205 protein-coding genes, 4 tRNA genes, 3 rRNA genes and 7 pseudogenes (1 of these 219 cut by a window edge) are annotated in these 230,686 nt (G+C 57.7%); 104 read left to right on the forward strand and 115 right to left on the reverse strand.

What is annotated here, in order from left to right; translation table 11 throughout:
- Positions 1-52: 52 nt before the first annotated feature.
- The 6 genes from rrf to tyrS form a co-directional block, all read right to left on the reverse strand.
- Positions 53-168 (reverse strand): 5S ribosomal RNA (gene rrf, locus R1T46_RS00005).
- 101 nt (positions 169-269) lie between these two features.
- A 23S ribosomal RNA gene (locus R1T46_RS00010) occupies positions 270-3,165 on the reverse strand.
- Between the two features lie 357 nt (positions 3,166-3,522).
- A tRNA-Ala gene (locus R1T46_RS00015) sits at positions 3,523-3,598 on the reverse strand.
- A gap of 96 nt (positions 3,599-3,694) precedes the next feature.
- Positions 3,695-3,771: transfer RNA gene (locus R1T46_RS00020), tRNA-Ile, on the reverse strand.
- Between the two features lie 111 nt (positions 3,772-3,882).
- Positions 3,883-5,422, reverse strand: a 16S ribosomal RNA gene (locus R1T46_RS00025).
- Together the 16S, 23S and 5S rRNA genes with 2 tRNA genes alongside form the textbook arrangement of a ribosomal RNA operon.
- Before the next feature lie 367 nt (positions 5,423-5,789).
- Positions 5,790-6,992 carry a tyrosine--tRNA ligase gene (tyrS, locus tag R1T46_RS00030; protein ID WP_085681652.1) on the reverse strand — a complete coding sequence of 401 codons (1,203 nt, stop codon included), beginning with the start codon at positions 6,990-6,992 and terminating at the stop codon, positions 5,790-5,792.
- A 306-nt stretch (positions 6,993-7,298) separates the two neighbouring features.
- On the opposite strand from tyrS, the gene R1T46_RS00035 reads away from it, so the two are divergent.
- Together R1T46_RS00035 and R1T46_RS00040 are read left to right on the forward strand one after the other, a co-directional pair.
- Positions 7,299-8,720, forward strand: a complete 1,422-nt coding sequence (locus R1T46_RS00035) for a peptidoglycan DD-metalloendopeptidase family protein (RefSeq protein ID WP_317306973.1) — start codon at positions 7,299-7,301, stop codon at positions 8,718-8,720.
- A 5-nt stretch (positions 8,721-8,725) separates the two neighbouring features.
- Positions 8,726-9,823, forward strand: a complete 1,098-nt coding sequence (locus R1T46_RS00040; RefSeq protein ID WP_317306974.1) for an anhydro-N-acetylmuramic acid kinase — start codon at positions 8,726-8,728, stop codon at positions 9,821-9,823.
- A 9-nt stretch (positions 9,824-9,832) separates the two neighbouring features.
- Here the strand turns inward: R1T46_RS00040 and erpA are convergent, their stop codons facing one another.
- The 4 genes from erpA to argC all read right to left on the reverse strand — a co-directional run bounded on the left by erpA (position 9,833) and on the right by argC (position 12,513).
- Entirely contained in the window at positions 9,833-10,186 is a 354-nt protein-coding gene (gene erpA / locus R1T46_RS00045) for an iron-sulfur cluster insertion protein ErpA (RefSeq protein ID WP_317306975.1), read from the reverse strand.
- A 61-nt stretch (positions 10,187-10,247) separates the two neighbouring features.
- Positions 10,248-10,724 carry a polymer-forming cytoskeletal protein gene (locus tag R1T46_RS00050; RefSeq protein ID WP_317306976.1) on the reverse strand — a complete coding sequence of 159 codons (477 nt, stop codon included), beginning with the start codon at positions 10,722-10,724 and terminating at the stop codon, positions 10,248-10,250.
- 1 nt (position 10,725) lies between these two features.
- Complete coding sequence (locus R1T46_RS00055) at positions 10,726-11,466, reverse strand: DUF6776 family protein (RefSeq protein ID WP_317306977.1); 741 nt, start codon at positions 11,464-11,466, stop codon at positions 10,726-10,728.
- Between the two features lie 9 nt (positions 11,467-11,475).
- A complete protein-coding gene (gene argC / locus R1T46_RS00060; protein ID WP_317306978.1) occupies positions 11,476-12,513 on the reverse strand; it encodes an N-acetyl-gamma-glutamyl-phosphate reductase in 1,038 nt (345 codons plus the stop codon).
- 133 nt (positions 12,514-12,646) lie between these two features.
- On the opposite strand from argC, the gene R1T46_RS00065 reads away from it, so the two are divergent.
- The 6 genes from R1T46_RS00065 to R1T46_RS00090 all read left to right on the forward strand — a co-directional run bounded on the left by R1T46_RS00065 (position 12,647) and on the right by R1T46_RS00090 (position 18,889).
- Entirely contained in the window at positions 12,647-14,425 is a 1,779-nt protein-coding gene (locus tag R1T46_RS00065) for a chloride channel protein (RefSeq protein WP_317306979.1), read from the forward strand.
- Between the two features lie 3 nt (positions 14,426-14,428).
- On the forward strand, positions 14,429-14,851 hold the full coding sequence (hemJ, locus tag R1T46_RS00070) for a protoporphyrinogen oxidase HemJ (protein WP_317306980.1): 423 nt from the start codon (positions 14,429-14,431) through the stop codon (positions 14,849-14,851).
- A 38-nt stretch (positions 14,852-14,889) separates the two neighbouring features.
- Positions 14,890-15,651, forward strand: a complete 762-nt coding sequence (locus R1T46_RS00075) for a hydroxymethylpyrimidine/phosphomethylpyrimidine kinase (RefSeq protein ID WP_317308243.1) — start codon at positions 14,890-14,892, stop codon at positions 15,649-15,651.
- A complete protein-coding gene (thiE, locus tag R1T46_RS00080) occupies positions 15,639-16,352 on the forward strand; it encodes a thiamine phosphate synthase (RefSeq protein ID WP_286811549.1) in 714 nt (237 codons plus the stop codon). The genes R1T46_RS00075 and thiE overlap by 13 nt, the downstream gene beginning before the upstream one ends.
- A 3-nt stretch (positions 16,353-16,355) precedes the next feature.
- Positions 16,356-17,636, forward strand: coding sequence for a glutamate-1-semialdehyde 2,1-aminomutase (gene hemL / locus R1T46_RS00085; RefSeq protein WP_317306981.1), 1,281 nt, complete (start codon positions 16,356-16,358; stop codon positions 17,634-17,636).
- A gap of 332 nt (positions 17,637-17,968) precedes the next feature.
- On the forward strand, positions 17,969-18,889 hold the full coding sequence (locus R1T46_RS00090; RefSeq protein WP_317306982.1) for a triacylglycerol lipase: 921 nt from the start codon (positions 17,969-17,971) through the stop codon (positions 18,887-18,889).
- 45 nt (positions 18,890-18,934) lie between these two features.
- On the opposite strand, the gene R1T46_RS00095 is transcribed toward R1T46_RS00090, so the two are convergent.
- The 4 genes from R1T46_RS00095 to R1T46_RS00110 form a co-directional block, all read right to left on the reverse strand.
- On the reverse strand, positions 18,935-20,248 hold the full coding sequence (locus R1T46_RS00095) for a tetratricopeptide repeat protein (protein WP_317306983.1): 1,314 nt from the start codon (positions 20,246-20,248) through the stop codon (positions 18,935-18,937).
- A gap of 143 nt (positions 20,249-20,391) precedes the next feature.
- Positions 20,392-20,676, reverse strand: a complete 285-nt coding sequence (locus R1T46_RS00100; RefSeq protein WP_317306984.1) for a hypothetical protein — start codon at positions 20,674-20,676, stop codon at positions 20,392-20,394.
- 98 nt (positions 20,677-20,774) lie between these two features.
- Positions 20,775-21,515 carry a zf-HC2 domain-containing protein gene (locus tag R1T46_RS00105; protein ID WP_317306985.1) on the reverse strand — a complete coding sequence of 247 codons (741 nt, stop codon included), beginning with the start codon at positions 21,513-21,515 and terminating at the stop codon, positions 20,775-20,777.
- A gap of 4 nt (positions 21,516-21,519) precedes the next feature.
- A complete protein-coding gene (locus tag R1T46_RS00110) occupies positions 21,520-22,107 on the reverse strand; it encodes an RNA polymerase sigma factor (RefSeq protein ID WP_317306986.1) in 588 nt (195 codons plus the stop codon).
- Between the two features lie 227 nt (positions 22,108-22,334).
- On the opposite strand from R1T46_RS00110, the gene R1T46_RS00115 reads away from it, so the two are divergent.
- Positions 22,335-23,240 (forward strand): DUF4382 domain-containing protein, encoded by a 906-nt coding sequence (locus R1T46_RS00115; RefSeq protein WP_317306987.1) that lies wholly within the window; start codon positions 22,335-22,337, stop codon positions 23,238-23,240.
- 61 nt (positions 23,241-23,301) lie between these two features.
- Here R1T46_RS00115 and R1T46_RS00120 read toward each other — a convergent pair whose 3' ends face one another.
- Both R1T46_RS00120 and mrcB read right to left on the reverse strand, forming a co-directional pair.
- Positions 23,302-23,877, reverse strand: coding sequence for a tetratricopeptide repeat protein (locus tag R1T46_RS00120; protein WP_286809872.1), 576 nt, complete (start codon positions 23,875-23,877; stop codon positions 23,302-23,304).
- Positions 23,874-26,198 carry a penicillin-binding protein 1B gene (mrcB, locus tag R1T46_RS00125; protein ID WP_407070118.1) on the reverse strand — a complete coding sequence of 775 codons (2,325 nt, stop codon included), beginning with the start codon at positions 26,196-26,198 and terminating at the stop codon, positions 23,874-23,876. Before mrcB ends, R1T46_RS00120 begins: the two co-directional genes overlap by 4 nt.
- A gap of 80 nt (positions 26,199-26,278) precedes the next feature.
- Between mrcB and R1T46_RS00130 the strand changes: the two genes are divergently transcribed.
- On the forward strand, positions 26,279-27,907 hold the full coding sequence (locus R1T46_RS00130; RefSeq protein WP_317306989.1) for an AAA family ATPase: 1,629 nt from the start codon (positions 26,279-26,281) through the stop codon (positions 27,905-27,907).
- Positions 27,908-27,926: 19 nt separating this feature from the next.
- Here the strand turns inward: R1T46_RS00130 and sfsA are convergent, their stop codons facing one another.
- Positions 27,927-28,655: a DNA/RNA nuclease SfsA gene (gene sfsA / locus R1T46_RS00135; RefSeq protein ID WP_317306990.1), complete on the reverse strand. Its 729-nt coding sequence runs from the start codon at positions 28,653-28,655 to the stop codon at positions 27,927-27,929.
- Positions 28,656-28,830: 175 nt separating this feature from the next.
- On the opposite strand from sfsA, the gene dksA reads away from it, so the two are divergent.
- From dksA to pgi, 10 genes are all read left to right on the forward strand, one after another.
- Positions 28,831-29,271 (forward strand): RNA polymerase-binding protein DksA, encoded by a 441-nt coding sequence (gene dksA / locus R1T46_RS00140; RefSeq protein ID WP_075195707.1) that lies wholly within the window; start codon positions 28,831-28,833, stop codon positions 29,269-29,271.
- A gap of 54 nt (positions 29,272-29,325) precedes the next feature.
- A complete protein-coding gene (gene gluQRS, locus R1T46_RS00145) occupies positions 29,326-30,198 on the forward strand; it encodes a tRNA glutamyl-Q(34) synthetase GluQRS (protein WP_317306991.1) in 873 nt (290 codons plus the stop codon).
- A gap of 50 nt (positions 30,199-30,248) precedes the next feature.
- Positions 30,249-30,425, forward strand: a complete 177-nt coding sequence (locus tag R1T46_RS00150) for a hypothetical protein (RefSeq protein ID WP_007153470.1) — start codon at positions 30,249-30,251, stop codon at positions 30,423-30,425.
- Complete coding sequence (locus R1T46_RS00155; RefSeq protein ID WP_317306992.1) at positions 30,415-33,375, forward strand: ATP-binding protein; 2,961 nt, start codon at positions 30,415-30,417, stop codon at positions 33,373-33,375. The genes R1T46_RS00150 and R1T46_RS00155 overlap by 11 nt, the downstream gene beginning before the upstream one ends.
- A gap of 7 nt (positions 33,376-33,382) precedes the next feature.
- Entirely contained in the window at positions 33,383-34,789 is a 1,407-nt protein-coding gene (locus R1T46_RS00160) for a sigma-54 dependent transcriptional regulator (protein ID WP_317306993.1), read from the forward strand.
- A 747-nt stretch (positions 34,790-35,536) separates the two neighbouring features.
- On the forward strand, positions 35,537-36,880 hold the full coding sequence (gene pcnB / locus R1T46_RS00165) for a polynucleotide adenylyltransferase PcnB (RefSeq protein WP_317306994.1): 1,344 nt from the start codon (positions 35,537-35,539) through the stop codon (positions 36,878-36,880).
- A gap of 3 nt (positions 36,881-36,883) precedes the next feature.
- On the forward strand, positions 36,884-37,399 hold the full coding sequence (gene folK / locus R1T46_RS00170) for a 2-amino-4-hydroxy-6-hydroxymethyldihydropteridine diphosphokinase (RefSeq protein ID WP_317306995.1): 516 nt from the start codon (positions 36,884-36,886) through the stop codon (positions 37,397-37,399).
- Positions 37,400-37,517: 118 nt separating this feature from the next.
- Entirely contained in the window at positions 37,518-38,312 is a 795-nt protein-coding gene (gene panB, locus R1T46_RS00175; RefSeq protein WP_317306996.1) for a 3-methyl-2-oxobutanoate hydroxymethyltransferase, read from the forward strand.
- Complete coding sequence (gene panC, locus R1T46_RS00180; protein WP_317306997.1) at positions 38,309-39,157, forward strand: pantoate--beta-alanine ligase; 849 nt, start codon at positions 38,309-38,311, stop codon at positions 39,155-39,157. Before panB ends, panC begins: the two co-directional genes overlap by 4 nt.
- A 31-nt stretch (positions 39,158-39,188) precedes the next feature.
- Positions 39,189-40,865 (forward strand): glucose-6-phosphate isomerase, encoded by a 1,677-nt coding sequence (gene pgi, locus R1T46_RS00185; protein WP_317306998.1) that lies wholly within the window; start codon positions 39,189-39,191, stop codon positions 40,863-40,865.
- Here the strand turns inward: pgi and folK (R1T46_RS00190) are convergent.
- Both folK (R1T46_RS00190) and folB read right to left on the reverse strand, forming a co-directional pair.
- Positions 40,862-41,380: a 2-amino-4-hydroxy-6-hydroxymethyldihydropteridine diphosphokinase gene (folK, locus tag R1T46_RS00190; protein ID WP_317306999.1), complete on the reverse strand. Its 519-nt coding sequence runs from the start codon at positions 41,378-41,380 to the stop codon at positions 40,862-40,864. The two genes, pgi and folK (R1T46_RS00190), sit on opposite strands and share 4 nt — an antisense overlap.
- Positions 41,380-41,736, reverse strand: coding sequence for a dihydroneopterin aldolase (folB, locus tag R1T46_RS00195; protein ID WP_317307000.1), 357 nt, complete (start codon positions 41,734-41,736; stop codon positions 41,380-41,382). The genes folK (R1T46_RS00190) and folB overlap by 1 nt, the downstream gene beginning before the upstream one ends.
- A 159-nt stretch (positions 41,737-41,895) precedes the next feature.
- On the opposite strand from folB, the gene plsY reads away from it, so the two are divergent.
- A complete protein-coding gene (plsY, locus tag R1T46_RS00200) occupies positions 41,896-42,489 on the forward strand; it encodes a glycerol-3-phosphate 1-O-acyltransferase PlsY (RefSeq protein ID WP_091642284.1) in 594 nt (197 codons plus the stop codon).
- Here the strand turns inward: plsY and tsaD are convergent.
- On the reverse strand, positions 42,486-43,541 hold the full coding sequence (gene tsaD, locus R1T46_RS00205) for a tRNA (adenosine(37)-N6)-threonylcarbamoyltransferase complex transferase subunit TsaD (protein ID WP_317307001.1): 1,056 nt from the start codon (positions 43,539-43,541) through the stop codon (positions 42,486-42,488). The two genes, plsY and tsaD, sit on opposite strands and share 4 nt — an antisense overlap.
- Before the next feature lie 239 nt (positions 43,542-43,780).
- Here tsaD and rpsU point away from each other — a divergent pair, with 239 nt between their 5' ends.
- The 4 genes from rpsU to R1T46_RS00225 all read left to right on the forward strand — a co-directional run bounded on the left by rpsU (position 43,781) and on the right by R1T46_RS00225 (position 48,101).
- Positions 43,781-43,996, forward strand: a complete 216-nt coding sequence (gene rpsU, locus R1T46_RS00210; protein ID WP_007153483.1) for a 30S ribosomal protein S21 — start codon at positions 43,781-43,783, stop codon at positions 43,994-43,996.
- Positions 43,997-44,148: 152 nt separating this feature from the next.
- Complete coding sequence (gene dnaG, locus R1T46_RS00215) at positions 44,149-45,882, forward strand: DNA primase (protein ID WP_317307002.1); 1,734 nt, start codon at positions 44,149-44,151, stop codon at positions 45,880-45,882.
- Between the two features lie 181 nt (positions 45,883-46,063).
- Positions 46,064-47,911: an RNA polymerase sigma factor RpoD gene (gene rpoD, locus R1T46_RS00220; protein ID WP_317307003.1), complete on the forward strand. Its 1,848-nt coding sequence runs from the start codon at positions 46,064-46,066 to the stop codon at positions 47,909-47,911.
- Between the two features lie 113 nt (positions 47,912-48,024).
- A tRNA-Ile gene (locus R1T46_RS00225) sits at positions 48,025-48,101 on the forward strand.
- A 17-nt stretch (positions 48,102-48,118) separates the two neighbouring features.
- Here the strand turns inward: R1T46_RS00225 and R1T46_RS00230 are convergent.
- The gene (locus tag R1T46_RS00230) at positions 48,119-48,451 is read right to left on the reverse strand and encodes a tRNA-binding protein (RefSeq protein WP_036203207.1); all 333 of its coding nucleotides are present in this window, start codon (positions 48,449-48,451) and stop codon (positions 48,119-48,121) included.
- A gap of 34 nt (positions 48,452-48,485) precedes the next feature.
- A complete protein-coding gene (locus R1T46_RS00235) occupies positions 48,486-49,166 on the reverse strand; it encodes a glutathione S-transferase family protein (protein WP_317307004.1) in 681 nt (226 codons plus the stop codon).
- A gap of 110 nt (positions 49,167-49,276) precedes the next feature.
- On the opposite strand from R1T46_RS00235, the gene R1T46_RS00240 reads away from it, so the two are divergent.
- The 6 genes from R1T46_RS00240 (at position 49,277) to R1T46_RS00265 (ending at position 58,171) form a co-directional block, all read left to right on the forward strand.
- Positions 49,277-49,513, forward strand: coding sequence for a TIGR02647 family protein (locus R1T46_RS00240; RefSeq protein ID WP_036203201.1), 237 nt, complete (start codon positions 49,277-49,279; stop codon positions 49,511-49,513).
- Positions 49,514-49,675: 162 nt separating this feature from the next.
- Entirely contained in the window at positions 49,676-50,266 is a 591-nt protein-coding gene (locus R1T46_RS00245; protein WP_036203196.1) for a PEP-CTERM sorting domain-containing protein, read from the forward strand.
- A gap of 342 nt (positions 50,267-50,608) precedes the next feature.
- Positions 50,609-51,946: an alkane uptake protein AupA gene (gene aupA, locus R1T46_RS00250; RefSeq protein WP_317307005.1), complete on the forward strand. Its 1,338-nt coding sequence runs from the start codon at positions 50,609-50,611 to the stop codon at positions 51,944-51,946.
- Between the two features lie 13 nt (positions 51,947-51,959).
- A complete protein-coding gene (locus R1T46_RS00255) occupies positions 51,960-55,115 on the forward strand; it encodes an Ig-like domain-containing protein (RefSeq protein ID WP_317307006.1) in 3,156 nt (1,051 codons plus the stop codon).
- A 279-nt stretch (positions 55,116-55,394) separates the two neighbouring features.
- Entirely contained in the window at positions 55,395-57,689 is a 2,295-nt protein-coding gene (locus R1T46_RS00260) for a molybdopterin-dependent oxidoreductase (protein WP_317307007.1), read from the forward strand.
- A gap of 20 nt (positions 57,690-57,709) precedes the next feature.
- Complete coding sequence (locus R1T46_RS00265) at positions 57,710-58,171, forward strand: DUF2489 domain-containing protein (RefSeq protein WP_317307008.1); 462 nt, start codon at positions 57,710-57,712, stop codon at positions 58,169-58,171.
- Between the two features lie 335 nt (positions 58,172-58,506).
- Here the strand turns inward: R1T46_RS00265 and R1T46_RS00270 are convergent, their stop codons facing one another.
- From R1T46_RS00270 to R1T46_RS00280, 3 genes are all read right to left on the reverse strand, one after another.
- Positions 58,507-59,871: an HDOD domain-containing protein gene (locus R1T46_RS00270; protein ID WP_317307009.1), complete on the reverse strand. Its 1,365-nt coding sequence runs from the start codon at positions 59,869-59,871 to the stop codon at positions 58,507-58,509.
- A gap of 129 nt (positions 59,872-60,000) precedes the next feature.
- Positions 60,001-62,076 carry an ATP-dependent DNA helicase RecG gene (gene recG / locus R1T46_RS00275; RefSeq protein WP_317307010.1) on the reverse strand — a complete coding sequence of 692 codons (2,076 nt, stop codon included), beginning with the start codon at positions 62,074-62,076 and terminating at the stop codon, positions 60,001-60,003.
- A gap of 8 nt (positions 62,077-62,084) precedes the next feature.
- Positions 62,085-63,044 (reverse strand): hydrogen peroxide-inducible genes activator, encoded by a 960-nt coding sequence (locus R1T46_RS00280; RefSeq protein ID WP_317307011.1) that lies wholly within the window; start codon positions 63,042-63,044, stop codon positions 62,085-62,087.
- Between the two features lie 89 nt (positions 63,045-63,133).
- Here R1T46_RS00280 and R1T46_RS00285 point away from each other — a divergent pair, with 89 nt between their 5' ends.
- A complete protein-coding gene (locus R1T46_RS00285) occupies positions 63,134-64,006 on the forward strand; it encodes an NAD-dependent epimerase/dehydratase family protein (protein WP_317307012.1) in 873 nt (290 codons plus the stop codon).
- 69 nt (positions 64,007-64,075) lie between these two features.
- Here the strand turns inward: R1T46_RS00285 and R1T46_RS00290 are convergent, their stop codons facing one another.
- The 5 genes from R1T46_RS00290 to R1T46_RS00310 all read right to left on the reverse strand — a co-directional run bounded on the left by R1T46_RS00290 (position 64,076) and on the right by R1T46_RS00310 (position 68,820).
- A complete protein-coding gene (locus R1T46_RS00290; protein ID WP_300498187.1) occupies positions 64,076-64,462 on the reverse strand; it encodes a RidA family protein in 387 nt (128 codons plus the stop codon).
- 103 nt (positions 64,463-64,565) lie between these two features.
- Positions 64,566-66,713 carry a RelA/SpoT family protein gene (locus R1T46_RS00295; RefSeq protein ID WP_317307013.1) on the reverse strand — a complete coding sequence of 716 codons (2,148 nt, stop codon included), beginning with the start codon at positions 66,711-66,713 and terminating at the stop codon, positions 64,566-64,568.
- 185 nt (positions 66,714-66,898) lie between these two features.
- Complete coding sequence (rpoZ, locus tag R1T46_RS00300) at positions 66,899-67,111, reverse strand: DNA-directed RNA polymerase subunit omega (RefSeq protein ID WP_317307014.1); 213 nt, start codon at positions 67,109-67,111, stop codon at positions 66,899-66,901.
- 91 nt (positions 67,112-67,202) lie between these two features.
- Entirely contained in the window at positions 67,203-67,835 is a 633-nt protein-coding gene (gene gmk / locus R1T46_RS00305; RefSeq protein WP_317307015.1) for a guanylate kinase, read from the reverse strand.
- 118 nt (positions 67,836-67,953) lie between these two features.
- Positions 67,954-68,820: a YicC/YloC family endoribonuclease gene (locus R1T46_RS00310; RefSeq protein WP_317307016.1), complete on the reverse strand. Its 867-nt coding sequence runs from the start codon at positions 68,818-68,820 to the stop codon at positions 67,954-67,956.
- 162 nt (positions 68,821-68,982) lie between these two features.
- On the opposite strand from R1T46_RS00310, the gene rph reads away from it, so the two are divergent.
- Positions 68,983-69,699, forward strand: a complete 717-nt coding sequence (gene rph, locus R1T46_RS00315) for a ribonuclease PH (RefSeq protein ID WP_127402121.1) — start codon at positions 68,983-68,985, stop codon at positions 69,697-69,699.
- A 65-nt stretch (positions 69,700-69,764) separates the two neighbouring features.
- Here rph and R1T46_RS00320 read toward each other — a convergent pair whose 3' ends face one another.
- Positions 69,765-70,571, reverse strand: a complete 807-nt coding sequence (locus R1T46_RS00320) for an exodeoxyribonuclease III (protein WP_317307017.1) — start codon at positions 70,569-70,571, stop codon at positions 69,765-69,767.
- Positions 70,572-70,652: 81 nt separating this feature from the next.
- Here R1T46_RS00320 and pyrE point away from each other — a divergent pair, with 81 nt between their 5' ends.
- Both pyrE and R1T46_RS00330 read left to right on the forward strand, forming a co-directional pair.
- Positions 70,653-71,291 (forward strand): orotate phosphoribosyltransferase, encoded by a 639-nt coding sequence (gene pyrE, locus R1T46_RS00325; protein ID WP_317307018.1) that lies wholly within the window; start codon positions 70,653-70,655, stop codon positions 71,289-71,291.
- Positions 71,292-71,370: 79 nt separating this feature from the next.
- Complete coding sequence (locus tag R1T46_RS00330) at positions 71,371-72,018, forward strand: DUF4124 domain-containing protein (RefSeq protein WP_317307019.1); 648 nt, start codon at positions 71,371-71,373, stop codon at positions 72,016-72,018.
- Between the two features lie 84 nt (positions 72,019-72,102).
- On the opposite strand, the gene R1T46_RS00335 is transcribed toward R1T46_RS00330, so the two are convergent.
- Complete coding sequence (locus tag R1T46_RS00335; protein WP_292049011.1) at positions 72,103-72,525, reverse strand: hypothetical protein; 423 nt, start codon at positions 72,523-72,525, stop codon at positions 72,103-72,105.
- A gap of 337 nt (positions 72,526-72,862) precedes the next feature.
- On the opposite strand from R1T46_RS00335, the gene R1T46_RS00340 reads away from it, so the two are divergent.
- Positions 72,863-73,387 carry a fibronectin type III domain-containing protein gene (locus R1T46_RS00340; RefSeq protein ID WP_317307020.1) on the forward strand — a complete coding sequence of 175 codons (525 nt, stop codon included), beginning with the start codon at positions 72,863-72,865 and terminating at the stop codon, positions 73,385-73,387.
- Positions 73,388-73,397: 10 nt separating this feature from the next.
- Here the strand turns inward: R1T46_RS00340 and R1T46_RS00345 are convergent, their stop codons facing one another.
- Positions 73,398-73,724, reverse strand: a complete 327-nt coding sequence (locus tag R1T46_RS00345) for a DUF2782 domain-containing protein (protein ID WP_036205605.1) — start codon at positions 73,722-73,724, stop codon at positions 73,398-73,400.
- Positions 73,725-73,853: 129 nt separating this feature from the next.
- On the opposite strand from R1T46_RS00345, the gene polA reads away from it, so the two are divergent.
- Together polA and R1T46_RS00355 are read left to right on the forward strand one after the other, a co-directional pair.
- Positions 73,854-76,589: a DNA polymerase I gene (gene polA / locus R1T46_RS00350; RefSeq protein ID WP_317307021.1), complete on the forward strand. Its 2,736-nt coding sequence runs from the start codon at positions 73,854-73,856 to the stop codon at positions 76,587-76,589.
- A gap of 220 nt (positions 76,590-76,809) precedes the next feature.
- A complete protein-coding gene (locus R1T46_RS00355) occupies positions 76,810-77,178 on the forward strand; it encodes a hypothetical protein (RefSeq protein WP_041332636.1) in 369 nt (122 codons plus the stop codon).
- A 29-nt stretch (positions 77,179-77,207) separates the two neighbouring features.
- Here the strand turns inward: R1T46_RS00355 and R1T46_RS00360 are convergent, their stop codons facing one another.
- From R1T46_RS00360 to R1T46_RS00370, 3 genes are all read right to left on the reverse strand, one after another.
- On the reverse strand, positions 77,208-78,614 hold the full coding sequence (locus R1T46_RS00360; protein ID WP_317307022.1) for an OmpP1/FadL family transporter: 1,407 nt from the start codon (positions 78,612-78,614) through the stop codon (positions 77,208-77,210).
- Between the two features lie 115 nt (positions 78,615-78,729).
- Positions 78,730-79,851 carry a PilT/PilU family type 4a pilus ATPase gene (locus R1T46_RS00365; protein ID WP_041332635.1) on the reverse strand — a complete coding sequence of 374 codons (1,122 nt, stop codon included), beginning with the start codon at positions 79,849-79,851 and terminating at the stop codon, positions 78,730-78,732.
- 174 nt (positions 79,852-80,025) lie between these two features.
- Positions 80,026-81,060: a type IV pilus twitching motility protein PilT gene (locus R1T46_RS00370; RefSeq protein WP_027830795.1), complete on the reverse strand. Its 1,035-nt coding sequence runs from the start codon at positions 81,058-81,060 to the stop codon at positions 80,026-80,028.
- A 145-nt stretch (positions 81,061-81,205) separates the two neighbouring features.
- On the opposite strand from R1T46_RS00370, the gene R1T46_RS00375 reads away from it, so the two are divergent.
- The 10 genes and pseudogenes from R1T46_RS00375 to R1T46_RS00420 all read left to right on the forward strand — a co-directional run bounded on the left by R1T46_RS00375 (position 81,206) and on the right by R1T46_RS00420 (position 90,298).
- Entirely contained in the window at positions 81,206-81,898 is a 693-nt protein-coding gene (locus tag R1T46_RS00375; RefSeq protein ID WP_317307023.1) for a YggS family pyridoxal phosphate-dependent enzyme, read from the forward strand.
- Positions 81,899-81,981: 83 nt separating this feature from the next.
- The gene (gene proC / locus R1T46_RS00380; RefSeq protein ID WP_317307024.1) at positions 81,982-82,815 is read left to right on the forward strand and encodes a pyrroline-5-carboxylate reductase; all 834 of its coding nucleotides are present in this window, start codon (positions 81,982-81,984) and stop codon (positions 82,813-82,815) included.
- A 23-nt stretch (positions 82,816-82,838) separates the two neighbouring features.
- Positions 82,839-83,420: a YggT family protein gene (locus R1T46_RS00385; protein ID WP_036203140.1), complete on the forward strand. Its 582-nt coding sequence runs from the start codon at positions 82,839-82,841 to the stop codon at positions 83,418-83,420.
- A gap of 243 nt (positions 83,421-83,663) precedes the next feature.
- A pseudogene (locus R1T46_RS21570) lies at positions 83,664-84,473 on the forward strand (dynamin family protein); the annotation flags it as partial.
- Positions 84,474-85,797: 1,324 nt separating this feature from the next.
- Positions 85,798-86,946 carry a homoserine O-succinyltransferase MetX gene (locus tag R1T46_RS00395; protein ID WP_036203135.1) on the forward strand — a complete coding sequence of 383 codons (1,149 nt, stop codon included), beginning with the start codon at positions 85,798-85,800 and terminating at the stop codon, positions 86,944-86,946.
- Entirely contained in the window at positions 86,943-87,545 is a 603-nt protein-coding gene (metW, locus tag R1T46_RS00400) for a methionine biosynthesis protein MetW (protein ID WP_036203131.1), read from the forward strand. The genes R1T46_RS00395 and metW overlap by 4 nt, the downstream gene beginning before the upstream one ends.
- Entirely contained in the window at positions 87,542-87,997 is a 456-nt protein-coding gene (locus R1T46_RS00405) for a DUF4426 domain-containing protein (RefSeq protein ID WP_036203129.1), read from the forward strand. Before metW ends, R1T46_RS00405 begins: the two co-directional genes overlap by 4 nt.
- A complete protein-coding gene (gene rdgB / locus R1T46_RS00410) occupies positions 87,997-88,608 on the forward strand; it encodes an RdgB/HAM1 family non-canonical purine NTP pyrophosphatase (RefSeq protein ID WP_036203126.1) in 612 nt (203 codons plus the stop codon). The genes R1T46_RS00405 and rdgB overlap by 1 nt, the downstream gene beginning before the upstream one ends.
- A gap of 2 nt (positions 88,609-88,610) precedes the next feature.
- Positions 88,611-89,765 (forward strand): radical SAM family heme chaperone HemW, encoded by a 1,155-nt coding sequence (gene hemW / locus R1T46_RS00415; RefSeq protein WP_036203123.1) that lies wholly within the window; start codon positions 88,611-88,613, stop codon positions 89,763-89,765.
- Positions 89,765-90,298, forward strand: coding sequence for a hypothetical protein (locus R1T46_RS00420; RefSeq protein WP_036203120.1), 534 nt, complete (start codon positions 89,765-89,767; stop codon positions 90,296-90,298). Before hemW ends, R1T46_RS00420 begins: the two co-directional genes overlap by 1 nt.
- A 25-nt stretch (positions 90,299-90,323) precedes the next feature.
- On the opposite strand, the gene trmB is transcribed toward R1T46_RS00420, so the two are convergent.
- From trmB to R1T46_RS00435, 3 genes are all read right to left on the reverse strand, one after another.
- The gene (trmB, locus tag R1T46_RS00425) at positions 90,324-91,040 is read right to left on the reverse strand and encodes a tRNA (guanosine(46)-N7)-methyltransferase TrmB (RefSeq protein ID WP_007154277.1); all 717 of its coding nucleotides are present in this window, start codon (positions 91,038-91,040) and stop codon (positions 90,324-90,326) included.
- 76 nt (positions 91,041-91,116) lie between these two features.
- The gene (locus R1T46_RS00430) at positions 91,117-92,640 is read right to left on the reverse strand and encodes a YifB family Mg chelatase-like AAA ATPase (RefSeq protein WP_317307026.1); all 1,524 of its coding nucleotides are present in this window, start codon (positions 92,638-92,640) and stop codon (positions 91,117-91,119) included.
- Between the two features lie 59 nt (positions 92,641-92,699).
- Complete coding sequence (locus tag R1T46_RS00435) at positions 92,700-92,954, reverse strand: accessory factor UbiK family protein (RefSeq protein WP_036203113.1); 255 nt, start codon at positions 92,952-92,954, stop codon at positions 92,700-92,702.
- Between the two features lie 418 nt (positions 92,955-93,372).
- Here R1T46_RS00435 and glnK point away from each other — a divergent pair, with 418 nt between their 5' ends.
- Both glnK and R1T46_RS00445 read left to right on the forward strand, forming a co-directional pair.
- Positions 93,373-93,711: a P-II family nitrogen regulator gene (gene glnK / locus R1T46_RS00440; protein WP_004578958.1), complete on the forward strand. Its 339-nt coding sequence runs from the start codon at positions 93,373-93,375 to the stop codon at positions 93,709-93,711.
- A gap of 72 nt (positions 93,712-93,783) precedes the next feature.
- Complete coding sequence (locus tag R1T46_RS00445; RefSeq protein WP_317307027.1) at positions 93,784-95,064, forward strand: ammonium transporter; 1,281 nt, start codon at positions 93,784-93,786, stop codon at positions 95,062-95,064.
- 149 nt (positions 95,065-95,213) lie between these two features.
- Here R1T46_RS00445 and R1T46_RS00450 read toward each other — a convergent pair whose 3' ends face one another.
- The 4 genes from R1T46_RS00450 to speE all read right to left on the reverse strand — a co-directional run bounded on the left by R1T46_RS00450 (position 95,214) and on the right by speE (position 99,197).
- Positions 95,214-95,357 (reverse strand): DUF6316 family protein, encoded by a 144-nt coding sequence (locus R1T46_RS00450; RefSeq protein ID WP_221886060.1) that lies wholly within the window; start codon positions 95,355-95,357, stop codon positions 95,214-95,216.
- Between the two features lie 166 nt (positions 95,358-95,523).
- Positions 95,524-96,120: a DUF2931 family protein gene (locus tag R1T46_RS00455; protein WP_075195020.1), complete on the reverse strand. Its 597-nt coding sequence runs from the start codon at positions 96,118-96,120 to the stop codon at positions 95,524-95,526.
- A gap of 1 nt (position 96,121) precedes the next feature.
- A complete protein-coding gene (locus tag R1T46_RS00460) occupies positions 96,122-98,143 on the reverse strand; it encodes a T6SS phospholipase effector Tle1-like catalytic domain-containing protein (RefSeq protein WP_075195019.1) in 2,022 nt (673 codons plus the stop codon).
- Positions 98,144-98,315: 172 nt separating this feature from the next.
- Positions 98,316-99,197 (reverse strand): polyamine aminopropyltransferase, encoded by an 882-nt coding sequence (gene speE / locus R1T46_RS00465; RefSeq protein ID WP_317307028.1) that lies wholly within the window; start codon positions 99,195-99,197, stop codon positions 98,316-98,318.
- A gap of 198 nt (positions 99,198-99,395) precedes the next feature.
- Between speE and speA the strand changes: the two genes are divergently transcribed.
- The 5 genes from speA to R1T46_RS00490 all read left to right on the forward strand — a co-directional run bounded on the left by speA (position 99,396) and on the right by R1T46_RS00490 (position 105,578).
- The gene (speA, locus tag R1T46_RS00470) at positions 99,396-101,306 is read left to right on the forward strand and encodes a biosynthetic arginine decarboxylase (protein ID WP_317307029.1); all 1,911 of its coding nucleotides are present in this window, start codon (positions 99,396-99,398) and stop codon (positions 101,304-101,306) included.
- 141 nt (positions 101,307-101,447) lie between these two features.
- The gene (locus tag R1T46_RS00475) at positions 101,448-102,047 is read left to right on the forward strand and encodes a sigma-70 family RNA polymerase sigma factor (RefSeq protein ID WP_036203098.1); all 600 of its coding nucleotides are present in this window, start codon (positions 101,448-101,450) and stop codon (positions 102,045-102,047) included.
- Complete coding sequence (locus tag R1T46_RS00480; protein WP_317307030.1) at positions 102,044-102,688, forward strand: ChrR family anti-sigma-E factor; 645 nt, start codon at positions 102,044-102,046, stop codon at positions 102,686-102,688. The genes R1T46_RS00475 and R1T46_RS00480 overlap by 4 nt, the downstream gene beginning before the upstream one ends.
- A 173-nt stretch (positions 102,689-102,861) precedes the next feature.
- Positions 102,862-103,689 (forward strand): tRNA cyclic N6-threonylcarbamoyladenosine(37) synthase TcdA, encoded by an 828-nt coding sequence (gene tcdA, locus R1T46_RS00485; protein WP_317307031.1) that lies wholly within the window; start codon positions 102,862-102,864, stop codon positions 103,687-103,689.
- A 29-nt stretch (positions 103,690-103,718) separates the two neighbouring features.
- A complete protein-coding gene (locus R1T46_RS00490; RefSeq protein ID WP_317307032.1) occupies positions 103,719-105,578 on the forward strand; it encodes a sodium:proton antiporter in 1,860 nt (619 codons plus the stop codon).
- A 5-nt stretch (positions 105,579-105,583) separates the two neighbouring features.
- On the opposite strand, the gene R1T46_RS00495 is transcribed toward R1T46_RS00490, so the two are convergent.
- From R1T46_RS00495 to R1T46_RS00510, 4 genes and pseudogenes are all read right to left on the reverse strand, one after another.
- Positions 105,584-106,573 (reverse strand): NADP-dependent oxidoreductase, encoded by a 990-nt coding sequence (locus tag R1T46_RS00495; protein ID WP_317307033.1) that lies wholly within the window; start codon positions 106,571-106,573, stop codon positions 105,584-105,586.
- A 55-nt stretch (positions 106,574-106,628) separates the two neighbouring features.
- On the reverse strand, positions 106,629-107,105 hold the full coding sequence (locus R1T46_RS00500; RefSeq protein WP_317307034.1) for an acyl-CoA thioesterase: 477 nt from the start codon (positions 107,103-107,105) through the stop codon (positions 106,629-106,631).
- The gene (locus tag R1T46_RS00505) at positions 107,098-108,189 is read right to left on the reverse strand and encodes an SMP-30/gluconolactonase/LRE family protein (protein WP_317307035.1); all 1,092 of its coding nucleotides are present in this window, start codon (positions 108,187-108,189) and stop codon (positions 107,098-107,100) included. The genes R1T46_RS00500 and R1T46_RS00505 overlap by 8 nt, the downstream gene beginning before the upstream one ends.
- Before the next feature lie 91 nt (positions 108,190-108,280).
- Positions 108,281-109,073 (reverse strand): annotated as a pseudogene (locus tag R1T46_RS00510) (alpha/beta fold hydrolase).
- Positions 109,074-109,547: 474 nt separating this feature from the next.
- Between R1T46_RS00510 and R1T46_RS00515 the strand changes: the two are divergent.
- The 3 genes from R1T46_RS00515 to R1T46_RS00525 all read left to right on the forward strand — a co-directional run bounded on the left by R1T46_RS00515 (position 109,548) and on the right by R1T46_RS00525 (position 112,786).
- Entirely contained in the window at positions 109,548-110,570 is a 1,023-nt protein-coding gene (locus tag R1T46_RS00515) for an AraC family transcriptional regulator (RefSeq protein WP_410797519.1), read from the forward strand.
- On the forward strand, positions 110,567-112,003 hold the full coding sequence (gene cls, locus R1T46_RS00520) for a cardiolipin synthase (RefSeq protein WP_317307037.1): 1,437 nt from the start codon (positions 110,567-110,569) through the stop codon (positions 112,001-112,003). Before R1T46_RS00515 ends, cls begins: the two co-directional genes overlap by 4 nt.
- Positions 112,004-112,111: 108 nt before the next feature.
- Positions 112,112-112,786 carry a GntR family transcriptional regulator gene (locus R1T46_RS00525; RefSeq protein WP_075195014.1) on the forward strand — a complete coding sequence of 225 codons (675 nt, stop codon included), beginning with the start codon at positions 112,112-112,114 and terminating at the stop codon, positions 112,784-112,786.
- A 12-nt stretch (positions 112,787-112,798) separates the two neighbouring features.
- Here R1T46_RS00525 and R1T46_RS00530 read toward each other — a convergent pair whose 3' ends face one another.
- Together R1T46_RS00530 and R1T46_RS00535 are read right to left on the reverse strand one after the other, a co-directional pair.
- A complete protein-coding gene (locus R1T46_RS00530) occupies positions 112,799-115,003 on the reverse strand; it encodes a patatin-like phospholipase family protein (protein ID WP_317307038.1) in 2,205 nt (734 codons plus the stop codon).
- 12 nt (positions 115,004-115,015) lie between these two features.
- Complete coding sequence (locus R1T46_RS00535) at positions 115,016-115,624, reverse strand: hypothetical protein (RefSeq protein WP_075195035.1); 609 nt, start codon at positions 115,622-115,624, stop codon at positions 115,016-115,018.
- Positions 115,625-115,843: 219 nt separating this feature from the next.
- Here R1T46_RS00535 and R1T46_RS00540 point away from each other — a divergent pair, with 219 nt between their 5' ends.
- The gene (locus R1T46_RS00540) at positions 115,844-116,206 is read left to right on the forward strand and encodes a hypothetical protein (protein WP_036203070.1); all 363 of its coding nucleotides are present in this window, start codon (positions 115,844-115,846) and stop codon (positions 116,204-116,206) included.
- Between the two features lie 10 nt (positions 116,207-116,216).
- Here the strand turns inward: R1T46_RS00540 and R1T46_RS00545 are convergent, their stop codons facing one another.
- Positions 116,217-119,042, reverse strand: coding sequence for a transporter substrate-binding domain-containing protein (locus R1T46_RS00545; protein WP_085681686.1), 2,826 nt, complete (start codon positions 119,040-119,042; stop codon positions 116,217-116,219).
- A 141-nt stretch (positions 119,043-119,183) separates the two neighbouring features.
- Between R1T46_RS00545 and R1T46_RS00550 the strand changes: the two genes are divergently transcribed.
- The gene (locus R1T46_RS00550; protein WP_292046260.1) at positions 119,184-119,417 is read left to right on the forward strand and encodes a DUF2789 domain-containing protein; all 234 of its coding nucleotides are present in this window, start codon (positions 119,184-119,186) and stop codon (positions 119,415-119,417) included.
- Position 119,418: 1 nt separating this feature from the next.
- On the opposite strand, the gene R1T46_RS00555 is transcribed toward R1T46_RS00550, so the two are convergent.
- The 7 genes from R1T46_RS00555 to R1T46_RS00585 form a co-directional block, all read right to left on the reverse strand.
- Positions 119,419-121,095 carry a diguanylate cyclase gene (locus R1T46_RS00555; protein ID WP_317307039.1) on the reverse strand — a complete coding sequence of 559 codons (1,677 nt, stop codon included), beginning with the start codon at positions 121,093-121,095 and terminating at the stop codon, positions 119,419-119,421.
- Positions 121,096-121,151: 56 nt separating this feature from the next.
- Positions 121,152-122,096 (reverse strand): tyrosine recombinase XerC, encoded by a 945-nt coding sequence (gene xerC, locus R1T46_RS00560; RefSeq protein ID WP_317307040.1) that lies wholly within the window; start codon positions 122,094-122,096, stop codon positions 121,152-121,154.
- Between the two features lie 2 nt (positions 122,097-122,098).
- A complete protein-coding gene (locus R1T46_RS00565) occupies positions 122,099-122,845 on the reverse strand; it encodes a DUF484 family protein (RefSeq protein WP_292046257.1) in 747 nt (248 codons plus the stop codon).
- A gap of 16 nt (positions 122,846-122,861) precedes the next feature.
- Entirely contained in the window at positions 122,862-123,827 is a 966-nt protein-coding gene (dapF, locus tag R1T46_RS00570) for a diaminopimelate epimerase (protein ID WP_317307041.1), read from the reverse strand.
- Between the two features lie 14 nt (positions 123,828-123,841).
- Positions 123,842-125,092, reverse strand: coding sequence for a diaminopimelate decarboxylase (gene lysA, locus R1T46_RS00575; RefSeq protein WP_317307042.1), 1,251 nt, complete (start codon positions 125,090-125,092; stop codon positions 123,842-123,844).
- Between the two features lie 38 nt (positions 125,093-125,130).
- The gene (lptM, locus tag R1T46_RS00580; RefSeq protein WP_041332617.1) at positions 125,131-125,310 is read right to left on the reverse strand and encodes an LPS translocon maturation chaperone LptM; all 180 of its coding nucleotides are present in this window, start codon (positions 125,308-125,310) and stop codon (positions 125,131-125,133) included.
- Positions 125,311-125,397: 87 nt separating this feature from the next.
- A complete protein-coding gene (locus tag R1T46_RS00585) occupies positions 125,398-128,277 on the reverse strand; it encodes a class I adenylate cyclase (RefSeq protein WP_317307043.1) in 2,880 nt (959 codons plus the stop codon).
- A 134-nt stretch (positions 128,278-128,411) separates the two neighbouring features.
- Here R1T46_RS00585 and R1T46_RS00590 point away from each other — a divergent pair, with 134 nt between their 5' ends.
- Positions 128,412-130,856, forward strand: a complete 2,445-nt coding sequence (locus tag R1T46_RS00590) for an EAL domain-containing protein (RefSeq protein ID WP_317307044.1) — start codon at positions 128,412-128,414, stop codon at positions 130,854-130,856.
- Here R1T46_RS00590 and argH read toward each other — a convergent pair.
- Positions 130,853-132,244 (reverse strand): argininosuccinate lyase, encoded by a 1,392-nt coding sequence (gene argH / locus R1T46_RS00595; protein WP_317307045.1) that lies wholly within the window; start codon positions 132,242-132,244, stop codon positions 130,853-130,855. The two genes, R1T46_RS00590 and argH, sit on opposite strands and share 4 nt — an antisense overlap.
- A 606-nt stretch (positions 132,245-132,850) precedes the next feature.
- Here argH and tnpA point away from each other — a divergent pair.
- From tnpA to tnpC, 3 genes are read left to right on the forward strand one after another with little or no spacing between them, the layout of a single operon-like run.
- Positions 132,851-133,159 carry an IS66 family insertion sequence element accessory protein TnpA gene (gene tnpA / locus R1T46_RS00600; RefSeq protein WP_317305974.1) on the forward strand — a complete coding sequence of 103 codons (309 nt, stop codon included), beginning with the start codon at positions 132,851-132,853 and terminating at the stop codon, positions 133,157-133,159.
- Complete coding sequence (gene tnpB, locus R1T46_RS00605; protein ID WP_114435616.1) at positions 133,159-133,527, forward strand: IS66 family insertion sequence element accessory protein TnpB; 369 nt, start codon at positions 133,159-133,161, stop codon at positions 133,525-133,527. The genes tnpA and tnpB overlap by 1 nt, the downstream gene beginning before the upstream one ends.
- Before the next feature lie 57 nt (positions 133,528-133,584).
- A complete protein-coding gene (gene tnpC, locus R1T46_RS00610; protein ID WP_106762036.1) occupies positions 133,585-135,186 on the forward strand; it encodes an IS66 family transposase in 1,602 nt (533 codons plus the stop codon).
- Here the strand turns inward: tnpC and R1T46_RS00615 are convergent.
- A complete protein-coding gene (locus R1T46_RS00615; protein WP_317307046.1) occupies positions 135,183-135,539 on the reverse strand; it encodes a hypothetical protein in 357 nt (118 codons plus the stop codon). The two genes, tnpC and R1T46_RS00615, sit on opposite strands and share 4 nt — an antisense overlap.
- 92 nt (positions 135,540-135,631) lie before the next feature.
- Positions 135,632-136,120: a DUF6560 family protein gene (locus R1T46_RS00620; protein WP_317307047.1), complete on the reverse strand. Its 489-nt coding sequence runs from the start codon at positions 136,118-136,120 to the stop codon at positions 135,632-135,634.
- A 101-nt stretch (positions 136,121-136,221) separates the two neighbouring features.
- Between R1T46_RS00620 and R1T46_RS21575 the strand changes: the two genes are divergently transcribed.
- Positions 136,222-136,350 (forward strand): hypothetical protein, encoded by a 129-nt coding sequence (locus R1T46_RS21575; RefSeq protein WP_410797517.1) that lies wholly within the window; start codon positions 136,222-136,224, stop codon positions 136,348-136,350.
- A gap of 159 nt (positions 136,351-136,509) precedes the next feature.
- On the opposite strand, the gene R1T46_RS00630 is transcribed toward R1T46_RS21575, so the two are convergent.
- Genes R1T46_RS00630 through R1T46_RS00645 form a run of 4 tightly spaced genes read right to left on the reverse strand, consistent with a single transcriptional unit; the run spans position 136,510 to position 141,536 of the window.
- Complete coding sequence (locus tag R1T46_RS00630) at positions 136,510-136,920, reverse strand: TetR family transcriptional regulator (protein ID WP_317305723.1); 411 nt, start codon at positions 136,918-136,920, stop codon at positions 136,510-136,512.
- Positions 136,904-138,757 (reverse strand): tyrosine-type recombinase/integrase, encoded by a 1,854-nt coding sequence (locus tag R1T46_RS00635; protein ID WP_317305725.1) that lies wholly within the window; start codon positions 138,755-138,757, stop codon positions 136,904-136,906. The genes R1T46_RS00630 and R1T46_RS00635 overlap by 17 nt, the downstream gene beginning before the upstream one ends.
- The gene (locus R1T46_RS00640) at positions 138,754-140,400 is read right to left on the reverse strand and encodes a hypothetical protein (protein ID WP_317305726.1); all 1,647 of its coding nucleotides are present in this window, start codon (positions 140,398-140,400) and stop codon (positions 138,754-138,756) included. The genes R1T46_RS00635 and R1T46_RS00640 overlap by 4 nt, the downstream gene beginning before the upstream one ends.
- Positions 140,397-141,536: a tyrosine-type recombinase/integrase gene (locus R1T46_RS00645; RefSeq protein WP_317305727.1), complete on the reverse strand. Its 1,140-nt coding sequence runs from the start codon at positions 141,534-141,536 to the stop codon at positions 140,397-140,399. Before R1T46_RS00645 ends, R1T46_RS00640 begins: the two co-directional genes overlap by 4 nt.
- Before the next feature lie 222 nt (positions 141,537-141,758).
- Between R1T46_RS00645 and R1T46_RS00650 the strand changes: the two genes are divergently transcribed.
- The 6 genes from R1T46_RS00650 to R1T46_RS00675 all read left to right on the forward strand — a co-directional run bounded on the left by R1T46_RS00650 (position 141,759) and on the right by R1T46_RS00675 (position 147,791).
- Positions 141,759-142,853, forward strand: a complete 1,095-nt coding sequence (locus R1T46_RS00650) for a sensor histidine kinase (protein WP_317307048.1) — start codon at positions 141,759-141,761, stop codon at positions 142,851-142,853.
- A gap of 6 nt (positions 142,854-142,859) precedes the next feature.
- Complete coding sequence (locus tag R1T46_RS00655) at positions 142,860-143,615, forward strand: LytTR family DNA-binding domain-containing protein (protein WP_317307049.1); 756 nt, start codon at positions 142,860-142,862, stop codon at positions 143,613-143,615.
- A gap of 85 nt (positions 143,616-143,700) precedes the next feature.
- Positions 143,701-144,642 (forward strand): hydroxymethylbilane synthase, encoded by a 942-nt coding sequence (gene hemC, locus R1T46_RS00660; protein ID WP_036203041.1) that lies wholly within the window; start codon positions 143,701-143,703, stop codon positions 144,640-144,642.
- The gene (locus tag R1T46_RS00665) at positions 144,623-145,435 is read left to right on the forward strand and encodes a uroporphyrinogen-III synthase (RefSeq protein WP_317307050.1); all 813 of its coding nucleotides are present in this window, start codon (positions 144,623-144,625) and stop codon (positions 145,433-145,435) included. Before hemC ends, R1T46_RS00665 begins: the two co-directional genes overlap by 20 nt.
- A gap of 2 nt (positions 145,436-145,437) precedes the next feature.
- The gene (locus R1T46_RS00670) at positions 145,438-146,556 is read left to right on the forward strand and encodes a uroporphyrinogen-III C-methyltransferase (RefSeq protein ID WP_317307051.1); all 1,119 of its coding nucleotides are present in this window, start codon (positions 145,438-145,440) and stop codon (positions 146,554-146,556) included.
- Positions 146,553-147,791, forward strand: coding sequence for a heme biosynthesis HemY N-terminal domain-containing protein (locus tag R1T46_RS00675; protein ID WP_036203032.1), 1,239 nt, complete (start codon positions 146,553-146,555; stop codon positions 147,789-147,791). The genes R1T46_RS00670 and R1T46_RS00675 overlap by 4 nt, the downstream gene beginning before the upstream one ends.
- Before the next feature lie 17 nt (positions 147,792-147,808).
- Here R1T46_RS00675 and R1T46_RS00680 read toward each other — a convergent pair whose 3' ends face one another.
- The 3 genes from R1T46_RS00680 to rho all read right to left on the reverse strand — a co-directional run bounded on the left by R1T46_RS00680 (position 147,809) and on the right by rho (position 151,757).
- Positions 147,809-148,813, reverse strand: a complete 1,005-nt coding sequence (locus R1T46_RS00680) for a 2Fe-2S iron-sulfur cluster-binding protein (protein ID WP_085681700.1) — start codon at positions 148,811-148,813, stop codon at positions 147,809-147,811.
- A 1-nt stretch (position 148,814) separates the two neighbouring features.
- Positions 148,815-150,302: a 4-hydroxy-3-polyprenylbenzoate decarboxylase gene (gene ubiD / locus R1T46_RS00685; protein ID WP_317307052.1), complete on the reverse strand. Its 1,488-nt coding sequence runs from the start codon at positions 150,300-150,302 to the stop codon at positions 148,815-148,817.
- 192 nt (positions 150,303-150,494) lie between these two features.
- Positions 150,495-151,757 carry a transcription termination factor Rho gene (gene rho / locus R1T46_RS00690; RefSeq protein ID WP_036203025.1) on the reverse strand — a complete coding sequence of 421 codons (1,263 nt, stop codon included), beginning with the start codon at positions 151,755-151,757 and terminating at the stop codon, positions 150,495-150,497.
- A gap of 367 nt (positions 151,758-152,124) precedes the next feature.
- Here rho and moaB point away from each other — a divergent pair, with 367 nt between their 5' ends.
- Genes moaB through R1T46_RS00710 form a run of 4 tightly spaced genes read left to right on the forward strand, consistent with a single transcriptional unit; the run spans position 152,125 to position 154,629 of the window.
- Positions 152,125-152,697: a molybdenum cofactor biosynthesis protein B gene (gene moaB, locus R1T46_RS00695; protein ID WP_286811086.1), complete on the forward strand. Its 573-nt coding sequence runs from the start codon at positions 152,125-152,127 to the stop codon at positions 152,695-152,697.
- Positions 152,698-152,700: 3 nt separating this feature from the next.
- Positions 152,701-153,915, forward strand: a complete 1,215-nt coding sequence (gene glp / locus R1T46_RS00700; RefSeq protein ID WP_286811085.1) for a gephyrin-like molybdotransferase Glp — start codon at positions 152,701-152,703, stop codon at positions 153,913-153,915.
- Positions 153,912-154,181: a molybdopterin converting factor subunit 1 gene (gene moaD, locus R1T46_RS00705; RefSeq protein WP_052479373.1), complete on the forward strand. Its 270-nt coding sequence runs from the start codon at positions 153,912-153,914 to the stop codon at positions 154,179-154,181. Before glp ends, moaD begins: the two co-directional genes overlap by 4 nt.
- Before the next feature lies 1 nt (position 154,182).
- Positions 154,183-154,629, forward strand: a complete 447-nt coding sequence (locus R1T46_RS00710; RefSeq protein WP_317307053.1) for a molybdenum cofactor biosynthesis protein MoaE — start codon at positions 154,183-154,185, stop codon at positions 154,627-154,629.
- Between the two features lie 215 nt (positions 154,630-154,844).
- Here R1T46_RS00710 and trxA read toward each other — a convergent pair whose 3' ends face one another.
- A complete protein-coding gene (trxA, locus tag R1T46_RS00715) occupies positions 154,845-155,171 on the reverse strand; it encodes a thioredoxin TrxA (RefSeq protein WP_007153552.1) in 327 nt (108 codons plus the stop codon).
- Between the two features lie 372 nt (positions 155,172-155,543).
- On the opposite strand from trxA, the gene ppx reads away from it, so the two are divergent.
- Complete coding sequence (gene ppx / locus R1T46_RS00720; RefSeq protein WP_317307054.1) at positions 155,544-157,055, forward strand: exopolyphosphatase; 1,512 nt, start codon at positions 155,544-155,546, stop codon at positions 157,053-157,055.
- Here ppx and R1T46_RS00725 read toward each other — a convergent pair.
- Positions 157,052-159,007: an ATP-binding cassette domain-containing protein gene (locus tag R1T46_RS00725; RefSeq protein WP_317307055.1), complete on the reverse strand. Its 1,956-nt coding sequence runs from the start codon at positions 159,005-159,007 to the stop codon at positions 157,052-157,054. The two genes, ppx and R1T46_RS00725, sit on opposite strands and share 4 nt — an antisense overlap.
- 99 nt (positions 159,008-159,106) lie before the next feature.
- Here R1T46_RS00725 and R1T46_RS00730 point away from each other — a divergent pair, with 99 nt between their 5' ends.
- From R1T46_RS00730 to R1T46_RS00740, 3 genes are all read left to right on the forward strand, one after another.
- On the forward strand, positions 159,107-159,586 hold the full coding sequence (locus tag R1T46_RS00730; protein ID WP_317307056.1) for a DUF2390 domain-containing protein: 480 nt from the start codon (positions 159,107-159,109) through the stop codon (positions 159,584-159,586).
- Entirely contained in the window at positions 159,580-159,966 is a 387-nt protein-coding gene (locus R1T46_RS00735; protein WP_041332609.1) for a hypothetical protein, read from the forward strand. The genes R1T46_RS00730 and R1T46_RS00735 overlap by 7 nt, the downstream gene beginning before the upstream one ends.
- Positions 159,967-160,071: 105 nt before the next feature.
- Entirely contained in the window at positions 160,072-160,782 is a 711-nt protein-coding gene (locus R1T46_RS00740; protein ID WP_317307057.1) for an FKBP-type peptidyl-prolyl cis-trans isomerase, read from the forward strand.
- Positions 160,783-160,852: 70 nt separating this feature from the next.
- On the opposite strand, the gene R1T46_RS00745 is transcribed toward R1T46_RS00740, so the two are convergent.
- Complete coding sequence (locus R1T46_RS00745) at positions 160,853-161,335, reverse strand: Rsd/AlgQ family anti-sigma factor (protein WP_041332608.1); 483 nt, start codon at positions 161,333-161,335, stop codon at positions 160,853-160,855.
- 105 nt (positions 161,336-161,440) lie between these two features.
- Entirely contained in the window at positions 161,441-161,947 is a 507-nt protein-coding gene (locus R1T46_RS00750; RefSeq protein ID WP_317307058.1) for a disulfide bond formation protein B, read from the reverse strand.
- Positions 161,948-162,108: 161 nt separating this feature from the next.
- Between R1T46_RS00750 and fliL the strand changes: the two genes are divergently transcribed.
- Positions 162,109-162,561: a flagellar basal body-associated protein FliL gene (gene fliL / locus R1T46_RS00755; RefSeq protein WP_286811078.1), complete on the forward strand. Its 453-nt coding sequence runs from the start codon at positions 162,109-162,111 to the stop codon at positions 162,559-162,561.
- A gap of 36 nt (positions 162,562-162,597) precedes the next feature.
- Here the strand turns inward: fliL and rmf are convergent, their stop codons facing one another.
- The 4 genes and pseudogenes from rmf to R1T46_RS00775 form a co-directional block, all read right to left on the reverse strand.
- A complete protein-coding gene (gene rmf, locus R1T46_RS00760; protein WP_036202988.1) occupies positions 162,598-162,810 on the reverse strand; it encodes a ribosome modulation factor in 213 nt (70 codons plus the stop codon).
- A 153-nt stretch (positions 162,811-162,963) separates the two neighbouring features.
- The gene (gshA, locus tag R1T46_RS00765; RefSeq protein ID WP_317307060.1) at positions 162,964-164,517 is read right to left on the reverse strand and encodes a glutamate--cysteine ligase; all 1,554 of its coding nucleotides are present in this window, start codon (positions 164,515-164,517) and stop codon (positions 162,964-162,966) included.
- Positions 164,518-164,585: 68 nt separating this feature from the next.
- A pseudogene (locus R1T46_RS00770) lies at positions 164,586-166,915 on the reverse strand (Tex family protein).
- 47 nt (positions 166,916-166,962) lie between these two features.
- The gene (locus R1T46_RS00775) at positions 166,963-168,699 is read right to left on the reverse strand and encodes an EAL domain-containing protein (RefSeq protein WP_317307061.1); all 1,737 of its coding nucleotides are present in this window, start codon (positions 168,697-168,699) and stop codon (positions 166,963-166,965) included.
- 143 nt (positions 168,700-168,842) lie between these two features.
- Here R1T46_RS00775 and rep point away from each other — a divergent pair, with 143 nt between their 5' ends.
- The 3 genes from rep to R1T46_RS00790 all read left to right on the forward strand — a co-directional run bounded on the left by rep (position 168,843) and on the right by R1T46_RS00790 (position 173,764).
- Complete coding sequence (gene rep / locus R1T46_RS00780; protein ID WP_317307062.1) at positions 168,843-170,861, forward strand: DNA helicase Rep; 2,019 nt, start codon at positions 168,843-168,845, stop codon at positions 170,859-170,861.
- 105 nt (positions 170,862-170,966) lie between these two features.
- A complete protein-coding gene (locus tag R1T46_RS00785; protein ID WP_317307063.1) occupies positions 170,967-173,216 on the forward strand; it encodes a galactose oxidase-like domain-containing protein in 2,250 nt (749 codons plus the stop codon).
- Positions 173,217-173,233: 17 nt separating this feature from the next.
- Positions 173,234-173,764, forward strand: coding sequence for a hypothetical protein (locus tag R1T46_RS00790; protein ID WP_286811076.1), 531 nt, complete (start codon positions 173,234-173,236; stop codon positions 173,762-173,764).
- An 81-nt stretch (positions 173,765-173,845) separates the two neighbouring features.
- On the opposite strand, the gene R1T46_RS00795 is transcribed toward R1T46_RS00790, so the two are convergent.
- Positions 173,846-174,259, reverse strand: a complete 414-nt coding sequence (locus R1T46_RS00795; protein WP_036205573.1) for a c-type cytochrome — start codon at positions 174,257-174,259, stop codon at positions 173,846-173,848.
- Between the two features lie 195 nt (positions 174,260-174,454).
- Here R1T46_RS00795 and R1T46_RS00800 point away from each other — a divergent pair, with 195 nt between their 5' ends.
- Complete coding sequence (locus R1T46_RS00800; RefSeq protein ID WP_317307064.1) at positions 174,455-174,787, forward strand: hypothetical protein; 333 nt, start codon at positions 174,455-174,457, stop codon at positions 174,785-174,787.
- A gap of 10 nt (positions 174,788-174,797) precedes the next feature.
- Positions 174,798-175,967, forward strand: a complete 1,170-nt coding sequence (locus tag R1T46_RS00805) for a phospholipase A (RefSeq protein ID WP_317307065.1) — start codon at positions 174,798-174,800, stop codon at positions 175,965-175,967.
- A gap of 162 nt (positions 175,968-176,129) precedes the next feature.
- Here R1T46_RS00805 and R1T46_RS00810 read toward each other — a convergent pair whose 3' ends face one another.
- From R1T46_RS00810 to R1T46_RS00885, 16 genes and pseudogenes are all read right to left on the reverse strand, one after another.
- A complete protein-coding gene (locus tag R1T46_RS00810) occupies positions 176,130-177,488 on the reverse strand; it encodes a phosphomannomutase (RefSeq protein WP_317308244.1) in 1,359 nt (452 codons plus the stop codon).
- Positions 177,489-177,500: 12 nt separating this feature from the next.
- Entirely contained in the window at positions 177,501-177,977 is a 477-nt protein-coding gene (gene bfr, locus R1T46_RS00815) for a bacterioferritin (protein WP_007153572.1), read from the reverse strand.
- Positions 177,978-178,106: 129 nt separating this feature from the next.
- The gene (locus R1T46_RS00820; RefSeq protein WP_317307066.1) at positions 178,107-178,313 is read right to left on the reverse strand and encodes a bacterioferritin-associated ferredoxin; all 207 of its coding nucleotides are present in this window, start codon (positions 178,311-178,313) and stop codon (positions 178,107-178,109) included.
- Positions 178,314-178,409: 96 nt separating this feature from the next.
- Entirely contained in the window at positions 178,410-179,702 is a 1,293-nt protein-coding gene (pepQ, locus tag R1T46_RS00825; protein ID WP_213479980.1) for a Xaa-Pro dipeptidase, read from the reverse strand.
- Positions 179,695-180,120, reverse strand: a pseudogene (locus R1T46_RS00830) (LysR family transcriptional regulator); the annotation flags it as partial. The gene pepQ and the pseudogene R1T46_RS00830, both read right to left, overlap by 8 nt.
- Positions 180,121-180,144: 24 nt before the next feature.
- Positions 180,145-181,047 (reverse strand): annotated as a pseudogene (locus tag R1T46_RS00835) (IS3 family transposase); the annotation flags it as partial.
- Between the two features lie 6 nt (positions 181,048-181,053).
- Positions 181,054-182,223, reverse strand: coding sequence for an IS30 family transposase (locus R1T46_RS00840; protein WP_317307067.1), 1,170 nt, complete (start codon positions 182,221-182,223; stop codon positions 181,054-181,056).
- A gap of 64 nt (positions 182,224-182,287) precedes the next feature.
- A pseudogene (locus R1T46_RS00845) lies at positions 182,288-182,533 on the reverse strand (transposase); the annotation flags it as partial.
- Positions 182,534-182,600: 67 nt separating this feature from the next.
- Positions 182,601-183,086 (reverse strand): annotated as a pseudogene (locus R1T46_RS00850) (LysR family transcriptional regulator); the annotation flags it as partial.
- Positions 183,087-183,143: 57 nt separating this feature from the next.
- On the reverse strand, positions 183,144-184,163 hold the full coding sequence (locus R1T46_RS00855; RefSeq protein ID WP_286811071.1) for an ABC transporter ATP-binding protein: 1,020 nt from the start codon (positions 184,161-184,163) through the stop codon (positions 183,144-183,146).
- Entirely contained in the window at positions 184,160-185,158 is a 999-nt protein-coding gene (locus R1T46_RS00860; RefSeq protein ID WP_136633774.1) for an ABC transporter ATP-binding protein, read from the reverse strand. Before R1T46_RS00860 ends, R1T46_RS00855 begins: the two co-directional genes overlap by 4 nt.
- A gap of 4 nt (positions 185,159-185,162) precedes the next feature.
- Positions 185,163-186,095: an ABC transporter permease gene (locus tag R1T46_RS00865; RefSeq protein WP_036202948.1), complete on the reverse strand. Its 933-nt coding sequence runs from the start codon at positions 186,093-186,095 to the stop codon at positions 185,163-185,165.
- On the reverse strand, positions 186,092-187,141 hold the full coding sequence (locus R1T46_RS00870; RefSeq protein WP_075194986.1) for an ABC transporter permease: 1,050 nt from the start codon (positions 187,139-187,141) through the stop codon (positions 186,092-186,094). The genes R1T46_RS00865 and R1T46_RS00870 overlap by 4 nt, the downstream gene beginning before the upstream one ends.
- A 75-nt stretch (positions 187,142-187,216) precedes the next feature.
- Positions 187,217-188,779, reverse strand: coding sequence for an ABC transporter substrate-binding protein (locus R1T46_RS00875; protein ID WP_288074112.1), 1,563 nt, complete (start codon positions 188,777-188,779; stop codon positions 187,217-187,219).
- Positions 188,780-188,933: 154 nt separating this feature from the next.
- Positions 188,934-189,659, reverse strand: coding sequence for an LrgB family protein (locus tag R1T46_RS00880; protein ID WP_126810671.1), 726 nt, complete (start codon positions 189,657-189,659; stop codon positions 188,934-188,936).
- Positions 189,652-190,017, reverse strand: coding sequence for a CidA/LrgA family protein (locus tag R1T46_RS00885; RefSeq protein ID WP_075194983.1), 366 nt, complete (start codon positions 190,015-190,017; stop codon positions 189,652-189,654). The genes R1T46_RS00880 and R1T46_RS00885 overlap by 8 nt, the downstream gene beginning before the upstream one ends.
- 75 nt (positions 190,018-190,092) lie before the next feature.
- Here R1T46_RS00885 and R1T46_RS00890 point away from each other — a divergent pair, with 75 nt between their 5' ends.
- The 7 genes from R1T46_RS00890 (at position 190,093) to R1T46_RS00920 (ending at position 197,766) form a co-directional block, all read left to right on the forward strand.
- On the forward strand, positions 190,093-190,635 hold the full coding sequence (locus R1T46_RS00890) for a YaeQ family protein (RefSeq protein ID WP_036202925.1): 543 nt from the start codon (positions 190,093-190,095) through the stop codon (positions 190,633-190,635).
- A gap of 172 nt (positions 190,636-190,807) precedes the next feature.
- On the forward strand, positions 190,808-191,992 hold the full coding sequence (locus R1T46_RS00895; RefSeq protein ID WP_085681719.1) for a thiamine pyrophosphate-dependent dehydrogenase E1 component subunit alpha: 1,185 nt from the start codon (positions 190,808-190,810) through the stop codon (positions 191,990-191,992).
- A gap of 1 nt (position 191,993) precedes the next feature.
- A complete protein-coding gene (locus R1T46_RS00900) occupies positions 191,994-192,971 on the forward strand; it encodes an alpha-ketoacid dehydrogenase subunit beta (RefSeq protein ID WP_036202919.1) in 978 nt (325 codons plus the stop codon).
- A 26-nt stretch (positions 192,972-192,997) separates the two neighbouring features.
- Positions 192,998-194,608: a dihydrolipoyllysine-residue acetyltransferase gene (locus R1T46_RS00905; RefSeq protein WP_091642193.1), complete on the forward strand. Its 1,611-nt coding sequence runs from the start codon at positions 192,998-193,000 to the stop codon at positions 194,606-194,608.
- A gap of 9 nt (positions 194,609-194,617) precedes the next feature.
- Positions 194,618-196,456 (forward strand): protein kinase domain-containing protein, encoded by a 1,839-nt coding sequence (locus tag R1T46_RS00910; RefSeq protein ID WP_091642190.1) that lies wholly within the window; start codon positions 194,618-194,620, stop codon positions 196,454-196,456.
- A gap of 197 nt (positions 196,457-196,653) precedes the next feature.
- A tRNA-Arg gene (locus R1T46_RS00915) sits at positions 196,654-196,730 on the forward strand.
- 433 nt (positions 196,731-197,163) lie between these two features.
- On the forward strand, positions 197,164-197,766 hold the full coding sequence (locus R1T46_RS00920; RefSeq protein WP_041332599.1) for a 2-hydroxychromene-2-carboxylate isomerase: 603 nt from the start codon (positions 197,164-197,166) through the stop codon (positions 197,764-197,766).
- Positions 197,767-197,919: 153 nt separating this feature from the next.
- Here the strand turns inward: R1T46_RS00920 and R1T46_RS00925 are convergent, their stop codons facing one another.
- The 9 genes from R1T46_RS00925 to R1T46_RS00965 all read right to left on the reverse strand — a co-directional run bounded on the left by R1T46_RS00925 (position 197,920) and on the right by R1T46_RS00965 (position 205,637).
- Positions 197,920-198,885, reverse strand: coding sequence for a DMT family transporter (locus tag R1T46_RS00925; RefSeq protein ID WP_082040495.1), 966 nt, complete (start codon positions 198,883-198,885; stop codon positions 197,920-197,922).
- Between the two features lie 2 nt (positions 198,886-198,887).
- Positions 198,888-199,691, reverse strand: coding sequence for an ABC transporter permease (locus R1T46_RS00930; RefSeq protein WP_041332598.1), 804 nt, complete (start codon positions 199,689-199,691; stop codon positions 198,888-198,890).
- The gene (locus R1T46_RS00935; protein ID WP_213479983.1) at positions 199,688-200,566 is read right to left on the reverse strand and encodes an ABC transporter ATP-binding protein; all 879 of its coding nucleotides are present in this window, start codon (positions 200,564-200,566) and stop codon (positions 199,688-199,690) included. The genes R1T46_RS00930 and R1T46_RS00935 overlap by 4 nt, the downstream gene beginning before the upstream one ends.
- 61 nt (positions 200,567-200,627) lie before the next feature.
- A complete protein-coding gene (locus tag R1T46_RS00940; RefSeq protein WP_041332596.1) occupies positions 200,628-201,623 on the reverse strand; it encodes an ABC transporter substrate-binding protein in 996 nt (331 codons plus the stop codon).
- A gap of 257 nt (positions 201,624-201,880) precedes the next feature.
- Positions 201,881-202,534: an NAD(P)H:quinone oxidoreductase gene (wrbA, locus tag R1T46_RS00945; RefSeq protein WP_091642187.1), complete on the reverse strand. Its 654-nt coding sequence runs from the start codon at positions 202,532-202,534 to the stop codon at positions 201,881-201,883.
- A gap of 11 nt (positions 202,535-202,545) precedes the next feature.
- Positions 202,546-203,010, reverse strand: a complete 465-nt coding sequence (locus tag R1T46_RS00950; protein WP_213479986.1) for a nucleoside deaminase — start codon at positions 203,008-203,010, stop codon at positions 202,546-202,548.
- Positions 203,011-203,072: 62 nt separating this feature from the next.
- Positions 203,073-203,861, reverse strand: a complete 789-nt coding sequence (locus R1T46_RS00955; protein WP_041332594.1) for an ABC transporter permease — start codon at positions 203,859-203,861, stop codon at positions 203,073-203,075.
- The gene (locus R1T46_RS00960) at positions 203,845-204,630 is read right to left on the reverse strand and encodes an ABC transporter ATP-binding protein (RefSeq protein ID WP_091642182.1); all 786 of its coding nucleotides are present in this window, start codon (positions 204,628-204,630) and stop codon (positions 203,845-203,847) included. The genes R1T46_RS00955 and R1T46_RS00960 overlap by 17 nt, the downstream gene beginning before the upstream one ends.
- A 2-nt stretch (positions 204,631-204,632) precedes the next feature.
- Positions 204,633-205,637: an ABC transporter substrate-binding protein gene (locus tag R1T46_RS00965; protein WP_041332593.1), complete on the reverse strand. Its 1,005-nt coding sequence runs from the start codon at positions 205,635-205,637 to the stop codon at positions 204,633-204,635.
- Between the two features lie 424 nt (positions 205,638-206,061).
- Between R1T46_RS00965 and R1T46_RS00970 the strand changes: the two genes are divergently transcribed.
- On the forward strand, positions 206,062-207,027 hold the full coding sequence (locus R1T46_RS00970) for an isopenicillin N synthase family dioxygenase (protein ID WP_041332592.1): 966 nt from the start codon (positions 206,062-206,064) through the stop codon (positions 207,025-207,027).
- Positions 207,020-207,775 (forward strand): alpha/beta fold hydrolase, encoded by a 756-nt coding sequence (locus R1T46_RS00975; RefSeq protein ID WP_213479984.1) that lies wholly within the window; start codon positions 207,020-207,022, stop codon positions 207,773-207,775. The genes R1T46_RS00970 and R1T46_RS00975 overlap by 8 nt, the downstream gene beginning before the upstream one ends.
- A gap of 53 nt (positions 207,776-207,828) precedes the next feature.
- On the opposite strand, the gene R1T46_RS00980 is transcribed toward R1T46_RS00975, so the two are convergent.
- A complete protein-coding gene (locus R1T46_RS00980; protein WP_213479946.1) occupies positions 207,829-208,815 on the reverse strand; it encodes an ABC transporter substrate-binding protein in 987 nt (328 codons plus the stop codon).
- 9 nt (positions 208,816-208,824) lie between these two features.
- Entirely contained in the window at positions 208,825-209,784 is a 960-nt protein-coding gene (locus tag R1T46_RS00985; protein ID WP_041332591.1) for an isopenicillin N synthase family dioxygenase, read from the reverse strand.
- Positions 209,785-210,020: 236 nt separating this feature from the next.
- Between R1T46_RS00985 and R1T46_RS00990 the strand changes: the two genes are divergently transcribed.
- Entirely contained in the window at positions 210,021-211,382 is a 1,362-nt protein-coding gene (locus R1T46_RS00990; RefSeq protein WP_091644502.1) for an 8-oxoguanine deaminase, read from the forward strand.
- Positions 211,383-211,430: 48 nt separating this feature from the next.
- On the opposite strand, the gene rutF is transcribed toward R1T46_RS00990, so the two are convergent.
- From rutF to rutA, 6 genes are read right to left on the reverse strand one after another with little or no spacing between them, the layout of a single operon-like run.
- Positions 211,431-211,958: an NADH-dependent FMN reductase RutF gene (gene rutF / locus R1T46_RS00995; RefSeq protein ID WP_091644504.1), complete on the reverse strand. Its 528-nt coding sequence runs from the start codon at positions 211,956-211,958 to the stop codon at positions 211,431-211,433.
- A gap of 10 nt (positions 211,959-211,968) precedes the next feature.
- Positions 211,969-212,559, reverse strand: a complete 591-nt coding sequence (locus R1T46_RS01000) for a malonic semialdehyde reductase (RefSeq protein ID WP_041332590.1) — start codon at positions 212,557-212,559, stop codon at positions 211,969-211,971.
- On the reverse strand, positions 212,556-213,389 hold the full coding sequence (gene rutD, locus R1T46_RS01005) for a pyrimidine utilization protein D (RefSeq protein WP_091644507.1): 834 nt from the start codon (positions 213,387-213,389) through the stop codon (positions 212,556-212,558). Before rutD ends, R1T46_RS01000 begins: the two co-directional genes overlap by 4 nt.
- The gene (rutC, locus tag R1T46_RS01010) at positions 213,389-213,775 is read right to left on the reverse strand and encodes a pyrimidine utilization protein C (protein ID WP_041332589.1); all 387 of its coding nucleotides are present in this window, start codon (positions 213,773-213,775) and stop codon (positions 213,389-213,391) included. Before rutC ends, rutD begins: the two co-directional genes overlap by 1 nt.
- Before the next feature lie 16 nt (positions 213,776-213,791).
- A complete protein-coding gene (rutB, locus tag R1T46_RS01015; protein ID WP_052479367.1) occupies positions 213,792-214,562 on the reverse strand; it encodes a pyrimidine utilization protein B in 771 nt (256 codons plus the stop codon).
- Complete coding sequence (gene rutA / locus R1T46_RS01020; protein ID WP_041336425.1) at positions 214,559-215,650, reverse strand: pyrimidine utilization protein A; 1,092 nt, start codon at positions 215,648-215,650, stop codon at positions 214,559-214,561. Before rutA ends, rutB begins: the two co-directional genes overlap by 4 nt.
- A 299-nt stretch (positions 215,651-215,949) precedes the next feature.
- Between rutA and rutR the strand changes: the two genes are divergently transcribed.
- From rutR to R1T46_RS01065, 9 genes are all read left to right on the forward strand, one after another.
- The gene (gene rutR / locus R1T46_RS01025; protein WP_041332588.1) at positions 215,950-216,642 is read left to right on the forward strand and encodes an HTH-type transcriptional regulator RutR; all 693 of its coding nucleotides are present in this window, start codon (positions 215,950-215,952) and stop codon (positions 216,640-216,642) included.
- A 238-nt stretch (positions 216,643-216,880) separates the two neighbouring features.
- Positions 216,881-217,891 carry an isopenicillin N synthase family dioxygenase gene (locus tag R1T46_RS01030; protein WP_091644509.1) on the forward strand — a complete coding sequence of 337 codons (1,011 nt, stop codon included), beginning with the start codon at positions 216,881-216,883 and terminating at the stop codon, positions 217,889-217,891.
- A gap of 1 nt (position 217,892) precedes the next feature.
- Positions 217,893-218,279 carry a VOC family protein gene (locus R1T46_RS01035; RefSeq protein WP_041332587.1) on the forward strand — a complete coding sequence of 129 codons (387 nt, stop codon included), beginning with the start codon at positions 217,893-217,895 and terminating at the stop codon, positions 218,277-218,279.
- 32 nt (positions 218,280-218,311) lie between these two features.
- Positions 218,312-219,400 (forward strand): BMP family ABC transporter substrate-binding protein, encoded by a 1,089-nt coding sequence (locus R1T46_RS01040; protein ID WP_091644512.1) that lies wholly within the window; start codon positions 218,312-218,314, stop codon positions 219,398-219,400.
- Complete coding sequence (locus tag R1T46_RS01045; RefSeq protein WP_317307068.1) at positions 219,397-220,917, forward strand: ABC transporter ATP-binding protein; 1,521 nt, start codon at positions 219,397-219,399, stop codon at positions 220,915-220,917. The genes R1T46_RS01040 and R1T46_RS01045 overlap by 4 nt, the downstream gene beginning before the upstream one ends.
- Positions 220,910-222,001: an ABC transporter permease gene (locus tag R1T46_RS01050; RefSeq protein ID WP_091644518.1), complete on the forward strand. Its 1,092-nt coding sequence runs from the start codon at positions 220,910-220,912 to the stop codon at positions 221,999-222,001. The genes R1T46_RS01045 and R1T46_RS01050 overlap by 8 nt, the downstream gene beginning before the upstream one ends.
- Positions 222,002-222,003: 2 nt before the next feature.
- Positions 222,004-222,930 carry an ABC transporter permease gene (locus tag R1T46_RS01055; RefSeq protein ID WP_091644521.1) on the forward strand — a complete coding sequence of 309 codons (927 nt, stop codon included), beginning with the start codon at positions 222,004-222,006 and terminating at the stop codon, positions 222,928-222,930.
- Between the two features lie 43 nt (positions 222,931-222,973).
- Entirely contained in the window at positions 222,974-223,759 is a 786-nt protein-coding gene (locus R1T46_RS01060; RefSeq protein WP_041332585.1) for an SDR family NAD(P)-dependent oxidoreductase, read from the forward strand.
- Between the two features lie 2 nt (positions 223,760-223,761).
- Complete coding sequence (locus tag R1T46_RS01065; RefSeq protein ID WP_041332584.1) at positions 223,762-224,403, forward strand: isochorismatase family protein; 642 nt, start codon at positions 223,762-223,764, stop codon at positions 224,401-224,403.
- Positions 224,404-224,646: 243 nt separating this feature from the next.
- Here the strand turns inward: R1T46_RS01065 and R1T46_RS01070 are convergent, their stop codons facing one another.
- The 6 genes in view from R1T46_RS01070 to R1T46_RS01095 are tightly spaced (at most 25 nt apart) and all read right to left on the reverse strand, a layout consistent with a single transcriptional unit that may run on beyond the window.
- Positions 224,647-225,594, reverse strand: a complete 948-nt coding sequence (locus tag R1T46_RS01070; protein ID WP_317307069.1) for an isopenicillin N synthase family dioxygenase — start codon at positions 225,592-225,594, stop codon at positions 224,647-224,649.
- A 25-nt stretch (positions 225,595-225,619) separates the two neighbouring features.
- Positions 225,620-226,966, reverse strand: coding sequence for an amidohydrolase family protein (locus R1T46_RS01075; RefSeq protein WP_041332582.1), 1,347 nt, complete (start codon positions 226,964-226,966; stop codon positions 225,620-225,622).
- A gap of 8 nt (positions 226,967-226,974) precedes the next feature.
- The gene (locus R1T46_RS01080) at positions 226,975-227,478 is read right to left on the reverse strand and encodes a (2Fe-2S)-binding protein (protein ID WP_052479366.1); all 504 of its coding nucleotides are present in this window, start codon (positions 227,476-227,478) and stop codon (positions 226,975-226,977) included.
- A complete protein-coding gene (locus tag R1T46_RS01085) occupies positions 227,475-229,718 on the reverse strand; it encodes a xanthine dehydrogenase family protein molybdopterin-binding subunit (RefSeq protein WP_143071183.1) in 2,244 nt (747 codons plus the stop codon). Before R1T46_RS01085 ends, R1T46_RS01080 begins: the two co-directional genes overlap by 4 nt.
- A complete protein-coding gene (locus R1T46_RS01090; protein WP_082040492.1) occupies positions 229,708-230,541 on the reverse strand; it encodes an FAD binding domain-containing protein in 834 nt (277 codons plus the stop codon). Before R1T46_RS01090 ends, R1T46_RS01085 begins: the two co-directional genes overlap by 11 nt.
- A 9-nt stretch (positions 230,542-230,550) precedes the next feature.
- A protein-coding gene (locus R1T46_RS01095) for an ureidoglycolate lyase (RefSeq protein ID WP_041332580.1) crosses the window boundary here: on the reverse strand, positions 230,551-230,686 show its final stretch. 368 nt of this gene lie beyond the right edge of the window; only the last 136 of its 504 coding nucleotides appear in the window; its start codon lies beyond the right edge, outside the window; the stop codon is at positions 230,551-230,553.

The raw sequence follows: 230,686 nt of genomic DNA on the forward strand, positions 1-230,686 counted from the left end.
AGGCAATAAAAAACCCCCGTCGGCGAAGCCGCGGGGGTTTTTGGTATTAAGAGCCTGACGATGACCTACTCTCACATGGGCAGAAGCCACACTACCATCGGCGCTGGTCTGTTTCACGGCTGAGTTCGGGATGGGATCAGGTGGTTCCAGACCGCTATGGTCGTCAGGCAAAACGGTTGATCACTGGGTGGACGAGATGGAACGATGTGATGGTGATTTCTGTTGAGCGCGATGGCTCTTGCGTTATCCGCAATTGTCTTGGGTGTTATATAGTCAAGCCGCACGAGCAATTAGTATCGGTTAGCTCAACGCCTCGCAGCGCTTACACACCCGACCTATCAACGTCCTGGTCTTGAACGGCTCTTCAGGGACCTCAAGGGTCCAGGGAGATCTCATCTTGGAAGGGGCTTCCCGCTTAGATGCTTTCAGCGGTTATCCTATCCGAACATAGCTACCGGGCAATGCGTCTGGCGACACAACCCGAACACCAGCGGTTCGTCCACTCCGGTCCTCTCGTACTAGGAGCAGCTTTCCTCAAATCTCCAACGTCCACGGCAGATAGGGACCGAACTGTCTCACGACGTTCTAAACCCAGCTCGCGTACCACTTTAAATGGCGAACAGCCATACCCTTGGGACCGGCTTCAGCCCCAGGATGTGATGAGCCGACATCGAGGTGCCAAACACCGCCGTCGATGTGAACTCTTGGGCGGTATCAGCCTGTTATCCCCGGAGTACCTTTTATCCGTTGAGCGATGGCCCTTCCATACAGAACCACCGGATCACTATGACCTACTTTCGTACCTGCTCGACGTGTCTGTCTCGCAGTTAAGCGGGCTTGTGCCATTACACTAACCGCACGATGTCCGACCGTGCTTAGCCCACCTTTGTGCTCCTCCGTTACGCTTTGGGAGGAGACCGCCCCAGTCAAACTACCCACCACACAGTGTCCTCATCCCCGATCAGGGGACCAAGTTAGAACCTCAAACAGGTCAGGCTGGTATTTCAAGGTTGGCTCCACCAGAACTGGCGTCCTGGTTTCAAAGCCTCCCAGCTATCCTACACAAACATGCTCAAAGTTCACTGTGAAGCTATAGTAAAGGTTCACGGGGTCTTTCCGTCTAGCCGCGGATACACCGCATCTTCACGGCGATTTCAATTTCACTGAGTCTCGGGTAGAGACAGCGCCCCCATCGTTACGCCATTCGTGCAGGTCGGAACTTACCCGACAAGGAATTTCGCTACCTTAGGACCGTTATAGTTACGGCCGCCGTTTACCGGGGCTTCGATCAAGAGCTTCGCGCAAGCGCTAACCCCATCAATTAACCTTCCGGCACCGGGCAGGCGTCACACCGTATACGTCCACTTTCGTGTTAGCACAGTGCTGTGTTTTTAATAAACAGTCGCAGGGGCCTGGTATCTTCGACCGGCTTCTGCTCAACCCGCGAAGGGCGTCACATACCACCGGCGTGCCTTCTCCCGAAGTTACGGCACCATTTTGCCTAGTTCCTTTACCCGAGTTCTCTCAAGCGCCTTGGTATTCTCTACCTGACCACCTGTGTCGGTTTGGGGTACGGTCTCGAATCACCTGAAGCTTAGAAGATTTTCCTGGAAGCAGGGCATCAATGACTTCCCGCCCTAAAAGGGCAGTCGTCGTCGCGTCTCGGGATTGTGGACCCGGATTTGCCTAAGTCCACTCCCTACTCGCTTAAACCGGGACAACCGTCGCCCGGCTCACCTAGCCTTCTCCGTCTCTCCATCGCAGTGATCCAAGGTACGGGAATATTAACCCGTTTCCCATCGATTACACCTTTCGGTCTCACCTTAGGGGCCGACTCACCCTGCGCCGATTAGCGTTGCGCAGGAAACCTTGGTCTTCCGGCGTGGGGGTTTTTCACCCCCATTGTCGTTACTCATGTCAGCATTCGCACTTCTGATACCTCCAGCATGCCTCTCGACACACCTTCGCAGGCTTACAGAACGCTCCCCTACCCCGTGCACTTGCGTGCACAGCCGCAGCTTCGGTAACCAGTTTGAGCCCCGTTACATCTTCCGCGCAGGCCGACTCGACTAGTGAGCTATTACGCTTTCTTTAAAGGATGGCTGCTTCTAAGCCAACCTCCTAGCTGTCTGAGCCTTCCCACATCGTTTCCCACTTAACTGGTATTTGGGGACCTTAGCTGGCGGTCTGGGTTGTTTCCCTCTTCACGATGGACGTTAGCACCCACCGTGTGTCTCCCGGATAGTACTCACAGGTATTCGGAGTTTGCATCGGGTTGGTAAGTCGGGATGACCCCCTAGCCGAAACAGTGCTCTACCCCCTGTGGTATTCGTCCGAGGCGCTACCTAAATAGCTTTCGGGGAGAACCAGCTATCTCCGGGCTTGATTAGCCTTTCACTCCGATCCACAAGTCATCCCCTGGCTTTTCAACGACAGTGGGTTCGGTCCTCCAGTTGATGTTACTCAACCTTCAACCTGCTCATGGATAGATCGCCCGGTTTCGGGTCTATGCCCAGCGACTAAATCGCCCTATTCAGACTCGGTTTCCCTACGGCTCCCCTAAACGGTTAACCTCGCCACTGAACATAAGTCGCTGACCCATTATACAAAAGGTACGCCGTCACGGAACAAGTCCGCTCCGACTGCTTGTACGCATACGGTTTCAGGATCTATTTCACTCCCCTCACAGGGGTTCTTTTCGCCTTTCCCTCACGGTACTGGTTCACTATCGGTCAGTCAGGAGTATTTAGCCTTGGAGGATGGTCCCCCCATGTTCAGACAGGATGTCTCGTGTCCCGTCCTACTCGATTTCACTGGACTCAGGTTTCGGATACGGGGCTATCACCCACTATGGCGGCTCTTTCCAGGGCCTTCTCCTACCAGTTGTCCAGCTTAAGGGCTGGTCCCCGTTCGCTCGCCGCTACTGAGGGAATCTCGGTTGATTTCTTTTCCTTCGGGTACTTAGATGTTTCAGTTCCCCGAGTTCGCCCCGTACGGCTATGTATTCACCGTACGGTACCGGTCCGAAGACCGGTGGGTTTCCCCATTCAGAGATGCCCGGATCACAGCTTGTTTGCCAGCTCCCCGAGCCTTATCGCAGGCTTCCACGTCTTTCATCGCCTCTGACTGCCAAGGCATCCACCGTATGCGCTTAGTTGCTTGACTATATAACCCCAAGACAACTGATCCGTTTCTCACACCCAACCAGAACATCGCACCCACCGAAGTGAACACAATCTTCTCATTCAGAGATGAGATTCAGAGACAGTCGCTCGAAGCCATATACAACCACTTCAACGACAACACCGGATAACGCTTGAAATCGCTATCACATTGAATCCATTCCTCTCGGAGATAATGAGAGAAATAAATTCGTGTTCTATCTCGTCCAATTTGTTAAAGAGCAAATCTGACCCAGTGATCAGAAAGAAGAACTTCCGCTTAACAACTCTTGTCATTAAACCGAAACGCTTGTTTCTGCACACTGACCGAAGCCAGGCATTCATCGATCTGTCCAGGTATTGGTGGAGCTGAGCGGGATCGAACCGCTGACCTCCTGCGTGCAAGGCAGGCGCTCTCCCAACTGAGCTACAGCCCCTAAAAGCTATTTACAAGAATTGTGTAGATCTAGGCGTGTTCGGGCGCCGCATAGCCTGCTATGCAAGTCCGGACACAACGACGAGCTACGCAATTCTGGTGGGTCTGGGTGGACTTGAACCACCGACCTCACCCTTATCAGGGGTGCGCTCTAACCACCTGAGCTACAGACCCGGTTTTGCTTGTCCTGAAACAAGCCAAGTCGGGCCTGCATAGACCCTTTGCTCTCTTCTTAAGCTAACCAAGTAATTCGTGTGGACTCTGACCGAAGCATTCGGCTTCGTTTAAGGAGGTGATCCAGCCGCAGGTTCCCCTACGGCTACCTTGTTACGACTTCACCCCAGTCATGAACCACACCGTGGTGATCGTCCTCCCGAAGGTTAGACTAACCACTTCTGGTGCAATCCACTCCCATGGTGTGACGGGCGGTGTGTACAAGGCCCGGGAACGTATTCACCGCGACATTCTGATTCGCGATTACTAGCGATTCCGACTTCACGGAGTCGAGTTGCAGACTCCGATCCGGACTACGATGCGTTTTGTGAGATTAGCTCCCCCTCGCGGGTTTGCAGCCCTCTGTACGCACCATTGTAGCACGTGTGTAGCCCTGGCCGTAAGGGCCATGATGACCTGACGTCATCCCCACCTTCCTCCGGTTTGTCACCGGCAGTCTCCCTAGAGTTCTCAGCCGAACTGCTAGCAACTAGGGATAGGGGTTGCGCTCGTTACGGGACTTAACCCAACATCTCACGACACGAGCTGACGACGGCCATGCAGCACCTGTGTCAGAGTTCCCGAAGGCACCAATCCATCTCTGGAAAGTTCTCTGCATGTCAAGGCCAGGTAAGGTTCTTCGCGTTGCGTCGAATTAAACCACATGCTCCACCGCTTGTGCGGGCCCCCGTCAATTCATTTGAGTTTTAACCTTGCGGCCGTACTCCCCAGGCGGTCAACTTAGTGCGTTAGCTGCGCCACTAAGACTTCAAGAGTCCCAACGGCTAGTTGACATCGTTTACAGCGTGGACTACCAGGGTATCTAATCCTGTTTGCTCCCCACGCTTTCGCACCTCAGTGTCAGTATTGGTCCAGAGTGCCGCCTTCGCCACTGGTGTTCCTTCCTATATCTACGCATTTCACCGCTACACAGGAAATTCCACACTCCTCTACCATACTCTAGCCTGACAGTTCGAAATGCCGTTCCCAGGTTGAGCCCGGGGCTTTCACATCTCGCTTATCAAACCACCTACGCGCGCTTTACGCCCAGTAATTCCGATTAACGCTTGCACCCTCCGTATTACCGCGGCTGCTGGCACGGAGTTAGCCGGTGCTTCTTCTGTGAGTAACGTCAAGCCTCACGAGTATTAGTCGTAAGGTTTTCCTCCTCACTGAAAGTGCTTTACAACCCGAAAGCCTTCTTCACACACGCGGCATGGCTGGATCAGGGTTGCCCCCATTGTCCAATATTCCCCACTGCTGCCTCCCGTAGGAGTTCGGGCCGTGTCTCAGTCCCGATGTGGCTGATCATCCTCTCAGACCAGCTACGGATCGTCGCCTTGGTAGGCTCTTACCCCACCAACTAGCTAATCCGACATAGGCACATCCAATAGCGCAAGGTCCGAAGATCCCCTGCTTTCCCCCGAAGGGCGTATGCGGTATTAATCCGGGTTTCCCCGGGCTATCCCCCACTACTGGGCAGCTTCCTATGCATTACTCACCCGTCCGCCGCTCGTCAGCGGGGAGCAAGCTCCCCCTGTTACCGCTCGACTTGCATGTGTTAAGCCTGCCGCCAGCGTTCAATCTGAGCCATGATCAAACTCTTCAGTTTAAATCATACAAGAATCCGAAGATTCTCTATTCTTGCTCAAGACAAAACTCAATTTCGACGAGTCACTGTCCTGATATTTCGTATCCGAAATACCTCGGCCAGCGCCCACACGAATTACTTGGTTAACTTTTTAAAGAGCGTTCGGGGCTTGCCCGATCAAGGTGGCGTATTCTACATCGAATCGCTGCCTTGTCAACCGCTTTCTGAAGAATTTTGAAACTCGAAATCTTCAATCAATTCAAACGGTTGTCTTTCAATTTCTGGCCCGCCTTAGTGGCGTGCCCCTCGAAAGAGATGCGTATTCTACAGAGCTCACTCCGACTGTCAACGCGGTTTTCAATATTTTCTCAAAAACCTTACTTTTCGATCAATCCGTGATCACTACGCGAGCAATTTTCTTCTTACCCGCCTGCACAACGCAGTCGTCGCCCAGATTAAAGAAGCGATCACCCTCGTGCTTTTCACCATCAATAAAGACAGCGCCACGCCCAAGTACGTCTCTGGCAGCGGCCCCATTCTTCACCAACCCTGCGAGGCGAAGCACTGTAGCAACGGGCAATTGCTCCTGCCCGGAGAGGGAAACCTCGATAGTCGGCACGTTCTCGGGTATTTCACCCAGGCCCACCCGGTTACCCGCGGACTTGTGCGCTGTCGCCGCCGCTTCAGCGTCATGGAAGCGAGTGATAATTTCTTCTGCAAGCAGCTTTTTGTAGTCCTGCGGATTTGCACCTCCGGACACTGCAGCACGAAACTCATCCACTTCCGCCAACGGCCGGAAGCTCAGCAATTCAAAATAACGCCACAGGAGGTCATCCGGCATGGACAACAGCTTGGTGTACATTTCACCGGGCGAATCATTAACGCCGACATAGTTGCCCAACGACTTTGACATCTTCTGGACACCATCCAGCCCTTCCAGCAACGGCATGGTCAATACAGCCTGCGGCTTCTGACCATAGTGCTTCTGGAGAATCCGCCCCATCAAGAGGTTGAACTTCTGATCTGTCCCGCCCAGCTCCACATCAGCCTCAAGGGCGACCGAGTCATACCCCTGAACCAGTGGATACAGGAACTCATGAATGGCGATGGGCTGCTCGGCACGGTAGCGCTTGGTGAAATCATCGCGCTCGAGCATACGGGCAACCGTATACTGCCCCGCCAGACGAATCATGTCAGCCGCAGAAAGCTTGCTCATCCAGTCGGAGTTAAACACCACACGTGTCTTTTCCTTATCCAGGATCTTGAACACCTGCTCTTTATAGGTAATGGCGTTGGCAGCAACCTGCGCTTCCGTCAGAGGCGGGCGAGTTGCACTCTTGCCGGTGGGATCACCGATCATTCCGGTGAAATCCCCTATAAGGAAGATCACTTCATGCCCCAGGTCCTGGAACTGTCGCAGCTTGTTGATCAGAACCGTATGGCCCAAGTGAAGATCTGGGGCCGTAGGATCGAATCCGGCCTTTATCCTGAGAGGGCGCCCCTCCCGGAGCTTCTCAATCAACCCTTCCTCGGGGATCAACTCATCCATGCCGCGTTTGATAACGGCCAGCGCCTCATCAATAGATGCCATGTACCACACACCCTCAATTCTGATCATTTGGGCCGGACGACAGTTACAGAGATCTACAAAAGAAATCTGTGCGTTACCAGCACCCCTGTTAAAGTGTACCTGCTCAGTTTTTGAACAAAGCCGCGTATTTAAGGCCGGGTATTATAACAATCCCGGCCTCAGAAATCCGGCCAGTATGCCAGTAACGGTAATGTTTGATGCTGTCCTGAGCGCATTTTATACGGTAATCTGTTGGACTATACTTGAACAACAGCTTTAATTAGGTAGTACAACCTACCGGAATACCGATTAAAACGGATGCGACACGTGCTGAAAATGTTTCCGAAAACCCATATCACCATTGCCGCTGCGACCAGTGTTGTCGTTGCAGCCGCTATTCTGATGAGCCCCAGCGCCGATGTAGAAGCCAATAGAATGGCTTACTCGCTGGATCTCGACGAAGGCACCGTCAAGTCGTCAGGCAAGCCGACTCCCCGCATGAACGAACAGCCCGCTGCCGACAAGATGCCAGAAGAAGACGCAACAGTAGCACCTGAACTGGCATCCATCAGCGACGAGCCTCAGCTACCCGAAGCACTGGACACCGCTGCGGCCATGGCTGAGGTCAGCGAGCCAGAGCTGCAATGGCAGGAATACAAGATCAAGTCCGGCGACACACTTTCATCCCTGTTCGGCAAGGCCGGCTTCAACGACGGCATCATGCTGTCTGTGATCCACGGCTCTGGCGAAGCCGATAAGCTTCAGCGGCTCTATGCTGGCGAAACCATCGCGTTTGCAACCAATGACGCCGGCGAACTCGCTGCCATAGACCTCCAGCGCAACCTGCTGGAAACCCTTCACGTTGAAAAAACCGAAGAAGGTTTTACCGGCGAAACCGTGGTCCGCGAGCCCGACGTTAAACCAGCATTTGCCTCAGGCGTTATTGACGGCTCCCTCTATGTGGCCGCGCGCGAAGCGGGCATGAGCGACAGACTGGCCATGGAAATGGCTGGGATCTTCGGGTGGAACATCGACTTCGTATACGATGTTCGCAAGGGTGACCGGTTCGAAGTGGTGTATGAGGAACTGTATCTGGACGGTGAGAAATTCGATACCGGCAACATCCTGTCTGCCCGCTTTGTCAATCAGGGCAAGGAGGTCATTGCCCTGCAATACACCGACAGTAACGGCGATACCGACTATTACGGCCCGGACGGCAGTAGCATGCGCAAGGCGTTCCTGCGTACACCTATCAATGCCCGCGTCTCGTCTTCCTTTAACCTCCAACGCCGTCACCCGGTGCTGGACGTCGTTCGCCCGCACGAGGGCACTGACTACGCTGCGCCTCCAGGTACTCCTATAAAAGCCGCCGGGCACGGCAGGGTACAGTTTGCCGGCTGGAAAGGCGGCTACGGCCGCACGGTCATTCTCAAGCACGGCGACAACATTACAACCCTCTATGCCCACATGAGCCGACTCGGCAAAGGCATCAAGAATGGGACCAAGGTCAAGCAGGGTGACACCATTGGCCATGTCGGCTCTTCCGGCATGGTCACCGGACCCCACCTGCACTATGAATTCCGGATCAACGGCTCCCCGAGAAACTCGCGGAAGGTTAAGCTCCCTGATGCGAAACCAGTGCCCAAGTCAGAAATGGCCCGCTTCAAGGGATTTGCCGAGCAGCAAGTTGCCAAGTTCGAGCTGTTCCGCCAGAACTACCAGCATCTAGCCCTGGCCGCCGACGAGTGAACTGAATGAAAACCTGGATTGGATTGATGTCTGGCACCAGCATGGACGGCATTGACGCCATACTGGTGTCATTCAGCGGCCAAACAATCCAGGTGCATGCCACCCACACCACCACCTACCCAGACGACATACGCCGAAGACTGTATAATCTCAGCCAGAACTGGGGAACGCCGGACGACGTCGGCGAGCTTGATCACGCCGTCGGCTCACTGTTTGCCCTCGCAGCGAAGACCGTGATCGATAAATCCAGCGTCCCGGCCTCATCCATTAACGCCATCGGTAGCCACGGCCAGACCCTGCGACACCATCCTGATAGCTCAGCACCTTTCTCCCTGCAGATTGGCGACCCAACCGTTATCACTGAGCGAACGGGCATCACGACGGTGGCGGACTTCAGGCGGCGCGATCTGGCGGCAGGCGGTGAGGGCGCCCCACTGGTGCCGGCATTTCATAAAGCCTTCTTTAGTTCTGCAGGCGAGAGCCGATGCATCCTGAATCTTGGCGGCATAGCCAATATCACCCATCTTCCAGCAGACGCCGACGAGCCGATAACCGGTTTTGATACAGGCCCCGCGAATGCGCTGATGGATGCCTGGTGCATGGATCAGACTGGCCGCGCGTTTGATGAAGACGGTGCATGGGCAGAGGAAGGTGAAATCAATCAGGCGCTGCTAAGCGACCTGCTTTCGGATGCCTACTTTTCACGCCAGCCACCCAAGAGCACAGGCACCGAAAAGTTCAATCTTGAGTGGATTAAGACTCAATTACGCCGCCACCCGGACCTCTCCGGCGCCGACGTACAACGCACCCTGCTTGAGTTAACAGCCGTGTCTGTCGCACAGCAATTGCCGCAATCACCGGGAACGACGATATTTGCGTGCGGGGGCGGTGCTAAAAACAGGATTCTGATGCGGGCGCTGCAAAGAACCTGCAGCCCGGCCCGCCTTGCTTCAACAGATGACCTTGGCCTGGACCCACAATGGGTAGAACCAGCCGCCTTTGCCTGGCTTGCCAGCCAGACTCTGTCCGGCAAGCCCGGAAATGTTCCGGAAGTGACCGGAGCAGAAGGAAAAAGAATATTAGGAGCGGTGTACTACGCCTGAACACGCGCGTCAGATCGAGAAGGAGCTACCACAGCCACACGTAGAACTGGCGTTGGGGTTCTGCACGACAAACTGAGAACCCTGCAACCCTTCCTGATAATCCACGGTTGCCCCGACCAGATACTGGTAACTCATAGGATCCACAAGCAACATCACGCCATCCCTTTCGATGACGGTGTCTTCCTCATCCTGCGCTTCATCAAATGAGAAACCATACTGGAAACCGGAACAGCCGCCACCGGTGACAAACACGCGAAGCTTGAGGTCGGAGTTACCCTCCTCGTCCACCAGCTCCCGTACTTTGGATACCGCGCCGTCACTGAAAAACAGCGGTGTGATTGCTTGTTGCTGAACTACACTCAAGTCCGCCTCCGGTTACAGAAAGATCTGGTCTGATTATCATATTCCTGACTAAAACAATCAACTATTCCTTGCCGTGCACTCCCATCGATTCTTTCTCCTCCGGTTTTCCTTCCGGGACAGCGTCTCCGATAGCGTTCGGCTGTTTGTCCCTGCTCAACAAACCTACCGGCTCGTTCTGGTGAACCAGGCTTCCGTTGACAGACGCGCCCATGGCCATCTCAATCAGATTGTAGTAGACGTTGCCATGGATGGAGGCTTTTTCGGCCAGTTCAAGGTGCGTTGATGCGTACACATCACCATGAACCGTACCGTTTACGATTACATGGGGGGCAACAATGTCACCCTCCACGGAGCCCACTTCAGACAACCGCAACACCGCATCGCCGCCTTCTTCGGCAACCACCCGACCGCGAATAGTGCCATCCACATGCAGCCCACCGGAGAAATGCACATCCCCCTTAACCGTCGTGCGGGATGAAACCAGGGTATCGAAGTGCCCAGCGGGGCGCCGTGGTTTCTGTTTCTTTTTGCCAAGCATTTCAGTTCTCCGTTAATTCATCCCAATCAAAAGTTCGTTCGGCCTGAGACGATTTCCTGCCTTCAGCACGGGCAACCACCTGCAACTCTACGGGCTCGAAACCGTCCGGCACTCGTAAAAGCCCCTCTACATCCTGAAAATACCGGAAGCGGAACTTGACTCCCAAATCGTCGATATCATCGGACAGATCCCGTAGCGCGATCACTTCTTTGTCTTCGTTTCGCATGCCGATGACGTTCACCGCTACCACGCCCGATATATAACTCTTGTTGTCACCAATCTGGGTTAGTACCAACTTAAAACCGTAGGTGTCGTCCTCGCGGCCCTGCTGCATCGTGAATCGATCAACCTGCAGACCTTTGCTGGTTTCCGAGGGTGCCATGATGTTTTTATAGAAAGTCAGATCCGCTTTCAGTGACGCGATCCGGGTTTCCAGATCAACAATGCTCCTTCTCGTCTGATTCAGGGCCTGTGCATCTATAGTTCGCCCCCGCTCCAGGTTGACCAGTTGCTGGCTGGCCTCGCGGTTTTGCTCTCGAAGGTCTTCAACCTGCTCTTCCAGCAGGTCGCGGGACTCTTCGGCAGTTGAAAAACGGAATCCACCCTGTGCCATACCGGTCACATACCCCAGCACCGCAGCGAGGATGGAAAACGTCAGCAATATCAAGCTGCGGCGCAAACGATAACCCCGGCGATGCCGGATAACGACGTATTCTTCAGCGGGTTTTCTGTGTTCGCTCACCGGTCAGGCCTATGGTAGCAGCGCGGGCGCTTCCAGCCCGAGGGTTTCCTTGAGGTCAAACATGATGTTCATGTTCTGGACCGCCTGCCCTGCTGCGCCTTTTACCAGGTTATCAATGACCGATGAAACGATCACAATGTTGCTCTGTTCCTGACGGTGAAGGGCCATACGACAGTTGTTGGCACCGCGGACACTGCGGGTTTCCGGATGGCTGCCAAAAGGCATCACGTCCACGAAAGGCTCATTCTGGAAGCGGTCTTCAAACAGCGACTGGAGGCGGTCAAAGTCAGCGGGGTTCCGAAGCTCCGCGTAGAGAGTCGCCTCGATTCCCCGGACCATCGGAATCAGGTGCGGCACGAAGGTAACACCAACATCAACACCCGCCGCCTGCGACAAACCCTGGCGAATTTCCGGAAGATGACGGTGGCCGGATGCGCCATAGGCCTTGAAGCTCTCGCCCACCTCACCGTGCAGCATGCCGATCTTGCCCTGACGCCCAGCACCACTTGCGCCTGACTTGGCGTCCGCGATCAGTCGTGACGGATCGACCAGCCCGCTCTCCAGCAATGGCAGAAACCCCAACTGGACAGCTGTGGGATAACAGCCTGGGTTAGCCACAAGTTGTGCTGTACGGATCTTGTCACGCACCACTTCCGGCAGGCCATAAACCGCTTTCTCCGCCCATTCGGGACTTTCATGAGGCATGCCGTACCACTCGGCCCAGACATCCAGATCCCGGAGGCGGAAGTCCGCTGATAAATCCACAACACGGGTTCCGGCTGCCATCAGTTCCGGCATCATCCGCATGGCCACACCGTGAGGCGTGGCGAAAAAGACCAGATCACAGGCTGCCAGCGTTTTTACGTCCGGCTCGGAAAAGGCAAGGTCGTAGTGGCCGCGAAGGTTCGGATACATATCAGCGACCGGCATGCCGGCCTCCGAACGAGACGTGATGCAACTCACCGTTACGTCCGGGTGAACCGCAAGAATCCTCAGAAGCTCAACACCGGTATAACCGGTACCACCTACAATGCCTACTTTTATCACCTGTTTCTCCAGCTGAAATCGAGTTCATAAAACACACATAGTCTAACATGATAAACCAATGACTTATTGCAGCCCGACCGGCGCTGGTTACAATATCGTCAAGAAACCACTCGTCCCTGGAAAACCGGCGATCATGCGTAAACTGAGAAACAAGATCACTGAAAATCTGATCCCGGTTTTCCGACGCCGGCTGTCCGGTGTCGACGCCTTGCCGCAACTGGCTGTGCTCGGATTGCTATCCGGCCTGTTTACCGGTGGTGTGATTCTGGTGTTTCGCCTGGCCATTGAATGGCCGCTTGAGTACTTCCTGCCTGGCGACGGTTCTGAGTCGTTTGAAGAGTTGGACATTCTTACCCGCGCCATCCTGCCATTGGCGGGTGCCGTTGCGCTAGGCCTGCTGATGCACAACCTGGCAACCCACGACCGCAAGGTGGGCATCGTGCACGTTATGGAACGCCTGAACTACCATCAGGGCTATATTTCCGTTCGCAGCGCGCTTGTCCAGTTCGTCACCGGTGTCGGCACCGTCATTACCGGCCAATCCGCCGGCCGGGAAGGCCCCGCCGTGCATCTTGGCGCTGCTATCTCCAGCCTGATGGGGCAATGGATGCGGCTACCCAACAACAGCATCCGGACCCTGGTCGCCTGCGGCTGCGCGGCCGCTATTTCCGCGTCTTTCAACACCCCCATTTCAGGCGTTATTTTCGCCATGGAAGTGGTGATGATGGAATACACCATCGCCGGTTTTACCCCTATCATTTTGGCATCCGTTACCGCAGCGGTGGTCACCCAGGCCGCGTATGGCTCAGAGCCAGCGTTCAGTGTGCCGCCCCTGACCATGAACTCCCTGCTGGAAATTCCGTGGATTATCGCCATTGCGATCATTATCGGGGTCGCGGCGGCGGCCTTTATACAACTGATCGACACCACCGGCCGCCACCACCACCGTCCGGTATTACTGCGGCTCACCATCGCCGGACTTCTCATGGTGCCCTTTGCCATTGTTGTACCGGAAGTGATGGGGATCGGATACGACACGGTCCAGTTCACGATCGACAACCAACTACCCTTCTGGCTATTGCTGGGCGCCGGCATCGCCAAGTTGTTGATCACTTCGGTCACCCTCGGCCTTGGCATGCCCAGCGGCGTGATTGGCCCCACCCTGTTCATGGGAGCCACACTGGGAGGTGCCATGGGATTGATTGGCGCCCAGATACTGCCGGATATGGCATCGTCCGTGGGCTTTTACGCCATGTTAGGCATGGGCGCCATGATGGGGGCCGTGCTGCAGGCACCGCTGGCAGCTCTCATGGCATTGATGGAGCTCACAAGGAATCCTCATATCATTCTTCCTGGCATGCTGATCATTACCACCTCAAGTCTGGTAACCAGCGAGGCCTTTGGCAAAAAGTCTTTGTTCCTGACCATACTCAAAAGCCAGGGCCTGAGTTACCAGAACTCCCCGGTCATCCAGGCTTTACGACGCGTGTCCGTCGGCGCCATCATGGACAGGAGCATCCTGCGAACCGAACGCTTCCTGTCACGCAAAGAAGCCAGAAAAATCCTCAAATCCGAACCAAAATGGCTAGTGGTGGAAGGCAGTAGCGGCCCCACTGGCCTGCTGCCTGCGGTGGACCTTGCACGCTACATGGAAGACACCAAAACGTCGGCAACGGACGGCGAAGAAGACACAGCCCCAGAGCAAATTGACCTGATGGACATTCCCGCCAATCGCCGGGACATCGCACCCGTGCAGTATCAGGCGACCCTGGAAGAAGCATTGAACGAGTTTGACCAGACCAGCGTAGAAGCCCTCTACGTACAGCGTCATGTTGCCCCGATGATCCAGCGCGTCTATGGCGTGGTACTGAAATCGGATATCGAGAGCTACTACCAATACCGACGGAGTTGAGAAATGCTGTGGGTCAAAGCCCTGCATGTTGTGTCCATGGTGTGCTGGTTCGCCGGCCTTTTCTACCTGCCAAGACTGTTTGTCTATCACGCCGCCTGTGAGGACGAACCTGGCCGCCAGCGCTTCAAGATTATGGAGCGCAAGCTCTATCGCGGAATCACCACTCCGTCGATGGTGGCGACGGTTGTTTTTGGTCTCTGGCTCATCGGTTACAATGTTGAGGGCTATATGAGCCAGGGCTGGATTCACGCCAAACTGTTGTTGGTTGTCCTGCTGATCGGCTACCACTTCTACTGCGGGCATCTGGTGAAGGTGTTCCGCGATGACCAGAACACCCGTAGCCACGTGTTCTACCGCTGGTTTAACGAGATGCCCGTTCTGGCACTGGTCGCCGTCGTCATTCTCGCTGTCGTCAAACCCTTCTGAGGAGCCCGACTATCAACCTTAACAGCCGTCCTCACGTTCTGATTATTTCTGGCCTGGACCCCTCCGGCGGCGCCGGCATCCAGGCCGATATCCAGGCAGTGACCGCCCTCGGCTGTCACCCGCTGCCAGTGTTGTCCTGCCTGACCGTGCAAGACACCCGTAACGTATACAACGCCACCGCAACGGATCCGGACATCGTCCGCCAACAACTGGAATGCCTGGCCGGGGACACCCCCATTCACGCCATCAAAACCGGTGCCCTCGGCAACGCCGATGTGGTGGATGTACTGGTGGACTTTCTCGCCGACCACCCGGACATCCCGCTGATTACCGATCCGGTGATCAAGGCCGCCGGTGGCGGCGACCTCGCCGACGAAGCGCTGATTGCACGCATGAAGGAACGCCTGTTCCGACACGCCGAGATGATTACGCCCAACAGCATTGAATTGGCCCTGCTGGGCGAGGACGAAGATCCGGCGCAAGCGGCCCGCAAGCTGCTAATCGCTGGTTGCCAGTCGGTACTGGCCACCGGGGGGCACGGCGAAGGCGAGGACATCATCAACACCCTCTACCACCAGACTGAAGAACCTTCCCATTTTTACATTGAGCGGGTTGGTGGTGAGTATCACGGCACCGGGTGCACCCTGGCGGCTTCGATCGCCGCTGGCAGGGCATCAGGCCTCTCAGCCGCGGCAGCGATTGACCAGGCGCAGGACTACGTCCTCCGTGCGATCCGGCACGCTCTGCGAGTCGGCAAAGGGCAACCGGTACCCGACCGGGGCATTCCGTGGCAGAGCTAACGCCTTCCGGTACCTTCAGTGCCCAGACCACCGCCAAGGGCCTGAAACCAGGCCTCTACGCCATTACCGACAGCGAACTACTAGCGGAAGACCGACTGCTGGTCGCGGTTGAGGCGGCCCTTCGAGGCGGGGCCGTGTTGGTGCAATACCGTGAAAAGAAGGCGCCAGAGCCGGAACGGCTGAAACAGGCGCAGGACCTGGCGGCCCTTTGTCACAACGCCCGCGTGCCACTGATCATCAACGATGATCCCGAGCTGGCCCGGCGCTGCGGGGCCGCCGGCGTGCATCTGGGCCAGTCCGATGGTTCCCTGGCAATGGCCAGACGGCTACTTGGTGACCATGCCATTATTGGCGCAACCTGCCATGCCGACCTGGCACTGGCGTCCAGTGCGGACGCGGACGGCGCCGATTATCTGGCCTTTGGCCGCTTCTTTAACTCAACCACGAAGCCTGACGCGCCCGTCGCTGAGCCTTCAGTTCTGACCAAGTCACGGCAGTTTGGCAAACCCGTAACCGCCATTGGGGGCATTACTATAGATAACGGCGAAGGCCTGATCCGCGCCGGCGCCGACTTGCTGGCCGTGGTCGGCGGCCTGTTCGATGGTGACGTTGCCACCATTGAAGAGCGCGCACGCCAATTTAGCCGGCTGTTTGCGCAACATCACCCACTTTTTTCATCGTCCGCATCTCAGGAGTCCTGAACCATGACCCAGTCCGAAACCCTATTCGAACAGGCTCAAAAATACATCCCGGGAGGCGTCAACTCTCCGGTCCGGGCCTTTCGGGGAGTCGGCGGTACCCCGCTGTTTTTCAAGCATGCCGACGGCGCCTATCTGTACGACGAAGACGATCGCCGCTACATCGACTACATCGGTTCCTGGGGGCCCATGATCCTTGGCCACGGCAACCAGATCATCAAGGATGCGCTCCATGCCCAGGTCGATCAGGGCATCGGTTACGGAGCACCGACGGCGATCGAAACCGAAATGGCCAAAAAGGTCTGCGAACTGATCCCTTCCATTGACCTGGTGCGCATGGTTAATTCCGGCACCGAAGCCACCATGAGCACGGTTCGACTCGCCCGCGGCTATACCGGCCGAGACAAGATCGTGAAGTTCGAAGGCTGCTACCACGGCCACGTGGATTCACTGCTGGTGAAAGCCGGCTCCGGCGCGCTGACCCTCGGCGTCCCCAACTCCCCGGGCATTCCCGCCAGCCTCGCGGAACATACATTGACCCTGGCGTTCAACGATATTGAAAGTGTTCGGGAAACCTTCGCAAAAATGGGCGATGAGATCGCGGCCATCATTGTTGAGCCGGTGGCAGGCAATATGAACTGCATACCACCTGTACCCGGTTTCCTTGAAGCTTTGCGGGAGGTGTGCGACGAGCACGGCACGGTATTGATTTTCGATGAGGTCATGACCGGCTTTCGGGTCGCCCTCGGTGGTGCTCAGGAATTTTACGGTGTCACACCGGACCTGACTGCCCTGGGCAAAGTGATTGGCGGTGGACTGCCCGTTGGCGCGTTTGGCGGCAAACGGGAAATCATGGAACACATCTCGCCACTGGGGCCGGTCTATCAGGCCGGCACTCTGAGCGGCAACCCACTGGCCATGTGTGCCGGCCTGGCCACATTGAATGCCATTTCAGAGCCGGGATTCCATGACCGGTTAACGGAAAAGACCAATGCCGTTCGCGATGGGTTGAAAGAGGCTGCGGACAGCACCGGCGTTCCATTGGCAGTTCAAAGTGCTGGCGCCATGTTCGGCTTCTTCTTTGCCGACGCTCCCAAGATCACTCGCTTCGACCAGGTCGTGGCCTGCGACGCAGAGCGGTTCAAGAAGTTCTTCCAGGGGATGCTCAAGGAAGGTGTGTACCTGGCGCCTTCAGCCTTTGAGGCCAGCTTTACCAGCGCAGCCCTGACCGATGACGACATCCGACAGACAACGGAAGCGGCACGCCGTGTCATGAAAACGCTCTGAACGCGACCGATTGACCCCTGATCCCGAAAAGCCTGTCAGCAACAAGGACATGTCTTTCGGGGCCCCAGGGGTGACCCGCATCACACTTCTGACCGCCCAAACCGACCCGGCCCCTCCTGCCGTTGACTTCGCTCACCCTATGATCAAATTATGGTCAGATCTCGGACAAGAGATGCACTGACTGCGACCATCTAACAATCACAAGACAGAAGTCAGCCCATGGACGCGACGCAGTACTGCCTTGGACTGCCCAAAAATGCAGTAGTCGGCACAACCTGTTAGGTCGAGCCGCAGTTTGACAATAAATACAACAGCAAACTGTAGGTGCAACAATGAAACAATGGATCAAGGTATTCGCCATGCTGGTGGCACTGGCATGGTCGGCGCCATCAATGGCCTGGTGGTGGAATTCCACGCCATCCAACTACACCGATACCCGCTATCCGGTGGTATTGGTTCACGGTATGTTCGGATTCGATTCAATTGCGGGTGTAGACTATTGGTATGGTATTGCCGAAGACCTACGCAAGTACGGGGCCGATGTCTACACCACCCAGGTACCCGCTCTGGACAGTACCATCGCCAGGGGTGAGGCACTGCTACCGCAGATCGCCTCAATCGCAGCGGTGCATGGCAAAGTAAACCTGATTGGCCACAGCCATGGCGGGCCCACCGCTCGATACGTCGCACGGGTAAGGCCGGACCTGGTGGCCTCGGTAACCTCCGTGGGCTCCCCCCACAAAGGCTCACCGGTTGCAGACCTGATCCACGGATCTCCGGCGGACGGTCTTGCAGCATCACTGGGTAACGCACTGGGCAGCCTGATCGACCTGCTCTCCGGTGGCGGCTACGACCAAGACCTCCAGTCCAGCCTATACTCACTCACCACCGAAGGCAGCGCTGAGTTCAACAACTTCGCCCCCGCTGGCGTTCCTGCCAGCGCCTGTGGTGAAGGTGCCTATTCCAGCAACGGCGTGCGCTTTTATTCATGGGGTGGCACTGGCGTACTGACCAACGTGTTGGACCCATCCGACGTACTTTTGGGCACCACCAGCCTGGCGTTTACGTTCAGCCCCAACGATGGCTTGGTGGGTCGCTGTAGCAGCCATTTTGGCAAAGTGATTCGTGATAACTATTTCATGAACCACCTGGATGAGGTGAATCAGGCTCTTGGATTGCATAGCCTGTTCGAGACTGATCCAAAAACCGTCTTCCGGCAGCAGGCCAACCGCCTGAGAAATGCCGGGCTTTAAACAACTCCATACGCCGTGGCTGGAAACGGATGTCCCGCCATGGCCTCAGAATACCGTCTCCAACCCGAGCATCACTTCCCGACGGCTGTAGTCATAACGGTCAATGGTACTGCGGTTGTCCAGCATGCTCCATTCCGCCAACATCATCCATTCACCGGCCAGTCGGTATTCCGCCAGCAGAGAACCGCGCAACCGGTTATCCGTGCGCCGCTCTGAGACCAGCGTTCCGTTCGATACGAATCGTTGGTCATCCTTGTAGCGGGAGTAGCGAACATCGGCCTTGCCTCCAAACGAAAATCGGCTCGACACATAGTGACGGACTTCCGCCGACACAAGGTTGCGTATGGGAGATACACTGAAGAACTCCTGCTGTGTCGACAGATCCCTTCGATGGTTATCTTCCAGCTGATAGTGACCGCTCAGAACCCAACTTCCCAACGCTTTATCAGCGCTGGCACGGAACCGCAGCATCTCTCCATCGTAGGCGCTGTAATCGCTGCCACCATCAATTGTTGAAACCGAACCACTTACGCTGCATTCAACACCAGAGACCACAGGAGCCAAAACGCATCGATCGGGATGATAGAGCATCTCGACTCGGGCCTCGCGTTCAAGGGGATCACCTCCAAACCAGGAAGCCGACAGGCTCAGGGTTGATATAAGCTCACCGTCTCCCAGCTCTTTCGGCAACGACGCACCGGTGCTGAGATAAGTGTTGTCAAAGGCTGAGTTCCCAGGGTACTGGCGAGTGAAGGCAACCCCGTGCAAGCTGATTTCCTTCATTCCGAGCTGAACACTCCCCGCCGCCAGAGCATCCGCAAACCCGCCTTCCTTATCACTGGAAACATCATCCGGGGTTCCGGAAATATTGTCGTCGTATCCGCCAGCGACGGAGAGATAGCCACTACCATGACGCTGATTCGATGAGGGTTGCGCGGTCACGTCGGCCAATTGCTGACGTGCCAGCGTTTGGACTTCTTCAGGTGAATCCGGGCTGGCGGCTCGCTCAAACCATCGGCGGGCATCGCCAATCTTTCCCATCCTCTGCTTTACCAGACCGAGATTGTAGTAAGCCAACGGCGCATGAGGCGTTTCCAACAATGTCAGGAATACGGTTTCGGCCGACTCGAGATCGCCGAGACGGAAGTAAACAACGCCGAGATTGTAGAGTAGGGATGTAGAGTTGGTGCCAGCCGCCCGAGCTCGCTCGAAAAAAATTCGGGCCTCTTCCAGGTTTCCTTGCCGAAAAGCCTTCACACCGGCATCGAAATCCGGCTTATCTGGGACCTCCACTGCCATCGCCATGGGAGCCGAGGTCATCAGGGCAATAAACAGAATGGCTAGTCGTGGGAACCCCAAGCTTTGCTCCGATAATACGCTGTGGTGGCGCCCCTCAAACCAGACGAGTCAAGCAAGGGAGCGATAAAGGCAGGAGTATAGCAACTGACAAAGTGCTTCGTCGCAGAAGGAAAATTACGATGCCGTATAGTTAGTAAGGGAAGCTAGGGCCGGTCGGGACGATTGGAGACATCTGGCAGATCAGGCAACTCAGGGCGCCCCTTTCGCCCATTGTCATTACGAACCTCCTGAGCCCGCTCCGACGCCGCGTTGGCGGCTTCTCGCCCTCTCTCGCGTGCGTCCCGGGCGTCACGAGCCTTATCCGCGGAATTGACGGATTTGTCAACGCCACGACCTTTCGACGGTTGGCCAAGTGATACCGGTTCACGCAGGTTAATTTCACGCACGACAGACTCCGTAAGATCCTCGTCGTCTGTAACCATTCTCATGGTCACATCAAGATCATCACTCGCAAAAACCGTTGACGGTCCCACCAAAAACAGACTGAGACAGACGAGAAAAATAGTTTTCTGCCAGATTCCCGACATCATGAGGAGGGCTCCGGACGTCCATTTATTGATGGGCTGTTGAGACTGGCCCGGAACGTTTTGGTTCTTTGGCCATCGTCAAGATGAGCGACCAGTTCACCCTCACCAGAGAAAAGTATGTTTAATGGCAGATTTACCACGTTTTCGCCTTTATCCAGATCGACTCTCCAGCTCAACCTTTGGTGCCCGGGATAATCCGAAACCTCTACATGAGGCGGCAATTCCACTGTCAAAGTAACACCCTGCAGCGCTTCCCTGGAGCGAAACGCAAGCCGAACATTCCTGGCAACCGGCTTCAGTGCCGAGCGTTCATCCGTGTTTTCATCAACAACGGTTACTCGATGATCGGTTACTGAATCCGTTTCAGTCTGCGCCAACTCATCCGCCGGCTCCTGGCCTGAACGCCAGCCAAAACCAAGTGCAATACCCAGAACCAGAGCCGCTGCAATGGCACCGCCTGCCCATGAGCCACTCCAACCGTGGTCCGCAAGGCTTCTGCGGGTCCGGTGCGCTCTTCCGATAGCGACATCCAGAACCTGCTTCTCAAAACCCGGCGACGGGGGAGGTATCTCCTGGCTTTCACGCATCGCGGTGACAATTGCCAATTCGTTGTGTGCAGCCACGGAGCAGCTCTCACACTCGGCAAGATGCTGCTCAAGGCGGTTAGCCTGAGCAGCTGACAGCTCGGCCTTGGCCCAGGAACCCAGGTTGTTTTTGCACTCGTCACACATCATTGCCATCACCTCATTCTTTCACACGCTCGGCCTGCGGAAAAAGTTCCGGACGCTCAAGTAACTTTTCCCGCAGGGCGGCCCGACAACGATGGACTCTCGACTTCACCGTGCCAACCGGTATTTCAAGCACCTGAGCAATATCTTCCTGGCTCCAGCCATCCACATCGTGCAGCAGCATCAACGTGCGCCGATCCGGCGACAGAGTCTGAATAATCTCATCCATAACGGGCTTCAAGCGTTCGGAACTGATCTGTTCACTGAGGTCGGGAATATCCGCGGCGTATGAGTCTAAAAAGGAGGACTGCTGTTCCGGCTCTGCTACATCGCTAACAGGCCTGTCGGCACGACGTCCTTTGCGACGGACCTGATCAATAAAGTGCCGGTACAACACGCGATTCAACCATGGCCTCAATTGCTCCACTGATTCCAGTTCCGAGAGACGGGGATACAGCTTCAAGACCACATCCTGAACCAAATCCTCTGCGTCCTGTTGCTGCCCGGCCAAACGATACGCAAACCGGTACATAGCCTCCAAATGCGGCTGCACCAGTTTCTCAAATCGCTTGGCCCGGGAGGCGTTAAAGGAAAGTAAAGCCAAAACTGGTACTCGTCTGATTAATCGCGCAAAAAGAGGGCGCAGTTTACAACACAATCCGCACGTAAGTATTGGCCCAAAACCAAACCACCGATCAAAGTCGAATCAGCCGTACCATGAGCAACAGTATCCAGACCCCATGGAACGGCTGCAGACACTTCAGCGTTATGCACTTGTGGCCACCCAACATTTCTTCAACCGGCCCGTGTCTTTCCTAAAGGAGGTTTGCAATGAATCAGTCTCTCAAATACCTGACAGTACTTGGCTTTACCGGGGCACTGACTGCCTGTGGCGGGGGCGATGACAGTAGCAGCCTCAGTAGAGGGGAAACAGGCAGCGTAAGCGTCGGACTGACCGATGCACCGGTAGACAGCGCCCAGCAAGTAAACATTGAGGTTACCGCGCTGGTACTTCAACCTTCAGACGGCGAACGTCGCAGGTTTGAGCTGGAACTCCCCGCACCGGTCAATCTTCTCGACCTGCAGGGAGGTTCATTTGAAAGCCTCGTCACTGATGAGGAAGTTCCGGCTGGCAACTACAACTGGATGCGAATCGAACTCGGCGACGACAACACCGTCCTTCTTGATGACGGAAGCTCTCACATCCTTACCACTCCATCTGCAAGAGGCGTGCAGACATCAGGATTTACCGTTCCTGCCGGAGGTGAAGTTAGCCTTACCATCGACTTCGATGTCCGAAAGTCACTGGTTAACCCTGTCGGGCAGGACAGCTATCGACTCAAGCCGGTACTCAGGCTTGTCGACAACTCAGAGGTCGGTACTATCGAGGGAACCGTAGCTGGCGAACTGATTACTCAGGAATGCGGTGACGTAATGACCCCGGAATTTGCAGGCAACGTCTACGTTCATGAAGGTTCAGATGCCGTGCCTGACGACATTGGCAGCGAAAACGAACCGCTGGTTGTTGCTCCGGTCGACGAAAACGGAACCTATACCTACACCGCCGCTTTCATTCCGGCTGGCGAGTACACCGTGAGCTATACCTGCGGGGATGACCTGATCGAAGATGATCAGGAACAGCCTTCAGACGATGAAATCGCGTTCGTCGGTGCCCAAAACGTGACGGTAATAGCCGGTGAAACTGCAACGGCTGACTTTGAAATCCAATCACCGTAAAACTGAACAACAGGTTGGGCTCATTTCAGGAGCCCAGCTTAATGCAGACGGTGGATCAAGCCTACAAAGCGGACGCACGCGCCTCAGCCTGATCCGCCCCAGCCACATTACCCCTGGCACGCCGGATATCCGCCAGCAGCAGCCATCCCGAGCGCTGCAATGACGAATTGCTGCCCGCCAGAGACAATCCTTTCAGGGTGAACTGCTCCGCCGACCCCAGTTGATCCAGTGCCACGTAGGCTTGCGAGAGCTTGAAGTACACCTGCGCCGAGCGTGGAGCGATCCGCTGCGCACGCTCCAGTTGCGCCACGGCAGCCTGGGTCTCGCCAGACGCCATCAGGCTGTCCGCCCGCTGGATAAGGCTTCGTGCTGCCGGTGACAGAGCGTCTCCTTCATCCTGGTAGCTGGGGGCCGTGCGTTCTGGCTGTCGCACCGGTTGATCAGGCTGCTCGCTTTTACGTTCAACCCGCGGTTCGTCACGCGGCTCACTGGTTTGTGGCGGTTGGGGTGCCTCGTCAGGGGATGACCTATCACCGGCTGGCACATAAATGGAGCCACCGCCCGGGCCAGAGGCGCAACCGGCCACCGTCAGCGACAAAGCCAATAAACCAGCGTATTTAAACGTGTTCGATTTCATTGAAAGAGTCCTTCAAACCAGCCCCGTATCCGCCGCTCGATATTACCTCCGCAGGAAACCTCCATATCAGGCTCACTGCCGGTGATGAACGGTACGAGGCGTGCATTGTCACAATGTTCTTCTGTCAGGGCGACTTCGCCGGGATTGACCCAGAGGTACTCTACGCCATCCGGCACCACCGGCGAGAAGCCGTGCTGCGGCACCTGGCTCATAAACCGGGACCACACCGGTAACGCGCCGGTGGCACCGGTCAGAGACGTTGGGCCGTTGTCGTCCCGGCCGACCCAGGTCACCGCCAGCAAGTCGCCGCTGAAACCGGCAAACCAGGAATCGCGGCCATCATCGGTGGTTCCGGTCTTCCCTGCAAGCGAGAGCTCCCTGGGCACGGTGCGGTACGCGGAACGCCCGGTGCCTTCCTGCATGGTTTCCTGCATAACATACTGGACAAGATGTACCGCGGCGGGATCCGCTACCTGATCCACTTTCAGGCTATAGCGCGACAGGGCCTCGCCTTGCGCATCGGTGACCTGCCGGATGGTTCTCAGGGGCGTATTGAAACCGGAGGTAGCCAGCCCCTGATAGATCTGGGCGACCGTTACCGGCGTCATGGAGACTGAGCCCAGTAACATTGAGGGGTACTCTGAAATACCGCCGGGAACGCCAAATCCCTGCAAGGTAGACTTCACAGCGCCGATACCCACATCCAGCCCTACACGCACAGTAGGCAGGTTATACGACTGGGAGAGCGCCTTGTGCAGGGGCACCTCGCCGCGCTGTTCCTTATCGTAGTTTTCCGGCTCCCAGCGGCGTCCGTCGTCGAACACCAGGGAGAAGCCCTTGTCCTCGACAGGCGTGATCAGGGTATACCGATCCGGGTTCTGCAACGCCGCCAGGTAAACGAACGGCTTGACCAGGGAGCCAATAGGACGACTCGCATCCACGGCGCGATTGAAACCGGCGTATTTCGGGTCACGCCCACCAACCAGGGCCAACACTTCTCCACTGTCCCGCGAGGTCACTACCATGGCGGATTCCAGCGTGGTATCGGAACGCCCCTCCATTCGCCCGAGCATATCCTTGACGGCAAATTCCGCCGCATACTGGATCGCGGGGTTCAGGGTGGTGAAGATGCGAAGCCCCTCACTCTGCAGATCTTCCTGCTTGTAATCCCTGGCCAGGTGACGGCGAACCAGATCGATGTAGGCCGGGTATCGGTTTTCAGAGTACGAGGCCTGATTCGTAACTCCCAACGGCTGGGCACGGGCCCTGGCGGCGTCCTCTTCGCTGATGAGATTGGTTTCGGCCATCACATCAATGACCAGGTTGCGACGGGACAAGGCACGCTCCGGATGGCGCCGGGGGTTATAGTAGCTCGGCCCCTTCACCAGGCCGACCAACAAGGCGATCTGATGGGCTTGAAGATCACGAATTGACTCGCCGAAATAGAACTGGCTGGCCAGCCCGAACCCGTGAATGGCTCGTGTACCTGCCTGCCCCACGTACACCTCGTTGACGTAGGTTTCCAGTATGTCGTTCTTTTCGTAATGGAGTTCCAGCAGCAGCGACATCAGGGCTTCGTTGCCCTTGCGCAACAAGGTCTGATCCCGGGTCAGGAAGAAGTTCTTTACCAACTGCTGGGTCAGTGTGCTGCCCCCCTGCACGATCTGCCCGGCCCGGATATTGGCCAGCATTGCCCTGCCAATCGATAGTGGGGCGATCCCGACATGGTCATGGAAATTGCGGTCTTCAACGGCCAACAGAGTATCGGTGAAAAGTTCAGGCACATTCGCAAGCTGCACCAACACCCGATCTTCCTTGTGGGCGGGATAGATACCGCCAATCTGGGCCGGTGCCAGGCGCACAATCGGCGAAGGATCGCCCGACAGTACCCGGAAATCCTGTACCTGGTCGCTGTATATGTTGAGCGACAGGCGCCTACGAGGTTCCAGCCCGTCAGTAAACAAAAAGCCCCGCGTGCTGATAATGAAGTGGCCGCCATTGCGGCGATAGGTACCTGCCTGGCTGCCATCCCCGGCACGGTAGCCGGACAGTTCAAGCTCCCGCTGCAGCGCGCCTGAGCTGACGCTCGCGCCGTCATACAGCTCCAGTGGTCTCGCATAGACTCGAGACGGCACTTCAAATCGACGGCCTTCAAAGCGGGAAGTGACCACCGCATCCAGGTAGACCATCCAACCGGCGAGCAGCACCACGCCGATAAAAAAGACGCGCAGAAACAGGCGCCAGAACCAGGGCCGGCGGGCAGACTTACCCTTGCGGGTGTTCTTCTTGGGCGATTTCCGGGGGGAAGCAGATTTTTTCATGCCGGGATTATAACGAATCCGGGCGTCGGTACGGCAGGTCATCCGTGTGTTATTTCTGTAATCTGCCCGTTTTGCTCGTTATGATGGGGGCGATAAAAATCAACGAGTTCAAGGAACCCAAGGAGAGAGCCGTGAGCGACGCACCTTCCGACAACCTGATTCTGGCACTGCAGAATCCGGCGCTGTATGACCACCCGGTGAAAGACTTTCAGGTTATCGAAACGCACATCTCATGGGTCATCCTGACCGGCGACTATGCCTACAAAATCAAGAAGCCGATGGACTTCGGCTTTCTCGACTTCTCGACCCTGGCGCGGCGCAAGCATTTTTGCGAAGAGGAATTGCGGCTGAATCGGCGTCTCGCCAACAATCTATACCTCGACGTAGTGCCCATCACCGGCTCGACCGAGGCTCCGGCACTCGGTGGCGAGGAGGACGCGTTCGAGTATGCCATTCGCATGCGCCAGTTCGACCAGAACGAACTGTTTGACGTGCGACAGGAAAACAGCAAACTCACGCCTGAGCTGCTCACCAGCCTCGCGCGGCAGGCCGCGGACTTCCACAACAGCCAACCACCGGTTGAATCCGGCAAACCACTGGGAACGCCGGAAGCAGTCTTCGCTGCGATGCAGGAAAACTTCGACCAGATCCGCCCGATGATTGACGATGACGTGCTCCTGCTTCAGCTCGACAACCTGGAGCAATGGACCCGCAGCACCTTTGAGCGCCAATCGGCCCTGATTTCCGAGCGCTACGAGGGCGGATTTGTACGGGAGTGCCATGGCGACCTGCATCTGGCAAATATCACAATCTATGACGGCGACGTGACAGTATTCGATTGCATCGAGTTCAGTGAGCCCTTCCGCTGGATTGACGTGATCAACGACCTGGCGTTCCTGCTGATGGACCTGGAGTCCCGCCGTGAGCCCGAGCTGGCGAACCTGGTATTGAATACCTACCTGGAATACCGGGGTGACTTCGAGGCCCTGTCGCTGCTGCCCCTCTACAAGGCCTACCGCGCCATGGTCCGCGCCAAGATTGCCCTATTCACTCTCGGCAACCCATCGCTGACCGACTCCGAGCGGGAAGGCCTGATGCAGCGCTATCGTGATTACGCCCAACTGGCGGAAGACTACAGCGCCATACCCAACCCTTATCTACTGGCCACCACCGGGCTCTCCGCCAGTGGCAAATCCTGCGTCAGTGGCTCCATGGCGGCGGAATTGGGGCTGATCCGGCTGCGCTCGGACGTGGAGCGCAAGCGACTCTTTGGCCTGGGCCCGCTGGACCAGAGCAAATCCCCGACCGGTGAGAAGCTGTACACCAAAGAAGCCAACCAGCGCACCTATGAGCGCCTGGCCGAACTGGCCGGCGCCTTGCTGACCAGCGGCCTGCCGGTCATCGTAGACTCTGCCTGCCTGAAACAGTCCGAGCGGGAGATGATGGCGGACGTGGCGGAGAGCCGGGGCATGCCGTTCGCTCTCCTGCACTGCGAAGCGCCCCTGGAAAGCCGTAAGGAATGGGCTCGCAACCGCTCAGGTGATGCCTCCGAAGCCACCGAAGAATTCCTGGAAGAACAGGAAGCCTGGCTTGAGCCTCTTACCACCGAGGAAAAAACCCACACCATTCACCTGTATACCGACCAGGAACATGTGGGGGAGGCGGTCGCAGACCGAATCCGCCAACATTTTGGCCTTCCCGGGATGTAAAGCGCCTGAAGTAACCAACTCAGGCGTCCAGAATAACCGGCACGGCCTCACCTAGCGAGATATCGCCATCCGGCCCTTGCGGGCCGGAAAGCTCCGCCCTATATGCCAGCAGCTCAACGCCGGCCGCCTTTGCCTCACGAAGCAGCACACCGTAGGCGCTGTCGATATGGTCGGCGGACCGCACGCTGTCGATGCCGGTGTGATTGACCACAAAAAACAGCACCGCACGCTCGCCTGCCCTGGCCTGCGCCATCAGTTCCCGCAGGTGTTTCTGGCCACGGGAGGTTACGGCATCGGGGAAAAAGCCCTGCCCGTCCTCACATAGGGTCACATTTTTTACCTCAACCCAGGCATCCGGATGATGCTCGTGACCTGACAGGTGTAGATCGATCCGACTTTTCTCTGTGCCGTAACGCACTTCTGCCCTGCAGGTCTGGTAGGCGGCAAGCTCCGGAACGCCCCCATTTTCAATGGCTTCACGGGCCTGCGCGTTCGGTCGCGCCGTGTTGATGCAGGCCACCTCGCCCGGAGTAGTTTCAACCAGCTCCCAGGTATACTTCAGCTTGCGCTTGGGATTGTCACTGGTACTCAGCCATACCCGGGCATCCTGGGGCTGACACCCCAGCATGGAGCCCGTGTTGGGACAATGAGCAATGACCTCACTGCCATCCGGCAACCGGACATCAGCCAGGAACCGCTTGTAGCGCCGTATTAGCCGGCCTTCGATCAATGGTGCGGGCAACTTCATTTTGGTCTCCGTGCAAAAGTAGGCATCACAAGGCTGGCACCCCTGTGACTAATCTGCTATTTTCCGCAAATTCCCGTTTCAGGACGAATGCTTTTTCCAGGGTACAACCGGCCAGTATTCGCTGGTCGCCGGAAATATAGCGTTCTTGCGAAGTACAAACATGAGGCCGGGTTCAATGGCAAATACTGCAGAACAACCACGCGAACGTTTTACCAACTTCACCCCTTATGAAATGAAGAAGGGTGAAGACTACATGAGTGCGGAAATGCTGGAGCACTTCAAAAATCTGTTGCTGCAATGGAAGCAGGAGCTGATGGAAGAAGTGGACCGCACGATGCACCATATGCAGGAAGACGCGGCAAATTACGCGGATCCCAGTGACCGCGCAACCCAGGAAGAAGAATTCAGCCTGGAGTTGAGAACACGTGATCGCGAACGCAAACTGATCAAGAAGATTGACCAGACCATCGACCGCATCGACAAGGACGACTACGGCTTCTGCGACCAGTGCGGCGTTGAGATCGGTATCCGTCGCCTCGAGGCACGGCCAACCGCGACATTGTGCATCGACTGCAAGACCCTCGCTGAAATTCGCGAGCGCCAGACTGGCATCTGATCCCAGGCCTTTGAGTATGCCGGCTCCCGAACCCGGGGCCGGTATTCGCCAGCCATGACTGATTCCCATTATCGCGGTCGATTTGCGCCGTCTCCAACCGGGCCTCTGCATTTTGGCTCCCTGGTCACCGCGGTTGCCAGCTACCTGGAGGCTCGTAGTCACAATGGTACCTGGTTGGTGCGGATTGAAGACCTTGACCCCCTACGGGAATCCCCCGAAGCCACCCAGCGGATATTGGAGAGCCTGGACGCCCACGGCCTGCACTCTGACGAACCAGTGCGCTTTCAGTCAGAACGCCACGCCCACTACCGCACATTGATCGACCAGTTACTCTATCAAGGGCTGGCCTATCGCTGTGCCTGTTCACGAAAGCAACTGCGGGAAAATGATGGGCGCCATCCGGAGCACTGTCGTGAAGGGAAGGCCGAACCGGGAGAACGTCCGTTCGCTGTCCGCTTTGCCCTTCACGACGAGCGCAGCGAGTGGCACGACCAATTACTGGGCCCGCAACTGCAGAAGGTAGACGCCGAACTGGACGATCCGGTCATCCTGCGCAAGGAAGGCTTCTACGCCTACCAACTGGCGGTGGTTGCCGACGACGTCGACCAGAAAATCAGCCACGTCGTCAGGGGTTCCGACCTGTTGGACATGACCGCACCGCAACAGCAGATCTATCGTTCACTGGGCACTCCACCACCTCACTGGATGCACATTCCGGTTATTCTCAACGCCGATGGTCAGAAGCTTAGCAAGCAAAACCACGCACCAGCCCTGGATGACCGGAAAGCGAAAGACAACCTGAAACAGGCCCTCGCCGCATTAGGACAGGATCAACGTTTGTTGGCAGGGACATCAGACATCGGTACCCTGCTTGCCCGGGCCGCTGCCAACTGGGCGCCGGAGCGGATTCACCTGACAGCCCGGTGAACGACGTGTTATAAACCTTTTCACAAGCGACAGTGCGGATATCATGCCTGATGTATATCTACCGTCTGGTCTTCCTTCTGGTTCTGGCCATCTACATATTTTCTCCCAACATTCTTGACTGGTGGACGTCGCCCGGGAATGCCTGGTACAGCCCCTACGTTATCTGGGCCGGCCTGATTGCCATCGGCTTCTGGCTGGAATGGCGACGGGATCCCAATGAGTTTTAGCGCACCCAGCCTATTACTGGCCAGCCTGTTATACCTGGTCCTGCTCTTCGGTATTGCGTGGGTGACCGAAAAAGGCGCGCTGCCCCGCAGCTGGATCAGACACCCCCTTGTCTACACGCTTAGTCTTGGCGTCTACGCCGGCATCTGGGCCGTATACGCCGCGGTGGGCATGGCCGCTGAATCGGGGTTTGGCTTCCTGGCCTACTACCTGGGCATCAGCGGTGCCTTTCTGCTGGCGCCGGTTCTGCTCAACCCGGTGATGCGGATTGGCCGCGCCTATCAGCTCACCTCTCTTGCCGATCTGTTCGCCTACCGGTATCGAAGCCAGTGGGCGGGCACGCTGGTGACCATCTGTTCAGGCACCGCCATACTGGCCTTGCTGAGCATGCAGATCCAGGCGGTATCCACGTCTGCCAGCCTGTTAGCGCCGGACACGTCGCCCCAACTCATCAGTGTGCTTTTCAGCATTATCGTAGTTTTGTTTGCCATGCTGTTTGGCACCCGTCGCAGCCAGGGTTCCGAGAATCACCAGGGCCTGGTTTTAGCCATTGCCTTTGACTCCCTGGTGAAACTCTTTTCCCTGCTAACCCTTGGTGGAGTCATCCTGTTTGGCGTATTCGATGGCATGTCGGGGCTGGAAACCTGGTTGGCGGACCAGAGCACCCCGGTGAGCACTATGACCATGAGCATTGACGACGGCAGTTGGCGTGCCTTGATGCTGATGTCTTTCGCCGGTGCCCTGGTGCTTCCCCACATGTACCACATGACGTTCAGTGAGAATCCGTCGCCCAAGGCCCTTGCAAAGGCGAGCTGGGGATTGCCCCTTTACCTGCTGCTGCTCGGCCTGCCGATTCCGCTGATTCTCTGGGGTGGCCAGGCGCTAGCCGCCACCACGGGACCGAACTTCTACGCCATCGGCACCGCCCAGGCCCTCGGCAGTCCAGCGCTGACATTGATGATGTACATTGCCGGCCTGTCCGCCGCCAGCGGCCTGATGATCGTCAGCACCCTGGCACTGGCGGGCATGGTGCTGAACCATGCGGTTCTTCCACTACGAACCCCCAAGGACCACGGTGACATCTACCACTGGCTGAAATGGGTCAAGCGCCTGCTTATCGCGGCCATCATCTTCGCTGCGCTGCTGTTCCATGAAACCCTGGGCAAAAACCTGGACCTGTCGATCCTCGGCGCCATTTCACTATCAGGCATGCTCCAGCTACTCCCCGGCGCCCTTGGTGTGATCTACTGGCCAGAAGGCAATCGCCGTGGCCTGATCGCCGGGCTGGTCTCCGGCCTGGTCATTTGGGTGATTACCCTGGTGTTGCCCTTCTCCCATACCGCCAACCTGCTGGATTTCATCGGTGCCCCGCTGGTACCGGACTACAGCAACTGGCACATCTTCACCTTCGTTAGCCTGACGGTGAATGTCACCATATTCACCCTGATTTCAGTACTGAGCACCAGTTCCGCCGAAGAAACCGGAGCTGCCCAGGCTTGTTCCCTGGGCGCACTTTCCCGCCCCCAGCGCAGGGAGTTGCTGGCAACCTCATCCGCGGACTTCACCCGCCAGCTCGCGGTTCCGTTGGGGCTGGGAGTTGCAAGACGGGAAGTCGAAAAAGCCCTTACCCAGCTCAAACTACCCAACGTTGAATATCGGCCTTATCAACTTCGGCGCTTGCGCGACCGCGTGGAAGTAAACCTTTCAGGATTGCTGGGCCCCGCCGTCGCCCGTGATCTGGTCAAACGGCACCTGGGCTACAAACCCATGGCCAGCGGCGGCACCGCACAGGATATACGCTATGTCGAACGAGCCCTGGGGGATTACCAGAACCGCCTGACCGGGCTGGCTGGGGAACTCGACAACCTGCGGCGCCATTACCGTCAAACCCTTCAGAACCTCCCCATTCCCGCCTGCTCTGTGGGTGACGACGGCGAAATACTCATGTGGAACAACGCCATGGAAGCCCTCACCGGCATCACGGCTGACGACGTGGTCGGTGCCCGACTGATGGCCCTGCCCGAGCACTGGCATCTGCTGCTGGACGACTTCAACAGCGGTGAGGACCTGCACCGGTACAAACACCGCCTGGATCTGAAAGGCCGCCCCCACTGGCTCAACCTGCACAAGGCAGCCTTGAGCGGCCCCGATCACACCGAGGGTGGCAGCATCATCCTGGTGGAAGACCAGACGGAAACCCGCCTGCTGGAAGACGAACTGATGCACAGCGAGCGGCTGGCCTCCGTAGGCCGACTGGCCGCCGGTGTCGCCCACGAAATCGGTAATCCGGTCACTGGCATCTCCTCCCTGGCCCAGAACCTGAAGCTGGAAACCGACGACCCGGACATTCTGTCCACGGCGGATCAGATACAGCAGCAAACCCGGAGGATTTCCACCATCCTGCAGTCGCTGATGAACTTTGCCCGTACCGGAAACCATGCTCACGCCAACCGCTACGAGCCGGTGGATATACAGCGCTGCGTAAACGAATCCATCAACCTGCTCTCCCTCAGTGACAAGGGCATGGGCATTCATTACCGTAATGAATGCCCGGATGAGCTGACCATCCTGGGGGATGAACAACGGCTGGTGCAGGTGTTTATCAACCTGCTGGCGAACGCCCGGGACGCCTCGCCCATTGGTGGAGAAGTGCGTATCAGTGGAAACCGCGACGGCTACTCCGCTATTATCGAGGTCACCGACGAAGGGTCCGGCATACCGAAAGATCAGTTGGACCATATCTTCGAGCCTTTTTACACCACCAAGGCCCCCAATAAGGGAACAGGCCTGGGCCTGTCACTGGTGTACAGCATCATTGAAGAACACTACGGCAACATTCAAGTGGACAGCCCAGCTGGCGATAACTCCAGCCGGGGAACCTGTGTGCGCATGAGGTTGCCGGCCTACGAGCCGGACACCGGAATCACCACCAGCCAGAACGAAGGGTCGTAAACGCGTTATGCCTCGCATTCTGATTGTAGAAGACGAAGAGATTATCCGTTCAGCGGTTCGCAAGCTGCTCCAGCACGCCGGTTATGAGGTTGCCGACGCAGGCTCCGTGGAAGAAGCCGAAGACAACCACGACCCCAGCGATTTCGACCTGATCATCTCCGACCTTCGGCTGCCCGGCGCAGCCGGGACGGAACTGATACGGCGCGCACCGGACACCCCGGTATTGATCATGACCAGCTACGCCAGTCTCCGCTCTGCCGTGGATTCAATGAAGATGGGTGCCGTGGAGTACATTGCCAAACCCTTCGACCACGATGAAATGCTGGAAGCTGTAGAGGGCATTCTCGCCAGAAAACCCCAGACTTCACCCTCTGCCCAGCCATCATCGGAGCGGGCAGATGCGGGAGCACCGGACAGCGACCCGGCCAGCATTATGTTCGGTCACTGCGATGCCATGCAGAAGGTGTTCACCCTGATACGCAAGGTGGCACCGACGGAAACCACGGTACTGATCCAGGGCGAATCCGGGACTGGCAAGGAACTGGCTGCTCGTGCGCTTCACCTGATGAGTCCCCGGGCCGCCAGACCGCTTATTTCCGTAAACTGCGCCGCCATCCCGGAAAGTCTGATCGAGTCAGAGCTGTTCGGTCATGAAAAGGGGTCATTTACCGGGGCGGTATCGGCGCGGACCGGCCTGATCGAAGCGGCCGACGGCGGCAGCCTGTTCCTGGACGAGATCGGCGAATTGCCCGCCGAGGCCCAGGCCCGTCTGCTACGAGTGTTGCAGGAAGGCGAAATTCGCAAGGTGGGCTCCACCCAGAGCCGCCAGGTGGATGTGCGAATGATTGCTGCCACTCACCGTAACCTGAAGGCTATGACACGGACGGGCGGGTTCCGCGAAGACCTGTTTTACCGACTGAACGTCATGCAGGTTCGCATACCGCCGCTGCGGGAGAGACAGTCGGATATCCTTGGCCTGGCTCAGCGATTCCTGCAACGCCAGGGCGAGAAAATGAGCAAACCCGGCCTGAACCTGACACCAGAGGCCATGCGTGCGCTGGAACGACACCGCTGGCCCGGCAACGTCAGGGAGCTGGAAAATGCCATCGAGCGCGCCACCATCCTCTGCGACAACGACCTGATCACCCCGTCACTGCTGGATCTGGACGGTGAAGGTGGCGATGTCAGCATTCCCGAAACCCTGGTGGACGGCAACAACGAGCAGGCGCCCTCCCGGGAAGCCGAGGCCACCAGTGATCTCTCCCTTGAGGATTATTTCCAACACTTTGTGCTGGAAAACCAGGATCGCATGAGTGAAACCGAGCTGGCCCAAAAGCTGGGGATCAGCCGTAAGTCGCTATGGGAGCGGCGGCAACGCCTGGGGATTCCACGAAAGAAAAGTTCGGGGAACTGATACTTTTCCGGTAACTCTCCAGCAAGCGTTGTTACCGGAAAAGTTTGAACTTGCGCTCAGTTGTTACCCTGTGTTCCTGACGGTAACACCCCAGATCTAAAAACCGCGACCTCAGTAACACTTAAGTCTTACGACTTACCTTTCCAGACGGCCCTAAAATACTAACTCATTGTTAACAAACAGTTTTCAAAAACTGGCACACGGACTGCACTCTATAGGGCGCACAACAACAAAAACAACAGTGACAACGCAGCGCCAACAACAAGAACAAAAAGCTGTAGAAGACGTTCGGTAACAAAAACAAAAACAGAACGTGAGCGAACTGAGTGTTTTGGGTACTTTGCTTTTTAGTGGTCCCACGGCACGTGTGAGTTGTAGATGTAGAGAAGAATCGTCTTCCAGGCGGCACTGCATTTACCCGATGACTCGCCCGATGTCTCTGACTGCTCTGTGTGTTCAAAGCTTTCCGTTTGCACTCCTGAAATCCCTGAGATTGGGGATTGACAGTGGGGTAGAAAAACGAAGAAAAATCCCGGTAAAAACAAAAACAATGCAGATCGTCAACGCTTTCAGGGCGGGTTCGTGAAAACGGATCCGCCTTTTGATTATCTGGCCCAGCCGTTTTTTTCGACCTGGCCAATTTTGCCCTTCCTTTGGTTGTTTTCACCAGCTTATGGCGCCAAACGTGTGCAAATCCCGCCCAAACCGTTAAACTCTCGCTTTTGCTCAGCGCAATAACGGAATTCAATGCTTAAACGACTATTGTCATACGTGTCAGGAAACGGGAAGAAGAAAGCCCGAACCTATCAACGTCAGGAAATCCCCCGGGACCAACATAACGTCTCCCGCTCGTTCATCAGCGAGCCCGCCAAGAAAGTGCTCAGTCGCCTGAATAACGCGGGCTACGAAGCTTACCTGGTGGGCGGTGGTGTTCGCGACATACTGCTTGACGGCAAACCCAAGGATTTTGACATCGCCACCAACGCCACACCGGAAGAGGTGCATGACCTGTTCCGCAACTCCAGGCTGATTGGCCGGCGCTTCCGCATTGTTCACGTCCTGTTCGGCCGGGAAGTCATTGAGGTCACCACCTTCCGCGGAAATGCCGCGGAAGCGCAGGAGGATGACGACGACGATGACCGCAGAACCAGCGAGCACGGCCTGCTGCTGCGGGACAACGTCTACGGCAACCTGGAGGAAGACGCCCTACGCAGGGACTTCACCGTGAATGCCCTCTATTACTGCATCCGCGACTTCACCGTGGTGGATTTCGCCAACGGCGTTGAAGACCTGGAAAACCGTCAGATGCGTCTGATTGGCGACCCGGAAACCCGCTACCGGGAAGACCCGGTGCGTATGCTTCGCGCCGTGCGCTTCGCCGCCAAGCTGGGCTTCGATATAGAACCCGACACTGAGGCCCCGATCCGAGAGCTTGCACCATTGCTGACGCACATCCCGCCAGCCCGACTGTTTGAGGAAGTGCTCAAGCTGTTCTCCGCCGGATATGGTGAAGCCACTTACGACCTGCTCAGCGAATACAACCTGCTGGCTCCCTTGTTCCCGGAAACGGTACAGGCCATCAACAACGGCCAGCCGGATGAGCTGATCCGCAAGGCCCTGCGCAATACCGATGCCCGCATCGCCCAAGGCAAATCAGTAACCCCCTACTTCCTGTTTGCCGCAATGCTCTGGCCTGCCCTGCAGGCGGAATGGCGAAAACGGCAGGATAACGGCGAGCCGGTCCAACCGGCACTGCACATGGCCATCGCCAAGGTGATCGGCCGCCAGGTTCAGGCTACCTCGATCCCCAAGCGATTCTCTGGCCCGATGAAGGAAATCTGGGAGCTGCAGATGCGCCTGCCCCGTCGCCAGGGTAAGCGCGCCTTCGCCACCATGTCCCACCCCCGCTTCCGGGCCGCCTATGACTTCCTGCTGGTACGTGAGACCTCCGGCGAAATCGAACCAGGGCTGGGCCAGTGGTGGACGGAATTCCAGGAAACGGACGAGCGCGGCCAGGAACGCATGTTGACACAACTGGGCAGTGACGGCCCCAAGAAACGCCGCCGCAAGAAGCCCGCGAAAAAGGCCTGACCAATGACGGCCACGGATGTTTTTATTGGGCTCGGCAGCAACCAGGCCGACCCTTCCGCCCAACTGGCCGGTGCCGTAGCCCGGCTGGCTGCTCTGCCTAAAACCGAACTGGTGGCACAGTCCCCTTTTTATCGCAGTAAGCCGGTGGGCCCGCAGGACCAGCCCGATTTCGTGAACGGCGCAGTCTGGTTACGCACGGAACTTCCCCCCCTGGAACTTCTGGACCAGTTGCACGCCATTGAACGTGCTCATGGCCGCGAACGAATACAGCATTGGGGCCCCAGAACCCTGGATCTCGACATACTCCTGTATGGCAATCAAGCCATCGCCAGCGAACGCCTGACTGTACCCCACGCCGAACTCGCCAACCGCGACTTTGTCTTGCAGCCATTGCTGGACCTGGCCCCTGGACTGGCACTGCCAGATGGGCGCACCATTGCGCAACTGCGACAGCAATGCCCCGACAACAACCTGCAGAAACTCAATCCGGTGGAACGGGCACCTTTCTCGCCCGGCTGAGGCCAACGGCTCGGCGTGCGGCTATTGCCACAAACACACCCCCGGATTACCCTAAAGGCCTGGATGCCGGCATACACCCGGCCCGGTCTGGCCCATCCACCCACAAGGCAAGGATTCTATGGCTGTTACCATCAATACTCTGCGCGATTACAAGCAGAAGGGCGAAGCTTTCTCCGTTCTGACATCCTACGATGCCACCTTTGCTCAAATCGTCAGTGAGGCCGGCGTTGATGTCATCCTGATTGGCGACTCCCTTGGCATGGTGCTTCAAGGGCATAACAGCACGCTGCCCGTTACCATGGACCAGATGGTGTACCACGTGTCATCCGTGGCCAAGGGCAACCGGGGCTCGCTGATCATGGCGGACATGCCGTTCATGACCTATGGCACCACCGAAGCCGCCCTTGAGAACGCCGCCGAACTAATGCGTGCCGGCGCCCACATGGTCAAGCTGGAAGGCACCGACTGGATGAAAGACACCATCCACGCCCTGAGCGAACGCGGCGTGCCGGTATGCGCCCATCTGGGCCTGACCCCGCAATTCGTCAACAAGTTTGGCGGCTACAAGGTCCAGGGTCGGGACGAAAAGCACGCCGAACTGATGATTGAACACGCCTGTGAACTGGTGGCCGCCGGGGCCGATGTCATCCTGCTGGAATGCGTACCTGCGCCGCTGGCGGCCAGGATCACCCAGGCCGTACAAGCGCCGGTGATCGGCATTGGTGCTGGCGCAGACACCGACGGCCAGGTACTGGTTGTCCACGATATGCTGGGCATGGTCACCGGCCGAAAAGCGCGCTTCGTAAAGGATTTCCTGGCGGAGTCCGGTTCTGTCAAAGGCGCCATCGAAGCCTATGTGGCCGCTGTTCGCGACCGCTCATTCCCCGCCGAGGAGCATACGTTCAAGGCATGAGAACCGTACATACGCTTAAAGAACTCCGTGCCATGCTGCGCAGCTATCGCCAGCAAGGAAAACGTATTGGACTGGTTCCCACCATGGGCAACCTGCATGACGGGCATATTTCATTGGTCAGAAAAGCCCGTGAAGCAGCCGACATTGTCGTGACCAGTATTTTCGTGAACCCGATGCAGTTCGGCGCCACGGAAGACCTGGACACCTATCCCCGCACACTGATTGAAGATCAGGAACGGCTTGAGGCTGCAGGCAGCACCCTGGTGTTCGCCCCTTCCAATGAAGAGATCTATCCCGAGGGACTGGCCCGGCACACCCGCATTGTTGTTCCGGAAGTCAGTGAGGGCCATTGCGGCGCCAGTCGTCCCGGACATTTCGAGGGTGTAGCCACGGTGGTTACCATGCTGTTCAACATGGTGCAGCCGGATATCGCGGTATTTGGCGAAAAGGATTACCAACAGTTGGCCGTGATTCGCAAACTGACCCAGGACCTGATGATACCGGTGGAAGTCATCGGCGGCCCGACCATTCGCGAAGAGGACGGCCTGGCGAAGAGCTCTCGCAATGGATTTCTCACCGAGGATGAACGCGCCTCTGCGCCGGCCGTCTATCAGACGCTGAAAAATACCGCAGAACAAATTCATAAAGGTCGGACCGATTTTACAATGCTGTCCCAGGAGGCCAATGATGCCCTCAGTAAAGCGGGGCTACGGCCAGATTACTTCAACATCGCCAACAGCCAGACCCTGAAACCGGCCAGCGCCGACGATTCCGAACTGACTCTACTGGTGGCAGCGTTTCTGGGCACCACACGGCTGATCGACAATCTGTCGATTACCCGCTGATCCGACACCCACTGACAGAAAGGATTCCACAATGTCCCAGGGCTCTGTACCACTCACCAGCCGGCCCGAGTGGCAGGCGCTGAAGACACATCAGGCGGAACTGGAAAGCACCCATATGAGGGAGCTTTTCAGCGGCGACCCGGACCGGGCCAGCCGTTTTTTCATTCGCGGCGGCGGCCTGTCGCTGGATTACTCCCGCAACCGCATGACCGATGACACCCTGGCAAAGCTGATGGCATTGGCCAGGGTATGTGGTGTACCGGAGCGAATCGAAGCCATGTTTCGTGGCGACCACATCAATGTCACTGAAAAGCGCCCGGCACTGCACATCGCCCTGCGGGACACCAGCGGCGCTTCCATCCACGTTGACGGCACCGACATTGCACCGGAAGTGGAACGCACGCTGAATCGCATGGCGCAGTTCGTAGACGACGTGCTTAGCGAACGCTGGCAGGGGCATACCGGCAAGGCCTTTACCGATGTGGTCAGTATTGGCATTGGCGGCTCCTTCCTCGGTCCCAAACTGGTATCGGAAGCTCTACGCCCTTACTGGCATGGCCAGTTGAAGGGCCACTACGTCGCCAACATCGACGGCACCCAGATAGCCGAGGTACTGCGCCGGGTCAACCCGGAAACCACCCTCTTCCTGATCCAGTCGAAATCCTTCCGTACCCAGGAAACCCTGGAGAACAGCAAGGTGGCCCGGGACTGGTTCCTGGACAACGGCGGTAGCGAAGACCAGATCGCGAAGCACTTCGTTGCGGTTACCGCCAATACGCCGGAAGCCGTTAACTTCGGCATCTCCGAAGACAACATCTTCCCCATGTGGGACTGGGTGGGCGGACGCTACTCACTGTGGTCCGCCATCGGCCTGCCCGTGGCACTGACCATCGGCATGGAGAACTTCCATGCCCTGCTCTCCGGCGCCAACGCCATGGACCAACATTTCCATACCGCGCCACTGGAGCAGAACCTACCTGTGGTCATGGCCATGCTGGGGGTCTGGTACAACAACTTCTGGGGCGCGGAAACCTACACTATCCTGCCCTACGACCATTACCTCCGCAGCCTGCCCGCGCACCTGCAACAACTGGACATGGAAAGTAACGGCAAGAGCGTGACCCAGAGCGGTGAGCCGCTAACCTACCAAAGTGGCCCGGTGATCTGGGGCGGCGTGGGAGCCAACGGCCAACACGCCTTCCACCAGCTACTGCATCAAGGCACGCGCCTGATTCCGGCGGACTTCATTATTCCTCTGGAGACCCACAATCCGGTCGCCAGTCACCACGTCACCCTGTTTGCCAACTGCCTGAGCCAGTCACGAGCTCTGATGTCCGGCAAGACCCTGGACGAAGCCAAGGCGGAACTGAAGGCCGAAGGCGTGAGCGTTGACGAGATCGACAAGCTGGCACCCCACAAGGTGATTCCCGGCAACAAACCCAGCAACACCCTGCTGATGGACAAATCGACGCCGGAAACCGTTGGCGCCCTGATCGCGCTCTACGAACACCGTACGTTTGTTCAGGGTATTATCTGGGATGTGGACTCGTTCGATCAGTGGGGCGTGGAACTGGGGAAACAGATGGGCAAGGGCATATTGGACCGCTTGGCCGGCGATACTGCTGAAAGCGACGAGGCCATCGACAGTTCGACGGCCAGCCTGATCCAGCTATACCGCTCGCATCACGGATCACAAAAGCCAGATTAGCGAGCGGAGGCCTGCGAGATGCGTCGGCCCTGCCAGGTAAAGTCCACCGGCCACAGTTTCTGGTCACGGTCATAGGCCTGCCACAATGCCTGGTAACACTCACCGCAGACCGGATGAACGGCGGTCGGCGCAATTTCCGCCAGCGGCAGTAGCACAAAGGCGTTTTTTAGAATCTCGCCCCGGGGCAGCTCGACTCCATCGACCCGGCCCACCTCGTGATCGTAGGTGAGAATATCCAGATCCAGTGTTCGGGGGCTGAACTTTGGCACATCCCGCCGTCGACCATTGTCCGCCTCAAGTTGCTTGAAGCGGGCCGACAGCTCGGCCACACTCAGGTCGGTATCGACGCCCACCACCAGATTGTAGAAGGGCGAGCCATCAAAACCGACGGACTCGCTCTCGTAGACAGATGAGATAAGCGGTTCATCAAACCAGCCAGCCAGTGCGTCCAGCGCCGCAGTGATATAACGCTCGCGGTCAATGTTGCTACCGATACTGATATACACCCGCGCCATCAGAGGCTCCCCCGTTCAATCCTTACACCCACGGCTGCTGCAGCCGGAACGGCGCCGGGTTTACGAAGGGTCAACCTGACCCAGCGCACGTTGAATTCACTCTGTAGCAAACCTGCAATGCCTTCCGCAGCGGTTTCCAGCAATTGGGGGCGAGCCTCGACAAGGTAGTCTGAGACCCGCTCACTGACCAAAGCGTAGTTCAGGGCATCACTGACATCATCCGACGCCGCCGGCGTCCTGTTATCCCAGGCCATCTCCAGGTCCACCAACAGCCGCTGACTGACTTCCCTCTCCCAGTCGTACACGCCGATGATTGCCTCAACGGCGAGACCTTCGATCAGTACACTATCTGTCAACGGAGGCACTCCCGGGCTTACACTCTTTGCTGATTGAATAACGCGCAGGCAGCGGATACTGTATAAAATCTGACCTGCTTCGTCGCGGGGCCGGCATTTTCTCACAAATGACCAGTACGCGTCTTTGCGTCTTTTTCACTTTGCCAATGATCGCCACCGATGAGCTATCTGAGTGACCCGGTACTGACCGTTCTACTGTGCGCCCTGGCCTACCTGGCGGGCTCAATGCTGTTTGCACTGCCGGTCTGCCGCGCCTGGCACCTGCCGGACCCGCGTGCACAGGGTTCCGGAAACCCCGGCGCCACCAACGTCTACCGTACCGGCGGATGGCCGCCGGCGGCACTGACGTTATTCCTGGATGCCGCCAAGGGCTGGCTTCCGGTATGGCTTGCCCACCAGGCAGACCTGACCATCCTTTCCCAAGCCATGGTGGCGCTGTGCGCGGTGACCGGGCACATGATTCCGTTGTTCTATCGGTTCAAGGGTGGAAAAGGCGTGGCGACGGCGCTGGGCGCCGGGCTTGCGCTGGCTCCAGCGACCACGCTTCTACTCGCCGCCATCTGGGCCCTGGTGATGTGGCGCTGGAAAATTTCGGCACTGGCTTCGATTGTGGCCATTGTCAGCGGCCCCATCATCAGTGCCCTGATCGAACCCGACACCCTGCCACTGTTCGGCCTGCTGGCCATCCTGATTGTGGTACGTCACCGCAACAATCTGATCCGTATGGCCCAGGGCCGGGAACCGGGCTTCTAGTCCACCAGCCCATTCGTCCGTGGCTCACCAACCGGTGGCAGTGTATTCATCGGCCAGCGCGGCACCGCCACGATCCGATCGCCGTCCTGCTGGCCTGCGTTCATACGCTGGCAACCCGCGTAGGCAATCATGGCGCCATTATCCGTGCAGAACTCGGGGCGGGCGTAGAACACCGCGGCACGAAGCTTCTCAGTCATTTTCTCAAGCCCGGCACGCAACCGCTTATTGGCGCTAACGCCGCCAGCAATCACCAAACGCTTGCAACCGGTCTGCTCCAGGGCACGACGGCATTTGATGGTCAGCGTATCCACCACTGCCGTCTCGAAGGCCAGGGCAATATCGGCGCGAGTCTGGTCATCCAGACCCCCAGCACGTTCCGCCGCAGTTACCGTATTGAGGGTAAACGTTTTCAAGCCACTGAAACTGAAATCCAGCCCCGGCCGGTCGGTCATCGGCCGCGGGAACCGATACCGGCCCGACGTGCCCTTTTCAGCCATCGCCGCTACCCTAGGCCCGCCAGGATAATCCAGCCCCAGCATCTTGGCGGTTTTATCGAAGGCCTCGCCGGCGGCATCGTCCACAGACTCACCCAGCATTTCATACTCGCCAATGCCCTTAACCAGCACTAACTGGGTATGGCCGCCGGAAACCAGCAAGGCGACAAAGGGGAACGCCGGAGGATTATCTTCCAGCATCGGTGCCAACAGGTGACCTTCCATGTGATGGACACCCAACACCGGCACACCCAGGGCAAATCCCAGGGCGTGGGCCACGGAGCCACCCACCATCAGTGCACCCACCAGGCCGGGACCGGCAGTGTAGGCAATGCCTTCGATATCAGCGCGAACCCTGCCGGCATCGGCAAGCACCTGATCACACAGCGGCAGCAATTTGCGAACATGGTCGCGGGAGGCCAGCTCCGGCACCACACCGCCGTAGTCCGCATGCATATCAATCTGGCTGAACAACGCATGCGCCAGCAGCCCGCGTTCGCTGTCATAGAGGGCAACGCCGGTTTCATCACAGGAAGTTTCAATACCGAGAATCAGCATAAGTAAGGGCCACAACTCCGGGCTGGTAAACGTAAACGAGGCATTTTAGCAGAAACCCGAAACCCTCCGTCAGTTTCATCGAACAAACATTGACCTTGGCCATGGGCAGGCGCTATCATTGCCGGCCTTAAATAAGCACTGGTCGAGTTTTAGCCAATCTGACCAGGGATCGAGTCGATTTGACAGACAGGTCGATCAGACAAAACAGAAACCGAATCAATCAGGTAGGTGATTTTCGAATGCCAGCTGTTAAAGTGAAAGAGAATGAACCGTTTGACGTAGCCCTTCGTCGCTTCAAGCGCTCCTGCGAGAAAGCAGGCGTTCTGTCGGAAGTACGTCGCCGTGAGCACTACGAGAAGCCGACAGCCGTGCGCAAGCGCAAGGCAGCTGCAGCCGTCAAGCGTCATCTCAAGAAGCTTCAGCGGGAACAGCGCAAGTTCGAGCGTCTGTACTAAGCTTTACCGGACGCCGCTTGACTGCAAGCCTATAATCGCCTGTATAGCCACAGGTTGCACAGAGCGATACCAAAATGCCGCCGAGGCCTGGCTTCGGCGGCATTTTTGGCTGTACTTCCAGGCCCGGCACTTCCCGCGCGACCGGAGACACCATGAGTGGACTGATCCCACAACGCTTTGTTGAAGACCTGCTCGACCGGATAGACCTGGCGGAGCTGATCGGATCACGTATCACCCTGAAAAAGGCCGGTGGCAACTACAAGGCCCGCTGCCCCTTCCATGATGAGAAGACGCCGTCTTTCAACGTTCGGCCGGACAAGGGCTTCTACCACTGCTTTGGCTGTGGCGCCCATGGCGATGCCATCAGTTTTGTCCGCGAATTCGACGGCCTGGGCTTTACCGACGCGGTAGAGGAACTGGCCCGCCGAGCCGGCATGGAAGTGCCCTACGATCAGAGCGCGCGCCAGGAAATGCAGCAGGCGCGAACACTGACGGACGCTCTGGATTACGCCAGCCGCTTCTATCAGTCTGCCCTGAAGGGCCAGCAAGGCGAATTCGCCCGGGACTACCTCAAACAGAGAGGCCTGGACGACAGCATTATTGAGCAATACCAGTTGGGCTATGCGCCCGGCACCGGTACCGCCCTGTTCGACAGTGCCAGCAAGGATTTGCAGGAACCGTTAGTCGAGACCGGCACCGTGTCCGACCGCTACGGCCGGCCGAGGGACCTGTTTCGCAACCGGGTGATGTTCCCGATCCGCAACAGTCGCGGCCGGACCATTGCGTTCGGCGGGCGCACACTGGGTGATGACAAGGCCAAGTACATCAACTCTCCGGAGTCTGATGTGTTCCATAAAAGCCGCGAAATCTACGGCCTTTATGAAGCCAAACAGTCGATCCGCCAACTCGACAGGCTTCTGGTGGTGGAAGGCTACATGGATGTCATTGCGCTCGCGCAGAACGGCATCCACTTTGCCGTGGCCACGCTGGGCACAGCCACAAACCAGGACAGCCTGTCGGCACTGCTGAAACAGGTACGGCATCTGGTGTTCTGCTTTGACGGCGACCAGGCCGGTTACCGGGCGGCCGACAAGGCTCTGGAAAATGCGCTGGAATTGCTGACCGACGGCCTGCACCTGCAGTTCCTGATGATGCCGGACGGTGAAGACCCGGACACATTGGTGCGCAAGGAAGGCCCCGACGCGTTCCAGGAACGCATCAACGGCGCCACGCCCTTGTCTCGCTACCTGTTCAACCGGCAAAGCGAAGGGCTGGATCTGACGCTGCCGGAAGACCGGGGCGAGCTGAAGGCACGGGTAGAGCCGCTACTGAAGAAAATGCCCAGGAGCACCCTCAGGGATGCCATGTGGCACGAAATGCTGCGACTGTGCGGCAACAACCGGGGCGACTGGCAGAGCCGACGCCAGCCGAACGGCAAGGGCGGATACGGCGAGCGCCGGGTGCAGGAACAACGGATTGACGTAAAACTCAGCAAGGATACCCAGCTTTGCCTGGCCCTGCTGGAAGCACCGGACATGGCCAGCGAAATGGCCGAACTGTGTCGCAGCAGCCGCCAGTACCGGCAGGCTGGCCAGTTTGCCAACTGGATTCTGGAGAACGCCATCAAAGACCGGCGCTCCCTGATCCGCGAACTGGCAACAGATAACCGTGCCAGAGAACAGTTTTACAGCCTGTTCGATGGCATTGAACACGTCCCCGCACGGGAACAGACTCTGGCTGGCGCCAGGGAAATGCTGAACCCGAATCGGGAAGTGGCACGCAAGCAACGGCTGGCGTCTCTGCTATCGGAAAAACGTAGCCTGGCAGACCTTAGCGCTGAAGAGCGGCAGGAACTGAAGGCACTGACCGGACAGAACGACGACTGACCAGCGCCAGAAAACAGCGCCGGCGGGCCAAAAAAACGCAATAACTGCCGCCGGAAACGGCACTGCACTTGAAACTTGCAGTATTGATCACCATCTAACCATCCGGTGGCAGAGCAACCGCGCGACAGCTATAATGGCTGTTTCACTTTTTTCCTTTTACCAGCGAGTTCACAGGGTGTCTATGTCAGGCAATTCGCAGAAATCACGTCTTAAAGACCTCATTGCACGAGGCAAGGAACAAGGTTACCTGACTTACGCCGAGGTAAACGACCACCTCCCGGAAGACATTGCTGACCCGGACCAGGTCGAAGACATCATTCGCATGATCAACGACATGGGCATCCAAGTGTCTGAAGTGGCACCGGACGCAGACACGCTGCTGATGACCGACGGCGACTCCACCGCTGACGAAGCTGCGGCCGCTGAAGCCGCTGCGGCACTCGCAGCCGTGGAATCCGACGCTGGCCGCACCACGGACCCGGTCCGCATGTACATGCGCGAAATGGGCACCGTGGAGCTGCTGACTCGCGAAGGCGAAATTGTCATTGCCAAGCGCATCGAGGAAGGTATCCGTGATGTCATGGCCGCCGTGGCCCACTTTCCCGGCATCACCGGTACCGTTATCCAGGCCTACGACCGCATCATCGAGAACGAAGGCCGCCTCAGCGACATCGTCTCCGGCTTCCTCGACCCCGACGGCGCCGAGCCGTTCATGGAGGAAGACACTACCCCGGACACGTCCAGCACCTCGGACGATTCATCCGACGACGATGACGATGACGACAGCGAAGAAGAAACCGAAAGCGGTCCGGATCCGGAAGAAACCCGTCTGCGTTTTGAGCTGCTGAAAGAAAAGCTCGATGCCGCCGACGCAAGCCTGGCCAAACACGGCCGCGGCCACAAGAAAACCCAGGAAGCCCTGAACGAATTGGGCCAGGTATTTGCCCCGTTCAAGCTGGGCAACAAGGCGTTTGACGAACTGGTGAACGTCGTTCGCTCCACCAACGATCTGGTGCGGGAGAACGAGCGGGCGATCATGAAAATCTGCGTACGCGAGTGCAAGATGCCGCGTAAGGATTTCATCAAGTCGTTCCCCGGTAACGAAACCAGCCTGGACTGGGCCGAGAAGATGTCCAAGGGCAAAAAGCCCTATGCACCTCTGATTGCTGAGCGCATCGACGAAATTGTCCGCCTGCAGAAGCGCATTGCCAATATCCAGACCGAAGTGGACCTGGACGTTTCCGACATCAAGGAAATCAACCGCCGCGTTTCCATCGGCGAAGCCAAGGCCCGCCGTGCCAAGAAGGAAATGGTGGAAGCCAACCTGCGTCTGGTTATCTCCATTGCCAAGAAGTACACCAACCGCGGCCTGCAGTTCCTCGATCTGATTCAGGAAGGCAACATCGGCCTGATGAAGGCGGTCGACAAATTCGAGTATCGCCGTGGCTACAAGTTCTCCACCTACGCCACATGGTGGATTCGTCAGGCCATCACCCGCTCCATCGCGGACCAGGCCCGCACCATCCGTATTCCGGTGCACATGATCGAAACCATCAACAAACTCAACCGCATCTCCCGTCAGATGCTGCAGGAGATGGGCCGCGAGCCCACGCCGGAAGAGTTGGGCGAGCGCATGGAAATGCCCGAGGACAAGATCCGCAAGGTACTGAAGATCGCCAAGGAACCGATCTCCATGGAAACCCCGATCGGTGATGACGAAGACAGCCACCTGGGCGACTTCATTGAAGATATCCAGGCCCTGTCACCTGTTGACTCCGCTACCGCTGAAGGCCTCCGCGAAGCTACCCGCTCCGTGCTCTCCGGCCTGACCGCGCGCGAGTCCAAGGTGCTGCGCATGCGCTTCGGTATCGAAATGAACACCGACCACACCCTGGAAGAAGTGGGCAAACAGTTTGACGTAACCCGCGAGCGAATCCGCCAGATCGAAGCCAAGGCCCTGCGCAAACTGCGCCATCCTTCCCGCTCCGATCACCTGCGCGGCTTCATTGACGATCAGGGCAACGGATAACACCACAACAGTAGCGGGCGCCATCCCTCACCGGTATAATGGCGCCCGCTTTGTTGCTCCCGCCCGGAAGCGACACCCCAAAAGCAAACCTTTAAGCAGCATCCGCTGAAAAAGGGCCTATAGCTCAGTTGGTTAGAGCAGAGGACTCATAATCCTTTGGTCCCTGGTTCGAGTCCAGGTGGGCCCACCATTTCCCCAGTTTTACCTTCAGATAAGCCTCTGCCCATTACTCACCTTGTGATCCGTGCTTACCAGGGTTATCGCCCCCTCATCATTCTTGATCCCAGTCACCAGGCACTCGGACATAAATTTGCCAATCTGTTTTGGCGGGAAGTTTGTTACGGCGAGCACCTGTTTACCCAATAACGTCTCAGGATCGTACAGGTCGGTAATCTGCGCACTGGATTTTCGGATGCCCACTTCCGGGCCGAAATCGACTTTCAACTTGTACGCCGGCCTGCGGGCTTCCGGAAATTCGTTTACCTCGATGATGGTGCCGATGCGCAGCTCTACGTTCTCAAAGTCTTCCCAACTGATCATGCCTGGTGAGTCCTCTGTCTGTTAAAGAAAGTGGCTATTGTCTGTGGTCCGCAAGCAAGGTGCCGACGGTGAACGCGATGTCCTCGTGTTCGGTGTCTCGCCACGGTTCCGCGAGGGATTCGGCTTCCCACTGCTGCATACTGCCTAACGCCAGAACCCTCTCAACGTAGGCAGCGGCGCCTTCGCTCAGGTCCAGCCCGTAGGTGCGAACCCGATAGACGACAGGGGCAAAGAAGGCATCCACAGCGCTAAAGCGGTCACCGGCGAGGAACGGGCCACCGAACTGCTGCAGGCCATGGGACCACAGGCTGTCGATGCGGTCGACATCCTTTTGCAGGCCCTCACTGACCGTGTTCATGCGGATACGCAGGCCCACGTTCATGCTGCAGATATCCCGTAGCGACTGGAACCCGGAATGCATTTCAGCAGCAGCACAGCGAGCCCAGGCGCGGGCCTTTGCGTCTTTGGGCCAGACGCCCTCGTGACGCTCGGCCAGATACTCAATGATGGCCAGCGAGTCCCATACGGTTGTGCTTTCATCCGTGAGGCAGGGTACCTTGCCGCTGGGGCTCAGGCGCCTGTAAGCCTGCCAGGTGGGCTCGTCACCAAACACAATGAGCTGCTCATTAAACTCAATGCCCAGCTCCTTCATCAGGACCCAAGGGCGTAACGACCATGACGAGTAGTTCTTGTTCGCAATATGAAGGGTGTACATCCCTGTCTCCATCCAGGTGGGGTGGTTTATCCGGAAATCAGTTTTGCCGAATACCGTGGCTTCGTATACAACTACACTAAGACCATTAAAAATAACACAAGGAACGCACCATGCCTTTCTCTTCCGACCACATTGATGAACTCAACCTGCTGGCGATGTTCGATCTGTCTTCCGCGCAGGAGGGCATTAAGGTTCACCAGCATTCAGCTGCACCGGAGATGGTGACCGCGGCAGAACGTTTGCACCAGAAGGGGCTGATCACTCAGAAGGATGGCGGTTACCTGACAAGTCTGGGCAGTGAAATGGCGGAGCATGCGCAGAAGGTGCTATCGGTGCTGACCAGTTGACACTGGCATCGTGACTCCGGGAATGTCAGCTTTTCTTACACTATCAAACCGAGTCGGAAACTGCGCTTTGCCTATGTATCGGTAACAACGATGATTTTGGACTGTGGCACCTTTAATGCTGTGATTCTCCCGTAGTAAGGAATATCACCGGGAGTAGCAAAAATGAACACGAGAACTAAGTTTTGGCCACTGGTGGCTGGAACGCTGACATCCGCATTACTGATGTCAGGTTATGCTGTCGCGGCACCCATCAAATGTGATGATGCCTATAACTATATGCAGATGGACGATTCGCAGGCCACAGCATGCCTGGCGTCCGGCAAGAACAACCCGAGCTTTACCGGCAACCCTGCCAATGACATTTTTCTTAACAACGCCGCAGGAACGGGTTATCAGTTTGTGGAGAAATCTGAAAACGCAGGGAACCCCACAGCACTTTACAATCTGGAGTACGGACAGACCGACAGCACCGGCACCTGGGAATTCGATAGCAGCCTTTGGGACTCATACAGCACTATTGCAATCGGCTTCAAATTTGGTGGCGGAAACAAGGCTGACAACTGGTTCGTTTATGAACTTAACTCCCTCGTCTCCTCTGGAGACTGGGCGTACTTCGGCAAGGGTAATGGCCTGTCTCACGTGAGCCTTTACGGCAAGGGCTCTGTTACCGTGCCCGAACCTGGCTCACTGGCGCTGCTGGGCATTGGCATCATCGGCCTGACACTGGTTGGTCGAAAACGCCGCGCGAACTGAAACGTCGAGTTTCAATACACATTAGCGCAGTATTCAAAGGCTCCCGGAAGGGAGCCTTTTTTATGCCCGCAGAAAACCTGAAACAGTTCACAACTCTTCGTTACAGAAATAAACACCTTCCGGCCTGATAAGGCTCTGTATTTCCTTCATTTTTAAACCATCTTTAACTAGAGGGTGGTCGTTTCGACACCAAAAGCTGTCAAAGAAGCCAACGTCCCGATAAGACAAGAGCACTACACTGCTTTTCGAACAAATGTACCAACAATAATTGCCAGCCCTGTTACCCGACTCCGGGGGCACGGCAAAGGTCCATAACAAAGACAAACAAATGGAGTGTGTTTCATGGTTTCAACCTCCCGCTTTTCCCTGCGTGCGATGACATTCGCCGTTGCAGCCGCCTCGGCCGGTTTTTCATTGAATGCCTCTGCCAGTATGGGCAATATCGGTACAACCTATGGCGTGATGCCCGTGGACGTGGCTACCGCACAGTCCCTGTCGATGTTCAACGAGCAGGTGTCAGCCACCTATTACAATCCGTCCTATCTGACCAGTGACGAGCGTGGCGAGCTGACCGGCGGCATCCTTCACGCGGAGCAGGAATTGCGCTCCAGCCGTTCCGATGCAGACGGCGATATCATTTCGGATTCGCCGAGCCAGCACGTCCTGATCGGCATGAAAACCAACCTGGCGTCCCTGACCCGCTTCGATCACCCGATTTACCTGGGCTTCATCGCAGGCGTTGAGAAGTATGGTAAGGAAATGCTGGCATTCTCCTCGGAAACCTCCGAAACCGGGCAGTACCTGCAATATGGCAAGGAACCCCTGTTCCTGAACATTGGTGGTGCCACCCCCCTCTGGCGGGGCATCTCAGGCGGTTTTTCGGTGCGTGTCACTCTGGAAGCAGCCGCTCAACTGGATGCCGTTTCAACACTTGGCGGTGAAACCAGCCGCGAGCGACTGGCGGTTAACGCCGAGCCGTCGCTGAAGTCCATCCTTGGCACCACCATCAAGTGGGGCGATACTTTCTGTCCGGACAGTGACTGTTTCCTCGACGGCTGGGAAAGCGCGATCACCTATCGCACCAAGTCATCCGCTTCGACGTCTGTAGACTCCAACATTATCGTTACACAGACCATCCCCGACCCGGGCCTGAGCCTTGCGGTGGCTACTATCGATTCCTTCCAACCGGAAACCTTTGCCATAGGTACCCAGTATAAGGGTGATGGCTGGCGCATCGGCGGCAGCATTGAGCAGCAGAACTGGTCTGAGCTGGAAGACGAGTTCGCCAGCGATACGATCAAGGACCAGGAGGGTGTCAGTGCCGCCAACCGCATCCGTTTTGATGACATTCTGGTGCCTCGCATCGGCGCTGAATACCAGCTCAGCCGTCACTTTGCCGTCCGGGGCGGGCTGGCGTATGAGGAGTCTCCCCTCAAAACCACCCGCAACCCGGAGCTGAACTATCTGGACACCGACAAGATCGTGGCCGGGCTAGGCATCAGTGCAACCTATGAACGCACCCGTGTGCTGGCCTACCCGGTACGGTTGGATATCGGTTACCAATATCAGCAGCTGCAGGACCGGGATTTCACCATCGTCGACTATGACGGTAACGAACAGCAGGCAACCGCCGACGGTGACGTTCACGTTATCAGCGGCTCCATCACCCTGAAGTTCTGAGGAGAGGTTTGCCATGAAACACAACAATACATTGGCACTGATTCCCGCGATGTTCCTGGCAGCATGCGGCGGGGGTGATGAACAGACCATCGACGAGCCCACAACTCCGGGAGAGGTGGTTTACTCCTACCCGGCGGATGGCCAGAGCAACGTTAGCCCCAAGGCCGACATGGTGCTGCGCTTCTCCCACGCGCTGTCTGACAACGATGTTGCCAGCAAAATCCGCATCACCGATGGTAGCACCGAGCTGAGCTTCACGGCCGAAAGCGTGGATGGTGGGCGCAGTCTGACATTGTCGCCACAGGGCGAACTCAGCCCGGGCGCCGACTACACCATTGAGTTTACCGAGGCATTGCAGGCAGAAGGCGGCCGTGCGATTCCGACCCCCAATGCTTTTGGCCCGGAGGGCGTGCAGTTTTCAACACGGGGTGCATTCAGCGGCATCGCCGGGCTGGACAACCTGAGCCCCGAGTTAACAGTTGCGGAAATGATTCCCTCCGGGGGCAATGTATTCCAGCCCATGAACTTCTCAACGTTCCGACTGCAAATGACCCAGACCGTACACCCGGACTGGAAGGCACTCGGTGGTGTCATTGAAATCACTGACAGCAACGCGAACGTGGTGCCGGCCACCGTTCTTGTGAAAGGCCGGGACATCACCATCGACCCCTGCCTGGCAGACTCGAAAGAGCGCTGTGGCCGCGAGGAGGACATACTCACCTCGGGTGAGACCTACACCGTGTCAGTCCGCAACCTGCCGAGTCTCCATGGCGACACGCTGGACGACTTCAGCCAAACTATCACCCCACGCGACACCGGCCCAACCGTTGTGCTGTCCCAGCAAGTGGTGGATTCCGGTCTGAACGCCGGCGAGAGCGCCGCGAACACCCGCAAGTCTCGGCTAAACGGGCAAATCATCAACGGAATTACTCTGAACTCCGTACTGCAGGGCAATGCCGGGCCGTCCCAGCAAACCGGCGATCTGTTTGCAGAGCTCGCTTACGCACCGGCATTTACGGCGGATGAGCCCCTGCCACTGCGAGTTCCGAAAGGCAGCGTGCTGACCAGCAGCAGCCTGGATGTCCGTGTCAACGGTGAGGTACCGGTTATAGATCCGGCAACCGGAAACATCCAGAAAACCGGTGACATCAAGGTGACCATGTTGTCGGACGCCACCGGTTACCTGATGCCAAACCCCTACACGGATAACATGAACGCGCCGCGCCACGTCAAACTGTTCATGGATGTTGCCATGAACACGGAAGAGGCGCAGCCCAATGCTTCGTTATCCCAGGACCTGCTTGGGGTGGAGCTGACCGGCATCGCGATCGTGGAAGACGGCGTTCTGACCATCGACGCCATCGGCATGGTGGAACCCAACCTGCTGGGCCAGGAATTCACCGATGCCACCATTGCGTTTCGCATCGAAGCCGCGACGGATTCCGAGTCCGCACTGGATGCCGCCGAACAACGGGACGAAGAACTGGCGGACAACACCGGCCCACAGTTAGTGAGCTGGATGCCAGGACCGGACGATGCCTTCCCGGGTGATCGTGATCAGATGCAGCGCCCTGGCGACCCGATCGTACTGAATTTTGACGAACCGCTGGACGCCGATACCATCGCCGATGGCATTGTGCTGGACGCGGCAGGCACACCGCTGACGGTTGGCGACAACACACTGGACGCCAAACTCGACGGAACCGCCCTGGTACTGAACCCGGTCGGAGGCCTGGAGCATGGTGTTGATTACACCGTGCAGATTGGCAACGCGTTGACCGACCTTGCAGGCAATGGTGTCACACCGCAGAACCTCAGCTTCGCCCTCCCTGACATTGGCGGCGGTTCAGTCCCACAGAGGTCACCTCTGGCGCTGACAACCTATCCCGGTTACCCATGCGTCACCACCGGGGTCAACCTAAGCCAAGATAGCCATGGGCAGTGTGTGGATAACGCACCTAATGGTCCTCGCGGGGACGAGTTGCCGGTAACTACCATGCCTACGGACCGCCCCATCGTGGTTGTGTTCTCCCAGTCCATGGATCTGGACTCCATCCGCAGCGGCGAGACGTTTGTGGTTGAGAGAGTGGACGAGAGCGGCGCTGCAATTGAAGCGGTATCCGGCCGGCTGGAGAAGAACAATCAACGGATTCGGTTTTACCCGGAAGAGCCCTGGGAAATCGATAGCCTGTATCGTTATCGCATGAAATCCACTTCCGGAGGCCAATGCCAGACCGGAACCGAGGATTTCATCTGCGGCGCCAACGGCCTTGCCCTGCAAACCGATCTCCTGGTAAACCCTGAAGATGTTGGCGGGCCAAATATGGACATTTACTTCCGAGGTGGTGAAGCGCTAGATACAGTATTCACTCCCTTACGGAACCTGCCGATTCGGGATACAAACTCGAACTATGTGGTTGACTGCGACGCGCTGGGTTCCCAAGACTGCCTGGAGCCATTCGATCATGAAGTGGATCCAAACGATGCCAGCGAGTTCCTGCCGTCCGCCAATGCCGCAAAACTGAAATCAGCAGGCAACGCAACAATACTGCTAATGTCCACTCCGGCAAGAGTCGGGTGCCCGACCAACGGTGATGAATGCCCAGAGAATAAATTCATCTATCAGACCTATGGACTGAATACAGAGGTTATCGGCCCCTACATCGATCCGGACTCAGGAGAGCAGACCGGTGTAAGGGTACTCTTATACCCAACCATGCTCGCGACAACCTCTACCTCGGTTTACCTGCGGATTGCCGGCTTGATCACGCTGGAAGAACCGACTGGGCCACAGATCCTTCGGATGCGATACAACACGGAGACTTCCGAGGACAATCCACAAGGCTTGGTGGAAGGCGTTATTGTCGAGAATGATGATGGCCAGACCGAGTTCAGAACCGAAGCCCGCCTTCAGCTCGACGCCCCGCTGCTGGAACCACCCATTGGCGGACCACACGACCTGTACAGCAAACCGTTCACTCTTGAACTGAAAGGCGACATCAACTTCTTTGATGACGGCAGGATGCAAATAGAGCAAAGAAACACCAATCGTGTGCCGCTGACAGTCAACATAGAAAGCTTGGGGAACATTCCTCTGGAAATTCCAGCTGGCGGCGTTTACCTGAACTTCCTGTCCAACCCCATCAAGGAAATTCCAGCAGAGTACTAACTTCAGGCTCCGCTACTTATGGCCAGCCCTCGGGCTGGCCTTTTTTGTGGCCGGAAAGGCCATAAACCGGTTTTCCACTCTCCTGCGTTTCCTGCTAATCTGGTTGCCTGTTGAAACCAACTCCGAAGTCCGGGGCCAAGCGGGGACGGTGTTCCGAAACCGTGCGGAGCCATGGATGGCGGAGCCCGAGCGTTACAGGGACGTATTCAAAGCGTGTTTCGGAATACCGTCCCTGCTTGGTCATGCTCAGAACAATAACAACCAGTTTGGAGAGACCCCATGGAAAACGGCACCCACTACCGTACCTGCCACCTGTGTGAAGCCATGTGTGGCGTGGCCATCGAGGTCAGGGATGGCCATGTCACCTCCATCAAGGGCGACGAGGACGACCCGTTGAGCCATGGCCACATCTGCCCCAAGGCCGTCGCCCTCCAGGACCTCCACGAAGACCCGGAGCGCCTGCGCAAACCGGTACGGCGCACCACCGACGGCTGGCAGGAAATGGAGTGGGACGAAGCCTTTGACCTGGTGGCCAGCCGACTGCACCGGGTACGCAAAGAGCACGGCCGCAACAGTATTGGCGCTTACCTCGGCAACCCCAACGTACACAATCACGGCTCGCTGGTGGCTACCATGCCATTCCTCCGGGCCCTGGGTACCCAGAACCGGTTCTCCGCCACCTCCAACGACCAATTGCCCCACATGCTGGCCAGCCTGGAAATGTTCGGGCACCAGATTCTCTTCCCGATACCGGACATCGACCGCACCGACCTGTTCATCTGCATTGGCGCCAATCCGATGGCCTCCAACGGCAGCCTGATGACCGTGCCGGACTTCCGTGGGCGACTCAAGGCACTCAAGGGCCGTGGCGGCAGGATGGTGGTCGTGGACCCACGCCGCACAGAGACCGGCAAACTCGCCGACGAATTCCATTTCATCCGCCCCGGCACCGATGCCCTGCTGTTAATGGCCATGGTGCACACCCTGTTCGAAGAGAACCTGGTCAATCTTGGCCACGCGGAACAGTGGACAAAAGACGTGGATCTGGTACGACTGGCGGCGCTAGGATTTACACCTGAAGCTGTCAGCGAAAACACCGGCATGCCGGCTGCTGATATCCGCAACCTCGCGCGGCAACTGGCCACAACACCGAGGGCTGCGCTGTACACCCGTATGGGCACGAGTACCCAGGCCTTTGGCGGCGTTGCGACCTGGCTTGCCTACGTGCTAAATATCCTGACCGGGAAGCTGGACAGCACTGGCGGCATGATGTTCACACAACCCGCGATTGATCTGATCGCACTCGGTGGCATGTCCGGCCAGAAGGGCCATTTCGGCAAGCGGTTCAGCCGGGTGAAAAAACTGCCTGAGTTTGCAGGCGAATACCCTTCAAGCACCATTGCCGATGAAATTCTCACGCCGGGCGAGGGCCAGATACGGGCGTTCGTGACGGTGGCGGGCAACCCGGTGCTTTCAAGCCCCAACGGCGGACGGCTTGACGAGGCCTTCACCGGCCTCGACTTCATGGTATCGGTGGACTACTACCTCAATGAAACCACCCGTCATGCGGATGTCATACTGCCACCCACCGCCGGGCTGGAACGTAGCCACTACGACCTGATCTTCAGCATGTTCGCGGTTCGCAATACCGCCAAGTACAGCCCCGCCCTGTTCGATGCCGGCAAGGATACCCGCCACGACTGGCAGATATTGCTGGAACTGGCACACCGTCTGGAGAAGAAGCGTAAAGGTGGCCGCCTGCCCCTGCGTTCCGAAATGGGTTGGCGCGCGTTCAAGCAGATCGGGCCCGACCCGATTCTTGATCTCATGCTGCGGGCCGGGCCCTACGGAACCAACATCGGGCCTGCACGCGGCCTGGTCCAGCCGGCCATCGATCTGGTGATGGATATACTTCCAGAGCGCCATCCCTTGCGGGGTCTGGCAAAAATGAGTCCACTGAACCGCCACTGGCAGGATTTGCCCAAGGGGTTGTCCATCAGCGCCCTGAAGGAACTGCCCAACGGCGTGGATCTCGGGCCGCTTCGCCCATGCATGCCTGGCAGGTTGTTTACCCGCGACGGCAAGGTAAACCTCGCCCCACGCCGGTACCTGCAGGATCTGGGGCGGCTTCATGCCTTACTCGCGGCACCGCCCTCCGACGATCTGTTACTGATCGGCCGTCGGCACGTTCGCAGCAATAATTCCTGGATGCACAACAGTCAGCGGTTGGTGAAAGGCAAGGACCGCTGTACCCTGATGATCCATCCCAAAGATGTCGCTCGCTGTGGCCTTCAGGCTGGCGATTCCGCCGAGATTGGCTCTACCTCCGGGCAGATTGTATTGCCGGTGGAGATCACCGAGGATGTGATGCCAGGCGTGGTTTCAGTACCCCATGGCTGGGGCCACCATCGGGAGGGTACCGGTCAGAGCGTGGCAGTTGCCCACGCTGGCGCCAGCATAAACGACGTGTTGAGTGATCAGGAAATTGATCCGCTTGTTGGCACATCCGTACTCAATGGACAGACTGTGTCCGTGAAAGTCTGGCGTGCGGACCGCCAACGCAAACAGGCCTGATATTTTCAAGGGAGATCTCTATGCCGCCGTGGCTTCAATGGACACTGATTATTGCCGGTCTGCTGGCCATCACGCTGCTTGCAGCGTTTATCAGCCGCCAGTTCCGCGCCCTGCAGGACGACAGGAGGCGACAGGAGAAAGCCGAATCTTTCCGGAGGGAGCGCCGGGACAGCATGATTGAAAGCATCCGGGTATTGGCTATGGCGGTGGAAGAGGACCAAATCGAATACTCAGAAGCCTGCCTGCGAATCAAGGGTTTGCTGGATCACGTTGCGCCGGAGTTGCTGGAACAGTCGCCTTTCCGGGTTTTCCAGGAAGTGCATGATCAGATCCAGCATATGCCGACCCACCGTGCCCGCCAGGAAACAGATGCCCGCTTTGTGGACAAGATGGACCGCGAGCGCCTGGCGGTCGAGGAGGAGCATGCCGATGCCATCCGGCGCGCCGCAACCGCCATTCGACACCACCCATTCCAGGCTTGAAGCTCACCCCGTACCGACATGATGATCCAGTATTTTGTAACAATTTGTAATTAGATTTCGTCGCTGACAATTTGATTAGCTTTACAAATCAATCCCTTCAGCAGTCGCGAAATTATGACGCCCCGCTCATTCACCAAACACCAACGTAGCCAGCTTTTATTTCCCTCCGTATTGGCTAAATTTAAAAAAGCGCGTTGCCACTACCGACCCTGCAACAGCGCTCTTTGTTTTCTCCTGAACACGTTGATTTGATTCTGCAACAAGCGGGTGAGCTTGCCGGCCTTCGGGCCGGCTTTTTTGCGGGTTTTGGGAGGTGGTCAGGCGGTGACGGAGCCCTACTGATTCATCATCCCCGCCATCGCCATGATGCTATCCTTGTTTTCGACCAACTCGTCGAACTGCGCTTCCACCTTTTCCCTGCTCAGCCCGAGAGATTCGTAGAATGCGTCCGACACCTCTTCACCCGCACCCAAGGCAACATCGCGTTTGGTCAGCAGTTGCCGGCTCAGCCAAAGCAGTTTGCTGTACACCGCATGGGGGCCGTCATAACCAGGGTTTTTCTGGTTGCGGATTGCCAGGCAGACTTCGTCTGGCATCCCCCAGTTCTGCATCAGTTCCGCCGCGATCTGCTCACGGGTCACACCCAGCAAAAAATGCTCGATCATTGAGGAATCGAGATGGGGGTTGGCTTCCAGCGACCGGCACACCAGCTTGAAATGGGGAGGAAACACCTGTGCCAGTACCAGGTAGCCAAAGTTGTGCAACAATCCCCCCAAGTACGCTAGACCGAAGATCGGACGTTCGCCACGAGGCATCATGCTCGCCAGGATCCCCGCCGACTGGGCTTGCCATATTGCCTGTTGCCAGTAATCCACATAGCCTTCAGGATGATCCTGGGGCTGTTTCAGGGCACGCCCCAGGGACAGCCCCATGGCGAGGTTCATCACCAGGTCAAACCCCAGAATCCGTGAGACAGCGTCGTGCACAGAACGCACCTGCCCCGCCGCCGCATAAAAGGACGAGGACGCCCAACTGACAACCTGAGCAGCCAGACTAGGGTCACTTTCCACAACATCCACCAGATCCCCCATTACAGCGTTGGGATTCACTCGCAGGTGAATAATGCGCTGGGCAGTTTCGGGCAGAGGGGGCAACTCCAGCGTATCTTCCAGTCGCTGCTGAATGCGCAGCGAGGTAAACCGGCGAATAGCGGAATGCAGCTGATCCCGGTCCTTCTCCGGACTGTTGAGATTCACGGCAATGGTATCCCGCGCCACCGAAAACGAATGGCGGTCGGCCGCGACGGTGATTCCCCGGAACTCGTCGCCGGGCATGACCATACAAAGATTCTGCTCACCCAGGACCAATGCCACGGACGCCAACTCATCAACTCGAACGTCCACAATCGTGGGCCAGCCGGTTAGAGACGGCAAGGCGGGGAGCTCAGTCAGGCCAGAGCGCTCACGAACCCGAACCTGCTCTCGCCGCTTCATCACCCGCAAATCCCGCCCCAATTGTTTGTTCAGGGCATTGATATCCAGCAGGTCCCCCTCGCGGCATATGGCCTGGAGATTCCCCTCGTCATCCGTGAGCAACACCATTCGTAACAGTTCGCCGCCACGGGCCTGGCTCACATCCCTAAGGGAAACGCCGGCAGCAGACTCACCCAACGCCTGCCTGACTACGACAGGTAGCTCCATAAGTTTCTCCCAAAATGTAGACGGTGCCCCGTTGGACACATTGGTTTCACTCAGTATAGGGCACAATCGGCGACCCAACTTTGACGGCAGGCGGGTTTTCACACGATTTGTTAGACCGGCGCGGTGCTTTTATACGTCGCCGTAGCGAATTCGCTCCCCCAACCAACGGCGAATCAAACCGTTCACCAACGCCGGCTGCTTCATCAGCGGCGGTGCCATTTCACGGATTGGCTCTATCCAGCCCTTGTCTCGTTCAAAATCTGCCAGCCGGAACTGCATCATACCGGTCTGGCGGGTGCCTAACACTTCTCCCGGCCCGCGTATTTCCAGATCTTTCTCGGCGATCACGAAACCGTCCTGACTGTCGCGCAAGGCCTGCAAACGGGCCTTGCCATTCAGCGATAGTGGTGGATGGTACATCAACACACAAAAACTGGCCTCTTCGCCCCGGCCCACCCTGCCGCGCAGCTGATGCAACTGCGCCAGGCCCAGGCGCTCCGGATTTTCGATGATGATCAGCGAGGCATTGGGGACGTCCACTCCCACCTCAATCACGGTGGTTGCCACCAGCAGGTCGAGTTCGCCGTTCTTGAATTGTTCCATCACCGCCGCTTTTTCAGCCGCCTTTAGGCGACCATGAACAAGCCCCACCTTCAGATCCGGCAGACGTTCCGCCAGCTCCTGCGCGGTCACTTCCGCCGCCTGGCACTGCAGCGCCTCTGATTCCTCAATCAGCGTGCACACCCAGTATGCCTGCCGGCCTTCTTTGCAGGCCCTTCGCACCCGATCGGTCACATCGTCACGCCGGCCGTCCGGAATGGCTATGGTTTCGATAGGCTTGCGGCCGGGGGGCAGCTCGTCAATTACCGAGGTGTCCAGGTCCGCATAGGCGCTCATGGCCAGCGTACGCGGAATCGGCGTCGCTGTCATAATCAACTGGTGCGGCGCCATGGTGCCGCCGACACCCTTTTCCCGCAGGGCCAATCGCTGGTGCACGCCAAAACGATGCTGTTCGTCGACAATCACCAGTGCCAGTCGGCTGAACGCGACATCGTCCTGAAACAGGGCATGGGTGCCGATCACCACGGTGGCTTCGCCACTGCCAACGGCCTCCAGGGCCTCGGTTCGCGCCTTGCCCTTTATCTTTCCCGACAGCCACGCCAACTGGATGCCAAGCGGCTCCAGCCAGCTGCGAAAATTCTGGTAGTGCTGTTCTGCCAGTATTTCAGTGGGCGCCATTAGCGCCACCTGAGCGCCAGCACCGATTGTCTGCAGCGCCGCCAGCGCTGCCACCACGGTTTTGCCGGACCCCACGTCCCCCTGCACCAACCGCAACATGGGGACCGGCTGGCTGAGATCCTGACGGATCTCGGTCATTACGTGTCGCTGTGCCCCGGTGAGGCTGAACGGAAGCAAATCAAGGAAGCGTTCCGGCAGATCACCGGTTGGCAGTAACGGCAGCGCTTCCCGGGCCTGAACCTGCTGCCGTACCTGCAAAAGGCTGAGTTGGTGGGCCAGCAGCTCTTCCATGACCAGTCGCTGTTGGGCCGGGTGCCGCCCCTCCATCAACAGATGAACCGGCGCATTGGCCGGCGGCGAATGCACCAGCTCGACCGCTTCGGTGATACCCGGCAACTGATAACTGGTGAGCAGTTCTTCCGGCAACCAGTCTCGGATCGGGTAGCGTTTGAGGTAGCCCAGAGCCTGTTGGCACAGGCTACGAACCCGCGGTTGCTGAATGCCTTCTGTCAGGGGATAAACGGGCGTTAGCGTGGCCTCACCCTGCGCGGGCATCGGCGGCGGATTGACCTGGTATTCAGGGTGGTAGAATTCGTAACCGGCCCGCCCCGGCCGAACTTCGCCGAAACAACGCACCCGCGCACCTTCCGTGAGTTGGTTCTTCTGGGCAGCATTGAAATGGAAGAAACGCATGACCAGAAAGCCGCTGTGATCCTTCAGGGTCACCTGCAGGCTGCGGCGCCGTCCCATCACCAGATCGGCCTTCATCACCTCGCCTTCCACCACGCCGACGTCGCCGATACGGAGGTTACCCATGGGAATAATGCGGGTGCGGTCCTCATACCGGTGAGGAAGATGGAACAGCAGGTCCTGCAGCGAACGGATGCCCAGTTTCGACAACTTGTCGGCCAGGGCATTACCGACGCCCTTCAGGGTGGTAACGGCAATGTCGTCCAGTGACATCATAGCCTGGCTCAGGCGGTAGCGGCCGCGGCCGGGGTGTCAATCTTCGCTTTCTCGATCACCCGGCATTGGCTGGCCGCCAGCGACAGCACATCAATCGCTTTTGGTCGTGGGAAAGTAACCCGCCAGGCCAATGCCACTGTGCGATAGGGCACCGGTGCCGCGAAAGGCCTGACAGCGAGTATGTTCTCGTCATACTGCATCGCTGTAGCGGCGGACAGCGGTAACACCGTAATACCGAGGCCGGAGGCTACCATGTGGCGAATGGTTTCCAGTGAACTGCCTTCGGTCACCAGAGAGGGCGCCGCAGCACTGGGATTACGGGTGACCGCATCCACCAGCGGGGGGCAGGACTCCAGCACTTGGTCACGGAAACAGTGGCCGGGACCGAGCAGCAGCAACTGCTCCTTCGCCAGTTCCTCCGCTGTCAGGCTCTCGCGTTTGGTCAGCGGGTGGCCTCCCGGCAGCAGCACCACAAAAGGCTCGTCGTAGAGCGGCAGAGTGACGACCTCGGGCTCTTCAAACGGCAGTGCAATGATGATGGCGTCGAGTTCTGACTGGCGCAGTTTCTGGCGCAGTGTGGCCGTGTAGTTTTCTTCGATGTAGAGCGGCATCTCAGACGCGGCGCGGCGAAGCTCCGGCAGCAGGTGCGGGAACAGATAGGGGCCGATGGTATAGATGGCGCCTACCTTAAGGGGGGCATTGAGCTGGTTCTTGCCGTCCTGTGCCATGTCACGGATAACACCCACCTGGTCCAGAACCCGCTGGGCCTGGTCGATGATACGCTTGCCCGTTTCAGTGACGCGGATACTGTTCTTGCTGCGCTCGAACAGGGGTATGCCGAGCTCGTCTTCCAGTTTCTTGACGGCCACACTCAGGGTCGGCTGGCTGACGTGGCAGCGCTCGGCAGCGCGGCCAAAATGCCTTTCCCGGGCAAGGGTAACAACGTATCTTAACTCGGTCAGAGTCATGGCGAGCTCCGGTCAGAATTCGTCCAGGTCAGGGATCGTGCAAACGTTCCGTGAATTTATTAGCCAAAGCATAAGGATTGATATTGCCTATGGCAATCACTGAGCACCAACAAACACCAAGAATACTGGTCGCCGGCTGCGGCAAGCTTGGCGGCGCCATTGCCTCACAGCTTACCGGAATGGCAAAGGTGTACGGCCTGCGACGCAATCCGGACAAGGTTCCAGAGGGTGTCCATGCGCTGGGGGCGGACCTGATGGTGCCGGAGCAGGTGCAGTCGGTACTGCCGGACAATCTCGATATTGTGGTTTATTGCCTGACGCCAGCAAGCTACGACGACAAGGGCTATCACAATGCCTACGTAAAGGGCCTGCAGAACCTGATCGACGCCCTGGACGGGCACCGACTCACCCGACTGGTGTTTATCGGTAGCAGCAGTGTCTATGCTCAGGACGATGATTCCTGGGTGGATGAGAGCAGCTCAACCGAGCCCGCCCGATACAGCGGCCAGGCGATACTCGAGGGTGAGCGGATCGCCCTGGAAAGCGGCAGTTCGGCAACCGTAATCCGTTTCAGTGGCATCTACGGCCCGTCACGGGCGCGCTTCCTCGACGCGGTGATGAGTGGCGGCATGGCTCCGACCTCTCCCGGCCCCTATAGCAACCGTATCCACGAAGCGGATGCGGCCGCGGCCACCTGCCATATCGTGGGGCGGGCACTCGCAAGCCAGCCACTTGAGGACTGCTACCTAGCCAGCGATTGCGAGCCCGTGCGGCTCGATGAAGTGGTGGCATGGGTACGGGAACAATTGCCCTGCGACAAGCCTGGCCCCGACGCCCGTAAAGGTGGCCGCGCAGGCAGTAAGCGCTGTAACAATCGGCGGCTGCTGGACTCTGGATTCCATTTCCGCTACCCGGACTTCAGGGTGGGCTACCGGGAAATGATAGCCGAAAAAACCCGGTAGGCCTGGCGATCACCCCACCAATGAAAAAGGCGGCCCGTAGGCCGCCTTGGGTGTTAGCTTGAGCGAGTATCAGCTCAGCACCATCACCGCTTCCATCTCAACCGGAACGCCCTTGGGCAACGCCGCGACACCCACAGCGGCCCGCGCCGGATACGGCTCTGGAAAATACGTGGCCATGATTTCGTTCACCGTTGCAAAGTTGCTCAAATCCGTCATGTAGATGTTGAGCTTGACGATGTCCTTGAGCTCTCCGCCACTGGCCTCGCAGACGGCTTTAAGGTTTTCGAACACCTGCCGGGTCTTGGCGGCGAAATCACCCGCGACCACCTCCATGGTTTCCGGCACCAGCGGAATCTGCCCAGACAGGTACACAGTGTCTCCGGCTTTAACTGCCTGGGAGTATGTGCCGATGGCCTGTGGCGCGTTATCAGTCTGTATTACGGATTTGTTGGTCATGACCTTGGGGCCCTCTTTATCAAAACGCCAATCCTCACCTTTGGGTGGATGGCATGTCAACAGGCCAAACGTCGCGGCCATGGCCTGTTGCATAACGGTTGCGTCACTGCCTTACACGATTAATATGAGTGACAGCGCGAATATTCCTGATCCGCCGCATCACCCTGGCAAGGTGTCGGCGCCCGTTCACATGTACCACCAGGCCGACAATGCCCAGCCTCGCATTCTGCTCTTCCACATTGATACGCTCGATGTTGCCGTCCGCCATGGCAACTGCATTGGCAAGCTCCGCAATAACCCCGCGCTGGCGTTCGAACTCCACCCGAAGCTCAACAGAGAACTCGTTGGCAATGTCCTTGGCCCACTTCAAATGAGTGAGACGCGCCCTGCCTTCATCATCTTCCGGCAACCGTGAACAGGTATCCGAGTGAATCACCATGCCGTTGCCCGAGTCCATGGCGCCGACCACCGGATCACCGGGAATCGGTTTGCAACAGCTCGCAAACCGAACCAACAGGCCTTCGGTGCCACGAATGGTAACCGGGCTGTTATCAGCTTTATCCATGATCGTCGCCGATGCCACGTTCGACGCTTCATTGTCTGTTTTGCCGCTGACCAACTGGCGGGCTACGAGGTAGGCCATACGGTTGCCCAGGCCAATGTCGCTGACCAGGTCCTCGAAACTGTCCACCTGGTTGTGACGGACCACCGCCTGGATCTGATGTTCGTTGATCTCCGGCAGGCTGGCACCAAATCCTTTGAGGGATTTTTTAAGCAGGGTTTTACCCAGATCCAGGGATTCGGCACGCTTCTGGTTTTTGAGCACATGGCGAATACTGCTGCGGGCCTTACCGGTTACCACGAAACTGAGCCAGGCGGGATTGGGCCTTGCCCCGGGCGCGGTAATGATTTCAACCGTCTGGCCACTTTGTAGCGGCTGGCTCAGGGATCCGAGGTTGCGGTTGATACGGCAGGCCACGCAGGCATTACCGATGTCCGTATGGATGGCGTAGGCAAAATCCACAGGGGTGGCTCCGCTGGGCAACTCCATGATCTTGCCCTTGGGCGTGAACACGTAAATCTCGTCCGGGAACAGATCGACCTTCACATGCTCGATGAATTCCAGGGAATCATCCGCGCGCTCACGCATCTCCATCAGGCCTTTCACCCAACGGTCTACCCGTGTCTGGTTGACACTGGTGACACTGGATGGCTCGTTCTTGTACATCCAGTGGGCCGCAATACCGTTATTGGCAATGTGCTCCATTTCCTCGGTGCGGATCTGGATTTCGATATTCACATGCATACCAAACAAAGTGGTGTGCAGAGACTGGTAGCCATTGGCCTTGGGCATGGCGATGTAGTCCTTGAAACGGCCCGGCAACGGCTTGTAGAGGCTGTGCACGGCCCCGAGGATGCGATAGCAATCGTCCTCGGTGTCGGTAATGATCCGGAAAGCGTACACATCCATGATTTCGTGGAAGGACTTCTGCTTGAACTTCATCTTGTTGTAGATGCTGTTCAGATGCTTCTCCCGACCCAGGATACGACCAGGCAAACTACGCTCTTCCAGTTTTTCCTGTAGCTTGCCACGGATATCGTCGATGATTTCCCGGTGACTGCCCCGCAACTTCGCCACGGCTTTGGAAATGTATTTCGAGCGCATCGGGTACAGCGAGGAGAACCCGAGGTCCTCCAGCTCGGTACAGATGGAATGCATGCCCAGCCGGTTGGCAATCGGGGCGTAGATATCCAGGGTTTCGTTGGCAATGCGCTGGCGCTTCTCGTAGGGCATTGGGCCCAGGGTGCGCATGTTGTGCAGGCGGTCCGCCAGCTTGACCAGAATAACGCGAATGTCCCGCGCCATGGCGAGGGTCATCTTCTGGAAGTTCTCGGCCTGGGCCTCGGCACGGGAGCGAAATTCAATCTGGGTAAGTTTGCTGACACCATCCACCAGCTCAGCCACATCCTCGCCAAACTGCTCTGAAAGCGCATCCTTGGGAATGCCGGTGTCTTCGATGACATCATGGAGCATGGCTGCCATCAGGCTTTGGTGATCCAGCTTCAGGCTGGCAAGGATTCTGGCCACCGCCAGAGGATGGGTAATATAGCGATCGCCGCTTTTGCGCATCTGCCCTTCGTGGGCCTGTTCGGCATAATAGTAGGCTCTTCGCACCTGATTGATGCGATTGGTATCAAGATACGTGCTGAGTTCATTGGCCAGCACATCAACCGTTGCCTCTGCCGACACCGCGCCTCCGTGGGGATCATAAATGTCAGGGATAAAAAAACCCGAATGCACGCATTCGGGTCCTTCCGACGTTCTTCCAGTCATGCCTATAGATACACTATAAAACCGCAAGAACAGATTTCAATGCTTTGGACGGGTAACCAGAAAATATTCCCGCCTTCGGCCACATTCAGCGACCTTGAGCCTTACTCGTCGTCATCCTCGGCGAGGAGATCGCGGGTGATTTTACCTTCGGCAATTTCACGCAGGGCGATAACGGTAGGCTTGTCGTTCTCTTCGGCGACCAGCGGCTCGAAACCTTTGGTTGCGATCTGGCGGGCACGCTTGGTGGCCAGCATAACCAGCTGGAAGCGGTTATCAACGTTTTCAAGGCAATCTTCAACGGTAACTCGTGCCATAACTTCCCCGACAATAGCAAAATGACTGATTTCAGCAGACCGCGTAGTTTACTGCGGCCGGTTCAATTTGTATACAGGCAATGTCAGCCGGTCAATGGCGCTCGGACAACCTGGTCAGCAGCCCGGAATGCCTGACCTGCTGGGCCTGCATGCGCAGACGATGGCAATGGACAATCGCCAGCAGGTCGTCCAGCGCGATGTCGAAATCATCGTTAACCACCAGATAATCGAATTCCACCGCGTGGCTGCACTCATCCGCCGCCTCATTGAGGCGACGCGCCACCACCTCCGGTGCGTCTGTGCCCCGGCCGGTCAGGCGATCCTTTAACGCCTCCGGCGATGGCGGCACGATGAAAATGCTGACACAGTCTGGCATCAGGTGGCGGACCTGCTCCGCACCCTGCCAGTCAATTTCCAGGATCACGTCCTGACCCGTGGCCAGTGTTTGTTTCACCCAGACCTGTGAGGTGCCGTAGTAGTTCCCGAACACATCCGCATGCTCCAGAAAGTCACCGCAATTGATCATCGCCTCGAAGGCTTCTCGGCTGACGAAATGGTAGTTGACGCCATCCTGCTCACCCGTTCGTATAGGCCTGGTTGTATGGGACACGGAGACACCAAGCTTTTCGTCCTGCTTCAGCATTTGAGCCACCAGGCTGGTCTTACCTGCACCCGAGGGGGCGGAAATCACATACAGCGTGCCTTGTTCTGACTCCTGGCTCATGGGACTAACAACTCCGGGCATTGACGGGCTTTCAGTTGGCGCGGAACAAACCCGGCGCCACCACAATAACGAGGGCGGGATTATACGGCGTTTGCGCCGCCCCCGCATCCAAGTGAGGTTACTCCAGGTTCTGGACCTGCTCCCGCATTTGCTCTATCAACACTTTCAGGTCAACCGCTGCCCTTGTCACCCGGGCATCGATGCTTTTGCTGCTGAGCGTATTGGCCTCGCGGTTGAGCTCCTGCATCAGGAAATCCAAACGGCGACCGATGGCATCGTCGGACTGCAGAGTGTCCGAAACCTCGGTGATATGGGCTTCCAAGCGATCCAGCTCTTCGGCGACATCGCTTTTCTGGGCCAGCATCACCATTTCCTGAGCCACGCGATCCGGGTCAAGCTCCACCTTTGCCTGCTCGAAACGGTTTTTCAGGTGCTCGTCCTGGGCGCGGATCAGTTCCGGCATCCGGGCCCGGACCTCTGCCACCAGCTTGTTCATAGTGGCCAGCCGGTCTTCAAACAGCGGCCGAAGGCGTTCACCTTCCCGCTCCCTGACTGTCACCAGCTCACTCACAGTACGCTCGAATAACTCCCCTGCCGCCTTCCGGGCTGGGCCAAAGTCCTGCTCGCTGGAGGCCAGCACTCCCGGCCAACGGAGTATATCCAGGGCGCTAATGTGGGCCGGGTTGTCCAGCATTCGGTTGATGTGGTTTGCCGCCTCGTTCACAGCGCTCGCCACATCCTCGTCGATTTCGAAACCCTGGGTCGCCGATTCATTGGCCTGAAGACGAATGGCCACGTCCACTTTGCCGCGCCGCAATTGCTTGCGCAGTTGCTCACGGAAACTGTTCTCCATCTCCCGGAGCGCTTCGGGCAAGCGAAAGGACGGCTCCAGGTACCGGTGGTTAACCGTGCGAATTTCACAGGTGAGCGTTCCCCAGTCTTCCTGGGTATCCTGGCGGGCGAAGGCCGTCATACTTCTGATCATGGTGACTCCACGTTTGCGAAGAAGCAGGTTTCAAGTTTAGCAGGCTGGCCGCCCCAACATCGAACAGACGCCGCAGACTGCGTGTTATACTCCGCAATCTTTCGACTTTGCAATCGACCGGGGATTCTCCCCGGACACTCACCACTGATACCAGGAACGATTATGAGACCGAGCGGAAGAACGCCGGAACAATCCCGAGACATTCGCATCACCCGTCAATACACCCGCCACGCCGAGGGTTCCGTGCTGGTGGAATTTGGCGACACCAAGGTGATCTGCACCGCCTCTGTTGAAAACAAGGTCCCCCCTTTCCTGCGGGGCGAAGGCAAAGGCTGGATTACGGCCGAGTATGGCATGCTGCCCCGTTCCACCGGCAGCCGCATGGGGCGGGAAGCTGCCCGCGGCAAGCAGGGCGGCCGCACCGTGGAAATCCAGCGCCTGATCGGCCGTTCCCTGCGCGCAGCGGTTGACCTGAGCGCCTTGGGCGAGCATTCCATCACCATCGACTGCGATGTCATCCAGGCCGACGGTGGTACCCGCACCGCTGCGATTACCGGTGGCTGCGTGGCGCTTGTGGATGCGCTAAACCATCTGGTGAAAGAAGGCCGGCTGAAAAAATCGCCGCTGAAGCAGATGATTGCAGCGTTTTCTGTGGGCGTTTACAAAGGCACACCGGTATTGGACCTGGATTACCCGGAGGATTCCGAGGCCGAAACCGACATGAACGTGATCATGACGGATCAGGGTGGTTTCATTGAAATTCAGGGGACGGCCGAGGGCGCGCCGTTTGAACAGGAAGAGCTGGACGGCATGTTGAAGCTGGCCAAGCTGGGTATTGGGCAGCTGTTTGAGGCACAGAAAGCGGCTTTGGCTCAGTAGCCATTAGCATTGCGGTCTGGGCGGGCTTGGGAAGATGAGCCTTCCCGAGACCGCCTACTCCAATCTTAGAAACCGATTTCGATGTCGTAATCCATGATCACCGGTGCGTGATCGGAGAAACGGGTGCCGTCATCAATCCAGCCATCCCGAATGGTCTTTCGGATACCCGGCGTCAATAGCTGATAATCCACCCGGATACCGGCATTCTTGCGAGAACCTTCAGCCTGCTCGGGCCACCAGGTGTACTGATTGCTCTGCTTGTTGATATCGCGGAATGCATCAACACAGCCCATTTCATCAAACAAACGGTCCAGCCATGCCCGCTCATGGGGCAGGAAGCCGGAAAAATCCAGCTTGTGGAACAGCGGGCTGGCGTCGGTCACGTGATGGGCGGTTTGCAGGTTGGCGCAGAATATAAACTGGCGACGCTTGCGCAGAGTTTTCTGCATATGGAGACCAAAGGCCTCCATGAAGTCGTCCTTGTGATCCAGAACCGTCAGGTCATCCTCGCCAATCGGCTCCTCTTCCCGCCCCAGAGCAGACGGGGAAAGCACGCAGGCAACGGACACTTTGTCGAAATCCGCCTGGATGAAGCGACCCTCGCGATCAGCCTGCTCGTTAGCAAAGCCGTACATGATGGCTTTTGGGAAATGACGGGTATAGATACCAACGCCCCCATCTTCGTTACGCTCGCCATCAATAAAATAGGCTTCGTAGCCCTCCGGGATCAGGTTAAAATCCTCGATCTCGTAGGCCCGCATGCGGTGGTCCTGAACGCAAACCACGTCAGCGTCCTGGCTGGCCAGCCATTCAAAGAAGCCTTTTTCAACAGCCTGGGCCAGACCGTTGACGCTGATTGTTACTACCCGCATACGTGTTCCCTGATTCGGTTTGTGTGTATGATACCGGTTTTACGCGTTAATTAAAGATCCAAACCCGCCAGAAGCCTTGTCATGCACGACTATCAGCAACAGTTCATTGAGTTCGCCATCCGCCGCAACGTGCTCCGTTTCGGAGAGTTTACGCTTAAATCCGGCCGCACCAGCCCCTATTTCTTCAATGCGGGGCTGTTCAATACCGGGGAGGATCTGCTTGAGTTAAGCAAGGCCTATGCCGCAGCACTCCAGCGTAGTGGGCTGGATTATGACATTATTTTCGGGCCTGCCTATAAGGGCATACCGTTGGCGACGGTCACCGCCATGGCCCTGGCCGCCGAGGGTAACAACAAACCATTCGCCTTCAACCGAAAAGAAAAGAAAGATCACGGCGAGGGTGGCAATATCGTGGGTGCCCCCCTGGAGGGCAAGGTACTGATTGTTGATGACGTTATTACCGCTGGCACGGCTATCCGGGAATCCATGGAGCTGATCCGCACCTCAGGGGCGGAGCCCGCAGGCGTGCTCATTGCCCTCGACCGTCAGGAGCGAGGCGCTGGTGAACTATCTGCCATCCAGGAAGTTAAACAGGAGTTCGACATTCCTGTGGTCAGTATTATCAGGCTCGAGCAGGTGCTTGCCTACCTGCAAAGCAGGCCCGGCTTCTCAGAACATGCTGACAAAGTCGCCGCATATCGGGACGAGTACGGAGTCTGAATCCAGGCATGGTTTATCGTTCAGCTTTTGGTATGCTTCCTGACATACATTGTTTCAAGCGGAGCGCCAGTCTCTCACCATGAATCGTCTGACCAGGTTTTCAATCGCTGTATCTGCTGCGGCTGCGCTGATGTCTGCCTCTATCGCAGAGGCAAGGATGTACCGCTATACCGATGAGAACGGTCAGATTGTCATCAGCAGCACCATCCCTCAGGAAGCGTCCAGGCGGGGCTACGACATTCTCAGCAAGAATGGTCGGGTGATTGAAACGATTGATCCGGAACCCACCGAAGAGGAAATTGCCGCCAGGGAAGCCGAGGAAAAACGCCAGGCCGAAGCGGAACGGCAGCGGGAGCTCGACCGCAAGCTTCTGGAGCGCTACAGCCACCCAGACGAAGCCGTGCGCGCCATGCACCGGAAAATACGTGAGTTGCAGGGGCTGAATCAGCTCAAGAGAGGCAACATTTCGGTGATCGTCAGCCAACTGGACAGCGAACAGAGCCGGGCTGCAGACCTGGAACGTTCCGGTCGCGACATCCCCGAAGCGACACTGGAAAAAATACGGCGGCTGGAAGTCCAGATTCGTGACATCGAACGTGAGATCAACTCGCAGAACGCCAATATAAAAGCCCTGCGAGAGCGGTTCGAGGCGGACATTGAACGGCTGGAAGAGATAACCGGCGAGGAAAGAACGCTTCCGCTGGACCCGGACGATCTGGAAGAGTAATAAACCACACGGCTTGACCAATCAGGCACAAAAAAGGTCACCTTGCGGTGACCTTTTTATGCTTCAAAGAACTCCGGTTGCCGTTCAGGCAGTCGCGGGGCTCTTCTTGGCAGTGCTGGTGCTTTTGCGGGCTGTGGTTTTGCGTGCAGCCGGCTTCTTGGCCTGGGCGGTAGCCTTGGTTGACTGGGCAACGCTGGTCACTTCGTCCGCTGCGTCGGCAACGGTATCTGCGCCTTCAGCCGCTTCTTTCTCGAGCTTGGCAACCAGGTCGGCCGCAAAGCTGCCGAAACGGGTGTTCAGGCTGCGCAGTTGCTCGAACAGGTTCTCACTGTAGCCATAGTAACGAGTGCGCAAGGTCTTAACACTGTATTCACGGGCTTCGGTTTCCAGCTTTTCTGCGTACTCGAACGGCTTGGAAGCCAGTTTTTTCTGCTGCTCTTCAGCCGCGTTGATACCCTTCGCTACGATGTCCTGAAGCTGTTCCTGATAGGTCTTGAGTTTACCCATGATGACTCTCCTAAGATTGTGGATGCGTGGTTTGAAAATCTGCATCGTTATCGCCGGCAAACCGATGCCGACTTCTGATCACATGTCGAAGGTTACGGTCAAAAATTAGAATGTTCATACTAAAACCATCCCCTATTCATCATCTATCAAAGGGGGGACCGGATCGTCTCGGAATTTACGGATCGTTCACTTGATGATTCTGTCAGCTTCGGCATACTCTGCGCCTTGAATTGAGAAAGCCCGTCTCCCCGTTTTATTCAGGCCTCGCTTCTGACGCACCCCGATACTGTAATAACAGCACTAACAACACGCTGCTAAACGGATTGCGAACAATACAATGCAAGGTAAAAAATTCTGCCAGAACGCTGCGGATCTCCGACAGCTAACGAAAATCGTCGTAGCCGGATTGGCCCTGGCTATCATGGCCGGATGCCAGGAAGACTCCGGGGCGTCAAGGGCCGCTTCAAGCCAAGCCAGCGAAGCATCGGAACAAAGGCTGGGGGGCGCCATTTCATCAATTCGGGGCACGCTTGGGCAACCTGAAACGGCGCAGGGTGAGCCCCCCAGTGCAGTGAATCCGACCGACTCGGAGTCGATCACCGCCCCCACACTGTACTGGGACGCTCCGCTTACCCGGGAAGACGGCTCACGCCTCTATGCCAGCGACATCAGCGGCTACCGCATCTATTATCGCCTGCGACACACGGACAATTACGAGGTCATATCACTCTCCGGTGATGACATCACCCGCTACCAGCTTGAGGGCTTCCCCCCCGGGGCCTACGAATTCAGCATTACCGCCCTTGACGACAGTGGACTGGAAAGTCAGCGTTCCGATCCAATCACTGTCGACCTGATCTAGGCGCAGGCGCTTACCACCTGAAGATGACCCAACTGGGCACCAGCATGTCGGTCTCGCTCTCACGAATCCAGCCACCACCATCTGCTGGCACCAGGTAGTATTCGGGACCGACTTCCGGCACTACTTTGATCTCCACCAATTGACCATTCACCCGGTATTCGTAGAACACCTCGTTCTCACCCGGGCGAATCACGATCTGCGCCCCGTCAGCGGATGGCTGATAATCAGACACCACCAGGGGCTCCCTGGGTGTCTGTACAACATCGACATCCTCCTGGGCCATTGAAGGCCCGCAGAGCACACCCAACACAAGACCCGAGCAAGCGATACGTTTCATTTTCATGGTACTCTTCGGTTCTGTTTAGAGACGTGCATAATCACGCTGACACACGGGAAATGCACCCCGTTTATGTCAGAGTTGCACAAGCCTATCAACGCTTCAATCAGAATCCGGATCCGTTTTGATATGACACAGCAGCAGACTCCGCCGGTAGTTCTTGTAGATGGCTCTTCCTACCTCTTCCGCGCCTATCATGCCCTGCCGCCACTGATGACCAGCAAGAGCCACCCCACGGGCGCCATAAAGGGCGTTATCAGCATGATCCGGAAGCTGGAACAGGATTTTCCAGGCTCAAAAATGGTGGTGGTGTTCGACGCCAAGGGTAAGACCTTTCGCAACGACCTGTACGAAGACTACAAGGCCACCCGCCCGCCTATGCCGGATGACCTGGCCATGCAGATCCAGCCAATCCACGACATGGTTCGGGCCATGGGCCTGCCCTTGTTGATCGTCAGTGGCGTGGAAGCCGACGATGTCATCGGCACCCTGGCCCATGAAGCCACCAGCAAGGGCATTGATGTGGTGGTGTCGACCGGCGACAAGGACATGGCGCAGCTGGTGAGCGATCACGTCACCCTGATCAACACCATGACGGATACCCGCATGGACCGCGACGGCGTGGTCGAGAAATTCGGCATTGGCCCGGAGCAGATCGTGGACTACCTGGCGCTGGTGGGCGACAAGGTGGACAACATTCCCGGAGTCAACAAGTGCGGCCCGAAAACCGCCGTTAAATGGCTACAGGCGTGGGACAACCTGGATAACATCATCGAGCACTCGGATGAGGTCAAAGGCAAAATTGGCGAATACCTTCGGGAAGCCACCGAAACCCTGCCGCTCAGTCGCCAACTGGCCACCATCAAAACCGACGTGGATCTTGAGTTCGGGCTGGAAGACCTCAAGCTGAGGACCCAGGACGACGGTCAGTTGCTGGAACTGTTCCGGGAGTATGAGCTTCGATCCTGGATTGCCGAGCTCGAAAACGGCGACTCAGCCGATGAAAAAAGCGCGGACGATGCCGTCGACAACAGCGCCAATCCGGCCAGCAAAGAGAAAACATACACAATAGTGACCGATCAGGCAGAGCTGGATACCTGGATTGATCGCCTCAACAAGGCACCGCTGTTCGCCTTTGATACCGAGACCACCAGCCTGCGTTATATGGACGCCGATGTCGTTGGTGTGTCCTTTGCCATTGAGCCCGGCGAGGCTGCCTACGTGCCATTTGGCCACGATTATATGGGCGCCCCGGAACAACTGGACCGGGAAACAGTGCTGGACCAGTTGAAACCTTTGCTGGAAGACCCGAAGAAAGCCAAGCTCGGCCAGAACCTCAAATACGACAAGAACGTGCTGGCCAACCACGGCATCCACCTGGAAGGCATTGCGGAAGACACCATGCTGGAGTCCTACGTACTCAATTCCGTAGGGTCTCGTCACGACATGGACTCGCTGGCCAGGCAATACCTGGGCGAGCAGACCATCACTTTCGAATCCATCGCCGGCAAAGGCGCCAAGCAACTGACCTTCAACCAGATTGATCTGGAGCAGGCTGGCCCCTACGCGGCAGAAGACGCCGATATCACCCTTCGACTGCACCAGGCGCTGCGACCGCAACTGGAGAAAACCGGCCGGCTGCGGGACGTCTATGAAAACATCGACCTGCCACTGGTGCCCGTACTGTCCCGTATGGAGCAACGAGGTGCGATGATCAGCGCCAGCACGCTGCGCAAGCACAGCCAGGAACTGGCAGAGCGTATGGCGGAGCTTGAGAAGGAAGCCCACGAGGAAGCCGGCGAAAGCTTCAATCTGGGCTCTCCCAAGCAACTACAGGCTATTTTCTACGACAAAATGGGGCTGCCGGTGGTAAAGAAAACCCCGAAAGGCGCGCCCTCCACGGCGGAACCGGTGCTGCAGGAACTGGCCCACGAGCATACCCTGCCCCGATTGATCCTTGAGCACCGCAGCCTGAGCAAGCTGAAATCCACCTACACCGACACCTTGCCGGAATTGATTCACCATCGCACTGGCCGGATTCACACCTCCTATCACCAGGCGGTAACGGCCACCGGCCGGCTGTCGTCCTCGGAGCCGAACCTGCAGAACATTCCCATCCGCAGCGAACAGGGCCGGCGCATTCGCCAGGCTTTCGTGGCCCCGGAGGGCTACAAGCTGATGGCGGCGGACTACTCCCAGATTGAGCTGCGCATCATGGCGCACCTGTCGGGCGACAAGGGACTGCTCAAGGCGTTCGAAAAGGGCGAGGACATTCACCGGGCGACGGCTGCCGAAGTCTTTGGCGTGGCCGTCGACGACGTCTCCGGCGACCAGCGCCGCAGCGCCAAGGCCATCAACTTCGGACTCATTTATGGCATGTCCGCCTTTGGCCTTGGCCGCCAGTTGGATGTGGGTCGCAACCAAGCACAGGAGTATATTGACCGCTATTTCGAGCGCTATCCCGGCGTGCTGAAATACATGGACAGTATTCGCAAACAGGCCCACGACGACGGATACGTGGAAACGCTCTACGGCCGTCGCCTGTACCTGCCGGAAATCAACGCCCGCAACAAGCAGCTGCAACAGGCCGCCGAGCGTACGGCCATCAATGCCCCCATGCAGGGGACTGCCGCGGACATTATCAAGCGGGCCATGGTCAGCGTTGAGGACTGGCTACAGGAACATCACCAGGACGATGCCCGAATGATCCTGCAGGTTCACGACGAACTGATTCTGGAAGTGCGTGAATCCGCCGTGGACAAGATTCGCGAAGGCCTTGAGAAGCGGATGTCTGCTGCGGCATCGCTGGATGTACCCTTACTGGTGGAGGCCGGCGTCGGTAATAACTGGGACGAAGCCCACTGAACCCTCTCGCCCAGGTTCCGTTTTGGGGCGAACAAGGTGGTTTCGCCCCAAAACACACCATTCTTTTTGCAGTCTCACCAGTATGCTCCCAGCAACGACGGCGCTGGGCTCGACAGCCGAAAACGGCACGAAATTCGCAAGCCTTGTGAGGGTCGGCCCCGCATTCGCATGAGTGAATACCGGGCCATGTTGTGACACTTTTCTACCCGAGGCACTCACCATGACTTTTCTGGCTTCCGAGCGCAGTTGGCTTATGAACCCTGGCTTACTGAAACTGGTTCACCAGTGTCGCCGCTTAATTCAGTCTGAGTTCGGGGTAAAGCTGCACCTCACGGAAGAGCACCTGGAACGGCATCTAGCGGACTATGCCAGCAAAACCCGCTCAGCCCACCTCATCCACACCTGGGAAATACTCAGACCCCAGATCCCTCACCTGGACCTGCACGACGAGACCGACAATGCGAAGCGAATGTATCGCGGACAGGAAATTGCCGAGGAAACGTCTAGGGGCGACAGTAGTGCTTCCGAAACGGAAGCAGAAAGGACGAGAAAGAAGAAGGTTATCTATCGTGGGCAGGTTATTGGTTGAGGGGCGCCGTACGCCCCTCAAGGTATTACTTAAAACTGCTTGCTGACCTGTACCCCCGCACTCCAGGCATCAAGCTCATAGGTACCACGGTAGCGAGCCGCCCCGGGCATGGGCTCGTCGTTGACGTCATAGTTCTGTTCGTTCACCTCTTCGTCGTCGAACAGCAACACCCCGGCGGCCACGTCTACCGTCCAGCCTGAACGGGCGTCGGCGTACTGTGCGCCCAGCGTGACCCAATCGCGATCCCCTGACGGGATTCGAGCCGTACGGAAATCGTCGTTCACCGGCGACTCATCCCAGGCATAGCCAGCCTTGAATGCCCACTCCGGGGTCGCCTGCCAGATGGCGCCGACATTGGCCTGCCAGGTGTCTTTCCAGTTTTCCGAAACGTGCGTCACCAGGCGCTCATCACCAAGACCGGGCCCTGCCTGAGAAGAAATTGGGCCATTGTCCTCACGGCTGACCACATCCAATGCCTCAAACCGGCTCCACTTGGCCCAGGTCGCACCTGCCAGCAGTGTTACGGTATCGGTCAATTGGTGACGGGCACCGAAGGTAATGCTCTCGGGAATATCCAGCGGGACAGTCACCCGTTCAGTGACCGTGGACTGGCTGAACGTCAGGCCACCACCGCCAAGGCTACCCTGCGGATAGTTACGAACTTCCGCGTCGCCATCCAGCTCCAGTTCTGTTCCGGTCTGGGCGGATATACCAAACTGTGTTCGCTCCGACATTTCCCAAAGCAAGCCAAAGGCAAAGGTGAGCGCCACGTCACTGCCTTCGATATCCGCATAACCGTCTTCCAGGGTCCCCGGGGGCAACCCGAAGCGGGCTTCCGTACCACTGTAGTCCTGGAATTTGGTCAGCCGGCCTTCGGCGTAGATCACATTGACGCCAGCACCCATGGAGAATCCATTACCGTCGTTAACGGCAATGGACGGGCTGAATGCAATGGCGGTCAACTCGGTCTTGTCCGCGAAAAAGCGCCCCTTGAAGTCATCCTCGTAATCCGCCGCAAGGCCATAGGGGGCGTGCAGACCGAAGCCCACGTCCAGCCAGTCATTGATTTCGTGGGTCATGTAAAAATTGGGAAGGACGGCCGGGTCGGCGATATCACCACCGTTTCCACCGGCGACGGGACGACCGTCATCGCGAACGGCACTGCCGGTGCCTTCCTTGAGCTCGGCATCAATATCCAGAACGGCGGCACCAAACGACATATTGGTGCCGGAAAGCTGACTCATGCCGGCCGGATTGAAGAAAACCGTGGTGGCATTTTCCGGATTGGCTGCGGTGCCGGCGTTGGCAACGCCCATGGCACTGGCACTTTGCTCATTGAGTGAAAAACCACCGGCCAGCGCTGCGGCGGGTGCCACCAACGCCGATACCGTCGCGACTCGGATAACAGAGCCGGGCAATACTTTGTTTTTGCGCATAAATCCCCCTGGATGATCGTCAGGTTAGAGTATACGCATCACGGGCCAATGGCCTCAAATGCCATCACTACTGATTCAGAATCCTAATCGTTTACTACTTTAGTCTAATTCCCGATCAATCGTCCTGGATCGACAACTTGTCGACACTGGAAGCCAGCTTGTCAGCGCCCTGGGAATCGGCACCCAGCTTGATCATCAGGCGCAGGTCGTTGGCTGAATCCGCGTGCGCGAGGGCATCCTCATAAGTGATGGAGCCTTCGGCATAGAGTTCATAAAGCGCCTGATCAAAGGTGCGCATGCCGCTCTCGTTGGACTTGGACATCAGTTCCTTAAGTCGGTGCACTTCGCCTTTTCGAATCAGGTCCGCGACCAACGGTGTGTTGATCAACACTTCAATGACGGCTTTGCGGCCCTGCCCGTCCGGCGTCGGGATCAACTGTTGAGCGACGATGGCCTTGAGGTTCAGGGACAGGTCCATCCAGATCTGGTTGTGCTGTTCCGGCGGGAAGAACTGGATAATCCGGTCCAGCGCCTGGTTGGCGTTGTTGGCGTGCAGGGTAGCGAGGCACAGGTGGCCGGTTTCAGCAAACTGCACAGAGTATTCCATGGTCTGGCGGGTACGCACCTCACCGATGAGGATCACGTCCGGTGCCTGGCGCAGGGTGTTCTTCAGAGCCACTTCAAAGCTATCGGTATCGATGCCCACCTCTCGCTGGGTCACGATACAGCCCTGGTGCTGGTGCACGAATTCGATGGGGTCTTCGATGGAGATGATGTGGCCCCGGCTGTTGCGGTTACGATGCCCGAGCATAGCCGCCAGCGAGGTGGACTTACCGGTACCGGTGGCACCCACGAACATGATCAGTCCACGCTTGGTCATGGCCAGATCCTTGATGATTTCCGGCAGTGCCAGGTCATCAATCTGCGGGATTTTCACCTCGATCCGCCGCAGCACCATGCCGCAGAGGTTGCGCTGGAAGAAGGCGCTGACACGGAAGCGACCGATGCCTCGGGCACTGATGGCGAAGTTACACTCGTGGCTTTCTTCGAATTCGACCCGCTGTTTGTCGTTCATGGCGCCATAGACGAACTCCCTCGTCTGCTCCGGCGTCAATGCATTCTTGGTGACAGGCAGGACCTTGCCGTTGACCTTCATGGAGGGTGGCACACCGGCAGTAATGAAAAGGTCGGAGCCGCCTTTGTCCACCATCAAACGGAGCAGTTTTTCGAATTCCATGATCTTTTTACCTGTGTTTCTGGCTTTCGGTGATTTGGGTGTCGGCCAGCGCCTGTTCCAGGGCACGCCGTGAACACGTCCATGTGCGCTCGACAAAAACATCCATGTTTTTGACGTCCCTGGAACAGGCACTGCCCGACACCCTCCGAACTTTTGCCGAACCTTCTACAAAGTTTAGAAATTATCCGGCATTTTTGCTTTCATTCTCGCGGCTTCGCGGGAAATCAGGCCTTTCTTCAAGAGTTTTTCCAAGCACTGATCCAGAGTTGTCATGCCCAGGGAACCGCCGGTCTGGATCGCCGAGTACATCTGCGCGATCTTGTCTTCACGAATCAGGTTTCGGATCGCCGAGGTGCCAATCATGATTTCGTGTGCCGCAATCCGGCCGCCGCCCATTTTCTTCATCAGGGTCTGGGAGATAACCGCCTGCAATGATTCCGACAACATGGACCGAACCATGGATTTCTCTTCCGCCGGGAACACGTCCACCACACGGTCGATGGTTTTGGCCGCCGAGGTGGTGTGCAGGGTGCCGAACACCAGGTGACCGGTTTCAGCGGCCGTCAGCGCCAGGCGGATGGTTTCCAGGTCCCGTAGCTCGCCGACCAGGATAATGTCCGGGTCTTCCCGCAGTGCGGAGCGCAGGGCTTCGTTGAAGCCCAGGGTGTCACGATGCACTTCCCGCTGGTTCAGCAGGCACTTCTTGGATTCGTGCACGAATTCGATGGGGTCCTCGATGGTGAGGATGTGCTCGTAGCGGCTGTCGTTGATGTAGTCGATCATCGCCGCCAGCGTGGTGGACTTACCCGAACCCGTTGGGCCAGTCACCAGAACCAGGCCACGTGGCACAGAGGCGATGTCCTTGAACACTTGCCCCATGCCCAGGTCTTCCATCGTCAGTACCTTTGACGGGATGGTCCGGAAGACGGCGCCGGAGCCCCGGTTCTGGTTGAACGCGTTGACACGGAAGCGGGCGACACCGGGCACCTCGAAGGAGAAGTCGGTCTCCAGGAACTCTTCGTAATCCTTGCGCTGCTTGTCGTTCATGATGTCGTAGATCAGCCCATGGACTTCTTTATGTTCCATCGGCGGAAGGTTGATACGGCGAACATCGCCATCAACACGGATCATCGGGGGAAGGCCGGCAGACAGGTGCAAGTCTGATGCGCCCTGTTTGGCCGAAAAGGCAAGCAGTTCAGTAATATCCATAGGGGTCCTCGGAAGGCTTTTTTCTTTTATCCCGGTATGCGCCGGCTCCGGTCATTGGCACTGAACGGCTTCACTTGGCATTTCAGTAACCTGCGGGTAACGTGTCAGCGTATCAGAGACTGACCGGATTCGGCGGATTCGCACTATGAGCAGCATAGCAGACAACATCGGGAGCGTAACCCGACGCATACAAAAAGCAACATTGAAGGCCGGCCATGGCCCGGGTTCCGTGCACCTGCTGGCGGTCAGTAAGACGCGCCCGGCCAACGATCTTCGCAGGGCCTATAGCGCCGGCCAGCGGGCGTTTGGTGAAAACTACGTTCAGGAAGCTCTGGACAAGATGGAGGAACTGCAGGAACTGGACGCCATCGAATGGCACTTCATCGGTCCGATCCAGTCCAACAAGACCCGCCAGATTGCCGAGGCGTTTGCCTGGGCACACAGCGTTGACCGGCTCAAGATTGCCCAGCGTCTGAACGATCAGCGCCCTCCCTCTCTTCCTCCGTTGAACATCTGCCTGCAGGTGAATATCAACAATGAGGAGAGCAAGTCCGGTTGTGCCCTGGAGGATCTCATCGATATGGCAGACGCCATCGAAGAGATGCCAAATCTCTCGCTCAGGGGGCTGATGGCGATTCCGGACCCGGATCAGCCCGAGGCGGAGTTGCGCTCAAGCTTTCGCAAGTTGGCCAATGCGCTTAAACACATGCGCCAGGAGGCCCCTCGTTGCGGCCCACTGGACACCCTCTCCATGGGCATGTCCGGCGACCTTGAGATGGCCATTGCTGAAGGGGCAACCTGGGTAAGAGTCGGTACCGCTCTATTCGGGCCTCGGTAACCGGAGGCTGACAGCCTCATATCCTGTTATCATCAGCGGCAGACTGACAACTGACCACTACTGATCCAAACGTGGAGTGAACCTTGAGCACATCACCAACGATTTCGTTTATCGGTGCCGGCAACATGGCCAGCGCCATCATCGGTGGCATGCTGGACAGCGGCTTCAAGGCCGCCAACATCTGGGTCAGCGCCCCCGATGACAACCATCTTCAATCCATCCGCAAACAATTTGGTGTCAGCGTCACCACCGACAATCGTTACTGCGCCGAGCAGGCGGACATGGTGGTTCTGGCGGTGAAGCCACAGGTTATGGCAAGTGTTTGCTCAGACATCGCCCCGGTGGTGCAGAACACCCGCCCGCTAATGGTGTCGATTGCGGCCGGGCTGGAAGCTTCCACCCTGGACGAGTGGCTCGGTGGCGGACTGCCGCTGGTGCGCGTGATGCCCAACACACCATCGCTGGTTGGTAAAGGGGCTGCCGGGCTCTGTGCCAATGATCAGGTCAAGGAAAAGCAGAAGACCATGGTGGAGTCGGTCTTTAACAGCATTGGCTCGGCGCTCTGGGTGGAGGACGAATCCCTCCTGCATGCAGTGACTGCACTTTCTGGCAGCGGCCCCGCCTATTTCTTCCTGATGCTGGAAGCACTGGAAGAGGCGGCCACCGATGCCGGCATTGCCGGCGAGACCGCACGCGCACTGGCAATCCAGACCATGGCCGGCGCCGCCGAAATGGCAGGACGCAGTGAACACGACCCCGGCCAGCTCAAACGCAATGTCATGTCTCCCGGTGGCACCACAGAACAGGCCATCCAGACCTTTGAAGAGGGTGGCATGAGAGATCTGGTCAAGAAGGCCTACTCAGCCGCCTACAAGCGCTCCGGGGAAATGGCCAAAGAACTCGCCAATAAACAGTAACCAATAACGGGAGACACGGCTTCATGCTGGCTGACATTCTGATCACCATTCTGCTCATTGCCTCGACGTTCTACCTGACGATCGTGCTGCTGCGCTTTTTGCTGCAACTGGCCAGGGCGGATTTCTACAATCCGATCTCGCAGTTTGTTGTGAAAGCCACCAACCCGCTGCTGCGCCCGCTTCGCCGCTTTATTCCCGGTTGGGGCGGTATCGACGGCGCAGCCCTGGTGCTGGCGGTCATCATCCAGGCGATCACCTTTTTCCTCATTCTTGTGGCCCTGAACAGCAGCATACCGGCGATCAACCCGCTCACCCTGCTCAGCTGGGCCATCCTTAACGTTCTTGATCTGATCGTTAAGATCTACTTCTGGTCCGTCATTGCAGTCGTGGTCGTCAGCTGGATTGCGCCACAAAGCGGCCACCCTGCTATCCAACTGGTTGCGCAGATCACTGAACCCGTGATGCGCCCCGTACGCAATGTGATGCCATCCATGGGCGGCCTGGATCTGTCCCCGATTATCGTGTTCCTGATCCTCAATGTGGTTTCGGTGGTGATCGACCACATGAAGGTAGCCGCCGGCATGGGCTCCATCGTCGGAATGTAGACCACCTCTCAAAAACACATTCCGTTACATATCAGGACAATAAACTACTCTCACCTGCAGCTGGTTCATCTATCTGAATCAGCTGCATTTTTTGCCTTCTACACGTCGCCCTGCTATACAGACCCGTGATCGCCGCCGCAGATTTGCCGCGCCAATGCGGTAACATTAGCTATATTTTTGGCACAACTTTAACCAACCAAGATCCAACGCAGTCGCCCGGAAGTCGCGCAGAAGGATGGTCCGATGAACAAGCAAGGAACCCTGTCGCAGCAGGTAGAGGCCTACCACGGCTGGAAAAAAGAACTGATCAGGCAGATCGGTCGCTACCGTCTGTGGCTGCAGGACAACAACCTGTTTTCAGACGATGTCAGCAACCGCATTCGTCACGGCCTTGAGCTGCTGATCGAAGACGAACTCACCATTGCTTTCGTGGGTGAGTATTCCCGTGGTAAGACGGAACTGATCAACGCCCTCTTCTTTTCAGAATACGGCCAGCGCATGCTGCCATCCCAGGCGGGCCGCACCACCATGTGCCCGACCGAGCTGTTCTTTGACCGCACGTCAAACAGCAACTACCTGTTGCTGCTCCCGATCGAAACCAGGACCGGCGAGCTCTCCCTGCAGCAACTGCGCAAACAGCCCGAACGCTGGGTCAAACACGACCTGGACGAGCGCGACCCGGAAATCATGCGGGAAGTTCTGGCGGAAGTGGCTCGCGTAAAGAGCGTCACTCCGCAGGAAGCCCGCAAACTGGGCTTCGACGAGGACATGCTGGAGCATGACCGCAACAAGCCGGGTAATGTCGTGGTGCCGGCCTGGCGCAACGCCCAGATCAGTATTCGCCATCCGTTGTTCGAGCGCGGCCTGCGCATACTGGACACCCCGGGGCTCAACGCTCTCGGCTCAGAGCCAGAACTGACCATCAGTATGTTGCCTCGCGCCCACGCCATTATCTTCCTGTTGAGCGCGGATACCGGCGTCACTGCCAGCGACATGACGATCTGGAAGGATCACATCGACACCGAGCACGCCGACCACCGCGCTGGCCGATTCGCAGTACTCAACAAGATCGACGTGCTCTGGGACGATCTCCAGGGCGAGAAGCATACCCAGGAAGCCATTGACCGGGTGCGTGGCTACACCGCTGACCACCTCGGCATGCGCCAGAACGACGTGATACCGCTGTCCGCCAAGCAAGGTCTGCTGGCTCGAGTCAAAGGCAACGAAGAACTGCTTGAACGTTCGAACCTCGCCCAACTGGAACAGTTGATCATCCAGCGCATCCTGATGCACAAGGAACAGCTGATTACACAGAGCCTGATCAACGACCTGTTGGGCATGCTGCAGAACAGTCAGGCCGCCATGCAAAACCGGCTGGACGCACTGGAAGAAGAGCTGCAGGCCTGTTCTGGCGTCACCATGGACACGGATGCACTGCGGCGCCTGGCTGACCGCGCCCAGCGGGACTATGACTTCTACTACAAGAAGCTGATTACGCTCCGGTCCAGCCGCCGGCTGATGGATTCCCAGGGCGAGATGCTCAAGGGGCTGGTCAGCGAGGATCGGTTTGAGTCCCATGCCGAGAAAGTCCGCCAGAAGATGTCGAAGAGCTGGACCACTGCCGGCATGAACCACAGCATGGATCATTTCTTCGAGCTGCTGGAAAATGATCTGAGCAACCTTCTCAGCGAAGGGCGGCTGGCCGAAAAAATGGTGGGCGCCATCTACCGCCGCTACAACGAAGACACCCGGGCCCGCCACCTGGAGCCAATTCCATTACGGGCAGGTCGTCACGTTATTGCCATTCGCGAACTGCGCAAGAAGGCAAAACGTTTCCGCATCAGCCCCAAAAATCTGTTGACGGAGCAGTCGCTGCTGGTCAGGCGCTTCTTCAACGTGATGGTGGGCGAAGCCCGAACACTGCATCTGCGCGTGCGGGCCGATGTCGAACGCTGGCCGTCGGAAGCACTACTACCAATCATGCAATACTCCATGGAACAGAAGCAGTTGCTGGAGCACCAGATCCGCCGCCTCCGGGGCATGGTTCGCAGCGACCGCGACAGTCGGGCCGAACGCGAACGACTGCAGAACACCATCAGCGATCTGACGCGCCAGCTTGAACTGGCTGATGCCATGCAGCGGCAAATCCGTAAACCGGCACCCACCCTGATCCAACAGAAGGTGGTCAACATTTCCGGCGCGGTCTGACCGGCGCCGGAAATGGCGGTTGCAGCCATGCAGGCCGGCCTTTAAACTGCTTGGCTGGCAATCGCCTGGCCATATCAATTAGGCCTGCACTTACATGCAGGTTTCCGCCCGGCCATTGCCTGAAACGTCTTCCAGATAATACGGACTGAATCAGGAACCTGTCGCGCCAATGCCCGATCCCTTGCCAACGGATTCTGTCGGGATAGTCACCCCACAGACACTGCACTTCGATACACCGATCACTCTCGCCTGCGGTCAGACGCTGGAGAGTTACGATCTGGTGATTGAGACTTACGGCAAGCTGAATGCGGATGCCACCAACGCGGTATTGATCTGTCACGCCCTCAGCGGCCACCACCATGCCGCCGGTTATCACAGCAAGGAAGACCGCAAGCCGGGATGGTGGGACAGCTGCATTGGCCCCGGCAAGCCCATCGATACCAACCGGTTTTTCGTTGTCAGCCTGAACAATCTGGGTGGCTGCCATGGCAGCACCGGACCCGGCAGCGTCAATCCGAAAACCGGCCAGCCCTACGGCCCTGATTTCCCGGTGATCACGGTACGCGACTGGGTCCACAGCCAGGCGTTACTGGCTGACCGGCTCGGCATTGAATGTTGGGCCGCCGTAGTGGGAGGCTCCCTCGGCGGGATGCAGGCGCTTCAGTGGAGCCTGGACTACCCGGACCGTTTGCGGCATGCCGTGACCATTGCTTCCACACCACGCCTGAGTGCCCAGAACATCGCCTTCAATGAAGTGGCGCGACAGGCGATCACGTCCGACCGTGAGTTCCACGACGGCCGCTACTATGAGCACGACACATTGCCGCGCCGGGGGCTGATGCTGGCACGCATGGTGGGCCACATTACCTATCTGTCCGACGCCTCCATGGGCGAGAAATTTGGCCGCGAACTGCGCGACCAGGCCTACAAGTTCGGCTATGACGCAGAGTTCCAGGTGGAGAGTTACCTGCGTTACCAGGGTGAGCGCTTCTCGGAGTCATTCGACGCCAATACCTACCTGCTGATGACCAAGGCTCTGGATTACTTTGACCCAGCCTACGAGCACGACAATGACCTGGCAAAGGCGCTGCTCCGTGCGCGCTGCGAATTCCTTGTCGTGTCGTTCAGCACCGACTGGCGGTTTACTCCGGCACGGTCCGAGGAATTAGTAAATGCCATGATCGCGGCCCGCTGCAAGGTCAGCTATGCCGAAATCGACGCACCCTGGGGGCATGACGCCTTCCTGATTCCCACACCACGTTACACCGCCATCTTCCATTCCTACATGGACCGGGTCGCACGGGAGGTAGGCGCATGAGAACAGACCTGAAAATCATCGAGCAATGGATCAGCGCCGGCAGCCATGTACTGGATCTGGGCTGCGGCGACGGCACCCTGCTGGACTACCTGCAGCGGGAAAAAAGAGCAACAGGGTTTGGCCTGGAAATCAATCCGGACCATATCACCACCTGCATGGGTCGCGGGGTGTCCGTCATTGAGCAGAACCTGGACACCCAGGGCCTGGGGAACTTCGAAGATCACTCCTTCGACACCGTGCTGATGACACAAGCCTTGCAGGCGGTCCGGCGCCCGGACATGGTCCTCGACGAGATGCTTCGCGTGGGCCGCGAGGGCATCGTAACCTTCCCCAACTTCGCTTACTGGCGATTGCGCTGGTACCTGATGCGCCGGGGTCGTATGCCTGAATCCGAAACGCTACCGTATAAATGGTACAACACCCCTAACATCCACCTGTGCACCTTCAAGGATTTTGAAGCCCTCTGCTTCCGCAAGGACGTCCGGATACTGAATCGCACGGTGGTTGACGGTGAACACCAGGATCGTTGGCTCAGCCGCCTTTGGCCCAATATGTTGGGGCAGATCGCCATTTACCGGATAACCCGGGAGGAATCATGACCATACATAGTCGCAATCACTGGCAGGCGATACTGTCGCTGGCGTGCCTGATTCTGTTCGCCAGCCAGAGCCATGCCGACTCAAAGGATTTTGGTGAATTCGAAGTACACTGGAGCGTTTTCCCAAGCACCTTCCTGGCCCCTGAAATTGCCCGCGAGAACAACCTTAATCGCAGCCGCGGCATCGGTATCGTCAACATATCCATCATGAGGGAAACCGAGGATGGCGGCCTGGAGCCGGTATCAGGCCAGGTGGAAGGCAAGGTCATGAACGATATCCAGCAGGCCCGGTTCCTGGCGTTTCGACGCATCCAGGAAGGCAACGCTGTCTATTTCATCGCCGAATACCAATACAGCAACGCCGAGTTGATGACCTTCCAGATCACCACCCGTCCCACGGGTGCCAGACAGGATCTGCCCATCCGTTTCACCCACACGCTGTTTAACGACTGATGACTGACGCCACCAACAGACTGGTCATTGCCAGCAACAACAAGGGCAAGATCGCCGAACTCACAGACTTGCTCGGCCCACTCGGGCTGACGCCCGTAGCCCAGGGTGAATTGGGGGTTGGCGAGGCGGAGGAGCCAGCGGTCACCTTCGTGGAGAACGCCATCCTCAAGGCACGCCATGCCGCCCGGATCACCGGGTTGCCGGCCCTTGCGGATGACTCTGGCCTGGCGGTGGATGCCCTTGGCGGGGCACCCGGCGTCCGTTCGGCCCGTTACGCCGGTGACACAGCCAGCGACGCAGACAACGTCCGGGCACTGCTCGACGCGCTGAAAGACGTTCCCGAGGGCCAACGCACGGCCCAGTTCCACTGCGTACTGGTCTACCTGCGCCATGCCGATGACCCCACACCGGTGATCTGTCATGGCCGCTGGCCAGGAAGCATCCTGCCAGAGCCCCGCGGTGAGGGTGGTTTCGGGTACGATCCGGTGTTCCTGGTACCGGAAACCGGCACCAGTGCCGCTGAACTGCCCCGCGCCGAAAAAGGCCGTATCAGCCACCGCGGGCGGGCACTGGCGCTGCTTCTGGACCAGTTGGGGAAAGGGCCGGGGTGACCATGACCCCGACGAACGACACAGCGGTAAGCACCCTGCCCCCGCTAAGCCTGTATATTCACGTCCCCTGGTGCGTGAAAAAGTGCCCTTACTGCGACTTCAACTCCCACGCACTGACCGGCGACATTCCCGAGAACGGCTATCTTGATGCAATCATGGAGGACCTTGCCGGTGACCTCACATTAATCCAGGGGCGCCCGATCGAAACCGTCTTCATCGGCGGCGGCACGCCTTCGTTAATGTCGCCGGAGTTCTACAACATGCTGTTCGACCGGCTGCGCACTCACCTGTCGTTTACTGACGATGCCGAGATCACACTGGAGGCCAACCCGGGCACAGTGGAACAGAGTCGCTTTAACGGCTTCCGTGGCGCCGGCATAAACCGGCTTTCACTGGGCATCCAAAGTTTCAACCCCATGCGATTGAAGGCGCTGGGGCGCATCCACGATGATAAGGCGGCCCACAGGGCCATAGAGGCCGCCCGCAATGCCGGCTTTGACAACTTCAACCTGGACCTGATGCATGGCTTGCCGGGCCAGACACCGGCAGACGCACTGGATGACCTGCGGGCGGCCATGTCGTGGCAACCCCCGCACCTGTCCTGGTACCAGCTGACCCTGGAGCCCAACACCGAGTTCTACAGCCGCCCGCCCCAACTGCCCGACGACGACCACCTCTGGGAAATCTATTGCCAGGGTGCCGACTACCTGCATCAGCAGGGGTTTACGGACTACGAGGTATCAGCCTGGAGCAGGCCTGGAATGGCGTCCCGCCACAACCTGAATTACTGGATGTTCGGGGATTATCTGGCGCTGGGCGCTGGTGCCCATGGCAAGGTTACCTTCCGCAACGGCGATATCCGGCGTTTCTGGAAAACCCGGCAACCCGAAGCCTACATGAACCGCATCGGCAGCCGCACCGCGGGCAGCCAAATGGTCGAACTGGAAGAAAGGCCGCTGGAGTTTCTGATGAATGCCTTGAGGCTGACGTCCGGTGTGCCGGAAAACCTGTTCACAGAGCGTACAGGTTTACCGTTGAGCAGAGTTGCGGTAAAACTTGAGGCGCTAAGAAAAGAAAACATGCTGGAACCGGGACGGATACAGACCACGGAACTCGGACAGCGTTATCTGAACAGTCTGCTGGAGCGCTTCCTCTGATGTCACTGCCGCGCCTTATGACCCTGTTGCCCAAACGGCTCAACCTGAGCCTGGCGGCCACCGCCGTCCTGTTGCTGGTCCTGGTTGTGGTCAATCAGCCCCTGCAGACCGGTTCGGCTCCCCAGGGCATCGTCAGCCTTCAGATGGCCGCCACGGCGGACCAGTCCATGGCCATACTGCGCAGCTGGCGACAGGACGGCATACTATGGGCACAGATATCCCTTTGGCTGGACTTCCTGTTTGTACCCGCTTACCTGGCCACGCTGATTTTCCTGACCAATCATCTGATGCGGGACCGGCCGGGCGTTCGGGAACGTAACGTGGCACGCTGGGTGAAGGCCCTGTTTGTGACCGCGGGGGCCGGCGATCTAACGGAAAACATCTTGCTACTCAATAACATGGACCCGCCCACGGATATGGTCAGCCTGTCCGCCACGCTCTGCGCATTGGTGAAATTCACCGGCCTGATGCTGGGCTGCGCCGGATTGGTGATCATTCGTGCCGCCCGGCGCCATCCGCTGGCCCACGAGTAGCAACTTCCGTCAGCGTACCGACAGCCTAGTTGGTGCGGTAAAACACCAGATCCCAGACGCCATGCCCCAACGTCTCGCCCCGTTTCTCAAACTTGGTGATCGGGCGGTCTTCCGGGCGCGGCGAATATTCGCCGATGTCCTGTGAGTTCGCAAAACCCTCGGACTCTCCCATGATCTCCATCATGTGTTCCGCGTAGTTTTCCCAATCGGTGGCCAGGTGCAGGATCCCGCCCACGCGCAGTTTATGGCGCAGGCGCTGGACGAATTCGTGCTGGATCAGCCGGCGTTTGTGGTGGCGCTTCTTGTGCCACGGATCCGGGAAAAACACCATCACCCGGTCCAGCGCTGCATCGGGCAGGCACCGGTCGATCACATCGTTGGCATCAATGGCGTAGACACGAACATTCTCCAGCCCCCGGTCTTCAATCTCTTTCAGCAGGGCGCCAACCCCGGGCAGGTGTACTTCCACGCCGATAAAGTCCTGCTCCGGTGCCGCTTCCGCCATGTCTGCCAGGGACTTGCCCATACCAAACCCGATCTCCAGGTTAAGCATGTTGTCCCGTCCAAAGATCTGGCGTGGGTCAATCATGCCCTGTTCACGGGTCAGGCCGTATTTGGGCCAACTGCGGTCGTAGGCCTTTTTCTGGCCTTCGGTCATCCGCCCCTGGCGCAGCACGAAACTGCGTACGCCACGGCGGGTCGTCACGGGTGAATCGCCGGAAACATCGTTGTGATCGGTCATCTGACGTCCTCAACCGCCCTGTGCGGTTTTCCTTCAATGGGTTATGGAGACAGTTTACCAGAGGCCGCCCAGCGGACTATACCGAAACCTGCGCATTCCGGGTCTGCTGCCGGTCCAGCTTGCGGTAACCCAACGCCTCAACCAGATGGCCATTGCCAATGTGGTCGAGGCCGTCCAGGTCCGCCAGGGTCCGTGCCACCCGCAGGATGCGATGCAATGCCCTGGCAGAGAGCCCCAGCCGCTCCATGGCGGCGGATAACATGGCCTCACCTGCTGCATCCACGCGGCAGTGCGTCTGCAGCTCACCGCCACTTAACGCGGCGTTTCCGGATCCTCGCTGCATTTGCCGCTCGCGGGCCTGATACACCCGATCCCGCACAACCGTGCTGGACTCACCCCCACCGTCACGCTTCATCAGCACTTCCCCGCTCTGAACCGGCACTTCCACATGCAAATCGAACCGGTCCAGCAGTGGCCCTGATATCTTTGCCCGATAACGGAGCACCTGCGGGGGCGTACACTGGCACTCAATCGTCGGATGCCCCAGATAGCCACACGGGCACGGGTTCATGGCCGCCACGACCTGGAAACAGGCTGGAAAAGTCACCTGCCTTGCTGCTCGACTGATGGCAATCTCGCCGGACTCCATGGGTTCCCGCAGCACTTCCAGCACCCGGCGCTCGAACTCTGGCAGTTCGTCGAGAAACAACACACCGCGGTGCGCCAGGGAGATTTCTCCGGGGCGCGGACTGCTACCGCCACCCACCATGGCAACCGACGAGGCAGTATGATGGGGCGCGCGGTAGGGCGGCCGGCACCACTCTCCGTCCCGTACGGGATGACCGGCCACGGAGTGGATGCTTGCTACCTCAAGCGCAGATTCGGTGGTTAGCGGTGGCAAAATACCCGGCAGACGGCTGGCGAGCATGCTTTTACCAGTGCCCGGTGGACCAAACATCAGCAGGTTATGCCCGCCGGCGGCGGCGATTTCCAACGCCCGCCGCGGCACGCTCTGACCATGCACGTCCGCAAGGTCCGGACCGGCGTTCACGCCCGTTTCCGGCACCGCTGGCGCTACTGGGGAAATCCTTGCCCGATCACACAGGTGTTCGCAGACCGTCAGTAAATGGCCGGCTGGCAACACATCGTCCTGACTGGCCAGTGCGGCTTCCGCGGCATTGGCCTGGGGGATCAGCAACCGACGCCCCTCGTTGCGGGCTGCCAGTATCGCCGGGAGCACACCTTTCAACGGTCTCAGCGCACCATCCAGGGAAAGCTCTCCCACGCATTCATACTGTGCGAGGCTTTCCGCCGGAATCTGTCCGGAAGCGGCAAGAATGCCCAGGGCAATGGGGAGATCGAAGCGGCCGCCCTCCTTGGGCAGGTCCGCAGGAGCCAGATTGATGGTGATTCGGCGGGCGGGGAATTCAAAGCCGGCGTTCATCAGCGCACTGCGAACACGCTCCCGGCTTTCACGAACCCCCGTTTCGGGGAGCCCGACGATGGACAGCGCCGGCAGGCCGCCTGACAGGTGGACTTCAACGGTAACGGAGGGTGCTGAAACGCCAATACTGGCGCGGGTATGGACAACGGCAAACATGACAACCTTCCATGGTTATAGGGAATAGCGGCTTGGCCGCCTGACGGGCGTCCTGCCTGTCAGCTACTCGGGAACTGCTTTTCCAGGTCAGCCACGCGCTTTTCCAGCGCTTCGACCTTTTCGCGGGTTTTCATCAGTACAGCTTGCTGGGCATCGAATTCTTCTCGGGTGACCAACTCAAGGCGCGACAGAACCGTCATCACTGTGGCGCGGGCCTGAGCTTCAAAGTCCTCACGGGCGGCACGGGCCATATCGGGAACGAACTGGCCGAACTGTCCCTGAAGCTGGGAAAAGAAATCCTGTGGACCTTTCACGAGTCACCTCTCAAAAATCACCGGTCAAAATAGCTGCGCTGGACTATATCTCGTCCTCGGCGGGCTTTTCGTCGTACCTGAACGACGGTTCGGAGTGTAACACTAATGCCTCCCCTGCCATACTGTGGCCGTCGACAGTATAATGTGGCTCAGGCACCCCTAATGCTTGCACCGAGTTCGTGCATCATTATGGTTCGCCCAAGACAGACAAGCCCCGAAATGGTGCGCCCTGACGATCCATTCTGGATCAACATACAGCCAACTGTCTGATAGTTATATTATTTTTTGCGTTGGCACACCCGATGCTAAAAGCCTTGTACGCAATCCGCACAATTGGTGTGCGAGGTGGCAGCATCCCGACCTCAACAACGGGCCGAAGAGTTCCAGATGTTGAGACGGCTTTACCAAGGAGAAAGCAATGAAACTTGTGACAGCGATCATCAAGCCTTTCAAGTTGGATGATGTCCGTGAGGCACTATCCGAGATTGGCGTACAAGGCGTAACGGTCACTGAAGTCAAAGGCTTCGGTCGCCAGAAGGGTCATACCGAACTCTACCGTGGCGCAGAATACGTGGTGGATTTCCTGCCCAAGGTCAAGGTTGAAGTTGCTATCGGCGACAACCTGCTGGATCAGGTCATCGAATCCATCACCAAGGCTGCCAACACTGGAAAGATTGGTGACGGCAAAATTTTCGTGACCGAACTGGAACAGGCGATCCGAATCCGAACCGGGGAAACCGGCGAAGAAGCGGTCTGATCAAAGCCTGATCAACCAGACAGCCAACGCAAAAAATTTATAACTTGAAAAGCCTCGTGCGGAGGGCTTCACATGGAAAGCAATCTCAATCATATTTTTGAACTCCAGTATGCGCTGGATACCTTCTACTTCCTTATTTGCGGTGCCCTGGTCATGTGGATGGCCGCAGGCTTCTCAATGCTTGAAGCAGGCCTGGTACGTGCCAAGAACACCACTGAAATCCTGACCAAGAACGTCTCCCTGTTTGCCATTGCCTGCACGATGTACCTCATCTGCGGCTACGACATCATGTACGGTGGCGGTCTCTTCCTCAGCGGCGTTACCACGGTCGCTCAAATGGACGATGCGGCGATTGCCGGAGTCCTTGCTGCTTCCAACGAAGCCGGTTTTGGTGAGATGGGTGAATACGCCGGGGCTTCTGATTTCTTCTTCCAGGTTGTCTTCGTTGCAACCGCCATGTCCATCGTTTCCGGTGCCGTGGCCGAGCGCATGAAGCTCTGGGCCTTCCTGGCTTTCGCCGTTGTCATGTGTGGCTTCATCTACCCGATGCAGGGCTCCTGGACCTGGAACGGCGATGCCGTATTCGGTATCTATGAGCTGAGCTACAGCGACTACGCAGGTTCTGGCATCGTACACATGGCGGGTGCCGCTGCGGCTCTGGCCGGTGTCCTGCTGCTGGGCGCCCGTAAAGGCAAGTACGGTGCGGATGGCCAGATCAAGGCCTTCCCTGGTGCCAACCTGCCGCTGGCGACTCTGGGCACCTTCATCCTGTGGATGGGCTGGTTCGGCTTCAACGGCGGTTCTACCCTCAAACTGGGCGGCATCGGTGTTGCCAACGAAGTGGCCAACGTGTTCCTGAACACCAACGCGGCCGCTGCCGGCGGCCTGATCGGTGCTCTGATTGTAGCCCGCATCATGTTCGGCAAGGCTGACCTGACCATGGCCCTGAACGGTGCATTGGCTGGCCTGGTTGCGATTACCGCTGAACCCGCCGATCCTTCGCCTCTGCTGGCGACCATTATCGGCGCCATCGGCGGCATTATCGTGGTGTTCTCAATCGTGACACTCGACAAGATGCGTATTGATGACCCGGTCGGTGCCATCTCCGTACACGGTGTGGTTGGTATCTGGGGTATCTTCGCGGTACTGCTGTCCGACGCGGACGCGACCTTCATGGGTCAGCTCGTGGGCATGCTCACCATCTTCATCTGGGTCTTCGTCACCAGCCTGATTGTATGGGGCATCCTCAAGGCGGTCATGGGTATTCGGGTGACCGAAGAGGAAGAGTACGAAGGTGTGGATCTGTCCGAGTGTGGTATGGAAGCCTATCCGGAGTTTGTCAGTTCCAAGTAAACCGGCCTGAAGGCCCGAAAGCAAGGGCGCCCATTGGGCGCCCTTGCTATTTCTCCTGAAAACCGTAGAATTTTGTGGCCTCAAACCGCATTGCAAAACAGCGAATCCTCGACCCGGCGCAAGTACCGTAGCAGTTCCATTTCAGCCTCCTAACTGCTTTCAAAAGGCCCCTTTAGCGCCCCTTCGCGAGTCTGGAAGTACCATGCGCCATTGATCAATTCAAATCTTTCGAATCGGAACCAGTTGCGCTCTGCTTCCCTTGTCGAACCGTCATCAGTGACCTCCTTCTCCATGCGCTTCGCAATCGGGCAACCGTTGCCCGATACCGGCAAGTGTAGTCAGAGGTATCGCGTTGTCTAATTTTCGACCTATTCTCCAACGGTAACCAATACCAACGCCACCACCGGCCAGCAGCCCTCACTTACGGTTTTAACAAACATGGGAGTCTGAAGAGGTGAATTACCAGCCTTCTTTTGGTACACCGTGTTTTTCGATGTAGTCGCTGTGTTCTTCAAGGTAGTTACGGGTGCCGACTTCGTAATTTGAAGCGTCCCCCTCCACCTCGTTAGCTTGCATTCGGCCTACTTCAATTTCATTGCCAATCTGGTTATTAATCCAAAGAACCATCTGCCCCCCGGGCGCCAAACCGATAGTCAGCATATCCCGTGGCCTGCTGAAGGTTCCCAGGCTGGTAGTATAAGTTGCGTGCTCGCGCATTTTTTCTTCCAGTCCCTCTGGCAGTGAAAACACGCGTTCGTAAAACTTTTGTTCAGCAAACGAGAACCAGCGTATACCGATATAGTCCGGGAAAGGCTGCGCTGTTCCTCCTTTGCCCCTAGGGCCACTGGGCCCTTTCCAGCAACACGCAACACTTCCCACCGGCATACGCCAGTGTCTTATGCCGGAGGCTTCAAGTTCCAGGTGCTCAACCCAGACTTCATAGTGCTTGGGTGCCCCTACACCCACATATGCCTTAAAAAGGCTATCAGGCCCAGAGGCACACCCCGATAGCATCAAACCAATGAGGAGGGCAAGCATGAATGTTATACGGCGCATATTACGTCTCCGGCTGATTGTTATAGACGATACGTTTCCGTTCAGGCGCAGGCCGGAATGGCGAGAGGAACCTGGCGTTCGAAAATGGGAGTTCGGAGCTCACGATGGTGTCCCCAATCAAAAACTCAAGCAGGTTGTAATGATCCGAATGATGCACATACCGCTGTTTTACCAGCTCCTTTTGCAGCGGCGGCAGTTCAGGCAGGTTCTTGCCCAGCGAGATATGCTCCCATAGTATCCGGTACGCTAGGTCGAGTTCTTTCGGAACTTCTGCGGCATTCTTGGCAGTACGAATGTCCTTCAATGGAACGCCTGCTCTTTTCGCCAAGTGATACATGCAGTGAAGATAAACCCGCGATAGCTCGCCGCGCACCTGCCGGTGCAGTTTCAGGTCGAGGCCCACTTCGCCATCCGGAACGGGGTGCTCGCGCACTGTTTTATGAATCCCGAGGCTGGCTGGCTCGCCCGTTGTCAGGGGTAGGCTGCGAGTCCCGATCCAGCCCTCGGCTTCGGTCACCCCTTTGAGGGTTGCGAGGTTGTCCCACTGCGGTGTCTGCTCCGGCCAGGCCGTAGCGCTGCCGCCAATGGTCAGTTTAGGCGAAAGCATCAGTTCCTCGGTCTGGCTATCATGGTAGCCGCCACCAATATCGGAGTGCGCGCCGGGCACCATGATTTCTCGGAAGTTGCGGGGAAGTGAACCATCCGGATTGCAGAGGCTGTTAAGCGCAAAATTTTCTCGACACTCGTCAACGGCCGTGAACTGTACAGCGGTGGAGACGGTGGCCGGGTCCAGGTACAGGTTCACCGGCGTGTTACGAGCATTGCTTGGAGAGAGATCGCCACCCGTGATATTTACGATGCCGGCGACGGTATCAAACAACCCCACAAAACGAATGGTAACTCGTTCCGGCCATTGAATACCCATGGCGGCCAAAGACTGTCCCAATTCGCCATCAGAGCCCTTGGCAATTTCATTCGCGGCATGGCGGGCGGCTGCGCCTCCCCTGCTAAAACCAAACAGATCAACTGTTAGCTTTGCGATAGGCCTTTCGTTAACCAGTATGGCTATGCGCTCTGCGACCTCAGTGAAACCATTTTTTACTTGCTCGGTGACACCCGTTTCACCAAGACCGGTTGTCATACCTTCCAGAGAATCCGGAGCTCCGGTTTTCGATCCTGCTCCCGGCGCATACACCGAAAAACTCTGGTTGATCATTGTTTCCGCCTCATTTTCGACCTCGGGATATAGATCCCGCAACTTGGCGACATTGCTGATCTCATTGGCGTAACTACCCCCCAGCAACAAAGCCAGCCGCCGTTCACACTCGGCATCGTCAATCTCGCCATTGCTGTGCGGCACGAGGCATGTCTCTTCCACCTGCTGCCGGTAAATCTCAATATTACCGGCATTGTTCAACGTGCCATCGGTGAAAATGCCCACTTCAAGATGAACCGGCTTTCTCTGTTCTTCTTTCTTTGCCTGACCGTTCTCGGGTGTTTGGGCTAGCGAGGCAGCGGGCACAAGGGGCGCAACCAACGCTGCTGTACCCAGCGGCAGGGTGGAGCGTCGGTCGGCTTCCTGTTTCGCCAGGTAACGCTCGTCGGCGCGGCGGTTGGTCATGGTGCAGTCAAAACCGCAGACGTTCATATGGCCGACACCGCCCGCCCCTACGTGGCTGATGATTTCAGGGGTGACTTCCCACTTGTTGAGAGACTCAATCTGGTTGCGAAGGCCCGGCCCGCCACCATCTCTCTTTAGGCGCCAGAACCCGCCGTTGGGGTGATCACTGTCCGTTTCCCAGACAACTATAGGCGATAAGGGCTTGCCTCCAATCAGAAACAGATGACCGTCCCTGAGCTCACGCTCCAGTGCTTTGACGCTCATTTCCTTTCCACTACGGTTTCGGGGCACGTCGGAGACAGGATGGTCAATCAGTTCGGCTGCATATGAGGCAGCGAAGAAAGGGCTTTCAATATAGGGCAGGTCCCGGAGTTCAAGCTCCAGGCGGGATTTTACTTTCATTGGCAGCGTTCCTTTGCGGCCGGTGTATTAGGCCCGCAAAGGTACTGACTAAAGCAGGCGCTCTCCTTGAGGGGCGGGCATGACCGCCACAAAGCCAAACTCTAATCAAAAACCGGGCGGCGAACAACGGCGCCCGTACCACCTTCAGAAATTCCTTGCCCCTGATGGCCTCCTAGCCCTCGCTCGACATCACCTCATCTTCCAATACATCCACCATGAACTGCGGCATCGCCAATGCCCCACGGTGGATGTCGGCGTTGTAATAGCGGGTCACAAACGGCCGCTGATCCGCGTCTTCCTCACGGAAGTACACCACTGGCTTTTCCTTACCCGCCATGGTGCAACTCCACCAGCCGGTGGGGTACACCGGTTGCGGGAACGGCAGGGTGCGGACGTGGTCGAAGCCGGCCTTTTTCATGTCGTCGTGAATGGTTTTGATGATGGTGTTGGTGTGCAGCAGCGGCGATTCGCTTTGCTGGACAATGATGCCACCGTCGCGCAGGGCGATCATGCAGTCCCGATAGAAGTCCAGGGCAAACAGGCCTTCGGCGGGGCCGACCGGATCGGTGCTGTCGATGATAATGACGTCGAGACTTCCGGGCACCGCATCACGTACCCACTGGATACCATCGCCAAAGAAGAAGTTGGCGCGAGGATCTGTGTTGGATTCGCAAAGTTCGGGGAAATACTGTTCCGAGAGGCGAGTGACACGTTCGTCAATTTCCACCTGCCAGGCTTCTTCCACACCGGGGTGCTTGAGGACTTCTTTCAGGGTTCCACAATCACCACCGCCAACGATGACCACTTTCTTCGGGTCTTTATGGGTGAACAGGGCCGGATGAGTCATCATTTCATGATAGAGAAAGTTGTCTCTGGTGGTCAGCATTACGCAGCCGTCGAGCACCATCAGGTTGCCGAAGGTTTCGGTTTCCCAGATTTCCAGTTTCTGGAACTCGGTTTGTTCGTCGTGCAGCTTTTTCTTTACCTGCAGGGAAAAGGCGGTTCCCTGGTCCTGGAATACTTCGGTAAACCAGCCATCGTTCAGTGCAGTCATGTCGTGTCTCCGGATGTGCGCGTTGAGCCTGTTCGTATTGAGGCTATTGTAGGTGCGTAACCAGCACACCTAAAGGACTATCAGTACCCTCGGGCCGTGTTTTTCGGGTGTTGTTCTTTTAGCGGGGCGGTGGAATCCATACAATGAGCGCCATAGGCCGGCCCGTTGCCGGCTGTGGACTCAGCACAGGAAAGCCCCATGAGTGAACCAACCCTCAGCGCCGCCCACAAGGTGTACAACATCGCCCACTGGAGCGATGGCTATATCGATGTGAATGCCCGTGGCGAGGTACTGATAAGACCCGACCGGGGGCACAGCGGCGAGGACATCAACCTGCCCGACCTTACCCGCTCCCTGGTCAGTGAGGGTGTCCAGCTTCCGGTGCTAATCCGCTTTACCGATATTCTCCATGATCGGGTCAACAAGCTGTGTGGCGCGTTTAACAAGGTCGCTCGCGAACACGGCTACCAGGGAGGCTACACCGCGGTCTACCCGATCAAGGTCAACCAGCAGCGCCGGGTGGTTGAGGAGCTGCTCTGCGCCGAACCGGCCGCCAGTGACAACCAGATTGGCCTCGAAGCAGGCAGTAAGCCGGAGTTAATGGCGGTTCTGGCACTATCGCGCCAGCAGGAGTCGGTGATTGTCTGCAATGGCTACAAGGACCGCGAATATATCCGGCTGGCGCTGATCGGGCAGAAGCTGGGGCACCGGGTGTTCATTGTGGTGGAAAAACAGTCCGAGTTGCCGCTCATTCTCGAGGAAGCCCGACGTCTGGGAGTGACACCGTTGATTGGCGTGCGCGCACGGCTGGCCACCATCGGCAAAGGCAACTGGCAGAATACCGGCGGTGAAAAGTCGAAATTCGGCCTGTCCGCAAGCCAGGTGCTGGATGTGGTTGAAACCCTGCGCCGTGCCGGGGCCCTTGAATCCCTTCAGTTGCTGCATTTTCACCTGGGGTCGCAGATTGCCAACATCCGTGACATCCAGACCGGGCTGCGCGAGTGCGCCCGTTTCTACAGTGAGTTGCGCCACATGGGGGCACCGGTAGGCACTGTCGATATTGGCGGTGGGCTCGGCGTGGACTACGAGGGCACCCGCTCACGCAGCAGTTGTTCGATGAATTACAGCGTGCACGAATACGCTTACAACGTGATTCATATCCTGCAATCGGAGTGCGATCGGGCGGGTATTCCCCACCCCACCCTGATCAGCGAATCCGGCCGTGCGCTGACGGCTCACCACTCGGTACTTGTGACCAATGTGATTGACCGGGAGATACCCGACAAGCGCCCGCCCGAACAACCGGCCAGTGATGCCCCGGCACCGCTGCAGGATCTGTGGCGCGACCTGGAAAGCCTTCAGGATGAGGCGTCGCGCCGTTCCCTGGCTGAGATCTACCACGACGTGCTCCACGCCATGGCGGATGTCCACACCCAGTTCGCCCACGGCCTGTTATCACTGGCGAACCGCGCGCGAGCGGAAACGCTCTACACCACCTGCTGCCAGGCTTTGAGAAAACAGCTGAATTCCGCCAATCGTGCGCACCGCGAGATCATCGACGAACTCAATGAAAAACTGGCGGAGAAGCTTTTCGTGAATTTTTCGCTGTTCCAGTCGCTGCCGGACGTGTGGGGCATTGATCAGATTTTCCCGATCATGCCTGTGAACGGACTGAATCGCCCCCTCACCCGTCGTGCGATCATCCAGGACATTACCTGTGACTCCGACGGACGAATTGACCGGTACGTGGACGGCCAGGGCATCGAAACCACCTTCCCACTGCCTGAAGAGGCGCCGGAACAACCCATGCTGATGGGCTTTTTCATGACCGGTGCCTATCAGGAAATCCTCGGTGATATGCACAACCTGTTCGGCGACACTCATTCGGTGGATGTGCGACGCAATCCCGGCGGCGGCCATACCGTGAGTGAGCCAATCCATGGCGATACCGTCGCGAAGGTGCTGCAGTATGTGAACTTCGAACCCAGTGCGCTGCTTCGTGCCTATCAGCAGAAATTTGCCGCCAGCGGATTGCCGGAAGACATACAGACGAGCCTGCTGGAAGAACTGGAGAATGGCCTGGGCGGCTATACCTACCTGGAAGAGTAACCCGGATCAGGCGCTGATTGCGCGCCCGAGAGATCCGTCTGTCTATCGCCCCCGTATATGTCGTGACTGACAAACCCGGGGCGAGTGCATAGAATGATGAACACAACAATGCCAAATCATGCGACTGTCAAGGAGCGTCCGGTGTCCACACTGGATCAGAAACCAGCACGGGCCGAGGGCCGCAAGGACCCTTGGAGCCAGCTACTGGAGAAAGTGGGAAAGAACCAGGATCGGCAGGCCTATCATGCTTTGTTCGAGCACTTTGGCCCTCAGATCAAGTATTACGCTATGGCCAATGGCATGGCGAGTCATGCCGAGGAGCTGGTGCAAGAGGTTTTCGTATCGATTTGGCGCCGCTCCTGCCTATACGATTGGCGGAAGGCCGCCGCGTCGACCTGGATTTTCACCATCGCTCGTAACCAACGCATTGACATGCTGCGCAAGATGAAGCGCACGAGTGCGGAAATGCCCGTTGAAACGGAGGATCTGTGGCAGATTCCCGGCGAAAACGAAGATGAACCGGTTACGTCGCTGCACCGCCTGATGTCAGAACGTCGCGTGCGAGAGTCCCTCAGTCATCTCCCGGAAGAACAGATTACGGTAATCGCCAAGGTCTACATGGAAAGCAAGTCACACCAGATGGTGGCGGACGAGCTCAATATACCGTTGGGCACCGTAAAAAGCCGGGTACGCCTGGCACTGAACAAACTGAAAGTGATCTTGCAGGACCAGAACGTATGACACGGCACCATCCAGACACACTCACCCTGATGGAATTCAGTGCGGGCAACCTCAGCGAGCCCCACGCACTGTGCATTCGTCTCCATCTGGACCAGTGCCCCCATTGTCGCAGCCGTGTGGATACGCTCGACAGCCTGGGTGCCGTAATGATGGAAAATCAGCCCCAAGTCGGCGTTTCATCGGACATGTTTGACGCTATCCTGTCACGCATAGACAGCGAGCCGGACATGACGGAGACCTACATCAGCACACAAGCCAAGCGCATGAGCCCACTTCAAAAGTTGTTGGGCGACGATCTCGACGCGCTGCCCTGGAAACGACAACTCGGCGATGTCAGTGTTCTGGACATCAGTGAACGGTTTCCCGGCCAGAACGAGCAGGTGGTGCTTCAGAAGTTGGCAGCCGGTGGAAAGGCACCCGCGCATACCCACAGAGGGAACGAAACCACTATCGTGCTACAGGGTGCGTTCGCGGACCAGAAAGGTGTGTTCAACCAGTGGGACTTCGTGGTGCTCAACCAGGAAGACGAGCATAAACCCGTAGCGGTTGGTTGTGAGGACTGCATTACCCTGTCGGTACTCAGCGCACCGGTTAAACTAACCGGCACGTTCACCCGCTTATTGAACCCCTTTATACGCTGAGGCGGGTTCGAACTCGTCCGCCCCGTCGGGTTGGGCACTTGCTTACAGGCCACGCTCTTGCGTGGCCTTGTTTACGCCTGCTTATTTCACCCCGCGAATACGATAGCCGACGACTGATTAGAGACAGCCCGCAGGGCTGGGTTACAATCGTGACTTTTCTCCGGAGATGCAGCATGACGGGTGACGACTTCCATTTCCGCTTCGGCGGTATCGAACGACTCTATGGCCGCCGGGCCCTGGAGCACTTCCGTCACGCTCACATTGCCATCGTCGGACTGGGTGGCGTGGGCTCCTGGGCGGCAGAAGCCCTTGCCCGCTCCGGAGTCGGCACCTTGACGCTGATCGACATGGACGATATCTGCGTGTCCAATACCAATCGCCAGCTCCACGCGCTTACCGGACAGTATGGCCTTACCAAGACCGACGCCATGGCGGACCGTTTGCGATCGATCAACCCGGAGGGTGATATTCGGGTCCATTTCGGGTTCCTGAACACGAAAAACGTCGATGAACTGATTACCCCGGATATGTCAGGGGTGGTCGATGCCATCGACAGTGTTAAAGCCAAGGCCGCACTGATTGCTCACTGCCAGCGTCGCAAGATCCCTTTGGTATGTGCTGGCGGCGCTGGCGGTCAGATGGACCCGACCCAGATCCGCGTCAGTGACCTGAGTAAAACCACACAGGATCCATTGTTGGCCAAGGTTCGTAATACCCTGCGGCGGGAATACGGTTTCTCACGCAATCCCAAACGGCGTTTCGGGATTGAAGCCGTGTACTCACTGGAACAGCTCACGTATCCTGCAGGGGACGGTGAGGTTTGCCTCCAGAAGCCTGCCACCGAGGGCCCGGTCCGTTTGGATTGCGCCTCCGGGTTTGGTGCTGCCAGCCCTGTCACAGCCAGTTTTGGTTTCTTTGCAGCAGCGCGGTTGCTGGCCCGCCTGGCGCGCAAGGCCAATTCCGACAAGACAGCAGACTTTCCTGCGGGACTACAGAGTTAAACCCACACTTCAACGGAACTGACCCCATTATGACCGTCAGCACTGTCTTTCTCCTTGCCTGCATCGGTGTGCTCTCCCTGTTTTGCCAGTGGCTCGCCTGGCGGGTTCGCATGCCGGCCATCCTGTTCCTGCTGGCTGGCGGCATTGCCGCGGGGCCGCTGCTGGGATTTCTGGACCCCGAAGTCGTGTTTGGAGACCTGCTGTTCCCGGTCATTTCCCTGGCTGTTGCCATCATCCTGTTTGAAGGCAGCCTGACGCTCCGTTACGAGGAAATCCGCGGCCATGGCAAAATGGTCCGCAACCTGATTCCTGTCGGCTCCATTGTCACCTGCATCATTGGCACCCTGGCCGCCCGCTGGATCCTTGATGTGTCATGGGAGGTGGCGCTCCTGTTTGGCGCCATATCCATCGTCACCGGCCCTACCGTCATCGCCCCTCTGCTCCGATCCGTGCGACCGGATGCAAAACTGGCCAACATCCTGCGCTGGGAGGGCATCATCATCGACCCAGTGGGCGCCCTGCTGGCGGTACTGGTCTTCGAGGGCATTGTGTCCTGGGGCCAGGGCAACGTATTCAGCCACTCGCTGTATATTTTTGGCAAGACCCTGGCAGTGGGCTTCCTGATTGGCGCTGTCGCGGGCTGGCTGAACGGCATTGCGTTGCGCAAGCACCTGCTGCCGCAATACCTGCACAACGCCGGCACCCTGACGTTCATGCTCGGGGTCTATGCCCTGTCGAATGAAATGGCCCATGAGTCTGGCCTGCTGACGGTCACTGTGATGGGCATCTGGATGGCCAACATGAAGCAGGTCCCCATCGACAGCATCCTGGAATTCAAGGAATCCCTGAGCGTGCTGCTGATTTCCGCTCTCTTCATCATCCTGGCGGCACGGGTGGAGTTCGAAGCCATCGCTCAACTGGGCTGGGGGCTGGTGGCCGTGCTGGCGTTGCTGATGCTGGTTGCACGCCCGGCAAGCATCTTCCTGTCGGCCATTGGCACCAGTCTCAACTGGCGCGACAAACTGTTCCTGAGCTGGATCGCCCCACGAGGCATTGTAGCCGCTGCCGTATCCGCCCTGTTTGCGTTTCAGTTGCAGAAACTGGGCTACGAAAGCGCCGGGGCCCTGGTGCCACTGATATTCATGCTGATCATCGCCACCGTCACCCTGCAGAGTCTTACCGCGAGGCCTCTGGCGAGGCTTCTGAAGGTCGCCGAGCCGGCGGAATACGGGTTCCTGATTCTCGGCGCCAACCCGGTGGCCCGAAAAATCGGCCTGGCGCTGAAGAAACTGGAGGTCCCCGTTACCCTGGCGGACACCAACTGGGAGAACGTCAAACAGGCGCGCATGGAAAATCTGCAAGTGTATTTCGGCAATCCGGTGTCGGAGCATGCGTCGACTCACCTGGACCTTACCGGCATTGGTAACCTGCTGGTTATTTCTCCCTACAAGCACATGAATTCCCTGGCCACCTACCACTTCCTGGACTGGTTCGGAAAAGACTCAGTGCTAACCCTGGCCGAAGGTGATCAGGACCAGAAGGCCCGGCACCAGACCGCAGAGAAAATACAGCTTACGAGAGGACTCTTCGACGGTGTGAGCTACGCCAAGCTAGCCAGTCTGGCCAGCCAGGGGTATACGGTGAAAACCACCCAGCTCAGCGAGGAATTTACGTTCGAGGATTTCCTGGACAGGTACGATCGCCAGGCCATGGTGCTGTTCGTGGTGAACACGCGCGAACACATCACGCCGGTCAAGAGCATGGAGGCCATCAAGCCCGAGAAAGACTGGACATTGGTAAGCCTGGTGCCACCCCAGGCGCGGAAGGAACGCAAGGAGCGGGATACCGGGGAGTCACCGGAACAGTCACCGGAACCCGCTCCAACCTGAGCGTATCAGCGGGCCCCGCAGTCCAGGACCAGCTTACCCCGGACGTGCCCACCCTCCAGCAAGCGGTGGGCATCGGCAACCTGATCCAGCGAAAACGTCTTGTCGATATGGACACGGACGTCGCCGTCTTCGATCAGTTCGGCGATCTCATCGAGATGAAACACATCCGGACGGACGGTCATGCCATGGGCTCTCAGCCCAAGGGACTCCGCAGCAGTTATGATCTCATCCGCCGTCACGGTGGGAATCGTGACCAGTACGCCGTGCTCGCTCAGGGTATGCAGGGAACGCTTGCCCGTTTCACCGCCGACCAGATCCAGCACTACGTCCAGGCCATAGCACTCGTCTACAACGTCGGTGGTGTGGTAATCAATCACCTCATGGACGCCAAAAGCCGCCAGGAAATCGCGATTACTGGCTGAAGCGGTGGCGATCACATGGGCGCCCCGTTCGAGCGCAAACTGCACGGCGAAATGCCCGACTCCGCCAGCACCGGCGTGAATCAGCACTTTCTGGCCAGCCTCCAGTTCCGCCACTTCGAACAATGCCTGCCAGGCGGTCAACGCGGCCAGCGGCAAAGCGCCGGCAGTCACCAGGTCCAGTTCCTCGGGCACAATCGCCAACTCGTCGGCGCGAGCCACTGCGTATTGGGAATAACCTCCTCCGCCAGCCGGAAAGCCCACCATGCCCATCACCCGATCGCCTGGCGCCAACGTCGTCACATCAGCACCAACCGCAATCACTTCGCCCGAAACATCGTAGCCGGGAGTCCATGGCAGGTGGTCTTCAATCTGCCGGGCGGCAAATCCCAGGCCTTTCCGCGTCTTCCAGTCGATGGGGTTCAACCCTGCGCCCGCCACCCTGAGCAACACGTCCTCGCCGCTCGGTTCGGGGATGGTGGAACTTTCGATCCGCAGTACGTCAGTATCGCCGAAGTGGTCATAGACCACGTGACGCATGGCATGACCAGAATTCGGATCAACGGTGTTTTCCATGGGGCTCTCCAGACAGCTTCAGGGACAGGATCATCTGTTCAGACTAGCAGAATCCTCAAGGTGTGGTATCAAAGCCGCGACCACCGGGCACCATCGCGCCACCGAGGATGTCAGCGTATTCCGCAGGCATACGTGAGGGCCTCTGGCTCTTCATGTTGACACAGGCATGGGTGGATACCGCCCGCACCAGAGTCTTGCCATCGGATTCACGCACCAACTGGAATTGCCGCGCCGAGCGAAAGCGTCCATCGAACCCGGTCAGCCAGGTGCCCAGCACCAGCCGGTCTCCGGCATTGGCGGACGCCAGGTAATTGATTTCGGTGCGGGTAATGGCCATGGCTTTGCCGGTTTTTTCATGCAGCTCCCAGGTCATGCCCAGGCTGTCGATATGCTGCCAACTGATATCTTCAAGCCAGCGCACGTACACCACGTTGTTGGCGTGCCCGAGCCTGTCGGTATCCGCATCCCGAACGTCGATGGCCATGGTGAATGGTTGGGGAAGATCCCAGTTCACCGGATCAAACTCACTCATTGCTGCTGCCTCCAAGCTCCGGAATAGCCGACAAGGCTAGCCGGCCGATGCGGTCGTTGTGAAGTGAACCGAAGTAGAGGTAACCGTCATGGGGATTGACTGACGTGATCTCCTGAAGATGGGTACCCTTGGTATCGTGAAGGCTGGTAATCACGCTGCCGTCCTCGTCCATGGCCACTACAAGCCCGTATTCCTGGGGCTTCGGCTTGAAGTAGTCCGGCAACTTGGCCAACAGGTCCTTCAGCCATGGCTGCCGATGCAGGGTATCCACCTGGGCATTCCGGAGCGTGGGAAACGCAACCCAGAAGCGGCCTTCGTGATCGACCGCCAGGTTGTCGGGAAAACCGGGCAGGTTGTCGGCGAACACTTCCGCCTGCCCGGGATAACGACCACCAATCCAGTATTTGAGAATTCGATACTTCCAGGTTTCGTTCACCAACAGGTACTCGCCGTCCGGCGACACCGCCACGCCGTTGGCGAAATGCAGGTTGCTGAGCAACACCTCGGTTTTACGTGTGGCCGGATCATAGCGAAGCAGGCGACCGTGGGGGCGCATCTCAAGCAAATCCAGCCGATACTCGGGCTCACGGAATTGCGAACTGGCATCCGTAAAGTAGATGCGACCGTCCGGGGCAATATCCACATCGTCGGTGAACCGGAAAGGCAAGCCCTCCGCCTCTCGGGTCAGCACGGTGACGGTCTTGTCCGGTGCGATGGAGAGAAGTCCCTTCCAGGCATCCGCCACGATCAGGTTGCCGTGACGATCAAACACCATGCCCAGGGGCCGGCCTCCGGTTTCCAGCCACTTCTCCGTCTGGCCTTCCGGTTTAACCCGGACAATCCAGCCATCCTGCGTGCCGGTGTAAAGAATACCGTCGTCATCCACCGTGGTGTCTTCCGGACCGTAAACCTCTCCCCTGGCCAACAGGTCTGCCAGTCTCAGGCGTTCATTGGGAGCCAGCTTACCGGTCAACGGCTGCGGCGAAGGGGCGTTCCAGGCCTGACTGTTGATGGGAGATGGCGACAACAGGAAACCACCCAGCACCAAAAAACCAATCAGCAATGCGCCCAGAAGCCACTTCATAGAGGATGCCTGTTCCTGTCAGATACGATTCCGTAACCTTATCAGACACTCGCCGGCGGCTAAACTGGCGGGCATCCGTCGTCACCAGGCGCTATTCGGTGAGGAAACGTCGGCAAAGCGCCGCAAAGCTATCGGGCTTCTCTGCGTGCAACCAGTGCCCTGTACCATTGATGATTCGCAAGTCCGCTGCGGGAAAGCGCTGGCGGATGTCGTCGCGGTGTTTTTCCTGAATATAGGCCGAATCGGCTCCCTTGATAAACAATACCGGACCTTCAAACGGCCTCTCCCCCTCCGGTGCACGCGCAAGGCGGGGGTAACATTGCTCTATCACCGGTAGGTTCAGCCGCCAACGGTACGGTCCCGGATGCTGGTTGCGTTCGTCATCCCCCACCCGCACCAGGTTTTTCAGCAGGAACTGCCTGACACCAAGCTCCTCTACATAGCCCGCCAGCACACTGTCGGCATCCTGTCGCGTGCGGATCGAGCCCAAATCCACTGAGGTCAGCCCCTCCAGCACCGCATCGTGGCGGGGTTTATAGGTCACCGGTGCGATATCCGCCACGATAATCCGCTCAACCCGACCCGGAGCTTGCAATGCCACCTGCATCGCGGTCTTTCCGCCCATGGAGTGGCCCAGAATAGAACGCCTTTTCCAGCCCCTGAGCGTCCATGTAAGCCAACACGTCGTCGGCCATAGCCGGGTAATCCATCGCATCGGTGTGGGGGGACGCGCCGTGATTGCGCTGATCCAGAGCATGAATCTGCCACTGGTCCTGCAGGCGACGGGTGATGCCACCCAGGTTTTCCAGCGAGCCAAACAGGCCATGGAGAAGGATCAATGGCGGGCCTTCGCCGGTAATGCGGTGATTGAGTTCAACACTCATGGTCAGGACCTCCTGGAGTCGCCGGTTAGGTTCGTGTGATAACGGGCTACTATCGTTAAGGCGACTACATTACCATCGAATGTTATTGGCACAAGGGCAAACCGCAGGCTTGCCGACAACCGGCCAGATATTTCAGGCAAAAAAAAGCCGGGGTCTCCCCCGGCTCAGGTCATGAACGTTTGCTGAAACTGATTAGCAGTAGTACATGCTGTTCAGGTACTCAGCCAAAGCGGCGATATTGGAGCGCTCCAACTCGTTATGGGGTACAAAAATTTCCAGTTCCATGAAAACACCTCCAATCCAGATGTGCGGGTGAGAATCCTCAATGAGTTAATGCTATCGTTGTTAGGACAATAAACCGTTGACAGGCTGTCCCACAGGTTTGACATTTTGTATCAGCGCAGATGAATTCCTGTTAACCCTCAATCATAGGTGACCGTGAACTCGCCCCAGGCAAAAGCCACCACATCCCCAATGGTTGCAGCCTCCAGCACGCTGGCGCTGGTTCACTATCTGGACCGTCAAGGCGTGTTGGACGTCCCCGCCGTTGAGCAGATCGCCGGGTTCAACAGGAGCGAGCTGGCAGACCCGGACCTGCGCATTCCAGCCGAGTGCCACTATCGCCTGTGGGAACACGCCGAGAAGGTAACTGGAGACCCTGCCGTTGGCCTCCATGCTGGCCAGGTGGTCGATCCCGACCGAATGGGGCTGGTCGGCCATGTGTTCTTCAATTGCGACACTCTCGGCGAGGCCGTTACCCAGTATGTTCGCCTGCACCGGCTGATAAACGAATCGGTGATCCTGAGCTTTGAACGGACCGGCGAGCAGGCCATCCTGACCTGGCAGGCGGACACCCCCGGGCACTACTGTCGCCAGGATATGGACCGAACACTGGCGGCGGCTCTATGCCGCACACGGCATTTCATCCACCCTTCCATCGTTGCCGAGTGGGCCGAGATCGCCCATCCGAAACCAGGCTATGCCGACGAGTACCGGCGATTACTGGGGGGCCCGGTGTTTTTTGGCTGTGGTGCAACTCGCCTGGCCTTCAGTAGCCGCCACCTGAGCCATCCGATTCCCCATCGCAATCCCTATGTTTATTCCGCCGTGCTGAAGCAGGTCAACGCAGTGTTGGCCCGGCTGCAAAGCAGGCGCACCTTCGGCCGCAAGATCCGGCAACTGATTTCACGTCAGATGTCCACCGATCGCATTGACGCCGACACTTTGGCGAAACAGTGCCATATGAGCCGGCAAACCCTGTATCGACGGCTGAAAAAGGAAGGGCTTGGATTTCACGAGCTGGTGGAGGAAGTCCGCAAGGACAAAGCCCTCCGCTACGTGGCGTCGGATCACTACGCATTGGGCGAAATCGCTTTCCTGCTGGGCTTTTCCGAGCTCAGCGCCTTCAGCCGCGCGTTCAAACGCTGGACCGGGATGGCGCCAGCCCAGTACCGTGCCCGCCACCTGAACATCGACAATGGAGACGCGCCGGAATGAGTATCGCAGATGTGCCCTGGCTGCCCCTCGCACTCGCCCTGATCTACCTGGCTGCGGCCGCCTGCATCTATCGGATACTGATGACATACCGCGTGGCACAGGGGGCCATCGCCTGGATTCTGGCGCTGATCGGCCTGCCCTATGTTGCCGTTCCCATGTTCCTGTTGTTTGGACGCAACCGGTTCGGCGGCTATATCAGGGCCAGACGCACCGGCGACGCCGCGCTGACGGAACTGCTCAACCATTTCGAACAGCAGACTGCTGCAATCAGAAAGCGCGCCGATGAACATTTTCCAGACGAACTCCAGGTACTCTGCAAACTGGGCCGACAGCCGTTTACCACCGGGAATCGATGCGACCTCCTCAAGAATGGAGAAGCCACCTTTGAGGCGCTGTTCGATGCCATGGAAAATGCCCGACACTACATTCTCCTGGAGTTCTATATTGTTCGCTCCGACAAGGTCGGCCAACGCATCAAGTCGATCCTTAAGCGAAAGCTGGCCCAGGGCGTTCAGGTCTGGTTCCTCTACGACGACATTGGCAGTGTCTGGCTACCGCGGAAGTACCTCAGGGAACTGGCCGCCGCTGGCGCAAAGGTTGCCTCGTTTGGGGACGGCAATTTTCGCCGCATGCGCCTGCAGGTCAACTTCCGCAATCACCGAAAACTGCTGGTCTGTGATGGTGAGGTGGGATTTGTCGGAGGCATCAACCTCGGCGACGAGTATCTGGGCACTGCCATGGACGAGGAGCCCTGGCGTGACAGCCACTGCCGCATCACCGGCCCGGCGGTGACCGGGCTGCAACTGGCCTGGCTTGAGGACTGGAACTGGGCCAGTGAGGACTTCCCGACGCTCAACTGGACATCTTCCATGCCGGCACCTGGCAATCAGGAAGTCCTGATTCTGCCCACCGGCCCGGCGGATACCTACGAAACCTGCACGCTGTTTTTCCTCAATTGCATCAACAATGCCCGCACGCGGATCTGGATCGCCTCGCCCTACTTCGTGCCCGACGTCCAGATCATGAACGCCTTGCAACTGGCAGCCTTACGGGGCGTGGACGTGCGAATCATTATCCCCGAGAAATCCGACAGCCGGCTGATACGGCTGGCTGCGTACTCGTATCTGGTACAGGCATGTCGCGCCGGCATTGGCATCTATCGCTACCAGCCGGGCTTCATGCATCAGAAAGTCGTATTGGTGGACAACCGTTACGCGGCCATTGGCACCGCCAACCTGGACAACCGCTCGATGCGACTGAACTTCGAGATTACCGCCATCAGTACCGCCGTTGAGTTTGTGAACGGCATTGAACATCTTCTGGAACAGGATCTCACCACCAGTCGCCTGATGACGGAACGGGATTACCGGGACCGCTCAGTGGCCTTCCGGTTGACGTGCCGCACCATACGGTTGCTAGGCCCCCTGCTCTGAAACCGCCCACCAGGGCCTGATCAGTTTTGGTGTGCCCATTTTCCATACGCAAAGAATGTGAGAGTATTCCAGAACCATTGAGCCAGCATGCTGTAACGAAGCAGGACCATGACCACATTCAAGCCCCGCGAAACTCTGACCGAACAGGTCGCCCGTCACATCGAAAACCTCATCGCATTCGGCCAGCTTCGCTCCGGCGAACGCATCTATGAAAGCGCCATGGCAAAGCAAATGGACGTGAGCCATGGGTCGATCCGCGAAGGCTTGCTTCTGCTTGAAAAACGCCACCTGGTACAGAACGTGCCCCGCAAGGGCGCATTCGTTACGCCGCTGGACGACTATTTTGTACGCAGCCTGTACGAAGTGCTGCAACTGTACCTGACCCATACCGGGCGCAAGCTGGTGCGGCAGTGGCAGGCAACCGACATCGACAAGCTCGAATCCCTCTACCAGCGCATGAAAGGCTGCCACGACAATAACGACCTGCTGGCGTTTCTGGAGCTAGGCATAGAGTACACTCAGGCGTCGCTGGCCTATGCCGACAACTATTTCATCATTTCCGCCATTGAGGATCTGTGGCCATCGGCGAAACGTTGCGCCTTTGTGGCGTTCCAGCGCGGTGGCAACCGGGTGCTGGAAGACAATCTGGCCCATGTGCGGGAGTCGATAGGTGCCATCAAGGAACGGGACGAGGAACGTCTTGCAGCTATTCTGGCCGGGTACGCAGAACAACAGTGTCAGCAGGTGCTTGACGCTATCCACAGCGCATCGGCTACGGCTTGAGCAACGGGCAGCTCATTCGAACAGGCGGGTAAACGAAAAGCCGACGTTGAGATAGGCACTCCAGTCATCCCGGTTGTTGTAGGCCGTGGCAATCTGTACCGGCCCCAGAAAGGTTTCAATGCCGGCAAACAGACTCCCAGAGCGCAACAGGTTGTTCCAGCGAGCTTCCCCCAGCGAGGACCAGGCGTTACCAGTCTCGAACCCGGCTCCGGCAAACCAGGGCACAAACGGCCCGCCAAATTCCTGGCGGACGAAGACGCCCGCCAGGGCCGCATCCTCTCCCGCCACTTCGCCCTGACTGTATGCCGATAGCCGGTGAAAGCCGCCCAACAATACTGAATTCTCGATGCCGGCAACGCCCTTGGTGACCGCATTGGCATACAACAAGCCGGTGATACTGGCCCGTCTCCAGCTTGCGGTGCCTAGGGCCATGACGGTGACTGAATCAAAGTGACGGTCGGACCCAAGGCCCGGGCGCTCGAATCGGCCGCGAATACCAGCGAACCCGCCGGATTCCGGCAGGAAGGTATCGTCGAGGGAATCGTGAACGAGCTGGAGCCGGAGACTGCCACTCTGGATCGAACCAGAGGGCCCCATAGGCTCGCCAATCTGCTCGTCGACAGTGGCGTAGCCCCGCACATATTCAAGACGCACCTCGCCGTTCACTCCCAACTCGGTGCCCAGAGCCAGATCAACCTGGCGGTTGGTGATATCCACTTCGGTAATGCGCTCGCCTTCGCCATCGAACGCGCTCAGGCTATCACGGGAATAGGTAGCGCCCAGAGTGAGGAATCTTTCGAAGCCGTAGTCCAGTGGTTGGAACCACTCGGTTCGAACCCGGGGCTGGGTGCCTAACTGGAGCCCGGTTGTCCACTCACCACCCAGGGCATTCAGGCCGGTCATCCGCAACGATGTGGCGACATTGAACCGAGTATCGTTCTCGAAATTGTCTTCGTAGTTCAAGCCAAAGGACAGGTAGTTCGGCCCCCAGCTTTTCTCGCGCACCCGGATAACCAGATCCGTACCCGGTCCGTCGGTCGGCACCAGCGAATAGGAAACGGTTTCATAGTAACCGAGGCCGTAGATACGCTTGAGATCCTCCTCCAACGCCTGCACGTCCAGAGGCTCCCCCGTCTGCTGCCGTATACGCTCGCGAAGGAAATCTCCCGCCAGGCGTGAACGGTCATCAATGCGAATGTCGCTGATAACACCCGGGCTGAACGAGTGTGCCTTTAACCGGTTGCGAAATCGGTCCCACTCATCGTCACTGACACTCAGGTGACGAAGCTCACCGGCGTGACCACGCGCACTGCTGGCGCCCAGTTCGAACAGCGCCGGGGCCTCGTAGAAATCCGCCGAGGACAGCCCCTTCAGATCCGGCCGAACCAGGATGTCCTGATCATCCAGCAACTTGAGCTGTCGCTCGGTATTTTGCCGCGTCATCATGGTGGTCAACTGGCCAACCACAGAAAACGCCTCGCGTATATCCTCCCGCTCCAAAAGGGGATCAGTGATATCTACGGCAATGACAATATCGGCTCCAAGCTCATGAGCCACACTGATCGGCAGGTTGTTGGCCACGCCTCCGTCCACCAGCAAACGCCCATCGAGCGTGACGGGTGCATAGACGCCGGGAATGCTCATGCTGGCGCGGATGGCTTCCGACAGGTTGCCACTGCCGATGACAATTTCCTCACCGGTTTCCAGATCCGTGGCGATTGCCCTGAATGGAATGGCCAGTTCATCAAAATCCTCAACGAGGGCGGCATCGCGGGTGAGCTCATTGAGAATAAAACCCAGGTTCTGGCCGGCTATGATACCGCCACCCAAATGCAGGCCGTCCAGGCGCACACCGATACCGGGGGATACGGGATAGCGCCAGCCCTGGCGCTTGCGCCTGACGGGCTTGTAGGCACGTCCCGGGTCGTCACGGAAACTGGATACCCAGTCCATCTCAATAAAGCGCTCTTCAATCTCCTGGACTTCCATACCGGAGGCATAGAGTGCCCCAACGGCAGAGCCGGCACTGGTACCCACCACAATATCCACTGGCACCTTCAGCTCTTCCAGCACTCGCAGCACACCCACATGGGCCATGCCCTTGGCTCCACCGCCGCTTAGCACCAGGCCCACTTTCGGCCGCCCAACATCAGCTATGAGGGGCATGGCTGCGAGCATCGCGAGCAGGAGGCCAATCAATCGAGCTGGTAACATCATCCCGTCCAACTGTCAGGCATCGTCTGCGGGATCCTCGTCCGCCAGCGACAGGTGGGAGACATCTGGCACAACCGGTGGTGGAACCTCACGCTTCACACCCAGGTCGCTGCCCGGAGGCGCCAGCGACCAGTCGTCCAGGTGCTGGAACATGGGAGCGGGAGCCTCCCGGTGCTCCTCCAGCGTGACGCCAACGGGGTCAAGTGTCAGTCCGGACCCGGAAAGAATGCTGTCGACCTTGTCGCCCGCCACCGGCAAGCGGTCGCCCGGCTCAACGGCAACGGCGCTTCCTGATCTGGTATCATTGCGCGCCGGCTCCGCCGGAGGCGCTGAAGGTACTGGTTTTGGCTCTGACGGTGATTGAGCGGCGGGTGCCGTACGCGCGGCAGAGGTGACAGCGCCCTCCATGGGCTGCACATAAGCCACCATGCCGTGCTTTTGCAGCACCGAGCGGTACTTTTCCGCCTGGACTTCCTCCAGCTTGTTGCGGATAACAACTGGCTGACCGCTGAACATACGCTCAATCTGGTCCACCGTTGCCTTGAACAGGGTTCTGGCATTACTGCGAGCGGTTGCCGGGTCGGTCCCCGGTGTGCATTCACCTTTAAAGACGAGTTGGAACATCATCCTGCCTCTATGCGCTTCTGTTTTTATCCATAGTAGTTGATCCTGGCAGGCTCCGGAAATCCACACCCAGCCGACGGATCTTCTGAACATTGCAAACAATTGAAAAATGCGCGCAAAAAATGCGCAAACTCGTTCGCACTCTGCGATAATCAACAGTAACTAAACGTTACATATGTTTACACTGATCGACGAACCGATTCCAAAGGAGTGGCTCTCATGGCCATCAAACGCATCACCGGCGCTCTCAGCCTGTTACTGGCACTGGCTTCACAACCGGTCATGGCTGGCAACCTGGACGTGTTGCTCAGTGGAATCTTCCCCGATAAACAAGCCACTTACATTGGCTATGAAAGCATTGAGCGTGAAGACATTCCCGCCACATCGGCTGTCGAGCGTAAATACCTGATCGTCGATTTCCGGTTCGAGTCCGAACCGCCCCAGGAACAACTTCAGGCCAACGTGCACCGGGTCTGCATGGCTCTGCTGAAAGATCGCGAGCTGATTCGTTCGCTGTCCGACTCGGGCTACGACATGGTCGCCGTCGCCTTTGACCGCAAGTCGCAGTTCGACTGCCTCTGACACGTTCCAGTCACTGATCCCGTCCCAGAAGGCGCGGAAAGGATTCGAGAGCACTGTTCACGGAATCCAGATTAAACGCCTCCACGTCCGCCAGCAGTTTCTCTCCATATCGTGTAACCGAGGGCGAACGGAACCGCTTACCCCATACCAGCACCCGGTTGGCAAAATCCTTCATCTGTTCCGGATCGCCGCTTTCCCGCACCGTCTCCCACTCGTCGCCAAAATCTCGTGCAAGCTGTTCCTGCAGCCATCCGCGTTCCTGCATACTGAGTGTCTGGGCCAGCAGACGCTCCGATTCCTCGGGTGTGCCATCGTCTTCGGCCTGGGCGCCCGTTGCCTCAACCCGAGGAAGCTTGACCGTAAAGGTGGAGCCCGACCCAGGCTCACTTTCAACCTGTAGTTCACCACCCATCATCCGCACCAGCTTGCGGCTGATGGCCAGGCCCAGCCCCGTACCCCCATAACGCCGCGTGTTCTGCCCTTCCTGCTGTTCAAAGGCGTCAAAGATCTGCTCCTGCTGGTCAGGAGGAATACCGATGCCGGTATCAGACACTGTCACAACCAAACGGTAAAAGCAGCGACGATCAGCCTCACTGTCCGCCTCCTCGACCGGCTTCTCCGATGACTTTCGCGGTGTGGCCGTGGCACGGACTGTCACACCACCTTCATGGGTAAACTTGATGGCATTGCCAACAAGATTGAAAAGCACCTGCCTCAGTCGCGTTTCATCCAGCATCATTGCCGCCGGCATCTTGGAATCAACGCTGACTTCCAACGAGATACCCTGCTCGGTGGCGCGCAGGTCGAATATGTGGCGTACGTCACTGAGCAGCCGTCGCACCGATACCGCCGAATACTCCAGCCGCATTTTTCCTGCTTCGATGCGGGACAGATCCAGGATGTCGTTGATCAGCATCAACAGGCTGCGGCTGCCCGCGCGAATGGCATCCAGGTAATTGCGTTGCTGGGGATCCTTGACGGTATTACTGAGCAAGTCGCTGTAGCCAATCACCGCGTTCATCGGCGTGCGGATCTCATGGGACATATTGGCGAGGAATTCGCTTTTCGTCAGGCTGGCCGCCTCAGCTTCCCGCGCCAGGCGCTCCGCCTCCAGTTTGGCCGCCCGAAGCTCGTCTTCGCTGCGGCGTAGTGCGTTTTCAGATCGGATTCGCTCGTCTACCTCCCGCGACAGTTTACGGTTCCAGTACAGGAAGATCAGTACCACCACGAGGGCGATAAGCACAATACGACGCACCACGGTGTAGTCCGTTTCCTGTTCGATATCCAGGTGGATCCAGCGATTGTAGATCGACTCGGTCTCGGTGGCATCCAGACTGCCCAGCGCTTTATTGAGGATGCGCTGTAATTCAGGCCGCTCCTTACTGACGGCGAACCTTAGCTCATACTGGTAAGGCGTGATGCTTGTTATCCGAAGGTTGGACAACCCCAGGCGGGCAACGGTATAGCTGACTGCCGGAATATGAGTCACCATGACATCGAGGTCGCCGTTGGACAGGGCCAACAGGCCTTCCTCGATGGACGTCATCGGGTACAGGTCGAGGTTGGGGTGGTTGATCAATAGGTAGTCATGCCCCGCCTGGCGGTTAACCACACCCACCTTTTCGTCTCTCAGCTCCCTCAATTCGCCGATAAAGCGACCGTCGTCACGGATGGCAAGGGCAATGGGAACGGTCAAATAGGCACGGCTGAACAGGAAAGATTCCTCGACCCTTGGGGTTCGGGACATTGCGGGCAGTATATCCACCTCCCCCGAACGCAAAGCGTTTTCCTCATCGGCGCTGTTGTCCATCACCTGACGGCTAAAGCGAATGTTCAGTTGTTCTTCCAGGCGTTTGACCAAATCCGGCACGAGCCCGGCAGACTGACCATTCTGGGTATACTCGAACGGCGGCCAGTCCGGTCGAAAGGCCACTCGAAGATTCGGGTTTTGATTGAGAAATGCCCTCTCGTCAACCGAGAGGGAAATGGCGGAGGGATCCAGTTCCGGCAACTCGGTCTGCAACCACGACTGGCGGATCGACCGGTGCTCACCGTGGTCAATCGCCAGAACTGCCTGGTTGAGCACCCGATACAACTGGTCGCGCTCCTGGTCATTCTCCTGGTGACTCTCCGCTGCCATTTCCAGCACCACGTCGACCGATTGCTGGTTCAGCAGCGTGGCCACCCCAACCCCATTGACCATGGCAGACTGCAGATAGTCCGACACCACCGGAACCGGGCCCAGAAACGCATCCGCCTGTCCTGACAACACCCTGCCAACGGCTTCGCTGATACTGGAAACCGGCACGGGTGAAAAGCTATCGACAGGGTCAAGCAATGCGAACTGGTTGGGATCGTTGGTGATCAGGGCAATGTTCGCGTCCTCAAGGTCCGAGAGCGTGCGAATGCCTGCATCATCGGCACCAACGAATATGCCATAGGTCAAACTCATCAGCGGCGAGGAAAGCACTACATTGGAAGGAGGGGAACGATGGGCCAGATGGGTACTCAACCGGGCATCCAGGGTCCCATCCTGCAACCATTCACCGAGTTGTTCTTCCGGAGCCGACACCGGCTCAATAGGCACACCAAGCTTCTCTGACAGCCGATTGAGGTAATCAATGAAGATGCCCGCCAGCTCCCCCTCGCCGGTATCAAACACCAGCGGCACCTGACCACTTCGCACCCCGACCCGGAACGATTCTCTCTCCGCCAGCCAGCGCAGATCCTCGCTACCCAGCACCGGCGCCGGAGAGGGTTGCGGCGGCTCAGCAGCGGGCACGCCGGGCACCAGAATAGCGGTCAGCAACAGCACAAAATGAAAAACGGACCTCACTGGATATCCTCACCGGTTCGGCTACAGTTCAGGGAACCATACCCGTAAATTCTTCCGATTGCATTCAGCGGGTTACCCGATCTACTCTGATCGTGCCCACAGCGTTTTAAAGCACCGGCTACCTTGGGGAGAACCATAACCATGGATACCAGCAAACACGATTTCAGCGCGCTCTTTGAACAACTCGGCATGCCATCCGACAGCGTCAGCATTGAGGATTTTATCGCCAAACACTCGCCACTTCCCTCGGAAATTGCCCTGCAGGATGCCCCTTTCTGGTCGGAAAGCCAGTCACATTTCCTCGAAGAAGGCCTCGAGGACGACTCTGACTGGGCGGAAATTATCGATGAACTCGATGCCCTGATGAGACACTGAGTCAGACATCGCGCCCTGCAATAAGTACCTGGTCGCGGCCGGAGTCCTTGGCGAGGTACAGAGCCTTGTCGGCCCGGTCGAACACATCATCCTCGTCGTCGTCGCCATCGAATTCCGCCAGCCCGGCTGAAAACGTCACCGTCACCGGCTCTCCCCGGAAATGAAATGGCAATGCCGCAATATGCCCACGCATGCTGTCCAATACCACCCGGGCGTTGTCCACATTGGTTTCCGGCAGCAGGATCACAAACTCTTCCCCGCCGAAACGGGCGATGAAGTCGGTTGCTCTCAGCCGCTCACGGAGGGCACGCGCAACCAGTTGCAACACGCGATCACCCGCCTTGTGCCCATAGGAATCGTTCACACGCTTGAAAAAATCGATATCAAGCACGCAGACCGACAGTGAATGACGATAACGCTGCCATCGCTGGTACTCGAACGACAGTCGCTCCTGCCAGGCTTCCCGATTGGGCAATTGAGTCAGGAAATCGGTAAGGGCTTTCTCGCGTTCCTCCCTGAGTTTTTCCCGGACCTGTTCCGACTGGGTCTCCATCGTCACCAGCTTCTCCTGCATGAGCTCCAGTTCCAGCGACAGGTTACGCTCGCGCTCGGACTCCTGCTCCCGAAACCGCTCTACGGCACCACTGATCGACTCCAGGTGCTGGCTAACCGAGTCTTTCAGCTCGTCGAAGTCGACGCTGCTTTCCACTTGCTGGCCGAACGACCTTAGTTCCTGGCGAATATCGCGATCCAACTCCTGCGAGGCATCCAGTCGCCCGGCCTGCGCATTCGCCTGCTCCGTGAAACACTGGCGCAACGCGTCCAGCCGTTCATCGAGACGACGGAGAAAAGCCTCGAACTCCCTTTGCCCCCGGGTAACCGCGGCGATCACCAGTTCCGCCACGCCGCTCAGCCCTTCGCGCAGTTCCTCCCAGTTATCGCTGCTCAACAGCGACTCCTGTAGCCGTCGGGCTCTTGCCTCCGACGCAGCCTCCAGCGTCACCTGATCGAGCATGTGACCCAGCAGCTCACCAACCCGACGCGCAATCTTCAGGCGTTCTCTGTCTTCGGTGCCAGGAGTTGCCAGCTCAACGGCGGACGGTGCGGGCAGGTTCTCGGCGGCTTCCGCCAATATTGGCTGATCGGACGACTCCTGGTTTCCCCGGCTTCCAAACAGCCGACCAAACCGACTTCGCTTGCGATCCCGCCCGTCACCACTGCCCAGCCCTGTTTCCAACACCCATGCCAGATCGACCAACCATTCGGTAGCATCCAGTTGGAGGGTTTCCGGTTTCCGGAGTCGTTTCTCCAGTTCACGAATACGGTCTTTGCCGGATTTGAACAAAGGGTGGGAGCGCAGTTCCGACAGCAACTGCTCGAATGTCGTTCTCAGCCGGTCCGTGGATTCAGATTTGCGGTCGTCCAGGGATGCCACCTGACGGTCAATTCTCTCCTGCAAATCCCGCCAGCTGTCTGCGTTGAGAGGGGGCTTTCGTAGCTCGTCACGAACCCGTTCCAGCAAACGGTCCAGTTCCGCAGTCTGCCCTTCGGACGCCAGACTGGTACGCACGAGCATCCGCTGAAGCAGATTTCTTTCAGCTTCCCAATGCGATTCACGTTGATCTGAGCATTCAAGTGCCTGGAGATACTTATCCTTCCAGGATGAATCCGATGACATTTAGCGCTCCTGGCCCTTTACTGGACACCTATTCCGTGACTGATGCCTCAACGATGCTATATTTCCTGCCTGTTACGACGCCGGCGAGCCCTGGGATGACTCTGATCGTAGACCTTTGCCAGGTGCTGGAAGTCCAGATGAGTATAGACCTGGGTCGTCGCTATGTCCGCATGGCCCAGCAACTCCTGCACCGCTCGCAGGTCGCCACTGGACTCCAGCATATGGCTGGCGAAGGAATGCCGAAGCAGGTGGGGATGCAGTCTTTGGTCCGCCCCTTTCGACATTCCCCACTTGCTAAGGCGGGACTGGATACTGCGGGTACTGAGCCGATCACCTCGTCGACTCACATACAGGGCATTCTCTCCGTCTGGCGCCATCGCTCCGCGCACGTCAAGCCACTGAGCCAGCGCCTCCAACGCCCTTCGCCCAACCGGCAGGAGTCGTTCCTTGCGGCCCTTACCCAGCACCCGGACCTCCCCGCCTCGGACGTCCACGGATTGGAGATCCAGCCCTGCCAGTTCCGACAACCGCAGCCCGGAGGAATACATCAGCTCGAACATGCTCAGGTCGCGAATTTCCAGCGGGTCATCGGGTGTGGCGTCCAGCAGATGGTTAAGCTGGTCCACATCCGCCACCCGCGGTAGACGCTTACCGGACTTCGGAGCCCGGATGTCCAGCGCGGGATTGTCCACCACCAGGTGTTCCCGTAACAGGTATTCGTAAAACCGGCGAATGGCAGACAGGTGACGGGCAATACTTCGACCGCCCAAGCCTTCACGGCTGAGCTGGGCAACGTATCGTCGCAAGTCGTGGCTGGTGATCGACCGCCAGGCCGGTGTCGGTTGATGTTCAACCCACACAGCAAAGCGGTTCAGATCATCGCGATAACTGCCGCAGGTGCGAGGTGAGTGTCGCTTCTCCGACGCCAGATAACGCAGGAACGCGACCACAGGCTCTGCCAGTGTGGCAGCCGGACCGGTTTCCCCGTCAGCCGGCGACATGGTCAGCGGGACTCCGCGACCACATCGGTGACAGGTAACGTGGCGGCATGCCTTTGCAGGATAGGCGGCAACAGACGGCTCAGGGTGTCGCTGATGTAGGTCAGGAAGAGTGAGCCCATACTCTGGTCGAAGTACCCGGGCTCGCAGCTGCCCACGGCAAACACCCCGACCAGTTCGTTGTTACGCAGCGGCACCAGCGCCACGGAGGCAATGGGTTCCTCCCGGTCCGGGAACAGGAAACTGCGCTCGCTCTCACGGAACTGGCCACAAACCGCGCGGTCCCCTTCCAGCAAGCCGCCCAGGCGCGCCTTCGCCACGTCCGGCGACACCACGTGCAGGGCGCCTTGCGCCGCTGCCGGCAACTCACTGTCGGTAAAGAGAATCACCGAGGCCGCGTCCAGACCGAAATCACCACGGATACTGTCATCAATCGCGGCGGCCATATCATTCAGGTTGCGAGCCTCGATCACCTGCATCAGCAGGCGCTTGCTCTTTTCGAACAGGCGGTCGTTGTGGCGGGCAATGGACACCAGCTCTACCAGCTCGCGGCGCAACGTGTCGCGCTGTTCGCGGAACAGGTGCACCTGGCGCTCTACCAGCGAGATCGCCCGGCCGCTGTCGTGGGGCAGGGTCAGGCTGCGCAGGAGCTCGTCCTGATCGATAAAGAAATCGGGGTTATTCCGCAGATAATCTGCGACGGCTTCCCGGGTGAGCCCTTCGGCCTTCTTGTGGGCCGTTTGTTCTGTCATGCTGCTCTCCTGATGGTCAGGGCCTTGATGTGGCCGGCTGGCGATGGCGATTGTTCTGTCGGTTGGTGCCGGATTTTGCATCGCTGTGCCGCGTGCTCTTACGTCGTCTCGGGGGCTGGTCTGCCGGCAGGCGAAGCTGACCCTCGAAAACGCTGGCCGTCGGGCCTTCCATCATAACAGGGGCCCCCTCACCCTGCCATTCGATAACCAGGCGCCCGCCTTTCAGCTCAACATCCACCCGGTTGTCCAGCAGCCCTCGCAGGCAGCCGGTAACCACCGCCGCACAGGCACCACTGCCGCAGGCCATGGTTTCGCCGGACCCACGCTCGAACACCCTAAGGCGAACGTGGGTCCGGTCAATAATCTGCAAGAACCCGATGTTGGCCCGCGCAGGAAACCGCGGATGATTCTCAAGCCTGGGGCCAAACTCGCCTACCGGGGCGGTATCCACGTCGTCCACCAGTAGCACCCCATGGGGATTACCCATGGAGACGGCAGTGAGTTCCACGGTATCACCGCCGAGTTCCACTGTGTAGACGTCCTTGCGGCGATCGGCGGCGAACGGTATCGCCGGAGGATTGAGTTCCGGCACCCCCATATCGACGGTCACCATGCCTGCACGCCCGACTCTCAGCTCGATAACGCCCTTGGCGGTCTGAACCCGAATCACCTTCTTGTTGGTCAGTCGCTGATCGCGGACAAAGCGGGCAAAACAGCGGGCCCCATTGCCGCACTGCTCCACTTCCGAGCCGTCGCTGTTGAATATCCGGTAGCGGAAGTCCACATCGGGCAGCCCCGGAGGCTCAACCACCAGCAACTGATCAAAGCCAATACCGAAATTCCGGTCGGCCAGTTCGCGGATCATCTCCGGGCGCAGACGAAAGGGCTGACTGATGGCGTCCACCACCATGAAGTCGTTTCCAAGACCGTGCATCTTGGTGAAGTTAAGCATTGGGCCCTGACTGCGCCGTGACTGACTCATCTCCGCCTCCCCACTCATTCCGGCAAACAGCTTTCTGGGCCAAGCTGTTCTTCCAGGGTTTCCCGCCGACGCACAATGTGCACCTGTTCACCATCGACCATCAGTTCCGGTGGGCGGTTACGGGTGTTGTAGTTGGAACTCATGACAAAACCATAGGCTCCGGCGGAGCGAACCGCCAGCAAATCGCCCGCCTGAAGTCTCAGCTTGCGATCCTTGCCGAGAAAATCACCGGTCTCACACACCGGCCCGACCAGATCCCAATCTTTCTCGTCGCCGTCGTTACGGGGCGTTACCGGAACAATGGATTGCCACGCGCTGTAGAGCGCGGGACGAATCAGGTCGTTCATAGCCGCATCAATGATGGCGAAGTTTCGATGTTCAGTGCACTTGAGGAATTCCACCCGCGTCAGCAGGATACCGGCATTGGCGGCAATGGACCGCCCCGGCTCCATGATCAGCTCCAGCGAACGGTCGCCCAGGCGCTCCGCCAGCGCGGTCACGTAATCCGACGGTTGCGGTGGCTGTTCCTGATCGTAGGTGACCCCCAGGCCGCCGCCCATGTCCAAGTGTCGGATATTAATGTTCTTTTGTGCCAGGGTGTCGATCAGTTCCAACACCCGGTCCAGTGCATCGAGGAAAGGCGACACCGACGTGAGCTGCGAGCCGATGTGACAATCCACACCCTGTATGTCCAGGTTCTGCATGGCGGCGGCACGCTCGTAGACGGCTGGCGCTTCCGCAATGTCGATGCCGAACTTGTTCTCTTTCAGCCCGGTGGAGATATAGGGATGGGTACCGGCGTCCACGTCTGGGTTCACACGCAGGGAAACCGGCGCCCTGACACCGAGTTCACCCGCCACTTCGTTCAGGCGATCCAGTTCGGTGTCGGACTCCACATTGAAACAGCGAACACCGGCCTCGAGGGCGCGGCGCATTTCCCAGCGCTGTTTGCCGACCCCGGAAAAGACGGTTTTCGCAGGATCCCCGCCAGCACGGATCACCCGCTCCAGTTCTCCGGCAGACACAATATCAAAACCGGCGCCGAGCCTTGCCAACACGTTCAGCACGGCGATATTACTGTTGGCCTTGACGGCGTAGCACACCAGGTGTGGCCGACCGGCAAGCGCATCATCATAGGCGCGGTAATGGCGCTCGAGGGTGGCGCGGGAATAGACATAGGCTGGCGTACCAAAACGCCGGGCAATGTCCTCAACCGCCACGTTCTCAGCGAACAATTCACCGCTGCGGTAATTGAAGTGATCCATGGATTTCCTGAGCCTGTTATCGGGGCAGCCTGCCGAACCTAGTGGTCTTCAGCCGGTTCGCTGCTGTCGTGTTCGCTGGATTTCTGACTGGGTGCGGCCTGCTCGGTTGCGGCATCGTCACTGGCAGGTGCCTGACGATACAACGGCCCCTTCTGGCCACACCCAACCAGAAACACGACCATCACCAGCAGGAACGTAAGTGTCTGTCCTGGCTTCATGGGTAGCTGCCCCCGTTGTCTGTATGCACGCAGTATACCTGAGTGAGGCCGCGCCCGGCGAGATGCTACCACCCACGATTCCGGATACTACAGATGCCGGTTCAGCAAATCTTCCAACTCGGTACGGTAGTAGAGATACTGGATGGTCTGGATATGCTGCTGGTATATCTGTGGATCCAGGTCATGGGGTAGGTGAACATCCGTCAGGTAGACCGGGTAGCGTTCGTCACTTTGGCGGAGGGAGTGAATATAGTGGGCCACCGCGGGTATCAGCTGATCTCCATACTCCTGGACGGTAAATTCCTGATCGCCGCAGAAAATGTCGAAACGCACCCGGGAATCGCCCTCCTGAATGCCGATGGCCTGCACATCCAGTCCCGGCAGAGGCACGTTGCTGTCGGCGTCTGGCCGCCTTTCCACACGCCACTGGCTATCGCGAAGCACCATCTCATAGCAGTGGACACCGGAAACATCGGTCACGGCGTCCAGTTGTCGCAACTGCCGGCGTTCAATCAAGTTCTCCAGGAATCGCAGCAAGGGCACCAGCAGGAAGCGACGGTTGGTGTAGCCTTGCTGCCAGCTGAATACCGACCCCAGTTCATCCACAACCCACACCGTCGCGGTCTCTCCGGTGACCCGGTAGAACACCTGGATATTATCCGGTTCGCTGGCATGGCACACGGCGCGCAATGACCTATCATCCAGCAAGGCGTATTGGTCAAATACCACCGGTACGTAGGATTCCTGGGGCTTGGACAGATACACCATCAGTGTTTCTTTGCTGTCCAGAGCCACAAATCCGGGCTCGGTGCCACTGAATTGAAGCAGGAAGAATCGCCGATCCATCTCGATGACATAGCGCAGCGGATGGGGGCCGACACCACCGGCGAAGAAATAACGAATCACGTCCTTGAACAGCTCACGTACCCGGCGGGCAATGGCGGCTCCGTGGCCCGTGCTGTGGCTATGAACCATGATGTCCGGCAACCGGTCCGGAGCGGTAGCCACCGACGCCAGCACGTTTTTAAGGCACTGAACCAGCGTGTCTCCGGCAGCATAGTGCTGCAAACTCACCTCGTGCCAGCTATTGAAGGTGACCTGATCAATAGTGCTCACCAGGTTTTCCCGTCCTCCGCTGAAACCCAGTGAGTCGTGACGGGCGCTAAGCTTGTGCAGCCCCCGCTCGGTCAGATAGGCCTGCGGGTCAACCCCCACATTGACAAACAGCAGGTTGCGCAGCGGGTGTATGCCCCGGGACAGGGACTCCCGATCGGCGGGCTCAACCGGAAATGGCAGGAACGCACCGAGCGCATCCAGCATTTCCCGCAGTTCCGCCACCGAGGCAACGCTGCTACCAGATCTCACATTCAATCGTGTGGACCGGGTCAGCAAGCCATTGCAATAGCTCCACACCAGCAGTTCAGCAAGGTTGCCCGAACGGCGGATGACCGGTTGCCAGAGCGCATCGGACGGGTCTTCAAGATCACGGTATAATAACCAGCCATCATGACCGGCCGACCCGCCCTGCTCCGACTGATGGTGGAACGCAAGATTTTCTTCCACCAGCGAGGGGGCAAGCCCCGGGTTGATCTGCTCAACCTTGCCCGCCTTACGCTGGAAGGCGGCATACAGCTTCCGTCCCAGCAGGTTCATGTCATTGCTGCTGATGGCCGCGCCGGTGTCGTGGTCCCGCGCCAGCCGAGACAGTAGCCGGTAGCTGTGGGTCAACTCGGCCACCACGACCCGACGAAGCGTGACCACGTCCTCTGCACGCCAACGGATACGGTTGTCCAGGTCTTTCAACTCCGTCGCCGACCAGCCCCAGGATTCCACCAGGGCCCGCAGAAGCGTGGCTCTCCAACCGGAGAGGGCCTGTGCCGAACGGGTCAGCGGCAGTCCTGCCTTGAGATAAAGACTCTGACGCACCAGGGCCAGGCGCTGAGGGGCATCTTCTTCGAGCAGCCACTGCTCCAGGCGTTCATACAGCAGTATGTAGGGGTCAAGCCGATCAGGGTTAGTTTCGCCGGAGTACACCGCCGATTTGAAGACCTGAGACAACAGTGGTTTCTCGTTGCTCTCGTTACTCCCATTAATCTCATTACTACGGGCATAGCATTCAATCAGCAGCAGCTTAAGGATCGACTTCCAGGGCATGTCGATGCCTTTGTACAACTGCCAGACTCCAGCTCCCAGAAATTCTTCCTGCGGTATTGAGGACACGGGGCCGAAATCAATGTATTCATCGCTCCGGATAAAACGGCAGTCAATCAGCTGTCGGGCGCACTCGTCATAGCGCTGCTCATCCTCCACGGGGACCAGCCACCACAATGGATAACGCCCCCCCAGGTGAATGCTCGTGCGGTAGAACTCATCCAGGAGCAGATAGTGCTGCGAACTGCCGCAGTTTTCTCCGGTCACTTCCGCCCGCTGCCTTCCGGCACGCCAGTCGGCGGCGGAAAACACAAACACATGGAGCTCAACCCCCAGGCTCTCGGCCCAGATTGACAGACTCTGCGCCTTACGCTCCAGGCATTGCACGCCCCGCTCCGAGAGATCCGGACGATGACACAGCCAGATGTCCAGATCACTGGCCACCGAATGGCCCAGGGTACCGGGACTGCCCATCAGGAAGAGGGCTTCCAGGTCTGGCTTTCTGCGCCCCTCGTCCTTGAGTGAAAAGGTTCTTGCCAGGCGCCGGGCAGCGTTCAGCGTGGATTCAGGGGGTCGATAGTGGCTCAGTCCGTAGGGGCAGTCGCTGTCGAGATAACCGGGCAGAGCCGGGTGATTAAGATGAAACACCAGTGGCAACACTTCCAGGACCGCCTGCTGCCGGTAGGTCAGGGCCGAATGGGCACGATCCCAGCGCTGCCCGTTGACAGCCATGAACCGGTCCCGCAGCCGGCGCAGCGTTTTTCGGTCTATACCCTCGTCAAAGTCCAGGGCAATAGGGGCGGTTTGGATGGTCAAGGCGACTCCGCGGGAGAGGTTCTTTCCGATACCATTATCAGTATGATGACCGAATCGTGGCAAAATCGGCAAAAAAATAAAAGCGGGATTACATTAGCACGCTCCCGCCACAACTTGGCTGAGGCTTTTCCGTCGTGAAAGAGTTCTTTATCCGTCGAGACCGTTCCGACGCCCCTCAGGGTGCCGAACGTCGAACCCTGATCCGCATCAACGACGACGGCGTGATCCTGTTCGCTGATCATCACGCCGAGGCAGTGCTGGGCTACGATGCCAGCGAACTGGAGGGGCGCAAGGTTCAGTGCATCCTGGCCGCACGCCAGGACGATCCCTTTGCGCCGGCCCACCGTCACCGCATTGAAAATGGTGAATCGATACTGATCACCTTCCGCCATAAAGAAGGCTTTTTCTTCACGGCGGGTCTCAGCCTGCGCATGGACATTCGCGATTCCGACCAGGCCGCCAGTGCGTTTATAAGCCAGCGGGACCATTCCCCCATCGACCACCGCCTGATCCGGCTGACCGAAACCTCCGCGGGCGTTGGCATCTGGGAACTGGACCTCCACAGCAATGAGCTGATCTGGACAGACGGCATGTATCACCTGCTGGAGTTAAGACCCGGCAGCGAAATCACACCCGAACAGGCACTTTTCTACTGCCAGTCCAGCCAGGGCAGGATACGCGCCCTGTTCCGTCGCTGTATCCGCACCGGGCAGCCCTTCTCCCTGACGCTGGATCTGATAACCGCGCGGCAGAACGTTCGTCAAGTAACGTTGACGGGCCGGGCCCTGAAAGCCGGCGAACGGATACAACGGCTGGGGGGAACCCTGGTTGACCGCACGCCTGAGCGTAATCATACCCTCGCCCGCCAGCAGGCGGAGCAGATGCTGGGCGCCACTATCAACGCCACCAACGACCTGGTGGTCGCCGTTGATCACCAGCTCAACCTGCTGCATTTCAACCGCGCCTTCAGTCGCCAGTTCGAGCTCACCTTCGGCTTTCGGCCGCAATCCGGGAGCAATCTGAGTGCAGCCTTGCAGGGTTTTCCCAATGAACGACGGCTTATCGAACGACTCTGGCACCGCGCTTTCGAGCGCGACAGCTTCGTGGTGGAAATGCCCATGGCGCAGCAGCACCGGGAGCTGCCGCTGTACGAAATCCACTATCAACGCCTGACCAATGATCAGGGCGACGTGATTGGCGCCGTTCATGTGGCCCGGGACATCAGCGACCGCCTGCAGAATTCCTCCAGCAGCAAATACCGCGTCCAGCATGATCCGGTGACCGGCCTGATGAACCGAAAAGCGTTCCTGGGCCGCCTGCAGCGAACACTGGAGCACAAGCCTCGGCGGGAGAGCAGTGACAGTCTGCTCTATCTCGACCTGGATGGGTTTGACCACTTCAATGAGATTGCTGGCAGCGGCACCTGCGACCGCTACCTGCGTGAACTGGCTGGCAATCTTGGGGTCAAGATCCGACAGCGGGATGCGCTGGCGCGACTGGCCGGCGACACCTTTGCCCTGCTGATCGAAAACTGCCCCGAAGCGCGCGCCCGCAAGATCGCTGACAGCATCCTCGAGCTGATCAGCAGCTTTGTGTTCCACTGGCAGGACAAGCAGTTGCAGACAACGGCCAGTGGCGGCCTGCTGTTTCTGGACGACGACGCACCCACCGATTCCGAACAACTGCTGACCCAGGCCGCTGACCTGTGCCACACCGCAAAAACCTCCGGCCGCAACCGCGTCCATGCCGCCCGAGCCATGTCCCTGTCACTGGACGAGGGCAATGCCAATGAGGTGCTGACACAGATCCAGCAGGCGCTCGACAGCGGCTACCTCAAGCTTGAATACCAATCAATGCGCCCCGTCGCCAGCGTTACCTGGGGCGACCACATCGAAATACTGACCCGGATTCCCGGTGAGACGCCGGACAGCCCTCCGCTGACCCCGGACGCTTTCCTGCCCGTTGCCGAACGGTTTGATCTGGCCAAACGTCTGGATCGCCAGGTGATCCTTCAGACCCTGGCCTGGCTCGAACAGCACCGTCTGCTGGAGCCGCGCCTCAAGTACTGCGGTTTCAACCTCTCTCTTGCCAGCGTACTGGATGACTCATTTGCGGACTTCATGGAAAGCGCACTAAAAAACGTTTCCTATGCCCCGGAATGCTTCTGCCTGGAAATCAGAGAAGCCCACGCCACCCAGTACCCGGACGACGTAGCGGTGCTGTGCGACAGTCTGCACCGCATTGGCTGCCGGGTAGCGCTGGATGGCGCGGGAGCGTCGGTGGAAAGTTATGGCCTGGCGGCAAAGCTGCCGGTGGACATCATCAAGCTGGACCACAAGATCATGCAGCACCTGAACGACGATCCGGTGCAGCAGGTGATGGTGGAAGCGCTTCATAAAATAGCGGAAGCCTCGGGCAAGGTGACGGTCGCCACCTTCATCGAGAACGACGACACCCTCCGAAAGGTACGTACCCTGGGCATTCATTACGGCCAGGGCTTCCGACTCTACCGGCCTCGCCCACTGGAGGAGCTGAAGCCGGTGGAGGTCACCCTGACCACGGGGAAAATCGGCGGCTAGAGTGCTTTGCGCGCACGCGCAACCGCAGCGCGCACTTGTTTCGGCGCGGTGCCGCCAAGGTGATCACGTGCCTGCACGGAACCTTCCAGCGTCAGCACATCGAACACGTCTTCGCCGATGACGCCGGAGAAGCGAGTGAGCTCTTCCGTGGTCATCTCGGAGAGGTCGCGCCCTTCTGCCACGCCAAACGCAACAGCTTTGCCCACAATTTCATGAGCATCGCGAAAAGCCACTCCCTTCTTGACCAGATAGTCCGCCAGATCAGTTGCGGTAGAGAACCCCCGCTTGGCCGCCACGCGCATGTTGTCGGCCCGGGCTTCGATGGCCGGGATCATATCCGCGTAGGCCTTGAGGCACCCCTTCACGGTGTCCACAGTATCGAACAGCGGTTCCTTGTCTTCCTGATTGTCTTTGTTGTAGGCCAGCGGTTGGCTCTTCATCAGGGTCAGCAAACTGATCAGATGGCCGTTCACCCGGCCGGTCTTGCCGCGCACCAGCTCTGGCACGTCCGGGTTCTTCTTCTGGGGCATGATGGACGACCCGGTGCAGAAACGGTCCGGCAGATCGATGAAATCAAACTGGGCAGAGGTCCACAACACCAGTTCTTCGCTGAAGCGCGACAGGTGGGTCATCAACAGGGCAGCGAAGCTGCAGAATTCGATGGCGAAGTCCCGGTCACTCACGGAATCCAGGGAATTCTCACTGGCCCGGTCAAAGCCCAGCAGCTTCGCGGTAATGCCACGATCAATCGGATAGGTTGTGCCTGCCAGCGCCGCCGCGCCCAGAGGCATCACGTTCACGCGCTTGCGGCAGTCCTGCAGGCGCTCGGCATCCCGCACCAGCATTTCGTACCAAGCCAACAGGTGATGACCGAAGGTAACCGGCTGAGCGGTCTGAAGGTGGGTGAATCCCGGCATGATGGTCTCCGCCTCGCGCTCGGCCAGATCCAACAGGCCGGCTTGCAGGCGCCGGAGCTCCTCGGCAATGACGTCGATTTCGTCGCGCAGGTAAAGGCGGATATCCGTGGCCACCTGGTCGTTACGGCTGCGACCGGTGTGCAGCTTCTTGCCCGTAATACCAATCCGATCCGTCAGCCGTGCTTCAATGTTCATGTGCACGTCTTCCAGACTGACAGACCACTCGAAGGTGCCAGCCTCGATATCCGCCTTGACGGCTTTCAGACCTTCAATAATGGTGTCACGTTCTTCCTCGGTCAGCACACCCACTTCCGCCAGCATGGTGGCATGGGCAATGGAACCGGTAATATCGTGATGGTATAGGCGCTGGTCAAAGCCTACGGATGCGGTGAAACGCTCCACAAAGGCATCGGTGGGTTCGGTGAAACGACCGCCCCAGGGTTTCTCGGCGCTCTTGTTCTGATCCGTCATTGGTTTAGTACTCCAGTAACATGTAACATTTTCTCAAGTGCCTGTTTTTACGAGAAATCAGTAAAGTGACACTTTTTGGTGTTTTCCGAGTAATTTTGAGCTCATTGTAACCTTTCAAGATTCAGGAATCGCGTTGAATATCGTGGGACGGCAGGAGGTTGCCAAACAACTTTTAGGTGGCTGTTCATACCCGGCAGGGGGAAAATTCTCCAAGAGCTTAAACGCGTTCGTAAGGGTCGCAAAGCGGACATCCAGATGGTGCGATAACGCGAAGATAAGCGGCGGCCCGACAGGGGCGTCCGGTGGAGGCCAGCGGCCGGAACGAACATCGACTTGTTAAAAACCTGCCATCAGGAACCACCTGGCTTAGCCAACCGCACCGCAACATTGCTGTATTGCGACCCAGTTTCGTTATCATCCCGCAACCCGAAAAGGCTGACCCATTGCCCTCGAACGAGCAGTATCTCGCCGTTGCCTGCACTGCTTCCATCACTCGTTGTGTACCTTCCAGCATAGTTGAACTGTAAGCGCCAATAAATCCGCACCTGTAGCTGACGCCCGAGTTTCGCCACACTGATTCCTGCTTTCACATTAAAGAGGAATCCGATGACTACCCCTGATTTACACCAGTTCTGGCAAGAGACGCTGTCGGACTGGCAGGCCTCGGGCCTGTCCGGTGCAGCCTACTGCAAACAAGAGTCGCTTGTTTATCATCGGTTTGTCTACTGGCGGCAGAAGCTGACCGGCCGTGTCGAATCCAGCGAACCGGTTCAAGCTCGATCCGGATTCGCTCGTGTGGCTCCGATTCCGGATACAGGAGTCGGTTTGACCGTGTCACTGCCCGGCGGCGTATCGATCACCGGTCTGCATGCCGGTAATATCGATTTGCTGGGTGCCGTCTTGAGACAGCTGTGATGCGTCACCGCTATCTGCGCCCTTCCTGGGATCTGCCGGAGATCTATCTGTACCGAAAGCCCATCGACTTCCGCAAGCAGGCCAACGGCCTGGCCCTGCTGGTGGAACAGGAACTGGGGCACAGCCCATTCTCCGGTGCACTTTACGCCTTCACCAACCGGCAGCGGAACAAGATCAAATGCCTGATGTGGGAAGACAACGGCTTTGTGCTCTATTACAAAGCCCTGGCCGAGGAGAAATTCAAGTGGCCAGGGCCTGCGGATGAACTGATGCCGCTGACCGGTGAACAGATCAACTGGTTGTTGGACGGCTACGACATCAGTCTGTTGCGGGGCCATAAAACCCTGCACTATGAGAGTGTCGGATAGCCCTTTTTGCATTACGTTTTAGGTGTGCCAGGGCATTGTTTTTGCTATAATTCCGCCATGAAATCAACGCCTGATAACGCCCTCAAAACCCCGGATCTCAACGGTTTATCGACCGCTGAGATGGTGGCGGTTATCAGCGGCCTTCAGCAGCAACTCGCCTCCAAAGAAGACGCCATCCAGCGACGAGACGCTCGCATCGAGATCCTCGAAGAACTGCTGCGCCATAAGAAGATCCAGCAGTTCGCCGCCAGCAGTGAAAAGCTGCCCAATCAGATCCTGCTGTTCGATGAGGTCGAGCTGGAAGTCGAGATTGATGAACTGCGCGATGAGCTGCCGGACGATGTCGAAGAGGAAGAGACGCCCCGCCGTTCCCGCAAGCGCCGCCAACGTGGCTTCTCCGATACGCTGCTGCGTGAGCGTATTGAATTAACCCTCAGCGACGAAGAGAAAGCCGGTGCCAGCAAGACCTTCTTCACCAAGGTGAAGGAAGAGCTGGAGTACATTCCCGCTCAACTGAAAGTGCTGGAGTACTGGCAGGAAAAGGCGGTGTTCGAGCAGGACGGCGAAGAGCGCATTGTTGCGGCTGCCCGTCCGGCGCGCCCGCTGGGCAAGTGCATCGCCACCCCGTCACTGCTGGCTTACCTCATTACCTCCAAGTATGCCGACGGTCTGCCGTTGTACCGTCAGGAACAAATGTTCCAGCGCCTGGGGCATGAAGTGAGTCGCACCAGCATGGCTCACTGGATCATCCGGCTGAATGACGTCTTCCAGCCGCTGATCAACCTGATGCGGGAAACCCAGAATAGCGGTGATTACCTGCAAGCCGATGAAACCCGGATCCAGGTGCTCAAGGAAGACGGTAAGACCGCCCAATCCGACAAATGGATGTGGGTCACCCGGGGTGGTCCACCGGGAAAACCTTCGGTTCTGTTCGAGTATGATCCATCACGAGGTGGCAAGGTACCGGTGCGTCTGCTGGATGACTTCCAGGGCATTCTGCAAGCCGATGGCTATTCCGGCTATGGGCAGGTCTGTGCCACGAACAAGCTGACGCGGATCGGATGTTGGGATCACGCGAGACGTAAGTACGTGGAGGCGTCCCGGGCGGCACCGGCCAAAGGCAAAAAAGGCCAACCCTCAAAGGCGGATGTAGCCCTGAGCCACATCCGCAAACTGTACGCCATTGAAAAGGCCGCCCGGGATCTGAGCGACGCGGAGCGATATCGGGTTCGCCAGGAAAAGAGTCTGCCGTTGTTGAACGCCTTTAAAGCCTGGCTGGAGAAAAATGCCCCCAAGGTGATGAAAGGCCTGCTTACCCGTCAGGCCATGGATTACACCCTGAACCAATGGGACTACCTGGTCGGCTACTGTGAGCGCGGTGACCTGAAGATCAGCAATGCCGGAGCCGAGAACGCCATCCGCCCGTTTGCCCTCGGCAGAAAAGCCTGGCTCTTCGCCGATACCTCACAAGGGGCGAAAGCCAGCGCCACCTGCTATTCGCTCATCGAAACCGCCAAGGCCAATGGCCTGGAGCCTTCAGCTTATATCCACCATGTGTTGGAACGCATTGCTGAGTCCGACACGCTGGAGAAGCTCGAAGCGTTGCTGCCCTGGAATGCCGAGTTGCCGGCTTCGAAAAAAGTGGCTCAATACGATTAGGGCAAGCGGGTCGATTTAACGGCGCTTACGTTGAACTGAAATTGGCCGGGCGAGCCTGTAACCGGCTTGAGTTCATAACCGAAGGACAAATTACTCGAAGAAGCAAAGCCTTTACCCTCGCTCGATACGCCAATCTTTAAAAAATCCGAATCCCTGAGGAAACTTGGCAGCAGCTCGGAGGGTGCGCCATCGGTTTTAGTGGCCTGACACTCACAATACCGAACTTCCAGCAACAACGGTTTACTGGTGACATAGTCATCAGGAACGGAGTTTCCGGCAAGAGCAAAGGTAGGGAGAAGGGATAGAAGGAGCAGATTAACCCGCTGAATATTTTGCGATGCGATCCGTTGCATGTGACCTCCTAGTTCTTCTTTTAAACGCAGAGCTTTGCGGCAATTTTGGAGCCGCGAAGCGGAGGAAGTGCATGGCGAGGTTGATGCGTTGGTTAGGTTTGGTCATTTCTTGATATTGAGCGAACATAATTATAAAACTCAATGCTACCCGCCATATGAGGGAAGAATTCAACTTTTTGTCCCTTCGCCCCGACTATTTTAAACGAGGACCCATACCGGCCACGGCTCATGGACACGACTTCCGAAAGCGGTAATCTGACTCTTTTGCCGAAAGCTGATTGGTAGTAAATCATCTTTTCATCGAACCAAATTTTTCGACGAAAGACCTCATTCAAGCTCACTAGCCCTACTCCAACGATAGAGAAAAGAAACCAGTAAACTACTTGAATAACTCTCTCTTCTTGAATTGCAGAATATAAAACAAGGGAGAAAAACAAAGTGAATACGATCACAACTACCTTGAGTACCCAGCCATATTGAACAACCAGCCAACTTCTATCTATCGAAACCTTACCGCTAAGGATAATCCAAAAGAACACAATTTGAGCAAGGAATAGAAGTACATTGTAGAGATACTCCATTAAAACACCTAACGAATGATATAAGCTTCCCCTGCTCCCCAGGCATCGATGTGCCACATTGAAGGTGTCTGACGTCTTCAGCCAGAGCAGGAGGGGTCATCATGAATATTACAACCATTTGCATTGATCTGGCGAAAACTGTTTTCAGTATTCACGGCACCAATCAAGACGGCAAGGCCGTGGTTCGTAAACGGCTCAATCGCCCTAAGCTGCTGGCGTTCTTCGCGTAACTGCCACCGTGCCGGATCGGCATGGTGACCTGTTCCGGTGCCCATTACTGGGCTCGGGAGTTTACCAAACTTGACCACGATGCTTGGATCACGTATTCACCAATGTTCGCTATTGTTTAAAAGTGGAAGAAAAAGGTTCCGGCCAAAATCTGTATAGCACTACTCACTCGACTTCCCCCTAAAAACTGTAACGTTTTTACTGTCCAAGATTGCCGAGAGTCGGCGGTTTTCGAGCTCAAGAGTCGCGTTTTTTGAAGCAAGTTCGTTGCGCTGCTCGGTCAGTTCCACGATCTTTTCTCGTAGCTGACGATTCTTAAAACGCTCTTCTTTGAGTTTCTCGTGCTTCTCATCACGTTGCCACTGGATCGCCTTGTTGGCATTGCCCCGGATGCGCTCCATCAAGTCTGGGTAGTCTTTGTGGATCAAGGCTCGACTGACTCCGGCCTCTTCGGCAACAGCGGCCACCGAGACTTTCCTGCCCTTCTCAACGACCTTGGGCTGGCCTTTTTCCAATCGAACAATGGCCAGCCGAATACGCTTGTGAGTGTCTGATTCAGATGGCTTCGACATCAATCACTTGCTCCTTGAGGCGATTGATGTCTACACCGAGATCCGTCAAAACCCTTTCGCAGCGTTCCATGGTGCGCTCGACGGTCTTTGAGCCCGAGTCATCCAGATCGTCGATCTGTTGAAGCTCGATCTGTTGCAGGTAAAGCCCTTCCCAGAACGGTTTATGGCTGTCATCAATACAGCCATGCTCACAGCCCTCGCATTGGCCACCCGCACAGTCCACGCCGGTATCGTTGGTGCACCAAGCGATACCGGTGGACCGCAGGTACACCAGCTCGCTGATAGCCTCAATCATCTCTTTCCGGTCTTTGTAGGTACGCACTTCTTCCGAGCGGCTCCGCATTTGGCGAATATGACCGGCCATGCCACCTGAAAGCGGCGTATCAGGCTCCAACCAGTGACCGACAATGGCCTGACGCTTGCCGTCAAAAGCAGCGTAGATTTCGTCGTAGAGCTCAAGATCCTGGGCCTCGTTCATTGCGTACAGGATGGTCATATCCAGGCTCCAGTGCTTGAAGTGATCCCTTAAATACCGCAGATCGCCCAACTTGTGATGGACAACGTAGTTGGCAAAGGTGCGACGGAACTGATGGGGGGCGAGTTTCCAGTCCATCCCGAGGTTCTTCGCAAACTTCCTAACCCTATGAATCAGAGCGGCACCACTGAGCAAAGTGATCCTATTTTGCTTTGCGCTTGACCTGGTTAGCCCGATGCAACCAGAACAGCTCTGTAAACGCGTCATTTCCTCGTAATCTTCGAAGACTTCGGCCTCCTTCAGAGCCTGCTCAAGCCCAGTCTGTAGGGGTTCCGACAGCCGTTCCAATACTCTCACTGCCTGAATGGCGATCTCGGGACATAACCAAGAGGTTTCGCCCGCATAGGTTTTGTCTGAGCGTGAGCCGAGGAAGTAGAACCGCTCGCCATCTCGAACTTCGCTGTACCACTGATCCCGCCTGATATTGCCGAGTTCATGAGCCCGGATACCTGTCGTAGTCAGAATAATCACGAAACAGCCGTCACGCAGGTCGCATAGTGCCTTGGTCAGTGCACGTAGCCCCTGATCCCAACCTCGGGTTTTCAGGAAGCTAGTCTTCTCTGTGGCTTGATCCGTTCGATTTTCGGAGGAAGGCTGGAAGTCAGCCAGAGCGCACTGATGCTGCAATATGTCTTCAGCTCGACTGAGTAGATATTCGGCGTGTTGAAACAGAGGCCGTAAAATATCATCTGGAATAATGTCGGTCTTGGATTGGCTTGATTTCTTGTGCCCCGACAGCGCAATAGCAGAGCTCTCGGGCCATGGATGATCAAAAGTGCTTGGGGTATCCCTGAGGAATTGCCAGCATCGTTCAACAGCCGATAGCCTGGTCCACTTTGTCTTACTCTCAAACGGCTTTCCAGACTTCTTAACCGAGGTAGCACTGTGGATGTATTGCACATAGCGAGCTGCGACGAGAGGCGTGACCTTCGCCAGGCTGCTGATGTTTTGATCGTTTAACCAGTTCAGCCATGGAACCAACGCATTGAAAGCGTTTTTGATGGAGTTGTTGCTCAGAGAGACCTCCCTCCAGATCAACCGTGCCATGATAATTTTGGCCTCGAATCGCAGTTGCTCCCCGGTTATTCGAGTAAAGTCCAACTTTCGTACGCTGTCTCTTACAGAGCCTGGAGTGTTGGATTTGGGCAACCACCACACTGGATCTTCGTACCGAGAAAGCACGTACAGCACCTTACCGGCTCGATCCGTGGTAATGATGCCGTGTAGCCCTTCACCACGGGGCAGAGCCCGTAGCAAACGTTCACGGTCGGCCAGTACCTCTGCGCCGGCAATCTCGATCATATCGCCATCCTCGCCATGCTCAGGTCCCGCCAGAACGGATGCGGCTGGTGTTTGGCCCTCTCCCGCTGTTTGCTCACAAAAACTGCATCAAAGTGTGGCGCAATCTCTTCGTCGATAAGTCGAACGACTTGCTTGAGGTATTTGGCCCAGCGCTTGCCACCAAAAGTGTCGTAATTGCGCAGGGCTGCCCAGTAGAAGCTGAACAGGCGATAAAGGTCATCGCCAGTCACCACAAAGCTCTTGCATCGGAAGCAGCCCAAGTAGTCTTGACAGGGCTCTCCGTCTTTCGGGGCGCGGTGCCCTCGGCGAACATTCTGACAGGACGCGACGGGGGTTCGATCGCTGGCAATGATCGTCGGCGTGCTGAGCAATTCTTCCACTCGGGCCTCGCCCAAAAAACGCATGTTGGTTTCCGCTTCCGGTGGTGCCTCCCAGTAATGGGCATTGCCAGTTTCCACGGCATGCCGTCCTGTTCTGGCCGTCATCAGAGGGTCTTGGCCCGACATTTCCCAAATGCGGTTCAGCAGCGTCTGACGCAGCCGGCTGACATTCAACGTGAGCGGCTTGCCATCGTCCGTTTGAAGCTGATGCTGGTCAACGAATGCGTTGATGCTGTAATTCAATACGGAGCTCGTCAGTCGGCATGGTTTGTCCACGTACTTGCCGCGAGCTCCCTTGTAGACCAGCAGCCGATTTGGGTCATCGAACTGGGCGCGTGTCGTGGCGTTCCTCGTAACGATCAGATCAATAGCATCGGCGGCATAGAGATGGATACTGGCCATCTCAGGCACTTCCTCAGACTTTCTCAGTGCGACAACGTGCGTGGCGTTACCGCGACGTTTAAAGCTCACTAGCAGCCGCAGGTTGGATTTGAGCGGGTGAGGCTGCACGCAGTCTGTGGTCAGCTCCAGAATGGGCGTCAGGTTCATTCCGGTAGACAGCGCAATGGACAAGACGCATACGGCCAAATCGTATCTACTCAGTGGCTCCGATTGAGCCACAATACGCTCCATGTCTTTGCGCAGCGCCTTTACCAGAAAGCGTTTTTCATTCTTGCTGAGCGCCTTCTGACCCTTTGCTCGCTTGTTGGAATTCGGGAAGGGATTAGCAGGCCAGACCGTTTTCCTATCCACTTCCGGCCAGAACCCGAATCGATGACAGGCTACGAGCAGAGCTTTGGTACTAGCAAAATGGGCTTTTTGCGCACCGTATTTGAGGGGCTCGTTTCTCAGGTACTGGAGAAATTGGGTGATGCTGTCGGCGCTAAGATCCGCCATAGTAAGGCGTTCGCTACTGGCTGTGTGAAGCAACGACAGGAAGGGCGCAAAGGAGCGAAAACCAGTTCTCCAGTAACCCGCAATCGTACTTACACTAAGGATTTTCCCCCTAGTTTTGACGCTCTCAGCGACCAGCTTTTCGATGGTGCATTGGCAGGCCGCCGCAATGTCGTCATATCCCTGACCGTAAAATGGCCCGAAATCAGCGGTTCTTATGCTAGTGGTATTCTCGGGAAAAGCGACGACGGTGTTTGCCGGTTTTGAGGGTCGCGCTTGATCGATGGTGGTGGTTGTCGCCTCAGTCGCAGTTTCGCCAGCCTCCTGAACACCACTCTCATGTCCCTCTAACGTGAAATCCTTTTTCATGCGCAGGCCGCCTCCTTCGCCGTTTCCTCAATTTCTTCCTGATAACTGGTGCGCAGGTCGTCTTCGATATGGTCGAGAAAATGCAGGTATTTTTCCGTCGTCGTGATGCTGCTGTGGCCGAGACGATCTCGGACATAGATCAAGGGATTGAAAGTCGTGCTCTTTCGGGACATCAACGATTTCAGGGTGTGCGTCGCGTAGGTATGACGCAGGATGTGGGGATGGCAGGCGAACGACAGCTTCAATCGGTTCAGTTGATTGTTAAGCGAGGTTCGAAAGCTCCAGGGGGTGCCCTTGGCGGTTACAAAGAGGGTTTTTGAGTCTCTCCCGTGTTTTCGGATCGTTTCGTGACGCTCGTGAATGACGTAATCCCAGAGATCCGCCATCAATGATATCGGCACATGGATCGTCCGTGGTTTGTCTCCCTTGGTGCTCATCTCTTGGGGATCAAGCTCAACCACCACATGACTTCGAGCCAAGATCGACTGGGGCGCAGATATGTAGTGAACTGGAATTGTCAGCAGCTCCTCTTTACGCAAACCCGTCAGCAACGCCAACCGAACGATCAGTCGGAGCGTTTTGTTCTTGATGGTTTTCAGCAGCTCATCGACCTGCTCTTTGTTGAGGACTTTGATCTTGGTTGGCGTGGTTTTCAAAAGCACATCAGGCTTTACGGCATACCCCCCGGACGTGTCTGTGTGTGCTAGGAAACCCTTTGTCTGTCTGACTCTCACCGTTTCAAGGTCATACGGCAACGTGCTTACCCAACCTTGTTTGAGGGCAAACTGATAAAACTTGATCACCAGATGAAGTCGTCGGTTTACCGTAGAGACGCTGAGGTTAAATCGATCAAAAGAAACGTCGCGATACAGGGCTAGCAGGGTTTCGTGATTTCGGTGATCAAGCTCTTTCCAATCAAAACCATTGGCTTCAATGAACTCGAAATAATCACACAGATCCCTTCCAAACGTTTCCCAACTACGTCGGCTTTGCACACTTCCACGTTTCAAGCAGTGATGAACGAGAAATTCCATTCCTTCAACAAAAACATCATGATTGGCTTTGAGAAGAATCGGGAAACCTTCATAGGAATGGCCCCTGATTTCAAACTCTGGCGTAGCAAGAAGGAACTCCACCCTCGGATCTCCAATACTGTAATTTTATTCAGTATAAAGGAGTGGTTTAAGACTACAACAGGAGGGTTACATTATCTGTGGTACAAAACATGGTCTATCTTTCCTGCTGACAGCCCGGCATCATTCTGCGGGAATGGGTAAATGGAATATCGCGGGATTATAGCATTCCGTGGCACTCAGTTGCCCTCCCCTAATCAGGAACAAGAATCAGGAACAGGTCCAATGGCCGCAAGACACAACAGGGAACGCCCAGCCCAGGCAGTCGCGGACAGCGACGCCGATTTCTATGTGCCGGACCTGTGCAGGGTCAGGGCCGTTTTCCTGCTAGTGGTCACCAGTGAATTGCTGGTGCTGGTACTGTCCATCGTTCAGGCTGAAAGCCACTGGATTGACTGGAACTACTTCGGCCTGCTGTCCCTGTTCGTGCAATGGACGGTGCTGACCAGCGCTGCGCTGATCTGCCTCATGCGGCGCTGGCTCTCACGGCTGACGGTTACTCGTGCCACAACGGTGATTGTCGCCATCGTGATGCTGGATGTGCTGGCTTTCAGCCTCTTCGCCGACAGCGTGCTCCACCCGCAACCCGGCCTGGAAGCCTGGCAGGGCGTTGCCAAGAAACTGCTGCTGGCACTGTTGATCACACTGATGGTGTTGCGGTACTTCTATATGCAGTTCCAGTGGCAACAACAACGGGAATCAGAAATGCAGGCCCGGCTGACAGCGCTGCAGGCACGAATCCATCCACACTTCCTGTTCAACAGTATGAACACCATTGCCAGCCTGATCGTCGTAAACCCGGAACGGGCTGAAGACGCCGTGCTGGATCTGTCCGAACTGTTCCGCGCCAGCCTGCGCACCGGTGACCGCCTGATTCCTCTGAGCGCCGAACTGGACCTGTGCAAACGCTACCTGGCCATTGAAAAGCTGCGTCTGGAAGACCGGCTGACACTGGAGTGGCATATCGAAGACGGACTGGAGCAACAGGCCATCCCCCCCCTGACCGTTCAGCCACTGGTCGAGAACGCCATTTATCACGGCATTCAGCCCCGTCCAAACGGAGGCACCGTAAAAATTGAGGCCTACCGCAAGGGATCCTCGGTCTACCTGATGGTGCAGAACCCGCGTCCGGACTCTGACCAGGGTAGCCACGAAGGCAACCGAATGGCACTGGCCAACATTCAGTCCCGGCTGCACGCCCTGTTCGGTGAACCCGCCGTGCTGAAACACAGCCACCAGAATGATATATATACCGTCACTCTCCGATTGCCGTGGCAGAAAGCGAGTGGCAACGGAAAACCGGCAACAGGGAGCAAGTAGGCAAGCATGGGCGACAACAATCACCGCAGCGTACTGATTGCCGACGACGAACCTCTGGCCAGGGAGCGCATACGCCGACTGGTGGAGGCGTTGCCTGGCTACAATGTCTGTGACGAGGCTGGCGACGGCGACGAAGCACTGGAGAAAACCGCGCGCCTGGCGCCGGACATCCTGCTGCTCGATATCCGCATGCCGGGTACCGATGGCATGGAAGCCGCACGACGAATGACTGCACTGGAGGCACCTCCGGCCGTTATCTTCTGTACCGCTTATGATCATTACGCCATCCAGGCTTTCGATGTACACGCGGTGGCCTACCTGCTCAAACCGGTGCGCCGGGAAGCGCTGGCCGACGCCCTGAATCGGGCCGGTCGTGTCAACCGGGTGCAATTGCAGGCGCTGGCTGAAAAGCAATCGGGCACGGATGAACAGTTGGCCATCCGTACCCACCGCGGGACCGAACTGATCGATATCCGGGGCATCCTGTACTGCGAAGCCGACCAGAAATACGTCACCATTCATCATCTGCGCGGCGAGACCGTCACCGATTACACCCTGAAAGAGCTGGAAAGCACCTACTCGCAATACCTGCTCCGGATTCACCGACACACGCTGGTGGGCGTGCGCTATATCCGAGCGCTGTTAAAGCAACGGGATGGTCAGAATCTGATTGATCTGACAGACCAGCACGGGCAACTGCCCGTGAGTCGGAGACACGCCGCCGCTGTGAGGCAATGGCTGAAGGAGCATCGCCCCGGGTAGCCTGGATCCACAACATTCGGCTCCACAATTCGCCTCACAAAGAGTACCCTTGGCGTACCATTTTTCAGATCCGGCAACGAACACCATGTCAAAACGAACCCTTCGCATCGCAACCCGCAGCAGCGCACTGGCGTTGTGGCAGGCGGAATTTATCAAATCTGAACTGGAACGGCTCCACGACAACGTGACCGTGGAACTGGTCAAGATCAAAACCCAGGGCGACAAGATCCTGGACGTGCCACTGGCCAAGATTGGCGGCAAGGGGCTGTTCGTCAAGGAACTGGAAGAGGCCATGCTGGCGGGCAGCGCTGACCTGGCTGTGCACTCCATGAAAGATGTGCCCATGGAGTTTCCGGAAGGGTTGGGGTTGGTAGCTATCTGTGAGCGGGAAGACCCCACCGATGCGTTCGTCAGCAATGACTACGACAACGTGGACGCCCTTCCCCACGGCGCCGTTGTCGGCACCGCCAGCCTGCGCCGGGAAGCCCAGTTGCGCGCCTATCGGCCCGACCTGGAAATCCGCACCTTGCGCGGCAACGTCAACACCCGTCTGGCAAAGCTGGATGCCGGCGACTATCAGGCCATCGTCCTGGCCAGCTCCGGGCTCAAACGTCTCGGCTTCCACGACCGTATCCGCTACTGCCTGCCAGACAGTATATCCCTGCCTGCCGTGGGCCAGGGCGCGCTCGGCATCGAGTGCCGTCTCGATGATGCCGAACTGATCGCCATGCTGGAGCCCCTGGATCATCGCGACAGCTCGGACCGAGTGAAAGCGGAACGGGCCCTGAACCGGCGGCTGCAGGGCGGCTGCCAGGTACCCATCGCGGCCTACGCGTTACTGGAAGACGATGACATGCTTTGGCTTCGCGGACTCGTGGGTGCCGTCGACGGCACTCAGGTGTTCCGCGTTGAAGGCCGCGCGCCCCGCAGCGAGGGCGAGCGTCTCGGACGCGAACTGGCGGAAGATCTACTCGCACTGGGTGCAGACAAGGTACTGGCTGACATCTATGGCCACACCCCAACCTGATTCACTACCCCTCAAGGGCCGGCGGATACTCATCTGCCGGCCACAACCGGAAGCCGACCGACTGGCCTCGCGCTTTTGCGATGCCGGCGCTGATGCGCGGGTCATGCCGCTTATCGCCCGCGAGCCGCTCCCGGAAGACCCCGCAACCCGCACGCTGATCCTCAACCTGGACGAGTTCGCCCACGTTATTGCCGTCAGCCCCTACGCCGCCGCCCTGTTGCTGGAATGGCTGGACGAGTGGTGGCCCCAGACACCCACCGGCATCCACTGGTACGGCGTTGGGGCCGGAACCGCCGCGGTGCTGGGCAATTACGGCCTGGAAACCCGGCAACCGGAAACCGGCCACACCAGCGAAGATTTGCTACAGTTGCCGGAGCTCGCCACACTAAATCACGAGAAGGCTCTGGTCGTGCGCGGGGAGGAAGGCCGGGAACTGATCCCGCAAACCCTGGAACGCAGAGGTGCGCGCGTCACCGTGCTGCCCCTTTATCGTCGCTTCTGTCCCGACTATGATAAAGCAACTCTGAACGCGATGTTGAACGACTTTTCCCCCGAGGCCATCGTCACACTGTCGGGAGAAACATTGAACAATCTCATCGCACTCAGTGACAATACCGGCCATAATCTTGAAAACACTTTGCTGGTTGTCCCCGTTGAGCGGATTGCCGAACAAGCACGTCTGGCCGGCCTCCGGCGAACGTGTATACCAGGAAGCCTTGCCGATAGCTCGATTGTGGCTGCAGTTGCCGGACAACTTGCCAGCCTGGACGGAGGCTCCGGAAACACCAAGTAAGGATGCCCGTGACAGAATCAAACGCACAACTGCCTGCCCCGATCGAAAAGCGTCAGCAAACACGGCAAAAACTGTGGCCCCTCTGGATCATTACGCTACTGGCGCTTGCCCTGGCCGTTGCCCTGGCCCTTTGGAGCTGGCAACAATGGAACAACTACCAGGCACTGCAACAGTCCATCACCGGCCTGGAAAGCGATACCGAGCAACTGGACCGGATGTACGGCCAGACCGGTAGTGAGCAGAGCCGTCGCCTGCAAGCGCTGGAAGACAAGCTATCCGAACAGCGTGAACTGATCGCGACCCAGCAACGGCAGATCGACCACAACGCCCGTGAACTGCTGGAGGCTGGTAACCGTACTCGTACCGACTGGCTGCTGGCGGAGGCGGAATATCTGCTGAGAGTGGCCAACCAGAGGCTCATGATCGAAAAGGACATTCGCGGAGCCTTGGCGGCACTGGAATCCGGTGATGAAGTTCTGGCGGAATCAGACGATATCGGCGTTTACCCGGTTCGCCAGCAACTGGCCAAGGAAATCCTGGCGCTCAAGGGCATTGTCGATGTCGACCGCACCGGGCTCTACCTGAAACTGGAAGCGGCCATCGACAGCATCCACCAACTGACAGACAGTGCACTGATTCATGATCGCGCCCCAGGGTTTGTCAGTAGCGGCGAGAACCCGGAAGCCGATGCTTCCGGGCAGGGACTCGTTGCCGAGGGATGGCACAAGGTCAAGCAAACCCTGTCTCAGGTGGTTGTGGTCCGCAGGCTCGATGAGCCGGTCAAACCCCTGCTGTCTCCGGAGCAAAGCGCCTATGCACGGCTCAATCTGCAGTTGATGCTGGAAGAAGCCGAGTTGGCCGTACTTCGCGGCCATCAACAGCTCTACTCACGCTCCCTGACCAAAGCCAGCAATGCCATCAATGACTGGTACGACAGCAGCAACACCCGCATCATCGCGCTCTCCCAGACCCTGGAGGAACTCTCCCAAAAGAACGTTGACCCGGAACTGCCAGACATCAGCCGCTCGCTGGAATTGCTCAAGGCGCGACTAGCCGGTCGACTGGACAACGGAGAGGCCGAAAAGAATGGCAGTAACGGTGAACAGGGAGACGCATCATGATCCGCATTTTGCTGATCATCCTGGTCGCCTTACTGCTGGGCACCGGGCTTGCGCTGGGGTTGCAGTACGACCTTGGCTACATCCGCATCAGCCTGGGCAACTATCTGATAGAAACCAATTTCTGGATTGGTCTGGCGTTGCTGGTACTGCTGGTGGCAGCCTCCGTGCTAACCATCAACCTGTTCCGTCGATTGCGCCATGGCACCGGCATGGTCGCCGGCTGGCTGGCCCGCAGCAATGAACGCCGGGCCCGGCGCCGAACCACTCAGGGGCTGCTGGCCCTGGCGGAGGGTAACTGGCCCCGTGCCCGCAAGCTGCTCACTTCTTCAGCAGAGCATGCGGACACGCCACTGATCAACTACCTGGCAGCGGCCCAGGCCTCGTTTGAATCCGGCGATCACGAGGCGGTTGACGAACTGCTGCGCAAGGCCTTTGAGAGCACCCCGGGCTCCGACATGGCAGTGGGTATCACCCAGGCCCAACTGCAACTGGCCGGCAATCGACTGGAGCAGGCCCTGGCAACCCTGGTGCGGCTGCGCAAGCAGGCGCCCCACCATCCGTTTGTACTCAAGTTGCTGAAAAACACCTACGTGCGCCTGGAAGACTGGCGCGAGCTGTCCCGCCTGTTGCCGGAAATCCGCAAACGCAACCTGATGGAGAGCGAAGAACAGGGCGATCTGGAACGCCTGGTTTGGCAAAACCTTCTGCAGCGTGCCGCTGAGGAATGCCGCCGCCACTCGGGTGAGCCTTCGGCGTCCCTTGAGCCTCTCACCAAACTTTGGGATGAGCTGCCAGGGTTTCTCCGCCGTGACGAGCACACCATTCGCGAGTATGCCCGGCTGCTTGCCGATCTGGGCGACGAAGCCCAGGCTGAAACCCTGCTGAGGAAAGTCCTGCGCAATCACTGGGGTGATGAGCTGGTCAATCTGTATGGTCGCGTAAAAGGCCTGAAGCCGGATGAGCAGTTGCTGGTGGCGGAGCAGTGGCTGAAGGATCGTCCCAACAATGCAGAGCTGCTGTTGGCACTCGGCCGTCTAAGCTTGCGCAACGAGCTCTGGGGCAAGGCGCGGGAGTATTTCGAAACCAGCCTTCGGCTACGCCGCAGCCGCGAAACCATGGCCGAGTTGAGCCGCCTGAATGCTCACATGGGAGAAGGTGAAAACAGTGTGAAGCTGTTGATGCAGGGATTGGTTAACGATAGTGGGTTGCCGGATTTGCCGATGCCCAAGGCCTGAGGGGCTGGCCCCGAGTCTCAACCTCTCGGGGCGTATTCCAGTACATCGGAGAAAAATGCTTCCTGCGGCAACCCCACCTCCAGTAACGCATCCATCAAGGTGTAGACCATCGTCGGCGAGCCGCTGGCGTGAACTTCCACGTTGCTCCAGTCCATGCCCGACGCCAGCACGGTTCGCACCAGCTGGTCGTGGTGGCCACTCCACTCGTTGTCTTCGTCATCTCCTACCACGGGCAGGAAGATAAAGGGCGGCCATTCTTCCTGCCACTGCTGGGCCAGGGATCGCAGATACATATCCTCGTGACGGCGAACACCCCAGTAGAATTTCACAGGCTTGTCGTAAGACGTTTTCTGCAGGTAGTCCACCAGGCTCTTCATTTGGGCAAACCCCGTTCCGGCGGCAACCAGCAACAGCGGTTTGTCCGGCGCGGACGCCAGGCAGGCGCGGCCGTGGGGTAATTCAACGGTCACCTCTCCGCCAGAGGTCAATGCATCAATCACTTTCTGTGCAGACACCCACTCCGGTGTCGCCTGGATGTGCAGCTCGATCAATTCTTCAGACGGACTGCTGGCGATGGAAAAATAGCAGGGGTCTGTATCCGGCAAATTCACGGACAGGTACTGGCCGGCGTGAAACGACAGTTCCCGGCGACGGGGCAGTTGCAGCTCCACACGGTAAACATCATGGCTGATGGAACGAACGTCCACCACCTTTGCCTGGAACTTGCGAGGCTGGTTGTCTCCGGCTGCCATAACGGCGTCTATCTCCAGTTCAAGGTCACTGAGCGCTAGGGTGCGACACATCATCAGTCGCCCGGTGACCGGAATTGTGTGTTGATTGCGGGTATTCAGGGCCTCGCCACTGACCAGGCGAGCCTCACAGAGCTCGCACACGCCATTGCGACAGGCGGCGGGAACCGCAATGCCCGCCCTGCCGGCTGCCGTAAGCAGCGTCTCGTCGGCGGCTGCGGTAAAGGACAATACTGCCGGCACGAGCTGAATACGACATTCACGGCTGGCCATATCAATCGGGGCGATCGGATGAAACTTCAATCCCCAGGCTGTCCCAGATGTCGTCCACACGCTTTTTGACGTCGTCGGACATGGTGATGGGCGTGCCCCACTCCCGCTCGGTTTCGCCCGGCCACTTGCTGGTGGCGTCCATCCCCATTTTCGAGCCCAGCCCGGACACCGGCGAAGCGAAGTCCAGGTAGTCGATGGGAGTGCTCTCAACCAGAGTGGTATCCCTGGATGGGTCCATGCGGGTGGTCATGGCCCAGATCACGTCTTTCCAGTCCCGGGCGTTCACGTCATCATCGGTGACTATCACGAACTTGGTGTACATGAATTGCCGCAGGAATGACCATACTCCCATCATCACCCGTTTGGCATGGCCGGGGTACTGTTTCTTCATGGTCACCACTGCAAGACGGTAGGAGCACCCCTCAGGAGGCAGGTAAAAATCCACAATCTCGGGGAACTGCTTCTGCAGGATGGGAATGAAGACTTCGTTCAGTGCCACGCCCAGGATGGCGGGTTCGTCGGGTGGGCGGCCCGTGTAGGTACTGTGGTAAATCGGGTCCTTGCGGTGCGTCACCCGCTCCACGGTGAACACCGGGAATTCGTCCACTTCGTTGTAATAACCGGTATGGTCCCCGAACGGGCCTTCCGGCGCTACGTCGTCCGGATAGATGAACCCTTCCAGTACAATCTCGGCACTGGCCGGCACCTGCAGATCGCTGAGACCACACTGCACCAATTCGGTTCTTCCGCCGCGAAGCAGGCCAGCAAAGGCGTATTCCGATAACGAATCCGGCACCGGAGTCACCGCACCCAGGATGGTCGCCGGGTCCGCCCCAAGGGCGACGGCCACAGGATAGGGTTTACCGGGGTTGGCCTTCTGGAACTCCTGAAAATCCAGCGCACCTCCGCGATGGCTCAGCCAGCGCATGATAAGCCGGTTACGGCCAATTATCTGTTGCCGGTAAATACCCAGATTCTGGCGCTCTTTATGGGGCCCACGGGTTATCACCAACGGCCAGGTCACCAAAGGCCCCGCGTCCCCGGGCCAGCAGTGCTGCACCGGTATCTGGTACAGATCCACCTGACCCTTTTCGATCACCACATCCTGACAGGGCGCTGAGCGAAGCACCTTGGGGCTCATACGCATCACCTGCCGGAACAGCGGCAGTTTCTCGATGGCGTCTTTGAAGCCCTTGGGCGGATCGGGCTCTTTCAGGAAGGCGAGCAGCTTGCCGATGTCCCGCAGCGCGGTCACGCTGTCCTGCCCCATGCCCATGGCCACGCGTTTCGGCGTACCAAACAGGTTGGCCAGCACGGGCATGTCGTAGCCTTTGGGGTTTTCGAACAACAACGCGGGGCCACCTGCCCGCAGCGTGCGGTCGCAGATCTCGGTCATTTCCAGGTGGGGGTCGACTTCCACTGAAATACGCTTCAGCTCTCCCAGCTTTTCAAGCTGGCCTATGAAGTCTCTCAGGTCGTTGTATTTCATCGGCTGCTCCGGTTTTAACTTGGGTGCAGGAACAGGATGCTGAATGGCGCCCCCAGACACGCCGTAAACCCATCCCTGGGGGCTCGGCATTGCCAGGGATGGCAAGACCAAGCCTACAGGGACGTATTTACGGCGTGTCCGGGGAAGAATGCTCCTGCGCTGTGCGCCCCGAAACCTAGAGCGCTGTAAGAATCAACGACGCTTCATCGACTGGAAGAATTCGTCGTTGGTCTTGGTTTCACGCAGCTTGTCCAGCAGGAACTCAATGGCACCAGTATCGTCGTCCATGGAGTGCAGCAGCTTGCGCAGAATCCAGATGCGCTGGATATCCGCCTCGCTCATCAGCAGATCCTCACGGCGGGTGCCAGAGCTGCGAATATTGATGGCGGGATAGGTGCGCTTCTCGGCAATCTTGCGATCCAGGTGGATCTCCATGTTACCGGTTCCCTTGAACTCCTCATAGATGACTTCATCCATCTTGGAGCCAGTGTTGACCAGCGCGGTGGCAAGAATGGTCAGGCTGCCGCCCTCTTCCACGTTACGGGCCGCACCAAAGAAACGCTTGGGCTTCTCAAGGGCGTGGGCGTCCACACCACCGGTCAGTACCTTGCCGGAGGACGGAATCACCGTGTTGTAGGCACGGGCCAGACGGGTGATGGAATCCAGCAGAATCACCACGTCTTTCTTGTGCTCGACCAAACGCTTGGCCTTTTCGATGACCATCTCGGCCACCTGCACATGACGGGCCGGCGGCTCGTCGAAGGTGGAGGCGATCACTTCACCACGCACGGTGCGCTGCATCTCGGTCACTTCTTCCGGACGCTCGTCAATCAGCAGCACCATCACATGGCACTCTGGATTGTTACGGGTGATGGACTGGGCGATGCTTTGCATCAGCAGCGTCTTACCGGCTTTGGGCGGAGACACGATCAGGCCGCGCTGGCCTTTGCCGATGGGCGCGACCAGATCCAGAACCCGAGAGGACAGATCCTCGGTACTACCATTACCGGCTTCGAGCATCAGACGCTCGTCCGGGAACAGCGGTGTCAGGTTCTCGAACAGGATTTTGTTTCGGGCGTTGTCCGGCTTGTCGAAGTTAATCTCGTTAACTTTCAGCAGGGCAAAGTAACGCTCGCCGTCTTTCGGCGGGCGGATCTTGCCGGCAACGGTGTCACCGGTCCGCAGGTTAAAACGGCGAATCTGGCTTGGCGACACGTAGATGTCGTCAGGACCGGCAAGGTATGAGGCGTCGGCGGAACGGAGGAAGCCGAAACCGTCCTGCAGAATTTCCAGTACGCCGTCACCGTAAATGTCTTCGCCGCTTTTAGCATGCTTCTTCAGGATCGTGAAGATGACATCCTGCTTGCGCGAGCGAGCCAGGTTATCGAGGCCCATCTCTTGCGCAATATCGAGCAATTCGGGCATGGAGTTCTGCTTGAGTTCAGTAAGGTTCATAGGTTGTTAGATAGTCAGGAATGGAAGTAAACGAATATGGAAATGAAAGGGGTGCCCCTAAACGGATTGATCGGATATACGTTGAACTTGGTGCTGGCCAGATGGAGCAACCGGTGTAGATGGAGTCCGGAAAGGTACTGAAGCCAGAGACAGGAAGAACAACCGTTCGCCGGGCAAGAGCGATCATCAGCCACCTTGCGTACCAATGTCAAGTAATGTCGCGCATTTTTGAACCAATTCCTTCTGAAGGGGCCTTCCTCGGCATCCGAAAATACCCTGCATCCCTCTAACGGGTGTCTCCCCTTCCATTCATCATTCCCAATAGAGATACTGTTAGACAGACCTATAAAAACTTTGGAGAGCATCCATGAGTATCGACGCCACCGTCGAACTGAAACCCCTGAGCATCGCCCTGCTGACGGTGTCCGACAGCCGTGGTGAAGCGGAAGACTCATCAGGAAAGTTCCTGGAGAACAGCATCATTGAAGCGGGCCACCGACTGGTTGCCCGACGCATCCTGCCGGATGATGTCTATCTCATACGGGCGCTGATGTCCGGCTGGATTGCTGACCCGGAGATCAACGTGGTGATCATCACCGGCGGCACCGGCTTCCATGAACGCGATAGTACACCGGAAGCCGTCGCCCCGCTGTTGGACAAAGCCATCGACGGCTTCGGTGAGGAGTTCCGCCGGCTTTCCGCCAGCGAGATTGGCTCTTCCACTATTCAATCTCGTGCCTTTGGAGGATTGGCCAATCATACGGTGATTTTTTGCCTGCCCGGCTCCACAGGTGCCTGCCGCACGGGCTGGAACGGCATTCTGGTCAGCCAGTTGGACAGCCGCCACGGCCCCTGCAATTTCTCAGACCTGGCCCTGGGCAAGCCGGACAAGCCTCTCAGCCGGATCAACCAGGTTATTGGCGAGCGCTCGGAGCGATAATCCATGGCAAGCCCTGACCTGACTCCCGTTGAAGAAGCCATTGATCACCTGGTCGCCCGGGCGCGCCCGATCACGCACTCACAAACCGTGACCCTGGCAAATAGCCTGAACCGGGTTCTGGCCCGGGACTACACAGTTCCGGCGGATGTACCACCAGCGGATAACAGCGCCGTCGACGGTTACGCCGTACGTGCAGGGGATCTTGCTGGCGGGGGACCACTGCCGGTGTCTGGCCGCACAGCGGCCGGTGAAGAACGTCTTACCCTTAAGCCCGGAACGGCCGTGCGTCTTTTCACCGGTTCGGAAATCCCCTCAGGTGCAGACGCGGTCATCATGCAGGAACGGGTCAGCGTTTGCGGCGACGGTATCACCGTCAATGGGCCTGTCAGTGAAGGCCAGAATATCCGTCGCCGTGGCCAGGATCTGGCTCAGGGCGAGCTGGCATTGGCGGCGGGCACCAGGATTCGCCCCCAGGAAATGGGCCTGCTGGGCTCCATTGGTACGGCAGACGTTGCCGTGTACGCAAAACTGAAAGTCGCCGTTCTCACGACCGGTGACGAGCTGGTGGACCCCGGACAACCACTGGGGCCTGGACAGATCTACAATAGCAATCGCTACACCCTGCTGGGATTGCTGGCGAAAGCAGGCTGCGAGGTGGTGCTTTGTGAGGCCCTGAAGGATGCCCGGGACGCGACCCGCAGCACTCTTGAGCGGGCCGCAACCGAGGCCGACCTGATCATCACCAGCGGCGGCGTGTCGGTGGGCGAGGAAGACCATGTTCGGGCGGTGCTGGAGGAATCAGGCGACCTGTCCCTGTGGCGGCTTGCCAGCAAACCAGGAAAACCAATGGCCTTCGGTACGATTGGCGACACGCCGGTGCTCGGCCTGCCCGGCAACCCGGTGGCCGTGCTGGTCAGCTTTATGGTGATGGGCATGCCGTTTATTCGCGCGTGCCAGGGTCGGACAAGTGTTACAGTCCGCGGTGAACGGATCCCGGCCGGATTTTCAACCGAGAAGCCCTCGATCCGCCGGCAGTATGTCCGTGCCCGTAAGAACATTGGCGATGATGGCCTGACGATCACGGCCTACCCCAACCAGAGCTCCGGCGTTCTGAGTTCTGCCTGCTGGGCTGAAGGGTTGGCTGTAGTACCTGAGAACACGACCATTACCCTCGGCGACCCTATTGTCTACTACTCGTTTGCGGAGCTGCTGGAATGACCATGGCTACGGATAATTCTATTACGGTGAAGTTCTTTGCCCGTCTGAGGGAGGAACTGGATACAAGCACGCTGACGGTTGAGGCCCAACCCGGGCTGACTGCCGGGCAACTGCTGCACAGCCTTGCCTCTCGAGGGGGAAACTGGGCCCAGCTGGACGGCGCGCAACCGGTGATGATTGCGGTTAATCAGGTAATGACCAAGCCCGACAGGGCGTTACAGCCTGGCGATGAAGTGGCCTTTTTCCCGCCGGTGACAGGAGGTTGATGTGATCCGCGTCCAGCAACAGGATTTTGATCCTGCTGAAGAATACCGAGCCCTTCGGAACAGCGGTTCTGGTACTGGAGCCATCGCGACCTTTACCGGACTGGTTCGGGACAATGGTGACATGAACGGCGTTACGGGGCTGTTTCTGGAGCACTATCCGGGGATGACGGAGCAAGTTATCGAGGGGCTGGTTCATGAAGCCTCACGGCGCTGGGATGTGCGGGACGCGCGGATTATTCACCGGGTGGGAGCGCTGGCATTGGCTGATCAGATTGTGTTTGTGGGGGTGTGCAGTGCCCATCGCGGAGATGCCTTTGCGGCCTGTGAGTTCATCATGGATGCGCTGAAGACGTCGGCGCCGTTCTGGAAGAAAGAGATCACGGGCGACACGGAGCACTGGGTTGAGCAGAAGGCTGCTGATCTGGATCGGACTCAGAGCTGGGACTAGCGCTCGACGCCGCATAGCAAGACGGCAAGCAATGACGAACAGCCCTTCCGAAAAACGCTTTGAATACGTCCGTGTACGCTTGGGCTCCGCCATCCATGGCTCCGCACATTTTCGGAAGGGCTGTTCGGCATTGCTCGCCTGATTGGTTGTTTGCCTGGCAATAAAAAACCGCCCGTGAGCGTTTGCTCAGGGGCGGCTTTGGCCGACAGCAGCTATCAGAGATTGCTGTCGAGGAACGCGGCCAGTTGTGACTTGGACAGTGCGCCTACTTTGGTGGCGTCCACGTTGCCGTTCTTGAACAGCATCAGGGTGGGGATGCCGCGGATGTTGAATTTGGGCGGGGTCTGCTCGTTTTCGTCGATGTTCAGTTTGCAGACTTTCAGCTTGCCTTCGTACTCTTCAGCCATTTCTTCCAGAACCGGCGCGATCATCTTGCATGGGCCGCACCATTCTGCCCAGTAGTCGACCAGTACCGGCACGTCTGACTGCAGCACATCCTGCTCAAAGGAGGCATCTGTAACGTTTACAATATTTCCGCTCATTTCAGTTTCCCGATTCGTGCACCCACCAGCGGCTCTGGCCGCCTGAACGATGCTGTTGGCTGTTCTGACAGTTGCCGCAAAAGGCTTGGGGCAACCGATTTCCTAAATTATTGTAAGCCTTACTTTACGCGATTGGTCAGGCGGATGTGAAGCGCTTCGTTCCACCCCGGCACTTCGGATTACCCTCACCCTGAGCGTTGACGCCCCATTGCGTTACACCGCATATCGCTTATAGTAATCCCCAGGCATGGTGGTTAACGTCCGCCTTCGCCCTGACAACAATGGTTGTATGAACGCTGCCGTGTTTCCGGCATGCATCCTTTCAAGCTCCCTTCCCTCTATTTAGGGCCTGGCAGAAGGAATTCAATACACGTGACGGCCAACTCTTCCGCCACCCCGCCAGAACTGCTCGCTGCAATCGACATGGGCTCCAACAGCTTCCACATGGTGGTCGCCCGCCTGGTTCACGGTGAAATCCGCACCCTGGAGAAGATGGGGGAAAAGGTACAGCTCGGTGCCGGGCTGGACAGTCATAACCGCCTGACCGAAGACGCCCAGGAACGTGCCCTGGCCTGCCTTAGCCGTTTTGCCCAGAGGCTCCAGGGAATGCCACCAGCGGCGGTCCAGGTGGTGGGCACCAACGCATTGCGGGTGGCGCGCAACGCCCATGAATTCATGACCAGGGCGGAAGAGGTGCTGGGATACCCAGTGGAAATCATCGCCGGCCGGGAGGAGGCCCGTCTGATTTACCTGGGCGTGTCACACACCCTTTCGGATGACAGTGGCCGGCGCCTGGTGATTGATATCGGGGGCGGCAGTACCGAGTTTATTATCGGGGAGCGCTTCGAACCCCAGGAACTGGAAAGTCTGCACATGGGCTGCGTGTCGTTTCGCAACCGATACTTTCCGGACGGCAAGATCACCCGCAAGCAAATGGACAAGGCCGTTACCCACGCCGAACAGGAACTGCTCAATATCCGTCAGCACTTCCGCAGCAAGGGCTGGCAAAGTGCGGTGGGGTCATCCGGCTCGATCAAGGCAATTGCCAGCGTGTTGACCAGCCTCAGGATCACTGACGGCACCATCACCCTGGACGCGATGATGGAACTCAGGACCCGACTGGTCGATATGGGCAAGGCTGAGAAACTCGGTGACCTGGGCGTCCGCGCCGATCGCCAAAGCATCTTCCCGGCGGGGTTTGCGATTTTGATGGGCGCATTCCAGTCGCTGCAGATAACGGAAATGACGTTCGCTGATGGCGCCCTGAGGGAAGGCCTGCTGTACGACATTGCCGGCCGGATTCAGCACGAGGATGTGAGGGTACGAACGATACAGGCCCTGCAGGAACGCTATCACGTAGACCAGGAACACGGCAGCGCCGTGGAGCATACCGCCATCGCGGCCTGGAAGCAGGTGGCCAACACCTGGGCGCTGAACACAGCAATTGATGAAGAGGTGCTGCGTTGGGCCTGTCGGCTGCATGAAATCGGCCTGACCATTTCACACAGCCAGTACCACAAGCACGGCGCCTACCTGTTGCGGTATTCCGACCTTCCCGGCTTCAGTCAACAGTTTCAGCGCGATCTGGCAACCCTGGTTCGCGGGCACCGGCGCAAGTTCTCTTCCGCCATTTTCGACGGGCTGAACCCCGAAGACGTTCCCCGTCTACGTTACCTGTGCGTACTGGTTCGACTCGCAGTGCTATTACAGCATCCGCGGAATCATGAGCAGCCCCCCGAATTCCGCCTGCACCCGTCCACCAATGGCCTGGCCCTGGAATTCACTGAAGGGTGGCTGGATGAACGCCCGCTGACCCTGGCCGATCTTGAAAACGAACGGGATTACCTGGCCAAACAGAATTTCACCCTGGAGGTGAAATTCTAGGGCGTTAACTCTGCCTCGAGGCTCTCGACCGTTTCGCTGATTTCAAGCCATTCGGCTTCTACCTCTGCCAGACGACTCTTTGCTGTGGCTTGTTGCCCCAATAGATCCTTTAGCTTCTGCTTGCCCTGATCGGCATAGAGTTCCGGCTCTGAAAGCTCCTGCTCCAGCGTCACCAACGTGGACTGGAGCCGATCCATCTCGTTCTCCAGCGCACCCTGTTGTTTGCGGTAGGGGCTAAGCTTCTGGCGAATGGCCGCTTCCGCCCGCTTTCGGGCCTTGCGATCTTCGGCGTTCTCGCCGGTACCGCCATCCGCAGCCAATGCCTCATCGCCAGTTGTCTGGGTTCCGCCACTTTCCCGGCGTGGAGCTTCGGTTTCATCCTTGCGACGGTCCGCCAACCAGCGCTCGTAGTCTTCCAGGTCGCCTTCGTATTCCGTAACCCGCCCCTCATTCACCAACCAGAAGTCATCGACCGTGTTGCGCAGCAGGTGACGGTCGTGGGAGACCACCACAATCGCCCCCTCAAAGTTTTGTAGCGCCATGGTCAGGGCCTGACGCATTTCCAGGTCCAGATGGTTGGTGGGCTCGTCCAGCAGCAACAGGTTGGGTTTTTGCCAGGCAATCACCGCCAGCGCCACGCGGGCCTTTTCACCACCGGAGAATGAGCGGATAGCACTCAGGGCCTCATCGCCGTGAAAGTCAAAGCCTCCCAAAAAATTACGGACACTTTGCTCGGAGGCTTTCGGAGCCAGCCGCTGCAGGTGCAGGAACGGGCTTGCATCCAGGTCCAGCGACTCCAACTGATGCTGGGCAAAATAACCGATCGCCACGTGTTCTCCCGTGGTCCGCTCACCTCGCAGCAAGGTGCTTTGCCCCCGCAGGGCATCCATCAACGTGGACTTACCCGCGCCGTTAGGGCCCAAAAGACCAATGCGGCTGCCCGGCAGCAGAGACAGGTTAATGCCTTCGAGCACAACGGCGTCGCCATAACCGGCCGAGCCGTTACGAATCGACATCAGCGGATTGGACACTTTATCGGCTACCGGAAACTCGAAACTGAACGGAGAGTCGACGTGGGCCGGAGCAATTTTCTCCATGCGCTCCAGCGCTTTGACCCGGCTCTGGGCCTGGCGGGCTTTGGTGGCTTTTGCTTTAAAACGATCGATGAAACGCTGAATCTCGGCGATTCTTGCCTGCTGGCGCTCATACCCGGCCTGCTGCTGGGCAATGCGCTCACTGCGCTGGGTCTCAAATGATGAGTAATTACCCGTATACAGGTCCAGCCGCCGCTGGTCGAAATGCACCAGGTGAGTCGCCACACGGTCCATGAAGTCACGGTCGTGGGAAATGAACAGCAGGGTGCCCTCGTACCGCCGCAGCCAGTTCTCAAGCCAAAGGCAGGCGTCCAGGTCCAGGTGGTTGGTGGGTTCGTCCAACAACAACAGATCGGACGGGCGCATCAACGCCTGGGCCAGGTTAAGGCGTATCCGCCAGCCGCCAGAAAACGAAGACACCGGCCGATCGGCGTCGGCATCCGAAAATCCCAAACCTCTCAGCAACGCTTCCGCGCGGCGAGACGCTGACCAGGCTTCATGGATGTCGAGCTCGCCATGAATGCGGGCAATGCGGTGATCGTCACCCTGCTCTTCTGCGTCAGCTAGCTCTGACTCCATGCGTCGCAGGTCATAGTCGCCATCCAGCACAAAATCCCGGGCTGTGCGGGACGAGGCGGCCACTTCCTGAGCCATGTGGGCGATTCGGCACCCTCCGGGCAGAGACGCACTGCCTTGCTCCGGCGCCAGCTGACCCAGCAATAACTGGAACAAACTGGACTTGCCAGCACCATTGGCACCCACTATCGCTACCCGTTGGCCGGGTTGGATGGTCAGGTTGACGGCTTCTAGTAACCAGACGCCACCTCGTTGTAAACTGAGATCGGTTATCGTTAACATAGCGTAATAGTATCAAGGAACGTTTGATAAGGAACCGGCCTGGCCCCTATGGCGTGTAGCGGTAGCAAGATACCGGAGGATGCAGATCCGGAAAACCCATTGTGGCGGTTTGCCTGTCGTTTCTGGGAATCCTCTGCGGCACGGGAGGCGTGTCTCGGCCTGCAGGATCGTGGCTGGAGCGTTACCCGGATTCTCTGCGCAACGTGGCTGGCCACGTCAGGCAATGTGTTTCCGGGCACTGAGAGCGCACAGGTAATCGCCTGGCGACGCCAAGTCACGGAGCCGCTCCGAGCAGCGAAGAAAACCATTACAAAGAATGACCCCGGCACTGCTATTGTAAGAGAGTGCATCGCTCGTAGCGAACTTGAAGCGGAGCGGGTGGAACTGGCCTTGGCCTATCAGGCCCTGGTTTCAAACAAACATACAGGCAGCGGTGAGGCAACAACGGCCAATCTGGCCCTCAGCAACTTGCTCGCCGCAGCACCAGAGAAGACAATGGATAACGAGACCGGCAGCTTGCTGGACATTTTGACCAGAGAACTGTCGACCCTCGTTGAAGGAGATAACAAGCCATGTTGATGAAATGGCTAATCCGGCTGGCGTTTCCCGCTCTCGGCGTCCTGGTGGCACTGATGTTTTTCGGCCTGAATGACCCCGCCGAAACCACCAGCGAACCCGCAAAGGCCGAAACCAACGCGGAAATTCCCGCGTTTGAGGGCTTGGTTCCCTCACCGGTTCCGACTGAAGGGCCCGACATCGTCTTCAAATGGAGGGACAGCGACGGCAGCTGGCACTACGCTGACAAGCCGCCTGCGCAAGGGCCCTGGAACGCGTTGGCAATAGAGCGATCTGAAAGCAAGAGCGTACGCCCGCCCGTGTCCGACTCGGAAACCGATTGGCAATCGCCCTACCGCGCACCTTTTTCGCTCGGCCCTGACACGGCCAATAACGGTAGTTGAGATTACCCCCTTCCTTAACACATGTTCAGTGGCATCTGGCGACAGAACCCGTTACCTTTTGTGCGTTCCCGATCATTCAACGCAAGCTTAACTAAGGACGATGTAATGAGAAAAACCCTGATCGCACTGACTGTGGCCGGTGTCATGGCAGGCTGTTCTTCTTCCCAGGAAGCGGTTCCGGAAGATCCGGCGCTGGAATCCACGGATGAGAAAGTCAGCTACGGCATGGGCCTGGTCATGGGCCAGAGAATGAGCAATGACCTGCCGAACCTTAAAATGGAGCAATTCCTTCAAGGCATTCAGCACGGCCACGACGGCGATGAAGAACAGACGCGAATGAGCCGTGAGGAAATCCAGGAAGCCCTGATGGCCTACCAGAGCCAACTCCAGGAGCAGGAGTCGGCCCAGACGGAAGAACTGGCCAAGAAAAATCAGGAAGCCGGGGAACAATTCCTGGCGGAGAACGCCAAACGCGACGGCGTCAAAACCACGGAATCCGGCCTGCAATATGAAATCCTGGAAGAAGGCGATGGTGAAAAGCCAACGGCCGAGGACCGCGTACAGGTGCACTACACCGGCGAGTTGATCTCAGGCGAAGTGTTCGACAGCTCCCGCGAGCGTGGCGAGCCGGTCACCTTTGGCCTGAACCAGGTCATACCGGGCTGGACCGAAGGACTGCAACTGATGTCTGAAGGCAGCAGGGCGAAACTCTACATTCCTTCTGAACTGGCTTATGGGCCTGGAGGAAACCAGCGAATCGGACCCAACGAGACCCTGGTCTTCGACGTGGAGCTTCTGGAAATCAACCCGGAATAAATAAGCCGCTTGGCAACGGCCACTCCCCCCATTTCCTTCTGGAATCGGGGGGAGGTTTCAAGCCTTCACCTCAAGCCGACGACATTACCTTGTCAGCATGGGCATTGTGCAGATGCTCAATCAGGAAATCTTCCATCTCAAACCGGCTTTCCAGGGTTTCGCCGAGCTCTGATAACTGCTGGAACAAATCGCGAACTTCGCTTTCCGTCAGCGACTGCCCGTTAAGGCGATCATTGAAATTGAGCGCCGTTTCCGTGGTCTGTTCGATTTTTGGGTACAGCTTTGCCGCCAGCTCCAGCCCACCGTCGTTAAATTCACGGGCTTCCTGAACCAATTGCTCGTATATTTCGAAGTGCCCTGCCGACACGTAATCCACCAGCACCTCACACAGCTTGATAAATTTCGTGCGCAGCGCCTCCGTCTGGGAATAGTCCGTCGTACCGGACAAATCGCAGTAGTGTACCAGCAGTTCCTGCCTTTCTTTCAGCCAGCGATCAATCAGTTCGCTGACGCCACCCCAACGCTCCCTGGCATTACGGCAATTATCCAACATGACGCCTATCTCCGGTTACCGCGTTCTGGTTTGATTTCTGTTGTATCGAAACTCAAGTGTATCGAAACTCAAGTTACCCCATGCCAGCGGTCGGTCGCAACCGTTTCATCCCTGTATCCATTCCGGCTTTCTTGGGGGCCGGAACAGCATCACCAGGCCGACAATCACCAGCAACGAGAAAAAGATGGCCGTCCAGCCAGGAATACTGAGCCCCAGGAAACGCCAGGTCACTTCGGCGCAATCGCCCGTGCCTTTCAGCGCCGTGGTCAACACCTCCATCCAGGGCAACACATCCAGCATGTAATCCACCGAAGGCCCGCAGGCTGGCACCTGATCCGCCGGCAGGCTTTGAAGCCACAGTTGTCGACCCGCCATCGCCAGGCCCGCACCCGCGCTGACGGACAACAACAACCCGTAGACCCTTGCACCAAACCCATGGGGGCCGTGGAGCGATGCCAGGAGGCTGACGATGCCAGCAGCCATAAAACCGAATCGCTGCAGCCAACACAGAGGACAGGGTTCCAACCCCATAACATGCTCCATGTAGAGGGCCACACCAAGCAGCCCGGCGCACAGCAGGAATATCAGAAAGAAAACGGCTCTGGAGTTCAAAGGGGTACCTCGGGTCAACGTTCAGGTCAGTCTATCTCCCGCCTTGGGCGGTAAAGCATCGGATGCTGCAACCGCGCATCTAGCCTGCTATTCTCCCAGCATCAGGTGGCGGCTGCGTGCGCCCAGCTACTTAACCTTAAACCAATACGAACTTCAAGCCTATGACACTTAAGCCAAAGTACGTTCTGCTGGCCCTGTTTTTTGCCTTCCTCCTGGCTCCAACCGCCTCTGCCCAAGAGGACGAAGGGGGAGACGAGGCACAGGAAGAGCAGGAAAAGGAACCAGCAATCACGGACTACATCGAAATGGATCCGCCCTTTGTCACCCACGTGGGGGAACCGGGCACCAAACTGACCTACCTCAAGGCCGCGGTTACTATCAGGGCGTCGAAGGAAACCACTCGTCCGGCGGTGGAGGCACACATGCCCAGGCTCCGTCATGAGCTGGTGATGCTGTTCGGGGAGCAGACTGACGCAGAACAGTTGTCCTCGACCGAGGGACAGCAGTCGCTGCGTGAAGAAGCCACGAAGAGAATAAATACTGCACTGGAAGAGCAACAGACCGGTGAGAGCATTACCGGCGTGCTGTTTACGGAGTTCGTTGTTCAGAAGTGATACAACGGCCGGGTGAGCAAGCGGCAGGCGCAGGTATCAGGCGATGCGGGAGAACAGGTCGTCGACCGGCCGCGCCTCATTGGTAACCTGTTCAGCGTCTTCCCATCCTGCTTCCCAGGCGGCAACAACGACTTCTCCGCGATAGGGACAGCGGCTGCGTTCCATGCCCATAGAGGCGGCCATATAGCCCTGGCGATAGGCTTTATTCAGGGACTCAACATCCCACCCTAACTTGATGTCTCTGGCCATACCGGTTCTCCCTTTACCTGTAGCCACCATCAGATGCTGTCACTCTGCTTACAGAAATTAACAGCGCGAACCGAAGCTGACAAACGTTAATTACGTTTCTGTGCGACAGGTCCGGGGAGAGTGTGACGCCCGACCGGGAGGGGCACTCCCGGTTCAGGATTGCAGGTATTGTTCCAGGAATTCTCCAAACGGCTGGTTTTCGGCTTGCTCCATTTCATCCTGCTCGGAAAGCGAATCAGCGGTCATTTTTTCAAACGCAGCCATCACATCCGGCGACAGCCCTTCCTCTCGCAGCGTTTGCTGGTGCTGCCTGGACATTTCCAGCCCCCATTCCCGGTGACCCATGCCGGAAGCCTCCATGGCTTCAAGCACCTTCGCTGAAGGCAACTCTCGCGGATCGTCGAGCTTGGCACGCTGGTCATCCAGCGCTCGCCGATAGGTGGAATCTCCGTTCAAGCTGTCCAGCTGTTCTGCAAGGGGGGCGAGACGATCCATCAGGGCAACGGCAGCGTCACCAACCCGACCCCGTTCACCGGAGCGACAGATCGTCAGGTCCGGATTCCGGCCCTGAGCTACCACATCCTGATAATTGTCATCCAGGCGATCGCATTCGTCATCATCAATGCGCGGGCTGTCTGACAGTAGGCAATCCAGCAGGAACAGGTCAAGAAAATCGATTTGGCTTTCGTTGACGCCAACCGGGGAGAACGGATCCAGGTCCAGACAGCGCACTTCAATGTACTCCACGCCCCGTGACTCCAGAGCCTGTATCGGCTTTTCCCCACGCTCGGTGGTACGCTTTGGCCGCACGGCACTGTAATACTCGTTCTCAATCTGCAGCACGCTGGTGTTGATCTGGATGAATTCGCCGTCGCGCCGGGTTCCCATCTCTTCGTAGGCTGGCCACGGGGTATGAATCGCCCTGAACAGGGTGTCGGTGTAGGTCTTCAGTTCATTGAAACAGATGTTCAGCGATGCCTGAGCGTTGTTGTGATAGCCCAGATCGCCCATGCGCAGCGATGTGGCCTCGCGGCCATACCAGGTATCATCGCCAAACCTGCGAAGGTCATGACGTACACCCGCCACAAAGCTGGCATCCAGCGCCGGAGAGGCTCCAAACAGCAGCATCAACATCCAGCTGCGACGACGGAAATTGCGGATCAGCCAGAAATACTGGTCCGACTTGAAGTCCTGCAGGCTTTGCTGGTTACCAAGGGCCTCCTGCCAAAGCCTCCAGAAACTGTCAGGCAGCGACAGGTTGTAGTGGGCGCCGGCAATGCTTTGCATCATGCGGCCGTACCGCACGGCCAGCCCCTGGCGATACACATGCTTCAGACGACCGATATTGGCAGTGCCATACTCGGCAATGGGAATGCTCGCGTCGCCGTCCAGCTCACACGGCATACTGGCGGCCCAGAACACCTCATCCCCAAGATTGCACTGAACGAACCGATGGGTATCCCGGAGTGAATCGAGCATCCCTCGCGTGGTGTCGAATACCGGAGTAATCAGCTCCAACAGGGCTTCGGAGTAATCCGTGGTGATACGCGGATGGGTCAGTGTGGAACCCAGCGAGCGGGGGTGCGGAGTCTGTGCGATAAAGCCGTTGCGATCGACCCGCAGGCCTTCTTTCTCAACGCCTTTTCGAAATCCAGCCCATTGGTTGGCCGTGAACTGCTGAAAAAGCTGATGACGGGATTCACCCATGAATGACTCCTGCTTGAATGGCCGCCGGGAACACCGGCGGCCATTACGGTAGTGTGTGGCGGCGCGGGTTAACGGCCGTCTTTGCGAGCCGACGCCAGAGCCTGTGCCAGCGCTCCGGCCATGGCACCCTTTTGTCCGCTGTCTGCGCCTTTGTGGCGGTCATTTCTTGCGGAAGGTTTGCCACCTTTATTGCTGGAGCCGGCGCGGTTATCGGATTTCTCCCCGGGCTGGTCATCCATACGCATGGAAAGGGCAATCCGCTTTCTCGGGATATCCACATCCATCACTTTCACCTTGACGATATCCCCTGCCTTGACCACTTCCCTCGGATCTTTCACGAAGGTGTTCGACAACGCAGAGATGTGCACAAGGCCGTCCTGATGGACGCCAATGTCCACGAATGCGCCGAAGTTGGTCACGTTGGTGACCGAACCCTCCAGCACCATGCCTGGCTTCAGGTCATTGAGGGTTTCCACCCCCTCCTCGAAGCTGGCAAAGCGGAACTCCGGCCGGGGATCACGGCCCGGCTTCTCCAATTCCGTAATAATATCCTTTATTGTCGGCAGACCAAACTGTTCGGTGACATAGTCCTGCGGGTTCAACGAGCGCAGGAAATCGGCGTCGCCGACGATACCCTCAATCTTACGATTGTTCTGGCGGGCAATGGCCTCGACCACGCCATAGGCTTCCGGATGGACCGAGGAACGATCCAGGGGATTCTCCCCCCCGCAATGCGAAGGAAACCGGCCGACTGTTCAAAGGTACGATCACCGAGGCGGGAAACTTTAAGCAACTGCCTGCGATCACGGAATACGCCATTCTGATTACGGAAATCGACGATGTTCTGGGCGATGCTCTGGTTCAGGCCGGACACCCGTGCCAGCAGAGGGATAGATGCGGTGTTGAGATCCACTCCAACACCGTTAACACAGTCCTCCACCACGGCATCCAGGCTGCGGGCCAGTTGCACCTGAGACACGTCGTGCTGGTACTGCCCTACACCAATGGACTTGGGTTCGATCTTCACCATTTCCGCCAATGGGTCCTGCAGCCGGCGGGCGATGGAGACTGCCCCGCGAATGGTCACATCCAGATCCGGCAGTTCGCGGGAAGCGAATTCAGAAGCGGAATAGATCGAAGCGCCGGATTCGCTGACCACAATTCGCGCCAGCTTCAGTTCCGGGTAACGCTTGCTCAGGTCCGCGACCAGCTTTTCGGTTTCGCGGGAGGCCGTACCGTTACCAATCGCCACCAGCTCAATGCGGTACTGCCGGCACCAGTTCGCCAACTGTTCAATGGACTGATCCCACTGGTTGCGGGGCGCGTGTGGAAAAATACCACCGTGGCCCACCACCTGGCCGGTGCCGTCGATGATAGCCACCTTCACACCGGTGCGCAGGCCGGGATCCAGCCCCAGTGTGGCGCGGGGGCCAGCCGGCGCCAGCAATAGCAGATCCTTGAGGTTGGCGGCAAACACGTTGATCGCCTCGGTTTCAGCCGCTTCCCGCACTTGAGCCATGAGATCGGTTTCGATCTGGGTGGACAGCTTTACGCGCCAGGTCCAGCGCACCACTTCCGACAACCAGCGGTCGGCCGCACGGCCGTTGTCACGGATATGCCAGCGCGCGGCAATACGCTGTTCCGCCGGATGAGGCTGGCGGCGGTCGTCTTCCGCATCGCCGACCACGATGGAATAGGTGAGCATGCCTTCATTGCGCCCCCGAAGGATGGCAAGCGCGCGGTGTGATGGCACCTTCTTTAGTGGCTCGACATGGTCGAAGTAGTCTCGGAACTTGGCACCCTCATTCTCCTTGCCGTCCACCACGGCGACCTTGAGCTGCCCCTGCTGCCAGATAAAATCACGCAGTTCACCCAGGAGTTCCGCGTCCTCGGCAAAGCGTTCCATCAGAATGTAGCGGGCACCATCAAGCGCGGCCTTGGTATCGGCAACACCGGCTTCTTCATTGATATAGCCTTCCGCAGTGCTCTCTGGTTCCAGTGCGGGGTCGTCATACAGGGCATCGGCCAACGGTTCCAGGCCAGCTTCACGGGCAATCTGCGCCTTGGTCCGGCGTTTCGGCTTATACGGCAGGTAGAGGTCTTCCAGGCGGTTCTTGGTGTCCGCCGAATCGATGCTGGCACGCAATTCATCGGTCAGCTTGCCCTGCTCCTCGATGCTGTTGAGGATCGTGGAACGGCGGTCTTCCAGCTCCCGCAGATACCGCAGACGATCTTCCAGAGACCGTAACTGGCTGTCATCCAGCGAGCCGGTGACTTCCTTGCGGTAGCGGGCAATAAAGGGAACGGTGGCGCCACCGTCCAACATTTCAACGGTGGCATTCACCTGCTGTTCACGAACACCCAGTTCGTCAGCAATGCGCCTGATGATACTGTTCATGCAACCTCATCTGATGCTTACGAGTCAAAGCGCAAAGGTACAGCGGCTTATTGCTGCAGGCAAGCAGTGCGGCTACGGTTGTCCAGGAATTGCACAAGATCTGCCCATGGCATGGGGCGGGCGTAGTAGTAACCCTGAATTTCATCACAGTGTTGCTGTCGCAGGAACTCCAGTTGCCCTTCCGTCTCCACCCCTTCCGCGACCACGCTGATCTGCAGGCTATGAGCCAGGCTGATAATGGCACGAATGATATGCTCGGCGTCGGCAGACTGCCCCAGTTCCTGAACGAAAGACTTGTCGATTTTTACGAGGGAGATAGGCAGGTGCTGAAGGTTGCTGAGTGAGGAGAACCCGGTTCCGAAATCATCCAGGGCGAAACTGATACCCAGTTGATTGAGCTCCCGCAGACATCGCTGGGCATATTCCGGGTCGTGCATCATGGCGCTTTCCGTTAGCTCCAGCTCCAGCAGACTGGTGTCGACATTGGCATTGAATATAATGCGGAAAATGGTCTCAGTCATTTTGCGATCATGGAACTGACGGAACGAAAGGTTCACCGCGAAGACCAGCCCCGGATGCCCCAGATCGGAACACTCCTGCAGACGCTTGCAGGCCTGTTCAATCACCCAGTAGCCGATAGGAACGATCAACCCGCTGCGCTCTGCCACCGGGATGAATTCATCCGGGCCCACCAGCCCCCGTTCTGGATGATTCCATCGGAGCAGGCACTCCACCCCCCGAACTTCCTCGGACGCGAGATCAATGCGCGGCTGGTAATACACTTCCAGCTCATTGCCCCGCAGCGCATTACGGAGATCCGCCTCCAGGCGCAGCTGGTATCCTGCCGTTATGTGCAACTGACGATCGTAAAACCGGTAACTGGTGCCGGGGTCGCGCTTGGCCTCAAACATGGCGCGGTTGGCTCGTCGCAGAAGGTTCTCCGGGCTGTCACCTGCTTCCGGATAGGTGGCCACACCGAGGCTGGCACTGACGACGACGTTCTGACCATCAATGCCGAATGGTTCACCCAGCGTGGTCACGAGCTTGCGGATGATCTGGGTCAGATCCAGGGAGTCTTCCACCTTTTCAACAATGATCGCAAACTCGTCACCACCAATTCGCATCAGCGAATCCACTCGTCGCAGACTCTGTCGCAGCCGTTCCGCCAGCTTCAGCATGATCTGGTCACTCTTCTGATAGCCGAAGGATTCATTGAAGCTGCGGAAATCATCCAGATTGATGTGCAACAGTGCCAACCGCTGGCCGGCACGCTCAGCCCTCAGCAATGCCTGTTGCAGGCGATCAAAGAACAGGTCACGGTTGATAAAACCACTGGCCACTTCCCGACCCAACTGGCCGTGAGCCGACTCCGAAAGCTGCTGCCGGTACCAAAGGCAGCGTACCGCGCGACGCAGTCCCCACTCTTCCAACGACTGGCGGCTTAAATAGTCGGAAGCGCCATTGGCAAGCAGGTCACCAGCACGCTCGGAGGCCTGCTCGGCGCTCAGTGCCAGTACCGGTTTCTCGTTACTGGACACGGACAGATATTGCAGGAACGCGTCTTCGGAACCGCCATGAAACACGCAGTCCCAGAGGATAACGTCGAAGTGGGTATTGCGAATCAGATCATCGCAGTCGATAAGATCCGGGCACCAGGTCAGGTCCGGTTCCATTTCACGGTCACGTGACAGGAGCGAGCCCAGCCAGAGAAAATCCGCATACTCCGGTGTCAGCACCAGCAGCCGCACATGGCTGGGGTTGGATTGTTTTACTGCCAGGGTCATCAAGAAGCGTCCCGTTCCTCGTGATCAAACATCTCCGTTCCCTCAAGAATAGCTGATAGATCGTCAAGGTACAGCATGTCTGCCTGGTGTAGAATGTTTGCTTCCCAGGTTATCTCGGAATTTCCCGGATTGGCGAAATTATTGTGAACAAGCTCAACCCCCGACAGAGTGAAGCCGTCCGCTACGCGGAGGGCCCCATGCTGGTGCTTGCCGGTGCCGGCAGCGGCAAGACCAGTGTAATCACCCGCAAAGTGGCTTACCTGATCGAACACCTTGGCATTCCTGGGCGTCACATCGCCGCCGTGACCTTCACCAACAAGGCCGCGCGCGAAATGAAAGAACGTGTCGGGCGACTGGTGGACCGCAAACTGACCCGGGGGTTGATTGTTTCCACCTTCCATAACCTCGGGCTGAACATGATCCGCGAGGAGCACGAGCACCTGGGCTATCACCCCGGTTTTTCGATCTTCGATGCGGAAGACGCCAAGGCCCTGCTACAGGACCTGATGATGCGCGAGGCCAGCGCGGATGCCGGCGACGAACTGTCTGACGTGCAGATGACCATCTCGTCCTGGAAGAATGCCATGCGCAGCCCCCAGGATGCCTGGAGCCGGGCCGCTGATGAGCGGGAGCAGCGTATTGCCATCATTTACCGGCACTACAACGAATACCTGAAGGCCTATAACGCGGTGGATTTCGATGATCTGATCCTGCTGCCGGTACAACTGTTCCGCGATAATCCCGAGGTGTTGCAGAAATGGCGGCGGAAAATCCGCTACATGCTGGTGGACGAATACCAGGACACCAACCTTTGTCAGTATGAGTTGGTCAAGCTGCTGGTGGCGGAACGGACCGCCTTTACCGTCGTTGGAGATGATGACCAGTCGATCTATGCCTGGCGCGGTGCCCGGCCTGAAAACCTTGTTCAACTCAAGGAAGACTTCCCTAGCCTCAAGATCGTCAAACTGGAACAGAACTACCGTTCCACGGTTCGCATCCTCCGTTGCGCCAACACGGTCATCGCCAACAACCCCCACGTGTTCGAGAAAGCCCTGTGGAGCGATCATACGACCGGCGACGAGCTAAGAATCGTTCGCTGCCGCAATGAGGACGCTGAAGCCGAACGGGTGGCCACGGAAATCCTCGACCAGAAACTCAAGAAAGGCCTGGCCTTCCGGGACTTCGCCGTGCTCTATCGGGGCAATCACCAGGCACGGCTGCTGGAAATGAAACTGCAGGCCTACCAGATTCCCTATCACATCTCCGGTGGCCAGTCGTTCTTCTCCAAGAACGAAATCAAGGACGCCATGTCCTATCTGCGTCTTTTGGTGAACCCGGATGACGATGCAGCGTTCCTTCGCGTCGTCAACGTGCCCCGCCGCGAGATCGGCCCCCGCACGCTGGAACAGCTCAGCCATTACGCCCGCTCCCGCAACGTCAGCCTGTTTCGTGCCCTGGGCGATATGGGTGCCGAAACCCATGTCACCGAGAAGGGGCTGGACCGTCTGCGGCGCTTCGCTCACTGGGTGGACAACACCTGCGAGCGCCTGCACCGCGAAGATCCGATTCCGGTGATCAAGCAGTTGTTCACCGACATTGAGTACGAGGAATGGCTGCACCTGCATTCCGGCTCGCCGAAACAGGCAGAACGACGGATGGAGAACATCTGGTACCTGGTGGAATCCATCCAGCGCATGCTGGACGATGGCAAGGGTACTGCCGACGAAATGGGCATTGAAGATGCCATCAGTCGGCTAATCTTGCGTGACATGATGGAGCAGCGCGAAGAAGAGGACGACAGCGACAAGGTCCAGCTGCTGACCCTCCACGCCTCAAAAGGCCTGGAATTCCCCCACGTCTTCATCATGGGCCTGGAAGAGGAAATACTGCCCCACCGCTCCAGCATTGAGGAAGGCAATGTCGAGGAAGAACGACGACTGATGTACGTGGGCATCACCCGAGCCCGGGAAACCCTGACCCTTAGCTTTGCCGCTCAGCGAAGACAGTACGGAGAGAAACTGGAAACCATTCCAAGCCGGTTTCTCGATGAACTGCCCGAGGCCGACCTAAGATGGGAGGGCACCGGCGACCTGGACGTAGAGGCCAACCAGCAAAAGGGCAAGGCTACCCTCAGCGCGTTGCTTGGCGACCTGGGGAACTGAATTTCACGTTTTTTCACAATCTCTGCAACTTTATGACCTCCTGATCCGTAACTGCCCAGGGGACTCCGTTCCCCGCGCACACAAAAACAACATCAGGAGGACATTATGTCCCGTCTATCCAACCGATTGTCGACCGTCACCGGCTCACTGCTGCTGGTGGCTGTCGGGTCGACACCCGTCAACGCTGGCCTGCTCGGCAACCTTCTTGGCGGATCCGCAGATAATTCGTCAACGCAGACCGAAACATCTGCAGCACAGAAGGGCGCATTCAGCGATCCCTTTGCCGAGCCCACCATCATCGTGGATGGAGAAGAAATTCAGACTGATGAGAAATGCATCACCCGAAGTGATGGCATGGACGAATGCAAGCCTGCCGCCGGCACCATGGCGCTTCTCAAGGATGGACGCCTGCTTTACCTGAACGCTCTTGAAGGCACGGAAAACGTCGAGCTATCGATCGTCGCCGAATTCGGCGAAGTGTCCGTCAACGACCAGACCCGTGTCCTGTCCCTAAACGAAAACGACAACCCATCCTGGCTGAAACCAACACCCCTGGATGCCGGCGCCAACCCGGACGGTAACGACAGCGAAACCCTGCTCAACGGCACGGACCTGGATGGCCTGATCGATACGGCCGACAACACCAGTAAGAATGACGGTGCGCTTTTCTGTTCTGACGTGATTGGGCTGGCCAATGGCAACGTGATGGCCGTTGGCGGCACCGACTACTATTCAGAGCCAGGCATTGACGGCCTGCCTCTGGGGGTTGCCGAACTGGAGGGCATCAAGAACTCCAGAATTTTCGACGAAGAGACGAACACCTGGAGCCAGAGTGGCGATATGACCTTCGGTCGCTGGTATCCATCGCTCGTTACCATGGGCAACGGCAACGTCTTCGTCGCCAGCGGTGTCACCAAGCTGCTGAAGCCAGTGTACCCGGATGAGCCACTGAACAGCGGACGCAACGTGGTGCAAACGGAGACCTACGACCCCTGCGCCGGCGCCTGGACGCAGAACCCGTCCACCGCTGATCGCTCCTTACCGCTCTATCCACGCATGCATCTGCTGCCGAATGGACACATCTTCTACAACGCTGGTGGCCAGGCCTTCAACCCATTCGGCCAGGGTTACGACCAGGCATTGTGGAACATTGTTGCCAGCTTCAACCCGGATACCCAGCGCTGGAACGACATTGGCTATGCAGGCCTCCCACTAAGGCTGGATGAAGCCGGGCTGGGGCAGTTGAGCAGCACCCTGAACATCACCAACCTGTCTCTTGACCAGGTCGGCTCACTGCTTGGCGATGTTCTCGACTCGCCCACGGATTTGCTGACCAGTGCGGCCGATCTTGGGGTATCTGAAGACGATCTGCGCATGGCGATCGCCGGTGGTATGCGGGGCTCCACGTCGTCCACCATGTTGCCGCTGAAACCAGACGCCAGCGGTAACTACAATGAAGTGGAACTGCTGACCGCGGGCGGCGTACCCAGTTATGCAGTACTGACGAACCCCGGCGGCTACCTGCCCACCGACCAGACCCGCATCGATACCGTCACCACCAACGGCGACGAAATCGGCTACGAGTCGCGTTTGGCCGGACCACTGAATCAGCCTCGCTGGTACGGCACAAACGTTGTGATGCCCGACGGCACCGTGATGGTGTTCAGCGGCGGCAATCGCGACGGTGTGGTAGCGCCCGGCCTGGAAGGCCCGATCCGCACTGCCGAGCAGTTCAACCCTGAAACCGGAGAATGGACGGAAATGGCTACTGGCCACCGTGCCCGCACCTACCACAACACTGCGGTACTGATGGAGGACGGCCGCGTTATGGTTGCCGGCCACTCACCGATCAACACCGCTTACCTGACGTTCGTGGATCTTCAGGATTTCGGACTCGCACCCTATGACGGCCGCGACCCGAGTTTCGAAATCTACACGCCACCCTACGCCATGCGGGACGACCGCCCCATAATCAGAAGTGCACCCAGCAATCTGACCATTGGCGACCGATTCAACATCAAGGTCGACCAGGTGGATCAAATCGACAAGGCACTGCTGATTCGACGCACGGTCATGACCCACGTCATTGACGGTGACCAGCGCGCCATTGAGCTGGTCATGGAGCAGGGTCCTGGCAACAAGCTGACTCTGACCATGCCCGACAACCACAACGTGGTGCCCGCCGGCGAGTACATGCTGTTCGTCAGCAAGGACACCGCAGATGGCCGCGTGCCCTCGGTGTCCGCGCCGATCACTGTGGTGAATGAGAATCTCGCCTGCATGGCGCCCACGCAGGTGGCCAGCGATACCACCACCAGCGGTGGCATCATTGAGTCAACCCTCGAGCTGCTGTGACCGTCAGGAGGATTGTTATGAAACACATCGAACAGGTCGGAGCTCGCCTGGCGGCCCCGGTGTTGTTCGGCCTGGTGTCCCTGTCAGCCTCCGGGCAGGCAGGGGCCCACGGTGCACTGGAGACAGAGGACGTTCCGGACGGCATCGTAAAGGCTCGAATAGCCCATCAACCCGACATTCCCGGACTCAGTGCAATCATTCTGGATGCACCGCGCCCGGGCATATTGCTTCGATATCAAGGTGAAGAACCTCTGACCGTATTGGGCACGGACGGGGAGGCGTTTATACGATTTACCCGAACCGAAGTCACCGTTAATACGGAGAGCCCCAGTTGGAAAGCGCTACCAAACCAGTCGGCGGAAACGAGCCAGACGTCCTGGGTGACAATGTCTCAATCCGGCGCTTTTGGCTGGCTGGACTCCCGGCTCAATGTTCTGCATGACAGCAACAGCGCAGATGGACCCAAAACCTGGTCAATTGCAGTGACAACGCCCAAAAACGGCACTGAGCGAATCGAAGGGCAACTGACCTATATGCCCATTCACTAACGGGCGAACATTCCGCTAACCAATAAAAAGCCCCCGTAATATCGGGGGCTTTTTGATCTACCGTGGGCCGGAGTACAGTTGCTACTGGCTGGCCTCAACCATGTGCTCGACGGCGCTCTCGATTTCCTCATCAGAGCACCCGGAACAACCGCCCTTGGCCGGCATGGCATTGAAGCCGTTGATCGCGTGATTGACCAGTGTGTCCAGTCCTTTTTCAATACGGGGTGACCATGCGGCTGTGTCGCCCTTCTTGGGAGCGCCTGCCGCGCCAGTGCTGTGGCAAGCGGTACAGGCTGCATCGTAAACGTCACTTCCAGAACGAGGGCCCGAGCTTGCGCTTGCAGATGGAGCAGCTGCCTGCCCACAGTCTTCACCCTGGACGCACACTTCGCCAACCGGGGCAATGCGAGCACGAATTTCATCTTCAACATTGGCCATTACGGCACCTGCGGTCAGGCCGAAACCAAGCAATACGGCAGCCAGGACTCTCTTCATCATCACAATGCACCTCACAATTGGGCGTTATAATCGTTTGTGCCAGCATTATAGCGACTGAGGCAGGTCAAAAAAACCAAACTGCAAAATGAACCCCCGATTTCAATCAATTTTCGTTGCCATTTCGTAAGTCAGAGGGCTCCGAAAGCACTTTCCGGGTACCATGCACCAAACAGATACTGAGGGTTAGAATGTATGCCTGACACAAACCAGCCACACCCCTGGCGAAAGCCATTACTGATCACCGAGTTTACGGCGGTAGCCATACTGCTGGTGTCCATGGGCTGGTTTTCCAGCCGCGCGGAAGATGGCACCGCGCTGAGCCCTGTGTGGCTGTTGATCCCTGCCGCCGCAAGCCTGGCGGTGTTCATCAGTTTTATCGGGCTGATGTACCTGCGCTGGGTGGTTGCAGCGGCTGCGGAACGCAAACCCCGGCACAAAATCGTTTTTTCCCTGCTTGTACTCACGCTGCTCGGAGTATGGGCGTACGGCGTTGCCAACACCTGGATCAGTCTTTCCAACGCATAAGGACAGGATCATGCCCATTGTCTATCGCCATCGCGCTTCGAGGCTGGCTGGTTTGTTGTTGTCTCTGCATCTGTTCGCGCCAGCGACGGTCAATGCACAGGACGGGACGTCCGATCATCGGAGTTTCGAAGGCGTTAACCCAGAGCAGTGCGCCCTGATCAAGGATGGCGTGCAGCGCCTGGCGTGCTATGACGCGATCAATGATCCCGCCACGGCTCGAAACGGTGCCTCTGACGACAGCCTGGAAGCCATCGACAAATCAACAGAAGCACTGCAGTACCGGGACGCGACCAGCGCAGAAGATGGTGATGCCACTTTTGAGGATGTCGAAAGCACTGCGCAGAGGAAGGAAGGCGATGACACCGGCGTGATGTCGGCGATCCTGAACCGTTATGTCGCCGCAGAGAAGGCTATTTTCTCGTTTTCCGGCAGTTTTGTTGGCCATCGGCCGATGTATATCCTGCCGTTCAGCTATATGAAGAATGCCAATCGTGAACCCACAAATCCGAGACTGGGCGCAACCGATTACGACTATGGCATCGACAACCAGGAAGCCAAGTACCAGATCAGTTTCAAGGTACCCTTGTTGACTGGCTGGCTGGATGACCGCACGACGCTCTGGTTCGGCTACACCCAGAAATCGTTTTGGCAGGTGTATAACACGGATGACTCAGCGCCATTCCGGGAAACCAATTATGAGCCGGAAGTCTTTGTACGCTATGAGACGAATTATGACCTGGGCCCTGGCAGGCTGAATGGTGTCACGCTGGGCTTTAATCATGAGTCCAATGGCCAGTCGGAACCCCGTTCCCGCAGTTGGAACCGGATCGTGGGGTCGGCAGCCTACAGCTATGATCGCTGGCTGTTCATCCTTCAGCCCTGGTATCGACTGCCGGAGGATGACAGCGAGGACGACAATGAGGATATTGAGCGCTATCTGGGCTATGCGAACTACATGGCGATCTACAAGTGGAGTGAGGATCGGACGCTGTCGATGAAGCTGATGAACAACTTGCGGTCAGACAACAAGACGTCGATTGAGTTGGGTTATAGCTTTCCGATGGGGGATACGATCAAGGGGTATGTCCATTATTACAATGGCTATGGTGAGAGTCTGATTGACTACAATGAGCGGATTCAGCGGATTGGTATCGGGGTTATGTTGAACGACTGGCTTTGAGTGGTTCCCGGCTTTTGCCATTGGTGCAAGACAGTCCGTCATGGTTCCCTCTCCCGAAACACGCTCCTTGCGGCACATCCATGTGACGCTTGGGCTTCGCCATCCATGGCTCCGCACAGTTTCGGGAGAGGGAACCATGCCGGCCTGCCCCAAAATTCGGAGTTAGCCTTTCTCGTTTAGCCTTTGCATTTCCGCCAGCAGCTCTGCCGTTTTTTCCTTCATCAACGCAATATCCCCCCTCGATTCCACGTTCAGGCGAACCACCGGTTCGGTGTTGGACATTCGCAGGTTGAACCGCCAGTCGTCGAATTCGATGCTGGCACCGTCGACGTGGCTGACACTTTTGGCGCCCGGGCTGTATTTGGCCTCTATGGCGGCAATGACCTTGGGGGGATCATCGATCGTGCGGTTGATTTCGCCGCTGGCCGGATAGGCCTCGATTCGGGCGTCTATCAGGGAGGACAGCGTCTGGCCGGACTGGCACAGGCGTTCGGCGACGAGCAACCAGGGGATCATGCCGCTGTCGCAGTAGGCGAAGTCGCGGAAGTAGTGGTGGGCGCTCATTTCGCCGCCGTAGACTGCATCTTCGTCGCGCATGCGTTGTTTGATGAAGGCGTGGCCGGTTTTGCTTTCGATGGCTTCGCCGCCAACGGCGTTGACGAGGTCGATGGTGTTCCAGGTCAGTCTTGGGTCGTGGATGACTTTACCGCCGCCGGTTTTGCGGAGGAACTGGTCTGCCAGCAGGCCGACAATATAGTAGCCCTCGATGAAGCGGCCGTTTTCGTCAAAGAAGAAGCAGCGATCGTAGTCGCCGTCCCAGGCAATGCCCATGACAGCGCCATACTCCACAACCGCATCCGCGGTGGCGGCGCGGTTTTCTTCCAGAATGGGGTTGGGAACACCGTTCGGGAAATGACCATCGGCCTGGTGGTGCACTTTGACGAAATCGAACGGCAGGTGTTGTTCCAGCTCGTCGATAATCAACCCGGCCCCGCCGTTACCAGCGTTGACCACGATGGTTTTGGGCTTGAGCGATCCTGCCGCTATATAACCCAACAGGTGATCGATATAGGCGGTAACCACTTCCAACGGCTCATATCGCCCCTGTTCCGGCGCATCACCGAAGGGCTCAGGCACCCGGTCACGGATGTCATTCAGGCCGTTGTCGGAACTGATAGGGCGCGAGTCCGGCCCCACCATCTTCATGCCATTGTGATCACGCGGGTTGTGGCTGGCGGTGACCATGATGCCGCCGTCCATTTTGTAATGGCTGGTGGCGAAGTAGACCAGCTCGGTACCACACAGGCCGATGTCGAAAACGTCGGCACCGGCGGCCATAAGGCCGGAGCAGAGGGCGTCGGCGATGTCACGGCTGGACAGCCGGATGTCGTAGCCGACGATGACTCTTTTCGCCCCCGTCACTTCCACATAGGCGCGACCGATGCGTTCGGCCAGCTCTGGGTTAAGCTGGTCCGGCACTCGGCCACGAAGGTCATAGGCTTTAAAACAGGACAGATCCATTGTCACTGATGTTTACTCCGCGGCGGACGACTGAAGCTGGATGTAGTTCTGGATACCCATCTTGCCGATCATGTCGAGCTGGGTTTCGAGCCAATCAATGTGCTCTTCTTCGCTGTCGAGGATGCCACGGAACAGTTCACGACTGGTGTAGTCCTTCACCTGCTCACAATGAACAACCGCATCTTTCAGGTCCTGATGGGCGATCATTTCCAGTTTGAGGTCACAGGACAGCATTTCCTCGACGTTTTCACCGATCAGCAGCTTGTTTAGGTCCTGGAGGTTAGGTAGCCCTTCCAGAAACAGGATGCGTTCGATCAGCAGATCCGCATGCTTCATTTCGTCGATGGACTCTTCGTATTCCTTGTCCGCCAGTTTGGTGATACCCCAATCCTTGTACATGCGGGAATGGAGGAAGTACTGGTTGATGGCGGTCAGCTCGTTGGCGAGTACTTTATTCAGGAACTGGATGACTTTCTTGTCGCCTTTCATGACGGATCTCCTTTCGTGAGTGTGCGATCCTTACAAGGATAGTCTTTCACGCGGGGAGAAAAAATCACATTTAGGAATCAGGTGCAGGCAAGAACGGATTCCGCACTCTCCCTATCACTACCCTATCCGTCAGGCGGGCTGGGCTAGCATGTCAGCCATGGCCAGGTAATCGGGGGTGCGGCTTTCGCGGAGAATCTCCCGTGCTGTAAAGGCACAACGACCGCATTGCGTGCCAACACCGAGCTCCTTGCCAAGCTGGCGCATGGAACTGACGCCATTGTCGGCGGCTTCACGGATTTCTCGGTCTGTTACACCATGGCAGAGGCATACATACATAGGAGCATCTCACTAACGATAACAAAGCTAGTGATAATTATTGTCATTTGCATGCAGCTTTGCAAGCCCAAAGAGCGATTTTTGTGCAAATTCTTTTTAACCGCCCGCCTCACGGGTCAGGTTTCTGGCGCCATCGTGTGTAACGACCACATTATCCTCAATGCGAATACCGCCGCACCCTCGTAATTCATCGATCACTGAACGGTTAAAGTTCTTCCCCAGTGGCCCATCCAATACCGGGTCCAGCAATGAAGGAATGATATAAAGCCCCGGCTCTATGGTGACGACCATGCCTGCCTCCAGGGTCCGGGTCAGGCGTAGGAATGGGGCGTCTGACGGCGGCGGTTCTTTCTTGCCAGAGACGTCATGCACCTGAACTCCCAGGAAATGACCAATACCGTGCGGAAAGAACGCCCTGGTAACGCCCTGCTCCACCAGGGTTTCGTCATCCACCCCCTGAACCACTCCGGCGGCATTCAACAGTGCCGCAATGCCTTGGTGGGTCTTGCGATGGATCGCCACATACTCCACGCCGGGTGCAACCATCCCGCACAGCCGTTGCTGCAATTGTTCCAGCCCCTGAATCAACGCGGCAAAACGTCTTTCCCCTGTCCCGGGCGTGGTGCGAGTAATGTCGGAACAGTAACCGCGAAAACGGACACCGGCGTCGATCAGAAGGCTGCGGGGACGCGCAGGGGCTTCGGTGTCATAGTATTGGTAATGCAGGGTGCCGGCGTGTTCATTCACGCCGATAATACTGTGATACGGCGCTTGGGCTTCACGCTGCCCGGTCGTCTGCTGGTAGGCCAGGTTTATTTCAAACTCACTGCCTCCGTCCAGAAACGTCTTTCGGGCCGCCCAGTGGCCCTGCATGGCAATGTGGTTGGCACGAGCCAGGCAGGCTATTTCATACGGGGTTTTATGCACCCGGGTTTCGTCCAGAGCAGACAACAGGCCCTCCGGATTATGCTCCCCATCAACCCCGGACAACTGGGACGGGTCGCCCACAACGGCAAGCCTGCCATCGAAGTTCATTACCGGCGCTTCCCGACGATCACTGGAACGCACCTCCATCGACTGCAGCCAGGGCTCGTCCGGCAATTCCGGAGTGGCATGCCAGAAGTCCACGGGGTGATAAAGACTGAGCAGCGGCTTATGCCCGGGCCGGATAAGTAACCAGCTGTGTTCCTGCCCGGTCAGCCCGGTCCAGTGCAGGAAGGGGCCATAGCCCTGAAAATGCCATGCCTGGTCGTCACCATAACGCACGGGTGCGGCGCCGGAACTGATCAGCAGACCGTCATAACCCTGCTCGGCGATGGCGTGCTCGTAACGCTGCTGAAGCGTGCGAATATGGTCCGTCTGCAGTGACAGTAACTCGATGTCAGACATGCTTGCTTTCCAGTGTTTTCCAGAGGGTTAGCAGATCGTCGGAACGGGGCTCACGCAGGCGAATCAAGCGGATCTCCAATGGCACATCGCAACGTTTGTCCCCGGCCCGGGTAAGACTGCCGAAACGCTCGCTCTTTTCCGTCATTCGTTGTGGCAGCCACCCCATGCCAAAGCCCTGTTTTACCAGCGCCTTGATACCGGCCGATTGGGTATTTTCATTCAGTGGCAACAAGTTGGCTGGCAGCTTGCATCTGTTCAGATGCCCCTCAATGGCAGACTGCAGGAACCCCCGGGAGTGATAGGCAATCAGCGGGACGGGCTGCTCCGGCGTGCCCGGCAGCGCAAATCGTGGTTGCCCGTTTTCATCGGCCACACTTACAGGCACCAGAAATTCCCTCGCCAGCGTCACCCATTCGTAGCGGTCTGGCAAGCCCCCGATATCTTAGACACCTGACAGCTTTGTGAAGTACTGCTTTTCGAAGTCCACCGGCGACAAGCCACCGTTGTTGCCGTGACGGCGAACCGGGTTATAAAACATCTCGATGTAATCGAAGATATCCTGCCGGGCTGTTTCCCGATCCTTGTAGATTTTCCGCTTCACTCGCTCACTTTTGAGTAATGAGAAGAAGCTTTCCGCAACCGCATTGTCGTGACAGTTTCCGCGACGGCTCATACTGGGCTTCAAACGGTGGTCCTTCAGGAAATCTCTCCATTCACGGCTGGTGTATTGAGAGCCTTGATCTGAATGAATCAGAACCTCGTGTTTCGGTCTGCGCCTCCAGGAGGCCATGAGCAAGGCGTCCATTACCAAATCCGTCGACATTCGCGGCTTCATGGACCAGCCCACAATTTGCCGGGAGAACAAGTCCAGAACGGTGGCGAGATACAAAAATCCCTCGTGGGTACGAATGTAGGTAATGTCAGTCACCCATCGCTCATTTGGTTTCTGGGCCTCAAAATCTCGATCCAAATGATTGGGCGCAACATGCGCTGGCTCTCCGCCGTAGTAGCCTTTGTGGCGCTTGTAGCCGCGCTGAGCACGGATACCTTCGGCCTTCATTAATCGGTACACCCGATTCTTACTGCACCTCTCGCCGAGGTCTTTGAGATCAAGGGTGATATTTCGGTAACCGTACACGCCACCACTTTCGAGCCAAGCCTGTTTGATCAGCCCCACCAAGCGACGGTTGGCCTTGGCGCGAGGACTTTCCGGTTTATGCAGCCAGGCATAGAAGCCACTGAAATGGACGCCCAGAACCCGGCACATGACACGGACTCGAAATTCACTCTGGTGAGCCCTGATGAAGCGATACTTTACTTGGACTCCTTGGCAAAGAACGCTGCGGTGAGTTCAACCGGTCAATGCAAATATGCTTTGCAGCTTTTCAGCAGGTGTCAGGTAGTCGAGTGTTTTCCTCGGCCGCTCATTCAGTTTCCTCGCAAACGCATCTAACTGCTCCTGAGAATAACCCGAGATATCAGTCTTTTTGGGGAAATACTGGCGCAATAGCCGATTTGTGTTTTCGTTGCTACCTCGTTGCCATGGGCTCTGTGGGTCACAGAAATATACCTGCATGTCGGTTGCCAACGTAAATGCCTTGTGGTTACCCAGCTCACCCCCTCGGTCCCAGGTCAGGCTTTTCTTAAGTTCCTCTGGGAGGCGGCCAACCTCTCGACAAAGTGCCGAAACAACGCTCGCCGTGTCTTTGCCTGCAACGTGTACCAGCATGGTAAAACGAGACTGCCGTTCGACAAGCGTTGCAATGTGCGAGTTCTTGGAACCGGATATCAGGTCGCCTTCCCAATGGCCTGGTATGGCCCTGTCTTCAACGTCTTTTGGTCGGGCACGGATAGATACTGCATCCGAGATGCTGGTGCGAGATTCCTCCTCTTCAGAGCTTCTGTGCCGTGACCTGCGCATACCGCGTCTTGAGCGAAGATGCTTAACAAGCTCTTTCTTCAGAACACCTCTGGCCTGAATAAAAAGACTCCGGTAAATCGTTTCGTGGGACACATGCATCGACCTATCATCCGGGAACTGACGCTTTAACCAGCCTGCTACTTGTTCCGGAGACCAGTCAAGACGGAGCTTTGTGGCGACGGCAATCCGAAGTGCCTCATTCAGTGCAAGCGAGCATTTCTTAGGTCTCTTTGACTGAGCCCAGGCACGCTGATCTGCCAGGTTCGCTCGGTACTCGCTTCTCCCACCGTTACGATGCACCTCGCGACTGACGGTTGATGTGGACCGTTCGATCAGCTCAGCAATTTGGCTCAAACTCAGGCCAGCTGAGAGGCCTCGTGAGATCTCCTCTCGCTCGGCAGTGCTGAGCACCCTGGCGGATCTCGACCGTCCAGATGGTGCAATACCTCCGTGGATCGCAAGCATTCCAGTGATCGACCCTGCATGTTTTCCCAGGGCCCTCCCAATCTCACTGAGCGACTGGCCTTTTTTCCACCTATCCCATAGCTCCTGCTTCTGCTGTGGAGTTAGCCCTCTGACTTTTGAAACATACTGCTGCATCCTGAAAGCTCCGGTGAACACCAACGTGCATTATGTTGCACTGACCGGTTGAATCTACCGCGGCCTTTTTTAGTATGTCGCGCTCCTCGCTGACCCGGCGCAATTCCGCTCTGAGCTTGCGCAGCTCTTCCTGCTGTTCGCTGATTTGTTGGTGTTGGCTTCCAGCATCGCCGTATAGCTTGATCCATTTGTGCAGGCTGGCCGAGGTAATCCCCAGTCTCCGGCACACATCAGTCACTTTATAGCCACGCTCAGTAACTTGTTTGACCGCTTCGATTTTGAATTCTTCGGAGTAGCGCTTTCCGCTCATTACCAACACCTGTAGATTTGCGTTTAGTGTAACGCTATCAGGCGTCTACTGTATCGGGGGCTTGCCAGTCCTCGCTCAGATGATCCTTCCAGGGCAGATCCTCATGCCAGTAGCACAGCACCAGGTCACATTCGCCGCTATCCAGCGCATCCAGAAACTGCTCCCCCACCCAGTTGGTGGCTTTCAGGTTCAGTTGTAGCCGCTCGGCCAATCCCTCCTGCCGGGCCCACCCCTGATAAAAGTGGGAAAACAGCCCCTGGGTTGATCCCACACTGATCCGGGCAGACGCCTCGGACTCCATGTCGCTGATCCGGTCTTTGGTTTCACGAACGTCCCGCGTTACGCGCTCGCACAGCTCAACGAAAGCCTCCCCCGCCGGTGTCAGCGACAATGGCAGGGTCTGGCGGTTGATCAGTGTTGCCCCCATGGCTTCCTCGAGAAGCTTGATGCGGCGGCTGAACGTCGGCTGGCTCACATGCTGCAGTTCAGCGGCACGTGAGAAATGACGCGTTCGGGCCAGCGCCATGAAGTCTTCAAGCCAGCGTATTTCCATGGTGTTACCAGCGTCGGGAATGGTTGTCAGGCATCATAGCCCATCGTGGGGAACTGGCTATAGCCGCCCTTCCTCCACCGCATGACACGCAACCTGGGCGCCGCCATCCGTCGCTATCAACTGAGGTATTTCCTGCCGGCATCGATCGTCGGCATACGGGCAGCGACCATGGAAGACGCAACCTGACGGCAACTGCACTGGTGTCGGAACCTCGCCCTGTAACCGGATATGGTTGGGCCGGTCGTCCTCCAGCTTTGGAATGGCCGACAGCAACGCCTGGGTATATGGATGCCTCGGGGTATTGAACAGCGTTCTGGTGTCTGCCAACTCGCATACCCGGCCAAGGTACATGACCGCGACCCGGGTACCAAAATGCTCTACCACGGCCAGATCATGAGTAATAAAAAGATAGGTCAGGTTGCGGCTTTCCTGAGCTTCCATCAGCAGGTTGAGCACCTGCGCCTGAATAGAGACGTCCAGCGCCGAAATCGGTTCGTCCGCAACGATGAACTCGGGGTCCACCGCCAGCGCCCGGGCAATGGCAATGCGCTGGCGCTGACCGCCGGAAAATTCATGACCAAAACGGCTACCCCAGTCCGGGTCGATCCCCACCGACTCCATAACATCCTGCACCTTGTCACGGATCTGGGACTCCGAGGCATCCGGCTGATGAAAGCGAATTGGCTCTTCCAGGGTTTGCTGGATGGTCATCCTCGGGTTCAGCGAGGCGTAGGGGTTCTGGAATATCATCTGCATCTTGCGGCGGTACGGCAGCACCTCTTTACCGTCAAGATTGTCGATACGCTGGCCGTCGTAGTGGATCTCACCAGCGCTGGGAGACAACAACCCCATAACGGTACGGGCCACGGTCGATTTACCACAGCCGGACTCGCCCACAACACACAGCGCTTCGCCTTTCTGGACCTGCAGATCAACGCCATTGATCGCGTACACGGCTTCCTGTTTGCGGTGGAAACGACCGCCTTTGAATGAGATCTGCTCCAGCAGGCCACCGGAAAGATCAAACTTCTTCTCCAGGCCGCGTATATCGACCAGCGTGGATGACGGGGAGGTCACGATTCCACCTCCTGCATGCGTTTCTCCTGCTCAATAAGGTTGCTGACTTCGTAACAGGCCACATCCACATTACCCGACCGAACATACTCCGGCATCCGACGCTTGCACTGATCAGTGGCGAAGGAACAGCGTGGGTGGAAGGGGCAGCCTGTGGGCACATTCTTCAGGGACGGCATGGAACCCGGGATCTGGAACAGCCGCTCGCCGGGCTCACCCATCTGGGGCAGCGCGTTGATCAGCCCCTGGGTATAGGGATGCTGGGCATCATTGATGATTTCGCGGGTGGGCCCTTGCTCAATGATTCGGCCAGAATACATCACCAGCATGCGCTGGGTGACCTGAGACACCACACCGAGGTCGTGAGTGATCAGCATCAGCGCCACGTTGTCCTGCTCGCACAGCTCCAACAGCAACGCCATGATCTCAGCCTGAATCGTCACATCCAGGGCCGTCGTCGGCTCATCCGCGATGATGATCTCCGGGTCCAGCAGCAATGCGATGGCGATGATAACGCGTTGGCGCATGCCGCCAGACAGTTCATGGGGGTATTGATCCAGGCGCTTGTCCGGCGACGGAATCTGTACCTTCCGCAGCTTGTTCAGGGCGATATCCCGGGCCGCCCTGGTGCTGATCCGGCGATGCGCCTTGAGCGCTTCCACCATCTGGGTGCCAATGGTCAGAACCGGGTTCAGGGTCATCATCGGGTCCTGGAAAATCATGGCGATGCGGTTGCCGCGAATCTTGCGCAGTTCCCGCTCGCTCATGGCGGCCAGGTCCTTACCCTCGAACAGGATCTGGCCAGCGGCAATGTAACCGGGCCGGGCGATCAGGTTGAGAATGGAGAAAGCCGCTACGGATTTACCCGCGCCAGATTCCCCCACCAGCCCCAGGCGCTCGCCCTTGTCTAGGCTGAAACTGATGCCACGCAGAGCGGTAAGGTCCCCGCCACGGACAGCGAAGCGGGCCTCAAGATCTTTTACTTCCAGCAATGACATGGCGTTACCCCTTGTACAGCCGTGGGTTCATGACATCCCGCAACCAGTCACCCAGCAGGTTGATGACCAATACGAGTACCACCAGCACCAGACCGGGGATCAGGGTGATCCACCAGGAACCACTCTGGATGTAGTCAAAACCGGATTTGATCAGCGAGCCCAGCGACGGCTGTGTTTCCGGCATGCCCAGGCCCAGGAACGACAACGCGGCCTCGGAAATGATCGCGTTGGCGATCTGTACCGTGGCAATGACGAAAATCGGTGACAGGGTATTGGGCAGGATGTGGCGGAACATGATCCGACGGGTGCGAAACCCCATCACCTTCGCCGCATCCACGTATTCCTTTTTCTTCTCCGCCAATACCGAGGCCCTCACTGTACGGGCAATCTGAGGCCACTCTGCCACACCAATGATGAAGATCAGCATGTAGATAGCGACTTCGCCGAACATCAGATTGCCAAAGCTGGCCTTGAACACGGCACCCACAATGATCGCGACCATCAGAGTAGAGAACGACAGCTGCACATCGGCAATCCGCATCAGGATGGAGTCGACCCGACCGCCCAGATAGCCCGCCAGCAGGCCGAACAGGATGCCCAGCGCCGCTTGCAGGACAACCGCGCCAAACCCGATCAACAACGACACCCGGGTGCCATACAGAATGGTGGAGAGCAAATCCCTGCCCTGGGCGTCGGTGCCCAGCGGGAAGGCCGGATCGGAGCCATCCAGGCCGACCGGTGGCAGCTCGGAGTTCATGATGTTGATCTGGGCCAGGTCGTAGGGGTCGGCCGGCGCCAGCAAAGGCGCAAAGACGGCCGCCAGCACCATGGACAACAGCACGATAAAGCTGGCAATCGCCACCTTGTCGCGCTTGAAGCTGTACCAGAGGAAGGACTCGCGAAAGCGATCCCAGCGTGAAAGAGTCGCCGTCGTCATGCTTTCTTACCTGTCAGTTTTACGGTGGGATTCACCAGACCGTAGATCAGATCCACCACGGTATTGGTAATCACGAATATCAGGCCTACCACCATCAGGTACGCCACGATCAGGGGAATATCGCTGCGGGTGATGGCCTCCAGGAACATCAGCCCGACACCGGGCCACTGGAACACGGTTTCCGTAAGAATGGTGTAGGCCACCATGATGCCGATCTGCACACCGCCCACGGTAATCACCGGCAGCATGGTGTTCTTGAGCGCGTGCAGGAAATAGACCCGGGAAGAGCTCAGGCCCTTGGCGCGGGCGTACCGGATGTAGTCGCTCTGCAGCACTTCCATCATTTCCGCACGGATCAGGCGGATGAACAGCGGCAGCATGATGGACGCCAGCGATACCGACGGCAGAATCAGGTGCAGGAGGCCGCCCTGGGAGAAAAAGCCGGATTCCCAGGTGCCGAATAACGGCGTCAGGTCATCACCCCGACCGTAGGACGGCAATCCGCCTTCAGTGGATAGTGCGGCGTTCAGCCACTGCCCCCAGCCAGCATCCTGCGGGAACCAGTCGACGGTGATACCGATCGAGAAAATCTGAATCAGTACGATGGCGGTCAGGAACACCGGAATGGAAATCCCGACGGTACTGACCCCCATGAAGAATTTGGACAGCCATGCCTGAGGGCGAATCGCGGCGAACACCCCGATGGGCACCGAGAACACAATAATAATCAGGCTGGCGCCGATCACCAGCTCGAGGGTGGCCGGCAGGTGCTCAAGGATTACGTCCATGGTGGGCTTTCCGTAAAAATAGGAAATACCCAGGTCACCCTGCAGGGCGTTACCGGCAAACCGGACGTATTGCACAACCAATGGGTCATTCAGTCCCATTTCCTCACGGATCGCTTCCCGCTCATCCTGCGAGACGGACATGCCCACCATCTGTTGAAGCGGGTCGCCCAGGCCATCCTGAATGGCGAAAGCAATCACACTGATCACGAACATGACCAGTACGGCCTGGGAAATTCGCTGAACCAAAAACGCTAACATGAAAAATTCCGGGTCAAGCTGCAAACAAAAGGCCGGCTCCAGGCTGATCCGAAGCCGGCCCGCCCATAAAGGCTGTTACTCCACGACCAGGTCGCCCAGGTACGGGAAGTTCATCACGTTGAGGATCGGTTCGATCTTCACGTTCTTCTTGCTGGCCCAGGCCAGGTCCTGCCAGTGCAGGGGAACGAACGCTGCGTCGTCATACAGGCGCTGCTCCACCTCTTTCAGCATGGCCGTGCGCTTGTTCAGATCCGTCTCGACGTTGGCCTTGTTGACCAGCTCATCGATCTCCGGGTTGCAGTAGTTACCGGCGTTGTACTGGCCCGAACCGCTATCCGCATCCGGGCAGAAGGTCAGGAACTCGTAGAAGTTGGCGGAGTCCTCGGTGTCTGCGTGCCAGCCTATCATCATCATGTCGGCGGCGCGGGCGTCATACTCCGGCCAGTATTGGGCTTTCGGCAGCGTTTTCAGATCCACCTTGATGTTGATACGCGCCAGCATGGCGGCAACCGCCTGGGCGATCTTGTCGTCATTCACGTAACGGTTATTGGGCGCCATCATGGAGATGGTGAAACCGTCTTCATAACCGGCTTCTTTCATCAACTGCTGGGCTTTTTCGACGTCAAACCGCGTTGCCAGGGATTCGTTGTGGCCCTGGTAACCTTCCGGCGACATCTGAGCGGCCGGGGTAGCGAAGCCCTTCATGATCTTGGCGGCAATGCCTTCCTGGTTGATGGCATAGGCAATGGCCTCGCGCACTTTCGGGTTCTTGAACGCTTCAACCCGGTCCTGGTTCATGTGGAACAGGATGATGCGGGTACCGCTCATGGTCACCAGATCGGCGTTCTTGTCACGGCGAATACGCTCCAGATCGGTCGGCGGCACCGGTGCAATGAAATCCACACCGCCAGACAGCAGCGCGGAGACACGGGTGTTGTTTTCCTTGATCGGAGTCAGCACGATCTTGCCGACGTTACCCGGTGACTCGGTGTCCCAGTAATCGTCGAAGCGCTCAAACTCGACACGCACGCCCTGCTGACGACCGGTAATGACATAAGGGCCTGTGCCGGACAGATTCTCGGAAGCAAAAGAATTGCCGTGCTTGGTGATGGCGCTCTTGTCTTTCCCGCTTTCGGTCTTACCGGTGTAAAACTCGCTGTCCAGCGGGAAGATGTAAGTCGCGGTGTTCAGCAGCAGCGGGTATGGCTCGTTGGTCACCAGCTCAAAGGTGTAGTCATCAATCACCTTGAGTTCGCTGAACGGTTTGAAGATGGCTTTATAGTCCTGGCTCTGCTTCAGGCGATTAAAGGTGAACTTGACGTCTTTGGCGGTCAGCTCGTTGCCAGAGTGAAAATTCACACCTTCACGCAACTCGAAGCGCATGGTGTTCTCGTCAATACGCTCCCAGCTTTTTGCCAGACGCGGCTCGAAGCCGAGATCCTTGGTCCAGCGGATCAGGGGATCAAAGGTCATGTGGCTTAGCTGCAACATGCCGCCGGAGAGCTGTTCGTGAATGTCCAGGCTTACAGGGTCGGCGTCGTACGCCATTTTCAGTTCCTTGTTCGCCTCGGCAGACATCGCCATCGGGGCTGTTGCCAGGGCCATGGAACCAACAAAAGCAGTCAGTAGTGTTTTCATCGCGTTTTCCGTCGCTGTTTTAAGAATTTTTGCGGCACATCGGCGCAACTTCACGCCAGATGTCTGCGCTAAAAACTAGTCGTGGAAAACCCGAACAGCAATCGAAATTGCGACTTGGCGTTATTCGTGAAGTGAATGACCCTGTTTGGGGCGCTTACCAAAGGCGAAACGCCAGCGGCAGAATCAGCGCGGTGAACACCCCTGTAAGCCCCATTCCCAGGGAGGCAAAGGCACCGGCTGTGCGACTGATCTCGAACGCTCGCGCCGTTCCCACCGCATGGCCGTTCAGCCCGAGCGCAAAACCCAGAATGCGGTCATCGGTGATCGACAGCGCCCTGGAAAGCAGGTCGACAAAGAGCGTTGCGACAACACCGGTCACCAGAAGCCCGCCCATCATCAGCGGCACCGAACCGCCCAGTTGTTCGGTAATACCAATGGCAATGGGCGCGGTCACCGACTTCGGCGCCAGGGACGCCAGCACCAGAGGTGTCGCCCCGAGAGCCCAGGCGATCACGACCGCATATACGGCCGCCAGGGTGGCCGCTATTGGCAGGGTGCACAGAATCGGACGCCACAACGCCCGCACGTGGTGCATCTGCTGGTACAACGGTATACCGAGCGCGACGGTGGCTGGCCCGAGCAACAGCATCAGCCACTGGGCTCCCTGCTGATACCGGGCGTAATCCAGTGACAGTAGCGCGATGGTGGCCGACAACAGGAAGGCCGAAAGCACCACTGGTGGTAACCAAAGCGGGCGCCCCATCCTCCGGAAAAGCCAGTTGCCCGCAAAGAAAGCGCCCAGGGTTAACCCAATCGCCAGTATCGGGCTCGCAGACAGGGTATTGGGAAGTGCGAGAAAACGCTCCAGGAGATCAGTCATCCGATGCTCTCCGCTGCCCTGCCTTGACCAGAGACGCCATCAGCAGCAGCGTGGTCAGCACACTCAAAAAGGTGCCCACCAAGAGCGCCCCCGCCACCGCCAGCCACTGGCCGCTGAACTGATCAGCAGAGAAGAACACACCCACCACGCCCGGCATGATCAGCAGCACCAGCACCGAAATCAGTCCCTGGCTCGCCGTGGCCAGGTCATCACTGACACTGCCCTTAAGCATCAGCGTGATTGTCATCAGAATCATGCCCAGCACACCGCCGCTGACCGGAATCAGGAAAACCAGTCGCAAGGCTTCGCCAAGCATGAAACATAAAACCAGAGTCAGGAAACCCCGCAACATCGACATATTGTCATGCTCATCAAGTAACGAATTGCTCTACACTAGCCCATACCCAAAGTTTGACACCAGTTCGGATACCCCATGGCGCTCAAGGCAACCATCTTTAAAGCAACACTGAACATCGCGGATATGGACCGGCACTATTACGGTGACCACCACCTCACCATCGCCCGCCACCCGTCCGAGACCGACGAGCGCATGATGATACGCCTGCTGGCTTTCATACTGAACGCCAGCGAGAGCCTGGAATTCACCAAAGGGATCAGCACGGACGACGAGCCGGATCTGTGGCAAAAAAGCCTGAGCGACGAGATCGAACTGTGGATCGAGCTCGGCCTGCCCGACGAGAGCCGCCTGCGCAAGGCCTGCAACCGGGCGGATCAGGTTATCCTGTACACCTACGGTGGCCGCGCCGTGCCACTGTGGTGGGAGAAACACCAGGGCAAACTGACTCGCTTCGACAACCTCACCATCATCGACCTGCCGACTGACGACACCGAATCTCTGGCTGCCCTGGCTGAGCGCGGCATGAACCTGCAATGCACCGTCCAGGACGGCACCGTCAATATTGGCAATGACGACACGCTCGTCAGTGTGACACCCCTGCCGCTCTACCCTGAGTAAAAAATCCCCCGCCGGGGTCTACCAGAACGATCCAGTTTACGTTAAGGTAAACTTTAGCCGATATTGACCCGGGCCGCACCAGGTTCCGTCAGTTTGGCTATACTCAAAGCAAGCATCGACACCCTCACAAGGGGTGTTTTGTTCCTCAGGCCACTACCCCAGGAAGAGGATTATGACAACAACAAAATCCAAAGTTGTTTATAACCCGGTTTTCACCGACGGTGCGGAGTTCCGAATTCCCACCTTCAAGTTACTCAAGCAGGACGGCTCGCTCTACAAAGGCGCCAAGGCTCCTGAGCTCGACAAAGACAAAGCCCTGCGCATCTACCGGGCGATGGTCACCACCCGGATTCTCGACGAACGCATGCTCGCGGCCCAACGGCAGGGGCGCCTGAGCTTTTACATGCAGTGCACCGGCGAGGAAGCCGCGGTTATTGGCAGTACCGCCGCACTGGATGACGCCGACATGATCATGGCTCAGTACCGTGAACAGGGCTCTCTGACCTATCGCGGTTTTTCTATTGATGAGTTCATGAACCAACTGTTCGGCAACGAACTGGACTACGGCAAAGGCCGACAGATGCCGGTTCATTACGGTTCCCGCAAGCTGAACTACATGACCATTTCCTCGCCACTGGCCACGCAAATCCCCCAGGCCACGGGCTACGCCTACGGTCAGAAACTGGCGGGCGAAGGCCACTGCACCATCACCTACTTTGGCGAAGGCGCCGCTTCGGAAGGAGACTTCCACGCTGCCCTGAACATGGCCGCCGTCCACCGCGTTCCGGTTATTTTCCTGTGCCGGAACAACGGCTACGCCATTTCCACCCCCGCCGCCGAGCAGTTCGCCGCTGACGGCGTGGCACCCAGGGCGTATGGCTACAAGATGGACGTGATCCGTGTCGACGGCAACGACATCCTGGCCGTGCACGAGGCCACCAAGGCTGCCCGCAAGCTGGCGGTGGAACACAACCGGCCGGTGCTAATTGAAACCATGACCTACCGCCTGGCGGCACACTCTTCTTCTGACGACCCCTCCGGCTATCGCAGCAAGGACGAGGAAGCGGTATGGCGCGAGAAAGACCCTATCCTGCGCATGCGTCTCTGGCTCGAACGCAAGAAGTGGTGGAGTGAGGACGATGAGAAACAGCTGCAGGAAAACATGCGCCGGGAAGTGCTCGAAACCATGAAACGGGCACAGAAGCGGCCGCCACCCGCGCTCGACACCCTGGTGAGCGACGTCTACGACGAGGTACCGCCGGGGCTGGCCGAGCAATTCGACAAACTCAAGGCGCACATCCGCCGGCATCCGGACGAATATCCGAAAACCGCAGAACAAGCAAAGGGAGGTGCGTGAGATGACCCAGATGAATATGCTCCAGGCCATCAACAACGCCCTCGACACTGCCATGGCCGCCAACGAGCGGGTGCTGTGTTTCGGTGAAGACGTGGGCATTTTCGGTGGTGTATTCCGCGCCACCAGCAACCTGCAACAGAAATACGGCAAGGACCGCTGTTTCAACACGCCGCTGGTCGAGCAGGGTATCGTCGGTTTTGCCAACGGCCTGGCCGCACAGGGTTCCGTGCCCGTGGCCGAGATTCAGTTTGCCGATTACATTTTCCCGGCCTTCGACCAGATCGTGAACGAGTCGGCCAAGTTCCGTTATCGCTCGGGCAGTCTGTTCGACGTGGGCGGGCTAACGATTCGTGCGCCCTACGGCGGCGGCATCGCCGGCGGGCTTTACCACTCACAGTCGCCGGAAGCCTACTTTGCCCACACACCGGGCCTGAAAATCGTGGTGCCCCGCAACCCGCATCAGGCCAAAGGTCTGCTACTGGGCGCCATCCACGACCCCAACCCAACCCTGTTCTTTGAACCCAAGCGTCTCTATCGCGCCTCCGTCGGGGAAGTGCCCGACGAAGACTACCGGCTACCGCTGGGCGAAGCCGAAGTGATCAAGGAAGGCACCGATATCACCGTATTGGGCTGGGGTGCGCAGATGGAAGTGATTGAGCACGCCGTCGAACGGGCGGAGAAAGAAGGCATTTCCTGTGAAGTCATCGACCTGAGAACCATCCTGCCCTGGGATGTGGAAACCGTGGCCAAGTCGGTACTCAAGACCGGGCGCCTGGTGGTCACCCACGAAGCGCCACTGACCGGTGGTTTTGCCGGTGAAATCGCGGCGACCATACAGGAGCGCTGCTTCCTGTACCTGGAATCCCCGATCGCTCGCGTGACCGGGATGGACACCCCCTTCCCACTGGTGCTGGAAAAAGAGCACCTGCCCAATCACCTGAAGGTCTACGAGGCCATCAGGTCGAGCGTGGATTTCTAGGTTGATATCAGGACAGGAGAGCAATCATGAGTGATTTTATACTGCCCGATATCGGCGAAGGTATCGTGGAGTGCGAACTGGTCAAGTGGCTGGTCAGCGAAGGCGACATCATCGAAGAAGACCAGCCGGTGGCCGAAGTCATGACCGACAAGGCGCTGGTGGAGATCCCGGCGCCCTATAAAGGCAAGGTGACGCGCCTCTATCACAAGGAAGGGGACATCGCGAAAGTGCACGCCCCGTTGTTTGAACTGGTGGAGGAAGGCGGCGACAGCCAGCAAGATTCAACGCCTGAGCCCAAAGCCCCGGAAACGGCCAGCGAAACGCCGGCAACCCAGGCACAAGCAAGCTCCGGCGAAGCCGATGGCGATGACCCAACGGAGGACTTCATCCTTCCCGACATCGGCGAAGGCATCGTCGAATGCGAAGTGGTGGAATGGCGCGTGGCCGAGGGCGACGAGATCGAAGAAGATCAGCCGGTGGTGGACGTCATGACCGACAAGGCCATGGTCGAGATCACCGCCCCCAAGGCCGGCCGTGTCACGAAGCTTTACCATAAGCAGCAGGAAATGGCGCGGGTGCATTCACCGCTGTTTGAGTTCGTTCCCCGTGAGCGTGACGAGACGGCTCAGGCCCAGAAAACGCCACACGCAGCCCCGGAAGCAGAATCGAAACCAACGCCGACCACCGCGCAACCCGTCGTATCCCGCAACCAACCGCGGACACCGGCCAGCCCGGCTGTACGCCGCATTGTTCGCGAACACGACCTGGACCTGGCGGACATCACAGGTTCCGGCAAGGATGGCCGGGTACTGAAGGCCGATGTACTGGCTCATCTCGACAAACCCGCCACAACCTCACCGGCACAGGACAGCTCCGGCGAATCGCAACCGGCAAGCTCAGGCGGTGAGCGCCGCCGGCCATCCCGGGAACAGGAAGTGCGCGTTGAGCCCATCCGCGGCATGAAAGCCGCCATGGCTCGCAGCATGGTTACCTCGGCGACCACCATTCCCCACTTCATCTACAGTGAGGACATCGATGTCACCGACCTGCTCAAACTACGGGAACAGCTGAAACCAGAAGCCGAAGCCAGCGGATCAAGGCTGACTCTGATGCCCTTCTTCATGAAGGCCATGGCCCTGGCGGTGCAGGAGTACCCGGTACTCAACAGCCGCCTCAACGACGACGTCACCGAGATCCACTACCAGCCGCAGTGCAATATCGGCATGGCCGTGGACGGCAAGGCCGGGCTGATGGTTCCCAACATCAAGGGTGTGGAAGACCTTACCCTGCTGGGCATTGCCGACGAGGTAGCTCGCCTGACCGAGGCTGCCCGCTCGGGCCGTGTCAGCCAGGAGGATCTCAAGGGTGGCACCATCACCATTTCCAATATTGGCGCTTTGGGTGGCACCTACGCAGCCCCGATCATCAACCCACCGGAAGTGGCGATTGTGGCCCTTGGCCGTACCCAGAAACTGCCGCGCTTTGACAGCTATGGCCAAGTGGTCGAGCGGTCCATCATGACCGTGAGCTGGGCAGGCGATCATCGCATCATCGATGGCGGCACCATTGCGCGCTTCTGCAATCGCTGGAAAGGCTACCTGGAATCGCCGCAGTCGATGCTGCTGCATCTGGGCTGACGGAGCATCATGGCGCAGAAGACGCAACTGCAGCAGTTCTACATCCCAGAAGAGCAGTCGATCTATCTGCTCAGCCATGACGATGCCAAGAAGCTCAAGGACTGGGTGGCGCTCTGCGCCGCCCAGCTCCGCCAACTGGGTTACCAGGACATCGAACTGATCGGCAAAGGCGCCTACGGCTTCGTATTCGCCGGCCGCCTGCCACACCAGGACAGCTCCGGCCCCGAACACGTCTTCAAATTCACCCGCATCAACCTTCCCCAACACCTGCAGGACCGACTGGAGGATGAAGCCTATATCCTCGAGCAGGTCCGGCATCCGAGGGTGCCTCGCCTGGTTGCCTATCAACGGGCCCACAACCAACCCATCCTGGTGATGGAACGCGCGGCAGGCCTGAACCTGGAAGAGGTGTCCCTGCGGGAGGGCCGACTGAAGCCCCGGCTGGTCATGCGGATTGCCGACCAGATTGCGGATATCCTGCGCAACCTGCGCCGCGAGAATGGCCCCTCGGGGCGCCCCATCGTGCACGGTGACATCAAACCCTCGAACCTGGTGTTTGACGCCAGCACCGAGAACATTGCCCTGATCGACTGGGGCTCGTCGGTGTTCGCCCAGCTGGACGCTAACCAGCAGTTCCTCACCACCAACGTGATGGAATTGATGTCCGATAACCTGCAACAGACCAACGCCCGGCTGGGGGATGTCTACTTCATCGGTGAGGAACAACTGAACGGTGGGCTGTCTTCCCCTCGCTTTGATGAACAGGGCGCTGCGGGCACACTGTATGCGCTGGCATCCGGCCAGTCTTGCCGGTTCGGGCACCAGGCCATTCCCGCCGCGTCCCTAGGGCTGCCCATGGAATTCGCCCGCATGCTCGACGGCATGCTATCCCCGGACCCACAAATGCGCAGAAAAGCCGGTGACCACTACCTGAACGAAATGCCGCGAATGGCACGCACGGTGATGATCGACCTCAAGGAACCACCGCTGGCCCCCATGGTCCCGGTGTGGACCCGGCCCTCAGACCACGAAATCGACACCGTCGTCTACAGCTCCCGGAAATCTTTCCTCCGCCAGGAAGGCGCGCCGGAAACCCTAAATGATGTGAACGATGTGCAGCTGGACCGCTACTATAAAAATTTCATGCAAGGCATGGGAGAAACCGAAAAAGCCTTCCTGGCCGCCGTCAGCCGGCTGGGGCGCTACCCTGTCGAAGGCGGCCTGGCCGTGCGCTGGGAAACCGATGGCGTGTATATCGACACCTCCCTGAACCTGCATGACCCGACACTGAAAACCGCGTTCATCCGCGCCGTCAACAACATGGTCTACCTGGCCCAGGCCATTTACCGCCAGGGAATTTTCAAGAGCTGCCTGTTCAACGCCCGTAACACCCTGCACATCGACCGTGCCGAACCCGACCAGCCTTTCACGCCCGAGCGCGGCATGCAGCTGAAATACGAAGTCAGCGCCGCGCCGGAAGTGGAAGACGAATCCCGGGTGCACTCCTACTTTGAAGACGGCCCCGACCCGGAAGAATTCCTGGTACTACCGCAAACCATCATCACCGCGCTGGAATCTCTCAACGACATCCATCACACCGGCATGATCATCTTCGAAGCCCTGCCCCGCCACCTCAAGATCCACAGCCACTACCGCCTGCTGGACCCGGACCGGGAGAGTGAATTCAGCCGCCTTCTGGGCGAGATACTGTCCGCTGTGAATCAAATCACTGGCTTGGGTGTCTCGGGCTTTATGAAAATGCCCTACAAGGACACCCGCTTCTTCCCTCATATCGAACGTCTGCCGGAGCGTTACTACCCCAAAAATCCAAGGGCGAAGAGCGGTTAATCGAAAGCTTGCCGCTGCATATATCAATACCAACAGGACTGGACAGAGCCCCCCATCACACGTAAGATTGCGCACTCGAAATTGACGCCAAAGCGTTGGATTTCATCCGCCCGTAGCTTTTATGCTGGGAGCGAAGCGAGACAGTACAGCTGAGTCATGCGAAGCATGGCCTCTCAACCTCTCGAACAAAGTTTAATCCGCCCGTAGCTCAGCTGGATAGAGCGTTGCCCTCCGGAGGCAAAGGTCTCAGGTTCGAATCCTGACGGGCGGGCCATTTTCATGAAAAATCAGTAAGTTACACCTCCCGCCTTTAATCATCTTCAAGATTCAAATTTACTCCCTTTCAAATTTCAACCTAGGCAATGACATTCATCCTGGTTCTGGTGTAATACCCCCAGAAACTGATTCTATGGCCAAATTGTGTCCATGGTGCATCCACTCAATTGAAGAAGCTCCTTTCAGCAAGAAAACTCTGTGTAGTGGTCAACTAATTTCGGAAAGTATTTCAAGACTGTCCGCAACAGACGAAAAACTCTTATCAGTGGTGCAAATGTTTTGGGTGCTTGGTAGCGAACTGTTTGGTGCAAAAGAGCCCCTATGATGCCCTCGTGGATGACGGCCGAACTTTATTGAGTGACCACTCAATAAAAGCTAAAGTACCGGGCAGTCATAAAAATCCAAGAATCACTGATCAGGAGTCAACAGCAATGAGCCCCACCATTGATTATTACTTCAGCTGCCTTTCACCGTTTACCTACCTGGGACATAAGGCTTTCCTTGAAACCGCAGAACAGGCGAAAGCCAGCATCAACTTCAAGCCAATAAGGCTGCCAAAGGTGTTCGCCAACTCGGGCGCGAAACCGCTACCCGAACGCCCGGCATGCCGCCAAGAGTACCGCCTGCTTGAAATCCAACGATGGGCAAAAAAACGCGGCTTGTCCGTCAACCTCAAACCAGCGTATTTTCCCGCAGACCCGAGTCTGGCTGACGGTTGTGTCATTGCCCTCCAAGCGACAGGCCAGAATCCTGGAAATTTTGTGCAGAGAGTGCTGGCAGCCTGTTGGGCAGAGGAGAAGAACATCGCGGATGAAGCGGTAATTCGTGACATCCTGAACACCCTTGAACTGGATGCAGAAGGCCTGCTTGAAGCGGCCCGGTCATCAGACGTTACTGAACAGTACGACCGTCATACCGACGAAGCGATTGGCGATGGGATTCTCGGAGCTCCGGCCTATGTGTTGGATGGCGAACAGTTCTGGGGCCAGGATCGAGTTGAACTATTGTCCGAAACCATGGCTTCAAAAGCCTAATTGCGCGACCGCCTATTACCATCCTCTGGCGGGCCGGAGCCAATAACGACGTTCCGCGCCAGAGGTATCCAACGACGATCGCGACAAAATTTCCGAACGTCGGGATTGGGTCGATCGGCCCCTCAGCGACGCTGGGGGGGTACCCAGACTTTTTTAATTAATTCCATTCTGATAAGCAATATTCCGCGCGCGCTGAGCCTGTCGTCGATCCGCTAGCCCGACCACCAGAATTCCCAGACCAACCAAGCAGAACCCGAAAATATCCGAGCCGCTCGGCTGTTCATTCAGAACAACGGCAGATGAGAGCAGCCCAACCGCTGGAACCGCGGCGGAACTCAGCGACATGGTCACTGCGGGTAAAGACCGGATGGCACCGACCTGAGCTGCAACGCAAAGGCCCGATGCAATGGCGCCGCTGAAGAAGATGTTCACCAGAAAAGCTGGCTCCCATCGGATGGTAGCAAGGTCTTCCACGAAAAGGGCCAAGGGTACCAATAGCAGCAATGACGAAAGCAGTTGCCAGGGTATCAGCGACAGCACATCCCCGCGCCACTGATGCCGACGGACATGAATCAGTCCTGCCGTCCAGACAATCGTCGCCAGAACGATCAATCCGCCCCCGGTCACCATCCCTTCAGCGTGCCAGTCGACGGTCAGTGGATTAAATATAGCCAGCAGTCCAGCGAGTCCAAATCCGGCACCCAATGCCCTGAACAAGGTTAAGCGCTCGCCGAGGAACAAGGCGGCTGCCGGCACCACCCAGATTGGTGAAGTATAGGCCAGAATCGCCGCCCGACCGGCGGGCATATACTGCATGCCAAAGGTCACCAAGGTGATAAACCCCATGTTCTGAAGAATGCCCACGGAGAAAACCACCGGTATGTCCGCCCGGTGCGGCATCCGGAGAATGCCCATCATTCGCGCAATCAAGAACATGGTGAGGGTCCCGAGGACCATCCTCAAGGTCGTGTACAACAGCGGCGGGCTGTAGGCCAGGCCTATCTTCATGATGGGGAAATTAATCCCCCAGGCCAGTGCGGTAAAGGCCACCAGCAGGTACCCGTTGCGCCAAGCATAGCCGGCACCCGATGCAGGCATTACCGAAGTAGACCGCGACATGGTCAGTGCTCGACCTTCAATGCACTCTCATGCCAGTTACGCAGTGCCCGGTCGGACATCCAGACCATCAGTGCGAACAACAGGATTCCCGTTACGGTGATCAGAATCAGCGCCGCAAACATTTTGGGAATCTGCAGATTGTAGCCGGATTGCAGGATCATGTAGGCCAGGCCGGCCTTGGCTCCCCCGGTACCAGCAACGAACTCGGCCACCACCGCACCGATCAAAGCCAGCCCGGAACTGATGCGCAAGCCTCCGAAGAAGTAAGGCAGGGCGCTCGGAACACGTAAACGCACCAATTCCTGCCAGCGGCTGGTGCGATACATCCGGAACATGCTCAACAGGTTCGGATCGACACTTCGCAGCCCCAGTGTGGTGTTGGAGATAATCGGGAAAATAGCTACGATCACCGCACAGATGGTCAGAGCCCACGTGGTGTCGTTTACCCAGATGATGATCAATGGCGCAATGGCCACAATCGGTGTTACCTGCATCAGCACCGCATAGGGGAACAGACTGATCTCAATCCACTTGCTCTGCACGAACAGCAACGAGGCCGCCACTCCCAGAACCACCGAAATAGCAAAGGCCAGGAAGGTTACCTTGAGGGTCATCATCAAGGCATTAAACAGCGAATTGAAATCAGACACCAGCGACTGCCCGATATCCACGGGGCTGGGCACAATGTATTTCGGTACTTCAAACGCCACCACCGTCAATTGCCACATCAGAAGCACCAAGACTCCCACAAGCAAAGGGGCAGCGACCTGAACAAAGCGCTCGTTCTGGATCAATGGTGTTTTCATGAATCACTCCCCTCTTTGCTTTCTCCCATGGCACTGGCTCGCTCAAGAGCCATCGACACCTGCCGACAATATCCGGCAAATTCGGTGGATACCCGGAAATCAGGGGAACGGGGATAGGGTTCTTTGATTTCGATGTCATCCACGATCCGTCCGGGGCGAGCCGCCATGACAACCACCCGACTGGACAGATAGACCGCCTCGTAAACACTGTGAGTCACGAAGACAATGGTCCAGCCCTTTTCTCGCCAGAGCTTCAGAACATCGTCATTCAGCTTGTTGCGGGTCATCTCGTCGAGGGCTCCGAAAGGTTCATCCATCAACAACAGGTTAGGTTCGGTTACCATGGCCCGGGCGATGGACGCTCGCATTTGCATGCCGCCGGAAAGCTCTCTCGGGAAGCTCTCATCAAACCCCGTCAGGCCCACCATATCGAGGGCGTCATCAATCTTTTTCTCGACTTCCGGTGCATTACCAGCGTGGTCCAGATCCAGCGGGAGACGAATATTTTTACGTACCCGAGCCCAGGGCATCAGCGTGGCATTCTGAAACACGAAGGCCAGCTTCCGGCCCTTGCTGCCAACCACTCCGTAATCCTGCTCCCACCATTTGACCGTACCGGTGGTCACTTCACCCAGGCCCGCCATAATCCGGAGTAAGGTACTCTTGCCGCACCCGGAAGGCCCCAGGAGGCTGACGAACTCCCCCTGTTTTATAGTCAGATCGGCTCCTTTCAGAGCGACCGTGCCATTGCTGTAGATTTTGTTAACCCCGTCCACCTGCAGGACCGGTCTGCCCGGGGCGAGCGCCTCTGGCGCTGGAGCCATAACATTCGGCTCCCGGGCCGGATTCAGGGGTGTTACTTTGTCCGCTGTCATAATGATATCTCCAGGGCCGATCAATGGCGTCACCGACCGGCATCAGGATAGGGTTCGATGCTTACGGCAGCACCGGCTCTTCGGGCAGAAATTCCAGGGTGAAAACCTTGCTGAGATCAAGATCTGCCGACGCAAGGCCTGCGCCAACCATGAAATCCTTGATCTTCGTCCAACGTTCTTCGGTCATCACTCCAATTCCCTGGGTTCCCGCGTCGCCGCCAGTCACCAGTTCGTAGTCCTTGATCTTTTCGATGCCATAGGCAATTTGCTCAGGCGTCATCTCAGGGTTTTCCTGCATGATGAGCTTGTTCCCGGGCTCCGGGTTCTCCAGGTAGCTTTGCCAGCCTTCCATGCTTGCCTGCACAAACCGTTTGACCACGTCTGGCCGCTCTTCAATCATGTCGGTTGTGGTTTCGATGGTGGTGGCGTACGGAGGGTAACCGTAGTCCGACAACAGGAAGACGTTCGGCTCAATTCCCCCTTTCTGGATTGCAAAAGGCTCCGACGAGAGGTAGCCCTGCTGAACAATGCTTTCATCGGTCAGAAATGGCGCAACACTGAAGGTATAGGCGTGCACAACATCGTCTTCGAACCCGTACTCTGCCTTCAGCCATGGCCAAAAGGTGGAATGGGCATGGGTTGCCAGATAAATGGGCAGGCCCTCTTCCTTGATCTGCTCAATGGATTCAACGTGGGGATGCGCAACCAATGACTGAGGATCTCCCTGCATGGAGGCAGCCACGGTCATAACGGGCAAGCCCTTCTCGACCGCGTTAATGTTGCCAATGGGATAGCCCATGAGCAGGTCATAGCGCCCAGTTACCAACAACTGGGTTCCGTTTACCTGCGGGCCACCCATTCTGATTTCTACATCCAGCCCGTGCCCCTCGTAAAGGCCTGTTGCCAGTGCTTGATAAAAGCCACCATGCTCAGCTTGGGCATACCAGTTGGTTCCAAATACGACCTTATCCAACTCGTCCGCATTTACCGGCGAAAAAGCGACCAGGCCGGCCATCATGATCGAACCACCCAGAACGGTGCTTAGCTTCATCTTCATGGATACTCTCCTAGACCAGGCGGTTTACGCCTCTTTTAATTGACCAATTGCTCAGGTTTTATAAGGCAACCTTCATGCCATATAAGAAATAAGTTTTTATTATTTAATATCATTAGCTTAAAAAATATAGAACACAGAAAAACGCACCAGTTTTAAACAAACTCTGGCCAACTGCTCTACTTTTGAACAAGCCAAAAAAAACCGCCCGAAGGCGGCAAAAGGACTACACAACGTCACGCTTACACCATTCCCTCGACCTAGGTGGCGTATGCCGCAAGTTCAACCGACGATGGCTCGAGTGTTACCCAGCCTGACAGTCTCGCCACCCTTGCCCCCAATGCACGGGCAATGGCAAGTTCGTTCTCGTCAACTCCCCTGTTTCCATCGAATCCAGTAACCGTTGTCGCCCCATAGGGCGAACCTCCTTTTTCAGTCCGCACCAACTCCGGAACACTGTGGGGAACACCGGCCAACACCATCCCATGCTGCATGAAGGGCAATAAAAGAGAGAGCAACGTCATCTCGTTTCCAGAATGCATACCTCCCGTGGAGGTAAACGCAGCCCCCACTTTGCCGATCAAGGCACCTTGCCGCCAAAGAGGTGCCACTTCATCGATAAACGCCCTAAGCGGTGTACTCATCAACCCATATCGGGTGGGAGACCCCCAGACAATTCCTTTTGCCCAGTCAAGATCATCGGCAGTGGCTCTGGGTAGCGCACGGAATTCTGCCTGGGCCGCAATAAAATCAGCCCGTTCCGAGTCCACACTGAATTCGGGCTCATCTATGGCCACTCGGCAAAGACGAACTTCCGCACCTTCCGACAATGCGCCTGACGCCACTGCTCGGGCGAGCGCCAGTGTGCTGCCGTATCGGGAATCAACAACCACGGTGACACGGCTTGCTGTCATGACGCCCTCCTTCATTGTCCGTGCTTCTGCCAAAATACTTCATGCACTTTTGCTGCATCGTCCTCCAGGACCGGCCCGATCACCTCGACTTCGCGCTGTCCGGAATCAAACACCTGCCGGCAGGGCAGATCGAGCGTCGGATTTTCGGGATGGTTGCCGGTAATGTTCTTCAGCCGGTGTTCACTGAGCCCGTAGACTATTCTCCCCAAACCGGCCCAGTAGGCCGAACCGGCACACATGCAACAAGGCTCTGCGGATACGTACATGGTGCAACCGGCCAGAAAGTCTGGACGCCAGGCCTTGCTGGCCCGAGTCATCAGAACGCGCTCGGCATGACCTGTCATATCACGGTCCGGGAGGTAAGCGTTGCCCTGCTCCATCAAGACAGAGCCTTCACTGTCGACCAACAAGGCGGCAAACGGATGTACTCCGTCTTCCGCCAGCCCGTTTGCCATGGCGATGACCTTTTGCATCATTGCCAGATCGGTATTGTTCAATCTTTCCTGTTCAGACAATTCGTTAACCTCTTATGACATGCTTAGCCCTGTTTTTTGGGCAGGCTCCATGGGAAAAAGATCTGCTGCGCCCAGTGCACCGACTTGAACAGCAACAGGCTGACCACTGCCAGAAAGAACAGCCCCGCGAAGGCCTGCGGAATCCGGAAAAACGACGTCGAGAACTGAATGAAGTAACCCAGTCCCTCTTCGGCGGCAACAAATTCCGCCACCACGGCGCCGATAATGGCCAGAGTGATGGCCACGCGCAGGCCGCTGAAAATATGCGGAATGGCGTAAGGAATCCGGATCTGCCAGGTTTCCCTACGCAGCGGGGCATCCAGCGAACGACTCAATTCAACCAGTTCATCGGGGGTTTCGTTGATCCCGGTCGCAGTCGAAACCACCAGCGGGAAGAACGTCAGCAGGCAGGTAATCAATACCCGTGATGGGTCATCGGACCCCATCAATACGATGATCAGTGGCGCAACCGCCACCACCGGGGTGGATTGAACCACCACCAGTAACGGAAAGAGAGTGCGCGACAGCAGCTCCGATCGCATCATGGCGATGGCAATGGGAATCGCCACCAGGATGGACGCCGCGAACCCCATCAAAGCCACCCGCAGGGTCGCCCACAGATGGGTAAACCAGCGGCTCATCTCCACATTGAAAAAAGCCTCGACGATGGCCGAGGGGGCTGGCAATACATAGGCCGGCAAAGAGAACCCCTGACAAACCAGTTCCCATAGCAGAACCAGCGCCACAAAGAACAACCAGGGCGCCGCCGTCAACAGGGAGCGGCCGGCCCTATTCTCAAGCTTCAGGCTCATAGATATGCTTCCTCAGTCGCTCAGTTAACTGGCCGAATCTGGGTTCGGATATGGTTTGGGTCGTGCGTGGCCTAGGCAGGTCCACATCCACCATCTCCAACACGGTACCGGGGCGCTTGCTCATCACCAGCACCCGGTCTGCCAGCAGCACGGCTTCGGCGATGGAATGGGTAATGAATAGCACGGTCTTGGGGTTTTCCTGCCAGATTTTCAGAAGATCGAACCCGATCTGCTCCCGAGTCATTGCATCGAGTGCCGAGAAAGGTTCATCCATCAACAGAATATCCGGGTTCAGCAACAGCGCCCGAACGATTCCGACCCGTTGCTGCATGCCGCCAGAGAGCTCATTCGGCATCTTGTTGGCAAAACTTTCCAGGCCCGCCATGGCCAGCAAGGCGTCCGCACGCTTTTCATCGTCACGACCGTAACGGCCGAACTTGTGCTTGAGCGGGAAAAGCACGTTCTTTCGGACAGTCAGCCAAGGCAACAGCGTTGGTTTCTGAAACACGATACCAACGTCGTCCCGGGGTCCGGAGACCTGCTTTCCAAATACCGAGACCTGTCCCTCTGTTGGGGTCAACAGCCCGGCAATCATCCGCAGCAAGGTGGATTTTCCGCAGCCGGAAGGTCCCACCACCGCCACGAACTCGTGACGGCGGATGTCCAGTTCAATACCGGTGACCGCGGGCGGGATTGCCGGGTTGGGATCGTAACGGTGCCCGACTCCGGAGAGCCGCACAAACGGACGATTAGTGGCGGGCTCAGTCATGCTTACAGCGCCTCAAAAAGGGTCCGGTCGATGATGATTTCCGGGTCCAGTGCATCACCGGCCAGTTTCTCGGCTTGCGCCACCCAGCTCCAGGTCAGCGCCACACGTTCCTCAGTGAGGGCTCCCAGGCCATCCCGGTCGCTGACGTCGTTCATAACCAACTTCATGGTGTCGCCAATCTGGCCGGTTGCTACATCGACATCCACTTCCGGCACCATGCTGTTCAGAGCTTCGGCTGCCTTGCGCGGATTCTCGCTGGTGAACTTGAGAGACTTGTCAAAAGCCCGCAAGAAGCGCTTGGCCACGTCCGGACGCTCACTCAGGAAGGCCTCGCTGGCCACCACGGATGCCGAGTAAAGTTCCAGTCCGGCATCGGACCATGGCAGTACCACCAGCTCGTTACCGGTGGCTTTGGCCTGATCTGCAAACAGGGCGATATTCGTGACCCAGGCAATGATGGCGTCGGTTCCACCGTTCATCAGCATCGGCCCCAGGGCACCTGGGTCAGCCTTGGTCAAACTCACCGCATCCTCAGCCATGCCGTTCTCTTTTAGCACCAGCGGCAGGAACGCATTGGAGGATGTGAACGGTGATGTAGCGACTTTCTTGCCCTCGATATCCGTCATCTCGCTGATGTCGGCCTTCTGCAAGGTAAAGAACGCATGAGGTGCCTGGTTGAAGATGCTATAGACGGCTGTCACCGGCAGACTATTGTCCTGGACCTTGGCTGCCATCAGCGCCCCGATGTCTGCGCTGCCGATGTCGGCTTGTCCGGTGGCAATCTTGGTAATCGCGTCGGTCGAACCCCGGCCACTGGCGATTTTGACTTCCAGGCCTTCGGCTTCAAAGAATCCCTCCTGTACACCTACATACACCGGTGACTTATCCCCCCCTGGCAGCCAATCCAGTTGGTAAACCACTTTGTCGGCCGCCAATGCTGCCTGAGCCATCAACCCGCCAGCCAGTGAGGCAGCGATCAGAATCGAGCGTTTGAAACCTTTGTGCATGAGTATTCTCCTTCGGGTTTAATCTTTCCGAGCTTTATTGATCATTCGGTCAGGTTTTAAAACTGAACTGCAAAGGACAGGCCAGAATATGTCTGTTACCGCACAATTCGTTGGAAACCTCACCTTTACCGCTGAAAACACTCCAGTTTCCGGGCCTGTGTTGCGTGTGGAAGGCCAGCCCACACATCTCTACATGTAAGCCCAAACAAGCGCTGGACCGCGTTTTATGGCGCGCGAATCTGGTGCATTAAATGGGGAGCCGCCCTGATATGAAGCCTTTACGAAATCCGCTGCAACGCCACTGAACCCTCGAAAACCGTGGTATTTCCGGCCATCCGCCCGACCAACGATATTTCTTGATTGGCACGCTTTGTGAATTACTGACCACATGGACAGTTTTAGAATCGTAAACCGGAGTTAAAGCATGAGCAGCACGAATGAAACAGGCGGTTCATTACCCATCATTGACCTGTCGTTACTCTCGGGAACCGAGCAACAAAGGCAGGCGCTGACGAGCTCGCTGACCGAAGCCTGTCTGCATACGGGGTTCTTCTATATCCGCGAACATGGCATCCCCCCAGAGCTGATCGATCAGGTATTCAGGGAGTCACAGGCTCTGTTCAACCTGCCAAAAGAACACAAACAGGCGATCCACAAGGCTCACTCCCGAGCGAACCGAGGCTATGAATCAATGAGGGGGCAGACTTTGGAGACCGGCGCGCCCCCAGACTTGAAAGAAGGGTTCTACATAGGCGAAGAGCTGGACGAAACCGACCCCCGCGTACAGGCCGGCCGATTCAACCAGGGTGGAAACCAATGGCCAGAAACACTGCCCGGCTTCCGCAACACCATGACCTCATACTTCAACGCCATGAACCAGCTCAGCACCCGCATAATGGAGGCTCTGGCCCTAACCCTGGATCTGAAACCGGACTTTTTTACGGACTTCTGCCACCAACCATTATCCACCCTGAGATTGCTGCACTACCCACCTCAACCCGCCCAGCCGGCTCCCGGGGAAAAAGGGTGCGGAGCCCACACAGATTTTGGCGGCATCACCGTCTTGCTGTTAGACGACAAGCCGGGGCTTCAGGTGTGGGATGTCCGTTGTGAGCAGTGGATCGAAGCAAAACCCATCCCCGGCACTTTTGTGGTCAACCTTGGCGACATGATCGCCCGCTGGACCAACGACTGTTACCGCTCAACCCTGCACAGGGTCGTCAATACGTCGGGCGCCGAACGCTACTCGGTGCCGTTTTTCTTCAGCGGCAACCCCGACCACACCGTCACCTGCCTGCCTACCTGCCTTTCCGAGGGTGAGCAACCTCACTACCCGTCCACAACGGTTGAAGCCCACCTGATGGAGATGTACCGGAGAACCTATGCCTGAACAAATGACGACCGCCGTTCTGATCCATGGCGCCTGGGCCGGCGGCTGGGTATGGGAAACCATCACCCCTTATCTCAAAGAGCAGGGCTTCAACGTTATGGCACCGGATCTCCCGGGGTGCGGAAGCCGCCTGGGCAACCCGGCCGACGCCTCTCTCAGCCAATGCGTCGACGACCTGGAAAAGATGCTTCAGAAGGTCGAAGGCCCACTGCTACTGGTGGGGCATTCCGGGGGCGGTGCCGTTGCAACCCAACTGGCAGAAGCCATTCCTGAACGAGTCATTGGCGTTGCCTACCTGGCGGGCATGATGCTGCCTTCCGGTACGGGTTTTGGCCAAATCGTCAGCGACATGCGGGAACAGTACCCCGAAGCCTCCGGCATTGGCCCGTTTCTGACCTGGGAAGACAACGGGCAGGTTTCCCGCGTACCGGCAGATGCCATACGTCAGATTTTCCTGCAAGACGTCAGTGAGTCCATTGCCGAGCAGGCAATTCCCCGCTTCAATCCACAGGCCGAGGGCAGCCGGATGCTGGTGCCTCACTGGACTGACGCCCGTTTTGGAAAGCTGCCAAGGCTGTACATCGAGGCGAGGCAAGACCGCTCTGTGATCTTGCCGGTGCAACGGCGAATGCAGCAGCTGGTCCCGGGCGCATCGATCGTTTCTCTGGATACCGGTCACGTTCCCCAGGTCGCAGCACCTGGTTGTGTTGCCCTTGCCCTGGCGGAATTTGTAGCCAGCCAGATGTAAAAAAGGACGGCCTTTCGGGCCGTCCTTCTGATTCATACTATCGGGTACGCTGATCAGTCGGCGTAGACCGATTGTATATAGGACAGATCAAACGCCTTTTTCCAGTCCAGATCCTCCGGCAGGGTGCCTGCTTCAACCATATCCTCAAAGAATGCCTGCCAACGTTCCAGGGTCATCATCCCGTAACGACCGTCCTCGGCAGCGCCGGACAGAAGAATACCCTCCTCCTGCATTTTCGCATGGCTGTAGGCCAGCAACGCATCCTGCATTTCGGGGTTGTCTTCCTTGATCAGGGCATTCGCCGGGGCCGGATTCTCGAAATAGGCCTTCCAGCCCTCCGCTGTTGCGGCAACCATCTTCTGCACAACCTCCGGATTCTCTTCGATCCTGTCAGCCGTGGTATCCAGCGTGGCCGCATAGGCCTCCCAGCCATAGTTGGCCAGTAGCAGGCTTTTTCCCTTGACCCCGGCCTGATCCAGGAAGAAACCATCATTGGTTACGTAGCCCTGCTGAATCGTCTGATCATCCTGGATGAACGGAGCGAAGCTGTAGTCGTAGGCCTGCAACTGGTCATCGGTGTAACCATATTCAGTTTTCAGCCACGGCCAGTAGGCAACCCGTCCTGCGGTAGGAACACGCATGGATTTGCCCTTCATGGCTTCCAGAGAGTCATTGCCAACACCCTCATGAACCACTAACGACTGCGGATCTTTCTGGAAGAATGCGGCGACTGTTACCAGAGGGATTCCCTGGTTAACGGCGTTGAGCGACTGCAGGCTGTAGCCCATGATGAAATCCACCGACCCACCCATGAGCAACTGCACATTGTTCACCTGGGGGCCACCCATCTTGATGGTGACATCCAGTCCGTGCTTTTCATAAATCCCCATGGCCTTTGCGGCATAGAAACCACCGTGTTCGGCCTGGGCATACCAGGTTGTGGCAACGGTTACCGGGGTCAGTTCCTCTGCCTGGACGAAACCGGCGGCAGCACCGAACGACAGCGTGAGACCCGCCGCAATGTTCTTCAGTTGTTTCATTGTCATTCCTCAGTTCTGGGCCTGGGCCCCGTAGGTGTTGGTGAGTTTTTCATTCAGGTGCTGCCCTGCCGAGATAGGCCCATAAATCGCAGGGTTGTCTGCGGTGGCGCAACTCTCGATGCAGGCTATTTCCGATGTTTTGTTGGGGTGGCAGAAAAAGGCAATGGAATAACGATCACGATGACGATGCTCTGGTGCGACGTTCACCCGATGCGGCGTCGAACAGAACACATGGTTGGTCCAGCGATGCATCAGGTCCCCGGTATTGACCACAACGGTGCCGGGTATCGGCGTCGCCCGGATCCATTCTCCCGAGCGGGTGCAGACCTCAAGACCGCCAACATCATCCTGGAACAAGAGGGTGATACTGCCGTAATCGGTATGGGCTCCGGCACGACTTTCACCGTCTTCCGGCTCAAATCCTTCGGGTAATGGCGGGTAATGCAACAGCCGCAGGGTATGGTCGTGTTCGTTGTGGGCATTCTTGAAGAAATCTTCCGGCTGCCCCAGCGCGAGGGCGAAAGCTTGTAGCACCCGGTCGGCGGTTAGAATGCACTCCCCGAGAAACCGGGTCATAACAGTCTCGAAACGGGGATAGCCGGCGGGCCAGAGGTTTTTATGGGTGTCCGGACCGGGGCCTTCCGGCGCTAGATTGAAAGCCTCTTTCAAGTCACCCGGACGGGTGGGATCAAGCTTTTCCCGCTTGATCCCAACATAACCTCGATTACTCTCCGGGTTCTGCCAGGCGACCCCTTGCTTATCCTTCTGTGGCAGAGCAAAAAACGCTTTCGAACCGGAGAATGCCGCTTCCAGCTGCTCATCTGGCATTCCACAACCCGACAGATAGAAAAACCCCCAATCCTGACTGGCCCGACGCATCTGGTCCGCCACCGATTTACGTTCCGCACTGGTTCCGTTCAAGAACCGCTCAAAATGAATTACGGGTATTTCCTGTGTCTCGTTCGGCATGTTTTCTCCTGCATCACTCCATGCTTTGTTATCCAGTTGGTCAGATAATTTGCAAATGACATGCCATAAAAATCCGCCTTAAAAGCCCCATTATCGGACTCTTTAACAGATATTCCGCCTCAAAAAAGTGCACACTGCTATTTAATTGACCATAAGGTCAGGCTTTTACCGAAAACCAGACAGGCATTGCTCTTGCATAGTAATCAGCCCCATTTACCACCAAGACGATTTCAGCAATGACAGAAACTCTGCTACTTAAAAATGCTCGCGTTATCGCCACCATGGACGACAACGACAGAGAGATCGAGAATGGTTACATTCTGGTCCGCAACAACCGTATTGAAGCGGTCGGCGCTGCCGACGACTGCCCCGATACTGCAGATCGCACCATCGACCTGAAGGGTCATGTGGTGAGTCCGGGGCTGATCAATACCCATCACCACATGTTCCAGTCTCTGACTCGTGCGCTGCCCGCTGCACAGAATGGCGAGCTGTTCGACTGGCTGAGCGCCCTGTTTCCAGTCTGGCGAAACATCACCCCGGCCATGCAACGAGCTGCCAGCCGAACCGCCATGGCGGAGCTGATGCTATCGGGATGCACCACCGCCGCCGACCACGCCTATCTGCATGTCAACGGCATCACTCTGGACGACAGTTTCCAGGCGGCCGCAGAAATGGGCATCCGTTTCCATGGCGCTCGGGGCGCCATGAGCCTGGGCCAGAGCAAGGGTGGGTTGCCACCGGATGAACTGGTGGAGCAGGATGAAAGTGCGATCCTCAAGGACATGTTGCGAGTCGTGGAAACACACCATGATCACAGCCCGGACGCCATGGCTCGGGTGGCGCTGGCACCCTGTTCGCCATTTACCGTAACAACCGACCTGATGCGCGACGCCGCCACCATGGCCCGGTCATTGAAGGTAGGCTTACATACCCACACGGCGGAAAACTGGAAGGATCTGGCCTTCAGCCAGGAACGCTATGGCATGACGCCGACCGAATATACGGAAGAGGTCGGGTGGGTCGGAGAGGATGTCTGGCACGCCCACTGCGTACACCTGGATGACCCCGGCATTGCTCTGTTCGCTCGAACCGGTACTGGCGTCGCTCACTGCCCCTGCTCAAACATGCGATTAGCCTCAGGCATTGCCCCGGTCCGGAAAATGGTGGATGCCGGGGTAAAGGTGGGACTCGGCGTGGACGGCAGCTCCTCAAATGATAGTGGCAACCTGCTGGATGAGGCACGCCTGGCCATGTTGTCAGCCCGCGTGAGGGATCAGGAGCCCGGCGCCATGACCGCCCGGGAAGCGCTGCGGATCGCTACCCGTGGTGGCGCGGAAGTGCTCGGCCGGGGGGATGCCCTGGGCAGAATTCAGCCGGGCTACTGCGCGGACATCGTGGCTTTTCGCACCGATGATATTGCCATGGCCGGCGGCCAGAGCGATCCACTGGCCTCGCTGGTGTTCTGCACACCACCGCGCGTGCAATGGAGCATCATCAATGGTCGTGTGGTGATAGAAGAGGGCCACCTGCTGACCCGTTCCCTGCCTCACATCATTGAAGAACAGAACCGGATGGCGGAACAACTGATGGCTTAACGTTCCATGCTGTCCGGGCGGTCGGTTACCGGACAGCAAGAGACCCCGTCACTCGCTTTTCAGACGGTGGTAACCCCGATCAAAGTAGACCAGACCACCGATATCATCCTGATGGCGGACGTTCGCGACCTCACAGAACAGAATGTCGTGAGTACCCACACTTACCCGCTTGCTCACGGTGCAGTCGAAGCTCACCAGCGCCTCTTCCAATACCGGTGCGCCGGTGACCGCGGTGCTCCAGGTTGCGCCGGCAAAGCGCTGTTCCATGGTCGTTTTGCTGCCGAACAGATTCGATAAATCGGATTGGTGATCAGCCAGCGTGTTGACGCAGATGCTGTCATTCTGCCGGAAGGCGTCGTACACCGATGCGCCACGGTTCAGGCACACCAACAGGGTAGGCGGCTCGTCGCAAACGCTGCAGACAGCCGTAGCAGTGAATCCCGCTCGACCACCCGGCCCATCGGTAGTGACAACATTGACGGCTGCGGCCAGGGTGGACATGGCATTGCGGAACGACTGCTTGTCCACGAGCGGCGGCATGGTGAGCACCTCACGAAGTTGCGGTTGAGATTTCATCATTCTCTCCTTATGCCAGTCGGCAAGCGTTGTCGAATTCCAGGCGAGGCAATCTGCCATAGACCTTGTCCGGATTGCCGTGGCCAAGGTTGATCAGAAGATTGACTTTCCACGTATTCCCAGCGAAGAACGCCTCATTGACCTTGCCAGGATCAAAGCCGGACATTGGCCCGGTATCCAGGCCCAGCGACCGGGCAGCCAGTATCAGGTAGGCAGCCTGCATTGAACTGTTACGAAATGCAGTTTCGTAAGCCATTTCGGGGCTGCTGGTAAACCAGCTTCGAGCATCGCCATGGGGAAACAACTCGGGCAGTCGCTCGTAAAACTCTTCGTCATAAGCCACGATCACCGTGACCGGAGCACTCATTGTCTTGTCCAGGTTACCGCTGGACAGACAGGGCGCCAGTTTCTCCTTTCCAGCGGCACTTCTGACAAACACAAATCGAGCCGGGCTGCAGTTGGCAGATGTCGGGCCCATTTTCACCAGGTCGTATAACGCCCGGAGCGTGTCTTCCGGGATGGACTGATCCAACCAGCCATTGTGGGTGCGCGCCTCGGTAAACAGTTGACCGAGGGCCTTTTCATCAAGTTGTTGGCTCATAGGGCCTCCTGGGTGGTTAACGCCGCTGCGGGCAAACGATGTTTCCTGAGGTGATCGAGCATCAGTTCATTGAACCGTTCAACCTCTGTGACATTGACCCCATGACCACCTTCGGGCAGAAGCCGAATGCTGGAATTTGGCAGACGGGCCGCCAGCTTCTGGGAACAGGTCCAAGGCACCAATGAGTCATCACGGGTCGCAAGCACGAGCGTCTCTGCACGCACTTTGGCCAGCTCCTGCGCAGCCGGTTGCCAGGCCAGAAGCGCCGCGATGCGCCTTAGAACATTTGCCGGAGGCGGGAAACTGGCCAACGCATGAGAAGACTCCTGCTCCAGCCACTCAGTGTTGGCGGCTATCCATACCGGCGTGTACAGGAACAGAGGCTGGGCTTCGAGATACGCCTCAGGCCCGGAATTCAGCAGTAACTTCCTGCGCACCGAGAAGCATCGCCGGGAATGCGCATTGGGTTCTGACCAGGCGTTGATTAACAGCAGGCTGGCAACCAACTCCGGCGACCGTCGCGCCAACTCCAGACCGATCAGCCCGCCCAGTGCATGACCAATGAAATGCACCGGCCCGGACACCTGATCCTCCAGCAACCCGCCAAGCTCTGCCGCCATCGCTTCAACCGTGTAGAGCTCCGGGATTTCACCCCGGCTGCGCCCGGTGCCGAAATGGTCATAGACCAGCACCCGATAATACTTGGTTAGAGCGGGCAACTGAGCCGCCCAGTAATTCCTTGACCCACCGAGCCCGGCACTGAGCACGACGAGCTCACCGTCGGCCGGGCCATGGATTTCCCAATAAAGTGAGCTTACGGCACCAGTCATCATTTACCTACGTGCGCAATACTGGCGATTTCAACCAATGCATCCGGCTTCACCAGGCCACATTGAATGCAATAACGGGCCGGTTTCTCTCCCGGAAAGTACTCGGCATACACCTTGTTGACCGCCGCGTAGTTGTCCCAGTCGGTGACCATGATCATGTTGAAGGTAACGTCGTCCATGGTTCCGCCCGCCGCTTCAACAACGCCTTTGATGATCTCCAGTACGTGCCGGGTCTGGGCTTCTGCGTCGCCGACGTGAACCACGTTGGTGTCCTTGTCAAACGGCAAAGTCCCGGAAACGTACACAACGCCATCGGCCATGGAGCCGGGGACGTAAGGAGCCAGCGGTTTTCCTGAACCTGCGGGAATAATGGAAGTCTTTGGCATGGTGTATCTCCGTCTTTTATGCAGCTGTGGATTCAGTTTGAGCTGTTTCTGCGTCGCCTGTAGCGCCGCCGAAGGTCTGGCAGAAATCTTCTGTGCTGGACACCCAGCCGAAGAACGTTTCAATGTTGTACAACGCGGCCTGCTGGATGAACTCCGGGCCAGCCTGGTGCGTGGCATCGGCCAGAACCACCCCGAAGTACTCCAGGAAAAAGCCGTCTCTCAGGGTCGATTCAACACAGACGTTGGTCGCGATGCCGGTAAAGATCAGGTTGCGAATACCCCGACTGCGCAGAATGCTGTCAAACGAGGTGTTGAAGAAACCGCTGTAACGGGGCTTGGGTATGACTATATCGCCGGGCTGTGGCTGAAGTTCCTCCACCAGATCATAGTCCCAGGTACCCTTGGCAAGAAGGCTGCCATTGAGTTCCGGTTTCTTACGCATGGTTTTCAGGGCATTGGATTTGTACCAGTTCGGGGAACCGGGGCCACCAGCTTCAACGTACTCTGGGTCCCAGCCGTTCTGGAAGAAAATCACCGGAATGCCTGCCGCCCGCGCCACAGCGATCGCCTTTTTGATCTGCTGGATGACAGGTCCGGTTGTGGAAACGTCGAAGCCGGCCCGGTCCAGATAACCTCCGATCGTGGAATACGCGTTCTGCATATCCACCACGACCAGCGCCGACTCACTGGCGCGGACATTCAGGGCTTCCGGTTTTCCCGGCAATTCCAGAACAGGTTCCGCGCCGGTATTCAGGATGTAGCCCGATTGCTCCGTTTCGATGTTCATACGGCCTGCTCCAGTTCCTGGTTGATATGTACCCGCGTTTTCATCAGCGGCTGAATGTACTTGCCGAAGTCCTCAATGCCCTGAACGAAATCGTCAAAGGTCAGCATTACGCCACTGACACCCTCAACCGTACCTACTTCATCCAGCATCCGAGCGACACTCTCGTAGGAACCTACCAGGGTGCCCATATTGATGTTCACTGCGGACGTCGGATCTGCCATCTGACGGATGTTGGTATCGGATTTGGACTTCTTGTCCGCGGCACCCTGTTCACCGAGCCAGGCCACCGCCTCTTCATCGACACCTTCCTTGTAGGATTCCCACTTGGCCCGCGCCGCTTCATCAGTTTTGTCGGCAATCAGCATGAACAGGGCGACGGAACTGACCTCCCGCTGGGCTTCTTCGGTAGCCTTAACCAGGCGCTCAACGGTTGGCGCAAAGGCAGTTGGCGTGTTCACCCCTTTACCAAAGCAGAAGTTGTAATCGGCATATTTGGCGGTAAACGCCATCCCGGCCTCACTCTGCCCGGCACAAATAACTTTCATGTCGGCCTGCGGTACGGGGCTAACACGACAATCATCCATCTGGAAGTGCTCGCCTTTGAAATCACTGTGGCCAGTCGCCCAGAGATCCCGCAGCACCTGGGCATATTCACCAAGATACTCATAGCGGGAGCCGAAGAATTCATCGCCCGGCCATAGCCCCATCTGGGAGTATTCCGGTTTCTGCCAGCCCGTCACCAGGTTCACCCCGAAACGACCATTGGAGATGGAATCAATGGTGGAGGCCATACGAGCAACGATGGCCGGCGGCATGGTCAGTGTTGCCGCAGTGGCGAATAACTGGATTTTGCTGGTGACTGCAGCAAGGCCCGCCATCAAGGTGAACGACTCCAGATTGTGCTCCCAGAATTCAGTTTCACCGCCGAACCCGCGCAGCTTGATCATCGACAGCGCGAAGTCGAAGCCGTAGCCCTCTGCTTTCTGGGTAATCTCCCTGTTCAACTCGAACGTCGGCATGTACTGAGGCGCGTTCTTCGAGATCAGCCAACCATTGTTGCCGATGGGAATGAAGACGCCGATATTCATCTGTTCGCTCATGGGGTTCTCCTTGATGTTTCCGGTCTGATGGCGCACTCGGGCCACCACCTGTGACTCACGTTCCCCAACAGCAACGCATAATGTCGGCCATAATGCTTTTTATTATTACAAATCAATTACCTGCAACTTTTCACTTAATAATTTCAGACCATTTGGTCTGAAATAGAGCACTCGGTTTGTGCACTGCGGGCGTTTTTGGGGCAAACCGGCTGATCGCATCTAAAAGACCTATTCACCGAGAAATCCGGTGCTAGAATGAGCGTCCGGTCAATCCAGCGGAGAACTACGTGAGCGTCATCAGAAAGGGCAAGGAAACAGCCAGCGAGGGCAAACGGAAGCCACAGCGGGTTCCCTCCGCTGCGGCGCTCAATAGAAGAATGCGCAATAGCGAGAAGAAACGGGCAACTATTCTGGATGCTGCGCTAAGCACCTTCTCGAAATACGGATTGCACGGCGCCAGTATCGACCAGATTGCACTTCAGGCCGATGTATCCAAAACCAACCTCTTCTATTACTTCAGCAGTAAAGAAGAGCTCTACGTCAGCGTACTTCGAGAGCTTCTGGATTTATGGCTCAAACCGCTGCGGGCATTCACGGTCGAGCAGGATCCTATAGAGGCCATCAGGGACTACGTTCGGGTCAAGCTGGAGTTTTCGAGGGACCACCCCGCCGAATCCCGACTGTTCTGCATGGAAGTCATGCAGGGCGCGCCGTTAATGCTGACCGAACTGCAACAGCCACTGCACGATCTGGTCGAGAACAAAATAGAGGTTATCCAGACCTGGATTGATCAGGGCAAACTGGCGCCCGTAGAGCCTTACCACCTGGTTTTTTCGCTATGGGCGACCACCCAGCACTACGCCGACTTTCGCGTACAGGTAGAAGCCGTTGCCGGGAAAACGCTGGAAGATCCGGGCTTCTTTCAGGAAACCCTCAGTAGCCTCGAAACCATCATTCTTAACGGCGTCCGCCCCCGCTGATCGGAGAGCAGCTCGTTCCCCGAAACTCTCCTGCCCCTAATTTGGGCTCAAAGTAGAACCATACGCTCTAATTTAGACCATTTGATCCGGGTCAATTTTTCATAAACCACTAACTGATTGTTTTTTAACAAAATCGAAAAATGGCACGCTTGCTGCTACGTCAATCAGCGAGCGAGAACGACTCCTTTGTTTTTTATCCGGGCCCTTCTCGCAAAACTGAATTGAAGGAGGTTGTGCCATGCAGTTGCAACACGTACCAACGATCGACCTTGCCCCTTACTTCGAAGGCACCCCTGAAGGGAAGGCCCAGGTGGCGAAGGAGGTTGACAGGGCCTGTAAGGATATTGGTTTCCTGGTCATCACCAACCACGGAATTCCCAGCGAACTGGTGGATCGCGTCTATTCACTGAGCCGCAAGTTTTTCAACCAGCCCATGATCGAAAAGCGGAAAGTGGATCGTCCCAGCCCTGATATGGTGCGCGGTTATAGTGCCATTGCCGAAGAAAGCCTGTCCTATTCGATGGAAGAAGCCGCGCCGGGAGACCTGAAAGAATCCTTTTCCATCGGGCCCACAGACGTACCGGACGACGAGTACCACCGGGGCGCCGCCGCAGGCCCTCACTTTGCGCCGAATGTGTGGCCGGAAACCATTGAAGGCTTCAAAGAAGCCTACTCAGACTATTTCGATGCCATGAGCGACCTGGCCCGTTCGCTGATGCGTATTTTTGCCCTCTCCCTCAAGCTGGACGAGCATTTCTTCGACGACAAGATCGACAAAGAAATCAGCATGCTGCGCACCCTCAGCTACCCCAACATGGGGACAAACATTGAAGCTGGCCAGATGCGTGCAGGGGCCCATACCGACTATGGCAGCCTGACCATTGTCAAACCCGACAACTCACCGGGTGGTTTGCAGGTATGCAACCAGAACGGGGAGTGGGTCAGCGTGCCCTATGTGGAGGGCAGTTTCGCGGTCAATATTGGCGACCTCATGATGCGATGGACCAATGACCAGTGGATCTCGACCCTCCACCGTGTTGTCAATCCGCCGCTGGACGCCAAGACCGCCGAGCCGCGCCAGTCCATTGTCTTTTTCCACCAGCCAAACTACGACGCCATGATCGAATGTCTGCCCAGTTGTCTGGACGAAGCTGGCAAAGGCAAATACCCGGCTGTCAGCTCCGGTGACCACCTGAAATCCAAATTCGTCAAACAGACAACCTTTGGTGGCACCCAGGAGGTGGCTTGATATGGGGACGCTCTCTTACGTCAATGTTTTCGCCAAAGATATAGAAGCCCTCAGTGTTTTTTACCGGGATCTGTTCGGATTCAAGGAAATTCCGGAGATCCGTTCACCCATCTTCCGCGGCCTGGACACGGGGCGCTCCTGCATCGGTTTCAATGCGCTGGATGCCTACGAACTGCTCAAGCTCGATGATTACTCGGACACAAAAGGCTGCAAGTTCCTGTTGAACATTGATGTGGACAGCAAGGAAGAGGTGGACGAGTACGTTCCCAAAGCTCTCACCTCTGGTGCAACGCTCATCAAAGAGCCCTACACCACCTATTACAACTGGTACCAGGCTGTAATGCTGGACCCGGAAGGTAACGTTTTCCGAATCAATCACATGATGTAGAGCCGTTTCTCCCAACCAAAGGAAGTACCAACATGAAAAAACTCATATTCAGTGCCTGCTTTGCACTGGCCGGTTTCCTGGGCCTATTGAACACCGCTCACGCCGAAGGCTTCACTCTCAAGAGTGACCCAAAGATCGCCATGCTCTATATCTCTCCGACCAATGACGGCGGCTGGACTCAGGCTTTTGATGAAGCCCGTCAGCGCCTGGAGGATGAACTGGACATCAAGATTCAGTACGTGGAAAGCGTTCCTGAATCTGCCTCGGCCATCCGGCCGGCCGTCGAGCGTTTTATCAAACGTGGCGCCAACATTATTATCGGTACCGCTTTCGGTTACTCCGATACATTCAAATCATTGTCTGAAGACTATCCGGACGTCGCCTTCCTGAACGGTTCTGGCACCACCAACGGCCCCAACCTGCTGTCTTACTACGGCCGTACCTACGAGAGCCAGTACCTTTGTGGCATGGCAGCCGGCGCAGCGTCTGAATCCGGCAAGCTCGGTTTCGTCGCTGCCAACCCGTTCGGTGTTGTGAACTGGACCATCAATGCTTACGCCATGGGTGCCCGTGAAATGAACCCCGATGCAACCGTCACCGTGGTCTATACCGGCGCCTGGAATGACCCCACCAAAGAGCGCTCCGCAACCAAGGCCCTGATCGATCAGGGCGCCGATGTCATCGGCCAGCACGTAGACACCCCGACACCGCAACTGGTTGCCCAGGAAAATGGCGTCTACGGCACAGGTCACCATCGTGATTTCCGCGAGTTCGCACCGAAGGCTACGGTTTGTTCGTCAGTCTGGGTCTGGGATCGCTTCCTGAAGAACGAACTGGAAAAAATCATCGCCGGCAACTGGGTACCAGCCCCCCATGGAGCGCTGCTGTCCATGAAAGAAGGCGGTACCGACATCGCCTGCTGTGGGCCGAACGTTGATGAGGAAGAAGAAGCCAAGATTATGGCGGCCCGCGAGAAGCTGATGAATGGTGAACTACAGGTCTATGCCGGCCCGCTGAAAGACCAGAACGGCACCGTTCGCGCAGCAGAAGGCGAAGTCGTATCCGATGGCGCCCTGTGGCAGATGGACTGGTTTGTTGACGGAGTGATTACCCAGCAATGAGTACACAGAACGCGATCCAGCTGAGCGGCGTCAGCAAGACCTTCGACGGTTTCAAGGCCCTGTCCGACGCTGACTTCACCGCCAGGTGGGGCGAAGTTCACGCCCTGCTCGGCGAAAACGGAGCCGGCAAGTCGTCCCTGATGAACATCGTGGCCGGCCTCTATGGTCCCGAAGGCGGATCGCTGTTCATCGACGACAACCCAGTAAAACTGAAAGGCCCGAAAGAAGCCGCCAAACTCGGCATCGGAATGGTTCACCAGCACTTCAAACTGGTGACTCCCTTCACCGTTGCCGAGAATATCCTGCTGAACCTGGGTCATATCCAGGCCAGCGGGCTTTATCGGGAACGCCTACGCCGGGTGTCTGACGACATCCGTGCCATGGCCGAGCGCATCGGGTTCAGGATTGATCCCGACGCCCGCATTGATCAACTCTCCATCGCAGAACAGCAACGCGTGGAAATTCTTAAAGTACTTCTGGCCGGCGCCAAGATACTGATTCTGGATGAGCCTACCGCCGTGCTTACCGAAGAAGAAGCCGAAAACCTGCTCACGACCGTGCGGGGATTCGCCCATGAGGGCGCTGCTGTCATCCTTGTAACCCACAAAATGAACGACGTGCTGCGCTATGCCGATCAGGTCACCATTATGCGTTCGGGCCGAACCATCAAAAGCCTGAAGCCGGATTCGGTATCCGTGGATGAACTGGTGAAGCTGACCGTCGGCGAATCAGCACCGGAGCAGAGGATTCCTGTAGAGGAACGGACATCTGGTGAGCCTTATTTGAACGTCAAGGGTCTCACCAGCACCGGTGACCACCGGGCCCTGAATGGCCTGGACCTGACCCTGAACAAGGGGGAAATATACGGTATCGCCGGCGTCGGCGGGAACGGCCAGAGCGAACTGGCCAACGCCCTGATGGGCATTCCAGAGGGTGTCGAAGGCACCATGGAGCTGATCGGCGAAGGCGATCTGGCCGACTTCGATGCAGCCCGGCGCCGCGCCATCGGCGTCGCCGCCATCCCTGCAGACCGTTATGGTTCTGCTCTTGCCGGCCCGCTCTCTATCGCTGACAACTTTGCCTTGGGCGACATCCATTCCGGACGATATGGCCCGTTCTGGTATCTCAAAACCGGAGCCATCGAAGCAGACGCGGCGGAAGCCGTTCGACAATTCGATGTCCAGGGTGTTCGTTCGCTGAAACAGAAATCGGCACTGCTCTCCGGAGGGAACGCACAAAAGCTGGTCATCGCCCGGGAGTTCAGTCATCCCCCTAAACTTGTCCTCGCCCACAGCCCCAGCCGGGGCCTCGACGTCAAAGCGACCGAAGCTGTCAGGAAACGGCTGCGTGCAGCCCGGGATAATGGCGCAGCGGTTCTCCTTATCAGTGAGGATCTGGACGAAGTCATGGCCATGGCCGACCGGATAGGCGTCATGTCCGCTGGACGTATCGTGAACGAGTTTTCACAGCCTGCCGATCGTCAGGCCATTGGCCAAGCAATGGTGAACCATGTCTGAATTTGCATTACAACGCCCGCTCATAAAGCGCAGATATACCCTGGAAGTCCGCCAGCAGATGGCCTGGCACTGGCAGGCACTGATTCTGGCCGGGTCCATGATCCTAGGCCTGCTGATTTCCGGCACCATCCTCGTGGTCGCGGGAGTTCCGGCAGGCGAACTGCTGAACGAGTTTGTGATCCTCACTCTGTTTGATAGCCAGAGCCTGACATCGGTGCTCTTTCAGGCCTCACCGCTGATTATGGTGGGCCTGGCTGGTTGCCTGGCGTTCCGGGCCAAGTTCTGGAACCTCGGCCTGGAAGGCCAGATGATCTTCGGGGCCATTGGCGCCACTGCCATCACCATGTGGGACATCGGTGCTCCGGGCATGCGTCTTCCACTGATGATCGCCGCCGCCATGGCCTGCGGATTATTGTGGGCGGTTGCCCCGGTACTTCTTCGGCTCAAGCTTCAGGTTAATGAAATTGTTTCGACCCTGATGCTCAATTACATTGCGATTAACGTATTGCTGCACCTGATGTACGGGGCCTGGAAAGACCCCAAAGACGCGTTCCCATACTCTCCCAAGTATGAAAGCTTCGAGCTTCTGCCGGAGTTGGGAAATGGCCTCAGCCTGTCGATCCCCATCGCCATTGTCATTGCCCTACTCGTACTCTGGTTCGTCAACATCTCCCGCGCCGGTCTCTATCTACGGTTCGTGGACAAGAGCCCGAAAGTCGCCAGTGCCGTTGGGGTTCCTGTTGCCAAAACCATCCTGATGGCAGTGCTCTTTTCCGGCGCCCTGGCGGGACTGGCTGGCCTTATGGTCGCCGCGGGCCAGGAGGGTCGCCTCACACATTCCTTCTACGTGGGCTATGGGTTTTCAGGCATTCTGATCGCGTTTCTGGCCCGAAATAATCCCATTGCGGCCACCTGCGCCGCGTTGCTGATTGCCACCCTGTTCGTTGCGGGTAGAAGCCTTCAGGTGTTCTATCAAATCCCGTTTGCCATGGTGCAACTGATCCAGGCCGTACTGGTGATCTGCGTCGCCTCTTCAGATTTCTTTATTCGACATCGTATTCGCCGCGTGCAAGGGGAAGACTGATCATGGACCTGATTACGAGCTGGATGGGTAACATCCCTGAGTTTGCCGTGCCTTTTGCCCTCGCGGCTCTGGGACTGATCATCACCGAGAAATCCGGTGTTCTGGCACTGGGTGCCGAGGGGCTGATGCTTGTTGGGGCCGTTGCCGGGATAGGTGCCTACCTGACCTTCGAACACACCGCGCTCGCGCTGATCATGGCCATGTTTGCCGCCAGCGTGGTTTCCCTGCTGTTTGCCCTGATGGTTCTGGTCATGCGCATGAACCAGGTAATCTCGGGTCTGGTACTGGTGTTCTTCTGCCAGGGACTGACAACCCTGACCGGAACACTGATGGGCTGGACCAACCAGCCTGTGCCCGGACTGGAGACCATCGCATTCTGGCCACTCTCCGAGTTGCCCTACCTGGGCCGGTTTTTCATTCAGAATCCCGTGGTCTATCTAATCCCTGTGATTTTTCTGGTTTCCGTCTGGGCCCTCAATCGCACTACGCCCGGACTGCGCATGCGCGCCGTTGGCGAAAATCCACAGGCAGCGGACGCTGCCGGCATCCCGGTACTGAGCTACCGGTTGGCGGCCATTGTGATCGGCGCCGCGTTGATTGGTCTGGCCGGTGCATTCATTGCCGTTCTGAGCACCAAACTCTGGATTTCAAACATGACCGCAGGCAGGGGATGGATTGCCGTCGCACTGGTTATTTTCGCTCGCTGGTCACCCTGGAAAGCACTGGCCGGGGCCATTCTGTTCGGCTGCATTGAAGCACTAATTCCTCAGTTGGCCGCTTCCGGCATCAAGCTATCGCAATACTTTGTGTTCATGGCCCCTTACGCCATCACCCTCGGTGTCATGATCTGGGTGGCCGCATCAAAAAGGGACAGCAACAGTCAGCCCGGCGCCCTGGGGGCACCCTTTATCCGGGAAGAGCGCACCTGATCCGGCGCAGAACAGACACCCTACCGATCACCAGGAGAGTACCTTGAGCAAGACTCTGTTTATCACCGGTGCAACCTCCGGCTTTGGCGCCGCCACGGCCCGGCGGTTTGCCGCCGACGGCTGGTCCATTGTTATCTGCGGCCGCCGGGAAGAACGCCTTTACGCTCTGGCCGATGAGCTTGGATGCCTGACACCGGTGCATCCTCTGAAACTGGATGTCCAGGACGCCGAAGCGGTGACACAGGCGATCGCCTCGCTGCCTTCAGGCTTTCGTCGGATTCATACCCTGGTCAACAACGCCGGCCTGGCACTGGCACCGGCTGCCATGCAGGATGTTCAGCTTGCCGACCTGCACACCATGATCAACACCAACATTACCGGGGTGGTCAATGTGACCCATGCCCTGCTGCCCACACTGATTGAGACCGGGGCCGGCACCAACATCATCAACATCGGCTCCACTGCCGGTGAGTGGCCGTATCCTGGCAGCCATGTATACGGTGCCAGCAAGGCGTTTATCAAACAGTTCTCCTACAACCTCCGCTGTGACCTCCTGGGCACCGGGGTGCGCGTCACCGATCTGGCACCCGGCATTGCCGAAACCGAGTTTTCGGTAGTTCGTAACAGCGGCAACAAGGCCGCAGCAAATTCTGTTTACGAGGGAACCGTGCCGTTGTCTGCCGAAGACATTGCCGAGCAGATTGCCCACATCGCCAACCTGCCCGACCACATCAATATCAATCGTGTGGAAATGGTACCGGTACGGCAAGCCTGGGGGCCCTATGCCATTCATCGCGAACAGAGCCCGAGCCACGAACAGGACGCCTGAACATGCCGAAACTCAGATATGCCTGGCCGGTCGTCACGGGTCGTACCGCCCTGATTGTGGTGGACATGCAGCGAGTCTTCTGTGAGCCCGAGGGAGATCTTTACGTTCCATCGACCACAGCAATCACGCCACGAATTCAGCAACTGGCCGACGTTTGCCGGAAGAACGGAGTCCCCGTTATCTATCTGCGTCACATCGTTCGCGGTGACGGCACTGACACCGGGCGCATGAGCGATATGTATCCGGATGTCGACGAGGTTCTGGCGCGTGACAATCCCATGGTTGAGATTATCGAGCAGCTTGCGCCGCTGACCGGAGATGTGGTGGTGGACAAACTCTTCTACAGCGGCTTTCACGGCACCGACCTGGACACCATACTACGTTCCCGGGATGTGGATACCCTGATCGTTTGTGGCACCGTCACCAATGTTTGCTGTGACACCACCATTCGCGACGCCGTTCACCGGGAATACAAGGTTATCGCGCTGAGCGATGCCAGCGCCGCCATGCCCTATCCCGATCTTGGCTGGGGGGCCGTTACTGCAGACGAGGTTCAAAAGGTCGCCCTGACCACCTTTGCCTACGAATTCGGTGAGGTGACAAGCACGGACGATATTGTGCAGAGGCTGCAGAGCCGGGAGTAACTCCCGGCCCGTCAGGACATCAAATCAGAGACTACTCCTGACCGGACTCATACTTGCGCTCGGGAGGGTCGAAACCAAAGTCCCGGCCGTCCACCAGATCCATCACCGGAGACTGCCGACGGTCTTTCCCCACCAGCTCACATACCCGGCGGGTCTGGGCTTACAGATGCAAACCTGGCACGGTTCCCGGATGGCTGGAAGGTTGTCGCTGCCCACGTCAGCGTGATGCGGACAGCATCCTGATCACTCCGGTTCCCGGTGGTCGTACGTTGCGTTCAACCGTGACGCAAGATAATCCGCACAGGTAATCGGCTGATACTTTGGCGCCTGGTCCGGTACGACATCCCGGGGATCCACAACCGAGTCCGGGTTTACTTCCAGAAAGTACGCGATAGAGTACCGCTCCTGCGCAGGCGGCCTGACCCGGTGCGGGGTGGAGACGTAAACGTCGTTACTCCAGCGCATCAGACAATCACCGATGTTACAGACAAAGGCTCCCGGCACGTGGGGGGCCTGAATCCACTCGCCCTGTCGGTTCAGCACTTCCAGCCCGGCAACCTTGTCTGTCGCCAAAATGGTGATGTTGCCGTAATCACTGTGGGTTCCAGCACCACCGTCTTCCCGGGTGTTGGTGCCGGCGCTCGGTGGATAGCGCAGCATGCGCAGGGTGGCAATCGGCGATGACAGATGCCGGGCAAAAAACTCTTCATCCAGCCCCAGATCCATACTGAAACCACGATGAATAGTTCTTCCCAGCTCCAGGCAGTGGTTGAAATAGTCCAGTGCACGCTGACGCCAGCCGTCGATCGGGGGCCAGAAGTTGACGCCGCGAAACGGTTTTCCTGCCAGGACATCCGGGTGATCCTCCGGAAAGTCCGTTCCGATATTGAAGGCTTCCTTCATATCCGCACCAGACTCCGGATTCAGCTTCTCATCCGCCATCGCCACGTATCCGCGGTTGTGGGGCGAGCGCTTGATCGACAGCACTTCTTTCTCGGCGATCGGCAGCGCAAAGAGTTCCTTTGCCAGGGTAAACGCATCCTCGCAGACCGCCTGGGGGATTCCGTGATCCGTAGCGTAGAAAAAGCCGACTTCCCTGCAGGCCCGCCCCAGCTCAGCGGCGGTGGCCCGACGCTGAGCCGGGACGTCGCTGCGCAGGCCGGCCAGGGAAATAATGGGTAATGCAGACATCGTGATCTCCTGAATATGCTCGCTGTCAGACCATGGACATTCGTGTGTGGGCCAGTTTCCGACAGGCCTCATGCAGAGCAAGCCCCTGCCGCTGGGCATCGGCAATGACCGCCTGCTGGCTGACCTGCACCGCTTCACCACGGCGAAGCAACTGCCGCCCGTCCACCCAGACACCGGACACATTGCCCGGACCGGCCGCAAACACCAGGTTCCAGATCAGGTTTCCTCCCTGCTCGTTCACCGACACCGGTGCCATATTGGCGCCACCCAGATCCAGCAACAGCAAATCGGCTTTCTTGCCCACTTCAAGGGAGCCGATTTCCCGATCCAGGCCCAGTGCCCTGGCTCCGTTGATCGTTGCCATCCTCAGAATCTGCTCGGCAGGAAGTACCGTGGCATCCAGCCGCGTTGCCTTCTGAATCAGGGAGGCAAACTTCATCTCCTCAAACAGGCTGAGGCTGTTGTTACAGACCGGCCCATCGGTACCCAGGCCCACGGTGACACCTGCCGCCAGCATTTCCGGCACACGGGCCACACCGCTGGCCAGTTTGGCGTTACTTACCGGACAGTGAGCGATGCTGGTGCCGGTATCCGCCACCCGGGCGATCTCCTCATTATTGAGCCACACGCAGTGGGCCAGCAGGGTCCGCTCCCCAAGAATGCCGTAGTGATCCAGCATCGCCAGGGATCGACGGCCAAACTCGGCCGTGACTGCCTGCTCTTCTTCCTTCTGCTCACTGCAGTGGGTATGGATGCCCACGCCATACTCACGACTTAATCGGGCGGCGTCCCGGTAGGCATCTTCCGTGCAGTAAAACAGATGTTCCAGCCCCATCCAGACACGAATGCGGCCATTCTGGCTTTCATGGTGAGACCGGATCAGTTGCCGGTTCTCCTCCCGGGTCGAGAAGAAATCCTTGCCGGGCCGGTCGGCCACATATGGTGCCAACTGCACCCGCAGCCCTAGGTCAGCCGCAGCGTCGGCGCAGCGATCCATGTACCGGAACATATCCATCACGCAGGTAATGCCGGACTGCAGAGCCTCGAGGTAGCAGAGGCGGGCGGAATGGTAAGCGTACTCCTCGGTCATGGCCCGGTGTTCCAGTTGGTACCAGGGCAACCAGTCCATCAGAGGCATGTTTTCGGTCACACCACGCATCAGGCTGGAGTGGGAATGACAGTCGATCAGGCCGGGCAGCAAGGCGTGGCCGCCGGCATCGATCACCTCTACGCCTTCCGGGATAGTCACTTCCCTGACATCGCCAACCTGGCGAATCATCCCGTCTTCGACCACCAGTGCACCATCGGCAATCACCCGATTGTCCGGGTCCACAGTGAAGATCGCGGCGTGACGGATTGCAAAACTGGACATAGCTCCCCCTAGGTTTCAGAACTCGTCTCTGTGAGCACAGCAATGGCACGTTTCAGACCACCGTATCCGGTGCATCGGCATAGGTTGCCGGCCACCGCCTCTTCAAGATCAACGACATCACCGTTCTGCTGCTGACGCAAACCTGAAACCAGCGATACCGCGACACCCGGCGTACAATAGCCACACTGCAACGCGCTTTCGGTCGCCAGGGCGTCTCTTACCTGAGCAAAATCAGAGGCTTCGGCCAAACCTTCAGCCGTTTCCACCGTGCATCCCGAGACCTGCCAGGCCATCACCAGACACCCGGGAACCGCCTGACCGTTCAACAACACCGTGCAGGCCCCGCACCGGCCGATACGGCAACCGGCCCGGGCAGAGGTGATCCGCCCGGAGCCCCTCAGGATGTCCAGCAACGTGGTTGCCGGCGATACCCACTGTGAAATAACGTCGCCGTTCAGTTCAAACGTCACGTGTTCCGGCGCGCAGGGTTCCGGCTGAGTCTGTCTGGTCATGAACAGGTTTCCTCTTGGGCACAAAGCTCGGCCAACAGGTATCCGGCATCCACCGGAAGGTGCCGGACCCGGATACCGGTGGCCGCCTCAATCGCCGAGCAGATGGCCGGCGCCACCGCCTCAATACCCAGTTCTCCAACTCCTCGAACCGGAAAGCGATCAGTCGTCGGTGTGTTATCCAGAACATCCACACGTTGGTCAGGCACATCCTGCAGGGTGGGGATTATGTACTGGTCCAGATTGTCAGCCAGGTAGCGTCCTTGCCGGGTCGGCATGTCCTCGCTGAGCGCCATGCCCAGCCCCATGATGGCTGCTCCCTCAATCTGGCCGAGATAGCCGGGAGGATAGATAACACGGCCCGCCGCGGTTATGTGGTGAAGATCAGTCACCCGGACCCGACCGGTCAGGCGGTCTACGGCAACCCTGGCCACCGTCGCAATCTGCAACTGAAGGTAACGACCCACGAGTTGATTTCCTTCCGGAGCAACAGGAAAGGCCTGACTGGCATCAACCCGAGTCTGTTCAGGTTGCCCTTTTTCAGCCAGTTCCCTGTAGCTCAGCACCTGGCGCCCCCCGGCGAACAAGCCTCCCGGGCCGCTGTACAGTTGATCACAAGGCAGGCCGGTCAGCACTGCAGCCTGATCCCGCACGCGGTCTTTCCAGCGGGGGAGAATGTCGGCCAGAACACCATGAATCAGAACAGAGCTGCGTGAAGCACTGGTGGGACCGGAATCCGGCCCCCGCGAGTTCCCCAGCACCACGTCGATATCGCCGGCCACGCAACCCAGGGTCTCACAAACGAGGCAGGTGATCGCTTCGGCAAGGTTCTGGCCATAGTCGGAGAAGCCAAATTCCAGGCGGATCCGGCCTTCAGCGCTCAAACTCACCCGACCGCCGCCTCTGTCGGGCAAGCCGTCGCCAAGTCCGTTACCCTGAGCCCCCATCGCCATGCCGGTACCGGTCAGCCAACGCCTACGGGCATCCGAAACCGCGGGCGCCCAGAGGGGTGAGGCGCCAGCCTCGGCCAGAACATCGGTCGGCGGTGCACTCCAGCGCACCACCTGGCCCCGGCTGCCGGGTTCATCAACCGTGCGCAGATTGATTCTGCGAAGCGCCAACGGGCACATAGCCAGCTTTTCGGCCAGGGCGTCGAGTTGTGATTCCACGGCAAACGTTGCCTGATTTCCGCCAAACCCCCGAAAGGCTCCGGAAACGCCATTGTTAGTGTAAACCAACCGTCCGGAAACCGAATACGCCTCGATCCGGTACAGGGGCGCCGTGGCATGATCCAGGAAGTTTTCCAGCACCGCCGGCCCCAGGCTTGCGTAGGCACCGGTATCGAGCAGCGCGTCGACACGGTGGGCCAGAATCCGGCCCTGGCGGTCACACCCGGTGGTCATGATCATCGACACAGGGTGTCTCTTGATTCCGGTGCGACAGGACTCGAAACGATCCAGATGAATCAGAACCGGGGAACCGGTCTGTAAGGCCAGGATGCCGGCCGCCGGCTGAATGGTCAGCTCATCCTTACCACCAAATGCGCCCCCCGTCGGGGTTGCCTCCACCGTCACCTGAGAGGGTTTGAGTCCGAGAATGTCGGCCAGCTGTTCGGCATCACGGTGGCCTGACTGACAACCGACCCGAAAGATCACACCACCGTTGTTATCCGGAATGGCCACACCGCCCTCGGTCTCCATGAAAGCGTGCATTTGCCGGGGCGTCTGGTAGTGATGCTCCACGATCACGGCACATCGGGCAAAGGCTGCGTCGGTATCGCCCCGCTCAAAGGCCTCCCGGGCCAGAAGGTTGCTCTCGCCATGCAGGGGCGACATCTGTTCTGCCGTTTCAGCCTGATCGACGACCGCCAGGGGCGCGTAGTCGACATCAATCACCTCCAACGCCGCCCGGGCCTGCTCCACCGTATCGGCGGCCACCGCCGCAATGGCATCGCCCTCATAGCGGACGCGGTCTTCACACAACACAGGCTGATCACGCACAACAATGCCAAGGCGGTTGAGGCCCGGCACATCTGCTGCCGTCACCACCGCTCTGACGCCGGACATCAATCGGGCCCGGGAGGTATCTACCCGCAGCAAACGGGCGTGCGCATGCCGACTGCGCAAGATGGCCCCGTGCAATAAACCGGGAAGGTGCTGCTGATCCGTGGCGTAGCCAAACCGCCCCTCTATACGTTCAAGAACACTGGTTTCCGCCATACCGGGTTGGGGTTTAAGTTCCAAGAGCCACCTCCGACAGAAGCCCCGTTGTCATTCGTCGCAACGCCATCCGCAGATGGGCGTCCTGCCAACCATGAGCAGCCAATTCGCGGTCGATCACCGCCCCGACATCACCCGATGCCAGATCAGCCCGATCATTAACAAACGTTTCCGGCGCCACCAGGCGAAGCAGGCCGCCCTCGCCACACACCGCAAGGCGCACCCGATCACCATCATGAACACAAACCAGAGTAGCGCGAGTCGGACTGAACCTTTCCCGATAGCCGAGTTTTTCCAGCGAGATCCGCCAACCCCTGCAATCCGGAATCGTAAAGCCACGCAACAGATCGTCCGATGCCCGCTCCCTCAACCACCGGGAAAGTGGCAGTGTCCGCTCTCCGGTGCGGTTGAGGACGTCCACCCGAACATCAAGCGCCATGGCCAGGGCAGACAGATCTCCACCCACAGCCAGATTGCCGCCAACGGTTCCCAGGGCCCGGACACCCGGCCCTGCCACCCGATTCAGAAACAAGGCCAGCGGAGGCAGATATTCTCGGACCAGAGGATGCCGAGCCATCTCCGACAAAGACGTCAGCGCACCCACGGTGAGCCCCCGTGAATCATCTTCCAGCCCCCGGAAAGCAGGCCAGGCAGCATTCAGGGCCACCAGTTTTTCCGGCCAGCACTGATCCCGCTCATGGGTCGGCTGAAGCCATGTCCCGCCCGCCATGTATGGCACCTTGAATCGCCGGGCCAGACTGACTGCTTCACTGGGAGAATCGGGGCGTAGAACCCGAATCGCTCGCCTTTCGGTCACCGGGTTCAGTTCGGATAGAGGGTCTGACATGGGGAAACCCTAAACAGCAGCCAGAATGGGTCTGATGACTTGCTGCAGGTTGATCTCATCACAATTCTGACCCGGCCCCTTACGGTCAACCACCAGATAATCGGCATCGGCTTTCAGAGGTAGCAACGGTGCGTGCCATGTGCCG

Origin of the sequence: Marinobacter salarius (assembly GCF_032922745.1) — a bacterium.
In the GTDB taxonomy this organism is placed as follows: domain Bacteria; phylum Pseudomonadota; class Gammaproteobacteria; order Pseudomonadales; family Oleiphilaceae; genus Marinobacter.

Coding starts and splice junctions, on each gene's coding strand:
- tyrS (WP_085681652.1), bottom strand. CDS start 6,992: ATGGCATCTATTGATGAGGCGCTGGCCGTTATCAAACGCGGCATGGAT.
- R1T46_RS00040 (WP_317306974.1), top strand. CDS start 8,726: ATGAAAACCTGGATTGGATTGATGTCTGGCACCAGCATGGACGGCATT.
- R1T46_RS00050 (WP_317306976.1), bottom strand. CDS start 10,724: ATGCTTGGCAAAAAGAAACAGAAACCACGGCGCCCCGCTGGGCACTTC.
- R1T46_RS00065 (WP_317306979.1), top strand. CDS start 12,647: ATGCGTAAACTGAGAAACAAGATCACTGAAAATCTGATCCCGGTTTTC.
- hemJ (WP_317306980.1), top strand. CDS start 14,429: ATGCTGTGGGTCAAAGCCCTGCATGTTGTGTCCATGGTGTGCTGGTTC.
- hemL (WP_317306981.1), top strand. CDS start 16,356: ATGACCCAGTCCGAAACCCTATTCGAACAGGCTCAAAAATACATCCCG.
- R1T46_RS00090 (WP_317306982.1), top strand. CDS start 17,969: ATGAAACAATGGATCAAGGTATTCGCCATGCTGGTGGCACTGGCATGG.
- R1T46_RS00100 (WP_317306984.1), bottom strand. CDS start 20,676: ATGAGAATGGTTACAGACGACGAGGATCTTACGGAGTCTGTCGTGCGT.
- R1T46_RS00105 (WP_317306985.1), bottom strand. CDS start 21,515: ATGGCAATGATGTGTGACGAGTGCAAAAACAACCTGGGTTCCTGGGCC.
- R1T46_RS00115 (WP_317306987.1), top strand. CDS start 22,335: ATGAATCAGTCTCTCAAATACCTGACAGTACTTGGCTTTACCGGGGCA.
- R1T46_RS00120 (WP_286809872.1), bottom strand. CDS start 23,877: ATGAAATCGAACACGTTTAAATACGCTGGTTTATTGGCTTTGTCGCTG.
- mrcB (WP_407070118.1), bottom strand. CDS start 26,198: ATGAAAAAATCTGCTTCCCCCCGGAAATCGCCCAAGAAGAACACCCGC.
- R1T46_RS00130 (WP_317306989.1), top strand. CDS start 26,279: ATGATGGGGGCGATAAAAATCAACGAGTTCAAGGAACCCAAGGAGAGA.
- sfsA (WP_317306990.1), bottom strand. CDS start 28,655: ATGAAGTTGCCCGCACCATTGATCGAAGGCCGGCTAATACGGCGCTAC.
- dksA (WP_075195707.1), top strand. CDS start 28,831: ATGGCAAATACTGCAGAACAACCACGCGAACGTTTTACCAACTTCACC.
- gluQRS (WP_317306991.1), top strand. CDS start 29,326: ATGACTGATTCCCATTATCGCGGTCGATTTGCGCCGTCTCCAACCGGG.
- R1T46_RS00150 (WP_007153470.1), top strand. CDS start 30,249: ATGTATATCTACCGTCTGGTCTTCCTTCTGGTTCTGGCCATCTACATA.
- R1T46_RS00155 (WP_317306992.1), top strand. CDS start 30,415: ATGAGTTTTAGCGCACCCAGCCTATTACTGGCCAGCCTGTTATACCTG.
- R1T46_RS00160 (WP_317306993.1), top strand. CDS start 33,383: ATGCCTCGCATTCTGATTGTAGAAGACGAAGAGATTATCCGTTCAGCG.
- pcnB (WP_317306994.1), top strand. CDS start 35,537: ATGCTTAAACGACTATTGTCATACGTGTCAGGAAACGGGAAGAAGAAA.
- folK (WP_317306995.1), top strand. CDS start 36,884: ATGACGGCCACGGATGTTTTTATTGGGCTCGGCAGCAACCAGGCCGAC.
- panB (WP_317306996.1), top strand. CDS start 37,518: ATGGCTGTTACCATCAATACTCTGCGCGATTACAAGCAGAAGGGCGAA.
- panC (WP_317306997.1), top strand. CDS start 38,309: ATGAGAACCGTACATACGCTTAAAGAACTCCGTGCCATGCTGCGCAGC.
- pgi (WP_317306998.1), top strand. CDS start 39,189: ATGTCCCAGGGCTCTGTACCACTCACCAGCCGGCCCGAGTGGCAGGCG.
- folK (WP_317306999.1), bottom strand. CDS start 41,380: ATGGCGCGGGTGTATATCAGTATCGGTAGCAACATTGACCGCGAGCGT.
- plsY (WP_091642284.1), top strand. CDS start 41,896: ATGAGCTATCTGAGTGACCCGGTACTGACCGTTCTACTGTGCGCCCTG.
- tsaD (WP_317307001.1), bottom strand. CDS start 43,541: ATGCTGATTCTCGGTATTGAAACTTCCTGTGATGAAACCGGCGTTGCC.
- rpsU (WP_007153483.1), top strand. CDS start 43,781: ATGCCAGCTGTTAAAGTGAAAGAGAATGAACCGTTTGACGTAGCCCTT.
- dnaG (WP_317307002.1), top strand. CDS start 44,149: ATGAGTGGACTGATCCCACAACGCTTTGTTGAAGACCTGCTCGACCGG.
- rpoD (WP_317307003.1), top strand. CDS start 46,064: ATGTCAGGCAATTCGCAGAAATCACGTCTTAAAGACCTCATTGCACGA.
- R1T46_RS00230 (WP_036203207.1), bottom strand. CDS start 48,451: ATGATCAGTTGGGAAGACTTTGAGAACGTAGAGCTGCGCATCGGCACC.
- R1T46_RS00235 (WP_317307004.1), bottom strand. CDS start 49,166: ATGTACACCCTTCATATTGCGAACAAGAACTACTCGTCATGGTCGTTA.
- R1T46_RS00240 (WP_036203201.1), top strand. CDS start 49,277: ATGCCTTTCTCTTCCGACCACATTGATGAACTCAACCTGCTGGCGATG.
- R1T46_RS00245 (WP_036203196.1), top strand. CDS start 49,676: ATGAACACGAGAACTAAGTTTTGGCCACTGGTGGCTGGAACGCTGACA.
- aupA (WP_317307005.1), top strand. CDS start 50,609: ATGGTTTCAACCTCCCGCTTTTCCCTGCGTGCGATGACATTCGCCGTT.
- R1T46_RS00255 (WP_317307006.1), top strand. CDS start 51,960: ATGAAACACAACAATACATTGGCACTGATTCCCGCGATGTTCCTGGCA.
- R1T46_RS00260 (WP_317307007.1), top strand. CDS start 55,395: ATGGAAAACGGCACCCACTACCGTACCTGCCACCTGTGTGAAGCCATG.
- R1T46_RS00265 (WP_317307008.1), top strand. CDS start 57,710: ATGCCGCCGTGGCTTCAATGGACACTGATTATTGCCGGTCTGCTGGCC.
- R1T46_RS00270 (WP_317307009.1), bottom strand. CDS start 59,871: ATGGAGCTACCTGTCGTAGTCAGGCAGGCGTTGGGTGAGTCTGCTGCC.
- recG (WP_317307010.1), bottom strand. CDS start 62,076: ATGATGTCACTGGACGACATTGCCGTTACCACCCTGAAGGGCGTCGGT.
- R1T46_RS00280 (WP_317307011.1), bottom strand. CDS start 63,044: ATGACTCTGACCGAGTTAAGATACGTTGTTACCCTTGCCCGGGAAAGG.
- R1T46_RS00285 (WP_317307012.1), top strand. CDS start 63,134: ATGGCAATCACTGAGCACCAACAAACACCAAGAATACTGGTCGCCGGC.
- R1T46_RS00290 (WP_300498187.1), bottom strand. CDS start 64,462: ATGACCAACAAATCCGTAATACAGACTGATAACGCGCCACAGGCCATC.
- rpoZ (WP_317307014.1), bottom strand. CDS start 67,111: ATGGCACGAGTTACCGTTGAAGATTGCCTTGAAAACGTTGATAACCGC.
- gmk (WP_317307015.1), bottom strand. CDS start 67,835: ATGAGCCAGGAGTCAGAACAAGGCACGCTGTATGTGATTTCCGCCCCC.
- R1T46_RS00310 (WP_317307016.1), bottom strand. CDS start 68,820: ATGATCAGAAGTATGACGGCCTTCGCCCGCCAGGATACCCAGGAAGAC.
- rph (WP_127402121.1), top strand. CDS start 68,983: ATGAGACCGAGCGGAAGAACGCCGGAACAATCCCGAGACATTCGCATC.
- R1T46_RS00320 (WP_317307017.1), bottom strand. CDS start 70,571: ATGCGGGTAGTAACAATCAGCGTCAACGGTCTGGCCCAGGCTGTTGAA.
- pyrE (WP_317307018.1), top strand. CDS start 70,653: ATGCACGACTATCAGCAACAGTTCATTGAGTTCGCCATCCGCCGCAAC.
- R1T46_RS00330 (WP_317307019.1), top strand. CDS start 71,371: ATGAATCGTCTGACCAGGTTTTCAATCGCTGTATCTGCTGCGGCTGCG.
- R1T46_RS00335 (WP_292049011.1), bottom strand. CDS start 72,525: ATGGGTAAACTCAAGACCTATCAGGAACAGCTTCAGGACATCGTAGCG.
- R1T46_RS00340 (WP_317307020.1), top strand. CDS start 72,863: ATGCAAGGTAAAAAATTCTGCCAGAACGCTGCGGATCTCCGACAGCTA.
- R1T46_RS00345 (WP_036205605.1), bottom strand. CDS start 73,724: ATGAAACGTATCGCTTGCTCGGGTCTTGTGTTGGGTGTGCTCTGCGGG.
- polA (WP_317307021.1), top strand. CDS start 73,854: ATGACACAGCAGCAGACTCCGCCGGTAGTTCTTGTAGATGGCTCTTCC.
- R1T46_RS00355 (WP_041332636.1), top strand. CDS start 76,810: ATGACTTTTCTGGCTTCCGAGCGCAGTTGGCTTATGAACCCTGGCTTA.
- R1T46_RS00360 (WP_317307022.1), bottom strand. CDS start 78,614: ATGCGCAAAAACAAAGTATTGCCCGGCTCTGTTATCCGAGTCGCGACG.
- R1T46_RS00365 (WP_041332635.1), bottom strand. CDS start 79,851: ATGGAATTCGAAAAACTGCTCCGTTTGATGGTGGACAAAGGCGGCTCC.
- R1T46_RS00370 (WP_027830795.1), bottom strand. CDS start 81,060: ATGGATATTACTGAACTGCTTGCCTTTTCGGCCAAACAGGGCGCATCA.
- R1T46_RS00375 (WP_317307023.1), top strand. CDS start 81,206: ATGAGCAGCATAGCAGACAACATCGGGAGCGTAACCCGACGCATACAA.
- R1T46_RS00385 (WP_036203140.1), top strand. CDS start 82,839: ATGCTGGCTGACATTCTGATCACCATTCTGCTCATTGCCTCGACGTTC.
- R1T46_RS00395 (WP_036203135.1), top strand. CDS start 85,798: ATGCCCGATCCCTTGCCAACGGATTCTGTCGGGATAGTCACCCCACAG.
- metW (WP_036203131.1), top strand. CDS start 86,943: ATGAGAACAGACCTGAAAATCATCGAGCAATGGATCAGCGCCGGCAGC.
- R1T46_RS00405 (WP_036203129.1), top strand. CDS start 87,542: ATGACCATACATAGTCGCAATCACTGGCAGGCGATACTGTCGCTGGCG.
- rdgB (WP_036203126.1), top strand. CDS start 87,997: ATGACTGACGCCACCAACAGACTGGTCATTGCCAGCAACAACAAGGGC.
- hemW (WP_036203123.1), top strand. CDS start 88,611: ATGACCCCGACGAACGACACAGCGGTAAGCACCCTGCCCCCGCTAAGC.
- R1T46_RS00420 (WP_036203120.1), top strand. CDS start 89,765: ATGTCACTGCCGCGCCTTATGACCCTGTTGCCCAAACGGCTCAACCTG.
- trmB (WP_007154277.1), bottom strand. CDS start 91,040: ATGACCGATCACAACGATGTTTCCGGCGATTCACCCGTGACGACCCGC.
- R1T46_RS00430 (WP_317307026.1), bottom strand. CDS start 92,640: ATGTTTGCCGTTGTCCATACCCGCGCCAGTATTGGCGTTTCAGCACCC.
- glnK (WP_004578958.1), top strand. CDS start 93,373: ATGAAACTTGTGACAGCGATCATCAAGCCTTTCAAGTTGGATGATGTC.
- R1T46_RS00445 (WP_317307027.1), top strand. CDS start 93,784: ATGGAAAGCAATCTCAATCATATTTTTGAACTCCAGTATGCGCTGGAT.
- R1T46_RS00450 (WP_221886060.1), bottom strand. CDS start 95,357: ATGGAGAAGGAGGTCACTGATGACGGTTCGACAAGGGAAGCAGAGCGC.
- R1T46_RS00455 (WP_075195020.1), bottom strand. CDS start 96,120: ATGCGCCGTATAACATTCATGCTTGCCCTCCTCATTGGTTTGATGCTA.
- R1T46_RS00460 (WP_075195019.1), bottom strand. CDS start 98,143: ATGAAAGTAAAATCCCGCCTGGAGCTTGAACTCCGGGACCTGCCCTAT.
- speE (WP_317307028.1), bottom strand. CDS start 99,197: ATGACTGCACTGAACGATGGCTGGTTTACCGAAGTATTCCAGGACCAG.
- speA (WP_317307029.1), top strand. CDS start 99,396: ATGAGTGAACCAACCCTCAGCGCCGCCCACAAGGTGTACAACATCGCC.
- R1T46_RS00480 (WP_317307030.1), top strand. CDS start 102,044: ATGACACGGCACCATCCAGACACACTCACCCTGATGGAATTCAGTGCG.
- tcdA (WP_317307031.1), top strand. CDS start 102,862: ATGACGGGTGACGACTTCCATTTCCGCTTCGGCGGTATCGAACGACTC.
- R1T46_RS00490 (WP_317307032.1), top strand. CDS start 103,719: ATGACCGTCAGCACTGTCTTTCTCCTTGCCTGCATCGGTGTGCTCTCC.
- R1T46_RS00495 (WP_317307033.1), bottom strand. CDS start 106,573: ATGGAAAACACCGTTGATCCGAATTCTGGTCATGCCATGCGTCACGTG.
- R1T46_RS00500 (WP_317307034.1), bottom strand. CDS start 107,105: ATGAGTGAGTTTGATCCGGTGAACTGGGATCTTCCCCAACCATTCACC.
- R1T46_RS00505 (WP_317307035.1), bottom strand. CDS start 108,189: ATGAAGTGGCTTCTGGGCGCATTGCTGATTGGTTTTTTGGTGCTGGGT.
- R1T46_RS00515 (WP_410797519.1), top strand. CDS start 109,548: ATGGTTGCAGCCTCCAGCACGCTGGCGCTGGTTCACTATCTGGACCGT.
- cls (WP_317307037.1), top strand. CDS start 110,567: ATGAGTATCGCAGATGTGCCCTGGCTGCCCCTCGCACTCGCCCTGATC.
- R1T46_RS00525 (WP_075195014.1), top strand. CDS start 112,112: ATGACCACATTCAAGCCCCGCGAAACTCTGACCGAACAGGTCGCCCGT.
- R1T46_RS00530 (WP_317307038.1), bottom strand. CDS start 115,003: ATGATGTTACCAGCTCGATTGATTGGCCTCCTGCTCGCGATGCTCGCA.
- R1T46_RS00535 (WP_075195035.1), bottom strand. CDS start 115,624: ATGTTCCAACTCGTCTTTAAAGGTGAATGCACACCGGGGACCGACCCG.
- R1T46_RS00540 (WP_036203070.1), top strand. CDS start 115,844: ATGGCCATCAAACGCATCACCGGCGCTCTCAGCCTGTTACTGGCACTG.
- R1T46_RS00550 (WP_292046260.1), top strand. CDS start 119,184: ATGGATACCAGCAAACACGATTTCAGCGCGCTCTTTGAACAACTCGGC.
- R1T46_RS00555 (WP_317307039.1), bottom strand. CDS start 121,095: ATGTCATCGGATTCATCCTGGAAGGATAAGTATCTCCAGGCACTTGAA.
- xerC (WP_317307040.1), bottom strand. CDS start 122,096: ATGTCGCCGGCTGACGGGGAAACCGGTCCGGCTGCCACACTGGCAGAG.
- R1T46_RS00565 (WP_292046257.1), bottom strand. CDS start 122,845: ATGACAGAACAAACGGCCCACAAGAAGGCCGAAGGGCTCACCCGGGAA.
- dapF (WP_317307041.1), bottom strand. CDS start 123,827: ATGAGTCAGTCACGGCGCAGTCAGGGCCCAATGCTTAACTTCACCAAG.
- lysA (WP_317307042.1), bottom strand. CDS start 125,092: ATGGATCACTTCAATTACCGCAGCGGTGAATTGTTCGCTGAGAACGTG.
- lptM (WP_041332617.1), bottom strand. CDS start 125,310: ATGAAGCCAGGACAGACACTTACGTTCCTGCTGGTGATGGTCGTGTTT.
- argH (WP_317307045.1), bottom strand. CDS start 132,244: ATGACGGATCAGAACAAGAGCGCCGAGAAACCCTGGGGCGGTCGTTTC.
- tnpA (WP_317305974.1), top strand. CDS start 132,851: ATGACTACCCCTGATTTACACCAGTTCTGGCAAGAGACGCTGTCGGAC.
- tnpB (WP_114435616.1), top strand. CDS start 133,159: ATGCGTCACCGCTATCTGCGCCCTTCCTGGGATCTGCCGGAGATCTAT.
- tnpC (WP_106762036.1), top strand. CDS start 133,585: ATGAAATCAACGCCTGATAACGCCCTCAAAACCCCGGATCTCAACGGT.
- R1T46_RS00615 (WP_317307046.1), bottom strand. CDS start 135,539: ATGCAACGGATCGCATCGCAAAATATTCAGCGGGTTAATCTGCTCCTT.
- R1T46_RS00620 (WP_317307047.1), bottom strand. CDS start 136,120: ATGGAGTATCTCTACAATGTACTTCTATTCCTTGCTCAAATTGTGTTC.
- R1T46_RS21575 (WP_410797517.1), top strand. CDS start 136,222: ATGAATATTACAACCATTTGCATTGATCTGGCGAAAACTGTTTTCAGT.
- R1T46_RS00630 (WP_317305723.1), bottom strand. CDS start 136,920: ATGTCGAAGCCATCTGAATCAGACACTCACAAGCGTATTCGGCTGGCC.
- R1T46_RS00635 (WP_317305725.1), bottom strand. CDS start 138,757: ATGATCGAGATTGCCGGCGCAGAGGTACTGGCCGACCGTGAACGTTTG.
- R1T46_RS00640 (WP_317305726.1), bottom strand. CDS start 140,400: ATGAAAAAGGATTTCACGTTAGAGGGACATGAGAGTGGTGTTCAGGAG.
- R1T46_RS00650 (WP_317307048.1), top strand. CDS start 141,759: ATGGCCGCAAGACACAACAGGGAACGCCCAGCCCAGGCAGTCGCGGAC.
- R1T46_RS00655 (WP_317307049.1), top strand. CDS start 142,860: ATGGGCGACAACAATCACCGCAGCGTACTGATTGCCGACGACGAACCT.
- hemC (WP_036203041.1), top strand. CDS start 143,701: ATGTCAAAACGAACCCTTCGCATCGCAACCCGCAGCAGCGCACTGGCG.
- R1T46_RS00665 (WP_317307050.1), top strand. CDS start 144,623: ATGGCCACACCCCAACCTGATTCACTACCCCTCAAGGGCCGGCGGATA.
- R1T46_RS00670 (WP_317307051.1), top strand. CDS start 145,438: ATGCCCGTGACAGAATCAAACGCACAACTGCCTGCCCCGATCGAAAAG.
- R1T46_RS00675 (WP_036203032.1), top strand. CDS start 146,553: ATGATCCGCATTTTGCTGATCATCCTGGTCGCCTTACTGCTGGGCACC.
- R1T46_RS00680 (WP_085681700.1), bottom strand. CDS start 148,813: ATGGCCAGCCGTGAATGTCGTATTCAGCTCGTGCCGGCAGTATTGTCC.
- ubiD (WP_317307052.1), bottom strand. CDS start 150,302: ATGAAATACAACGACCTGAGAGACTTCATAGGCCAGCTTGAAAAGCTG.
- rho (WP_036203025.1), bottom strand. CDS start 151,757: ATGAACCTTACTGAACTCAAGCAGAACTCCATGCCCGAATTGCTCGAT.
- moaB (WP_286811086.1), top strand. CDS start 152,125: ATGAGTATCGACGCCACCGTCGAACTGAAACCCCTGAGCATCGCCCTG.
- glp (WP_286811085.1), top strand. CDS start 152,701: ATGGCAAGCCCTGACCTGACTCCCGTTGAAGAAGCCATTGATCACCTG.
- moaD (WP_052479373.1), top strand. CDS start 153,912: ATGACCATGGCTACGGATAATTCTATTACGGTGAAGTTCTTTGCCCGT.
- trxA (WP_007153552.1), bottom strand. CDS start 155,171: ATGAGCGGAAATATTGTAAACGTTACAGATGCCTCCTTTGAGCAGGAT.
- R1T46_RS00725 (WP_317307055.1), bottom strand. CDS start 159,007: ATGTTAACGATAACCGATCTCAGTTTACAACGAGGTGGCGTCTGGTTA.
- R1T46_RS00735 (WP_041332609.1), top strand. CDS start 159,580: ATGTTGATGAAATGGCTAATCCGGCTGGCGTTTCCCGCTCTCGGCGTC.
- R1T46_RS00740 (WP_317307057.1), top strand. CDS start 160,072: ATGAGAAAAACCCTGATCGCACTGACTGTGGCCGGTGTCATGGCAGGC.
- R1T46_RS00745 (WP_041332608.1), bottom strand. CDS start 161,335: ATGTTGGATAATTGCCGTAATGCCAGGGAGCGTTGGGGTGGCGTCAGC.
- fliL (WP_286811078.1), top strand. CDS start 162,109: ATGACACTTAAGCCAAAGTACGTTCTGCTGGCCCTGTTTTTTGCCTTC.
- rmf (WP_036202988.1), bottom strand. CDS start 162,810: ATGGCCAGAGACATCAAGTTAGGGTGGGATGTTGAGTCCCTGAATAAA.
- gshA (WP_317307060.1), bottom strand. CDS start 164,517: ATGGGTGAATCCCGTCATCAGCTTTTTCAGCAGTTCACGGCCAACCAA.
- R1T46_RS00775 (WP_317307061.1), bottom strand. CDS start 168,699: ATGACCCTGGCAGTAAAACAATCCAACCCCAGCCATGTGCGGCTGCTG.
- R1T46_RS00785 (WP_317307063.1), top strand. CDS start 170,967: ATGTCCCGTCTATCCAACCGATTGTCGACCGTCACCGGCTCACTGCTG.
- R1T46_RS00790 (WP_286811076.1), top strand. CDS start 173,234: ATGAAACACATCGAACAGGTCGGAGCTCGCCTGGCGGCCCCGGTGTTG.
- R1T46_RS00795 (WP_036205573.1), bottom strand. CDS start 174,259: ATGAAGAGAGTCCTGGCTGCCGTATTGCTTGGTTTCGGCCTGACCGCA.
- R1T46_RS00800 (WP_317307064.1), top strand. CDS start 174,455: ATGCCTGACACAAACCAGCCACACCCCTGGCGAAAGCCATTACTGATC.
- R1T46_RS00805 (WP_317307065.1), top strand. CDS start 174,798: ATGCCCATTGTCTATCGCCATCGCGCTTCGAGGCTGGCTGGTTTGTTG.
- R1T46_RS00810 (WP_317308244.1), bottom strand. CDS start 177,488: ATGGATCTGTCCTGTTTTAAAGCCTATGACCTTCGTGGCCGAGTGCCG.
- bfr (WP_007153572.1), bottom strand. CDS start 177,977: ATGAAAGGCGACAAGAAAGTCATCCAGTTCCTGAATAAAGTACTCGCC.
- R1T46_RS00820 (WP_317307066.1), bottom strand. CDS start 178,313: ATGTATGTATGCCTCTGCCATGGTGTAACAGACCGAGAAATCCGTGAA.
- pepQ (WP_213479980.1), bottom strand. CDS start 179,702: ATGTCTGACATCGAGTTACTGTCACTGCAGACGGACCATATTCGCACG.
- R1T46_RS00840 (WP_317307067.1), bottom strand. CDS start 182,223: ATGCAGCAGTATGTTTCAAAAGTCAGAGGGCTAACTCCACAGCAGAAG.
- R1T46_RS00860 (WP_136633774.1), bottom strand. CDS start 185,158: ATGTCATTGCTGGAAGTAAAAGATCTTGAGGCCCGCTTCGCTGTCCGT.
- R1T46_RS00865 (WP_036202948.1), bottom strand. CDS start 186,095: ATGACGACGGCGACTCTTTCACGCTGGGATCGCTTTCGCGAGTCCTTC.
- R1T46_RS00870 (WP_075194986.1), bottom strand. CDS start 187,141: ATGTTAGCGTTTTTGGTTCAGCGAATTTCCCAGGCCGTACTGGTCATG.
- R1T46_RS00875 (WP_288074112.1), bottom strand. CDS start 188,779: ATGAAAACACTACTGACTGCTTTTGTTGGTTCCATGGCCCTGGCAACA.
- R1T46_RS00880 (WP_126810671.1), bottom strand. CDS start 189,659: ATGACTGATCTCCTGGAGCGTTTTCTCGCACTTCCCAATACCCTGTCT.
- R1T46_RS00885 (WP_075194983.1), bottom strand. CDS start 190,017: ATGTCGATGTTGCGGGGTTTCCTGACTCTGGTTTTATGTTTCATGCTT.
- R1T46_RS00890 (WP_036202925.1), top strand. CDS start 190,093: ATGGCGCTCAAGGCAACCATCTTTAAAGCAACACTGAACATCGCGGAT.
- R1T46_RS00895 (WP_085681719.1), top strand. CDS start 190,808: ATGACAACAACAAAATCCAAAGTTGTTTATAACCCGGTTTTCACCGAC.
- R1T46_RS00900 (WP_036202919.1), top strand. CDS start 191,994: ATGACCCAGATGAATATGCTCCAGGCCATCAACAACGCCCTCGACACT.
- R1T46_RS00905 (WP_091642193.1), top strand. CDS start 192,998: ATGAGTGATTTTATACTGCCCGATATCGGCGAAGGTATCGTGGAGTGC.
- R1T46_RS00910 (WP_091642190.1), top strand. CDS start 194,618: ATGGCGCAGAAGACGCAACTGCAGCAGTTCTACATCCCAGAAGAGCAG.
- R1T46_RS00920 (WP_041332599.1), top strand. CDS start 197,164: ATGAGCCCCACCATTGATTATTACTTCAGCTGCCTTTCACCGTTTACC.
- R1T46_RS00925 (WP_082040495.1), bottom strand. CDS start 198,885: ATGTCGCGGTCTACTTCGGTAATGCCTGCATCGGGTGCCGGCTATGCT.
- R1T46_RS00930 (WP_041332598.1), bottom strand. CDS start 199,691: ATGAAAACACCATTGATCCAGAACGAGCGCTTTGTTCAGGTCGCTGCC.
- R1T46_RS00935 (WP_213479983.1), bottom strand. CDS start 200,566: ATGACAGCGGACAAAGTAACACCCCTGAATCCGGCCCGGGAGCCGAAT.
- R1T46_RS00940 (WP_041332596.1), bottom strand. CDS start 201,623: ATGAAGATGAAGCTAAGCACCGTTCTGGGTGGTTCGATCATGATGGCC.
- wrbA (WP_091642187.1), bottom strand. CDS start 202,534: ATGACAGCAAGCCGTGTCACCGTGGTTGTTGATTCCCGATACGGCAGC.
- R1T46_RS00950 (WP_213479986.1), bottom strand. CDS start 203,010: ATGATGCAAAAGGTCATCGCCATGGCAAACGGGCTGGCGGAAGACGGA.
- R1T46_RS00955 (WP_041332594.1), bottom strand. CDS start 203,861: ATGAGCCTGAAGCTTGAGAATAGGGCCGGCCGCTCCCTGTTGACGGCG.
- R1T46_RS00960 (WP_091642182.1), bottom strand. CDS start 204,630: ATGACTGAGCCCGCCACTAATCGTCCGTTTGTGCGGCTCTCCGGAGTC.
- R1T46_RS00965 (WP_041332593.1), bottom strand. CDS start 205,637: ATGCACAAAGGTTTCAAACGCTCGATTCTGATCGCTGCCTCACTGGCT.
- R1T46_RS00970 (WP_041332592.1), top strand. CDS start 206,062: ATGAGCAGCACGAATGAAACAGGCGGTTCATTACCCATCATTGACCTG.
- R1T46_RS00975 (WP_213479984.1), top strand. CDS start 207,020: ATGCCTGAACAAATGACGACCGCCGTTCTGATCCATGGCGCCTGGGCC.
- R1T46_RS00980 (WP_213479946.1), bottom strand. CDS start 208,815: ATGAAACAACTGAAGAACATTGCGGCGGGTCTCACGCTGTCGTTCGGT.
- R1T46_RS00985 (WP_041332591.1), bottom strand. CDS start 209,784: ATGCCGAACGAGACACAGGAAATACCCGTAATTCATTTTGAGCGGTTC.
- R1T46_RS00990 (WP_091644502.1), top strand. CDS start 210,021: ATGACAGAAACTCTGCTACTTAAAAATGCTCGCGTTATCGCCACCATG.
- rutF (WP_091644504.1), bottom strand. CDS start 211,958: ATGAAATCTCAACCGCAACTTCGTGAGGTGCTCACCATGCCGCCGCTC.
- R1T46_RS01000 (WP_041332590.1), bottom strand. CDS start 212,559: ATGAGCCAACAACTTGATGAAAAGGCCCTCGGTCAACTGTTTACCGAG.
- rutD (WP_091644507.1), bottom strand. CDS start 213,389: ATGACTGGTGCCGTAAGCTCACTTTATTGGGAAATCCATGGCCCGGCC.
- rutC (WP_041332589.1), bottom strand. CDS start 213,775: ATGCCAAAGACTTCCATTATTCCCGCAGGTTCAGGAAAACCGCTGGCT.
- rutB (WP_052479367.1), bottom strand. CDS start 214,562: ATGAACATCGAAACGGAGCAATCGGGCTACATCCTGAATACCGGCGCG.
- rutA (WP_041336425.1), bottom strand. CDS start 215,650: ATGAATATCGGCGTCTTCATTCCCATCGGCAACAATGGTTGGCTGATC.
- R1T46_RS01030 (WP_091644509.1), top strand. CDS start 216,881: ATGCAGTTGCAACACGTACCAACGATCGACCTTGCCCCTTACTTCGAA.
- R1T46_RS01035 (WP_041332587.1), top strand. CDS start 217,893: ATGGGGACGCTCTCTTACGTCAATGTTTTCGCCAAAGATATAGAAGCC.
- R1T46_RS01040 (WP_091644512.1), top strand. CDS start 218,312: ATGAAAAAACTCATATTCAGTGCCTGCTTTGCACTGGCCGGTTTCCTG.
- R1T46_RS01045 (WP_317307068.1), top strand. CDS start 219,397: ATGAGTACACAGAACGCGATCCAGCTGAGCGGCGTCAGCAAGACCTTC.
- R1T46_RS01050 (WP_091644518.1), top strand. CDS start 220,910: ATGTCTGAATTTGCATTACAACGCCCGCTCATAAAGCGCAGATATACC.
- R1T46_RS01055 (WP_091644521.1), top strand. CDS start 222,004: ATGGACCTGATTACGAGCTGGATGGGTAACATCCCTGAGTTTGCCGTG.
- R1T46_RS01065 (WP_041332584.1), top strand. CDS start 223,762: ATGCCGAAACTCAGATATGCCTGGCCGGTCGTCACGGGTCGTACCGCC.
- R1T46_RS01070 (WP_317307069.1), bottom strand. CDS start 225,594: ATGTCTGCATTACCCATTATTTCCCTGGCCGGCCTGCGCAGCGACGTC.
- R1T46_RS01075 (WP_041332582.1), bottom strand. CDS start 226,966: ATGTCCAGTTTTGCAATCCGTCACGCCGCGATCTTCACTGTGGACCCG.
- R1T46_RS01080 (WP_052479366.1), bottom strand. CDS start 227,478: ATGACCAGACAGACTCAGCCGGAACCCTGCGCGCCGGAACACGTGACG.
- R1T46_RS01090 (WP_082040492.1), bottom strand. CDS start 230,541: ATGTCAGACCCTCTATCCGAACTGAACCCGGTGACCGAAAGGCGAGCG.